Below are 219867 nucleotides of genomic sequence, written 5' to 3' on the forward strand. Positions count from 1 at the left end.
CGGGACCATGACGAACATGGTCCTGCGGCCGTCGCAGCGGGCCGTGCGATGATCGGTGATTGGTTGGCTCAGCTGAAGGCCTGACCAGTCCAGCCGCGTCAAAACTCCCAGCGTCAAAATTCTACGTCGAGTTCCTCTACCTCGTCAGGCTCCTTGCGCGCGTCATCGATCCACTCGCGCATCAGGTCCCAGCTATTCACCGTATCGCAATAGGCAGCCGCTGGACCCTGCAACTTCACGGCATAGGTCAGGAAGCGCTGCACGACCGGCGCGAACATCGCATCCGCCACGGTGGGGCTGTCGCCGAACAGCCATGGCCCGCCATAAGACCCAAGACATTCGGTCCAGATCGCCTCCACCCGTTCGATGTCGGGCTTGGCGCCAGAGAAGATCGGGAATTTCTTGTGCCGGACCTTGAGGTTCATCGGCAAGGCGGATCGCAGGTTCGCAAAACCGGAATGGATCTCGCCCGAAACCGACCGGCAATGCGCGCGCGCGATCCGGTCCTTCGGGTACATGCCGGCGTTGGGATAAAGCTCGTGCAGATATTCCGCGATCGCCAGCGTGTCCCAGACACTCGCCCCTTCATGCGTCAGCCTCGGCACCAGGACGGACGGCGTCAGCAGCAAAAGTTCGGCGCGGTTTTCCAGATTTTCCAGCGCCACCATCTTCTCCGTGACGCGCAGCCCGGCCAACCGGCACAGCAGCCAACCTCTCAATGACCAGGAGGAATAGATCTTGCTCGATATCGTCAATTCCGTAGCGGCCATGGCGATCCTCCCGATATTCCCACATTTTTCCATCAAACATGATGCAGTGCAATACGCAAAAACAGTATATCGAACGGAGGGGGCCGAATCGGCCTGGGGGAACATTTTGGGGCGCCGTTCATATTATGACGATGCTGTACACTGGCTATCAAGCTCTCGAAGACATGCTGGCTCCGGCTCGTTTCGGTGCTGAACTCGCCCTCGGTCTTCGGGGGAAAATGGGACCGGTAGCCGATTGGCCCATGCCCCGCCGCATGTTCGCGCTCATGGATGTGTTCCAGGGGGCGCGTCTCACCCACAAGCGCCCGTCCTACGGGATAGACGAAGTCCGCAGCGGCAATGCCCTTGTTGCAGTGCGGGAAGAAGTGCTGCTCGACCTGCCTTTTGGCAATCTGCTGCACTTCGCCAAGGATGATGTCGAAACAGAACAGCCGCGTATATTGCTCGTCGCTCCGATGTCCGGCCACTTCGCGACACTGTTGCGGAGCACCGTCCGGACGCTGTTGCGCGACCATGACGTCTACATCACCGACTGGAAGAATGCGCGCGACGTGCCTTTGTCTGCCGGACGGTTCGGGTTCGACGATTATGTCGACTATGTGATCACCTTCATGCAGGAACTGGGGCCGGGCGCGCATATGCTGTCGGTCTGCCAGCCCTGCGTGCCCGCCTTCGCTGCTGTCGCGCTGATGGCGGAGGATGACGACGCGGCCACTCCGCGTTCCATGACCTTGATGGGTGGGCCGATCGATCCGCGCGCCGCGCCTACCGTGGTCAACGAACTGTCGAACGAGCGTCCGATCCAATGGTTCGAACGAAACCTCATCACATCGGTCCCGCTACGCTATGCCGGTGCGGGCCGCCGCGTCTATCCCGGTTTCCTGCAGCTATCCGCTTTCCTGTCGATGAATTTGGAGCGCCACGGCGCCCAGCATCGCGAGCTTTACCAGCTTCTGGCGGACGGGAAGGAAGCAGAGGCGGCGAAGATCAAGGATTTCTATCAGGAATATTTCGCCGTCCTGGACATGACGGCCGAATTCTACCTGGAGACCGTCGATCGGGTGTTTCAGCGGACCCTTCTGGCCAAGGGCGAACTCAAGCATCGCGGCCGCCCGGTCAACCCCGGTGCCATTCGGAAGACGGCGCTGCTGACCGTTGAGGGTGAAAAGGACGACATCTGCGCGGTCGGGCAAACGGCCGCCGCTCATGCGCTCTGCACCGGGCTGCGCCCCCACCTGAAACGCCATCACCTGCAAATCGGCGCAGGTCATTATGGCGTCTTCTCGGGCCGCAAATGGGAAAAGGAAGTCTTCCCGCAAGTCCGCAACATGATCCTGGCGATGAACTGACGCCGCTTCAGGCGTCATCTTCCGGGCGGGTCCATATCCAGGTGCCGCCGATCAGCGCGGCCGCCAGCGGCATGAAGAACCAGGGAAAAGGCGCGAGGAGCAGCGCCAGCAGGGCGCTGAACGCGAAAGCCGCCAGCGCCGCCCGCTTCCCCTTCCGGCTGATGGCGCCCTTGTCCCGCCAGCGCCGGATATGCGGTCCGAAATGGGAATGATCGAGCAGTCTCGCTTCCAGTGCCGGGCTCGACCGGGCAAAGCAGAATGCCGCCAATATCATGAAGGGCACCGTAGGCAGCAGCGGCAGCAAAATGCCGACCGCACCTAGGCCGAGCGAGAGAAAGCCAGCGGAAAGATAGAGCGTCCGCCGCATCAGGCCGCTGGCAGACGCAGCCGCATGAGGAGACCGCCCAGGTCCTCGCTTTCCTCCATGCTGATCGACCCGCCATAAATTTCGGCCACATCGCGCACAATGGCGAGGCCAAGACCAGTGCCGGGCTTTCCGGAATCCAGCCGCACGCCCCGGTCGAAAATGCGGGTACGTTCCTCTTCGGGAATGCCCAGGCCGTCATCTTCAACCAATATCTCGACCATCGGCCCAGCGCGGTTGACGGTGGCAAAGACGCTGCCTCCGCCATATTTCGCGGCATTTTCGATGAGGTTGCCAAGCATCTCGTCCAGGTCCTGACGCTCCACCCGAACCGCGACCTCCTTGTCGCCATCCATGTCGATCCGCGTTTCGGGATAGAGGCGCTGCACGGCGCGCTCGACTGCCTGCAAGCTCGCCCATACCTCCGCGCGGCTCTGCGCGGCTCCGCGCCGCCCGACGGCACGAGCGCGGGCGAGATGGTGATCCACCTGACGTCGCATCGTGGTGGCTTCGCGAATGACGGTCTCGCCCAGGTCGGCCGACTGGGCCGTCGCCGCATTCATGATGACGGTCAGCGGCGTCTTCAGCGCATGAGCAAGATTGCCCGCATGTGTTCGTGCCTCTTCCGCCTGCCGCTCATTATGGGCGAGCAGCGCGTTCAGTTCCTCGACCATCGGCAACACTTCGGATGGCATGGGATCGGTGACGCGGTTCTTTTCGCCCGCACGCATCCGCACGATCTCCTTGCGCACCCGGCGCAGCGGCCGCAATCCATAAAGCGTCTGAAGCGTCGTCAGAACGATCAGGCCAAGCGCCAGCAGCGCGAAGCTCTGCGTCAAGGTTGATCGCAACGTCCTGATCTGATCATCCAGCCCCGCGCGGGCGGCGGCGACCATGAACATCCAGCGTGTATCGGAGCCCGGCAGGACGATGGTCCGTTCCATGATGCGCAGATCCTCGCCCGGAAATTGCTTGCTGTCATAGGCGTGGAAGCTGCGATCATCATGCTCGGGCAGCACCCTCAGCGCGCGGTCCCACAGCGAACGTGACCGCCAATCCTCATGTCCCTTGGCGCTGATCTGATAATAAAGGCCGCTATTGGGCTCCAGGAAGCGCTGGTCGGCGAGGGGACGATTGAACAGCACCTCGCCATCCGGGCCGATCTCGGCCGACGCGATCATCGCGGTCAGCACATAGTTGAGGCCATCGTCAAAATTGCGGGTGATGGCTTGCGACAGCACGCGATCGAGCGCCAGCCCGCCGCCCAGCAGCAATATGCTGATCCACAGCGCCGCAATGCCGATCATGCGGCGGCTGATCGATCCGGTGGAACGAACCGGGGGAGGGGCGCTGGACTCGCTCATTGGTAATTGCCGGAACCTCCCTGTCCGTCCGCCACGAGGGTGTTGAAGGTTCTACCTTCTTGCGGGAAGTAAAGCGCGTCATGGGTTCGATCAGGGGAATAAGCCGTCCGAACCCGCGAAGGATCAGCGGCCCGGCTCGTCCAGACTGTAGCCCAGGCCGCGTATCGTCGTGATCACGTCCGCGCCCAGCTTTTTGCGGATGCGGGTGACGAACACTTCGATCGTGTTTGAATCGCGATCGAAATCCTGGTCGTAGATATGTTCGATCAACTCGGTACGGCTCACCACCTTCCCCTTGTGGTGGAGAAGGTAGGACAGCAGCTTATATTCTTGCGCGGTCAGCTTCACCGGCTCGCCTTTCAGCGTCACCTTGCCCGAACGTGTGTCGAGCCGCACATCGCCCGCGATCAGTTCGCTCGACGCGTTGCCCGAAGCACGACGGATGAGCGCGCGCAGCCGGGCGATCAGTTCCTCGCTTTGGAAAGGCTTGGCCAGATAATCGTCGGCGCCCGCGTCAAGCCCAGCGACCTTGTCGGACCAGCTGTCCCGCGCGGTCAGCACCAGCACCGGGAAGCTGCGCCCTTCCTTGCGCCAACGGTCGAGCACGGTAAGCCCATCGATCGTCGGCAGGCCAAGGTCCAGCACGACCGCGTCATAGCTTTCCGTCGCGCCAAGGAAATGTCCGTCCTCGCCATCGGTCGCGAGGTCCACGGCATAGCCCGCGCCCTCCAGCGTGTTGCGGAGCTGTTGCCCAAGGCTTGGTTCATCTTCGACGATCAGCAGACGCATATGGCTCCGTTTCTTTGTATTTTGCCCTTTGGCGCGTCAGTGCGCCCTGCCCATTATATTGCCCGTGCGCCCATCCGCATCAACCCAAACCACCTTGCCGTCCTTCACATATTTCAGCCGATAGCGGTTCGAAGCGGGATTGAATTCCGCGCCAAGATAGGTTGCGCCACCCATGTCCGCGTCGACCCGCCGCTTGATGAGGGAAAATGGCATGGTCTGCCCTTCCAGCATCGCCCGGCGCGCGGCATCCTGTTCGCCGCGCTGACCGGCCTCGGCATAGGAGGGTACGGCCACCATCGCGGCGATGGCGGCCATACCGGCAATCAGGCTGCTAAGCTTCATCGTCATGTGGCATGCCATAGGCGATAAGCATTGAACAGGTGGTGAATGGTGCTGTCAGCGGGGCGACAGGCTACCGGATCAGCGTTCCAGCGCATATTGGACGGTGAGCGTCACCGACGATCCCACCTGGCCCGGCTCCACCGGCGTCGCTTCGGCCACGTCTGCCTTGAAACGGGTGGTGAGCATCGGCATGGGCGGGCGGCCACCACTATTGTTTTCCGAGATCGAAATGAGCCGTGCCGAGCGATAGCCCGCCGCCTGCGCATAGAAGTCGGCCTGCGTCTTGGCGCTCTTCAGGGCTGCCGCGCGCGCCTGAGCCAGCATCGGGGTAGGGTCCTCGATCGCGAAAGACGGCCCGCTGACATTTGTCGCGCCCGCTTCGACCAGCGTATCCAGCAACTGCCCCGTCTTCTTGATGTCGCGTAGCTTGATCGTCACCTGGTTCGACGCTTCATAACCGATGAAGCGCGGCCCGGCGGGCTGGCCGTTCTGATTGCTGTAGTCATATTGCGCATTCAGGTTGATGCCGCTGGTCTGGATGTCCTTCTTGGCGATCCCCGCCTTGGCGAGGGTGGCGATCAACCGGTCCATCTTCGCCGCATTTTCCCGCATCGCCTGGGCGGCTGTCGGCGCACGTGTCTGAACGCCGGTGCCGACCACAACCTGATCCGGCGCGGCTTCCACCGTCTCGGTGACGTTCAGCGTCACCACGGGCGCGGTTTCGGCAATTGTCACATTGGTCTGCGCGATGGCCAGGGCAGGAATCGAGACAGCGGCAGCGGCGGCCATCAGGGCCAGGGCGGACTTCATGAGCGTATCTCCTTGAAAAAGCGATGCAGCTCATTTGTAACGGCTGCGATGAATGGGGGCTGACGCGCGTTGAAAACATTGAGGCGGCATGTGGTTCCACGCGCTCTTGCCCCGGCGCGTTGGAAGTCCTAGCTGCACGGCCATGGCCGCACCCATATTCTCGTTCGAAAATCTTGGTCTCAGTCAGGGTTCGCACTGGCTTTTCCGTCACCTCGACATCTTTGTCGGGGAGCGGGATCGGCTGGCGCTGATCGGCCGCAACGGCGCAGGCAAGACGACGCTGCTGAAGCTTATCGCCGGGCAGGTCGAGCCTGACGAAGGGACGCGTTCCGTTCGGCCAGGCGCGCGCGTCATCATGCTTGAGCAGGACCCGGACGTCGCGGGCTTTGCCACCCTGCGCGATTTCGCGCTGGCAGGCCAATATGCACCGCCCGCGCATGAGGTGGAGGCGATCGCCAGCCAGCTCGGCATTGACCTCTCACGCGAAGCAGCGACCGCCAGCGGGGGCGAGCGCCGCCGCGCCGCCATCGCCCGCGCGCTCGCCAGCGAGCCTGACCTTTTGCTGCTGGACGAGCCTACCAACCATCTCGACATCGACGCCATCGACTGGCTGGAAGGATGGCTCGGCCGCTATTCGGGCGCCTTCATCGTCATCAGCCACGACCGCGCCTTCCTTACCCGGCTCACGCGGCAGACCTTGTGGCTGGATCGCGGCTCGATCCGGCGTAATGAGATCGGCTTCGGCGGCTTCGAAGAGTGGATGGAAGCCGTCTATGCCGAAGAGGCGCGTGCCGCCGAAAAGCTCGACGCCAAGCTGAAGATCGAGGCGCATTGGCTCGAGCGCGGCGTCACCGCCCGGCGCAAGCGCAATCAGGGCCGCCTCGCCAAGCTCTATGAGATGCGTGAACAACGCGCGGCGATGGTGGGGCCGCAGGGCGTCGCGAAGATCGCGGTCGCTGCCGACGACAGCAAGACCAAGAGCGTCATCACCGCCGAGCATGTGACGAAAAGCTTCGGGGCCGGTGAGCATGGGCGCACCGTCATCAAGGATTTCTCGTTGCGCATCCAGCGTGGCGACCGCATCGGCATCGTCGGCGGCAACGGCGCGGGCAAGACCACGCTCTTGAAGCTGCTGACGGGCGAACTCGCGCCGGACAGCGGCGTGGTCAAGCAGGCAAAGTCGCTCGACATGATCTTCATCGATCAGCAGCGCAGCCTGATGCAGCCCGACAAGCGCGTCCGCGACGTGCTTGCGGAGGGCGGCGACTGGATCGACGTGCGTGGGTCACGCAAGCATGTCCACGGCTATCTCAAGGAATTTCTGTTCGACCCCTCGCTCGCCGAGGCGCGCGTCGGCACCCTGTCGGGCGGCGAGCGGTCGCGTCTGCTCTTTGCGCGGGAATTCGCCCGCGAATCGAACCTGCTGGTGCTGGACGAGCCGACCAACGATCTCGACCTGGAAACGCTCGACCTGCTGCAGGAAGTGATTGCCGACTATGACGGCACGGTCCTGATCGTCAGTCACGACCGCGACTTCCTCGACCGCACGGTGACGGTGACGCTTGGTCTTGATGGATCGGGTCAGGTCGATGTCATCGTCGGCGGCTATGCCGACTGGGTTGCCAAGCGCCAGCCCAGGAACGGGCCCCGCCCGGAAAAGAAGGCGCCTGCCGCTCCCCCGCTGCCGAAGACGGCGTCGACGAAGCTCAGCTACAAGGATCAGCGCGATCTCGATATGCTGCCCCAGGCGATCGAGAAGCTGGAGCAGGATATCGCGCGCGACGAGGAAGCACTCGCCGACCCATCGCTCTACACGCGCGATCCCAAGCGGTTCGCCGCCCTGACGAAAGCGATAGAGCAAGCCCGCGCCGACAAGGACGCAGCGGAGGAACGCTGGCTGGAACTGGCCGAAAAGGCCGAAGGCCTGAGCGGCTGAACAGGAGGGGGTGACCATGGCGGCGGTGGAAGGATCAGCTTCAGGCGCACTTGAGCATGCGCGTGCGCACCATGCCGTCCATTATGTCAACCGCGTCGGCTGGCTGCGCGCAGCGGTTCTGGGCGCCAACGACGGTATCGTCTCGACCGCCAGCCTGCTCGCCGGTGTCGCTGCGTCGGGTGCTGCGCGCGACACGATCCTGCTGTCCGGCATAGCCGCTCTATTCGCGGGCGCGATGTCGATGGCGGCAGGGGAATATGTTTCCGTCAGCGCGCAGTCGGACACGGAGCGGGCCGACCTTGCCAAGGAAAAGCATGCGATCGCTCAGCAGCCAGAGGTGGAATGGCAGGAACTGCGCAACATCTATGTGGAACGTGGCCTGACACCCGAACTGGCGGGAGAAGTCGCACGGCAGCTGATGGATGCCGACGCGCTGGCGGCCCATGCCCGCGACGAACTGGGCATTTCGGAGATCAGCACGGCTCGTCCGGTGCAGGCGGCGCTGACGTCGGCCGCCACCTTTTCGGCAGGAGCACTTGCGCCCCTTCTGGCAGCGGTCGCCAGCCCGTCTTCGCTGGCCTTGCCAGTCATCGTGCTGGCGTCGCTCCTGTGCCTTGCACTCCTGGGCTACGCGGGCGCGCGGCTCGGCGGGGCGAGCACAGGCCGTTCCCTCATGAGGGTGCTATTCTGGGGTGTGCTCGCCATGGTGGTCACGGCGGGTGCGGGCAGGCTTTTCGGCGCGGCCATATAATGGCAAGGTCCGCGCCATCCGGATTCTCAAGGAGACGATAATGACTGCGATCCAGCAAATTCCGCTCAAGACGATCAAGGGCGCCGACGCCAGCCTGGCCGACTATGCGGGGAAGGTTGTCCTGGCTGTCAACGTCGCCTCCAAATGCGGCCTCACCCCGCAATATGAAGGGCTGGAAAAGCTCTACCGCGATTATAAGGACAAGGGGCTCGTGGTCGCCGGATTCCCCGCCAATGATTTTGCGGGCCAGGAACCGGGCAGCAATGACGAGATCGCTGAATTCTGCACGACCAATTTCGGGGTCGAATTCCCGATGTTCGAAAAGATCGTCGTGACAGGCCCGGAAAAGCATCCGCTCTACGCCGCCCTCACCAGTGAGCAGCCCAAGGCTGACGGCGATGGCGATGACTTCCGCGAAAAGCTGCGCGGCTATGGCATGACGCCGACGGAAGAGCCTGAAGTGCTGTGGAACTTCGAAAAATTCCTGATCGCAAAGGATGGCTCCGTCGCCGCCCGCTTTGCCCCCGGCACCACGCCCGACGATCCGGCCCTGGTTTCCGCGATCGAGGCTGAACTCGCGAAATAGGAAGCGAGCATCCGGGCCGGCGCTGTTGACCTTGCCGGCCCGAATGTTTTTATTTGGCTAATTGCTTCATGCTTTCGCCTGCCACCGCTTTCCAGCAAATCGGCCCGGTGCTGGAAACGCTCAGCATCGTCGGCATTTTCGTGTTCGCCGCATCCGGCGCTTTGGCCGCCGCTCGCTTGGGTCAGACGCTCGTCACCTTCGCCTTTTTCGCGCTGGTCACGGGGGTAGGGGGTGGCACCGTGCGCGACCTGCTGATCGGCGCGCCGGTTTTCTGGGTGCATGACCCGGTCCCGGCAATAACCTGCATGGTCGCGGCCCTGCTCATCTGGTTCACGCCGCGCCGCTTTTGGAGCGACCGAGCGCTCGACTGGCTCGACGCGATAGGCCTCGCCGCTTTCGCGGTGTTCGGCGCGGCCAAGGCGATGAGCTACGGCATCCCACCGTTCGTCGCTGCGATGATGGGCGTCGTCACCGGCTGCGTCGGCGGTATATTGCGCGATCTGCTCGCGCATGAGCCCTCCATCCTGTTGCGCCCGGAACTTTATGTGACCGCCGCGGCCTTCGCCTCCGGGCTCTTCGTCATCCTGCGCTGGTGTGGACTGGATGTCCCCGTTGCTGGCCTGATCGCCGCCGTTCTAGGCTTCCTGCTTCGGGCTGTCGCGATTTGGCGAAGCATCGGCCTGCCCACATATCGCGGTGGCCGGTGAGGAGAGAATGACGGCCAGAAGAAGCGCCACGGGCGCGACCCGCAGTCTATCAGCTAAGCCGTCCACCTCACCGCCACAGACTGGCCAGCAATGCCAGCAAGCCACGCTCATCCGCAGCACTCGCCCGCCGTGGCGCGCCATAGCCACGACACTCCAGGCAATCCGCCCGCACGCCGGCCCCGCTGATGAGGCCGCGCACGTCTGCAATCGCCTGCATTGCCCAGCGCCGCTGGATCATCGCCTGTCGGCTCAACATGTCGCGGGGAGCATCTGCATCCTCATCATCCCGCTCCGTCATCGACTGGAGAAACTCCGCAAATTTGTCCGGTTCCTTTTCGATGCGATAGGCTTTCGCCTTGGCGGGATCGATCTTGGCCAGCTTCGCTGCCTCGGCGATCGCGTCCTCCAGCCCGCCGAAGCGATCGACAAGGCCAATCTGCCTCGCCGTGGCGCCATCCCACACGCGGCCTTGAGCGATCGTGTCGATCTGCTCGGGCGATTTGCGCCGCGCCTGTGCCACCAGCCCGACAAAGCGGCCGTAAATATCTTCGATCCCCATCTGCATGATGCGGTCGAACTCAGGCGTCGTACCGCCAGCAAGATCCGGCTGGCCTGAAAGCGGCGTGGTCCGAACCCCGTCGGTCGTGATGCCGAGTTTGGCTAGTGTGCCTTCGAAGCTTGGCAAGATGCCGAACACCCCGATAGACCCCGTGATCGTGCCGGGTTCCGCCAAGATGAGGTTGGCGGGCGTGGATATCCAATAGCCGCCGCTCGCCGCGACATTGCCCATCGATACGACGATCGGCAGACCCTTTCGCTTGGCTTCCATGATGGCTTGGCGGATTTTTTCCGACGCCATCACCGACCCGCCAGGAGAATCGACGCGCACGACCAGCGCCTTCAGGTCCTTTTCCGACAATGCCTTGTAGAGCAGGGCAGAGATGGTGTCGCCGGCAGCGCTGCCGGGGCCCCCATCACCATCCACGATGTCGCCAGCCACGGTGATCACGCCGATCTGCCCGTCATTGGCGGGTCGGTGGGCCTTGGCATAGCTGCTCAGGTCAGTGCTCGCAAAATCCCCGACGCGATCGTCGGACGGCTCCCCTGCGACCTGCGCTACGCGCTTGCCGAACGCGGCCTCGTCGCCCAGCTTGTCCACCAGCCCCGCATTCTGTGCCGCCTTGGCCAGATTGCCCCGCGCCGCCTCCGCCGCACCCGCCGGGTTCGCGACATAGGCCGCCAGCTTCGCGCGCGGGCGGGCCTTGGCGACTTCCTCCTGCCAATCCTGCCACAATGCATCGGCCAGCGCCTGATTGGCCTGGCGCGCTTCGGGTGATTGTTCCGTGCGGATGAAGGGTTCGACGAAGCTCTTGTATGTCCCGACGCGATAGACATGCGTGTTGACGCCCAGCTTGTCGATCAGACCCTTGTAGTAAAGGCCGGATCCGCCGCGCCCCAGGATGGCCACGCCGCCAAGGGGATCGACCCATGTCTCGCTGGCATGCGCGGCAAGCTGGTAGCTGTCGTCGCTATAGATGGTGGCGAAAGCGAAGACCGGCTTGTTGGCGGCCCGCACCGCATCCAGCGCCTTGCCTACGCGGGAAAGCGCGACCTGACCGCCGCCAAGGAACCCGTCGAGGTTCAGGACCACCGCCTTGACCTTGCCGTCGGTCTTTGCCGCCTCCAATGCGGTGACGACATCGGACAGGCGATATTCCTTCGTCTGCGGCCCGGATGATGTCAGCAGCGAAAAGGGGTCGGCTTCTGCCGGTTGCTCGACAATGGTGCCGTCCAGCTTCAGCAGCAGGGCGCCACTGCTCACGCTGCGCGCGGGCTTGGGCGACCAGGACAGGGCAGCATAGAGCAGGCCGAAGAAGCCGAGCAGTAACAGCAGAACCAGCCCGTCCTTGATCGCGACCAATATGCGCCAGACGCCCTTTACAAATGCCAATGCCGCTTCCTTATTGCTTGCTTGCCCGGAGCTATCCCATCGCCCGGCCCACTGCAATGTGGGACGGCCGTCCGGCCGCGCAAGCTTGCGCCCGTCATTTCCGGCGTTATGGGAAGCGCCATCATCGCTCTTAGTGCAGGAGATGCGTTACATGCCCACCCTCGTTCTCATCCGCCATGGCCAATCGGCTTGGAACCTGGAAAACCGCTTCACTGGCTGGTGGGACGTGGACCTGACGAAAAAGGGCGTGGAGGAAGCGCGGGCCGCTGGCCAGCTGATGTCGGCAAAGGGCCTCGACTTCGACCGCTGCTTCACTTCGGTCCAGACCCGAGCGATCAAGACGCTGAATCTTGCGCTTGAGGAAATGGGGCGTCTCTGGCTGCCGGTGGAAAAGGACTGGCACCTCAATGAACGTCATTATGGCGGCCTCACCGGCCTCAACAAAGCGGAGACGGCCGCCAAGCATGGCGACGCGCAGGTGAAGATCTGGCGCCGCAGCTTCGACATTCCGCCGCCGGTGCTGGAGCCGGGCGGCGAGTTCGACCTGTCGAAGGACCGCCGCTATGACGGCATCGCCATCCCGTCGACAGAGTCCCTCAAGGACACCATTGCCCGCGTGCTTCCCTATTGGGAAAGCCGCATCGTGCCGGAGCTCAAGGCTGGCAAGCGCGTCCTCATCTCTGCCCACGGCAATTCGCTCCGCGCGTTGGTGAAGCATCTGTCTGGCATTCCCGACGACGAGATCACGGAGCTGGAAATTCCTACGGGGCAGCCGATCGTCTATGACCTTGCCGACGATCTGACGGCCAAGGACCGCTATTATCTGTCGGAGCGTTAAGCGCGCAAATCTCGCATTGCCCCCTGCCGGTCGCCCGGCTAAGGGGCTTTGCTTTCCGCGCCATCAGGGGAAGTCAGGCGAATGACCGGAGAGAGCGCCGCCAGCGTCGGCATTATCATGGGATCGCGATCCGATTGGGAAACCATGCGCCACGCAGCCGAAACGCTGAGTGCGCTTGGCGTTCCGCATGAATGCAAGGTCGTGTCTGCTCACCGCACGCCGCAGCGCCTCTATGATTATGCCACCGGCGCCGTGGGGCGTGGGCTGAAGGTCATCATCGCGGGGGCAGGGGGCGCGGCTCATCTTCCCGGCATGGCGGCCTCGATGACGCGTCTGCCGGTCCTTGGTGTGCCCGTCGAGTCAAAGGCGTTGAAGGGCATGGATTCCCTTCTGTCCATCGTCCAGATGCCCGGCGGCATTCCGGTCGGTACCCTCGCCATCGGCAAGCCCGGTGCGATCAACGCGGCCCTGCTGGCCGCTTCGATCCTCGCCACGACCAATGAGGAACTGGCCGAGCGGCTGGACATGTGGCGCGAAAAGCAGACGGACGATGTCGCGGAGACGCCTGAATAAGATGACGACCATAGCGCCCGGTTCCACCATCGGCATTCTTGGCGGCGGCCAGCTCGGCCGCATGATCGCGATCGCCGCCGCGCAGCTTGGCTATCGCACGCATATCTACGCGCCGGAAGAAAGCGGTCCCGCCGCAGACGTGTCCCGCTGTTGGACCCGAGGCGCTTACGAAGACGCCGCCGCGCTGTCCGCCTTCGCCGACAGCGTCGATGTCGTCACCTACGAGTTCGAAAATATCGACCCCTCCGCCGTCGAGGTCCTCTCTACCCACGGCCTCGTCCGCCCCGGTGCGCATGCTCTCCGCGTGGCACAGGACCGCCTTGCCGAGAAAAATTTCGTCCGCGATCTTGGCGGCCTCACCGCGCCTTTCGCCTCGGTCGAAAGCTTGGATGATTTGGATCGAGCGATCGCCACGGTCGGCAACCGCTCGATCCTGAAGACCAATCGCATGGGCTATGATGGCAAAGGGCAGGCGCGCCTGAATGGTCCAGCGGATGCTCCTGCGGCATGGGATGCGATCGGCGAGCAAAGCGCCATCCTGGAAGGCTTCGTGAGCTTCGAGGAAGAGTTCTCCGTCATTCTCGTGCGGGGGGCGGATGGCGAAGTCCGCTTCTGGGACTCGCCCGCCAACGTCCATGTCGACGGCATCCTCTCTACCTCCACCGCTCCCGGCGGCCCTCGCATCAAGGCGCAGGTGCAAGCGGCGCGCGCTCTCGCCGCGCAGGTTGCCGAGGCGCTCGACTATGTCGGCGTCCTGACCCTTGAATTTTTCGCCAGCGGCGATGGCCCCGTCTTCAACGAAATGGCCCCCCGCGTCCACAATAGCGGTCACTGGACGATAGAAGGCGCCGTCACCAGCCAGTTCGAAAACCATGTCCGCGCCATCTGCGGCCTGCCCTTGGGCGACACCAGGCTGGCAGCGCGGCGAGTGCAGATGCACAACCTCATCGGCGAGGAAGCTGACGCCTGGCAAGCGATCCTGTCCGATCCCTCCGCTCATCTGCATCTCTATGGCAAGCATGAAGCCCGCCCAGGCCGCAAGATGGGCCATGTTACCCGGCTGACCCTGTGACCAACCGCCAGGAAGTCGTTCTCGTCCTCGCCCGCGCCGATAATGGCGTGATCGGCAAGGATGGGGGGCTGCCCTGGCGGCTTCCTGCCGACCTCAAGCATTTCAAGGCATTGACCCTCGGTCACGCGATGATCATGGGCCGAAAGACGTTCGACAGCCTGCCCGGCCTGCTTCCCGGGCGGCGCCACATTGTCCTCACCCGTGACAAAGGCTGGAGTGGGGAGGGGGCAGAGGTCGCCCATGACGTCACGTCCGCCCTGCGCCTGGCGGGCGGTCCTGCCGCGATGGTGATCGGAGGAGCGGAGATCCACCATCTCTTTCTTCCGCATGCCGACCGCATCGAATTGACCGAAGTGCATATCGACGCACCCGGCGACGCAGCGATCCCTTATCCTCATGCCGCGCAATGGCAGGAAGCCGCCCGCAGCGATCATCCGGGCGAGGGCACATATCCCGCCTACAGCTTCGTCACCTTCCGCCGCCGGGCCGGCTCTTGAAGCCGCATTGCCAGCGCCCGGCCATCTCCCTATAGCCACCGCCATGGAGCGGCTGGAAAGCGGCGTCCCGATCCCTGCCCATCTGCGCGGGAGCATCATGGCGCTGGGCAATTTTGACGGATTTCACCTCGGTCATCAGGCGGTCGTCGGCCGCGCGGTGGAGCGTGCCCGCGCGGAGGTGCGTCCCGTCATCGTCGCGACGTTCGACCCGCATCCCATGCGCCTGTTCCGCCCGGAAAACCCGTGGTTCCGTCTCACCAGCCTTGATCAGCGGCAACGCCTGTTCGCCGCCGCCGGTGCCGACGCGATGCTCGTTTTCGCTTTTACCCGTCAACTGGCCGCCTTGAGCCCGGAGGATTTCGTCGATCTGCTGGTCGACGGCATGGGCGTCGCGGGCGTGGTGACGGGTCAGGACTTTACCTTTGGTCAGGGCCGCACCGGCACGGTCGCCACGCTTGCCGAACTTGGCGCCGCGCGGGGCATGAGCGCCCAAGCCGTCGCGCCGGTAACGGACCAGGGCGGAGAGGTGGTTTCCTCCAGCCGCATCCGCGCCGCGCTGAAAGCCGGTGACTGCGCCACGGCAACGCGCCTGCTGACGCGCCCCTTCGCGGTGCAAGGGCTGGTTCAGCATGGCGACAAGGTTGGCCGCACGATCGGCTTCCCCACTGCCAATGTTGATCTTGGGCACTATCTTCGCCCGGCCTATGGCATTTATGCCGTGCGAGGGCTGCTGCCCGATGGCCGTATTCTCGACGGTGCTGCAAACCTTGGCACCCGGCCCAGTTTCGACCCGCCAAAGGAGTTGCTGGAGCCGCACTTCTTCGATTTTTCCGAAAGCCTTTACGATCAATGCATCGAGGTGCAGTTGATCCAATTCCTTCGGCCAGAGGCGAAATATGAAGGGCTCGATGCCCTCACGGCCCAGATTGCGAAGGACTGCGACGCCGCACGGCAAATCCTTGCGGGAACGCCGCGCCTCGCCTAATGCACGGGGCACATTTTCTCACCCGTTCGGGCTGAGCCTGTCGAAGCCCTTTCCCTTTTCTTAATGGGGCGCAGTCTTGGGCCGAATGGCAAGGCAAGCAGATACCAGATCAGATGACCGACCAGCCCGACTATAAAAGCACCGTTTTCCTCCCCGTAACCGACTTTCCCATGAAGGCCGGTCTGGCGCAGAAGGAACCGGCAATCCTCGCCCGCTGGGAGGAAATGGACCTATACGGCAAGCTGCGCGAGCGGCGGAAGGGCCGCGAACGCTTCATCCTCCACGACGGCCCGCCCTACGCCAATGGCGACATCCATATGGGCCATGCGATGAACAAGGTGCTGAAGGACATCATCGTCCGCAGCCAGTCGCTCCTCGGCAAGGATGCGCCCTATGTTCCCGGTTGGGACTGCCACGGCCTTCCGATCGAATGGAAGATCGAGGAGGAATATCGCAAGAAGAAGCAGAACAAGGACGAGGTTCCCGCACAGGAATTCCGCGCCCAGTGCCGCGCCTATGCGGACAAATGGGTCGGCGTGCAGAAGGAGCAGTTCAAGCGGCTTGGCGTGATGGGCGATTGGGATGATCCCTATCTCACCATGAAGTTCGATGCTGAAGCTACCATCGTGTCTGAACTGCTGAAGTTCGCGGAGAGCGGCCAGCTCTATCGCGGCGCCAAGCCGGTCATGTGGTCCCCCGTCGAAAAGACCGCGCTGGCCGAGGCGGAGGTCGAATATGAGGACATCGTCTCGACCCAGATCGACGTGGCGTTCGAGATTGTCGAAGCGCCGAACGCGCCCGAACTGGTGGGCGCGCATGCGGTGATCTGGACAACGACGCCTTGGACGATCCCGGTCAATCAGGCTTTGGCTTATGGGCCGGAGATTGAGTATTCGATTGTTGAAGTGAGCCTCGGCGTGTCCGATGCTGGTGACGGCAACCTCTCGCTCGAACAGCAGCGTAACCCGCTGATGCAAACTCTGAACTTCAAACGTCTGCTAGTGGCGAATGAACTCCTCGATCTGCTTCGCGCGCGAATGAACAACGATTTGCGAGATAAGAGCACGCAGCCTGAAGTTTCGCTCAATGCGCACTTGAAGGTGCTTGGTCAGGTCAAAGGCTCCCAACTTGCGGGTGCTACCGCCCGCCACCCGATGCACGCCGTTGGCGCCTTCTTCGCCAAGCCGCGACCCTTCCTCGCGGGCGATTTCGTCACCACCGACGCGGGCACCGGCCTCGTCCACATGGCGCCCGACCATGGTGAGGATGACTTCGCGCTCTGCAAGGCGAACGGGATCAACCCGGTCTTCGCCGTCGAGAATGACGGCAAATATCGGGAGGATTGGGCTTGGCTCGGTGGTCAGGGCTCCGTCATCAATCCCAAGTTCGTCAGCAAGGACGGCCCGATCTGCACTGACCTGCGCGAAGCAGGCGGTCTGCTCGCCGCGTCCGACGACTTCAAGCACAGCTATCCCCACAGCTGGCGCTCCAAGGCGAAGATCATCTTCCGCTGCACCCCGCAATGGTTCATCCCTATGGACCGGGCGATCAACGACGGCATCATGCCCCGCTGCGCCGAGGAAGAGGCGATCCTTGCGCGCCAGGGCAACGGTGCAACTCTGCGCGGTACGGCCCTCGATGCGATCGAGAACACCCGGTGGGTGCCCGAACGCTCGATCAATCGCATCCGCTCGATGGTGGAGGGGCGCCCCGACTGGGTGATCAGTCGTCAGCGCGCGTGGGGCGTCCCTATCGCACTCTATGTTCATCGCAAGACTGGCGAATATCTGATTGATAAGGCCGTAAATCAGCGCATCGTCGAAGCCTTCAAAGCTGGCGGAGCCGATGCCTGGTTCGGCGCGGACCATCAGGCGCTGCTCGGCCCCGATTACGACCTCAACGACTATGAGGTAGTCAACGATATCCTCGATGTCTGGTTTGATAGTGGTTCGACCCACAGCTTTGTGGTCGAAGGCCGCTATGGCGAAGGCGTTCGCGCGGATCTTTATCTCGAAGGCTCCGACCAGCATCGTGGCTGGTTCCAATCCTCGCTCCTGGAAAGCAGCGGCACCCGTGGCCGCGCGCCCTATGACGCCGTTCTGACCCACGGCTTCGCGCTCGACGGGCAGGGGCGGAAAATGTCCAAGAGCCTCGGCAATGTCGTTGACCCGCTGAAGGTCATTGCCGAATCCGGCTCAGACATCCTCCGCGTCTGGGTTGCCAGCACCGACTATTTCGACGATGTCCGTATCGGCAAGGAAGTGCTGGCTGGCTCTTCCGACGCCTATCGGAAACTTCGCAATACTTTCCGGTATCTACTAGGTGCTCTTTCCGATTTTTCCGAAGAAGAGCGCCTTCCGGTCGCGGAAATGCCGGAGCTGGAGCGATACATGCTCCATCTGCTCGCTGAGCTGGATGCCGAACTCAAGGCGGTCGTCGAGAAGGCAGCTGGCAGCGAAAACTGGTTGGAGTTCAGCCGCTATACCCGCGCGCTGTTCGACTTCGCCAACAGCGACCTGTCGGCCTTCTTCTTCGACATTCGCAAGGACTGCCTCTACTGTGATGCGAAGAGCGATCCCAAGCGCCGCGCCTACCGCACGGTGCTCGACACGCTCTTCCACGCCCTCGTCCGCTACGCCGCCCCGATCATCCCCTTCACGGCTGAAGAAGTGTGGCAAAGCCGCTATGCAAGCCCCGGAGAAAGCGTCCATTTCCTCGAATGGCCCGAGGTTGAGGCTGCATGGCTAAATCAGCGCTTGGATGATAAATGGACCGAAATCCGCAGCCAGCGCGATCAGGTCAACGAAGCCATCGAACCGCTCCGCCGCGAAAAGGTCATCCGTTCCAGCCTGGAAGCCGATGTAACCATGGGCATGGCGGTTCCCAGCGACGGTGTGAACTTCGCCGAAATCGCCATCGTCGCCCGCATCGAAACGGGGGTCGGCGACGGCATCATCGTCAAGCCGAGCGAGTGGCATAAATGTGGCCGTTGCTGGCGCCTCCTGCCGGAAGTCGAGGAAGACGGCACCCTTTGCAATCGTTGCGACGAAGTGCTCGCGGAGTAAAAACTTCCTGTCCTACCAGCTCAGGCTTCGGCTATAGCCGACGGCCTGTCGCTTGGTAGCAACGAACCGGAATAATGATGGCGCTCTTCAGGACTATGCTCGTGTCACCCTCATCCCGCAAAACGCATGTGGTGCGCCGCTGATGGCAGCTGTCAGTCATCGCCCGCTCGGTCTCACCGTCGCGATCGTGACGCTGGCACTCGACCAGCTCATCAAATATACCGTCACCTACCCGCTCGCGCTCAAAAGTCGGATGGATGAGGGCATCGAGCTGTTGCCGATCTTCCGTCTTCGCTGGCTGGAAAATCGTGGCGTTTCCATGGGCTTTCTTCATGCCAGTACGGACATGATGCGTTGGCTGCTTGTCGGCATGACCATATTGATCGCCACTTTTGTCGGTGTCTGGATGTGGCGCGAAAAGGCGCGGCAGGATGTTGCGGCGCTGGGGCTGGTGCTTGGCGGTGCGATCGGAAACATCGTCGACCGTGTTCGGCTCGGCTATGTCATCGACTATGCTGATCTGCATTTTGGGGAATGGCGGCCCTTCCTGATATTCAACCTGGCCGACGCCGCCATAACGATCGGCGTGCTGATCCTGCTTGCGCGGGCGTTGCTGCTGCGCGAGAAGGGCGCAAAGACGGAGTCACTGAACTGATGCGTAAACTGATCCTCGCCGCTGGCCTCATTTCCATGCTGTCCGCTTGTGGCGGTGGCGGCGGCCTGTTCAATCGGGAGCGTCCTGACGAATTCGCCGTCTCCCGCCAGGCGCCCCTTGTGATCCCGCCTGACTATGCGCTCGTTCCTCCTGCACCGGGCACCCCGGCAGCCGCTTCGGTCGATTCAAGTCGTGCTGCGATGGAAACCATGTTTGGTGGCCCCGCCCAGCGCAGCGCGGCGGAAAGCGCGGCCTTGACCGAAGCCGGGCGCGCCAATGCGGCGGCCGGTATTCGGTCGTCCGTGGGTGATCCGGCGACGGAAGTCGTCGACAAGGGCGCCGCGACCCGCGAAATTATCGCCGCGCCGGAGGGCGATGGGCAAGACGCCCGCGCCGCGATCCCCCAGCAGTAAAAACCATGGGTTTAGGGCTGGCTCTCGACAAACATCTTGAGCCTGCCCAACGCGTCATCCCACTGAGCGGAGACTTGCGTGAGCCAATGACGCGCTTGCGCGACGGTCTCTGGCTCCAGGACAAATAAGACCTCGCGACCTCGCCGCGTTCTCCTGACCAGGCCCACGCCCTGCAGAACCTCTAAATGCTTCGCCACGGCTTGGCGGCTGATGGGCAAATCCTCGCCCAGTTGCGCGATAGATTGCTCCGTACCATTGGACAGGCGCTTGATCAGTCCGAATCGCGTGGCATCGCCTAATGCGGCGAACAGTCGCGCGGGCGATTCCTCAATGTTCAACATAGCGGCGAATATTCTGAACCTGTTCCGTCCAACCCCCGTCATTCGATCGCATGACGTTGCTCCGACGCGGTTCAGGCACCTTGTCAAATCCGCTTTCGATGACTGTCAGCAAGGTGCCTTCACCCGCAGGCTCAAGCAAAAACTCGACCAACGTCCATTCCGCTACCCGCGTGCCGTTTTCCATCAGCTGCTTGTCACCGCCAGTCGCCGGCCACTCAAAAGAAAAGCGCCGCATTGGCTCGATCGCAATTACCCGCGCTTCCCAACGATAGTCTTCATAGCCAGGATAGGTCATATGACCGGTCGATGCCCCACCCACCGCAAAAGGCTGATCCAGAGCGACGCAAAACCACGCGCCGAACTTTTCATGGTCGATCAACGCATCCCACACCCGCTCGACAGGTGCAGCAATTTCGACAATCTTCGTGATTGAGTCAGGCATATGAGCAACCTCCTGGTTGCTCATATGCGCCCCATTCTGCTTTTATGCAACCATATGGTTGCTATTTAAGCGCGCGCCTCTGTTGCTACACCAGCGCTGTTATGCCGTAACGCAGTCAATACCGTATCGATGATCGCAGCTGCATCCAGCTTTGCATCGGCATATTGCTGCTCCGGCTTGTCCTGATCTTGGAAGATGTCAGGCAGGCGCATCGTCCGTAGCTTCAAGCCATTGTCGATCAGTCCGAGGTCACTAGCCAGTGTCAACACATGCGCGCCCAGACCGCCAATCGCGCCTTCCTCGATCGTTACTGCCACTTCATGCGTGGTCAAAAGGCGGCGGATCATCGCTTCGTCGAGCGGCTTGGCAAAGCGCAAGTCAGCAACGGTGGTGGACAAACCCCGGGCTTCCAATGCCTCGGCAGCGCGCAGCGCTTCCTCAAGCCGGGTCCCGAGTGAGAGGATCGCAACCTGCCGTCCGTCCTTTACGATCCGGCCCTTGCCGATCTCGAGCTTTTCGGGTGCGGCTGGCAACAAGACACCGGTGCCGTTGCCGCGTGGATATCTGACGGCGATCGGTCCGCTGTCATGAACCGCGCAGGTGTGCACCATATGCACCAGTTCCGCCTCGTCAGCCGCAGCCATGACCACCATATTGGGCAGGGTGGCTAGATAGGTCACGTCAAAGCTGCCCGCATGCGTCGATCCGTCCGCGCCTACCAGTCCCGCCCGATCGATGGCAAAGCGTACCGGCAGGTTTTGGATCGCGACGTCATGCACCACCTGATCATAGGCGCGTTGCAGGAAGGTGGAATAGATGGCGCAGAAGGGCCGCATGCCCTGTGCCGCAAGGCCTGCGGCGAAGGTCACAGCATGCTGTTCGGCGATGCCTACGTCAAAGGAGCGATCCGGGAAGGCTTGCGCGAATTTATCAAGGCCAGTGCCCGAGGGCATCGCGGCGGTGATCGCGCAGATGCCGCTGTCGCGTTGCGCTTCGGCGATGAGGGCGTCGGCGAACACGGCTGTGTAGCTCGGCGGCCCCGGAGGCGCTTTTGCTTGGGTCCCCGTGATCACATCAAATTTCTGAACGCCGTGATATTTGTCCGCCGCCGCTTCCGCCGGAGCGTAACCCTTGCCCTTCTGCGTCACGACATGGACCAGGCAAGGCCCCTCTGCCGCGTCCCGGACATTCTCCAGCACAGGGATGAGCTGTTCAAGATTATGCCCGTCGATCGGACCGACATAATAGAAGCCCAATTCTTCAAACAATGTGCCGCCCATGGCCATGCCGCGGGCAAATTCGTCAGTCTTGCGGGCGGCGTTGTGCAGCGGACGAGGCAGTTTGCGGGCCAGACGCTTGGCAAGGTCACGTAGTCCGAGGAATTCACGGCTTGATACCAGGCGCGCCAAATAGGCGGAGAGACCGCCTACCGGCGGAGCGATCGACATGTCATTGTCGTTCAGGATGACGATCAGCCTGTTTCCGGCCTCCCGCGCGTTGTTCATTGCTTCATAAGCCATGCCAGCCGACATCGCTCCGTCGCCGATGACGGCGATGCCCTTGCCTGGTTTACCAGCAAGCTTGCTCGCAACTGCAAAGCCGAGAGCCGCGCTGATGGAGGTCGAGCTATGCGCCGCGCCAAAGGGATCATATTCGCTTTCGGCCCGCTTCGTGAAGCCCGACAAGCCTCCACCCTGGCGCAGCGTACGGATGCGATCGCGTCGCCCGGTCAGTATCTTATGAGGATAGCATTGGTGGCCGACGTCCCAAACCAACTTGTCATTGGGCGTGTCGAAAACATAATGGATGGCGGTAGTAAGCTCGACTACCCCCAGTCCGGACCCCAAATGGCCCCCGGTCACGCCGACGGCGGAAATCACCTCCCGCCGCAATTCGTCAGCCAGCTGAGGAAGCTGCTCAGGCTTGAGGGCGCGAAGATCTTGCGGCCAGATCACCTGGTCGAGCAGCGGAGTGGAGGGGCGATCATTCATGAAAGACATAGACTCCCAAGCGCGCTAGGCCGTTCCTGATCAAAGCGCAACGGCCGCGTCACGCCACGCACTTGGCGCACGTTCCCAATATTTCGATTACCGGCCGTTCGGCCCGGAATCCCTGATGTTCTGCAACGGCGCGAACATCGCCTGTCACTGCGTCATCATCGATGTGGGTCGCTTCCTTGCAGTTGCGGCAAACAAGGAAGATGCAGTCGTGATGGCAACCAGGATGAGCGTTGGCGATATAGGCGTTCGCACTCTCAACGCGCATCGCGATATTGTTCGCGACGAACAGGTCAAGGATGCGATAGACGCTGTTTGGCGCAACCCGCTTGCCCCGCAATTTGGAGACATTGTCAGCAATGTCATAGGCGGACGTCGGTTTTTCTTCAGCCGCGAGGGCATCGAAGATGGCAGCGCGCATTGGCGTCCACTGCTCATTCTGAGCCTCCAAAGCGTTGCGGGCTGCGTCTGCCAAATTTGCGCCGGTGGGTTCGTGATGATGATGGTGTTCGGCCATATATGTTAATCTATGCGTGGGTGAGGTTTGGGGCAAGGGTGGGCTGTCACCCGCGCCAATAGGTCCAAGCTGCCCACAGCCAACCGGCTATCATCAATGAACCGCCGATCGGCGTCACCGCACCTAGCCAGCGCGGGCCGCCAGCTGCCATGATATAGAGGGTGAACGCGAAGATCGCCGCTCCGATGAGGAGCAGCAGTGCCGGGCCTTGCCCACTCTTCGCCAGCGTCAGTGCAGCCACGGCATGGATAAGCTGATAGAACCCGCCTGTCCGTAACCATTCCGCTGCTTCGTGGTTGGATGCGCCGTGCGCTCCAAAAGCGCCCGCCGCAATGGCGAGGGCTGCCGACAACGAGGCAAGTGGCGCGATCATGCTCTTTCCTCTTCTTCTCCGCGGGTCAGCAAGCGCATCCTTCTGCCAGGTCTGAACATGAGTTCCTTGGCGGCGAGGAGTGTTCCTTGTTCGCCCTGGACGGTGAGGCGCTGATCGTCATTTTCGCGATATTTGCGCTCGACTTCTTCGATTTCCGCCTGGGGCACGCCGAGCGCTTCCATTGCCTGAACCCCCATGCAAATCGCGGACTCGAAAACTTCACGGACGACGCCAGTTATGTCCATGTCCTTCAGGGCCAGCAACTGCCGCCGGTCAAAGGCCCGGACAAGCAATGCAGCCTGAGGAAAGGTTTCGGCTATCGGTTCAAGGACGCGGCTGTCGAAAGAGGGGTCGTCATGACAGAAGGCGATCAGGCGCGCTTCATCAGCGCCCGATCGGCGTAACAGATCGATCCGCGTGCCGTCGCCATAATAGACTTTCATGTCGAAACGGCTCGACACCTCTATTTGAGCGGGCTTTTTGTCGATCAGTACAACTTCGAACCCGTGTCCCATCAGCATTTGGGCGACGGTTTGCCCGAAACGCCCATAGCCGACGATGATCGCGGTTCCGCGTGTCGCCTCATCAGGGCCTTCCGGGTTCCGCTGACCTTTCGGCTGCGCGAATTCCAGTCTCCGGGCGAAGAGCATAAGGAAGGGAGTTGTGGCCATGGAGAAGGTCACGATTGCGCTGAACAGGCTCGCGCCCTGCGGAGCGATCAGCAAGGCGTTTTGCGCCTGGGCGAACAGGACGAAACCAAATTCGCCGCCTTGGCTGAGTAACAATCCAGCCCCGATGGCTTGAGCCCACTCCATGCCGAATAGCCTGGCGAGGCCGGTTATCAGCAACGCCTTGGTGATGACTAGCATTGCAGCCATGCCGATGACGAACAGGGGATTTGCTGCAACCGCTTGCAGGTCAAGCACCATGCCGACAGCGAGGAAGAACAATCCGAGAAGGATCGACCGGAATGGCTCTACATCCGCCTCTATCTCATGCCGATAGGGAGAGTCGGCAAGCATCACACCTGCGACGAAAGCCCCGAGGGCAGTGGACAGGTGAAGCGCATGCATGATCGCAGCTGCCGCGAGCACGGTGAAGAGGCCGACCGCTACGAACAACTCGCGCTCGCCCAGCCTTCCAACCAGTTGCAGCAGTGGACGCAGGATGAACCGGCCAGCCAATACGAGCCCTGCGATCGCGGCTACCGTGTAGCCGGCCAGCTGGATTCCCGGAGGGCCCCCAGCATCCACCGGATTGCGCGATAAGGCTGCCACGATGGTGATGAGTGGAACAATGGAAAGATCCTGGAACAGCAGGATCGAAAAGACTTTTTCGCCAAAAGGTGAATTTATGCGGCCGCTGCTTTTAAGACTGGGCAGAACCTGTGCTGTCGAGGAAAGGGCAAGCGGAAGGCCAAGGGCGATGGCGGCGCCCCATGTGAAACCAGTCAAATAATAGATAAGCGCGGTCAGGGCCAAGCCGCAGATCACGACCTGCGCAAGGCCAAGAGCGAAGATGTCGCGCTTCAACCGCCATAGCCGCGCCGGGTGAAGTTCAAGGCCTACAAGGAAAAGCAGCAGGACGATGCCGATCTCGGCGATCGCAAGCTTCGATTCCGCGCCACCTACAAGGCCGAGACCCTGCGGTCCGACTAGCGCACCCGCGACAAGATAACCAAGTACGGCGCCCAGGCCGAAGCGGCGGAAGAGCATGACGAAGAGCACGGCGGCACCCAGCAGAATGACGCCTTCGGACAACAGGACATCCGTTGCGGAAAGAGGCGCATGCGCCGCTGCTGCTGGCGAATTTGGCATCAGGCGGCCGCCATGCGGGCAGCTTCGGCAACGGCCTCGAAACTCAGGCGGATGGAAGCGTGGCGGGCAGGATATGCGCGCGCAGGAGCCAGTATGGCGAGCCCCGGCCAGAATTCCAGGTCATCGCCTTCGCCCGCAAGATAAGCCGCCAATCTGTCGCGAGCTTTCTCGAGTTCAGAGACGGTCATGCCGACTGCCTGAGCAGCCATCAGCGCGGCCGAAGCCTGCCCTAGCGCGCAGGCTTTGACGTCCAGCCCTAGTTCGGCAAGACTTCCCCCCTCCATCCGAACATCCGCAATCACGCGCGATCCGCAAGTTGGAGACCTTCTTTCCACAGTGGCTTGCGGCTGCGCGAGGCGCTGATGATGCGGAATGCTGGCGGCAAGGCGCAATATATCCTTGTTGTAGAGGGCGCTCATGCTCTCGCTTTAGGACAGCCGAAGCGCTTGAGGAAGGCTGCACATATTATTTGTAGATGATCTTGAGCTTGGCTGCTGCGCTCGCAGCCAATTTGCGCGCGCTGTCCGTATTATCAGCCAGCGCCAACGCCACGCCCATCCGCCGGTACGGGCGGGTTGATGGTTTGGCAAAGATGCGGAGATCCACTTCTCCGCCCGATGCGTCCAGTGCATCGGCGGCACCTTCAATTGCGAAATGTTCCGATGCGCGGTCAGCCAGCAGCACGGCTGAAGCAGATGCACCGTTCAACCGCACCTGGGGTACGTGCAAGCCCAGGATCGCTCTGGCATGCAGATCGAACTCGCTCAGATTCTGTGAAATCAGCGTCACCATCCCGGTATCGTGAGGCCGGGGGGACAGTTCGGAGAAGATGACATCCTCTCCCTTCACGAAGAACTCGACGCCAAATATCCCATAGCCGCCTAGATTATCGACGACGGCACGGGCCATATCCTCTGCCTTGGCCAAAGCAGCCGGATGCATTGGCGCAGGTTGCCAGCTTTCCTGATAATCCCCGCGTTCTTGCCTATGCCCGATCGGCGGACAGAAGCTGACCCCATCGCGGCTTCGAACGGTCAGCAGCGTGATCTCATAATCGAAATCGATAAACTGTTCGACGATTACCCGGCTGCGGTCGCCGCGCATGTTGGCCACGGCATAGTCCCAGGCCTGTTCCAGCTCATCTGTAGAATGGATCGTGCTCTGTCCTTTTCCTGAAGACGACATGACCGGTTTGATCACGCATGGAAAACCGGTGTGCTCAGCGCCCTGGCGCACCTCTTCCAAACTTTCCGCATAGCGATAGCGGGATGTGCGGAGGCCTAGCTCCACCGCTGCCACCTCCCTGATGCGATCGCGGTTCATCGTCATGATGGTGGCACGGGCGGATGGAACGACCGTCAAACCCTGCGCTTCGACTTCCGCCAGCACCTCGGTACGGATGGCTTCGATTTCCGGCACGATATAGTCCGGTTGGTGCCGCTCTATCGCATCGCGCAGCAAGCTCTCGTCGAGCATGGAGAAGACTTCAAAACCGTCCGCAACCTGCATGGCGGGTGCACCGGCGTAGCTGTCGCAAGCGATGACCTCACAGCCGAGCCGCTTGGCGGAGATAACGAACTCACGGCCGAGCTCGCCTGACCCCAACAGCAATATCTTCGCGGTAAATGCCATCTCTATCCTCGAATCGCCCCCTGTTGCGGAGAGGCATGCCGCCCGCCTGGTTCAGCCGTCAATCATCTCAAGGTTCCACGCCTTCATCCACTGGCTGGGTGGGTGCGATGCGAGGCGGGAGTGCCGCCGGGGGCGGGGGGAGCGGCGGCGCATCAGGTTGGCCAATGGGCAGGCGCAACTGATTGGGGCCGATGTTGACTGACATGCCATCTTCATCGACCCCAACGCTCATATTGCCGACGCCTGTCTCTATCGTCACATTCGCGATTGCGTTGACCAAGTCGCTATCCTGCTGCTCGGGCGGCGTTTCGACGGGCTCGTTGATCGCTCCCGACATGAAGTTGCGCCAAATTCGCGCAGGCACGCCCCCTCCTGCGCTGCCCCCAGGAAGGGGTGTATTATCATCATTGCCGACCCATACAGCCGTCACCAGCCCACCCGCATAGCCCACGAAGATGGCGTCCCGGCTGTCCTGCGTCGTTCCGGTCTTGCCGAAGGTGCTTGTGCGCAGCGCCGCAGCGCTGCCAGTGCCGCGGTTTGCAGCCGAGGACAGCAGGTCGCGGATCATCTCCAACTCATCCTGGCTGAAGTGCCGCTGCCGGCTCATCAGCCGCTCGAACCATCCCTGCTCCTCTGGCGGCAGACCGTGGGCGATGACGGGATAGGCGCCCGCCGCAACCGTTGCGTAAGCCTGCGCAAGTTCGATGAGCGGGATTTCCGATGTGCCGAGCGCGAGGCTGAGATCCTCGGTCAGTGGCGCAGTTACGCCGAGATCACGAGCGACCTTGATGACGGCGTCCACTCCGACCTTTTGCGTCAGCCTTACGGCGGCGACATTGCTCGACGCTGCGAAAGCCTGACGCAAGGTGATGCGTCCTCGATATTTGCCGCCGTGATTGGATGGACGATAGGTGCCGCTGGTAATCGGCGTGTCCTCAACAAAATCCTCCGGCGTCATTCCAGCGCGGAAGGCCGCGAGATAGACGAACAGTTTGAAGGTCGATCCTGGCTGCCGCTTTGCCTGCACAGCCCTGTTGAAACTGCTCGTGCGATAATTTTTTCCGCCAATCATCGCTACGACGCTGCCATCAGGCTTCATCGCCACAAGCGCCGCTTCCGCCTTTCCCAGCGGCGCTCTGCGGATTGCTGTCTCGGCAAGCCTCTGAATTCGCCAATCCAGCGTAGTAGGAATGGTCTGCGCGCCATAAACAGCACCTGCGCGATCACGCGCCTCTGGCAGCACCCAGTCAGCGAAGTAGGTGCCCGTAGTCGAACTGGGCGTCTCACGTACGTCCAGACGGGCAGGACGTAGGGCGTTGCGTTCAGCCTTGCTGATATACCCAGCATCCACCATCGCCTGGGTCACGAGGGCGGCGCGCGTTCTTGCGCCCTTGAGGTTCGTCGTGGGTGCCAGGCGGGACGGCGCCTTCAGCAACCCAGCGAGCATCGCAGCCTGGGGAATGGTCAGCCGCTCTGGCTGACGGTTGAAATAGTGAAGCGAAGCTGCGCGAAGGCCATAGACATTGTCGCCGAAATAGACATTGGACAGATAGCGTTCGAAAATCTGGTCCTTGGTCAGCCATGCCTCAAGCCAGAATGCTATCAGGGCTTCCCGAGCCTTGCGGCCGAACGTTCTGTCGCTTGACAGGAACACGCCCTTGGCGAGTTGTTGCGTAATCGTACTCCCGCCCTGCGATGACCCATCCGACCAAAGATTATGCCAAGCCGCCCGCAAGATGCCACGAGGATCAACGCCCCAATGGCTGTAGAAGCGACGATCCTCGATCGCCATGAAGGCTTGTGGCACATGCTGGGGAAGGTCCGTCATAGATACGGGGCGATCGATAATCGCGCCACGTCGAGCGATCAGATGACCGTCGGCGGACATGAGGCTGACGCTTGGGGGGGCGATCGGCTTTAACGATCTCGACATCGGCGCTGTGACTGCCAACCATGCGATCACCAGCATCAGCAGGGCCAGCAATCCCGCGACGATCCAGCCGACGATCTGAAGTCGCCGACGCCAGGGCGTAGGCGGTGCGAACGCGCTGGGCGGGCCTGCGCCGAACTCGCGTGCAGGCTGATCTGGCTGAGGCGCGGGCAAGGGGTCTCTCATCGGCTCCGATATGCTGTATTATAGGATTGATACGGTCAAGAGCGTCCTGTCGTGGGACAGTCACCGGTTAACCACGATTGAGGATAGCCGAATTGGTAAATCAGACGTTAACTTGGCGCTATGCGAACACGTCCGCTGATCCTTACCAACGAATCCTCGCGTCATCCTTTCCGCCAGGCCTTGCCGCGCCATGTGCTGACAGTGCAGGAGAGTTCGGTTCCTGCGTCAGACGATAGCGATTGGAAGCTTTTTCTTCTCAGCTTCTGCGCCTTCTTCACGGCCTTCTACAGCTTCATTTTCTAGGATGATCCGATCAGTCGCAGGCCTTGTGAAGCCTCCAAGCCAGCCAGGCGCAAGGAAGGCATAGGACAGCAACCAGCAGCAACTGATTGACGACGGACATGCCCGCGATGCTGAGGCTGATGGCAAAGAGCGACCCCAGCACCATTGCCCCGGAATTCACGATGTTGTTGGCCGCCACGGTCCGGGCGGCTTCACACTTTTCGACCGTCGTGGTGAGAAAGGCGTAAAGCGGGACCACGAACATGCCGCCGAACGTCGCTACGCCTAGCAGGCATGCCGACAATGCGAGCGCCAGCGGATGGGCCAGAAAGCCTTGAAGCGAGAGCATGCCGCCGCCCGCCTCGGGCGTCCACAAGTCGCACACGATGTGGAAGGCGATGATGCACAGACCCATGCCGATGACGGCAGCTGGCGCATAGCGGGCAGACACATGCCCTTTCAGCAGGCGATTGATGGCGATCGAACCAATGGCGATCCCGACGGAAAAGATCGCGAGGAACAGGCTCGCCACAGGCTTGTCCGCCGACAGCACATTTTTGACGAGTGGAGGAAACTGGATAAAAAGTATCGATCCTACCGCCCAGAACAAGCTGATCGCCATGATCGCCAGAAACAGGCGGCGGATGTGCATGGTGCCGCGCACCAGCGTGATCGATGATCGGATGATGTGGAAGTCGATCGGCTGTCGCCCAAGCAGCGATGGCGCGGGCGGTACTTCCCTGCCTGCCACATATCCGATGGCGGCTGTCACAACGATCCCGATCGCGGCAACCTCGACTGGAATGATACCTGCCAGGATGGTGCCGGCGAGAATGGCTATATAGGTCCCTGCCTCGACCAGGCCCGTGCCGCCGAGAACTTCGTCATCATGCAGGTGCTGAGGGAGAATCGCGTATTTGATCGGGCCGAAGAATGTCGAGTGAACCCCCATAGCAAACAGAGCACAAAGCAGCAGCGGGATCGCGAGGCTATGGATCGCAATGCCGCTCCAGATCAGGGCGAGGCCCGCTGCGCCAACCAGCATTATGACGATTTCCGCCGCTTTGACGTAACGGATGATGACCGCCTTGTCCCGCTGATCAGCAAGCTGTCCTGAAAGGGCCGAAAGGAGAAAGAAAGGCAGGATGAATATGCCGGTCGCCAAGGCGCTGAACCAGGTCTCGGACCGCTCGTCATTATAGACGCTGTACACGACGAACAGGACCATCGCGTTCTTGAACAGATTGTCGTTGAAGGCGCCGAGCAGCTGAGTGATGAAAAGCGGCAGAAAACGTCGCTTGTTAAGGAGCCTGAGGGAGGCTTGCATAGGCAAGAAGGTCTTCTTCGCTGTGGACGAGCGGAGCGCGGTCTAGCGGCTACGGCTGCGACTGTCCAACCCATCCGGACGATAAGCGATCCCAGCCTCTCCACCGCTGCTTGTACAACGCTGCGGACTGTGGCAGTCCGCGCCCATGCTGACGCTGCCCAATTTGCTGACGCTTTCGCGGATATTGACTGTGCCTTTGCTGGTCGCGTTGCTGTGGCCTGCGGAGGTCGGTGCGCGTTGGACGACTGGCTATGCCCTGGCATTCGCTCTTTACTGCCTGATGGGCATTACCGACTATTTTGACGGCTATCTGGCGCGAGCGCAGGGTACTGTGTCGAAGCTGGGCGTTTTCCTTGATCCTATCGCAGACAAGATCATGGTCGGCGCGGTTATCCTGATGTTGGCAGCAACCCGGGATATCGCGGGTATTCACATCGCGGCCGCCATGATCATTCTGCTGCGCGAAATCGCGGTGTCGGGCCTTCGCGAATTTTTGGCCGGGCTCCAGGTTTCGGTCCCCGTCTCCCGCTTGGCGAAGTGGAAAACGGCGTTTCAGCTTATCGCTTTGGGCGCATTGATATTTGCGGGCGCGGTGCCAGCCTTCCCGTTGATGCAGTTGCTGGGGATCGCTACGCTGTGGGCGGCTGCCATACTGACGCTGATCACCGGATGGGACTATCTGCGCGTCGGCATCAAGCATATGGATTGAGGGGTGGCTAAGCTCGACATCCTCTACTTCGCTTGGGTCCGGGAGATCATCGGCTGCGATAGCGAGCAAGTCGATCAACCTCCCGCAGGCGTGACGGTAGCTGACCTGATCGAACAACTGGCGGCCCGTGACGGCGGCTACGGCCAAGCATTGGGTGACCAGTCACGATTGCGCGCTGCGCTGGACCAGCGGTTCGTACCGCTGGACAGCCTGGTCGGTGAAGCGCTGGAGCTGGCAATCTTCCCGCCGGTCACCGGCGGATGAGCCGGGTCTCCATCCAAGAAGAAGGCTTTGACGCTGGTGCTGAACTCGCGTTGCTCGAAGCGGCAGGTGGGGGCGCCGTCGCTAGCTTCACCGGCGTTGTGCGTGGAGAAAATGACTTGGTGGCGTTGGAGCTTCATCACTATCCAGCGATGACAGCTGCTCAGGTCGAGCGGATAGTTGACGAAGCGATGGATCGCTGGCCGCTGCTAGGCGTGCGCGTTATCCATCGCTTTGGACGACTAGGGGCGGGCGAACATATAGTTTTCGTCGGAACGGCATCGCGCCACAGATCGGCTGCTCTGGAAAGCTGCGCCTTCCTTATCGACTGGTTGAAGTCCGAAGCGCCATTTTGGAAAAAGGAATATTTCGCCGACGGCGGAGCCAACTGGGTCGAAGCGCGTGTCGAGGACGAGGCGAAAGCCAGAGGCTGGACCCTCTAAGATCAGGCGGCGGCGCTGGATTGCGGGAGATCGGCAGCATCTCGCAATAGTTCGGCCAGCAGGCGAAATTCCTTCTCCCTCGGACTGTTCTTGCGCCAGACCAGAGCGATGTCGCGATGTGATCGGTCGGATCGCAAAGGGCGCGCGGTGATCTGGGTATGATCCAATATCCCGCCGGCGATCGCCATTTCCGGCATGATGGTCATGCCAAGGCCGTTATCGACCATCTGCACCAGCGTGTGCAGGGACGTCCCCATCATCATGGCGCTTGAACGAATTTCCGGCCGGTTGCAGGCAGCCAAAGCATGGTCCTTTAGGCAGTGTCCGTCTTCCAGCAGAAGCAGCTTCGTTTCATCGATCATGTCCGGCGCGATCCATTCGGGCGGGTCGCGTGGATCATCCTGTGGAAAAGCAACGTACAACCGGTCCTGGAAAAGCAGTTCGCTGTCCAACTCACCAGTGGGGAAAGGCAGGGCCAGCAGCACGCAATCAACATTTCCATGACGCAGTGATTCAATGGCGGTTTGCGTCGTTTCTTCGCGAAGGTAGAGCTTGAGTTCGGGTCTGTCCGCCCGCAGCCGTGGGAGCAGCCTGGGTAGCAGGAATGGCGCGATCGTCGGAATCACGCTCATGCGTAACTCGCCCGTGAGCGGCTTTCCCGATGCTTCGGCAATGGCCGCCAGCTCTTCCGCCTCGCGCAACACGCGATGCGCCTTCTCGACTATGCGGTCGCCTAGGGCGGTAAAGCGCACAACTCTCCGGGTCCGCTCTACCAGCGTCACGCCGATGAGAGATTCCAGCTCCCGAATCCCTGCCGACAGGGTTGATTGCGTAACATAGCAGCTGTCCGCTGCCTTGCCGAAGTGCCCATGCTGCTTCAGCGCCACAAGATATTGCAGCTGCTTCAGCGTAGGCATGTAGCTCGACATCAATCGCCTTTCTCGATCAGAATGGCGAAGATAAGAGCATTAGCCGATATATCCAAGCCATTTGGCGACGCCGAACAAGGATGTGAGCGTCAGGATCGTTCCAACTGCCGTGAATAGCATGCGCGGTGCGACATGGCGGGCGAGCATCGCGCCAAAGGGTGCAGCGATGATACCGCCTAGCAGGAGGCCAACGGTGTAGGTCGTGAAAGCTTGCCATCCCAGATGCAGGATGAAGGTCAGGCTGATCGAGAGAGTAAGTACGAACTCGACAGAGTTGACCGTCCCGATAGTATGGCGAGGGCTAGACCCCTGAATAAGCAAATTAGATGTCACGATCGGGCCCCAGCCACCGCCTCCTGTCGCGTCCATGAAGCCGCCAACCAACCCGAGGGGCGCTACCCATTTCGGATCGCGCGGTTGCGGCGGCAGGTGGAAGCCGCGCCAGATGAGATAAATCCCGATCGCGGTCAGGTAGACTTGAACGAAGGGCTTTATCACTGAACCATCGATGTTCGAGAGGATATACGCCCCCGTTACGCCGCCGATGACGCCGGGAATGATGAGGCGAGCGAAAAGTCGCCAATCAACATTCCGGTGCGCGATGTGACTTATCGCTGAAACGGCCGTCGTGAATGTCTCTGCCGCGTGAACGCTTGCCGACGCGCGGCTAGGTGGTACGCCCAGCGCCAAGAGCAGGGTGCTTGAGATAACGCCGTACGCCATCCCCAGCGCACCGTCGATCATCTGGGCTCCAAACCCAATGAGAATGAACGGTAGGAGTTCGCTGAGATGAGCGAGAACGGGATCGGTCATTCAAGGGGCCCCTCGTTGATTGTCTACCGCAGTGATAGGTATATCATAGCACGCCAAGAAACATTCTGTTTTATGGTCAGAAGCCGAAATAGCCGACATCTGGAAAAAACTTGGCCGTGGCCTTATGTATGACCCTTCGATTTTCAGGGGCCGCTGCATGTTGCGCAATCTTATCGGCTATTTGGACTCGGTCAAATCCCGTGATCCAGCTCCACGTTCCCGGGCTGAAATCCTCCTTTATCCGGGTGTTTGGTCGCTCGGATTTCATCGGGTCGCGCATGGCCTTTATCGCGCGCGGCTTTATTTCCTGGCGCGTGCCGTCAATCATTTTTCCCGGTTTCTTACCGGAAACGACATTCATCCAGGCGCGCGCATCGGCAAGCGTTTCTTCATTGATCATGGGTTCACGGTCATCGGGGAAACCGCAGAGATCGGCGATGATGTTACCCTCTATCAGAATGTAACTCTTGGCGGCACAGATCCTGCGAATGGCATTGCCGGAAAGCGCCATCCGACGCTTGCCGACGGGGTCATCGTGGGTTCAGGCGCGCAGGTGCTCGGCCCTGTACATGTTGGCCCGAGGGCACGCGTGGGCGCCAACGCCGTGGTCACGAAAGATGTGCCTGAAGGTGCTACGATGGTTGGCATTCCTGCCCGCCAGATGCTGGTCGACGTCACCGCCTATCGTCGTGAGTTCCTACCTTATGGCACGCCCTGCAGCGACTGCTACGATCCTGAAAAGCATAAGCTGGAGCAGCTTCAGCATGAAGTTGAACAGTTGCAGAAGCGGCTGGCGGAACTTCTTGAACAAAAGAAAGAAGGGTCGCTTAGTCCCGATGATGACATCCCTCTGTTCAGGGAGCGTGGTCGCGCCTCATGACCAACGTGACCCCGTTCCCCTCCAAAGCCTCCGCAGCGGGGCAAACGGGGTTTGATCGTTTGGAGTTGCAGCGCATCATGGATCTCTACGGCCGCATGGTTTCGGCCGGACACTGGCGTGACTATGCAATTGATCTGGGCTGTGATGCCGCCGTCTTTTCGGCGTTTCGCAGAGCAGCCGAACGTCCTGAATACCGCATTGAAAAACGGCCCTCGCTTCGCCATCGTCAGGGAATGTGGGCCCTGATCGGGGAAGCAGGCGGCATTTTGAAGCGAGGGGCCGAACTGCAGGGCATTCTTGCCCCTGTAGAACGCAGATTGCTCAAGATCGTTAACGACTAGCCGCGCTCGTGCGTCTCATATACCCGATCCACAGGCGCACGGCTCGGCCTTCCGCAAGATCGGACAACTGATAGGATTGTTAATGACCTTGCCGGCGCTGCTTCGAGAACGCTTATCATTGCCACTGATCGCGTCACCGATGTTCATCGTCTCCCAGCCCGCGCTGGTAGTCGCACAGTGCAGGGCCGGGATCGTGGGATCCTTCCCGTCCCTCAACGCCCGACCTTCAGGTGTATTCGAGGATTGGCTTCAACTTCTGAACCGCGAACTGATTGATCAGGACGCGCCATTCGCCGTCAACCTCATTGTCCATAAAACGAACGCCCGGCTGGAAGAAGATCTTGCGCTCTGCGTGAAATATCGCGTTCCGATTGTGATCACCTCTTTAGGCGCCCGCACTGACGTCAATGAGGCTGTGCACAGCTATGGTGGCATCGTCCTCCATGATGTCATCAACAACATGTTCGCCAGGAAGGCCATCGAAAAGGGGGCTGACGGACTGATCGCGGTTGCGGCGGGGGCAGGGGGCCATGCAGGTACTTTGTCGCCATTCGCCCTGGTCGAGGAAATCCGCGCCTGGTTTGATGGTCCTTTGATCTTGTCGGGGGCCATCGCGACCGGCCGTTCGATCGCCGCCGCCCAGATGATGGGGGCCGATTTGGCCTATATGGGGTCAGCTTTCATTGCGACCGAAGAGGCGAATGCGGACCAAAGATACAAGCAGATGATCGTGGACAGCAGTTCAGGCGACATCGTCTATTCCGACTATTTTACCGGCGTCCTCGGCAATTACCTACGGCCTAGCATTACGGCAGCTGGTTTCGATGCAGACAGGTTGCCGCAAGCCAGAGACATGGACATCGCTTCCATGGCCGAAGAGGACAAAAAGGCCTGGCGGGACATATGGGGCGCGGGTCAAGGAATAGGGGCGGTACGGAAAATTCAGCCGGCGGCCTGGCTTATACAGGAGCTTAAAGCTCAATACAGGGCTGCGGTTATGGCGTTCCAATTACAGGAAGGCGCGTAATTCACGCATGAAGGAGTCGAATTGATCATGATGCACCCAATGGCCTGCATCGGCAAACTCCACCAACCGCGCATCCTGGAAATGGGCTGCCCTACCGTCCTCGACGGGGTTGGATGCCCAACTGTCCAGACCCAGGCATAGCAGAACGGGACAAATGATCCGCTCCCAGAAATCGGGGAGATCATGGTCCGTCATGTCCTGGGGCGGGAAATGGCGCAAATAAGGATCAAACTTCCATTCATAGCTGCCGTCTTCATTGCGATTGACGCCGTGTGCGGTCAGATGGAGCGCCTGCTCGCCTGACAGATGGTCGTTTCTCTCTCGCATACGCGCAACGGCGGCCTCGAGCGTCGGATAATTGCGTGAGGGTTTGCGAGCGCTTGCGCGACGCCGCTCTATCCATTCGCGCCAGCGATCAGGAGCAGGATGGGTGGCCTTTTCCTGAAGAGCATCGGGAGAAAGGCCAAGTCCTTCGATGGCGACCAACCGGTCTATGCGGTCCGGGAAGAGCCCCGCATAGCGCAAGGCGATAGATCCTCCGAGTGAATGGCCGACCAGAATGACCTTGTCGCGGCTGACCAGATCAACAAGCTGCGCAAGATCATAGACGAAATCCGCCATCGAATAGGTCCCTGCGGCTGACCAGGCGCTGTCACCATGGCCTCGAAGATCGAGGGCCACGACATGGAAGTCGCGCGCGAGTGCCCGCGCTGTCCAGTCCCAGCTGCGCGCATGATCGAGCGCTCCGTGAACCAGGATCAAGGTGGGGGCTGACCGATTGCCCCAGTCCACATAATGGAGGCGAGTACGCAACGAAGTGAAGAAATGCGATGTCGGGCTCAACGGAGCAATGGGGTCGGCATGTTCGCTCACGGGTGCTGCAAAAGTGGGAGTAATATTCATGTTTTCAGGCGCGCTCCCCGATCTGGACCGGCTGCATCATAACGCAACTGTTATAACAGATTCTCGGGAGAATTGATGACGATAATGAGCAAAGGTCTCATTCTGCCGTACCAATTTGGGAGCAGGATTGAAATTAGCCAGAGCTCTCAAAAATCGGGGGATCGTCCAAACGGGATTACGCGCTCAGCAGAGGAATCATGACGCGCAATAGACAGCATGCGGGCCAGTTCAGCTTGCTTGAAGGGCTTATCGAGCCGCAACCGCTTGGTGGCGTGCGGCGGCAGTTCCGCATAGCCGGTGATGATGATGACGGGTAGGCCGGGATGAGTTTCATCCAGCGCATCGGCCAGCTGCGCGCCTGTCATATTGGGCATGGCGTGGTCGGTGATGACAAGGTCTACCTCGCCTTCGGCCAGCATGCGCAGCGCGTCCGCGCCGGAACCAGCCTGAAATACCGTATGTCCCAACTCCTCCAGCATACCTGCGGTGTTCGTCAGCACTAGGTCGTCATCATCGACGGCCAATATGACCAAGGGTTGATCGCTCAGGGTGAGGATGGACGGGGCGGGACGTTCCTCATCCGTCGCATTTGCATCCTCTCTAGCGACAGGGAGCCAAAGCGAGACAGTCGTGCCGCTCCCGCGCTCGCTTGAGATGATCAGCGATCCACCGCATTGTTCAGCAAAGCCATGGACCATGGACAAGCCCAAGCCAGTTCCCTTGCCAATCCCCTTGGTGGTGAAGAAGGGCTCCCGGGCGCGCGCGAGCGTATCCTCATCCATCCCTTCCCCTTCATCGATGACGGAGAGGCGTACATAATGTCCGGTAGGCAGGTCAGGCCGCTGTTCTGCCAGCAAATGGGCTTCGGCGCCTTCGACAATGATCCGGCCGCCACCCGGCATGGCATCACGTGCATTGACGGCCAAATTCAGCAACGCCAGTTCTAGTTGCGCCGGATCAGCATGCGCCGAACTGAGCGAAAGGGGAAAGCGGGTTTCGATCGTGACCGTCGATCCCAGAGTGGATTTCAATAGTCCGGCCATGTTCCGGACCAGCGCGATGCAGTCGACGCTGCCAAGTTTCAGTTCCTGACGCCTCGCGAACGCCAGCATGCGTTGGGTCAAGGTGGCGCCTCGATCCGCTGCCGTCATGGCATTGTCGATGTAGCGTGAAATGTCGCCCCCGGTTTCGAGCCGCTGCCTCGCCAAATCCAGACTTCCGACGATGACGGCGAGCAGGTTATTGAAGTCGTGCGCGACGCCTCCTGTCAGCTTTCCGATCGCGTCCATCTTCTGGGACTGGAAGATGGCCTCCCGCGCTTCTTCCAAAGCCAACTGGGTTTCGCGCCGTTCAGTGAGGTCGCGTGTAATCTTTGCAAAGCCTATCAGCTCACCCATGGGGCTGCGAATGGCGTCGATAACGACATTGGCCCAAAAGCGCGAGCCATCCTTGCGAATGCGCCAGCCTTCCGCTTCGAACCGGCCCTCCCTCGACGCAGTCTCCAAGGCGCGGGAGGGAATTCCGGCCATCCGATCTTCTTCGGAATAGAAGCGGGAGAAATTCTGGCCTAGGATTTCGTCGGCGGTATAGCCCTTGAACCGTGCTGCTCCGGCATTCCAGCTGGTTATCGTGCCGACAGCGTCAAGCATGTAGATGGCGTAGTCGGTTACGCTTTCGACCAACAGGCGAAATCGCTCCTCGCTCGCCTTCAATGCCTCTTCCGCCGCGCGGCGTTCCGTCAGATCGCGTGTAACCTTGGCGAAACCTATCAACGTGCCGCCGGGATCCCGGATGGGATCGATGACGACGCTGGCCCAGAACCTGCCTCCGTCCTTGCGTACGCGCCATCCTTCGGCTTCGAACCGGCCATCCCGCTCGGCTGTTTCCAGTGCGAGAGCGGGAATGCCCACTGCCTGATCTTCCGGTGTGTAGAAGCGGGAAAAGTGCTGACCAACGATTTCGTCGGCCTCATATCCCTTGAACCTGCGCGCGCCTGCATTCCAGCTGACGATCGTGCCATTGGTCGAAAGCATGTAGATCGCGTAATCAGTGACGCTCTGGACAAGCAACTCGAAGCGGTTTCCAGAGAACTCCGGCGCCGCCGTGCTCATAATTTCCCCATTACGCTATTCTATCTTCTCGAATCCATCAAACACACTGGACCGTTCATCGTTCCGCTAGCGAACCGCTTTGTAACGCGGCATAAGCCATCCCTCTATTAACTAAAGTATATTTTTGAACGTTTGAGGGAGTTGAACGGCGGGCCGCGTGAAATTGAGGTGCAAGTCGTTGACCTTGCAATACTCAGCGGCTAATCCCCGGCAGCGCGCGGGTGTAGCTCAATGGTAGAGCATTTGCTTCCCAATGTTCCCGCGCCATGAATTTTCAATAACTTAGCTGGCGCTGTTGTTCCAACACCGGGCGTTTTGCGCGCGATGTTGGAACGGCATTCAGTTCATCCCGACGATGCCAGTCGCCGTCGTAGCAGCGCGCACATACCCGGATGCGAAGGGCACAACCTGGCCGGCAGCGACCGGCAAGGTCACATCGGCATCGGTTCCATTCGCGCTCTTGAGGACCAGGTTGCCAGCGCCGCCGATTACGAGCCGCTGGAAATTCTTGAGCAACGCACCGTCGCTCGGCGTGATGGCGATAAATTGGTTCGGCTTTGACACAGGCGTCTCCATCTATATGACGATATTTGGCAGCGGGAGACTCGTCAGACGTTGAAACACGCGCTTGAGGCACTCTCCCTGCCACAAACTCAAATCGAGTCCTACGGGCCGGAAATCGGCTCTCCTTGTGGCGCTGCAGGGTTGAACGGGACGGCCGTCTGGTCGCGCACCCATTTCCGAAGCGCGATCAAGTTCCAGGCTTGCCGCTCGGCGATGCGGAGCTTGGCAAGAAGATCGTCACAACTTCCCCCTCCATAAGCTCGGCAGGTGGCAGCGCTGGCGATGGACATTGGAGCGAGGTCGGAGCCGCCGAGATCGGTTCGGGCGGCGAGTTGCGCGCGCACGCGCTCATAGCGAGCATCAACATCGGCAAGGCGAGCTTTGTAGTCATCGACAGATCCTTTAGTGATGGCGGCCTGGTCCGCCTTGACCCGCTCCACGTTGCGATCGGCCGCGAGCTTTGCGGCCGCGCTGGCGGCCCGGAAGTTTGCGACCGTCTGCGCATGCGCCTTTGCCTCGGCCGCCGCCTGGTCGCGTGCATTGTCCCGCTCGATCGTTCGGAGATCGAGCCTGGCGTTGAGCGCGAAGATGATGACGGCGGCGACCAGGAGCGCGATCGCCCCTCCGATCGCCGCTATGATTTTGGCGCGAACCCCGATCATAGATCCACCATGCACAGGCGATATTCGGCCGCGCGGCGGTTCACCAGTCCCGCCACGACGCGACCGCCAGCCTTGTTCCAGAATTTGAGAGCAGCGCAGCCGCCCTTGAAGTCGCCGGCATTGAAGCGGCGTGCAGCCGTGGATCCGCAATAGCCCCTTGCGCCGACATTGTAGGCGAGGGAGGTGGCGGCGGCGAGCTGGTATGGCCGATTGGCTATCGCAGGCGTGCAGCGGGCGACCGGCTCGGCGAAACCCTGCACCGCGGTTTCAAGCATGGCCGAGCATTCGGCATCGGAATAGCGGCGCATAAGCACGCGCGTCTCGCCATAGCAGACCGTCTTCACCTTCACGATGTCGAGATAGGGATCATTGCTCTTGCCCTCCCAAGTCGCAATGAGCGGGACTGCCAAGACCATCGCCGCGGCGATGCCGCCCCCGGCAAGCTGCTTCTTATTCGCCATCGCTTTTCCCCTGCTTGATGATCATCGCGATAAGCGCCGCGATGCCGAGCCCGATGCCGATATATTCAGGTGCCGGGAACAGCATCCGGGCTTCGCTGGGCATCGTTGCCCACACCGTCTGCGCTACGACGCCCAGCGCGATGATCTGCGCGCTCCACCGCTTGAATAGCCTGGTCCAGTCATCGATCAGCTTCATCATTGCCCCCCAAGGTTGTGAAAGCCTTCCAGCCTGCGGATGCGCCGGTCATTATCGGCAAAGCGGCTGTCGAGATTTTCAACCTGCGATCTTTGCCGTTCATCGATCCGCACGAGCGTTTGCTGCATCGTGTTCACGGTTCCGACCAGCCACACGAATATGCCGACCACCGCGGCGGTCATGACCGCGCTGATAATCCCCGCCGCCCATTTCATCGGTGCTGGTATTTCCACTTTCGGTTCGGAAACGGGGGCCAGATACTTCGTCAGGGCGATGTCAGCCGCCTGCTCAGCCAGAACCCGATATTGCGCTAGGGTCGCGGCTTCAGTCATAGTTGCTCATTCGGGCTGCTCCGACCCTAGGCTTTTCGCCTGTTGATTAGTTCCCTCGGCGCTGGCTAAGTCCGTGACAGAGAGGGGAAAGCCATGGCTATCGTGACTGACATCAGGGACTACGCGGATGATCGCGGCAATGCGATCATCGGAACACCCAAGCTTTGCCAGAATGCCAAGATCAACTTCGCCGCTCGCAATTGTCGCGTCGAGATCGGGGATGGGGTGTGCCTCCAGAATTGCAGCTTCGAAATGAGCGCAGACGGCGGCCTGGTCCGCATTGGCAAAAACTCCGTCATCAAAAGCCACATGCGGGTAGGGTTGAATAGTTCGATCATCGTTGGCGAGCGCCTGTCCAGCACAGGGGGCGGCATTTTCTCCGCTACCGAAGGGACCTCCGTCACCATCGGCAATGACTGTATGTTCGCCATTTCGATAGATATACGCTCTGATCATTCGCACCCGATCTTTGACCGGCGCACGGGCAAGCGGGTGAACAAAAGCAAGCCCGTTGTGATTGGCGATCATGTCTGGCTTGGCCCGCAGGCTATGGTCTACCCGGGGGCGAAGGTGGGAGAGGGTAGCGTCATCGGCGCGCGAGCGCTGGTCAATGGAACCATACCGCCCAACTCTGTCGCCGTTGGCGTTCCTGCCAAGGTCACGCGGCGCGACATCGTGTGGGATAAGCGACATCTCGCTATCCACGCACCGCACATGTTCGATGACATTTCCACCATCCCTAATCCGTGGCAGTCGCAGTTCCCGCCCTTTGAGGCCGAAGAGCGGAGGTCTGCTGGCGTCATCAAAAGTTGGTTGAACAAGGTCACAGCCACGACCGCCTGCTTGACCGCTCAGGTTGCTATATGGCCGGACATGGCTGGGGTGGCGGTCGCCTTCTAGGCAGGCGGCGAGGTACGGAGCTGACACCATCACGTATCCACCGCGATGGTCTTGACCGTGCCATCACCAAACTTGATCTTAAGATCACCATCGGCACTGTCCACATAGATCGATGCGTACCCGGCTCGCGTTCCTGGCGGGCTCACACCATCGATCAGATAGCAAGCGCTTTGCGCCGATGAGAGGGGGGTAGCCGTCCAACTTCCACCGCCAGCCGATAGAATGAACCACTGCTGGATACGACTAGTGGTGCTAGTCATCCGGCAATGGATCGTCTGGTTGTTGAGGTTAAATAGATCGACGCGCCAGTTTTCAGACGTCGGCAAGCCAGATACGGGCGTGATATTGTGTACCGCCGAGAAATACGAAATATCTGGCAGTTGCATGTCGATCATCAGATCCAGAAGCCCTGACATTGTGGCGATCTCAGTGCCTGAGATTGGGTCGCGCATTTTGTTGTCAGCGCTGCGGGGCCAGACCTGCCCCTTGTAACGGGACAGATCTACCGGATGATACGGGCTGGCGATATCATCCCAGCTGTCACCTTTGGGCGCCATCTCTCGAAACAATAGCAGGCCCGTCACATTCGCGTCGCTCGTGGCAGGCCTCTTGGTCACGAGCAGGGTGTAAAGCGCACCGTCCGGTCCGACCGCCACGCCTTCATTTTCAGTTCGCTCGATCGAGTAACCCAGGGAGGCAACTCGACCAATAACCTTATCGGCCTGAGACACACCATATTGGAGGACGCTACCGTCCAGACTGACTTCGATCAGGCCATAGTCTGCCGCTCGGAGTGGGCCACTTGGCTCAGATGCCGGGATATAGCTGCCCCCGACGCTGATATATACCTTCCCATCGCGATGGGTGATGCCCTGCATCTTGGGCACATGAGGATATCCTGGGCTGGCCGAGGTTTGCCATCCAACGAGATTTTTTGCGACAAAGAACCGGCCAATCGAGTCGAAGTTCGCGTCGTAGAAATTGAAGGCGGTGCGCGAAACAGCAATACCAAGATCAACGGTAAGCTGTTGGATAAGCCACTTCCCCTCATTGTGACTGAAAATCGATCCGCAACCCCCGTTAATTCTCGTGACTGCGGCCGACATCGTGGTGCCATTGGCGGGCAAGGCTCCCGGCGCATATTCGATCAGGTTGCTACTCACAACGAAATAGAATTTTAGCGTCTCAGACGAACGGCTCCCAGTGACAACAATGCTTTCGCTCTGCACAGTCGGCCGAAAAAAGTAGCCCAGATAGTTGAAGTCCTGATCATAAGCGATGATCGCTGTGGCAGTGGCCCCGACGCCATCAGTTGCTGTATTGAGATAGATGTTCCCATCATCATCGAAGTCGAAGCCTTGCGGATAGAGATAGGAGCCACCTAGAGCTGTCAGCGCAGCATTGTAGTCAGGGAAACGCAGCGCCGCTTGGGCCACCGGCTCGCGCCGCCATATTGTCGGCTGCATTGTATGACTTACGTCTGCGATTGCCTGCCCGGCTTCGCCGAACCACTGCTTGGCCGTCCCGGCGGGGGAAAACAATGGGACGGGGGGAGAGCCCATATCTGCGGCACCTGCGATGATCCCGAGCGCCGCGTTTGCGACCAGGTCAATCACAGCGCCTACCGAGATCGGCTGCCCGTCGCCATCAAAGGCCAAATATTTATGCATCCGCTGTTGCTTGCCCGGAATGGTCTCTGCTGTTTCGCCATCGGGCATCATGAGCGCGCGATCGGTCAGATCGCCAATCTGGTCATCCTGCTCCTGCGCAACCATCATCTGGCGATCGAGCGCATTCTCATGGCTTTTCGCGGGGAAGCGATCCGATACTGTATATTGGGCGGACTGCATTCGGGCGGTGCGCCTGCGGATCCGCAGCTTTGCGCCCGCGATGCTCGACACCAGGGTGAGCGTGCCGCCGCCATCAGTGCCGCCGCCCGAAGTGGAGAAATGGACGCCTTGAACCAATGGAACGACAGTGCCGTCCGCTAGCACTCGACTAGCTTCCAATGCACCTGACAGGAAGCGGAAGGGGACGGCGAAGGTCAGCGTGACCCCATTTTCGAGATAATTAACTTTTGAAGATAGGGCACCGACGGTCATTGCATTGTCTCCCCGGCAATGGCTGTGAGGTCAGGGGCGTGATCCGGTGCCGTCTCACCGGGCGCCCAAAAATATTGCGTACGCTGCTCGGCGGCACGCTTTTCCATCCGCCGCCAGCTGCTGCGGTAGGAGGGGTCGATCTCCTCCTGGATCTGATCGGTGACCAGTCGATCAAAGGCGAGCTTCGCATACCAGAGCGAGCCGCCCGGCAGCTCCTGCCGCGCAAGTCGCGCTGCCTTCCACGTCGGGTTTTTTGCAGTCGGGATGTCCGCCAGCGCATCCAGATCCTGCGCGATCGGACCGGCCAGCGTTTGCCCCAGGCCGCCGCCAAAGCGGTTCTGCGTCGAAGAGAGGAAATCGCCGAAGATGCCGAAGCCGCCGCCCTGTAGCGTTGCCGCGCCCCAGAATTCCGGATCATCCATCGGTCGCGGATCCTTGCCGCTGGCGACCAGCTTCAGCTGGGCGGCCATCGCGCCCATAACCGTCGTGCCGATCACGAGGCCGGCCGCATAGCGCGCGGCATTACCGGCGGATTGCTCCATGATCCGCTGGCTCTGCTTGATCAGCATGGAAATGCCAAAGGACTTGAACAGCAGCGCCGATCGCGCAATCTCGCCGATCAGCGTTCCGCGCGGCGCGACGCTGTTGATCATCGCCCTGGTGCGGAGATCCGCGGTCGGCACCGCATAGTCAGTTTCGGCCGCGATCATTTCCAGCAGCCGATCGCCGAGCGCGTGATCCTCGACATTGGCCGGCTTGAGCCACGGCACGCCACGATCCATTTCCAGCGGCGTGGCACGAATTATGTCCCATGCGGCTGCATCGATCCCGTTGCGCGTGAGAGCAGCGCGGAAGGGCGCATCCAGCTTGTCGAACGCCTTCACGCTTTCGTCGGTGATATGGCCGAGAAACTCCATGCCGAACGCCCATCGGCCCGCCTGCGTCCAGTGCGACAGGCCAGAAACGCGCAGCACGCCCTCGGCCAAACGGCGCGAGACTTCCCCGGTCAGCTCCTCATTGAGGTAGCGCCCCTGTGCGGACGAACGCTGCCCCCATTCCTCGGCGATGAGACCCAGGCGCACGGCCAGGCGCTGGTCGGCGCGCGATCCTGGCACCATCAGCTTGATATAGTCGCGGATCATTCCAGCGGCCGGCAGGCCGTTGTAGCGTCTTGTTGAAAACTGGAAGGCGAGATCCGTCACGGCCGACAGGGTCGCGCTGCCCAGCTTTGCCGCCGTCTGCCAGCTACGTAGGGCGGAAAAGCCGAGCGCAAGCCCGCGATTTTCCGGCCGACGCGAAGCTCCGGTGAGCTCATCCCAGAGCCGATCAATCTGCTTGGTCCCGCCATGCGCGCGATCGACCGCCTTGCTATCGGGCGAGGCGTCGAGCGCGGCCGACTTCTCGATCGCGTCCTTCGCCCACTGCACCGTGGCGTTGGGGTTGGGCCCGAGGATCTCCATCGCGGCGATCTCCTGGCTCATCCCGTCGATATGCCCCATCATGGCATCGAACGCCGTGCCGCTGCCGAATTCGTCCTGGTAGGCAGCCCAATCGTCTGCGCTCTTGAATATCAGGAAGCGGCTTTCGCTGTGCCGATTAGCCATGCTGCCACGGCCTGCGGATCCCGGCTCGCGCTTGTTCCAGCCCTCACTGCGGATCGTCTCGAAGGTTTCCCGCAGCACCTCCTCGAAACGCCGTTCGGTGAAGGGCAGCCCTGTGTCTCGGTCGATCATGCGCGCGCGATCGAGCCGATCGACGATCGACGCGCGCCAGGCGTCGAAACCGGCCCGGCGCACGGCGCGGCTGTCATGCGATTGCGGCAGGCCCCAATGCTCGATCTTGCCGATATCGCCGCCGGCGGCGTTGAACCGCTGGCGCAGCATCTCGGCCGTGCGGCTCCACGCATCCGCCATTTCCTTCGCCGCGACATTGCCGCTGTCCTGGCCGAACAGCTCACGGACAATATCCCCCAGCTGGGCGCGGTTGCGGATGACGCCAATCAGGTTGCGGCTATGGTCCGACAGGATCTGATCCATCATCGCATGGGCCCGACCGCGAATGGCTTGGCGACGCCCCACGACATTCGAATAGGAAGCCCGGCCGTCCCGATCGAAAAGCGCCACCCCCGCGCGTGGATCGATGGGAGAGCCGGGCTTCCGCCCCCCGGCGAAGCTGTTCATCGCGGCCGCCGCTGTCTGCTGCGCCTTCACCTGCAGCAGCGTGCGCCGCTTCTTGAGCAAGGCCTCATCCTCGAGCATCTTGAGGACGCGATCGGTCGCCAGCGCCTCGGCCGCCGCGCCGCCCATCTGCTGATCATAGAGATTGAGCAGCTGCTGGTAGCGAGCGAGAGCCGCCGCGCCTTTGCCCTTCGGGATCTTGCCCTGCTCAATCAGGTCAGGGATGCAGACGCCGGCGCTCACAGGCAGCTCCTGATCGTCGCGAGCATCGCTTCATCCTCATCTAGATCTGTCAGGATGTCGGCAAGCGACGCTTCGCTGCCATCCTCGAGGCGGAACGCCGGCTGATCGGCCGCATCGAACAGGCCGAGGCCCATCGTGCCATCCTGCTCCTTTCCAGTTTTCGCGGATCCCTGCAGCGGCGCTTCGGCGCGGAGTTGCGTGGCCTGGCGTTGACGCTCCGCGACCGATGGATCGACCAGCTGCCGCATGTCATGGTCGAGGCTATCCGCCTGCAGGCGTGAAGCTTCGCCGCTGGGATCGTCCCAGCGCGCCATGAGCTCCTGCGATGGAGCCCTTAATTCTTCTGAGTGATCGGCCGCCCGTGGTGCTGCTGCTGCGCTTCCGCCATCCGCAAGGCGCGTTCCATCTTGACGCGGGTTTCCGGCGTCAAGGCTGGGTTCTTCAGCCCATCCCGGATCTGATCCATCTTCTGGACGTCGAGCGCCATAGCCCAATTCCTCCGCTTGCTGCAGTTGGGCATACAGGGTCGGATCGCTTTCCGCCAGAAAATCCATATGCGCCTGGTCGAGCTGCTCTCCGATCACGCGATCGAGCGTCTCCTCGAAATCGCCGTCCCAAAGCTCATAGGCCCGCAGACTATCGTCATCGACCAGGTCATCGATGCCGCGCTCCGAAGCCGCATTGCGCAGGCGCTGGTCGAATTCGGCAAAATCCTCGCTCTGTTGGATCTTCCGCCGCCGTGCCTCGACTTCGGCCAGGTCACTCGGCACGAAGGTGCGCTCTCCACCGCGATGCTGCCGATCGAGCGCATCCAGCAGATCGGCCGTGGTCACATCGGTGCGGCGCGGATCCCCGAAATAGCCCGCTTCAACTGCCAGCTCGCGCGCACGATCGAGCGCCATGCCCGTGCGCCGCACCAGGGTGCCAATCCCAGGCACGAACCGCGCACCGTCGAACATGCCCTTGAGGTCATGGCCTTCGTTATCGATGAGCCCGCCCTTGCTGGCGATGAACTGCATCAGATCCATCGACGCTCGGCGCACCGGGCGGGCGCGAGGCGCGATGACAGCTCCGTCGAAGGCGGCATCGACCAGCTGCTGCTGCGCGGCCAACCAGCTGGCCTCATCCTCGAACATGTCGCGGCGCAGCTGTGGCAGATCCGCATAGTCGATTTCCAGATCAGGACCGTCGATCGTCGCGCGCTCCGCATCCATCGCCGCCGGCCGCTCGATCGGCGCGTCGATATCGACATCCATGTCGCCAAAGACCGCGTCCGCCCCGGCGATGTCCTCGCCTTCGCGGCCGAGCGCCGCCATGCCGCGCGACAGGTCGCCTGTCGTTTCGCCCCCCGCCGCTGGCCGCATGAACTTGCGGACATAGGCGTCGAGCACGGCGGCCTCATTGCCCGCGCGCAGCACCGCCGCTCCGCCATGATCGCCGCCCTGCAATTCCCAATGCAGGAATTCCAGCTGCTGCTGCCTGGTCGGGTTGCGGCCATAGCGCCGGAACAGTTCCGCTTTGCGTGATCCCAGCCACTGCCCAAGGCCGAATGCGCCAGAAGTCGGATTGACCGCGCCATGGTTGCTGGCCGCTTCGGCCGCGATGCCTGCGGCGATACCGCGCGCCTGCGCTTCGCTATAGCCCTTTGCCTGAAAGAAGCCGACGACATCGTTCGCCAGGCGGCCGCCCGACGTGCGCAGCTTCGGCCTTTTCGCAGGCGCAGCTGCTGCCGCGATCGGCATGGCCTCTGGCGTGTTCGTGCGGACCAGCGCCTCGAGCGTGGCTTGCATCCGGGCGGCATGGGCGTCCATCCCCTCGGGCGTATCTGCATAAGGGGAGCTTGCGCGGATCTCCGCTTCCCGCTCGATCACGTGGATGGCGGCGCTTTCATCGGGCGTCCGCACGTCGCCCGGAACATGGCGCCCGAACATGCCGGCGATATCGCTGTCGCTCACCCCGTCCAGATCCGCGCGGGCGAGCGCCGATGCGATCTTGCGGTCGAGCGGCTTCAGCGCATCCACCGCCTGGCCGATGCCCTTTATCACCGCCTTGCCCAGCTGCGGGATGACGACGTCGCCGACAACCCCGCCAGCAGCGCCCATCAGCGTGTTGAGACCAGCCTCGCCGAGCGTAAGCTCCTCGCCCAGATCCTCGCGATTGCCCGCGACGATCGGCTGCTGGATGAGCTCAAGCCCGCCATTCACGAGCGCCGATCGCGCGGCTTGGGCCCAGATCGTGCCGCCACCGCCGCCCAGCGGCAGCGACGCGATGTTGACCGGATCGTGCATCGTCTCCCAGGTACCGGCGGCAAAGCCCACCGCGCCCTGGGCGAAACCGGACGAACGATCGAGCACCCCACGCGCATTGGCGCGCGCGGCCTTTTCGCGATCGATCACGCCCTTGCGGAACGTCGCCAGATCCGCCGGCGCATCTTTCAGGAACGCGGGATCCCGCTGTCGGATCGAGGCGATCTCGCCAAAGATCGCGCGCTCCTGGCTTTCGCGATCGACCCGTTTGTCGAACAGCGACCCGAGATCGAACGTGCCATTGTCGGCCGACGGCCGCCGCATCATCGGGTTCTGCCAAAAGCCGGGGTTGACCATCGGCTTGAGGCCGCGTTTCTGGCGATCGGCATTCACGGCCGCGAGCAGCGGTTCATATTCACGGCGGAGCCGCTCGGCCTCCGCATCGGTGCGATCGCCGCGCGCCAGCACACGATTGGCGTCCCAGACTTCGCCCATCGTGGCCGGACGGACGATAGCGCCTGGAACGACCGGATCGACGGCCGCGCCGCTTTGCAGCAAGCCGCTCATTGCGCGCGCCTTACGACGCCGATGCCACGGCCTACCGCCTCGATATCGAGCGCGTAGATCGCGCCATTTCGCTGCCGAGCGACCGTTCCACCGCGCTTGTCATGGAATTCATACCGGCCATCGGCCCTGCGCACCGGCACATAACGGCGCAGATCGGTTGCGGACATGGGCTTGCCGTCTGCCCAGACAGGACCATTCTTGCTGTCAGGCCTGAAGCGGACCTGCGACAAGACGCGGTCGAAGGCACCCTGCGTCCAGTTGTCGGGCAACAGCATCGGCACATCGTTCCAGCGCCCGAGGCCACCGCGCCAGAAGCCGTCCGCACCCTTTTTCCCGCCGAGCGCGACGTTGATATAGGGGTTCAGGTCATCGGCCCGGCCATCCCAATCATTGACGCCCTGCCGCGCCTTGGCATCAGCATAGAGGTTCTTCGCCACTTCCAGCGCCGCGCCGACTTCGCCCTGGTCGAAGCTCTGCGCCGCTGCCCCGAGGATGTCATAGAAGTGGCTGGCGACTTCCTGCGCGGCTTGTCCGTCGACGATCGCCTTGTTCGTCTTGCGGACGGCAGCCCCCCGCAGCGCTGCCGCCCGGCTGTCGCCGTCGATCGACACCATGCGGCCGAGCATCGGATCATTGGGCAGCACCTGGCGCGCCGCGCGCCGCGCATCGAGGCCGCCGAGCGCGGCCAGCTTGTTTGCGACGTCGACCATGCCCTGCTGCGACACACTGGCCTCATCGCGCAACTGGCGCACTTCCGCGTCATTGAAGAACGGCGTTTGCCGCCCCGTGGTAGCGGTCACGCTCCGCGCCCATGATGCACGCGCTGCGAAGGTGGCTGGATTATCGAGATCGATCGTCGGCGGCGGTGCGCCATTTTTGGCGGCCCATTCACCGGGATTATTGTTGAAGGTCGACACTGCGGAGGGCCGCATCCCACGCAGCACCTTCAGCCGGATATCTTCGTCGGCCGTGCGCTTGTCCTTTGCCGCGAGGCGATTGATCTCGCTGTCATATTGCTCCGGCTTCCAGACGTCGGCTTCCCGGCGCACGCCAGCCTCGACCCGGAGCACTCCGATCTCTGTCGCGGCGCTGTTGTCGCCAAGGGCCGACAGGCGCGATTGAACATCGGCAAGTTGGGCGTCTGGCACCTGCACGCCGGCGGATATTTGCGTCTTGAGTGTCGAAACCTGATCGCGCAGTGCTGCCGTCTGCAGCTGCTGCTGGTGCTGGGCAGCGGCATCGGCGCGGCGCACTTCGATCATGGCGCCATTGCGGGCCTGGTCGAGCTGCTGCGGCGTCAGCATCTCATTAAACGCGCCGCTGTCGATCAGCGCGAGCGCGCCTTTCGGATTGGTGTCATTGAGGCCATTGATGAAGCCGACCGCGACGCTCTGCTCGTGGTGCTGGATCAGCTCCTGCTTGACCTTCTCGGGCACGCCGACCAGCGCCTCGATGCCCTGACGGCCGAGGCTGATCTCCTCCGCGAAGCTTTTAGGATCATGCGCTTGCCGGGCGCGATTAGCGGCCACGTCCGACGCGCTCTTCTGATCGGCGACCAACTTGCCGATCCGAGCGCCTTGCTCATACTCATATTCTGAGCTGCGGAGCCGCGACCCGAATTCCGCCATCTGGCCCTTGGCGCTGTTGATCAGGCGGCTTTCCGTAAGCCCCTGCAGCAGCTGCTCGCTTTCAGCCTTCCACGCATCGGCCATGGCCTGCGAATGACCAGCGGCACCGGGACCGGCATTGCTGCGGCTGTCGATCGACAGCTTGTCCATCCGCTCGCGCGCCGCGGCAAAACGTGCATTGAAATCGGCCGCTTCCTGGTCGGCTTTCTGCTGCCGCTCGATCTGGAAGGCTTGGATTTCGCTGCGATGCAGGCTGTCGCCGACCTTTGCCATCGCTCGGCCGACATCAGCGCCAAAAGCATTGGCGTCCGCCATCGGCAGCGCCGCCGAGCGGGCAGGCCCCAGCTGCTGCTGATATCCGCGCTCCTCAATAGCCATTGCTGTTCGCCGATGCGAAGGCGCGCGACACGCGATCGTTATTGACGACGATATCGCCACCGCTCACGGATGATCCGCCACCCCCAGAAGAGCCAGCGCGGGCCGACGCCCAATCGCTCCTATAATCCAGTACCGTCGAAGCCGCGTTGAACAGCCCCGCCGTATAGGCATTCTTGCCTGCCGACATGGCCTGCGCCCCCTGGACGCGATAGCCAATTGCCCGCGACTGCGCCTCGCGCCTAGCATTGAGCGCGTCGAGCGTGGCGTTGATCTGGCTCTCTGTTAGGCTGTCGAGCGCGGAGCCCGTGCCGATCTGGAAACCGTTCGCAGCCTGCGCACCGATCTGGTTGCCCATGGCCTGGCGCGCAGCCTCGCGGATCCGCGCCACATTCGCCGCGCCTTCGCGCTCGGCTGAGATCGCATTCTGCTCGGCAACCTTCTTGTTGTACTTGCCCGCCTCATAGCTCGCCGCGCCGTTCACGATGCTGCCGACCGCTGCGACCGCCTTGTCCACCATCAGGCGATCCTTTCCATCAACATGTGGGTCTCGGCCGCCGCGCCATAGCGGCGCAGGACATGGGCGGGCTTGAGCCCCGACAGCATCGCGAAGCGGATCTCCGGCGTCGGCCGCACCATCACCGCGGCGACCAGCTGCTGCGCGTCGAGATCCGGGAAGCGCGCGACGATCGCCTCGGCATCGGCCGCGCGTGCGATCGCCTCGATCCGGTCATAGCCGCTGTCCAGCACCCGCGCGCGCGCGAAGCGCGTGACCGCCAGGTGCGCAGGCCCGATGCCGTTGGCGAGGATCGCCCAGGTGATGACATGCGTGCCACCGAAGGTGCCGCGCATGCCCAGGCAGGCGACCAGCTCACCATGCCAGCTGCAGGCCCATGCTTCGCCCCAGAAGCCCGTCGCACCGACGCCGCACAGCATTTCCGCATCGTCGCGGGATGCAGGAGCTGCGAGACCCATCTGCAGCATCTGGTCGGGATGCCGCTCGATCGACAAGATATCGTCAGGGGTGCAGAGGCGGATGGACAGGCTCAAGTGTCATCCCCCACGTCGATCCTGGGCATCGCTGCGATAATCGTCGCGGGCAGCGGCACATCGGACACGAATTCGGCCTGGCCATTGCGCGTCCAATTGGCGGAAACGGCGCGGCTGCTATCTCCGGTGTAGGGCGCAACAGGCTCATCCATGTCGGCTGCGGCGGATCTGTCGATCAGATTGTCTAGCTTGCCGCCTGCGCCGCCGACGCGAATACCGACAGTTTCCAACACGCGGACGCCGATCCGCACCAGGCGATGCTTGAGCCCGACGCTCGTTTGCCCATTGAGCTTGAGCTCGGGACGCAGCGTGATGCAGCGCGCGGTGAACGGTAAGCCAACTGTTACGCGAAACGGAGCATCTGGCACGGCACTCGCCGGCAGATCAAAAGCGCCACTTCCATCGACAGTGATATCGTCAATGACCGCCCCGGCGGCCAGCACCGCGACTGCCTTGCCTGCCAGATGCACCGCCCCGGTAAAATGCGTTTGCCCCGCCGAGGCCATCACCGTCAGACCAGCATCCACGAAGAAGGCATCTTCGATCGGATCGCCATCGTCACGCCACGGAGCCATTCGCTCGATCGACTTGACGCCGGCACGCTCGATCAGCGCCCACAGCTCGTCATTCAGGCCATCCTGGTCAGTGATGCAGACGGCGGAAAGGATCTTGCCGCCACCTCCTGGAATGATCCGGGCGAAGCCCTTAATGTCCTGCTCGGGCGCGTGCGGATGCACCGCCATTTGCCCATCGCCCCGGACACAGAACAACAGCTCTTCTGGCTCCTTTTGGAACGCCATTTGCCTGATGCCAGACTTGGTCACATGGCGCGACCAGACGGTGATGTTGTTTGCGGTGTAACGATCCTTGGCGAAGTCATAACCGACCTCGCGTAGCTTTCGTCCGCCGCGTTGAACGAAGATCGTCGAGCTCGCGATCTGGCAGGGGTAAACCCCTACAGAGCCATAGAAGCTCTGCGGCTCGGCAGCGATATTGTCGCCGCTCACAGCCACAGCGCTATTGATTGCACCGACTGCTATTTCGCGCGATGCCGTGCCGATGATCAGTTTACGATCGCCTGCCACCCACAATGCAGGATCTTCGGTGGCGATGGTGCGGCGGAAGGCCAGATCCGGCGCCGTGGCGCCCGAGCTTGTCGTCGTGGCGAAGTTGACCTGGCCACCCCCATAGTCACCCACCACGCTGCCGATTACATCGAAGTCCTTTATCAGGATCATCCGGCCGCCCCAGATCGAGACGAGGTTTGGCCACCCGTATTTCGAGGAGAAGGCTCCATGGGCCCAGCGCCACGTCGGAACGGACGTCAAACTATCAGGCAAGCGCCGCGTTACAGTCGCAGTCGCAGTCGTTCCGCCACCGCCGATGCCCGTAATGGTGACAATGCCATAGCGGTCATGGACATAGCGCCACGCCACGCCGTACGGACCGACATCGTTGATATCGACCCTGTTCGATCCATCCCACTCGGCGCCGCTGGTATGGGTAGGCTGAACCGATCCTGTTGTTCCATTGGTTTCGGCGATATAGGCCTTGCCATCGCTACGCATCTTCGTGCCGACCGTCACATTCTTGCGAGCAACTTCCCACGATTGAATGTCGGAGAAATCCGACGCCTCGATGCGGAAGGGCGCCCCTATGTGACTGGCTTCGAAGATCGGGCTGTTGGCGGTGATGGTAATCGTCGCCCCCAGCGCGACACCATTTACCGTCAGGAAGATGCCCTCGTTGGTATTCTGGTCACGAAAAGGACCATTTTTAAGAGTGAGAGCGCTATGTACAAAGGTTGAGGCACCCGTCCTGGTCAAAGCCGCCAGGGGGTAAGAGCGATGAGCGATGTACAGACGGTCGAAGCTCTGTTGCAGCGAGAGAGATGGAGCTGCCGAAGCGGGATATGGCGTGGTGACCTCATATGCCACACCAGGCGACGTTTCGATGCGGCCGCCATTAGTGAAAAAGCGAGCCTTGAGATTGCTCCACTCGATCACATAATCTTGTGTCAGGTTGAAACGGAAAGTCGACAGCCAAGTCGCCGCTGCATCGGCAGGGCAGATATATTCGAAACCAGGCCGCTTAACGATAGGCCCTTCGACGGTTGGTACGAAATTCTCACAGGTTTCCAGCCCGATCTGGTAAATCGCCGTGTCCGAACGTCCCATCATCCGGGGAGAGAGCTCGCCCCCGTTGAAACTGGTGATGATCGACCTGATGACGCCCATCAGCGGCCCGGCCCCGGAATAAAGCTTCCGCCCAGGCGCGCCATCTCCCACGAGCTGGGTTCGTAGGCCACCTGCGGGTTTTCTCGGGCATCGACCCGCTTGGCCTGACTGAGCGCATCCTGATACAGCTGCCACCCGGCGCTGCGGTCATAGCTGCTGCCAGCGATACGGGTGCCGATCTGAACAGCGAGCCGCCGGGAAAATGCTACCGCGAAAAGGTCATCCCATAGAGCGGGTTCGGGAAGATCCTGCAAATAACGGATATAGACCGGGCCGATGCTGTTGCAGAGGACCGACCGGCCTTCGAGCTGATAATCGTCGTCGGCCAGGTTAAGCACCTCGACCAGGCGAAGGCACTCGGACGGCAAACGAAATGAGTAGCCCCAGGGATACGGCACAGCGGCGAGCGCCTCGGCCGATAACCCCTTGCGGGTCATAAAGCAGTTCCAGCTATGGTCGCGGATTGCCGCGCGGCGGCAAAGATCCCACACGGCGGCAATGGTGCGGCCGATATGCGTGTCATCGCTGGGCGACATGATCTGATCGTCCTCGCCGATCAGCGAGGCCGCCATGTTCGCGATGGTGACATAATCCGCCATCGCCGCCGCCCCTTACACCGGCGGCCACTTGCCGGCAGCGATCTTCTGTTTCGCCGCATCGATCATGGTCAGGGCATCGCCCTTGGTGATCTTGGTATAGTCGATGTTGATCGAGAGCGTATCGGATTGCGCCTCGGCCGATCCGGCCGCGACTATGACATCCTTGAGGTTGTTCTTGCCTCGCTGGATCGTGAATTTCGCCGTTGCCATGGAGAACCTCCCTCAAGAACAGTTTGCGCCGGGGCCGATCGACGGCAGCCCCGGCGCGCGACCTGACGCGCCGTCAGGCCGAAATGGTGTAGCGGATCTCCACGCCGACGATCGCCGACCCCGGCATCGCGGCCGCCCCGACCGTGAGCCAAAGATCTTCAACGGCGGGCAGGGGCGCATCATCCCACGCAGATGCCTTCGGGCCGATCGAGGTCGGCGCATCGAGCGGCGCGGTGAAGGTACGCGCCGCGACATATTTGGCGGGCGCTGCCGTCGTGCCGACCGCGATCGTCGCCGTGCCCAGAGACGTGTCGGTAACGAGCAGGATTTCCTTGACGGTCGCGCCGATCGGCAGCTGGCCGAGATAGACGCGATCGGTGCTGGCGTCGGCCAGGACCTGCTTGGTTGCACGGATGCTGCGGATTTTCGCGCCGACGAGGGCGCCGTTGAGCTTCTTCGCCGGAACGGACGTGCCATCGGCAACACCCACCTGTTCAACTGCATAACGGTCAGTCATTGGTCAAAACTCCGAAACCGGAGCCGTCACGTTGGGGCGGCGGCAGCCGCCCCGCCGGATCAGGCTTCGTTGTTGAGGATGATGCCGACCTTGCCGGCCTGGGTGCGGGTCGATGCGACCGTCGTGCCGGCGAAGATCTGCTTGGACAGCAGCTTGCCGGGCATCGGGTCGATCGACGTGCGGATCTTCTGCCAGAGGCCGCGGCGCACGCCAGACTTCACCCAGAAGGGGTTTTTCCGATAACCGCTGCCGTCCACCGATAGCGGCGACGAGAATTTTAGCAGCGGGTTGGACAGCTCCAGCTGTATGATCGTGAAGCCGAGAAAGCGCTTGAGCACGCCATTCTCATATTCACCGCCGAACACTCGCTGAAAGTCGGCCGACGTCGCCGGGATCTCACCCAGAATGTCATCGACCTGCTCGGCGCCCAGCACCATAAAGCGCTGCTCGTTCATGTCGTTGAAGTTCTGCATCAGCAGCTTATTCGCCGCGCGGATCTTCGCGACATTGAAGCGCTGCGCACCAGAAGCGCCGCCAGTGGTGACGGGAACGATCATGCCGCTAGGAAACGGCGTCGTGGTGAGCCCTTCCTTGCCGCTGATGATCGGGCTGTAGATGCCCTGCAGATCTTTGTCGTCACGAGCGCGATTGATGGTGGCGGCAGCGGCCATCGTATATTCACCCTGAATATCGATGCCCGTGGCCAACTGGTCGGCATTGTCGACCAGTTCCGCATAATATTCTTCGTCCGGCTTGGGCAGCCAGACGCCGTCATGCGGGGTATTCACATATTTCGTGTCGCCATGACGCTCGTTGGCTGTCTGCGACGCGACATTGCCGACGATGTCCTTGACCTTTGCCTTTTCGCCGGACGCCGGCTGCTCGGTGACGGCGGCATCGAGCAGCGGCTTGGTCTGATTAAGCGCGAGCTCGACGTTGTTTTCGAAAGTAACCTGTGCGGAATTGTTGACCTGATCGGACATGATCGCCCTCGTCAAAATGGTGGAAGCCAGATTGCGATGGGCTAGGGGAGCGTCCGCTCCGGTCCCTCTATCGTTTAACGCCCGCGATCGGCGGCAGCATCCGCTGCGGGGCCCCGGGTCCGTTTCCGGCTAGGCAGGGTCTTAAAGCTAAGTCGGGGAGATCGACCGATCCCCCCGAACCGGCTGATGCGCAAAATCTCAAAGTGAGACTCCCGCGTCAAGCCGTTTTATTGCTGCGCCCGACCGTTTGCGACGACATTGAGCAATTGCTTCCACCGAAGGTTGTCAGAGGTCCCCGGAACACTCGCTTTGCTCGCTCGGGCCGGATCATTTTTGATAGCATCGAGCTCACGCTGCGCCTCCGCCGCCGTCACACCAAAGCGACCTGTGCCGCCGGTGATGAGCGTATCTTCGGCAATGCCGCCTCCGATCTTGGCAAGGAAGTCGAGCGTCTTATCGGCGCCCCATGCGCTCTGCAGCTGCGCGACCATGACACGATCGATGCCCAGCGCCCGCTGCGCCGCCTGGCAATCGGCAAGACGGGCATCCTTGTCAGAACCCCATTCCTTGAGCTTCGCCTGGGCGAGCTCATCCTGCTTCTGCACCTCGGCCAGGTGCTCCGTTACCTGGTGCTCGACATAGGCGTTCGCGAGCTGCTCGAACGCCGCCTTGGGCGTGCCTGCGGCATGGGCGATCTCGGCCAGCTTGCCGATTAGATCCGTGTTGAGTTCGAGCCCGCCGTTGGTTTCTGGCAGCGAAACTTCATACCCTTTAGCATCATCCGGCACGCCGATCGCCTTATGGAACGCCGCGAGCTCCTCGGCGCCCGCGCTGTCGCCGGGCACCTTGACGCGCCCACTGTCGCGCAGCGCGCGCTCCGTATCCCGCAGCGACTTGACGACGCCGTCGAGATCCTTGAACCCCTTCGCCTTCACCCAATCGCGATTGCTCGGCGCATCGTTTTCACCGCCATCGCCGGAAAGACCCTTGGCCCACTCCGGCAGATCTGCGCCGTCACCGCCGCCCTGGCCACCATCGCCGCCGCCTTCACCCGCGCCACCCTGGCCACCATCGCCTTGCTGCTGCGCGTTGGGATCTGCCGCGCCGCCAGCGCCGCCATCTCCGCCAGTGCCGCCATCGCCCAGCAATCCCGCTGCCCCACCCGCATCAAAGTCCATCGTCGACCTCCATTAGCAATTGGACTCGGTTTTCATCCAAGTTGAGAAATTTCGTGAGCCGGAGCCAAACCTCCCGGCGTCCCTCTCGCTGCGCCTGGACGCGCGCGTCAGGGTGGAATGTGCTCTCCTGCGCGAAGCAGAAATCGCGCAGGTCGGCGAGCACCGCTTCGCCCGATCGCGTGAGCTTGCCACCTTCACCCAGGAACACCGATTTGACCTGCCGCGATTGGACGACAGCGCGCTTGCGCAGCAGGTTCTGGATCGCATTGACGCTCATGCCGGCGCTCCTGCGATCTGGTTGCCCTTGGCGATCGTTGCATAGGCATCGGCCACCTGCGTCAGCTGCTCGGCCGACTGCGCGGCCTGCTGCTGATCAGCCCGGCCCTTGCGCTTCGCCTCGACCTGGTCGGGCGTGGCGATCCAGCTCGACCGTACGCCGAGCACATCGGCAAGGCCGGGCGCGGCCGCGTCCGTGTCGATATGGTCGAACACGCCGGGATCTAGCTGCGCCATCGGCGTCATCGCCTCGATCCAGCGCGTAAGGCCCGCGGCTTCACCCGCGCGCGCCATGCGCGACAGGGGGTTTTCATAATGGACAAGTGGCCATGCGCTTGCCTCGAGCACGACATCGGGGAATGGCTCGACTTGTCCGGCACGTATGGCGAGCTCAAGATCGCGTTGCGTGATCGGGTTTTGCTTTTCGCTTTCGAACCGATCGGCGAAGGGCTGGATCAACGCGCCCTGTTTGGCCGCGATTTCAAGCACTGCCGTCGCAGATCGCTGCACCGTTTCGGCGGACAGCAGCTTCCAGAACTCCTCGAGAAATTCGGTGCGGATGACCTGGCGCTCCGCCTCGAGCAACTCGACCCCCAGCGGCAGATTGCCGCCCATGGGGATCGGCTGTACCATCAGGCGGCCCGCCTGGTCTATCAGGCCGGGATTGAGCCCGCCCGGTTTCGTCACTAGCTTTGTGATCCCGTCATCGTCGTAGAAGGCCAGAGCGGGATCGACCGCCTTGTGCCCGGCGCGAAGGATCGTCTGCGCCATCACGTTTGCGCCCATGATCGTGGGCAGGACGTTCATGGCGGGCGATCGCCCATATTTCTCGCCGGGGCTGGTCATATGCCGCGACACGCTGATCGGCATGGAATGAAAGCCGCTGCGCTGCAGGACGATCTTTTCGTCGATCGCGATGTAGATCGACGCCACCGGCTTGCCCCGCCAGTCGAGCCGATCGGGCTCAAGATCGCCGTTGGGGCGCACAACATGCAGGATCTCGAATTCAGTCTCCGCCTTGTCCTTCGTGATCGCGTCGCGCATCTTGGGCGTGATCCCGTCCTCGCCGAACTGCTGCTTGAGCTGGCGAGCCGTGCGCTTGAAGCAGCGCCGCACCGTGTCTACCATGCCGGTGAAATCGGTATCGATGAAGCATTCGGCCAGCGGCAACGCGCGATAGAACAGGCCTATGCCGCGCCGCTCGCCCGTCCACACCGGCGCGGTGCCATAGGTGCCGAGCGACATGAAATCTTCGAAGGTCGCAACGCCAAAGCCCGTCATCGGCGCATAGCGGATCGCATAGAGACGATCGCCCGCGACTTCGCACCAGCGCCGAACCTCGGGCAGCCGGTTGAGATCCTGATCGGCGAAGCGGAGCTTAATATATTGTTCCTGCTTAGGGAGCGTGATCGACTGCATTGCCGACGCGAAGCGGCCGAGGCTCTGGATGCCGGTTACATCGAAATTGCCTTGGCCACGACGGGCCCCAGGCGATTGCGGGTTGAAACCACCCGCCGCGATCGGATTAACCCGATCCTCGACATCGCGCCACTGGCTTTCCCAGGGCGCGCGCTCCTGCTTGTTGCGCTCGAGCTCGGCGAGCTCGCGCTTGACTAGCTGATCGTCCTGCAGCTTTGCGTCCATTCTTCATGCCCCCCAAAGGAACCAACTAAGGCGTGGGGCGGAGCGGCCCGCCGATGCCGCTCCGCCGATCCCGATTAGAAAAAGATATCGTCCTCGATGCGGATATGCTGGCCGACGCCGACCTGCACCGGATCCAGGCGATCCGCCCAGGCCACCTGCTTGCCGTCGATCAGCAGCGCATAGCCGGTGACGCGAAAGGCCTGGCCGCCATGGCCGGGACCGTGCAGATCGAGCGGCACCGTGAGCTTGAGCCCGCGCGCATGATACGCCCAGGCCTCGCCGGAAATGACCGCCGGCGGCAATCCGCTGTCCCTATCGCCGTCGGCGAACAGGATCTCGACCTGGTCAGCGTCAGCAATCCGCTCGCGCAGCTCGGCGGCGCGCTCCCCCGCATCTTCCGGCGCATTAGCGATCGGGCCGAGCTTGCGTGGCTTACCCGGCTTCTTTTCGCCGGTAGCGGCCTTTCCGGCCTTTGCGGCCTTCTGGGCTGCATCCAGCTTATTGCGCAGATCGGCATTGTCCTTTTCCAGCTCGCTGATCCGATCCGCAGATCCAGCATTACCGTCAAGCTGTTGCTTGAGATCGGCATTTTCGCCTTCTAGGGCAGATACGCGCTGCGCCAGCGCGACAGCACCCTCACGATCAAGCCCCTCGGCAAACTGCTCTTGCAGCTGCCGCTCGATCGATTTTTCCTGATTTTCCTGCGTTTCCATCATCGTTCCTTTCAGCTGCCGAGCGTCGTCTTGCCGCCAGCAGAGCCCTCGGCGCCCCCGCTGCCGTTCAGGATGTCCGCCGCGCCGCCCTTGCGCCGCAGCAGTTCATCATTCGCGTTGATCTGCGCGGCCGCATCGTCCCGCGTCATCGTGGGGAGCGCCGCAGGGGGCTTGCCGGGACTGGACACCAGCCCCACCGCCTTGAGCACACCCGTGAAAACCTTCCGAACAAATGCCATCGCCGCCCTCCTCAAAAGCCCCGTAAAACATCGAAATCGCTATCGTTCACGACGCGCCGACCTTCACCGCGCGGCTCCCGGCCGCGAATGCTGGTGACGACATGATCGCCCTCGAGCGCCGCATACTGCTCGGCGTCGGCGACGTGGGTGTAGATCGTGTCGGCAATCTCCAAGTGACCCTTGGTTTCGCCGGTTTTCAGATCCTGTTTCTGGTATCGATAGCCGCCGCTATGGGCCTTGATCAGATGGCGGCAGCTGGGATCGATGTAATATCCATCACGCTCCGCCTGGGCCTTCCAGATTGCTTCATTGCGCAGGGCTTGCCGGTTGCTTTTTGCGCGCCGGATGGGACCGAAGCCGATCGCGGACGCGCAGGCCAGCGCCCAATCCATTTCATTGTCCTCGCGATCGTCGGCCGCGAACATCGCCGGATCGCCGACCAGGCGCACGTCCTCGCGCGTGATGCCGGGAAACTCCTCGAGCAGCACGGCGCGCAGCTTCTTGCCGAAGGCAGTAGGGCCGACCTTGAGCAGCTTGCCCTTCTTCTGGCGATCGAGGTTCACGACCTCGCGATGGGTGCGGATCTGATTATATTCGTTCCGCTGCAGGATGGCGGCCGCGGCGAACAGCCCCTGGTCGATCCCGACGATCAGCTTGCGCCGGCGGATCCATTCGGTCGGGCGCACATGCAGCGTGTGGCGGAATTCGGCATTGACGGGCATGCCGTGCATCAGCGCGACGGGCTTGTTGTGCACCATGCGATCGACATAGCCGGGCTTGTGCCGGTTCGCCGCGATCTGCAGCACATAGTAGCCCCGGCCGTTGGGCAGGTTATGCAGGTTCTCCGCGTCAGGCTCCATGCCGCCGGGCTGGATGAACGTCTCGACCAGCGGCCGACCGGCGAGCGTTGCCTCGAGCAGATCCACGTCCTCGGCCGTCAGCCCCTCGAGCGACCGCTCCATCGCGAGCTCATAGGCGTGGTTCTCCACGTCGGGCATGTTCATCGACAGGATGATCTGCGGATCCACGACGCTGTCGGGATCGAGATTGGAGAAACGGCCGACGCGGCCCGTCAGATACGGGACCAGGTCCGCTGGTTGAAGATCCGCCTCATCGACGATGACCGCGTTGATTTCCCAACCGCGACAGGCCTCCTCGACCGTTTGGTCCCCGATCGCGCGGAACTCATATTCGATATCGACGATCTCGAGCACCGCACCATCGGCCGCGCGGCGGGTGATTTTTTGGAAATGGTGCGTGTAGGGCGCCGACCAGAGGAAATTCCCTTCCCCTTCGGGCACGACATTGAACCAGCTCTTGAGCGTCGTCGACTTGAGCGATGGATAGCTTTCGCGCAGCACGCCGATACGCGCCTTGCGAACCATGACGCCCTTGGGCCCAGGCGATGGCTTCTGCAGCGCCGCCACGCGCAAGCCGCACTGCAGCGCCGCCATCGTCTTGCCCGAACCCACGGGGCCGATGATGATCTTGATGAAGGCGCGGGAGCGCATGAACGCATCGGCGATCGGGCCGGGCGAGGAAAGGCGACGTGCTGTCGTCATTCGCCATCCTCCCCATCGAGCCCCGGCAACGAGATGAATTCGGCATCGACGATGTCGCTGACCTCCTGCGAGCTATGCGTCACGCCCTCGATGATCAGGTCGGATATGCCCGAGAAGGTCATATCGACCGCGACAGGCTTCTTGCTTTCGAGGTAGGGCATGAGCGCCTCGGCGCACCGGATGCGGAGTGACGTCGCCTCGGCATAGGTCATCCGCTCCGTCACGATGTTGGCGCGGCCGCTTTTCGAGAAGCTATGCACCTTCGGCTGTCTCGACGCTTCGATCAGCACTTCCTGCGGCGTCGACTGGATCTGCATCATCGTGATCGCGGGATGCTGGCCAAATTGCATGAGGTAGCGCGCGAAATCGTCTGTCCGCTTGTTGCGGGAATTTTTGGGCCGGCCGCGCTTCCGCTCGCGCGCTTCGCGCAGCACCGCCATCTTGCCGGCGTTCTGGCCGAGCGCCTCGCGCGCCTCGACCATGTCCTCGGGCGTCACGTCGCCGAGCAGGTCGAGCTGCTGCGCCTCTTCCGCCTGAGCGGCCTCAACGAGCGACTTCGCCTCATCAAGCATATCGGCTGCAACTTTCCCCGTCCCGCTCTCAGTTGACATGGGCGCTTCCCCCGCTAGGCTGACCCGATCGACGCAGCCCCCAATCGGCATTCACACCCCGGCCCGCCGCTGCATGGCGAAGGGCACGGAAGGCGCGATCCCCCGGCCCCGTTACCGCACCTCCCACTTGGCGCCCGTTCACCGGCCCTGCATGGCAGGCAATTCGATCGTCGATCGAAATCTGAAAAATCGCGTCCGCGAGGGAGCTGGGGATCTGGCGCGCGGCGCATGGGGGGGCCACCCCCCCGGCGGCCGCCGAGGCCGACGGGCGGCCCAAGGCAAGCCGATCGGCACCGCTGGCCGCGCCGCTGGTCAGCCTGCATAGCTTCCGCCGAGGCTCAAAAACCCACGTATTTCCGCGCTTTTCGCCAGCCTGTTCCAACATCGCTGTTCCAACACGCGCCGAGCGGCACCCGGAAAACCGCAGAAATCCGCCATTTCCGACGACGTGCTGCGCCTGGTCGCTATCGACCGATCCGCCCAGGTCGATCGACCCGCCGCCGACGCGGCCGAGCGTCCCGGCCGCGATCGCGGCCCCGAAAGTTTTCGCGCCGCGCCCGTCTATTTGCCCCCTGATCAGCAGGTCCGAGCGGCTGACATGAGCAGCGCTCGAATATCCGCCCGGTATTTTATTCCGGATCGAGCCGCTTTCGGCCTGCTGCGCATCGGCTTGACGGGCTGGTTCTGGCGAGAACCAACGCAGAACCAGCCCAGAACCACTAAGCCCATGATTATTAATGATAATCAGGTGTGGTTCTGTGGTTCTGTGTTTTTGCCTCGCGTATACACGCGCGCCTACGTGTGTACGCGGGCGCACACGTGACGCGCGAGCATTTCCCGAGAACCACAGAACCAGCGGGGAAAAGGCGGCAATTTCAATATGTTGATGGTTCTGGCGTGGTTCTGCGTTGGTTCTCGCGAGAACCGCCACCCCTGACCCGAATGGCGACGACCATTGGCAATCCAACTTACCTGCCACCCAACGGGCCGGGGTGCAACGGGAAACATACTGGTCGCGCGAGAACGGGCCAGGGATCGTCCGGACGCGGGGAGCGAATGCAGAGCGGCCGCCGGTCGCTGCGCGCGTCGCCAGCTGCTGCGCAGCCGTCGCCGTGCTCGCTGCGGCCGCAGTTGAGGCGCCAAGATCTTCCCTCGGCGAGAGAGCCCCAAGAGAGCACCCGCGCACCGCGTCGCTGCGCGCCGCTGCGGGTGCGATTTTCGCTCTTGACATGGCGCTTTCCTGCGGCGTTGCGCGGGCGAAAATCTTTTTTGTCGGGTGGATTGACAGGCGCATAATCATGCCTGGCCGCCCCCATTTTGCCACCGCGCGACGGCCGGGATTTCGCTTTCGTCAATGACCTGGTCGAGCGGCACCAGCGTTGCCGTGAGGCTCGATCGCGCGAACTTCACCTTGACCCCTTCGACGGCGCCCGGAGAGCGCCCCAGAGCCTGCGCCCACACGCCACCGGCCCATTTCTTGCCGACGAACATGCCCGCGATAGCCTGGTGCGAGTTGGCGACCGCCAGATAACCCGGCGTCTTGGGCTCCCAGACCTTGGAGCCCGTTTCCGTCGTGGTGACGATCTTGAGCCCAAGCTCCTGCAGGCGGCGATGGTACCGGTTCTCCGACGTGGGATCGCAGAGATCCTGCACGGCGGTTCCGATCCATGACCCGATGCTTTCCCGCTCATCACCGCCGCGTGCCTGCACCATCGTGGTGCGCAGGTGCGTCAGGCAGAGCTCATGCTCCTCAGCGCTGTCAGCCACTTCGCGCAGCAGCCGCACCTCACAGAGCGAAGCAATCTGCTCGACCGTCTCGATGTCGGGCAGCTCATCATAGAGCACCAGGTCAGCGCAGGCGAGTAGCGTGCCGAACTGGTCGCATGCGCGCGCCTTATGCCCCATGGCCGACAACGCATCGCGATAGGCGGCCAGCGTCGCGTCCCAGCGCTCCCAGCCATCGACCATGCGGCGCAGGATCTTGCGGCCCATCTCTGGCAGCCTCGCCGCCTTGAAGTCAGGAACCTTCGCACCCACGGGCAGGGGATTCAGCGCACACACGGCCCAGCGGCTGCGATCCTGCGGCTCCATCGGCGGAATAAGGATCGAGGAGGCCCAGAACACGCTCTGCAGCGTGAATTCCATGGCCTGATGATCCTGACCGCCTCGATGCGCGTCATCGCCGCTGGAAGCCACGCGCGCGAGCTCGAGGATGGATTTTGTTCGCCGCTGATCTTCCTCGGCCTCGAGCTCATCCAGGAACACTGGCACCGTGGAGTTGCGCAGGCGCTGACGAATGCCGGCCGCCGTCGTGTCGGCCGATCGCAGCGCCCCGCGTCCGATCAGCTGGTCGAGCAGCATACGCTTGCCGTTCAACGTCGATTTCCCGGTACCGCGCCCGCCCGTGATCCAAATATTCGAGCGCCAGTCGAGCGCGCCTCCGATCATGCTGGCTCCAACGGCGCCGATGATCAGCAGCGGATCCAGCAGCGGCCGCTTCCAGTTCCAGCTGGCGATCATGGCGCGCAGCTGCTCGCCCACCTGTACGGGCGCGGGTTCCGGCCACGGCGCCGCGATCGGCGCCGCGCTAGGATAGACATGGTCGCCATGCAGCCCGGTCGGGAAATACTCGATCGCATCGCCCTCACCGTTAAGGCGCAGGCGCTTGCGCATGACCTGGTTGCCCAGGTGCAGGATCAAAGCATCATTGCTGCCACGATGGGCGCCGGCGCCACGGATGCGACCGGCAGGATCGAAGATGCCGCGCCTGGTGCATTCGATGATCAGCGCGCGGCTCGCCTCATCCTGTTTGAAGCCGGTAATGCGCGATGGCTCGGTAATTTCGCCCGTTTGTTTGTCGACCTTGGGCGCAGACCATTGGGGGAAGTTTAATTCGAGCCAGTTATACTTGGCTCCGAAAAGACCAACGAGGCTGTTCTTGCCGTGTCTATTGCCCATATCCAGGCCGATTATTTGGCCGTTGATATCGAGATACCAGCATTTCTGATCGAGCACGCCCAGGCAGGCGATCGGGCAGTCACGGGGCAGGGGCGGCGCGTCGAGATCGTCGCCATCGTCATAACCGCCGAACGGGCCGATATCGCCCTCATCGGCCAGCTGGGGCGCATCCTGCGCGCCGTCGATCGCGGATGCTATGTCGACGATATTGTCTCTACGTGTCGCCATTATTCAGCGCCCCCGACAAGGGCGGCAGAGCAGTGCGAAGCTTGCCCCCCCCCAAAGACTTTGTTCGCCAGGATCACTTCCCAGCCCACCGGCGGCGCATCAGGGACCGCGCCGATCGCCCTCGCCTTGCACTGGCGGCAATGGACAACGCCGCTCATGCGATGTCACCCCGCACGAAGCGGTCAAAGCGCTTCTCCATCTCGCCATAGCGCGGCAGCTGCAGTTTCTCGGGACGGGGCCGAGGAGGGAGAGGATCCCCCTCGGCCCGCACGCCGGCAGCGGGAAGCGTCACGCCCACCGCTTCCACTGCCTCGGCCAACGCCCCCGCCGCGTCAGCCTTCCTCAACTCCGCCATGCGCGCCTTGGCCTGGGCAGGGGTGCAGCCGCTGCCCAGGATCTTAGCGCAATCGGTGAAGCTAAACAGATCGCCGCGCAGCTGCTGCAGCTCGCGATCGCGGCGCGGCGTCCATCGGAACGGCCGGCCATCACCTTGCGCTTTCACCTTGCCGGCGGCGATCGCCAGCGCCTGCTCAGACGTCATTGCCCGCGTCATGCAGCCTTCTCCCCAGCGCCACCGCGCTGCAGCCATTCGTTGAAATCTTTGAAGCCGACCGGCGGCATCGCATATTTGACCCGCACGCCCCGCGCCTGCTGGCGGGCGATCACCCGCTCGAGCAGATCGACGGCCGGGCTGCCTGCCTCATCCCGATCGCACATGATGACCAGCTCGCCGACGCGGTCCGGCCACACGATCGACCCGATATTGCCGAGCGAGTAGCCCGCACCGATGCGGATCTCTGGCTTCGCCATCGCGACCGTCAGCGCGTCCTCGATGCCCTCGGCGATATGCATCGCTTCGCCCTCGGGCATGTCCGCCATCGACTTGCCCGACGCACCCTTGCGCAGCGGGATGAAGGATCCGGCGCACGCGCCCAGCACCATCTTGGCATTAGGGCTGTCCAGCTTCACCCAGCCACGGCGCGGATCATGCTGCAGATAGGTGCGATGCGTGGCGACATGCTGCCCGTCGGGCGTGAACATGGCCGACACCATCGCCGGGATCTTCACGCCCAACTCGCGGTTCCACACCTCGGCATGGAAACGCAGCGCACCAGGCCAACGCCCGATCGCGTCGAGCTTGATGCCGCGCCCACGCAGATACGCCTCGGCCGGGGTGCCGCCGATCGGCTTGCTCCCCATCCACAGCGCGACCGCGCGCCTCCGCTTCTGTTCCTTGATCTCGCGCTGCTTGCGGGCATCTTCCTCCGAGGCCTCGCGCGCTTCCCGCTTGACAATCTCTAGCCGGCCGGGATCGAGATGGTCGAGCCCAAGCCAGCTCTTTGCCCACTTGATCGCCGCGCCCATGTCGCCGCCAAAGCGCACGAGGCGGATCAGGTGCAGGCAGTCGCCACCCTGATAGCCATTGCCATCGGCGACGGAGAAATCGGTCCACATGCCCTTGTTCGGGCCGGAGACGTTGATCTTGAGCGACTGGCCCGGCTCGCCCGACAGCGACCCAACCGAAAGGAAATGACCGTCGCGCCGCGCGTTCGGCAGGAGCTCCCACGCCAGCTGCTCGATGCTTTCGCGCAGCAGCTGCTCGATCTCGCGAACCTCGATCGCATAGCGGGGCCCGGGCGCGCTCATTGCAGCCCCCGGCGCCAGTCGCGGATCTTCCGCACCAGCTCGTATACGGCGATCAGAACGACGATGCCAATCGCCCACTTCATCGCTGCCACTCCGGCGGCCAGACGAGCGGCGTGGCATCGGCCATGGCGCCGCCGATAGGACCCACCAGCCACGGGGCGCGAGACGGATCACGATCGTCTGCGGATCCGGCGAAGGCGGGAACCTGTACCCCCGCCGGATCCGAGGCGACCCTCGACGACGTCAATGCATCGCCGATCGGCAAACCTTGAGCTTCGCGCAGCAGGCGATCGGCGACGCGCAGCTCGATGAGCGCATCATTGACCGCGCGCACCGCGTTGCGCTTCCGCCATTTCGCTTGAGATATCGCCCCCGCCGTCATGGCTAACTGCCTCTGAACCGCTGGAACACCAGCAGCGAGAGAGATTTCGTTAACCATGTTCCCGCAGGCTTTTCCCTTACGGAAAACGCTATTGAGCGGGGATTATCTTGGATTACTGGATTGAAAATGCGCCTGACGTCGGAACCACTGGCGACAATGTTCGAATGAAGACGGGCGCCCACGGCGTTGTCATGCCGCGCCATGTTGCCTTGCGCCTGGCGCGCGAATTGCTCGCCGCCGTGCGCGATCTCGAAGATCGACCGGTCGCGCCGGCGATACCGATCCGCACCGCTGGATAGGCGCGATCGGGGGGTCGCAAACATCCGGGCGGCGAGGGACAAACCCCGCCGCCCTTCATTCCATGCCGTCACAACTCTCAACGACAAAAGCACAGCTGGCATGGAAGAAATCAGCCCCCGCGCAGTCATGCAGCATCCTTCTGCACGTCGAGCGGCGGGAGATCATAGAAATCATTGGGTGAGACCGCGCCATCCGTCAGCGCGTAAAGGTCCGTCATCGTAGCTTGGCCGGGGATCCGCTTGCGCTTTTCCCAATCGTTCCACGCCGCACGCGTCACGCCGATAAGCCCGGCGGCGTGCTCCATAGTCATCGGCTTGCCGTTCACAATCTGTGACCGACGCCACTTCTCTAGGGGGTGCACTGAGCGTTTCGACATGGGACGTCCGAGTTAGCATTCTGCTAACACCTTGACAACGCTTTGTTCGCAATTCACCAGCTATTTTCATGTCAGCAGAAGTCTTACATTTTCGTCCTATGACGGAGATGCCGAACAGGATCAGAGAGTTGCGCATGGCGCGAGGCTGGTCCCAGGACCAACTGGCAGCGCGCGTGGGCTGCTCTAAGCCTCAAGTCAGCGATCTTGAACGCGGCAATCGCGGGCTCGATGTTGACTGGATGCGCCGGCTTGCCGATGCGCTGGGTGTCCTGCCCGCCCATCTCCTCAGCGACCATGACAATCCCGAGCGTCTCACCGACGAGGAACGGGCCCTGATCTGGCGCTATCGCGACATGCCGGCCGGGGAGCGGGAGATGCTGGAACGCGTTGCAGACGTGCGTCCAGCCTATCGCGAACAGCCGAGGGATAAGAACGCCGCCTGATGCGGCGCGTTTTTAAAGATGGCACCGCATCGCTCGTGCGAGCGGCGATAATTGCGCCAAGCTCACTGCCATTCTTCGGCTTGATTATTGATGCGGCGGGCTTCCCGATAGCAGGCGGCATGCTCATTGATATCGGCCTAGTCGGCATAGGGCTGTCGATCGTTGCATTGGTTTGGCTAGGAGTGAGGAACTATTAACTCAGAGGGCAAACGAGCGCAGGTTCTTGCGCGGTGCCCTCACTGGCCCGTTAGCATAATGCGAACTTAGCTGTTGACGATGTTAGCATATTGCTGACATAAGGGCCCCGTTCAAACCGAACGGAGGCTCAATGCCATGCACCTTGTCCCGATTGCGGCCGACAATGTGATGCCCTTTCCGGCGATGCCGGCAGCGTCACGCCCGGTTCGCCCATCTGCACTACCCGAACGCCCCGAACCGACCTGGTCGATGGCCGCAATCGCCCGCATGCTGGGCGTCAACCATCGCAGCGAGCGGTGGCAGCGCGCCTATTTCCAGCAGCTGATCGCCAACGCGCATTTCCCGAAGCCGCTGCCGACGATGCACCGCGGCGCGCTGGTGACGGACGTTGTCCCCCGCCGCTCGCGCTGGCTGCCCGCCGCCGTCACGGCATGGATCAGCGGCCAGCTACCCGCCGAAGCACTTGAAGCCGCCGAAGGGCAGGCCGCCACCGAAGCCGCCGACCGCCTCGACGCCGCTGCCGACAATCTCTTCGGAGGTGACGCCGCATGAGCGAGAACCGGGGGGCCGACTTCATCCACATCAAGACGACGGAGGATCCCGATCACGATGTCCCCGTCGCGCCCATTGTCGTCGAAGGCGTCACGTACCTGCCCGCAGGCGAATGGTCCTTCATCTCGCTGACGGACGAACGCGACGACAGCATGACGCACGGCATGATGATCATGCGCATGGCTGGCGCGAGCCGCATGGGCCTCAACATGGCGATGTCGCCGGCGACGCTGCGCCATACCGCTAAGCGCATGGCGGCCGTCGCCGATCAGATCGAGAAGCATGCACGGGCGAAGGCTGACGCCGTATTCGCGCGCGCAGCTGGAAAGAGCCGGACGTGACAGCCCCCCGCCGCGTCCGTCTCCAGGCGCCACCGCGCCGACCCGATCCGTTGGTGGGGGAGCTAGACACTCCCGCCCAGCGGATCGGGCTTGCGGTGGCCATCCTGACCGTCTGCGTCGGCCTGCTGATCGCCGCGCCCAACCCCATCGCCTGGTGACACCCCTGCCAGAGGGACTGCGGCCACCGCTCGGCCGCCCGCCCGACCAGCGCCTCGATGCCGACGCCTGCCCCTGCAGCGACTGCCTCGAAAGCTACGAGCGCACCCCCGAACCGGAGAATTTCGATGTCAATGACTGACTGCGAATTCGAAGCCGATCTCGATCCCGAAACCGGCTTCCCCCGCATCCGCTACAATTTCGACAATGGCTGGACCGCCAGCATGGTGATGCACATGGGCATCAGCACGACGCGCAGCATGCACGCCAGCGTCGCGGCCTGGCCGACCGGCAAGGCCGGGCCCGGCTTTATCGAACAACTGACCGAGCTCGGCGCCGACGAGGCGATCAGCTGGATCTTCGCAATTCGCCAGCGCTCCGACGTGCGGCGGGAGGCAGCATGACCATGAGGTCTCGCACACCACGCTGCCGATACTGCCACGACACCGGCTACATCCGTGTTCTACGCGGCAGCAACCACGACGGCAGCCCATATCACCGCACGGTCGCCTGTACGCACCGGCGCGGCCAGCAGGAGAACTGGTAATCATGACCGACCAGTTCACCCCGCAAAGCCTGCGCCTCACACCCGAGCCGCCGATCGCCACAGCGACCAGCGAACCGACCCTCGAATTCCTCACAGGTCCGGCGTTGCGAATGATTATCGCCGAGCGGATGGAGCAGATCGAGAAGCACGGTTATCTGCCCGAGCGCGATCTCAACTATGACCAGGCCGAGCTGGCGCTCGCCGGCAAGGCCTATCTCGACACCTACGTCGATCTCGCCCTCAACCCCGACATCGTGCGCAAGCCCGGCGATCTGCCCGACAGCTGGCCGTGGCAGCATGATTTCTGGAAGGAGCCGGGCCCATCCGACCAGGTCAAGGCGCTCGTGAAAGCGATCGCCCTCCAGATGGCCGAGCTCGATCGCGTGCTCGCAGCTCAAGCCATCATCCATGCGGCCCGGCCGCTTATCACACAGGAGTAATCATGAGCGAGGGGAACGTCGCAGCCGACCAGCTGCGCCTGCTGATCGAGCGCATCGAGCGCCTCGAGGAAGAGAAGAAGGGCATCAGCGACGACATCAAGGATGTCTATCTCGAGGGCAAAGCCACCGGCTACGACACGAAGATCATGCGCGAGATCATCCGCCTGCGGAAGATGCCGAAGCATGACCGGCAGGAAATGGAAGCCATCCTGCAGACCTATCTCGCCGCGCTGGGGATGGAATGATGATGCTTCCCGACGATCACGATCGCCGGGAGCACGAGGCGCGCGAGCGGGCCGAGCGGGGAATGCTCGGTCTGGTCGCCGCCTTCGTCCTGATGATGATCTACCGCGTCGGTCAGGCTTGGGCGGAGGGGCGTCTCTGATGCCGCGCTCGAAAGCTCCGGCATGGACGTCGCAGGAGATCGCCATCCTGCAGGATATCTACCCACGGGAGGGCATCAACGGCGCGGCCGACGCGCTACCCGATCGGTCATGGCAGGCAATCTATGTCATGGCATCGAAGCTGGGGATCCGATCGAGCGTCGTCACTGATGCGCCCAAGCCTGCACTGGCAGGCCCCGAGCTCGAGGAAGCCATCCGCCTGCGCGAGCAGGAGGGATGGTCCTTCGCCCGCATCGGCGCGCATCTCGGCGTCTGCGAAAGCTCCGCCTGCAATGCCGTCCTGATTGCTCTGTGCCCGCGCAAGGGCTTCACCCCGGCACAGCGCGACAATAAGGGCCGGTTGACGGCCGAGGGGCTTGAGCGCCTTCGCCTGATGCTGCGCAAGGGGATGAAGGCCGTCGATATCCAGCTGCAGCTGGGCCTTAGCGCCTCACGCATTGCAGAGGAACGCCGCCGCTACCGCGCCGACCTGAGAGCACGCGGCAAAGCCCCGCTGCCGCAACCAGGTGGCGGCGAAGCCTATTCCGGCGTCAAGCTCACGAAGGCCGCCCGGGCAGAGGTCGAACAGCTGCTGCTGCAGGGCTATGGCGCGCAGAAGGTGACCGAACGCACCGGCGTCAGCAACACCAGCGTCGGCCGGATCCGCAACCGCCTCATTCGCCGCCTCCGCCGCAAGGGCGAGACGCTGCCCGGGTGCGATCGCGACGGCCGGCGCGTCAGCGCGGCCAAGGTATCGAAGCTCTACATTCCTGCCGAGGCCGTGGAAGCACTGCGCCAGCGCATCCTTGCGCGCGAACCGGTTGCCCGCGCCGCCGCCGAGCTCGGCATCGGTGGGAGTTCCGCCTACAAGATCCGCGATGCGCTTGCCGCCGAGCTGCGCGCCCAGGGTGAGGAACTGCCAGCGCCCATTCGCCTTGGACGAGGAAAGGAGGCGCGATCGCGCGCTGCTTCCGCCCGATGGCTGCCAAAGGGGCAGATCCACCGTTTCCGCCAGCTGTCGATCGAGCATGGCCACGATCAGGCCAAGCGCATGATCCTGGAAGAGATCGCCGAGGAAAAGACTGCCCGCGTTTCCCGCAAGCTCACTTTCGAGGAGCAGCTTGCGGCCGTGCGCGAAGGCAAGGCGACCATCACCACAAAGTTTCAACCCACTCGCCGCGCCCCCGACGGAACCCTCGGCGGCGTCGCCACCGGAATGCTCTGATGACGAACGCGAAATATTTGCAGATCCATCGACTGCCGTCCCAGATCGAAGCCGTTCGCGCCCGACTGGCGCAGCTCGAGCGCACCCCGCGTCACGAACGCAAAGCCTACTGGCTGCGCCGGCATTCGACTGTGACCGCCAAGCACAAGCGCCTGATTGCTCGCGCCGCCGAGCTCGGCCTCCGAGATCTCGCTCAAGCAGGAGAAGTTGCATGACCGGCATCGACTATCTGTTCCCGTGCCTTTCACCCGAAAGCGCGGATCCGCAGACGATCCCCACGCGGCTGCTGCGCGAGGAGCTCGAGCGCGAGCTGCACCAGCGCCGCAACAGCTATCCGGCGCGCGTCGATAAGGGCCGCATGTGCCGCCACGATGCAGAGCGCGGCATCGACCTGGTGCGCGGCCTGGTCGAGCACTATCGCCGTATCGAGACGATGGACGCCTGGTACGAGGGGCAGAACGGCCCGCAGGGCGATGCCCTATGGCAGGCGCACCTGAAACAGGAGGAGGCCGCCGACAAGGCGCTGCAGCCCTTCCGCTGGTCGGAAGTCGTCATCGCCCTGCAACGCGAGATCCTGCTGCGCCGCCGCTACTATCCGCAATGGATCTCCGGCGGCACGCTCGAGCCGATCCGCGCCCGGCACCAGCTCGAGCGGATCGAAACGGTCCACTTCCATTGGTGGGTCGGCATGGCCCAATTCATGCCCGACCATCTGCACCACAAGCAGGAGGCTATGCGCAAGCCCGGCCCAGAGCGCGAGGAATATCAGCGCTGCGCCCGCGAGCACCGCGCCCGCTTCGACTATTCCAACAACCGCGGCACTTATGTCGCCGCGCCCGAGCAGCAGCAGGAAATGGCGCTGTGATCCCCGATTTCACCAAGGGAGCGGCCGTCGAACTAGCGCGCCGTGCCCGCAACAAAGGAGCATTGCCGCCGATGACCTGGAAACCCGATATCGTGATTTATCACAGTCCCTGCGACGATGGGTTTGGCGCGGCATGGGCGGCATGGAAGCGCTGGGGCGACAGCGTCGAATATGTGCCCGCCACCTATGGCAAGCCAGCACCGGACGTTGCCGGCAAGAACGTGCTCATGGCTGATTTCAGCTACAAGCTTGCTGAACTTGACCAGCTCGCCGCGAGCACAGCCTCCATCGTCATTCTCGATCATCACAAATCGGCACTGGCCGAGCTGGAACCGTATCGCTTCACCGAAAGCGGATCAGGCGCGATCAGTGCGGACGATATCGCCGACATGCTGCGCGTCCTTCATGAACGCGATCGATCGCCAGTTATCGCGATCTTCGACATGGATCGCAGCGGCGCGCGCATGACATGGGACTTCTGTCATCCCGGGCAGGAAGCGCCCGAGCTGATCCGCATGATCGAGGATCGGGATCTCTGGCGCTTCGACATTCTCGAGACGCGCGCATTCAGCCTCTGGCTGCGCAGTCACCGTTACGACTTCCACACCTGGTCGCGCATCGCCGCCCAGCTGGACGGCGATCGGGACGGGATCATGGCGCAGGCAATCGCGATCGAGGGCTTCTACGACCAGAAGATCGCCGAGATCGTAACCACCGCACGCTGGGCGAAGATCAATAATGTCCCGGTACCGATTGCCAACTGCACCTGGGCATTCGCCAGCGACGTTGCGCACGAGCTGCTGATCAAGCACCCGGAAGCTGCATTTGCCGCCACCTACTATGATCGCGGCGACGGATCCCGCACCTACAGCCTGCGCAGCGAGGACGAGCGCGACGACGTGTCGATCCATGCCCGCCGCTATGGCGGCGGCGGCCACCGCAACGCTGCAGGCTTTGAGGTGCCGGCGATATGAGCGATCTTTGGTTCGCATGGCGGCCAGTCCGCCTCACGTCTGGCAAATGGGCATGGCTTAGGAGGGTGCATCGCACCCGACGCGGCACATGCACATTCAATCCTGAAACAGACCGGACATGGTGGGAGTATTGGGCATGATCCTCAATTGCTATGTGGACGATCGCACCCTTGCCATCCTGCAGCGGGTCGCCGCCGAGACAGACCGCTCAATCGAGGATCTGGCCGAGGCCGCCATTGCTGAAACGGCGCTCGATGCCGATCGGAAAGATCCCCGGCATGGCTGACGGCACCAAGATCGAATGGACCGATGCGACCGTGAACGCAATCAACGGCTGCTCTGTCGTCTCGCCGGGATGCACGAATTGCTATGCGATGCGGCTTGCCGGTACGCGGATGAAGAACCATCCCACGCGACTGGGCCTGACGATCAACAGCAAGGCAGGCCCGGTTTGGAATGGCGAGGTCCGCCTTGTTGAGCAGGCGCTTTTGCAGCCGCTCCGCTGGCAGAAGCCGCGCATGATTTTCTGGAACGCTCACGGCGACATGTTCCATCCCGCAGTTTCAGACGATTGGATTGACCGCTGCTTCGCAGTGATGGCGATGACACCTCAGCACACCCATCAGGTGCTAACAAAGCGCGCTGACCGGATGCGCGAATATTTGAACGATCGCGGCATTGTCCGTCGGATCTGCGAAGCCGCCTATAATATCCATCGGGCCCGGCCGTGCTTTGACGACGGGCCTGAGTTTTCGCGCGGTAACTCGCGCCGGTTCAATGCCAAGATGAAGGAATGGTGGGAACATATCGGTGCGCTCACCGCTTGGACTGTTCGCGGCGGCTGCGCAGCGGTTCAGTTCGATCGGCAGGAACCCGGCGCAGATTACCCGTCGCGCCTTGCCTGGCCGCTGCCGAATGTCTGGCTAGGCGTTTCGATCGAAGACCAGCAGCGGGCAGACGAGCGCATCCCGCACCTGATCTTCACTCCGGCGGCAGTGCGCTGGCTATCGATCGAGCCGATGTTGGGACCGATCGACCTCACATCGATTAGGGCGCCGCGCGAATCAGACGAGCCAGATCTAGACACTGACTGGCGGTTCGATGCGCTAGAAGTCGGCGATTATTATTGGTTTGACGCCAATGGATACAGCGAAGGCGGCGATGGCCCCTATCGCGATAATCGGATCGACTGGATTGTTGTTGGCGGAGAGAGCGGGCCGGGCGCTAGACCTATGCAGGTCCAATGGGCGCGTTCCCTGCGCGACCAGTGCGCCAATGCCACCTGTCATGGAGAGGATGCAGCCGTGCCGTTCTTCTTCAAGCAATGGGGCGACTATCTGCCCTGCGACCAGATGCAGGCAGACGGCAAGATCTGGACAAACGGCAGCAACAGCGCGCTTCGCGCACATAAGTCTTTCACAGGTCGATATCTGGACGGGGTGAAACATGACGGCGTGCCGATCGCGAGCGATTGACCCAGCGCCAGCACCGCGCCCATAATTACCCGGCCTTATCGACGGAAGGCTTCCAATGGCAAAGATCGAGATCCCCGGCCTGGTCATCAAGCGGCGGGGCAAGAAAACCTATCATTACTGGCAACCCTCGGCGACGCTGAAAAAGGCGGGCTGGCTTTCCATCCCGCTCGGCACCGACTTGCGCGATGCGATGCGCGCGGCCGAGGCGCAGAACGACAAGATCGAACAGTGGCGATCGGGCGGCGCGAAGCCGCGCACCGTCAAGAAATACATCAAGGGCGGCACCATGGATCAGCTGCTCGATCGCTACAGAAGCGAGCGCCTGCCGCAGCTCGGCCTGAAAACCCAGAACCAGCAGCGATCGGTTCTCAGCATCATCCAGCGCTGGGCGGGACCGGAGCAGCTCGCTCACATCGATCGCACCCGCGTTCGCAAATTGCGCGACGTGCTCATGAAGCCGGACAAGGAGGGCGAGGTGAAGCACCACCGCGCCGCCGCCACCATGCGCATCCTGCACAGTCTGCTGCAGTGGGGCATAGACAATGGCCTGTTGCCGGAGGACACCAAGAACCCGGCAGCGAACCAGAAAGTGCCGACGCCGCCCTCGCGCGATCAGTCCTGGTCGACGGCCGCAATGGACCTGATGACGCAGGCCGCCTTGGACGAGGGACAGCCCGGCCTAGCGCTGGCGCTCCACCTCGGCCGCGAAGTCGGCCAGCGCGAGGAGGACATCCTGCTGCTTTCGCTAGGCAAATGGATCGAGATCCCGCGCCACAAGCTGAACCCGGAAGATTTCGAGCGCCTGGCCGAGCCGGGCCCGGACGGAACGCTTAGCGTCTGGGGCATTCGCCTGCGCCAGGGCAAGACCCGCATATGGGTGGAGATCCCGATCGTCGGCCAGACGCGCCGCTTGATGGAGCAGGCTGCCGACCAGGCGCGGCGCATTGGTTCGACGCTGCTGCTGCATGAGAACTGGATCCCGACGCACTTCCGCGATCGCACCCAGCTAGAGCGGCAGCTGGAAGCGCAATGCCGCGAACAGGGCATTGAGCCCACCGAGCCGACGATCGCCGCCATGTTCCGCGACAGCCTGGTGCCCCGCCCATGGCATCAAACCCGCTTCCAGCGCGCCGTCCAGCGGATCCGAGCCACGGCCGTCGACAAGGCGCTTGCGAATGGCGAAGAGGAATTGGCGACGGAGATAGCCGACCTGCAGTTCCGAGACTTGCGCCGCACGGCTGTTATTTGGCTCGGCGAGCTCGGCATCGAGGACCATCTGATCGCGTCGATCACCGGCCACCAGCTGGACCATACGCGCAAGATCCTCGAAACCTACATGCCGCGCACGACGAAGATGGCCGGCAAGGCAATCGCTCTCCGCAGCGAACGCAGCAACGTCACGCCGATCGAGCGGAGCAAGAGCGCGTGACCGTGGCGGAGCGGATCTGCCGCGTAATATCTGAGATCCACGCCGCCGGCGGGCAACCGGCGCGGATCTACATCGATGAGCATTCAGTTTCCGAACTTGAGCGCAATGGCGGCCCTTGGCTTGTCAGCAAACAGGCGCTTCGCGGGACGGCCCGCAAGTTCATGGGGATCGTCATCACCACCGGAGCGATCGCCAATCCGCCGCGCGTGATCGACACCACCGGCAAGGCCTATTCTCTTGATCAAGAAAGCCGCGCAAGCTAAGGGCGGCTCAGCGACGTAGCGGGCATGTTGGAATTCCAACATTCCCCATGTTGGAACAGATTGGCAGAAACGCCAATTTATCTAGCAAATTCAACGCTTCGCGGGTGTAGCTCAATGGTAGAGCATTTGCTTCCCAAGCAAGTGACGAGGGTTCGATTCCCTTCACCCGCTCCACCTGAAACATAAGTTCCTCATCAAGCGGTCTGCCACTGGCTAGACCGATGATTGCGCGCAGGCGCGCAGATACCTCGATCTCGACGCCACGGGGCGTCTTGGCGGGGGTGATGGTCACTGTATCGATCAAGGCGCGCAGGCGGGGGATGGCCTCCAGCTGGGCTTCGGCGTTGCCCGCCAGCGCTTCGCTCAGCGCGCTGATCTGTTCGCGGTAGTCGTCGGCGATCTTTGGGTGCAGGGCGATCACCGGCAAGGCTTCGAGGTTGGCCAGCTGCTCTTCCGCTTCGGCCCGTTCCTTCGCTGCCTTGGTCATGATCTCGCGCACTTCCATGAATTCGCCAGCACCGTCGGCTAGAGCAGCCGCGAGGCGCTTCACTTTGTCAGTCGAGTTGCGCAACTTGCGCTCCAGGACTGAACGCTCCGCCTTGATCTCGGCCGAGCGGCGGGCAAGGTCCTCATGATATTCCTTCACGAAGATGGCGACATAGCGCGGATCCAGCAGGCCTTCCTGCAGCGCCTCCAGCACGCGCTGTTCGTACAGGTGGTTTCGGATCGTGCGATTGTTCGAGCAGTTGGATCCGTCGCGCCGGGCGCCGCATGCCCAGACACCATCACCGATGACGTTCCATGGTCCGCCACAGCATCCGCACCGACCTATGCCTGACAGTAGGCGCTTTGGCCGCTTTGCCTTGCGATAGGTAACGCCTTCCGTCTTGGCCCGCGCGGCCTGGGCAGCGTTCCATAGCTCGTCGTCGATGATGCGGAGATCCGGCGCGTCTTCGCTCATCCACTCCGATTCGGGATTGGGCTTGATCAGTGTCTTGCGGGTGCGTGGGTCCGTCACCTTGCTGGTGCGATTGTGGACGATCTTGCCGATATAGATCTGATTCTGGATCAGCCCGTTCATGCGCTGGCGATCGCCATGGATCGTGCTGCCGCGCCACTCGCCACCCCTCGGGCCCGGCACGCCGTCGGCGTTTAGGCCAGCGGCGATCGCGCGCGTGCTTCTGCCGGTGGCGACTTCGCGGAAGATCCGGCGAACGATCGCGGCCTGCTCTTCATCTACGACGCGCAGGCCGCGCAGTAGGTTGCCTCGGCCGTCGACCTGGTTGGCGGTGCGGTAGCCATAGGCGAGCCCGGCTGGCACGCGACCTTGCGACACGGTGCCGCGTTGCCCGCGCTTGATCTTAGCGCCCAGTTCCTTCCGGAAACGGGCATCCATGAGGCCCTTGATCGTTCCCGTAATGTCGTCGACTTCGCCGTCGGACAGGGTAAAAAGGCGGGCGCCAGCATAGTTCAGCCGCTCGCGGATCGCGAAGGCGTCTCCCTGGTGGCGGGCGATGCGATCTGTGGCTTCCGCCAGCACCTGATCAATGCCGCCCGATTCGACGCGCGCGAGCATGGCGTTGAGGCCGGGACGCTGGCCTTCTTCAATGCCTGCAGCTCCACTGATCGCGTAATCGGTAAATATGTCGATAATTTGCCAGCCTTCGCGCTCGGCGCGCTCGCGGCAGACGGCGATCTGATCTTCGATCGACCGGCTATTTTGCAGATGGCTGGAATATCGGGCGTAGATCAGGGTCCGCATGGGTGTTGGGCTTTCGACCTTTTCGGGCTGCGGCAAAATCGCGGGCCGATGTAGCACGCGCGAGCGCTTTCACAAATTCGACCACATCGGGGTCGAGCGGAGCGATGGAGACGTGCTTACCCATTGGCAGGCTCATCAAAGTAGGGCGACCAGCCAGCGGGCTTCAGCCACCGGTAGAGTTGCCACAGAGCGGTGATTTTCGCGCCATTCGCGGCGATCGACGTGTCGAGGCTGGTTTCCGCCTTGCACGCGGTTGCCCACGCGCTGCGCGCCATCGTGATGCGCTCCGCCCGGTTCCACTGTGTCGGCTGGCGCTTCAGACAGGCGGCATCGCCCGCATGGCAACCAGCCATCTGCTCGATGTTCGACCAGAGGATATCGTCCTGCCGCGCGCGATCGGACTGCGCCTGCCCAGCATCTGCAAATGCAGCCTTGCGGCGTGCGCGTTCGTCCTGAGCGAACTGGTGCAGCTGGGCTGGCGAAGGCTCAGACATTTGCTGGCTCCGCTTCGATATATTCAATGAACCAATCAGGATGGTACGGCATGGCGTGGTGCTGCCCATCCAGGCGGATCATCAGGTAGGCACCTGTGCTGCCGGTGATCGTGCCAGCGACAGGATGCCGCCCGCCTCGCCAATTGACCCGGCCGCCCACCTTCGCGGGTACGCCGTAAGTCCTGCGGATATATTCCATGCTCACAGGAAAATCCTTGTGATCAGTGCGTCAGCCCACGCACACAGGCGAGCCATGACCGGGAACACGGCGAACCACACGCATGCAGCGCCAAGGCCGATCAAGCCGGGAATGACGGGACTGAAGCGTCCGTTGGATTCAGGGCCGTTGAACAAGACGGGTCACCGGTTGGTCGCGCGGCATCGGCTCAAACAGCAGGGCCGCCGCGATCTTGTGTCGGTAGGCCGCGAACATGCTGCCGATCGTCCAGCCTGCGAGCAGGAAGGCGCTGACAAAGATGACCGCGGCGATCTGGCTGAATGCGCTCACTGAACCGCTCCGCGCACGTAGAGGGGCGTGCGGTCATAGCCAGCGCCGATATGGCCAGCCTTGCGCCAGCCAAGGCGGCGCAGCAGCTGCGAAATCTGGACGTTGTCGCGCGGGGCGGGGATGCGGCCTTCCTGCGCGGCGGTGGCAAGGTCTCGCGATAGACTGAGCAAGCCGATCTCATTCGCATCGCGTAGATGGCGCGCGATGAACAGGCCGATGCGCTTCCCTGCCTCGCTGGCATCGGTGAGCGCGATCATGGCGTTATCGTCGGCAATCTTCGGATCGACCAACTCACTGATGTTGGCGCGTCGGCTTAGGCTGGCTGCGGCACCTTCCCGGGCAATATGGGCCGTCCCGTCGGCGGCATGGCTAAGAACGCGCCAGCGCAGCCCCAGAAAGAGCGCAATGCTGCCGGGGTAGGGGAAATGGTTTTCGCACTGAAGCATGTCGAGCCTCCATTGATGTCGAAGGCCGTGATAGTGTGATGCATCACACTTCGTCAAGTGAATATGGTGTGATCAATCACAAGGTTCTTGAAATGTTCTTATGGTTCCGGAATCTGGAGGTGTTCGAAGGAGGTGGCGAGTCGTGGATGAAGTCTATTTTGTGCGGGTAGTAGGCGTGTCAAATTACCAGCAGGCCCTTTCGGAAAGCTATGCTGGGCAAGCCGTCCGCTTCGTGCATGAGCCCGACAATCCTTATGACGAAATGGCCCTGCGAGTAGAAAATTCGGCGGGCTCTACCATCGGCTACATTCCGCGAAGCAGCTGGTTGCGGGCAGTCATTCACGAAAGGGGGCGCGGCGTTTCTGGATCTATTTCAAGCATCGGCATGGCCCGGTCGTGCATGCTAGGCGTGACGATCAGCGTTGCGATTTGCGACGATGACGTGATCGTTGCATCCTATTTCCCAGACCAACTTCCGCCTGAACCGCCAAAGGGAGGCTTCCGTTACTGGGTCACTTCTGAAGCAGGGTCCGACCAGCGCGCGGCATGACAAATATGATCGGCGTCGCCCAAGTCACTTCCACGTCCTCGATGTCCGCCGCATTTAGAGAACGTAACGTGTGAAAGCCCGGCCTGCTGCCTCGTGCCAGTAGCTTGATGTACGTTTCGCCTGTCGCCAACCGCACGGCGCAATACTCACCGATGTAGTGCTCCAGCACGCCATCGTGTTGACGGCTGATGTACACAATGTCTCCCGATGAATAACGAGGGAGCATGGAATCGCCGACGACCTCCAAGGCTTCCAACGGTCCTACTGCGCCTGGTGGGCGGGGCGCAGTCTCAATGCCCGAGGTCTCATCGAATACAATGGATCCGCCTGCGCCTACGCGACCGGTGATCGGCACCTGCTCAAATCCCAGAAGGTCCTCCAGAGGGGCGTCGAGTGCATCGGCTAGTCGGCGCAACGTGCCCAGCTTTACATCCGACCCTTCGCGATCGAGAAAGTCTCGGACGGACGTCTCACCTAAGCCTGCTTTTTTCGCTAACGGCTTCGATTTGATCTGACGGCGCTCCATCAAATTGCGCAGGGCTTCGCGAACGCGATCGACTTCAGACAGGTTCTGCATGTGTGACGTATCACACAAACGTGCATGCCCAGGGTAGAAGTGAAGCATCACACCTTGACGGTGTGATACATCACACTTATAGCCCGACATATGACTGATTTGCTCCAAGCCGTTGAGGCCTATTTGGCCCAAACTGGGATGGCTCCTACTGCCTTTGGTGATGGGGCTCTGAACGACCGTCATTTTGTCCGTCAACTTCGCAAGGGGCGCCGCACTTTCCGCGACACCGAAGATCGGGTGCGGAAGTTCATGGCTGCCAATCCCCCAGTTGATACGGAAACGGCTCAGGCAACGTCACCGGGAAACAACGGGGAAAATTCCCCTCAATCAGTGGAGTTGGGGGCATGATCTGCGATCGGTTGCTGCGTCTGGAATGTCTGAGGCTTGCCATGCGGGGGGCGCCAAGCGACAACGCGCTGGAGAGGGCGCGGGCATATAGCGATTTCGTCGTGGGCAGTGCCCCGTCGGCAGATATGGGCGCCGATCCGCTTGGGCAGTTCCTTGCTGACTGCGCCGTGGTGGATGCGGAAGCGCATGTGCCGTCAGCGCATTTTTACGAACGCTTCCTTGCATGGTGTAGAGCTACCGGCGCCCGCGAATGGACGCCCAAGGGTGTCAGCAAGGCCATGCTCGACAAGGGGTTCGACAAGCGCTCCACGGAAAACGGGTTGCAGTGGATCGGCATTCGCCTGGCTGACGAGGTCAGCCAGTAATGGACGCCCGCTGCACCTCCGGCCTGATTAGCTCCAAGGCATCTTCCAGCGGTTCCTGGAACCCGGGCGCACCTTCATGCAGTGCAATGTCGGCTTCGATGCGGCGAAAAACCGCGTTGGCGAAGCCGGGATCGCGCACATCCAGTTCTTTCAGCATCGCGGTGATGAAGGCGATCGCTGCGGTCCCGTCACTGGTGGCGGTGGTCAATTCAATTCTCCTTCGTGGTCGATTCGAGCGCGCCACGATAGCCGAAGGGGGCGCGGTTCAGGATCCGGTTCTGAATATTTGTTGCCGCGTCCCCGGAGGGCATGCCTGACCATGCCGCAGGGGGATATCACGAGCGGGGAAAAGGCCCTGGCGCTGGCTACCAAGCGCGCGATCGAAGCGGCTGGCGGGCTGGAGCGCTGCGCAGAGGAAACCGCAGTCAGGAAGAGCCAGCTGTCACGGTGCAGTTCCGTTAATGAACCCGACAGCATCACGGCGCGCGACGCGGTCACCGTCGATCTGCTGGGATCGCGAGTGGACGGCCACCCCTTCATCCTGCGCGCGATGTGCCGCCAGCTTGGTGGCGTCTTCGTGCCGATGCCTGAGCCGCAGGACGATGCCAACGGCCTTACCCTGACGGTAGTGGAGCTGGCGGGCGAGCTTGGCGATCTGTCGGACAGCATTCGTTCCGCGATCAGTGCGCAGGGGGAGCAGGGCGAAGAGATCTCGCCGCGCGAGCAGGACGCGATCCGCGCCGACATCCAGGCGATGCTGGAAACGCTGGCTGCGCTCGATCGGCGCCTGCTGACACCGAAGGGGGAGCGCTAGGGCATGCAGCTGATGAGCCCCGAGCAGATGCGGGCGTGGGTGCGGCAGGCGCGTCCCGGGGAGGATGTCGTCTATTCGCTTGGCGCTCGCCCGGCCGACACGATCGCGGCGGCAGTCCGTGCCATGCATGAGGAAGGGCTGGTTGCCATGACATCCAAGCGGGTGACCGGCGGCTTTCGTTTCATCGCGCAGCGTCTGCCAGACAGTCATTCGGAGCGTGCCCGCGAGCGGGAACCGCAGAATCGGGGCCGCTTTTCCCGGCGTGAGATCAAGGGGCGGCGCACCGCCGAGCGGCTCATCATGAAGATCCTGACGGCGGCGGCTGAAAAGGCGCAGCCGTGCCCAACGAACGCGGAATTGGCGCGGCGCGTCGGCCTCTCCGGCGCGGTGGCGGCGAGCTACCGGATGCGCCGATTGGTCGCGGCTGGCGATATCGTCGTCGAGGAGCCGTCGCCGATTGAACGCCGGGTGGTGACGATCGTCGCCACAGGCAAAAAGACGCGGAGGGCTCTGCTGTGAGCGACATGGTGCAATGTCATGGCTGCACCGTGATGGTGCAGGGATTGTCCGACGCTGCCCTGCCGGCTGGCTGGGACGTGGTGCGCACCCCGGGCTACAGCCCCGTCTATTTCTGCGTCGGCTGCGTCGATGCTGGCACGATGGAGCAACATCGGGCGCAGCGGGGCCTGCCCCGGCGCGCCCAGTGGCGCTTCGCGAATGGGATCATGGCGGTGTACCGCCCAGCCACGCGGCAGGTTCTCCTCGCAACGCCTGACGGCATGGCCGAGATCTGCGAGCAGGAGGCGGAGCAGCTGGTTGCCGCGATCGCTGCGGCGCTCGCCACGCGTGAGGTCGCCGCCCAGCTTGAGATGGAGGCGCGCCGGTGACCTTCGTCGACATGATCATCACCCGCCGTCACTTCGAGGCACGGTACAACCAGGTCGGCCGCTGCATGCTGGCCGATCTGGCCGAGATATTCGGCATCACGTTCGACACTGCCGAGCGATGGGCCGACGAAATCGACCGCGACACACAAGATCAGATTGCCGCCTCCGGCCCCCTTAACGGCGGCGGCATAGCGGGGGAGGGCGCCCAGGCAATCAGCGCCGCCCCCGCGCCCCATTCGAGACAGCCATAAGCCGGAACCGGCACGCCAAGAGAGAAGGACGTTCCATGCCAAGAGCGAAGAAAGCGACAGCAAAGGCGGCACCCGACCAAATTGCCGATGCCGGGATCATCGTTGCACCCATGTCCATTCAGCCGGTGCCGCTAGGCCGCCTTGTCCGTGCGCCGGAAAACGTGCGTCACACCGACAAGGCGGCCGATGTAGAGAGCCTGGCCGACGATATCGCGGCGCACGGGCTGCTCCAGTCGCTGATCGGATATGTCGGCGACACCGATATCGACGCGGCGGCGGTTTACATCATCGGCGGTGGGCGTCGCCTGCAGGCGCTGCAGCTGCTGCGCGAGCGCGGGTCGATCGATGACGCTTACGAAGTGTCGGTGCTGATCCGCGATCAGGCCGAGGCGATCGAACTGTCGTTATCGGAAAATCTGGCGCGGCGGGACATGAACCCGGCCGATGAGTTCGCGGCGTTCCAGGAACTGATGCGGCCGGGCACGATGTCCCCTGCCGATATCGCCAAGCGGTTCGGCTTTTCGGAACGATATGTGAAGCAGCGGCTGCGGCTGGGGAGCCTCGCTCCCCAGATTCTTGACGCTATGCGTGAGGGCAAGCTGACGATCGACGCGGCAATGGCCTATGCGCAGGCGCAGGACCAGAAACTGCAGCTGAAGGTGTTCAACGCCCAAGCGAAGAGCAACTGGAAGCCGCATGATCCGCACTCGATCGGGCTCGCCTACCATAATGCCCAGATGACCACGAAGGACGCCCTGTTCCTTTTCGTCGGCGCTGAAGATTATGAGAAAAAGGGTGGCGGATATGAGGACGACCTGTTCGGCGAGGCCGATCGTTGGGGCGGCAGGAAGATCACAGATGCCAGCATCATCCTCTCGATCGCGAAGGATCGGGCGGCATTTCATCAGGTCCGCCTGCTCTCAGAGGCGAAGGATGTTTATCCCGGCACCGTCGATGTCCTGATACCGGGCGGCATCCGCCGCAGCGCTCCGCCCAAAGCGCCTAAGGGCTACAAGCTGGTGGACAAGGGCTATCGATCGGAGCCGACCTATGCCCAGCTGCGCGAGAAAGCGGCGCAGTTAGGGCTGGATATCGTGCGCATCGCCAGCGTCAACAATGACGGCGTGCTGGCGATGGAGGAGCAATTCTACGTTCCCGCCGATCGGCATGCAGAAGTGCTGCCGCCCGTCGGCAGCGATCGTCAGCAGGAAACGCCTGAGCAGATCGCCGCCCGCAGGCGCGCCCAGGAGGTCCGCAAGGTCGCCGCGTTCCTGGCGGCAAAGGAAATCCGCGATGAGAAGGTCGAGGGTCGGCACTTCTGGCGGTCCATGCGCCCCGATCTCTGGCACGCGCGCGCAGTGGATGGCATCGGCAAATGCTACCCCGTGATCGTCGATGTGCTGGTGACGTCGGAAGAGATCGACGCGAAATTGGGCGCTGCCGAAGCGGAGTTTGATCGGCAGGAAGCGGAAGAAGTTGCCCGTCGTGAAGCTGAAGAAAAGGCGGCGGCGGACGCTGCCGCTGCGGTCGAGGCGCGCCGGGCCGAAGTGCTGGGGATGGATCCCGCGCCCGCCGTTATCCACGTCGATGGAATGGCCCACTTTCGTTGGGCCAGCGGTGCATATGCGGATGAGCAGGAAGAGACGCCCGCCGCCGAAGAATGCAGCCTCTATGACGATCTGGAGGAACTGCTGGAGCATGCAGAAAGCATCGGCCTGACGTGGCCCTCGATCGAGGCCTGGGCGGAGAACCCCCATGGCGAAAATGTCCCTGAAGTAGAGGAGGAAGCGGCGTGAGCTGGGAGCCTATCAGCAATGTGAAGCCTGCGGCGCCGTCTGCGGCGAAGGTGCCCCCGATGGGCGTGAGTGTTGCCGCTCGCAAGCTGAGTTCGCGGCTGGGGAAAACCGTGCGCTACATCAAGGTCGCGATCGGTCCCCAGTTGGCGAAAGCGCTGTGCATGGTCGGCGACCAGGCCGGACTTCGATTGTCGCTGGGGGGGGGCAAGTTCGCTGGGCATGTAGCGCTGAGCGTAGACAATGCCGCCGATTGCTTCCGCGCCAAGAGAGGAAAAGATGGAGGCTATGTGCTGACCATCAACGAAGCGAGCGCGGAGGGGCTGTTCGCATTGGAGTTTCCCCCCTTTGCGACGGCGGCGGATCTGCAGCCGCTGGAAAAGGGCAAGCCTCCTTTGGCCGCTTTCAAAGCCAGCGAGCCGATGCTCGCCGTCGAGGATTGAGAGTGTGGGCCGTTTCCTCCCGCGCTTCGCGATCGTCGATCATGCCGCATCCGGCATCGATGCAGATGAAAACCCTGAATGGTTCGAGGGACGCGGCCTCATGATCGAGTGGGGCTCCTTCCTCGTGGAAATCGTATTCTACCGGAAGGATCGGCCGGCATGATCAATGTCAATGTGAAGGTTTTGCGGGCTGCGCTGAAGGCGGTCAATGCCGTGGTCGAAAAGCGCACGACGGTGCCAATCTGCGCGACCGTGCTGGTGCGATCGACGCCCGGGCAGATGTTCCTGACCGGCACCGACTTGGAAATCATGGTCGAAAAGACCGTCGATCTGGAGGATGCGGGCGCGAACACAGCCATGAACTTCTGCGTCGATGCGTCCCTGCTGGCGTCGATCGCGGGCAAGCTGCCTGCGGAAGGCGTCGCCAAGATCGAGGCCGACGGCAACACCGGCATCACGATCAAGTGCGGCCGTGCCCGCTTCAAGCTGCCGACACTGCCTGCCGATGATTTCCCGGTCCTGGCCGCCCGTGATTGGGACGCGGAGTGGGAGCAGGACGGAACGCAGCTGGTGCAGATGATCGAGAGCGTGCGCTTCGCCATCTCGACCGAAGAGGTCCGCTATTATCTGGGCGGTATCTTCCTCCATGTGCCGAACGGGTCGGAATGCCAGTTCGCGGCCGCGACAGATGGGCATCGCTTGGCGCGCTTCCATTGCGGCGTCGCCGATGGCGCGGATGGCATGCCCGACATCATCGTTCCCCGGAAGGCCGTTGCTGCGCTCGCCCAGCTGCTGGACGAAGAGGGCGGTACGGTCGGCGTGGCGGTCAGCACAACCAAGTTCCGCTTCGAGGTCGGCAAGACGGTGCTGACGGGCAAGCTGATCGAGGGGACATTCCCGGATTACACCCGCGTCATTCCCACGGACAACCGGCTGGACTGCTGGTTTGAGCCAAGCCCACTCGCCGAAGCGGTGGAGCGGGTGCTGACGATCAGCAGCGACAAGACAAAGGCGATCGCCTTCAACTTCGCCGCGCAGGCCGTCACGCTGGAGGTCACCAGCCCCGAGAACGGCACGGCGAGCGAGGAAGTGCCCTGCGAATATGAGGGCGAGCCGCTGCGCATCGGGTTCAACGGCAGCTATCTGCTGGACGTGCTGAAGCATTTGAAGGGCACCGATTCCGGGAATGAGCGGGCGCGGGTGAAGCTGGCTGATGCCGCTGCGCCATCGCTCTGGCAGACCAGCGATGATGCCGCGCGCCTATATGTCCTTATGCCGCTGAGGGTCTGACGATGGCGGATGATGTTGCTCCTCCCTTCTGGCTTGTCTGGAATCGGCGCGGCCGAAAGCCCGTGTTCGAGCATGAGACCTACCATTCGGCGCGTGCTGAAGCCGAACGGCTCGCTCGCCGCAATCCGGGTGAGGCCTTCTATGTATTGGCACCGGTCGCGCGTGGCGGATCTGATCGCTTGAACATATGCTGGTCACACTATGAGAGGACCGGCGTGGGCTGCATCGACGATTTCAACGATGAGCATGCTCCGGAGATCGACCAGTGACAGACATGTTCCCTGAACCGGTGATCGCTGCGCCTGCTCCTCAAGGCCTTGGCCGCATGATGACGGGCGGCGGCGCCAAGGTCGATCGGCAGGGGAACGACTATTACCCGACGCCCGCCAGCGTTACGCGCGCGTTCATCGCGGCCGAGCGCGACGCGCTTACCGGCTGGTGCGAGGATGGCGACCGCATATGGGAGCCGTGCGGCCGGGGTGGTGCGATCGCGCGGGAACTGCAGGCGGCAGGGTTCGCTACAGTCTCGAGCGATCTGGTCGCGGATCCTGCCAACCAGGTCGCGCAGCAGGATCTGCTGCTTTGCCGTGACGCGGCGTCCAACGTGGTGGTGACCAATCCGCCCTTCGCGCTGGCCGAAGAGATGATCCGGCACCTGCTGGTCGATCTGCGCTGCACCTATGTCGCGATGCTGCTGAAATCCACATTCTGGCATGCGCAGGCGCGCACCGGGCTCTGGCGACAGCGGCAGCCACAGCGGATCTGGGCGCTGAACTGGCGGCCTGATTTCATGGCGAAGGGGGCACCGACGATGGAGGTGATCTGGACGGTCTGGGATGACGACGCGATCGACCGCCACTGCATTTATGATGTTCTGACGCCGTTTCGCGCGCCGGACCTGTTGGGAGAGGGATGATGGACACGGATGCAAAGCAGCCGTGGGTGACGCGCTGGGGCCGGGAAACCGATAGCTGGAACGTCACCGAAGTGGACGAAGAAAATCCGGAGCAGGATGAGGAAGGCGGAGATAGCGACGGGTCAGGCCTGCCGGGCCGGTGGCTGGTCGGCCAGGCGATCGCGCGGTGGTCGCTGACGCAGCCGGTTGATCCAACGCCGGAGATCGTCGCACGGGTGTTCAACCTGCCGATCGAACTGGCCAGCGATTGCATGGGCTTCGATCTGACCGTGGTCGGCACGCTGGGGCAGGCGGTGCAGGTATGGGCCGGGCTGCAGGATGAAGCGTGGATCGATCAGACGGTGGGCGCCGCAGCGCTCGCCTTCCATTTGTCCCCTGCGCTGATCGCGGAGGCCGTTGATGCGCATCCGTGGATGTTCCTGAGCGGCGATCGCGCTGATCTCGCGGCGATGGCGATCGAACATGACGGGGAGTAGCGCGCCGCCGTCCTGACGGCCGCGACCTTCGCGACATCGATGTGTGTGTTTGACCTGATTTTCGGGGTGGGTTTCTGTGTCTCTTTCAACTGCGTTCCTGGACGAAATCCGCGCCCGCACATCGCTGTCCGCCCTGATCGGGCAGAAGGTGAAGCTCGACAAGAAGGGCAAGGAACATAAAGGCTGCTGCCCGTTCCATAGCGAAAAGACGCCCAGCTTCACCGTCAATGACGACAAGGAATTTTACCACTGCTTCGGCTGTGGCGCCCATGGCGACGCGCTGCGCTGGCTGACCGACCATGAGGGCATGGACTTCATGGATGCCGTCAAGCAGCTGGCGGCGGCGGCTGGCATGGAGATGCCCGCGCGATCGGCCGAAGAGGCGGAGCGTGCGCGGCGGGTAGAGCATGTCGGCCAGGTGCTGGGCGAAGCGGCTGAGTGGTATGCGCAGCAGCTGGAGCCCACCGGTGTCGCGATGGAGGCCTTGGCGGCGCGCGGCGTCGATGACGCGGCGATCGCGCGCTTTAGCCTCGGCTTCGCTCCGGCGCGCGGCGGGATCTCGGCGATCGGCATCGCCACCGACCAGCTGATGGCGGCCGGGCTGATCGTTGAGGATGACCAGGGCAAGCGGCGCGATCGCTTCCGGCACCGCATCATGGTTCCGATCCATGATGCGCGAGGCCGGGCGATCGGCTTTGGTGGCCGCGCTTTTGGCGAAGTGCAGCCCAAATATCTGAACAGCGACCAGTCCGAGCATTTCGACAAGGGCCGCGTGCTGTTCAACCTGCACCGGGCGGCACCGGCCGCGCGATCGGCGCGTCGCCTGATCGTCGTAGAAGGCTATTTCGACGTGATCGCGCTCGACCAGGCCGGAATCAGTGAAGCCGTGGCGCCCATGGGTACCGCCATCACGCCCGAGCAGCTGGAGCGCGCGTGGCGTGTAACGGAATGCCCGGTGCTGCTGATGGATGGCGACGAAGCAGGGCGGAAGGCAGCGGCGCGCGCCTGCGTCCGTGCGCTCCCCATGGCTGGGCCCGGACGGTCGCTGAAGATCGCCACCCTTCCGGACGGTTACGATCCTGACAGCCTGGTGCGGGAATGCGGCCGGGCAGCGATCGACGAACTGATCAATGATGGCCTGTCGCTGTCCAGCTATGTCTGGAGGGCGGTGCTGGCGGCGGGCGATCGGGAAACGCCGGAAGGGAGGGCGGCGATCTGGCAGCAACTGGCCGATCTCGCGGCGACGGTAGGCCATGAGGAAACCCGGGCGCAGTACCAGGCCTATTGGCGCAGCCTCTTCAATGCCGAGTTCCCCCCGGCCCCCCGGTGGGTCGTCGAGAATGAAAAGCTTCCGGTTGGAACCATGGAGGCGAAATTCTCCGACCAGACGGCGGAGGTGCAGGACCGGCTGAAGGCGGTGGCGGAAAAGCGTTTGCCCGCGATGATCGACGCGGCCGATCGGACGAAGGATGGCGTTACGCTGTTCGCCTGGGGCATGGGTCGCCGCGTCGGCGCTGGCCTGCTCGACCAGGACGCGGCCGACGACGCGATTGAGGAAGTGTCCGAAGGCGTCGTTGATGTCTCGGCCGACGATATCGAGCGCAGCTTCGCCGCCGGGGTCGCCAGAGGGTTCGATATCGCGCCCATGCTGCTCGACATGCGATGCGCCGGATTCCAGCGCACCGATCTGGGCAATGCCGAGCGGTTCAATGCGCGCTACGGCAGTAGCTTCCGCTTCACCACGGCCAAGGGCTGGTTGGGTTGGGACGGGCGCCGGTGGAAGGTGCTCGACCAGGACAAGGATACGCTGCCAGCGGAAGTGCAGGCGGCCGTCTTCGACACGGTTCGATCTATCCAGCGGGAGGCGGAATTCGTGGCGTCGACGGGCTTTGTCGAGCCGGATGAGCCGCTACCTGAGGATGAAAAGCCGCCGATCATGTTGGTGACGCAGTGGCACTATCATCGGGACAGCGGGCGACGTCGCGGCTCAATGAACCGGATAACCGATTGGAAGAGCGGCCCGGTCATCCTGTCTGAGCTGATCGGCAAATGGGGCAGGGCGTCGGAAGGGTCGGGCCGGATCGGATGCATAGCCGGCCTCGCTAAACGGTGGGTGACAGCGCCGATCGAGGACTTCGATCGAGATCCGCTCGCCATCAATGTGCTGAACGGCACGCTGCGCTTCACGCGCGACAAAGAAAATGGATCGGCGGTCAAGCTTGAGCCGCATCGTCGCGAGGATCTGAACACCAAGCTTGCGCCGGTCACCTATGATCCGGAAGCGCATGCCGCGACCTATGACGGCTTCCTCGCCTGGGCGCAGCCTGATCCGGAGATGCGGCGTTACCTGCATCAATGGGCGGGCTACAGCGCCAGCGGCGACATATCAGAGCAAAAGCTGCAATTCTGGTACGGCCTGGGCGGCAACGGCAAGTCCGTGACGATTGACCTGTGGGCCCATGTGCTGGGCGACTATTCGGGCACGATCGGGATCGAAACATTTCTCGACCAGGGGATCAAGAAGCGAGGGGAGCAGGCGTCGCCGGATCTCGCCCGACTTGGCGGCGTGCGCATGTTGCGTGCGTCCGAGCCAGAGCGCGGAGCCAAGCTGAATGAGGCGCTGATCAAGGCCGCGACAGGTGGCGAGCCTATGGCGGTTCGTGCGCTGCATCGCGGATTCTTCGACCTTATGCCGCTATTCAAGCTGACGATCGGCGGTAACTACAAGCCGGATATTCCCGGTACCGACGAAGGCATCTGGCGCCGCATGAAGCTGGTGCCGTGGAACGCCCATGTGCAGGAGCAGGATCGCGATGAGCAGCTGCCCGCCAAGCTGCGGGCGGAGGCTGCGGGCGTGCTCAATCATATGGTGCGCGGCCTGCTGGACTGGCTGGACAACGGCTTGGTGGAACCGGAGGCGGTGCGGGAGGCGACGGCGCAGTATCGTGAGGATAGCGACCCGCTGGCGCGCTTCCTGAAGCTCTGCACGGTCGCGGATCCGCAAGGGCGCATCCAGTCGTCCCGGCTCTACGAAGTGTTTGTGGCCTGGTGCAAGGCGGCAGGCGAGCGTGAGTGGACGCAGAAGGGCTTTAGCAAGGCCATGCTCGACAAGGGCTTTCAGAAGAAGGCCAGCGACGGGATGCAATGGCTGGGCATGAAGCTGGTGCGAGAGGCGTCCGACTTCGTGGATGACAATGGCAAGGTGCGGCAGGACGTGCCGATGCTGCCCGACGGGGAGCAGTCGGCCGAGCCACCGCCTGGCGACGCGCCTCCGCCCTACAGCGACGATTACGTGCCCGACTTCTGATCGCGGCGGTGCGCGAAAGATCGAAATGCTTCCGGATTGGAAGGGTGGCGGAAGCTACATTGGAAGGAAGAAAGCGCGGATTTCTGCGCCATTGGAAGGGTTGGAAGGATGGGCGACATGTTTCCTTCACATATGCGCGGGTGCGCGGGCGCATGCGTGATGAAAATATTCAATAATCATTCCAATCCTTCCAAAGCTTCCAAATACAAGAATTGAAATAAGGTTTTCATAGAGTTGAGTAGCGGAAGGGTTGGAGCATGACGGTTCCGGTGGTGGAAGGGTCGCTATACTGGTCATTCGGGGAGGTCGAAGCGCGGCTAGTGGAGGCGATGCAGTTTCAATGGCGCATCGAAGGCGGGCGCTGGGCGTTCGCTTCGGATGGGCCGTGGCACCTGATCGTGCGGGATTGGTGGGATTGGGCAGCGCATGAGGATAAGCCGGTGCCGCGCATCCCCCTGTCGCGCGAGCAGCTGGCGCGGATGGATGAGGCGTCGGCCTGGTTGGCGCATGCGCCAGAGCGTGATCGGAAGCTGGTTGTACTGGCGATCATGGCGCTGGCGGCAGGGCGCAAGGTCGTGCCTTACCGTGCGCTGCTCAAGCCAATGGGCCTGACGATGGGCGCGGATGGCCTTCGCAAGCGATATGGGCGCGCCATCACCTGCATTTGCAATGCGCTGAACGCCGCAGAAATCCGCGCATAGAGACGGCGCAAGGGGTAGAATGTTGCGTCCTGCAAATAAAGTTTGTCCGCCTTTTCAGCGAAATGAGGTAGCAAATGGCTACGCTGGTGGCGGACGTATGTGCGGGGCCAGCTGGACGATCCTCTCCTTAACTCGACGACGCTCAGCCGGTCCCTTGCCGCGCTGGGCGTTGTCATTTGTGGGCATGCTGATGGGTAGGCTGAAGGCTTTGGGCTCTCGCCTCGGCGGGATGCCTGCGAAGGTGAAGGCCGCGCCCAAGGTGGCTGAAGGGTTCTACTCTTCGCCGGAGTGGCGCGGGCTGGTTGCGGACATCAAGCGCGAGCGCGGCAGCCGCTGCGAGCGGGCAGGGTGCCCGACGCCTACCCATCGGATCATCGCTGATCACATCGTCGAGCGGAAGGATGGCGGCGCGGATCTCGACGCGAGCAACGTCGAGCTGCTCTGCTTCACCCACCACCAGCAGAAGACGGCGGCGGCGCGGGCGGCGAGAGCGCAGGGTCGGACATGGGGGGGTGGGTCGAAAGTCTAGGGGTCTGGCGGCCCTATTACCGCCACTAGTCCCATTCGGAGATTTTTTTTCGTGGCGCAGGAATTTTCGGGCACTGATCTGTTCGGTGATCCGATTGTCACGCGGCAGGAAGGCCGTGGGCGGCCTGAGCATGAGTGGAGCATTGAAAACTCAAACAAGGTGCTTCTCGCGTTTGCACGCGGCCTGAGCGTCAAACAGGCGGCAACCGCAATTGGGGTCTCGGTCCCCACGCTGCGCAAACATTATTTTTCCGAGGTTGCCAAACGGGACGCCGCGCAGCTGCGCATGGAAATGACCCAGCTGGCGCGGCTCAATGGGCTGGCGGCAGAGGGCAATGTCGCCGCCGAGAAGGAATTGCTGAAGCAGCTCGACAAGATGCGGCAACGCGATCAGTTGCGTGCGATGGCTCCGGCGCCGACCGCGAAGCCGGAGAAGCTGGGGAAGAAGGAAGCGGCAGCGCAGGCCGCTGGTCAGGTGCGCGGACTTTACGAGCCTCCGCCGCCGCCGGGGCAGATGAACTAACCCGATGCGGTGGTCGACGGCCTGTCCAGACTGGGAACAGCGGATTGTTGAGCGGCGCTCACTGGTGCCGTTCGCACCGCTCTTCCCAGATGAGGCGGAAGCCGCGCTGGAAGTGTTCAAGTCCCTGCGCATGGTCGGGGTGCCGCGCACAGACGGGCGACCTGGCTGGGCGACGTTTGGTGAAGCCTGCGACCAGTTCGTTTTCGATTTCGTGGCCGCGATCTTCGGCGCCTATGATGCCAAGCGCGGCCAACGGCTGATTTCTGAATTCTTGCTGCTGATCAGCAAGAAGAATGGGAAGTCTACGATCGCAGCGGGCATCATGCTGACGGCGCTGCTTCGCAACTGGCGCGAAATGGCGGAACTCAGCATTCTCGCGCCAACGCAGAAGGTGGCGGGCAATAGTTTCAAGCCTGCGGCCGCGATGGTCCGCGCTGATCCTGTTCTTCAGGATCTGCTACAGGTGGTCGCGCACGAGCGGCTGATCCGGCATCGGGTGACCGGCGCGGAGCTGAAGGTGATCGCGGCTGACACCAACACGGTCGGCGGCTCGCAGGCCGGTTTCGTGCTGGTCGATGAGCTGTGGATCTTCGGCAAACGCTCCAATGCGGGCGACATGCTGGAGGAAGCCACGGGCGGCCTTGCGTCACGCCCCGAAGGGTTCGTCATTTACCTGACCACCCATAGTAACGAGCCGCCAACAGGCGTCTTCAAAGAGAAGCTGGAATATTTCCGTGACGTTCGTGACGGCCTGATTGATGATCCGCATAGCTTCGGGATGCTCTTTGAGTGGCCAGAAGCTATGCTTGAGGGACAGGCTTACATGAAGCCTGAGAACTTCTACGTCACGAACCCAAGTATAGACCGTTCCGTTTCCAAGGATTTCATTCAGAAGAAGTTGCGCAGGGCGGCTGCGGGTGACGATGAGGTCGATGAAGATGGCGAAAAGGAGACCTTGCAGGTCGTCCTGGCCAAATACCTAAACGTCGAGATCGGGCTGAAACTGCGGCGGGACCGCTGGCGCGGCGCCAATAACTGGCAGGCTGCCGGGGACCGAACGCTGACGCTGGAATCGCTGCTCGAACGCTGCGAGGTTGTTGTGGTGGGCATCGACGGCGGCGGCCTGGACGATCTTTTCGGACTGTGTGTCGCGGGGCGTGAGCGCGACACAAAACGGTGGTTATACTGGTTTCGTGCCTGGGCGTGGCCGGAAGTGCTGAAGCGGCGAAAATCCGAGGCGCCGACGCTGAAGGGGTTCATCGCCGACGGTGACTTGATCCTGTGCGGGCACAATGGCGCCCCTGCGATGGAGGAATGGGCGGAGCCTAGTGAGCAGGAGCCTGATGCGGCTCCTGTCATGATCGAGCAGGATGTTGCCGAGGTCGTGGCGATCATCGCTCAGGTGCAGGATAGCGAGCTGCTGCCGGACAAGGGCGCGATCGGCCTCGACCCACAGGGCGTCGGTGCCTTGGTCGACGCGCTAGCTGACATTGGACTGGTCCACCCGCAGGTGGTCGCGGTGAGCCAAGGCTTTCGGCTTTCGTCGGCCGTCTGGTCGATGGAGCGGAAGCTCAAGATGAACATGATCGTCCATGACGGATCGCCGCTGATGGCGTGGTGCGTGGGCAACGCGAAGGCAGAGCAGAAAGGAAACGCCGTGCTGATTACGAAAGAATCGGCCGGCAAGGCCAAAATTGACCCGCTGATCGCCGGGTTCAATGCCACGAAGCTGCTGGAGAGCGCGCCGGAAGCAAAGATGGTCAGTTCGGTCTATGAAGATCGCGGCATCCTCGAAATCGATCTCGACGAAATCTGATGGGCAGGTTGCGTGATGCATGGCAGGCCCTGACCGCGCCGGCAGGGATGGACAGCCGCTATGGCGGGTCCGACAGCGTAAGCAGCGATGGCTGGTTCGTTCGGATGCTGGGCGGCGGCAAGACCAGCGCCGGAACGGCGGTGTCGGAATATAGCGCGCTCTACCTGCCGGTGGTTTATGCCTGCCTCAACCGCATCGGCAACCCGATCGCGAATTTTCCGCTGGAGATCCGGCAGCGCGTCGGCGGCGGCTCGGCTGCCGTGACTGAGCATCCGATGTCGCAGCGCCTGGGCATCCGCCCGAACGATTATATGTCGTCGCGGTCGCTGCGGAAAACGACACAGGGCCATGCGCTGCTGTGGGGCAACGGCTATCAGGAGATCGAGCGGAATCAGAAGGGGCAGGCAGTCGGCCTCTGGCCGCTGCTCCCTGACCGGACCCGCCCGCATCGCATCGAAGGGGTGCTGGAGTATCGCACCAACATCGACGGCCGCACCTTCCGCATAGACCATGCTGATGTCGCCCACGTCATGGACCTGAGCCACGACGGCTATATCGGCTATTCGCAGGTGGCGATTGCCCGCGAGGCGATGGGGATGGCGAAGGCGCTGGAGCAGTTCGGCGGCAAGTTCTTCGCCAACGACATGAAGTCGGGCGGCTTTCTGCTGCATCCGGGGCGGCTGAGCAGCAACGCTCGGCAGAATATTCGGGGACCGGGGGGCGAGCGGAAAGCTGCGCCGGAGAATCCGGCGGCAGCCGTCGAGGCTCAGGGTGGCCTGGACAATGCCCACCGCGTCAAGGTGCTGGAAGAAGGGATGAAGTTCATCCAGACGACCATCCCGCCCGAGGATGCCCAGTTCCTCGGCACGCGCGAGTTCCAGATAGCGGAAATCGCGCGCATGTATGACGTGCCGCTGGTCATGCTCCAGAGCCACGAAAAGTCTACCAGCTGGGGGAGCGGCATCGAGCAGTTGATGCTGGGCTTTATACGACAGACGGTGCTGCCGTGGGTCGAGGCGACCGAGCAGGAATATAATTGGAAGCTCTTCACGGAAGAGGAGCGCAACAAGGGTCTGTTCGTCAAATTCAATATGAACGCCCTGCTGCGAGGCGACATGGAGGCCCGTGCCGCATTCTACAAGGCGATGTTCGAGCTGGGCATGACCATCAACCAGATCCTCGCTTTGGAGGACATGAACGGCATCGGCGCCGACGGCGACGTGAACTTCGTCTCGAACAATGTCCAGACGCTGGAGCGCGCGATCAATGGCGCCCCTGCTCCAAACCCGGCCCCGACGGCCACCGTCGTAGAGGAACCTGCCCCATGAAGTATCCGCACATTCTCGCCGCGTTCGCCTCAGAATATTGGGCAATGGACGGCGACAAGCTGCTGGCGATCGTGGATCTGCTCGCCATGCAGGCTGAGGGCGGGAAATTCTCGGCCGAAGAAATCGAGGCGCGGATCTCGCCGCAGACTGCCGCTGCTGTTGCGCGGCGTGAAGGCACCGTCGCCATTGTTCCGCTGCGCGGGATCATCTCGCCCCGCGCTGCCATGGTGCAGAATAGCTCGACCGGCGGTGGCACTACCGCCGAAGGCTTCGCCCAGGCGGTGGAGCAGCTGGCGGGCAATGATGATGTGAAGGCCATCATCGTTGACGCCGACACCCCCGGCGGCAATGTTCTGGGGGTGGACGAAGCCTCGGCCGCTGTCGCGGCAGTGCGCGGCGTCAAGCCGATCGTGGTGCAGGTCACCGGCAACCTTGCCAGCGCCGGCTACTGGATCGGTGCATCAGCTGACGAAATCGTGATGTCGCCCAGTTCGTCGGTGGGCGCGATCGGCGTGCGGACCGCCTATGACGACATTTCCGCCCGTCTCGAAAAGGAGGGCGTCACACGCGAGATCCTGAGCGCGGGCAAGTTCAAGGGGGAAGGTATTCTTGGCCCGCTTTCCGATGAGACGCGCGCCTACATGCAGGGGCGACTCGATGAATATTACGGCATGTTCGTCGATCGTGTTGCCCAAGGGCGAGGCGCGACGGCTGATGCCGTTCGAAACGGCTTTGGTCAGGGGCGGATGCTCGGCTCCGCTGCGGCGGTGCGCGAAGGAATGGCTGATCGCGTCGGTACGATGAAAGAGACGCTGGCGCGCTTCGGCGTTGGCGCCCCCAAGTCGCAAGGCCGCAAGCTGGCTCCGAACCGCGAGCGACGCGCTCTGGCTCTCAACTAATTCCCCAACTTTGGGGCTTCGTCCCGTTCGCGTGCCGGCGCGAGCGAGGATTTGTCGTGTCCGGTCTTATCAGGAGAAAGCAGCCATGACGCTGAAGGAACTGCGCGACAAGCGCACAAAGCTGGTCGCGGAGCTTCGCGGCATCATCAACGCGGCCGAAGCTGAGGATCGCGATCTGACTGCCGAAGAGCAGTCGTCCTATGATGCTCAGAAGGCTGAGCTGGACGCCCTCGACAAGCGGATCGAGCGAATGGCGAGCGTGGAAGGTGCGGAAGCCGCCGGCAATGTCGTCATCGGCGCTGTTGCCCGTGGCGGTCAGGTCACCATCCCCGAAGGTCCGCACGTCCGCACCGAGTTCGAGTCGATGGGCGAATTTCTCAGCGCGGTCCGCTTCAATCCCGGCGATCAGCGGCTCAACTATGTCGAGAATGTCGCCGCAGGGGCAGACGGGCAGATCGACGCCTCGCTGCGGATGGACAATGATACGCAGGGCGGGTTCATGGTGCCGCCGCAGCTTCGCACTCAGATCCTGAGCGTCGCCCCGCAGGATGCCCTGGTGCGCCCACGCGCCAACGTAATCCCGGCGGGTTCGCCGCCCGACGCGGCCATCACCATGCCCGCGCTCGACCAGAGCGGCGCCAATCCGAAGAACATGTTCGGCGGCGTCGAATTCAAGTGGATCGCGGAAGGCGAGGAAAAGCCGGAAACGGACGCGAAGCTTAAAAGCATCACGCTCTCGCCGCATGAGATCGCGGGCTTCGTCACCATTACCGACAAGCTGCTGCGCAACTGGCAGGCCAGTGGTGCCTTTATCGAAAACCTGTTCCGCACGGCCTATGCGGCCGCCGAGGACTATGCCTTCCTTCGCGGCACCGGCGTTGGACAGCCGCTCGGCGCCATCAACTCGGGCGCGATGAAGTACATCAACCGCACCACTGCGAACCATGTCACCTATCTCGATCTGCTCAACATGGTCTCGCGCTTCCTCATGCGGGGCGGCCAGTCGCCGGTCTGGTCCATGCCGCAATCTGCCCTGGTCGACATTGCGACCATGACGGACCCTGAAGGCCACTACATCTGGAAGCCTGGCGCGGTCGATGGCTTCGCCGGCACGCTTCTTGGCTATCCGGTGCGCTGGAACAATCGCTCGCCCGCTTTGGGCACCAAGGGCGACATCACGCTGGTCGACTGGTCGCAGTATCTGATCAAGGACGGCTCCGGCCCGTTCGTAGCGACCTCCGAGCATGTGAAATTCACATCGAACCAGACCGTGATCAAATTCTTCTCGAACGTCGATGGCGCGCCCTGGCTCACCGCACCGATCGTCGAAGAGAATGGCTACGAGGTGTCGCCCTTCGTCGGCCTCGACGTGCCTGCCTGATCGTGATCGGCCCGGCGATCGGCCGGGCCGGCACTTCTCCTGTAGAAAGGAACCACGCTCATGCGTGACTTTGCCAACAATCTGGAGGTCCGCCGCGCGATCAGCCCGGCGGCCGCCAAGACTGACAATACGCCCTTCGTGTCGCAGATCATCGATCTGTCGGGCTTCTCGATGCTCGTTTTCGCTATCCTGCTCGGCTCTCTGGCGGACGCGGACGCAACTTTCAGCGTTCTGGTTGAGCATGGCGACCAGGCCAATCTCAGCGACGCCGCTGCGGTGCCTGATAGCAGCCTAACTGGCAGCGAGGCCTCCGCTGGGTTCGACTTCAGCGCGGACAATAAGGTCCGAAAGATCGGCTATGTCGGATCTAAGCGATATGTGCGGCTGACGGTGACCCCGGCCAATAACACGGGTGATGCCTATCTGTCCGCCGTGGCCATCCTTTCCGGCGGCCGCTACAGCCCGACGGCTTCGCAGTCGGCTTGAGACTGGGGCGCGGGTCCGCCCGCGCTCCCTCCATCATAGGAGCATTCCGATGACGAAAATTGCACTGATCTTGGGTGCGCACGCCATCCTCGCGGAGTTCGTGGATATTGGGACCGGCGAGCGGATCGTGCCGCCGGGCACGTTCACTCCGCACGATGTCGACCAGCGTACACGCCTCATAGCGTCTGGCTGCATCAGCGAAGATGAGGTGGTCGATCTTTCCAAAAAGCCGGTCGAGGAGTTGACCAGGAGCGAGTTGGAGCATCTGGCCGTGGAGTCGTTCAAGGCTTCCATGGCAACCGCCTCCGACGACGACCTGCGCTTGGGCCTGCAGTCTTTTCGTGAGCGTCAGGCGAAGGTCAGCGACAGCGGTGCTGGCGGGGCCGATGGTGGCGATGACGATGACGACGGTCTTGAGGCTCACGGCGTCACCGTGGCCGACCTTCGGGAAATTGCCGAAAACGAAGAAGTCGACCTGACCGGCGTCAGCGTTAAGGCCGACATCATTGCTGCGATCCGTCAAAAGCGCGCTGGCGCGCCCAGCACTGGCGAGTAAGCGATGCGCGTCTCGGTCGTGACACCCCCGGCGCCTGTGGTGACGTGGGAGGAAGCTGATGATCATCTTCGTCTCGACCGGGACGCCGAGCAGAAAGCGTTTGTCGAAAGTCTGGTGAAAGCTGCGACCGGTCATCTCGACGGCCCAGACGGGCTGCTGGGCCGCGCTCTCGGCCTTCAAACATTGGAATGGCGACTGGACGAACTGGGCAGCGAACCCCTGTTCCTGCCATGCCCTCCCTTTGTTGATGTTGAGAGCATCCGGTTGGTCGGTCGTGACGGATCGGTCACTGTCGGTTCCGACGCCTATGTCATTGACGAGGGATATCTGGTCGCGGGTAACAACGGGTGGCCGACGTTGCCAGCGCACTGGGGAAGGCCTCGCGTTCGGATCCGCTATCGTGCCGGCTACACCACAGACCCAGATGCCGATCCTATTGTTCCCGCCGTCCCCGCTCCGATCAAGGCGGCGATCCTGATGATGGTCGGAGATCTTTATCGTTTCAGGACCACTGCCTCCGACCTGAGTGTCACGCCTACAGCAATTCCGATGTCGGCAAATGTCGACGCACTGCTTCAGCCTTACCGGGTCTATTGCTGATGACGATCGATCCCGGCACGTTGGACCGCCGCATCCGGATCGAGCGGCGCATCGTTTCACAGGAGGCGGTGTATGGGACCGGTGGAACGTCATGGGATCTGCATGCCGAGGTGTGGGCTCAGGTTCGCGACGTGCTGCCCTCCCGTGCAGAGCGCCTGGACGATAACATCTCGATCCTTCGTCGGCCTGCCCGCATTCGGATGCGCTATCGCGATGACGTGACCAGCGACATGCGCGTCAAGATCAATGGCCGGACCATGCGCATCGTCGCAGGTCCTGCCGAACTTGGCAGGCGCGAGGGAATCGAGCTGATGGTTGAAGAAGTCAGCACCGATGGGGAATCGGCATGACCATCAAGATGAAGGGCGGACAGGAGCTTTCCGCGTTTCTCCAGGCCTTGCCGGAGCGGCTTCAGAAGGGGGCGGTGCGATCGGCACTGACGGCGGCCGCGAAGCCGATCCGCGACCAAGCTAGGGCCAACGCGCCTCGTGAAAGCGGGAAGCTGGCGAAGGCTATCAAGACGGGCAGCCCGAAGGTGGAGCCGGATGGTACGGTTCGCATCAAGGTGCGGCTATCGGGTGAGCACAGCTTCCTCGGTATCTTCCACGAATATGGCGTTCGGCCTCACTTCATTGCTGCCGGTGACAGCGACTTGTCGCCTCGCAAGCTGACGCAAAAGGCGCGCCGCGAGGGCAGCTCAGAGAGTGGCGGGGTGCTAAAAGTGGGCGATGCCTTTGTGAGTGGCGGCGTTATGCATCCGGGCATTCCCGCGCGGCCGTTCATGCGCCCGGCACTGGATACCGCTGCGGACGAAGCTACGCAGGCTTTCGCCGATCGACTGCGTTCCTACCTCAAAAGCAAGACGGGCTTCACCGCGCCTGCGGTGCTGACCGAGGTTGAGGAATGAACGGCGTCGCCGCCGTTCGCCAGCTGCTGGCGAACCATTCGGGGCTGGTCGCGCTAGTTCCTGCTGCACGGATCCGGGCTGGCGTCCTACCCCAGGGAACGACGCTGCCCGCCATATCGATCATGTCTGTTTCCGCCACCGATCGGAACGTGCCCAATCCCGGTGCGCACCGTCATGTGGCGGAGCGGGTGCAGGTCACCGTCATGGCGGCGGACTATCCGGGTCTGAAGGCCGTAATGGCTGAAGTGAAGAAAGCCGGTGCCGACCAAATGCCCGCGGTCCCCGGCCTAACTGCTGTGACCGTCCACACAGACGGCATGGGACCTGACTTTATGAACGAAGAGGCTAGCATCTACATGCAGCCGCTCGACTTTCGTGTCACCTTTAGTGAGGAGCGATCATGATCGACACCATTGCCACGCAGATCATCCGGCTGAATGGCAAGGAGTACGCAAAGGGCGATACCGTCCCGATGCCGCTCCAGCAGTTCGAGGATTTGGAGCCGACTGGCGCATTCATTCGCGCCCCTGCTGCAAAGGCTCGGAGAAAGGCCAAGGCTGCCGTAGGAAGATCGGCTCCCGCGCCAGGGCTGCCCAGCGCTGCGACGATGCCCGTCGAACCCTCCGCTTCGAAGTCAGTGCCAGTGAAGGCCGACTGATCAAGATTGCCAATCCCGGCAATGCCCGCCCGCCGTCGCGCGGGCATTTTTGTATCTGGAGATAATCCATGACCGTCAACACTTCGGCGGGCACGACGCTTGGTCTGTCCGCAGCCGCTCCCGCCACCTATAATGCTGCCGGTTATGCGGCGCTTACGTACACGAACGTCGGAGAGGTCAGCGATCTCGGCGACATCCCCTCACGCATCTATGAGCTAGTAAATTGGGCGCCAATCGCTGAGCGCGCAGCGCGCAAGGCCAAGGGTGGCTACAATCTGGGATCGCAGACAATCACTGTCGGCATCGACAAGGCGGATGCGGGTCAGCTTCTGGTTGATACAGCGACCAATTCGGATGCGGCGTACTCTGTGAAAATCGCTCATCCTCAACTTGGCACGATCTACGCCCGCGCATTGGTGATGGGCGGGCCCAAGAACTACGGCGACGTGAACACGATCGCTACGCGTCAGATCACTCTGGAATACACGAGCGTCGACTCAACCACGGATGGCGTCGTCTTCGTTCCCTGATCCCGACGCCCCTCCCTGAGCATGATTTCCCCACGTCCGGTCTGTCGTCAGGGCGGTGGACCGGGCACCCTTCCCTGAAAGGCACTATCCATGGCATTTAACATCAAGGCGCGAAGTGCGTCAGAAACTGGCATTATCGAACTGAAGGCGGGCGATGGCTCGCCGCTGACTGACGATGATGGCAACGTGTTATCGGTTACCGTCCATTCGCCGGCTAGCAAGCAGTGGGAGCAGGCGCAGGCGGCGATGAACCGCAAGCGCGCCGAACGGATGCGCAAGAATGGCGGCAAGCTGGAAGCGGCGATCGATAACGCGAAGGCTGATCAGGTCGCTTTCCTGTGCGCCATCACGATCAAGTTCAATGGCGACATCGAGCATCCAGACGCGCAAAACAGCGCCGATTTGCCGCGCGCGATCTATGAGGACGACACGCTCGGCTTCATCCGCGACCATGTGTTCGCAGAGGCGGGCGACTGGTCGTCTTTTACCGGTGGCTCGGCGAAGGGCTGAGCCTCTACATTCGACAATTGGCGTGGTTGAATGCCACGCCAGAGAGTAAATCAGGGCAATCGGAAACCAGGCTGGATGCGATGAAGCGGGCGGACATAGCGCCGCTCCTTCCGCCCAATCCAGCGCCTTACCTCACGGAATGGCTGTTCGATGCTGGCCCATCCTCGCCCGCCGGCATGGGTGACGCGGTGCTGGGCTGGACCGACCTTCATGCGTGGCAATCCATCACCGGCATTGAGTTGCAGCCGTGGGAGGCGCGGACGTTGCGCCGCCTCTCCCGCGACTATTTGAACCAGCTACATGAGGCGAAGAAGCCCGGATGTTCTGCCCCATATGATGAGGCGGAACAGCAGGCGCAGAACCGCGATCGGGTGGCGGATCAGTTCAAGGCGATGGTGGCAGGGTTTAGGAAGGGTTAGCGCCTAGCCTCCTGTTGCTTTTCGTCCAGAACAAGTGTTGACCTATCGGTTGTGCGCACAGCGTCCTCTTTGCCCGGAAGAAAAGATATGGCGCGGATAATCAAGCCGACCAGAAGCAGCGGGAAGCCAACGCTGACAGCGCAGGCACTTAAAGCCAGCAAAATAAATCGGTCTGAACCTGCGACAGAGCCGTATGGGTGATTAGGCACTAAGAAGCCGAGAACAAAAAACACTACGGCGGCTATAAACAGCCAAACCGATCCGTTTATCTGACCTGAACCATCCGGCCTGCTCATTTGAAAGCACCGTTATTGTTTAACGTGTTTATGTCCGCCTCATCAGGAAGGCGATTATTTATCCGCATAAACTTAATGATTGCATAATCAGGAACGTCGATTCCGGCTCTGGTGAATGCGCCATCCACCATCTCAATAAAATCCTCCTCTATTTTCTCAACGAACTTCCAATCCAGACAGTAGCTCTCATTGCAGGCTGGGCAGGTAAGTTCCGTTTCTTCGGTTAAGCCGATCACGGACACTTTGTAAGTGTGTCCGCAGTCGCACAGTACCGGCTGCTCCGCTTTAAATATCGGCTCTGACATATCAACTCCGTCGAAAGGGCGTTCCATGGGCGTTCCCGCCAATTCTATTGCAACTTTGTCGATCGAGCTAGTTGCGGAGATAAGTAGGTTGCAGGATGATATGCGCCGCGCCGAAAAAGCTGTCGGCGACATGGCCCGCGTAGTGATGGGGAGTTCAACCGCCGCTGGAAACAGCCTAACCAAGTTCGGCCAAACTGCCGGCGTTAGCGCCAACCAGTTCAGTAGGGGGATGGTGCAAGTCTCGCGCAGCACCGGTGAGATGCGCGCAGGCATGCAACAGCTCTCATATCAGATCGGCGACGTTGCTCAGCAGTTCGCTGTCGGCACGAACCCGATGGTCATATTCGCGCAGCAAGGTCAGCAGGTTGTCCAAGCTCTAGCCATGATGCGAGGCAGCGCCACGGGCTTGATCGGATTTCTCGCAGGGCCTTGGGGCGCAGCATTGATGGGCGCGGGAATGGTTCTCGGCCTCCTGATCCCAAAACTAATGGAAACATCGCAGGAGATGGAGAACGTCAGGTTCGCTTCAGGCGCAGTTGGTGATGCGCAAAGTATTCTCGGCGGCGTTCTTGACCTCACCACGGGCAAGATCAACAATCAAAGCGGCGCGCTTATGGCGCTGGCGCGGGCGCAATTGGCGGTAGCGCGGGTCCAAGCTAAGACCCGGCAGGCAGAAGCGAAGAACTCCATACAGGGCGCTGGAAAGCTGGGGTTCTTCGAATCATTCGGACACATCTTTGACAGCGGGAAGGCTGTCGCGGGTCGCGGCATCACGCAGGACATTATGAAGTCCCTGCTCGCAGGCGCCACCACCTCAAAAGCCGCGATCACCACCCTGGAAAACCTGAATAAGGAAGGGATGATTACGGACGCCGCTTTTACTAAAGCCGCTTCTGCCGTCGCCAATTTCGCCGTGGAAGGCGAGAACCTCAAGACCTACGACTCCGCTCAGCGCATCCTAGACGGTGTAGGCACCTCCCTTGATCGCAATCTAATTCTTAAGCCCGCGAAGGCTGCTAGAGCGGTAAAAGCGGCGATTAGCGAAGCGCAGAAGGCTTGGCAGGATTTTATCAGGTGGCTCGACGACTCTGTTGCGGCTGCACCGGGCAACATCTGGAACCTCGCGCAGGAAATGGATAAGCGCAACCAGGAGTGGGGCAAAGGCCAGGCCACGGTTGGCGAGAAGATGATCCAAGATGCGAAGGATCTGGAAGCGCTGACCGATGCCCAAATGGAAGGACAGCGCCAACTCCTCGACATCTACCTCCAGCAACTCGACGCAATCGGCCGCATGGGCGGCGCATTTAGCCCGCTGGCAGGCATGCTCACCGGCCTAAAGACCGGCAATTTCGCTGGCGTCGGAGGCAAAATCGGGGGGCTCCTCAGTCTGCCCACTGGTAGCACTACTAAGGATGTAGATGGCCGGGTCATCGCGGAAACCCTCGGTGACAAGCTGAAGGACATCTTTTCCAAAAACGGCGAGTTCTTTGCAGGGCTGTCGGCAGTTCTCGCCAACGCTGCGCTCGGCTCGACCGCTGCGGGGCTTGCCGGTGGCAGCAAGCTGGGCGGCGGCATCGGCGGCGCGATTGGCGGCTTTCTGACCGGCAAGAATGGGCCGTTTGGCAAGGCTCTGGAAAGCGGCCTCAATTCTGTGTTTCAGGGCCTTGGCTCCTTCGCTGGCCCGCTCGGCTCCATTGCTGGCGGCCTGCTGGGTGGGGCGCTGGGCGGGCTGTTCAAGCCCAAGCCGAAGTATGCCAGCGCTGGTCTGTTCATGAACGAATATGGCGAGCTTGCCGGTGGCACGGCCAAGGGCAATGCGGGCTCTGCTATCCGGGCCGCGTCCGGTATCGCTTCCAATGTTGCCGACGGGCTGAACAGCCTGGCGGAGCAGCTTGGCGCCAAGATCACGGGCGTGCCGAATATCAAGGTCGGCACCTATGACGGTAAGTACCGCGTCAACGTTGAGGGGCGTGGCGGCAAGATGGACTTCAAGGGTAATTCCGCGAAGGGCCTCTACAACTTCGGCGATGATGAACAGGCGGCGATTGAGTTCGCCATTCAGAAGTCGATCGAAGGCGCGGTGCTTACCGGCATCAGTCAGGCGTCCATCAATATCCTGAAGTCCGGTCAAGATCTCCAGAAGGCGATCGAGAAAGCCACGCTGATCGAGGACATTCCGCGCGAACTACAGCGCCGCCTTGATCCGGTTGGCTATGCGATCGACGAGCTCAACAAGAAGTGGATGAGGACCGTCGATGCTCTGCGCGAGGGCGGTGCCACCGCGCAGCAGATGGCCGACGCGCAGAAGCTCTACAATCTGGAACTTGGCGAGGCGAAGGACAATGCGGGCGAAGCGTCGCGGGCGATGAAGGATTTCCTCAATGCCATGAACATGGGCTCGTCGTCGCCACTGTCGCTGCGGGATCAGGCCGCAAACGCTAAGAGCGCGCTTGATCCGTTCCTTGCTCAGATCCACGCGGGCCAAGCCGTCAACCAGGACAAGTATCTGGAAGCGGCGCAGACTTATCTGGATATCGAGCGGCAGATGTACGGCTCGACGGCCAAGTATTTCGAGGCCTTTGACCAGATCCAGGCTGCGACCAACAAGGCGATCGCCGCTGTCGATAATGCCGCACCGATCCGGACGACCGCAGACCCGTTCATCGAGGCAACCGCCACCGCGACCAAGTCGATGGAGGCAAATACGGCCAACATGGTCACGCTTCAGCAGGAAAATAACGCACTTCAGAAGGAGAACAACGCCCTGCTTCAGAAGGTAGCCGCGAAGGGCGAGACCTGGTCCGGCTCACTCCGGAACTACGGCTCCTAATGCCCGCCCTGCCGTCAGACATCGCCGCAGCCTTGCGGCCACAGATGGTCGTATCCTCGCAGGATCTGTCCATCAGGACCCGCTTCCCGTCGGCTCGCGATGGCAGCGAAGATCCGGCAGAGGGTTTCTTTGACAGCGCGGCGGATGCTGCAACGGCACTGGCGCAGCGGGTGGCGCTGCTGGGCGTCACCCGCCGCCGCTTCGTTGTCGCCGTGAATGATATGGTCGAAGTCACGCCCGGCACCGTCCCGACGCATCGCGTGATCGATGCCGAACAGGGGCTGGACGCCTCCATGCTGCTCTCCCGGATCGAAGTCGATCTGGAGCAGGAAACCACTCAGCTGGAATATTTCGGATAATGAGCAATTCCATTGTGGTGAAGCCGCTGGCGTTCGCTTCGGTGAGCGCCAGTTCGACGGCTGCTGGCTACGACCCGGCGTACATCGGTAATGACTATATGGGGGTCGTGTGGAAGAGCGCGACCGGCGCGGCCTCGCGCACCATCACGGTCGACATGGGGCAGAATGTCTCCATCGATACGGCGGTGCTGATCGGCTGCACGGGGGCGGATGCAAACTGGACGCTGAAGGTCGAGGCGGCAACGTCGGCGCAGGGTCCGACCTTTCCGGCAGGCTCATGGGTCGGCGCTACGCTCCCGTTCCTCGCCGGTTCGGAAATGCCGGTTTCCGGCAGAGGCCGCGCGCTCTGGCTCGCCCCGGCTTCGCCACCTCCAGCGGCGCGCTACTGGCGCTTCACCATCGGCGGGCTTGGCACGGGCGCCGCGACGATCGCCCGCCTGGTGCTGGGCCGCAGGATCCAGCTGGACAAGAATGTCGTCTATGGCGCGGGCTTCGGGGTGCGCGACCTTGGCGCGGTCGATTTCAGCCGTCGCGGCGTCCTGCTGCGCCAACGTGGCAAGAAGCTCCGCACCATCAACGTCACCTATCCTGCCGCCACGCGCGCGGAGGTGGAAAGCTATGTCCACCCTCTGCTGGAGGAGTTGGGCAACACCGAACCGCTTGCCTTCATCCTTGATCCGGATGCCGACGCGCAGCGACAGAACCGCATTTGGTTTGGGCCGATGATTGGCGACCTGGGGACGGTGTGGGCGAACCCCACCGGCTATGAATGGCGGGCGAACATCGTGGATCTCGGTGCGTGAAAGCCTATCTGATCCAGATCGATGCGTGGGCTGGTTCCACGGCCACCCCCGTGCGCCTGGCCAGCCATGACGATGACAGCCTATGTCATCTTGATGGGCAGACATGGTGGCCAGCCATCGCGACGCTGCCGACGCTGCGCTATGACTTCTTCGACGGTGCGTTCGACGCCAGCGCGATCACTTCGCCAACTGGCTCATTCACGGCGGCAATCGACGCAATCCCGAACCTGCCAGCACTGGCCCTGCATGACACTCGGGTGCGCGTCTGGCGCGGCGAGTTGGGTGATGCTTGGGGCTCCTTTGCCCTGATCTTCGATGGCAGGGTCAAAGAGCAGCCCGCGATCTCCGATGGCATCGCTTCGTTCAGCATCGGCACGGATGACAGCTGGCTCGATCATCCGCTGCTATCGACCTATGCGGGCACGGGCGGCGCGGAGGGATCTACCGACCTGCAGGGACAGGTGAAGCCGCTGGCGCTGGGCGCGCCGCGCTTCGCTCCCGCCGTGCTGGTCGATGCGGTCGACAATATCTATCAGATCTCCGCCTATGGGGCGATCAATGGCGTGACGCTGGCGTTCGACCGGCTCACCCGCTTCGGAGCCGTACAGGCTAACTATGCCAGCTTCGCCACTTTGGACGCAGCTACGGTCACACGGGGGCGGTGGGCCACCAGCCTTGCGGGCGGCTATGTAAGGCTGGGCGCGCCTGCGGACGGCTTGGTCTCCTTCCATGTTGAGGGCGATGCCGTGGGAGGCTGGTCGCGCCTGCCTGGTGCGCTGATCGCCCGCATCGCTGCGATCGCTGGCGGCACCGCCAAGGTGGCTTCGGCCGACATCACGGCGCTGAACGCTGCACGGCCGTGGAACCTGTCGCTGATGGTGACGGCGCAGACGACAGCGCGCGAATTGATCCAGCGCATCGCGGCCAGCGTCAACGCCGTGGCCTATGTGGACTGGCTAGGCATGCTGCGCGTGGCGGCGGTGGGCATCGGCACGCCGACGCTCACCATGGCGGCCGACGGTAGCGCCTTGCCGCCTGTCGCGAGCGTCGAGCAGGTGGCGATCGCCGCGCCCTATTGGCGGCTGTCGCAGGGGGCGGTGCCGACATGGCAGGTGCATGCCCCCGGCGACATCGCCTACAATCTGAGGGAGCCTCAGGGAGAATATCAGGCAGGCACAGCCTACCGAGAGGGTGACATTGTCTCGCTGCCCAATGGCTCGCAGTGGCTGTTCATCGGCGCGACGCCGGTCGCTGGCTCAGCGCCCGCCACCGGCAATGCCAATTGGCAGCAGATCGCCGGGCCTGTCGTGCCGGTTGCGAACGACGGCACCTCGCTGGAGCAGCTGCTGGGCGACCTGCAAGGGGCGGTCGATGCCAAGCGCGTTATCTTCGTCCGGCAGACCGCACCGTCGGCGGCGGAGAGCCAGGAGAACGACTGGTGGAACAAGGTTGATGCCAGCGGAAAACTGATTGCTACCTATCGGCGCGTCGCAGGGACGGGGCGGCTATCCATCGGTAGCAGCACGATTACGATCGGCGGCAACTACATTTCACTGTGCTGGGCGCCGGTTGAAGACGAGCGAATAGGCAACGCGCTTGCTGCCGCGACCGCTGCCGCTGATCTTGCCGACAGCAAAGCAGTCGTGTTCACCATGTTCTCCAGCACCGACCCGGTGCCGGTCGGAACCAATGATGGTGACCTTCTGGTGCGGGTCTACCTTGACCCCACGCAGATCGACCGCTGGGATGGGTCGGTATGGCGGCCCGCCGCCACATTCGGCGCGACCGCTGATCAGCTGACGTCGATCGCGGCCGCCCTGACGGATGCTGCCAATGCCAAAGCCCTGATCGACGGCAACATCACTGTCTACTATCAGCCATCGCCGCCTGCTGGCGCCTATGGCGACCTATGGTTCGACACCGACGACAACAACAAAATGTATCGGCGCGATACGGACGGTTGGAAGGTGGCGACCAACACCTCTCTTGGCCTGGCGATCTCGGCCGCCGCTGGAGCGCAGGCGACGGCTGACGGCAAGGTCAAGACGTTCAGTGGCGAATCCACGCCTGTCGCCACTGGCGTCGGGGATCTGTGGTACAAGCCCAGCACCAAGACGCTTACCCGCTGGAATGGCTCGACATGGGCGGTGGCGTCTCCCGCAAACGTGGCTGATGGTGCCACGGTCGGCGCGCCTTCGGGAACCAATGTCGGCGGCACGCCCGCCACGACAGTCGAGGCGGGCGGCAATGCCGCCAATGGCGGGCTGAACGGTGACGGCACGGTTAAGACAGACAAGGTTTCGACCGGCTCCATTGTGGCGGAGGCTGTCACCAAGAGCTATTACGCCTCGCTTGCGTCTCCCATCTTGTCGACTGGCGTAGGCGCGATCACCACGGTTCTCACACTGTCAGTGGCTGGGGTTGCGGCGGGCGAGGTTCTACGCCTTTCGGGCATGATGCGCCTCGAATGTCCAGACGACCTTCAAGGCGAAATCTACATCGCCTATGACATCAATGGGTCTGGCGGGACGGCCTTCTCACTCGACAAGTACAAGTTCGACAGCGACGGCGGCGCTTCCACCCAATTGGCCATTCCGCTGTTTGGGCGACTGATCGCGCCGTCGGCCGGGACGTACAATTTCTTTCTCTACTTCATCAATCGCAAGTCCGGGACCGACATCGGTACCGGCACATCCTTCGACGTAATGAGGCAAAGACGATGATCGCCGTAGCATTCTTCAGCGACGGAGTGATCCGCCGCGTCATCAGCGTTCCCGATTATCCATCGATCTTGGCGAATACCGGGCCGGGTGAGACCGCTTACGAAATCCCAGAGAACGCGGCCTATTCGTTCCCGATCGACATCGCCAAGGTGCGCTCTTTCTACCATTCACGCATTGATGGGGCGGCCGGTGAGGAGAGGTCAAAGTACATCACCGATGTGCCCGGCCAGGCGCAAACCTATCAGCGCAAGGAAGATGAGGCGCGGCGCTGGGTAGAAGGCGACGATGCGGCGCATCCCGAGCTCTACCCCTTCATGATCGCGGAAGCCGGTATGCGCGCCGTGCCCATCGTCCAGGTGCGCGACGAGATCATGGCGCAGGTGAACGCGCTCGCACCGCTGGCGGCCCTGATCGAGGCGAAGCGGATCTGCGCGAAGCGGGCCGTGGATGCAGCAGAAGACATCCCTGGCATCGCTGGAGCGGCGGATGTCGACTGGAGCCCATCTCTGAGCGGGGACGCATAATGGCCGATACACCCTTCAATGCCTTCACGCTCGTTTCGAGCCTGAACGACACAGATCTGTTTCTTGCGTACCGGGCAGGCGGCGGCATCAATTTTACGCCGCTTACCCTCGCCACTTATGCTGGGCAGCACTCGGCCGATGGTACGGCGGCTCTGCCGGGCATGGCGTTCGCGAGTGATCCAGATACTGGAATATATCGATCCGCAGCAAATCAATTAACGATAGTAACGGCTGGCACGGAAGCAATAACGGTCGCTTCAACCGGCAACACACAAATAACTTCAACAACCGAAGTGCTACGCTTCAATATATATTCTAATACTGCGGCCATTGCGCCCCAAATATCACGCAGGGCAAGAGGAACGCCAACGGCTCCGCTTGGCGTTTTGAATAATGATGTGCTTTGGTCAGTTTTGGCAAGCGGTTATCATGGAACAGAGTGGAACAGCAACGGCGTAGGTATTCGTATGCTCGCTGCTGAAGACTTTACTTCAACGGCTGGTGGAACCAAGATAGAGTTTGCAACGGCTCCGTTAGGTGCAACCGGGCGGCAAGCAAGAATGATGATAATGCCAGACGGAAACGTTGGTATCAACACAACTTCGCCAAGTTCCAAACTTCATGTTTCTGGCGATACTCTTGCAGATGGCGTAATGGTTTTGGGCACCAACGCTAACGGATGGGGTCGTATTGCAACTAGTAACGGCCTATATCTACAGTCCGGATCATTGAACAGCGGTAGCTCGGTTGCTAGAGACATTATACTTTCTAACATGTATGGCACCGCAGGCGGTGCAGCAATCAGGGGCGTTCTCGATAATACTTGGACGATAGGCACTGGCGCTTTTCGTTTTTCTACCGTCTACGCGGCAACAGGCTCAATCAACACGTCCGATGAACGCAGCAAGCAAGACATTGGCGAAATTCCCGACGAATGGCTGGACGCGTGGGGCGACGTCGAATGGGTCCGATACAAATTCCGCGATGCGGTCGAGGAAAAGGGCGACGATGCGCGCTGGCATATCGGCCTGATCGCGCAGCGCGTTCGAGATGCCTTCGATGCTCGCGGCCTCGATGCGCTCTCGATCGGCCTGCTCTGCTACGACGAATGGGAGGAGCAGCGCGAGCCCGTCGTGGAAGAGCGGGTCATCGGCCATGAGGATGTTGTCGTGGGGCAGGAGGGAACTGGGGTCCTCGGGCCCGATGGTGCGGAAATCATGCGCGATGTCATGGGGCGGCGCGAGATCATCGGGCAAGTGCAGGTTGGCGAGCGCATCATCGCTGAAGCGGGTGACCGCTGGGGCCTACGCTATGACGAATGCCAGGCCATGGAAGCGGCGTGGCAGCGGCGCGAGCTGGCGCGCAAGGATGAACTGATCGCAGATTTAGCCGGGCGCCTCGCGGTGCTGGAGGCAGCGTGATCACCGCTATCATGTCCGCAGCGGGCAGCGCGGCGGCCGATGCCGTCCGCATGGGCCCAGGCACCACCGCGCCGCCCAGCTTCAATGAGGACCCCTCGCTGTTTCTCTTCAACCTGTTCATCATGACGGCAGCGACGTTCCTGGGCGCGATGATGGTGGGCAAGCAGGCGAACCGCGTCTGGGCGCAGCGCTTCCATGATCACCCGCTGGATCCGGTGACGCTCTATCGCGCTATCACCATGCTGGCCGCGATCGGCCTCACCATCCGATGCGGGGCGGCTGCCATGGAGCTTTGGGGCTGGAACCCGGATGATCCCTCCACCACGGCTCGGGTGCTGATGGCGAAGCGCTGGCTTGACCCGATTGGCGTTGGCTGCGGGTTCCTGTGGATGGGGCTGGCGATCTTGGGTGAGCCGGGCATTGAATATCAACTGCGCAAAAACCCATTGCCGATGGACATGTGGTCCCGCTGGCCAGCTCTGGCCCGAGCAACGGCAATCATAGCGCTCAGCTTCGTCGCTGCGATGGCGGCCGTATGTCTGCGGTGAGGATCTTATGGGGGGCAGGTGCCGCAGTGACCGGAACTGTTTTTACGCGCGAGCCCGTTATCTGGTGGATCGGGGGAGAACCTTTTCATGCAGCGCCGATGGTCGTGTGCATCTGCGCGGTGATCATCACCCGCGTGGTCATCGGCCTTCAGGCAAAGGGCAAGGCGCAGTGGACGCTCGACCTCGCCATCACCGCGCTTTGCCTGCTGGTCACGGTTCTTTGGGTGCAGGCGCATGAGCTGGACATGCTGGCGGCCGGGATCACCGGCATCGGCATTGCTGCGGTGGGCGCTGGCATCATCGGCATGGCCAAGGGTGTGATCGGCAACCGCTTCAAGGCGGCGCTGGAGGTGCTGTTCGGCGCAGGCGGGCCGCCCGAGCGCTGATCCAACCTCAATTGCGGATTTGACGTGGGCGCTTTCGGGCGCCCTTTTTCATGGGAGATGACATGGATCAGACTGCGCTGCAGCGGCGGCTGGCGACGCTAGGCTATTACGCCGGGGCGATAGACGGCATCATCGGGCCGAAGAGCAAGGGCGCGATCATTGCCTGCCTCACTGGCGGGCCGGACTATCCGATCACGCCAGCAGACATCGGGCTAGGCGCATCGATCCTTGGTGTGGACCACGCGAAGATCTGGGCTGTCTATGAAGTGGAGAGCTCGGGCGATGCCTTCGTGAACGGCCGCCCGACGATCCTGTTTGAGCCGCACCGGTTCAGCAAGGCAACCGGGCACCGCTTCGACAAGAGCCACCCGCACCTGTCCTCCCGCCCGTGGAACCGCAACCTCTATCCCAACGGGCAGGCCGCGCGCTGGCAGCAGCTGGTGGATGCCGTGGCGCTGGACGTCGATGCAGGCTTCGCGTCCGCCAGCTACGGCGCGTTCCAGATCCTTGGCGAGAACTATGCCGTGTGCGGCGCACATGATCCGTGGGCATTTGCCTGGCGGCAGGCACAGACCGAAGGCGACCAGCTGGAGGCGTTCGTTCGCTTCGTCGAAGGGAGGCGGCTGAAAGGCGCGCTCCAGCGAGGCGATTGGGCTGCGTTCGCGAAGGGGTACAACGGCACCGCCTATCGGGCGAACAAATATGATGAGCGGCTTGCTGCCGCCTATACCCGGAGGAAGGCGTCATGACCGAACTTTCCCTGCTCCGCCGCTACTGGTGGGCCATTCCGATCGTCATCCTGCTGGCTGCCAATGCAATCCTGTTCCTGACTTTGAATGCCAGGACTGCTGATCGCGACGAATGGCGGGACCGAGCGACCGCTGAAGCGAAGGCTCACCAGCAGACTGTCAGCAATTACCGCGCCGCGACCGCTGAAGCCAAGCGCCAGGCGCAGGCCAATGTCGCCCGCGTGAAAGCGGAACAGGCTCAGATCACCGAAAGGACCAAGAGTGACTATCAGGCTCGCCTTGCCGATGTTGATGCTCGCTATGAGCGCGTGCGCGCGCAACTCGCCGCTAGAACCGATCTCAGCAGCGCCAATCTCGCTCCAGTGTCCCTCTCCAGCGACGCCACCTGCCGAGCTTATGGCGGGGGAAGTTGTGACGACCTTCTTGCCAAGCTCGCAATAGCCGAGCGGCAGGCTTGGAATCTGGTCGCCCTCCGCCGGTGGGCGGCCGATCAGGCGGCGGTGAAGGTTGAACCTGTGCCGGTCAGCCCCGGAAGCGATTGACGACGCGCTTCCATTCCCGCTCATCAGGCAAGGGCAGCGTGATCTGCGGTGTCTCAGTGACCAGCTCTATGGCCCTCGGCCGGATGCGCTTGCCCCGTCGACGGGCGCATTCCCGGCACCACATTTTCTGACGGGCTGGGCCTAGATTGTCGTCCATTCCCTTGCGGTGAAAATGCCACCATAGGCCATGGGGATGGAAGAGGCCGACATGGCCGCACTGGCAGATGACCTTGACCGTCTTATGCCATGCGGCCGCCTCGAACAGGCAGGTGGCAATCTTCAGCCCGTCTCTATACCGGGCCACATTCCGCCATCGCCTCGTCAGCAAGCTCCTGCAATGTCGCGTAGCGGATCTCGACCAGATCCGCGATCGCTGCCGAGATTGATTTCACATCCCGCCCGGTGAGCCCGCCTTCATCGATCGCGTCGTCATCGCTCAGCCTTTCAGCAAACTGGCGAAAGCGGGCTTTCAGTTCATCGTTCATTTGGTTCTCCTTCCGGTGAGCCAGTGAGTTCCCTGCCTTGGCGGGGGTCGAGGCGCGTCAACGCCTCAAACCAGCGGACTCGACCCGCTATGTCCCCGGCAGGCCTGCCGGTTTCATCCCGCCTCCCAGCGCTTGGGAGGGGTGAACAGATATGGAACAAACATGATGGAGTCGAGTCCGCTTTTTGATGATTTCGTCGCGCCCGTGTCGCCTGTCGCAGCTTACATCGGAGGCAAGCGGCGGCTGTGGAAGCGCATCACGCGCGCCATCGATCTCGTGCCGCACCAATCCTATGGCGAAGTGTTCATGGGCATGGGCGGCGTCTTCCTGAAGCGAGGGCGCCGCCCGCGCGCTGAGTATGTCAATGACTGGTCGGAGGATGTGGCGACGTTCTTTCGCATCCTGCAGCGCCACTACGTCGCCTTCCTTGATATGCTGCGGTACCAACTCACCACGCGGAGCAATTTCGAGCGGCTGATGCGCGTCGACCCGTCAACCCAGACGGATCTGGAGCGGGCCGCGCGGTTCCTCTACCTCCAGCGCCTCGCGTTCGGGGGAAAGGTCGCGGGCCGCAGCTTCGGTGTCGATGCGGCCAACTCCGGCGGGTTCGATGTGACAAAGCTCCAGCCCATGCTGGAGCAGCTGCACGAGCGACTCGCGGGCGTGACGATCGAACGGCTGCCCTGGTCGGACTTCGTTCGCCGGTATGACCGGCCCGATATGCTCTTCTACCTCGATCCGCCATATCACGGCAGCGAGGGCGACTATGGCGCGGGCATGTTCGATCGGGCTGAGTTCGCCGCGATGGCGGAGCAGCTACGCGGGATCGAGGGTCAGTTCCTCATGAGCATCAATGATGTGCCGGAGATCCGCGAGGCGTTCGCCGACTTCGCTATGGCAGCAGTCGATTTGCAATACACGGTCGGCAATGGGTCGCCGGTAGAGGCGCGTGAACTCATCATTTCGAATAGCCGAATGGTCCCGATCGAGCGGCTTATTCCCTAACGCCCAGGCTTTCCTTGCAGCGATGGGGATTTGGCAGCAGCGGCAGGTTTTCTTCCGCTGCTGTTCAGATCCTTCGATGAGGTGATGGTTTCGGCAGTCGCTTTTGTCCGAATATGCCTCATTTCGGCCGTTAGCCCGCCCATCCCCCCGGCGAGCGCCTTTTCTGACGCAATCAAGCGATCTAGTTGCTGCGCTGCGGCTTTATCCCGCTCGGCGCTCTCGGTATTTTGTTTGTAGCCCAAGTAGATCGATACGATTAGGGCGATAATCGAAACGAAAAGAGATGCCCCTGCGATTTTAAGTCCGTTCTGTGTTGCTTTTCTCGTATCTTCTGCCCCGGCGCTGAAGTCCGCCACGGCCTCCGAAGCAAGGTCGTTCAAGCTGCGCTGCATCTCCGCTGTAGCCGTCGCTACATCGCGCATTTGCTCAATTTTTTCGGCCACGTCAGCCAAAATGTCGTTTGTTTTAAGCGCCGGGTGCAGAGGAATATCTGGTAGTTTCAGCGGTTCAGGAACTGGTCCAATGGCATGCTCATGTGGCTGAGCAGCGATATTCCTAAGAAGTTCGGAGAGGCGTTGGGATGACCCGATGTTGGCAGCTAAACTAGGTGAAAGCTTGACTCTCATCCGCTCGGTGGTCCGGCCGAGCATGCCTGTCAGCTTTTGCCGAAAGCTCTCGACGTGCGCGCGCCATGCTCGGGCCAACAAGTCTTCATCACTTTCACCTTCAAGACGCTCGCAACCTTTGGATCCGCTCTCGTCCGGAGCGTCGAACCAGTCCTGGTTGTGCCTGATGATTGCGCGGACCAGATGCTGGCGATCGGCAGGTGTGAGAGCGGCCACGTCGGCTAATGAAAGTGGTGCTTGATCTGCTTTGCGCGTCAAAGCCGCAATAAGGGCGGTCACAAGATTTTCTGAACTCGACTCCTTCTCAGCTTCCGCCTTAGCTGTCGCCGCCATGGTGCTGACATTTGCGCGGTGGACGTACAACTCACCAAGGTGCCCCACCACCCCCACTGGCTCGGATGTTAGCCTTAGATCTTTGAGAGAAGATTTCTTCACAGCGCCTCGCCATCCATCATGAGGCCGAAGCGTGTGATGATGCTGAGCGGCGCTGTAAAGTCGAATAGGTCATATTCCTTAGCCCGAAGCACTTTGTTTCTGCTCGATAATGCGGTCGACTGATATCCTGGTCTTATACGCCACACTGCCCTAGCTGGCTGTCTCTGCCGTATCTTTCGAGCGCTATGGCCGGCCAAGAAATCCCTTCAACGCCCGGCTATCGCGTGGCCGTAAGGAACTTATGTTTGTGGCTGGTTCCCTTCACCCGCTCCACGCTCTCCCACATCAGCCAACCTGCCGCTTGGCGAGCTTTCGCGCCAGGGTGCGGCGATGCATGCCGAGGCGGCGGGCCGCTTCGGATATGTTGAAGTCGCTGTCCTTCAGCACTTCATGGATATGTTCCCACTCAAGCGTCTTGATCGATGTCGGACGCGGGGCGAGGGGCGTTGATGGATCGCCAGAGGAGCGGGCGAATGCCGCTTCGATGTCATCGGTATTCGAAGGCTTGGCGAGATAGTGGGACGCGCCGAGCTTGATCGCTTCGACGGCTGTGGCGATGCTGGCAAAACCAGTGAGGACGACGATCAGCGTCTCGGGATCATGGGCGTGGAGCGTCTGGACGCAGACGAGGCCGGATTCTGCGCCGAGCTTTAAATCGACTACCGCAAATTGAGGCTGATGCTGTTCGAGCAGCGTCACGAGCGCTGCGTGGCTGTCGGCGGTCAGGACCTGGTAGCCGCGCCGTTCGAAGGACCGCTTGAGGGTCTTTGCAAAAGCCTCGTCGTCTTCGACCAGGATGAGCAGCCGGTCGTCTGCCATCATCGTGACTCCTCCAATCCGACGGTGCTTAATGGAAGGCGGAGCAGGACAAGTGCGCCGCCGTCCGCGCCGTTGCTGGCGGATACATTGCCGCCGAGTTTACGCACCACGTTCACGACCAGGAAGAGGCCAAGGCCGCTGCCTTGCTTCCCCTTGCTTGAACGGTAGGGCTTGCCGAAGTCGGCGAGCATCTGTTCGCTGAAGCCCCTGCCATTGTCACGGACGGCGATGTTGAGCGATGTGCTGTCGCGTCCGACCAGAAGATCGATGTAGGTGGCGCCAGCTTCTCGGGCGTTGTCGAGCAGATTTGTGATGGCTTGGCGAATGACGGGATCGGCTATTATTCGGGGATAATCGTGGGGCCCGAAATCGCAGCGGAGTGGAATTCCGGGGTTGGCGGAGCGCCAGCTTTGGGCGATTTCAAGAAGGAAGTCGCGAATTGGCGTGACTTTTGGAGCTTCGCCCCGGGCTTCTCCTGAGGAAATGAGAATGCCTGTCAATATCTGTTTGCAGCGTTGGACGGCGGTCTGCATTTCGCCGACCTCTTCGAGAAGGGAAGGGTGGGCGGTGATTTCGGGCATGTGGCGCCAGTCGCCCAGCACGACGGCGAGCTGGGAGAGGGGGGTGCCGAGTTCATGGGCGGCGCCGGATGCGAGGAGGCCCATGCGGACGATATGTTCTTCCTCAGCGGCTTGCTGGCGCAATTGGGCGAGATAGGCCTCGCGCGCCTGAAGGTTGCGGGTCATGCGACTCATGAAAAGGACCAGCAGCACCGCGATCATGGCGAGGCAGATCCAGGTCCCGAGGATATGCAGATCGAAGAGCCGCCCCTCCAGCGCATCGGTAAGATCCAGCGGCCGATAGACGAGAGACAGCATCGCGGCGCAGAGCAGGGACAGGAGGACGATGCCCCAGATGCTCCAGCGATCGAGCAGCACCGCGCCCAGCGCCACCTGGAGAAGGTAGAGCGCGATGAAGGGATTGGTCGCGCCGCCGCTGAGATACAGCTGGGTGGTGAGCAACAGCACGTCGAAGACGAGCGCCAGGAACAGCTCTGCACGGGCCACATCGGTCCGGCGGCGCAGCGTGGCGAAGGTCGCGATATTGACGGCCGCCGCGATCGAGGCGACGAGCAGCATGGCGGCAACGGGCAAGCGGATGCCCATGGCCCAATGCACGAAAAGGATGGTGGCGACTTGCCCCGCTATGGCGATCCAGCGCAGCTGGGCGAGTAGCGCCATATTCTTGCGCCCGGCGGCATCCGCGGGCCATTGGCCGGGGAGCAGGCGGGCGCCGGTGGACAGCCACCCTTTCAAGACCGTCTTTCCTTCCATAACTGGCGCATGACGAAGATGTACGCGCCAGCCGCCATCGCCGCCAGCGCGAACCATGTAAGGGCGTAGGAAAGATGGCTGTTGGGGAAGGTGAGGACGGTAAGGCCGCCCACAGGTAGCGATGCCGGAGAACCGCTGCGTTCGGCGTCGATGAAATAATTGGCGACCGGCGGGCGAAGCTGACGCGCGCGGGCAATGGCCGCCACATCGCGCGAATACCAGCGGTTTGCGGCAGGATCGTTGGAGCGCAGGAAGCCGCCGCCCGGCTCGCTAAGCCGCATCAGCCCGGTTACGCGGACTTGCCCGCCGGGCCTGGAAAAGCGGGCGCGTGCCTCCGGCGGCACGAAGCCGCGGTTGACGAGCAGGGTGAAGCCGCGATCCGTGACGAGCGGGGTCAAAACCCAAAAGCCTGCGCCGCGCGCGGTCGATGCCTGCACCAGAGTTGCGCGGCCGTGCAGGAACCGGCCGGTCACGATCACGCGGCGATAGGCGTCATCGCCGCTGGCCGAAGGAGGAGCCGGGACGGGCGCTGCATGGACGCGGCTTTCGACCTGTTGGATCAGGTCGCGCTTCCACGCGAGGCGATTCACTTGCCAAAGCCCCAAGCTGACCAGCCCCGCGACCGCAAGAAGCGCGGCCATCGAGAACAGGATCAGGAACCCCGCCGAGCCACGGCGGGGCGGATGGTCTGTCACGGCATCTGGCTCATGTCATGCACGCTCATATCCTGCATCTGCGGCATCATATTGTGATTGAGGTGATACATGACCCAGATGGAGCCGGCGAGCGTGATGACGACCAGCACGATCGTGAAGATCAGCGCCAGCATCGTCCAGCCGCCTTCCGACCGGGTGTTCATGTGCAGGAAGTAGATCATGTGGACCAGGATCTGAACGACCGCAAAGCCCATGATGGTGAAGGCGGTCAGTTGCGGATCGCCCAGCGCCCCGGTCATGACGAGCCAGAAGGGGATGGCCGTCAGGATGACCGACAGGCCGAACCCGATCATGTAGCTGCCGAAGGTGCCATGGGCAGGCGCCTGCCCATGATGATCGTCGTGATGGCTGTGGCCGTGCGCGCTCATCGCAGCATCCCCATGAGATAGACGAAGGTGAAGACGCCGATCCAGACGACGTCGAGGAAGTGCCAGAACATGCTGAGGCACATCAGGCGGCGCTGGTTGGCGGGGATCAGGCCCTTTTTCGCGACCTGCGCCATCAGCGTCACCAGCCAGATAATGCCGAAGGTGACGTGCAGGCCGTGCGTGCCGACCAGCGCGAAGAAGGCCGACAGGAAGCCCGACCGCATCGGGGTCGCGCCTTCATGGATGAGGTGGGCGAATTCGTAGAGCTCGATGCCGAGGAAGGCGAGGCCGAACAGTCCGGTGATGGCCAGCCAGCCCTGCGTAGCAGCCACCCGGTTCTTTTCCATCGCCAGCATGGCAAAGCCATAGGTGATGGACGAGAAGAGCAGCATCGCTGTGTTGAGGGCCACCAGCGGCAGGTCGAACAGATCCTTGGGGCCTGGACCCGCCGCATAATTGCCGCCGAGGACCGCATAGGTCGCGAATAGGCAGGCGAAGATGAGGCAGTCGCTCATCAGGTAGATCCAGAAGCCCAGCATGGTGCTGGACCCTTCCGGATGATGAGGCTCATGTTCCAGGTGGAAGAGCGGATTGCCGTCCTTGTCGAGGAAAGCGGCGTCTACGGTAGGTGCGCTTGCCATGGTGTTAGCCCTGCATCGCGAGACTGCGCGTGCGCTCGCCCTCTGTGCTTTCGACCACATCCTTGGGGATGTAGAAGTCGCGCTTGTAGTTGAAGGTGTGGCCGATCGCGACGGCGAGGATGCCGATGAAGCTCAAGCCCGCGAGCCACCACATGTACCAGATCATGCCGACGCCGAAGGCCACGGAGAGCCCAGCAAGGATGACGCCGGTGCCCGTGTTGCTGGGCATGTGGATCGGTTCAAAGCCGGAGACAGGACGCTGGTAGCCGCGCTTCTTCATGTCCGCCCATGCATCGCCGTCATGGATGACGGGGGTGAAGGCGAAGTTATAGTCCGGCGGCGGCGAGCTGGTCGCCCATTCGAGCGTCCGGCCATCCCAGGGATCGCCAGTGGTGTCGCGCAGCTTGTCACGGTTCATGATGCTGACGGCGAACTGGATGAACATGCAGGCGATGCCGGCCGCGATCATGACGGCGCCAAGCGCGGCGATCTGGAACCAGATCTGCAAGCTTGGATCATCGAACACGCGCATGCGGCGGGTGACGCCCATCAGGCCCAGGACATAGAGCGGCATGAAGGCCACCCAGAACCCGACGACCCACAGCCAGAAGCTGCGCTTGCCCCACTTGGTCTCCAGCTTGAAGCCGAACGCCTTTGGCCACCAATAGTTGATTGCCGCGAACAGGCCGAACAGCACGCCGCCGATGATCACATTGTGGAAGTGCGCGATCAGGAACAGCGAGTTGTGCAGGACGAAGTCGGCAGGTGGCACCGCGAGCAGCACGCCGGTCATGCCGCCGACCACGAAGGTCAGCATGAAGGCGACCGTCCACATCATCGGCAGTTCAAACCGGATGCGGCCGCGATACATGGTGAACAGCCAGTTGAAGAGCTTGGCCCCGGTCGGGATGGAAATGACCATCGTCGTGATGCCGAAGAAGCTGTTGACGCTGGCGCCGGAGCCCATGGTGAAGAAGTGGTGCAGCCAGACGAGATAGCTCAAGATAGCGATGACAACCGTCGCATAGACCATCGAGGAATAGCCGAAGAGGCGCTTCGACGAGAAGGTCGAGGTGACTTCGCTGAACACGCCGAACAGCGGCAGGATGAGGATGTAGACCTCCGGATGGCCCCAGATCCAGATGAGGTTCACATACATCATGGGATTGCCGCCCATGTCGTTGGTGAAGAAGGCCGTGCCGACATAGCGGTCGAGGCTGAGCAGCGCGAGAACGGCGGTCAGCACCGGGAAGGCGGCGACGATCAGGATGTTGGAGCAGAGCGAGGTCCAGACGAAGATCGGGAGCTTCATCATCGACATGCCCGGCGCGCGCATCTTCACGATGGTCGCGATCAGGTTGACGCCCGATAACAGCGTGCCGATGCCTGCTATCTGAAGGCCCCAGATATAATAATCGACGCCGACCCCTGGACTGTAGGCGATACCCGACAGCGGCGGATAGGCGAGCCAGCCGGTGCGCGCGAATTCACCCACGAACAGCGACATCATGGTGATGACAGCGCCCGCCGTCGTCATCCAGAAGCTGAAATTATTGAGGAAGGGGAAGCTGACGTCGCGGGCGCCGATTTGCAGCGGGACCATATAGTTCATGATCCCGGTGATCATCGGCATTGCGACGAAGAAGATCATGATGACGCCGTGCGCCGTGAAGATCTGATCATAATGATGCGCGTTCAGATAGCCTTCGGACCCGTTGAACGCCCATGCCTGTTGCAGGCGCATCATGATGGCGTCGGCGAAACCGCGCAGGAACATGATGAGGCCGAGGATCATGTACATGATGCCGATGCGCTTGTGATCGACGGTGGTGAACCAGTCGCGCCACAGCCAGCCCCACAGGCGATATTTGGTGACGATGCCAAGGATCGCGACGCCGCCGATCACGACAGCGACGAAGGTGCCCATGACGATCGGTTCATGGACCGGCACTGCGCTCCAGTCGAGGCGACCGAAGATCAGTTTCCAGATGCCGCTATTTTCGGATGCGGGATGAGGGGACATGGGGTCAGGGCCTTGGTGGGAATGGGTGGGGAAGGGAGGTGCGCGACACCCCGCATATTTCGTCATGCTGAACTTGTTTCAGCATCCATTGCGCCTTCGAGAATGGAGTCGCGTGGGGAATAATGGATCCTGAAACAAGTTCAGGATGACGGTGGGATGGAGAAGGCATGGCGTTCACATTCCCTCATGCCCATGATGACCGCCCGCATGCCCATCGGCATCCTTCTGTCCGGGCGCTTGGTTGCCTCGTTCGGCAGGCGTGCGCTGTGCGGCTGGCGTCATGCCGGAAGGCTGGGCGATCTCGCCCTTCTTGCCAGGCTCCACCGGATGGTAGCCGCCCACGTCGATCGTGCCGTCATGACGCAGCCCTTCGGTGTCATGCGCCGATTCCTTGCCCGCGCCGCCGTGCATGTCGGTCATCATGACCTCATCCATGCAGCGCTTGCCGGGCTGGGCGCACATGTTGACTGCGGCGTGGAACAGCTTGGGCTCGACGCCTGCGAAATACATGGGCGGCACCTTTTCGCTGGGCTGTTCCAGCTTCACATAGGTGGCGCGGTCGAGCTTCGCGTTGCTGGACTTCACCTGCGCGACCCACTTGTCGAACCCGGCCTGGTCCATCGCCTTGAAGCGGAAGCGCATGTTGGAGAAGCCCGCGCCGGAATAGTTGGCGGAGAAGCCTTCGAAATTGCCCGGTTTGTTGGCGACGGCGTGAAGCACCGTCTGCATGCCGGGCATGGCGTAGATTTGTCCCGCGAGGGCGGGCACGAAGAAGCTGTTCATGAGCGTCGCGGAGGTGATCTTGAACTCGATCGGCTGATCGACGGGCGCGGCGAGTTCGTTCACCGTGGCGATGCCGAGTTCAGGATAGATAAACAGCCATTTCCAATCGAGCGCGACCACTTCGACCTGGAGCCGCTTGGCGGCGGGATCGACCTTGCGCTCATGATCGATGCGTTCGATCGGGCGGTAGGGATCGAGCAGGTGCGTGCTGGTCCAGGTGATGGCGCCGAGCGCGATGATGATCAGCAGCGGAGCCGACCAGATCAGCAGCTCAAGGCTGGTCGAATGATCCCAGTCGGGATCATAATCCTTCGCCTGCGCCTTTTCCCGGTAGCGCCACGCGAACCAGATGGTGGTGGCCATCACCGGCAGGATTATGAGCAGCATGAGCAGCGTGGAGATGATGATCAGATCGCGCTGCTGCACTGCGACATCGCCCGCAGGCGACATGACCACCCAGTTGCACGCTCCGAGCGGCAGCAGCAGCAAGGGCGCGAGTCGGCGCGGAAAAGCTCGGGAAAGGAGGCGAGGACGTGCGGTCATGATGCCCGCATAAGGGGGTGGCGTGGCGATCGACATTGGACCTTTTGTCCTATCCCCTCGCAGGCGCAAAATAGGGCAATGGCCTTTCGACCACCGGGGCGATTCGCTATGCTGCAACGATGTTGGGCATGGATCGTTCCCGCAGCATGAAGGCTTGCCCCGACCGATGAACGCCGCGACCACCACGCCATCCTCCACGCAGATGGAGCGCGACGCACGCCTCGTCACCGCGCGAGATCACAAGGTCGCGCCGGGCGAAATCGCGATCGGCGTGATCATCGGGCGGACGTCGGAATTTTTCGACTTCTTCGTCTATGCGATCGCGTCGTGCATCGTGTTTCCGGCGCTGGTCTTTCCCTATTTGAGCCCGTTGGAGGGGACGCTCTGGTCCTTCGCCATCTTTGCGCTGGCATTCGTGACGCGGCCGATCGGGTCGTTCATCTTCATGGCGGTGGACAGGGCTTATGGGCGGGGCGTGAAGCTCACCATCGCGCTGTTCCTGCTCGGCGGATCGACGGCGTTCATCGCTTTCCTGCCGGGCTATGACACGATCGGCATATGGTCGGCGGTGCTGCTCGCGGTATTCCGGGCCGGGCAGGGCGTGGCGCTCGGCGGGACATGGGACGGGCTTGCCTCGCTGCTGTCATTGAATGCGCCGCAGAACAAGCGTGGCTGGTACGCGATGATGCCGCAGCTGGGCGCGCCGCTGGCGCTGCTGGTGGCTAGCGGGCTGTTCGCTTTCTTCCTGTCGGTTCTGTCGGACGCGGATTTCCTGGCGTGGGGGTGGCGCTATCCCTTCTTCGTGGCGTTCGCGATCAACGTGGTGGCGCTGTTCGCGCGGTTGCGGATCGTGGTGACGCATGAGTTCGAGCGGCTGTTCGAAGCGCGGGAGTTGCAGCCTTCGCCCGTGCTGGAGACGGTGCGGACGGACGGGCGGAACATCGTGATCGGCGCCTTCGCTCCGCTGGCGAGTTTTGCGCTGTTCCACATGGTGTCGGTGTTCCCGCTATCGTGGATCGCGCTTTACACGAAGCAGCCGCTGGAGCGCTTCCTGGTGATCGAGGCGATCGGCGCAAGCGTTGGCGTGCTGGCGATCATCGTTTCGGGATTCGTCGCGGACATGGTCGGACGGCGCAAGCTGCTGGCATGGTCGGCGGCGGGCATCGGGATATTCAGCATCGCCGCGCCGCTGCTTCTGAACGGCGGTGAGTTGGCGGAGATCGCGTTCATGATCCTGGGGTTCATGCTGCTGGGATTGAGCTTCGGGCAGTCTTCGGGCGTGGTCGCCTCCAATTTCTCGACGGCGACGCGCTATACCGGGTCGGCGCTGACTTCGGACCTTGCATGGCTGGTGGGCGCTGGCTTTGCGCCGCTGGTGGCGCTGGCGCTGTCGGTCACGTTCGGGCTGGCGGCGTCGGGCGCTTATCTTTTCTCCGGCGCGGTTGTGACGGGGCTGGCGTTGTTCATCAACAAGGAGCTGGCAGGCAAGGACCGCTAAGCTGCCGCCTGCCGCATCCGCTCTAGTGCCTTACGGTCGAACCAGCCGGTTGGGCCAGAGCGGGGGGCGAGGCGGGGGAGCCATGCGGCGTAGAGGCTGCGCAGTTCGCGCGGCAGGCCATCTGGCCCTTCACGGCCCATGATGTCCGAGACGATGCGGTTCTGGAAGAAGCGCAGCGAATAGTTGGTCATTCGCCGATATTGCATGCGCCAGCTTGATGGGTTGGTGAGGCGCACCGGTTCGCAGAGAAAGCCTGCATCTTCACAAGCGAAGACGCGGTCACGCTGCCAGGCGGCGTCGGTTTGAAGGTCGGTATGAGCCCAGGCCGCGACGAGGCCATCGTCACCGATCAGATCATTGGGCAGTCGCAAGCCGCGGTCGCGGATGCGGTTCACGAATTGGCGTGAAAGCGCATAGAGATCGCCAAACAGGCCTCCGTCCGTGGTCAGAAGATGGCGGTAATGCGCAGCCATGCGGCCGTTGAGCGGCATGCCCGCTGCTGCATTGACGCCTTCCTGCCCTACAGCCCGCGCCAATGCGTCGATGGAGCCGGATGCGATCTGGGCGTCGCCATCCAGGAGGATGACGGCTTCGTCGTTTCCGTCGAGCAGATCATGGATGAGGTGGTTCCAGGTCCGCGACTTGCCGCCCCGAGCGATGTCATGGACATGGATATTGGCTCGCCCTGCCGCTTCTTCCCGAGCGCGCACAGCCGTGGCGTCGGTCGAGCCGTTTACGAGGACATGATAGACGGTGTACGCCCGATCCAGCGGGAGCGAGGCAAGACATGTGCCGATCCGCCGTTCTTCCTGATGGGCGAAGATGCCGACGGCAATAGCCATGATGTCAGCGGAAGTCCCAACCCTGCTGGCCATGATCTGCCTGATCAAGGCCCTCTGCCGCTTCCTCGCCGCTAAGGCGCATCGGCAGCGCGGCCGATAGCATCAGCGCGACGATGGTGGTTCCAGCCATTGACCAGAGCGCGACGGCTATGACGCCCGCAAACTGGCTGAGCACGGCTGTGGAGAGGCTGACATCGGCTTCGAACCCGACGCCGCCCAGAAAGGGCTGAACGAAGAGCGGGAGCAACAAGGCACCGATCAGGCCCCCGAGCCCATGGAGCAGGAAGACAGCGGCCGGATCATAGACGCCGCGTCCGAACGCCGCCTTGGCAATGCGGCAGAGAAGGGCAGCGGCAAGGCCGATCAGCATTGCGCCGCCCGGGCCGGACAGGGCCGCAGAGGCGGAGATGGCGGCGAGGCCAGCGATGGCGCCGGACATGATCCCGGTGGCGCTGATACGGCCGCTAGCCGCCCGATCCGACAAGGCCCATGCAAGTGCGCCCGCGCAGGCGGCGAAATGCGTGTTGAGGATGGCGGTGGCGGCGTTGTCGGTCGCGCCGAGGGCCCAGCCGCCGGAGAGCCCGGCCCAACCGATCCAGATCAGCGCCCCACCCGCGAGGCTGAGAACAGGCGCGTGGTTCGTTGCAGCCTGCCGGGGTTGGCGGCCGAGGATCAGGGAGAGCGCCAGTGCAGAAAAGCCTGCGCTCATGTGAATGACAAGGCTGCCGGAGAAATCGATCACGCCGAGCCTTGCGAGCCATCCGCCGCCCCAGATGCCATGGACCAGCGGAGCATAGACGATGAGCAGCCAGAGCGGGGCAAGCGCCGCCGTCCAGCCGAAGCGCGCGCGTCCGGCGGTGGCGCCGGGGAGAAGGCAGACGGCAAACAGTGCCAGCGCCATCTGGAACAGGACGAAGGCGGATTCCGGAACGGTAAGCCCCTCTTTCAGCGTCCCGAGATTGGCGAGCAGGAGGTTGGCTCCGCCGCCGAGCCATGTGCTGCCGGGGGCGAAGCTGAGGCTATATCCGGCGATCGCCCAGGCGAGTGATGCGCCTGCGGCGACGATGAGTATCTGGGTGCTTGCCGAGAGCGCGCTGCGGACGTTGACGAGGCCCGCGTGGCGCAACAGCAGGCCGGGCAGTCCAGCGATCAATATGAGTATGGCGCAGAGGATCATCCAGGCGGTGTCCCCGCTGTCCGCTACGGCCACCGCAACCTGGGCTTCGGCCGTTTGCGGCGAGGCCATGAAGAGGAAGAGGAGGAGGGCGCGAGCGAACATGGGACGATCCGGCAATATCAGGTGCCGAATTGTTTATGCTGTGGCGGTAAAGACTTTGATAAGCTTGATGGGAGCGTGATTTTTTGGGGGCGGCTGAGGAGCTGTGTTTATCCGGATTACTCAAGCTTTGCTCGGGCTGAGCTTGTCCAGGCCCATTCTTAAAGCCCATTTTTAGAGGAAGTAGCCCTTCGACAGGCTCAGGGCGAACGGAGTTGGGTGGCATGTGCGAACGGGGGGTGGCGGGAAGGTGAGGATCCGCGAAAGTGCCGGGTCAAGACGCCGCCGCGCCTAGTAGGCTTCGCCGCCGCAAGTGATGCGGGCCGTGCCGCGATTTTCGACCTGGCAGGCGGCCTTGCCAGCGATCATGACGTCGCCTGACCCGGATGCGGAGATTTTGGCGGTGACATCGGCGGTCAGCGCAACGTTGCCGGGGCCGTCATTGCTGACGGTCGCCTGGCGAACGCGCAGGCCCTCGGCAGCGACTGCGCCGGGACCATTCACACGTACCGCCGCGACAGCCGCCCGCCCCGCCAGCGTCGCGCGGCCTGCGCCAGCGAGGCCAAGGCTGAGTTGATCGACGTCCACCGCCGCGACATTGACGTCGCCGTTGCCGCCAAGCACGATCTCTCCGCGCAAGCCCTTCATCCTGCTGACCGAGATGGAGCCTCCGCCGGTCAGCACCAGCCTTTCAAGCATGCCGGTCGAGAGCCGCACGGTGGCGCGGCCGCCGCTCTTTTCGCCAGGCCGGGCGCGATCCATCCTGATCGTCAGCAGCCGTCCCGACACATCGATGTGCAGCCGTTCTATCAGCGACTGGTCGCCATCGACCTTGGCCGACGCGCCAGCACCGGTGGTGATGATCACTTCCACGGGCGCGTCCACCCGGATCGCGTCGAAGCTGGTGATGGTATAGCCGCGAGTCGCAGCCACGGCCTGCAAAGGCAGCAGCAGCCAAGCGGCTGTGATCATGAGACGTAAGGGATTTCGCGGTGGACCTGGCATGGTGCCGCCTTTAGCCGCGAAACGCTTTCCACAAGGTTGATGGCGCCATCTTCCTGGACGGCCTTTGACGGTCACGTCCGCCGGACTGCCAAGGCCAGACCTCGTCAGGCGAGGCCTACTTCCTTCAGCGGGACCGAGGAGTCGGCCAGTTGCGCCTGGTCGAGAACGGCGCCCGACAGGATGTGGGCGCGGCCCTGCACATAGTCCTTGACGGCATTCACGCAGTCGAGGGCGATGAGCTTGCCCGCCTTCAGATACAGGACCGAGAAGCTGCGGGTAGCCGGATCGCCACGCAGGATGGTCTGGTCATGGCCGATGGAAAGGCCGACGGTCTGAAGCTTCAGATCATATTGGTTGGACCAGAACCAGGGGACAGCGTCATAGGCTTCTTCCTTGCCCATGATGTGAGCGACGGCGGTCTTTGCCTGGTCGTTGGCGTTCTGCACCGACTCGAGGCGAAGCTGCGCGCCGCGCGCGAAGCGGTTGGCGTGCGAGGCGCAGTCGCCAACGGCATAGATGTTGGGCAGGCTGGTGCGGCAATATTCATCGACATCGACGCCGTTGCCGCCCGCCGCGCCTGCCGCGATCAGCGGGCCCGTTTCGGGCACGATGCCGATCCCGACGATCACCATGTCGGTTTCGACACGCTCACCATCCTGCATGAGAACGGCGGTCGCCTTTCCGTCCTGCACCTCGATGCAATCCATCTTCGCGCCGGTGCGAAGGTCCACGCCATGGGCGCGATGTTCGGCTTCGTAGAAGCGGGACAGTTCTTCCCCGGCGACGCGGGCAAGGACGCGGTCCAGCGCTTCCAAGAGCACGACCTTCTTGCCGAACTTCGTGAGGACGGCGGCTGCTTCGAGGCCGATATAGCCGCCGCCGATCACGACGACATGGTCGATCTGGTCCATCTTCGCCATCATCGCGTCGACATCGTCGCGGCGGCGGACGGCATGCACGTTGGGCGCGTCGGCCCCGTTGCACGTCAGCATGCGCGGACTGCCGCCGGTGCACCAGATGAGCTTGCCATAACCGATCTGCTCATTGCCGGCGGTGACCGTCTGCGCTTGCGGATCGATCGTCTTTACCCGGCGGCCGAGAAGCATGTCGACCTTGCGCTCTTCCCAGAAGGCGGCGGGGCGGATGAGGATGCGGTCGAAGCTCTTGTCCCCGGCAAAATATTCCTTCGACAGGGGCGGGCGTTCATAGGGCGGGTATTTTTCGTCCCCGATCATGGCGACGGACCCCTCAAAGCCGAGTTGACGAAGCGAAATCGCCGCCTGCGCGCCTGCATGGCCCGCGCCTACGATCAGAACGTCATAATGGCTCATCAGCCAGCATCCCCTCAGTCCAAGTTGCTGCCGTCCTTGGCGCGCTTTCCCCGGGCTGACAAGGGGTGCCCAAGGCTTTTTGGGGCGCGAAGGGCCAAATTATATATGTTGGCGGCCCTATGTCCCCCATGGCGTTGCCATCCCAGGTTGTGGCATAGGCGCTCGCCAGATTTGGGGGTTTCTTCCTTATGGCTGACAAGGACTTTCCGGTAAGGGCGGAGGGCCAAACGGCGCATGGTCCGCTATCCGGGCTCGCGCTCGGGGCCTTGGGGGTGGTGTTCGGCGACATCGGAACCTCGCCGCTCTACGCGCTGAAGGAGAGCTTCGTCGGCCACCATCCGCTGGCGGTCGATCCGGTCCATATCTATGGCGTGCTGTCCCTGATCTTCTGGACCATGATGTTGGTCGTCACGGTCAAATATGTGTTCATCATCCTGCGCGCCGACAATAATGGCGAGGGCGGCAGCATGGCGCTGCTGGCTTTGATCGGGCGGCGGATGGGCGAGACGCGCTGGACGCCGACGATCGCGGCATTGGGCGTGCTGGCGACAGCGCTATTTTACGGCGACGCGATCATCACCCCGGCGGTGTCGGTGCTGTCGGCTGTCGAGGGGCTGACGGTCGTGGAAGCGGGGCTGACGCCGCTGGTGCTGCCGATCGCGATCGTGATCCTGATCGCGCTGTTCGTGATCCAGAGCATCGGGACGGCGCGAGTCGGCGCGCTGTTCGGGCCGATCATGGTGGTCTATTTCCTTGCGCTCGCCGTGCTGGGCGCCGCCAATATATTGCGGCACCCGGAGATCGTGGCGATCGTCAATCCGTGGTGGGCGCTGCACTTCTTCCTCATCGATCCCAAGCTTGCATTCCTGGCCTTGGGCTCCGTCGTACTGGCGGTGACGGGGGCGGAGGCGCTTTATGCCGACATGGGCCATTTCGGGCGCAGGGCGATCAGTGTCGCCTGGCTTTACGCCGCTTTCCCGTGCCTGATGCTCAATTATCTGGGGCAGGGGGCGCTGCTCATCGACGAGCCTGCGGCGGCGCAAAATCCTTTCTTCCTGCTGGCGCCCGAATGGGCGAGGTTGCCGCTAGTGATATTGGCGACGATGGCGACCGTGATCGCAAGCCAGGCGGTCATATCGGGCGCTTTCTCGGTAACGCGGCAGGCGGTGCAGCTCGGCTTCCTGCCCCGCCTGCGGATATTACACACCAGCGCGTCGGCGGCCGGGCAGATCTATATGCCGCTCATCAACTGGACGCTGCTGGTGCTGGTCATCATGCTGGTGCTGGGCTTTGGCAGTTCTAGCAATCTGGCGGCTGCCTATGGCATCGCTGTGACGGGCACCATGGTCATCACCACCTGCATGATGGCGGTATTGACGTTCAGCGTGTGGCGTTGGAACCCCGTGGCGGCCGGTCTGGTCATCGGGCTGTTCCTGATCGTCGATGGCGCCTATTTCCTGTCGAACGCCACGAAGATCCCGGATGGAGGATGGTTCCCGCTGCTGGTGGCGGGCGTATCGTTTCTGGTGCTGACGACCTGGGCGACGGGACGGCGGATCATGCGGCGCTATCTGCGCGAAGACGCCATGGACCTGGAGCTTTTCATCAAATCGGCAGGCGCGTCGTTGAAGCGGGTGCCGGGGACAGCAATATTCCTGTCCTCAACGACCGAAGGTGTTCCGCCCGCGCTGCTGCACAACGTGAAGCACAACCGCATCCTGCATGAGCGCAACATCATCTTGACGGTGCGGACCGAAGATGTCCCGCATCTGCCCTATGACGGACGCACGAGCGCGGAAGATCATGGCGCGGGCTTTTATCGCCTGATCCTGCGCCACGGCTTCATGGAAAATGTCGATGTTCCCGCCGCGATGAAAGCGGTGCGCGACTGCGGGGGACCGATCGGCGTTGCCGATACCAGCTATTTCCTCAGCAGGGAGACGCTGGTGCCCTCGTCCCGGCCCGGCATGGCGATCTGGCGCGAGCGGCTGTTCGCGTGGATGGTGCGCAACGCGGAAAGCCCCATGGCCTTCTTCAAGCTGCCGACGAACCGCGTGGTCGAACTAGGGTCGCAGCTGGAGATTTGAGAGGCGGCCAGGATTGAAGTCTCGGGACGTGCCTTTTTATCGTTAGATTTCTGTTCACTATATTCGCTTATCAGGCATCGGGCTAAAAGAGGCTGTCGGGTGCTCAAGTCATTACAAATCGGGTATAAGCCTCGCGAGGCGCGCCAGCCGGTGTTGATCCCGGCACGGATGAACACTGGCCCAAGCTGGACAGAGGTGGTCATCCACAATCTGTCGTCCGGCGGTGCACTGCTGGCATGTGATGATGCCCCGAACCGCGGCACCTATGTCGAGATCAGGCGCGGAAAGCAGACGATCGTGGGGCGCGTGGTCTGGCGGAAAGAGCGATTTTTCGGCATTCAGGCGCAGGGCAGGCTAGACGTCGCCGCCATAATCAACGAGCCGCGCCTTGCGTCGCGACCCAAATCGGCAAATGATCCTGGCTCTGCCTACGAGCGGCGTTCACAGTCGAGAATGGAGGCTGACGCGCAGATCGCGCGTCAACTCGAAAATAGCCGCCGTTGGTCAGCCGCATTCCAGTACGGCATATTCCTCGTCCTCGCCCTGAGCGCGGCGGGATTTGCCGCTACCGAGGTCTACCAGTTGCTCTCTCACCCGTTTTCGCAGGTGCAAAGCCACCTCTAATATTCTGACCGCGCATGCCAGCTAGGGGCGGAGCGATGCAAAGCGCGCGCTCCTTGCGCCATTTGCCTCACGCGGCTGGCTGGTTACGGCGTTAACCTTCTTTTCATTGAACTTTTTCCCGTGCCCAGGCTTTCCCGCGCTTCAAATGCGGACGGGAACTATTCGTAAACCATGAATGTAAATGAGCAGGCGCGCTTCCAACAGTTGGCGGAGCGTAATCAACATCTGGCGTCGCGCGCAGACAGTCCGGACATCCGGAAGGTGCATGAAGCCTGGGTGACGTTCTACAAGAAGCTGGCCGCTAATGCGATCAGCTGATGCTGCCAATTCTCTGCTGAAGCTGAAAATGGTAGCGGAGGAGGGACTTGAACCCCCGACACGCGGATTATGATTCCGCTGCTCTAACCAGCTGAGCTACTCCGCCCCATGGGCTGCGCGGGGCGTGGCCCCTGCGGTGGGCGCGCTATAAGCAGAGCCGCTATTGGGGTCAACGGGGTTTGGCGCGGGATGCGCAATTTCTGTTCGTGACGATGAAGCGTGCCCAGGAAAAATCTGTGTGGGTGCATTGCCGTGGGTCTTTTTGCGCTTGCAATCGTTCGGGCACGTTGCACTAATGTTGCAATGCACAACCGGGCTGGGCCCGAGGGAGGATCGACGCTTTGCCCTTCCATGAAATGTTTGAGCCGGATGGTTCGATACGGCCTTGCTATGCCGAGGTGCAGAATTGGGTGGAGCGGACAGGCATTGCGGGCCTCAACAGGCGACTGGATGAGGCGGAAGCGATTTTCAGGCGGATCGGGATCACTTTTGCGGTCTATGGCGAGGGTGGCGATCCGGAACGGCTGATCCCGTTCGACCTGCTGCCGCGCATCTTCACCGCGCAGGAATGGCGGGTGCTGGACCGGGGAATCCGGCAGCGGGCGCGGGCGCTCAATGCTTTCCTGCATGACGTCTATCATCGCGGCGAGATCGTGAAGGCCGGAATCATGCCCGCCAAGATCATCTACCAGAACAGCGCTTATCTCGCTGAAATGGCAAACTTTACGCCGCCAGGGAAAGTGTACAGCCATATCGTCGGGATCGATATCGTGCGCACCGGCCCTTCCCGGTTCGAGGTGCTGGAGGATAATTGCCGCACCCCCTCGGGCGTGTCCTACATGCTGGAAAATCGCGAGATCATGACGCGCATGTTCCCTGAGCTTTTCGCGCAGGGGCTGGTGGCGCCGGTCGATGATTACCCAGCCGAGTTGCTGAAGAGCCTGAAGGAAGTCGCGCCGCCAGCATGCAAGGGCGATCCCGTTGTCGTGCTGTTGACGCCCGGGTCGCTCAACAGCGCTTATTATGAGCATAGCTTCCTTGCTGACCTGATGGGCATCGAACTGGTGGAGCCCGCCGACCTGTTCGTCGATGAGGATCGGGTGTGGATGAAGACGACGCTTGGCCCCCGCCAAGTCGACGTCATCTATCGCCGGATCGATGACGAATATATCGATCCGCTGGTGTTCCGGCCGGACAGCCTGCTCGGCATTCCAGGCATCTTCAACGTGTATCGCAATGGCGGGGTGACGCTGGCATCGGCGCCGGGTGCAGGGATCGCGGACGACAAGGCGGTCTATATCTATGTGCCCGAAATGATCCGATTTTACCTGGGTGAACAGCCGATCCTGGACAATATACAGACATGGCAGTGCGGGAAGCCCGATGAATGCGCCTATGTGCTGGAGCATCTGCACGAACTGGTGGCAAAGGAGGTGCATGGATCGGGCGGCTATGGGATGCTGATCGGGCCTAAATCCACCAGTGCGGAAATCGCGGCCTATGCTGATCGGATCAGGGCCAATCCGGGTGAGTTCATTGCGCAGCCGACGCTTGATCTGTCCACCGTGCCGACACTTGGCCCCGCTTCCGTGGTCGGGCGGCATGCTGATTTCCGGCCCTATTGCCTCGTGGGCAAGCAGATCCGGTTGGTGCCCGGGGGGCTTACGCGCGTGGCGCTGACGGAAGGATCGCTGGTCGTGAACTCCAGTCAGGGGGGCGGGGTGAAGGATACATGGGTATTGCAGGATTGATGAGGGTTGCCAGCGCCTTTCGCAGTCATCGCCATCCCAGCGGCAGCTGGGATCTCGTGAGGCTATGCAGCGCGCTTTCGCCTGAGATCCCAGCTTTCGCTGGGATGACGGCGAGGGATGGCATCGCGCGGCGGGGGAGGTCGCGCCCATGCTGAGCCGCACAGCTGAAAATCTCTACTGGATGGCGCGCTATATGGAGCGGGCCGAGGCTACGGCGCGGCTGTTGACCATGGGGCAGCGCATGGCGATCCTGCCCGGGGCGCACCACAGGGACGAGTGGCGATCGGTGGTGCGGGCGACGGGGGTCGAGGGCCAGTTCCCTGAAGGCGTTCAGGTGACGGAGAGCGATGCGGTCGCCTATCTGATGCTGGACCTCAACAATTCCAGTTCGATCCGGTCCTGCCTGCTGCGGGCGCGGGCCAATGCGAAATCGGCGCGCACCATGCTGACCCAGGACATGTGGGAGGCGCTGAACGAAGGGTGGCGCAAGCTCGACAGCTATGATGTGGGTGAGGCGCGTCAGCAGCTACCCGCCCTGATCGACTGGGTGAAGACACGTGTCATGACCTTCCGGGGCGCGGCGCATTCAGGGCAGTTGCGCAATGAAGGGCATGACTTCCTGCGGGCGGGGTCAGCGCTGGAACGGGCGCAGATGACCCTGCGGCTGCTGGACGTCAAATATTATGTGCTGCTGCCGGAAACCGAGGTGATCGGCGGCAATCGCGACCATTATCAATGGACGTCGGTGCTCTATGCCTTGTCCGGCGCGCGGGCCTATCATCATGTTTATGGGGGCACCTATACGCCTTGGCAGATCACCGATTTCCTGATGCTGAACCGCCTTTTCCCGCGCAGCGTCGCCTATTGCTACGACCAGCTTGCCTATCGGCTCAACCGGCTGGCGGGCTGGCACAATGGGCGGGGCACGTGTCATGAGACGGTGCGACAGATGGTGGATCATCTGGAGCAGCTGGACAGTGGAGAGATTTTCCGCGTTGGCCTGCACGAGACGGTGCAGGGCGGGTTGAAGATGACCAATCAACTGGGCGCGGAGATCGCCCAGACCTATCATTTCGGATGAAGGAGCGCCGCACACCGTGAAATTGCTGGTGCGTCACCAGACGACTTATCGCTACGCAGCGGCGGCAGGCCGTGTGGCAATGCGCCTGAAGCTGATGCCGATCGATACGGCGTCGCAGAAAGTGCTGGAGTGGCGGGTCAGCGTGAATGGCGAGCCGGTCGAGGCCTTTCGTCCCAACAGTTTCGGCGAGATGGAGGCGGTCTGGATCCGCCACGACCGGCTGGACGACGCCTCGATCGTCGCGGAGGGGCTGGCCGAAACGGTGGATACCAGTGGCGTAATGGGCAATGTCAGCTGTGGCGTGCCGCCTGCCTTTTTCCTGCGGGAGACGCCGCTAACCCGCGCTTCCGACGCGATCCGCGCGATGGCGCTTTCTTTGCCCGATACGGATGGGCCGCTGGCGCGGCTGCATGCGTTGTCGGCGGCGGTCAGCGATGCCGTGGCTTATCGCAGCGGCGTTACATCGTCGGCGACCACAGCGGCGGAGGCCTTTGCGCTGGGGGCCGGGGTGTGTCAGGATCATGCGCAGATATTTATCGCTGCGGCGCGGATATTGGGGATTCCCGCGCGCTACGTCACGGGATATCTGCTGGCGGAGGGCGGTGTCGCCTTGCATGAAACACATGCCTGGGTGGAAGCTTTGGTGCCGGACCTGGGCTGGGTCGGCTTCGATCCCTCCAACCGGGTCTGCGTTACGGAACGCTATCTGCGGCTGGCATCCGGGCTGGATGCCAATGCGGCGGCGCCCATCCGGGGATCGGTGACGGCGGCGGGCGAGATGTGGATTGACGCGGACGTTCGGATCGCGCAGGCGGAGGAAGGGGTGGAAGAAAGGCAGTTGCAACGCCAGCAACAACAAAGCCTTCAGACCGCCATCCCGCAGGGTTGAACGAATATAGGAGCCCGGTGGGCGATGACCTATTGTGTGGCGGTGCGCGTGGACCAGGGTCTGGTCATGCTGTCGGACACTCGCACCAATGCGGGCATGGATAATATCGCCCGCTTCCGGAAAAGCTTTACCTACAGTGTGCCTGGCGAGCGAGCGATCGTCCTCATGTGCTCGGGCAACCTGTCGATCACGCAAGGCGTCAAGACGATGCTGGGTCAAGCGATCAAGGAGGCACAGCTTGATCCCGATGTCGAAAGCATCCTCAATTGCGCGACCATGCACAGGGCGGCGCAGTTGGTCGGCGATGCAATGTGCGAGATGCAGCAGCATTATCGCAGCACGATAGAGATGCAGGGATCGGGCGCGGACGCTTCCATCCTGCTCGCGGGGCAGCGGCGTGGGGGCAAGCCGCGCCTTTACCTCATCTATTCGGCCGGCAATTTCATCGAGGCGACCGAGGACACGCCGTTCTTCCAGATTGGCGAGCATAAATATGGCAAGCCGATCCTGGACCGCATCATCAAGCGGGAGACGACGCTGGAGGATGCGACGAAGGCGGTGCTGGTGTCGATGGATTCGACGCTTCGGTCGAACCTGTCCGTCGGCATGCCGCTGGACCTGACGGTGATCGAGCGGGACCAGTTCGACTTTCGTGTGAAGACACGCATCGAAGCCGATAATGAGGAGTTCCAGCTGCTTTCGCACAGCTGGTCGGCGGCGCTGCGCAAGGGGTTTGAGGACCTGCCCAACGTCATGGATTGACTCGCGTGGCAACGCGGAAGCCGGAAATCGGCAACAATCGAGTGATTTCCGATGATCGGGAGGGTTGCGCGCGGGACGCTGCTGCCTATGTCATCGCGGCACACGAATCCATGAGCTGGGGACCTTTAGATGACTGCAACGCATTCCACTCGCATGCTGATCCTGGGCTCTGGCCCGGCCGGGCTTTCGGCCGCCATCTACGGCGCGCGGGCGGGTATGGCGCCGATCGTGGTGCAGGGCATGCAGCCGGGTGGCCAGCTGACCATCACCACGGACGTGGAAAATTATCCGGGCTTCCGTGACGTGATCCAGGGGCCGTGGCTGATGGAGCAGATGCAGGCGCAGGCCGAGCATGTCGGCGCGCAGATGATGTATGATCAGATCGTCGATGTCGACCTTTCGGAGCGACCCTTTCGCCTGACCGGGGACAGCGGCACGCGTTACTTCGCGGACACGCTGGTCATTGCGACTGGCGCGCAGGCCAAGTGGCTGGGCACTGAAGGCGAACAGCAGTTGCAGGGCAAGGGCGTGTCGGCCTGCGCTACCTGCGACGGCTTTTTCTATCGCGGCAAGAAGGTGGTGGTGATCGGCGGCGGGAATACGGCTGTCGAGGAGGCGCTGTACCTCACCAACCACAGCCATGACGTCACGCTAATCCACCGCCGCGACTCGCTGCGGGCGGAGAAGATCTTGCAGCAGCGGCTGTTTGCGCATCCCAACATCAAGGTGCTTTGGAACCAGAAGATCGAGCGGTTCGTCGGCGGGGGCAATCCGGAAGGGCTGGTTGGCGTCGATCTGATCGACACCGTAACGGGCAAGGCTTCGCATATCGAAACGGACGGCGCCTTCGTCGCGATCGGCCACCAACCGGCGACGGAGCTCTTCGCGGGCAAGCTGCCGATGGACGACGGCTATCTGGTCGTGGAGCCGGGCACGACGCGCACGTCCATCCCTGGCGTTTTTGCGGCTGGCGACGTCAGCGACAAGATTTATCGGCAGGCGGTGACGGCTGCTGGCATGGGCTGCATGGCGGCGCTGGACGTCGAGAAATTTCTGGCAGAGGCTGATTTCGAGGCGATGGCAGCGGAGTAGGGCGATGGGCGGGCGCGCATTGCGCGCCTCGCCTGTTTGAGGCCCAGCTATCTAGGGTACGCCCTTAGCTTGTCGAAGGGCTTTCCTTGCTCGTCGAAGAAAGGGAATGACTTCGACAGGCTCAGCCCGAGCGGACCTGTTGGTATTGAGTGGAGGACTTTTCAGGCCTCTGTCTTCGCCTGCGCAAAAGCGACCAGTGTTCCGAAGGTCTCAAAGGTTTCGCCGTCGATGTCGTCATCCTCGATCAGGATGTCGAACCGGTCTTCCATTTCCGTAAGCAGGCTGGCGACGGCCATCGAGTCCAGTTCCGGCAGCGCGCCGAATAGCGGCGTGTCGGCGTCGAACGCGTCGACCCGTTCCTGAGAAAGGCCCAGCACATCGCGCAGAAGATCGCGCATCGGCTTCGTCATGTCGCTTGTCCGGTCGACCGGCATAGAGGTTTCCGCCCGCATGATGGGGCGTCTACCTAGTCGTTCCGCTCCTAGCCCACAAGGGCGGAAATGGCTGTGCGGGCGGCGGGAAACCAGGTGGAGGCAAAACGGGGATTGAAGAAGTCGAGCCGATAGAGCGTCTGGCGCTCCTCCATCCATTCCGTTTTATAGGCATTGTCGCCGGTCCCATAGTCGATATGGCTGATCTTGTCGGCATCTATGGCGTGAGCGAACATGGCATGGCTGAGCAGCGTACCTGGGGACGCGCCATCGAAGGCCCTGTCGTGCGCGAGCTTGTGGATCAGGGCCGTGCCGTTTTCCACGGTCCAGAACTGCGTCGCCACGGGCTGACCCTTGAGGCGCGCGAAGCCGAGCCGCAACGTACCGGCGTCGGCCTCCCGCTCCGCCAAGGCGCGCAGGAAGGAAAGGCCGGGTTCAGGCTGTTTCCAGCTGCTCGCATGGACCGCCACATAATCCTGCCACAGCGCGTCGGTGACGTCATGGCGGATTTCAAAGGTGAAGCGGTTGGAGCGGGCCTTCCGATGGACCTGATTGCGCAAGCGGCTGGGGCGGTCGGCCCAGTAGGCCGCGAAGTCGCGGCCGTTGAGGTTTAGGACGTGGCGCCCGCCCATCGGACGACGCACGCCGAACCATCCGCTGCGGCGGAAGGCATCGAGCAGCAGGTCGGCGCTGTCCGCGACGGGATAGAGGTCGATATGGCGGCCCGTCTTGAACAAAATGGCGGCGAGAACCTCCACCAAACGCCGCTGTGTTTGCGCGTCGGGATCGCCGAGATAGACCGGTGCCCAAGCGAAACTGTACCAGTTGGCGAGCGCGCTCTGGCGATCGTTTGAGGGCGATAGCAGGAACAGCCAGGCTTCGTTCGAGCCTTCCTGCGCCTGGAGAATGCGGACGGGGTTGCTTGCAAGACAATGATGGTGGAGCGATTCGAACCAATCGATGCGGTCGAAGAGGGAAAGGGCGCGATCCATGCGGCCCGCCAACGCCAGCCGGGCTTCGGCGATCGTGCTATATTCCCTTGTGACCAGCAAATCATTATCTCCCCGGCACCGTCCCCACACCATAGGTGAAAAGTCTGGAAATGGAGTTAAGCAGCGCCACCCTGATCGATGGCGAGGAAGTTCGCCCGATTGACCACTTGCTGCTGCGTGGCGATCCGGCGCGCCCGGCGCTGGATGGCCGGTCGGGATCACAGAATTTCGCTGAACTGGAAGAGACACTTGGCCGTCTGGCTGCATGGCTGGCGGGGTTCGGGCTTGAGAAAGGCGCGCGGGTCGCCAGCTGGATTGCGAAAGGACCGGTTGCTGCGCTGATGCCGCTTGCCGCGCCGCGTGCGGGGCTGGTTCATGTGCCGGTCAACCCACTGCTGAAACATGGGCAGGTGGCGCATATTCTGGCCGACAGCGGCGCGCGGTTGCTGATTGGCTCGCCGGCGCGGCTGGATACCCTGGAGCCGGACGACCTGCCGGGTGACTGCCGCCTGTTGCGGGAGGAGGATGCAGCCGCGGCCATGAGTGGCGGGGATGGACTGCCGCCCTCTGAAGCAGGCCCGGATGATCTGGCGGCGATCCTCTACACAAGCGGATCGACCGGGCGGCCCAAGGGCGTGATGCTGAGCCACGCCAATTTGTGGCTCGGGGCGGTGAGCGTGGCCAGCTATCTTGGGCTTGGCGCGCAGGACCGGACGCTGTGCGTGCTGCCCTTCAGTTTCGATTATGGGCAGAATCAGCTGTTTTCGACCTGGTATGCGGGCGGCTGTGTCTATCCGCTCGACTATCTGACAGCGCGTGACGTCATGAAGTCGGTAGACAAGCGTGACATTACGACGCTGGCCGGGGTGCCGCCGCTTTGGGTTCAGCTGACGGAGCTCGAATGGAAGCCGGAAGTGGCGGGAAAGCTCAAGCGCCTGACGAACAGCGGGGGAGCGCTGACGCGGCCGCTGGTGGCGAAACTGCGCAGCCTTTTTCCGCAGGCGGACCTCTATCCGATGTACGGCCTGACGGAGGCGTTCCGCTCGACCTACCTGCCGCCTGCGCTGGTGGACAGCCATCCGGATTCGATGGGGTCGGCGATCCCGTATGCGGAGATTTTGGTCGTGCGGCCGGATGGCAGCCTGACCGATGACGATGAAGCGGGGGAACTGGTTCATTGCGGGCCGCTCGTGGCGCAGGGCTATTGGCGGGATGAGGCACGTACGGCGGAGCGGTTCAAGCCTGCGCCGCCGTCCTCTCGCTATGGCGGCATTGCGGTCTGGTCCGGTGACACCGTGCGGCGCGATGAGCAGGGGCTGCTCTACTTCGTCGGCCGCGATGACGCGATGATCAAGTCTTCTGGCAACCGCATCAGTCCGACGGAGATCGAGGAGGCGGCCGTAGCCGTGCCGGGCGTTGCGGAAGCTGTCGCGCTGGGGATCAAGGATGAACGGTTGGGCCAGGCGGTGCTGCTGCTCATCCGATCAGTCGAGGCGGAGGCCGAGGCTTTGGTGGAGACAAGGTTGAAGACCGAACTGCCCAATTTCATGCAGCCACGGACGATTATCAGGCTGGCGGAATTTCCGCGCACGCCCAATGGCAAGATCGACCGTGTAGCTCTTGCCAAGGAATCTGATCGATGAAGCCGATGGGACCTGTTCCGCCCTTTTTCGAGGGTGAAGAAGGCATGTTGCTGATCGGCGGATGCGGCGCGGCGAGCCTGGTTGACGAAGCGGGAGATACGCCGCTCTTCGTGTACGACATGGGGATAGTCGAACGGCAGGTGCGTGACTTGCGCGACGCCATGCCTGCGCAACTGTCGATCCATTATGCGGTGAAGGCGAACCCCTATCCGGCGCTGCTGGAGCGCATGGCGCGGCTGGTCGATGGCTTTGACGTGGCTTCGGGCGGTGAACTGGCGCGTGCGCTGGAAGCGGGCATGGATGCCGCGCATGTGAGCTTTGCCGGGCCGGGAAAGCGCGACGACGAACTTGCCGCCGCGATTGACGCTGGGGTGACGCTGAACCTGGAATCGGAGGGTGAGGCGCGGCGCGCGCTTGCGATTGCCGAGAAGCGGGGGCGGACGCCCCGGCTGGCGGTGCGGGTCAATCCGGATTTCGATCTTAAGGGCTCGGGTATGAGGATGGGCGGCGGCGCAAAGCCCTTTGGTGTCGATGCGGATCGCGCAGCCGGGCTTGCCCGCACGCTGATCGATGCGGGGGCTGACTGGCGCGGCTGGCATATCTTCGCGGGATCGCAGGCGCTCGCGGCGGAAGCGTTGATCGAGACGCAGGCGGCGACTGTGGGATTGGCGGCGCGGCTTTCGGACGCCGTGGGCGTTGCGCCGCCGCTGGTCAATCTGGGTGGCGGATTTGGCATTCCCTATTTTCCGGGCGATCAGCGGTTGGACATCGCGCCGATCGGAGATGCGTTGAGCCAGACACTCCAGGCGCGGGCCGACATATTGGCGGACAGTGAATTTGCGATGGAGCTTGGCCGCTGGCTGGTGGGCGAGGCGGGTGTCTATCTGACCCGTGTGGTCGATGTGAAGCAGAGCCAGGGCGAGACGTTCGTCGTGGTTGATGGCGGGCTCCACCACCAATTGGCGGCGAGCGGGAATTTCGGCACGGTGGTGCGGCGCAACTATCCGATGGCGGTGGCGAACCGTTACGGCGCTTCGCCTGCTGAGGAGGCGGTGACGGTAGTTGGGTGCCTGTGCACGCCGATCGACAAGCTGGGGGACAAGGTCGCTCTGCCCCCCATGGTGGAAGGGGACCTGATCGCCATCTTCGCCGCAGGGGCCTATGGAGCGTCTGCAAGCCCTTCGGCCTTCCTCGGCCATCCGCCTGCACTCGAACTACTACTTGGCTGATATACCAATAGTTTGACGCCTAACCGTATCTTTACCCTTTGAAGGCAAGAAGAGGCCCAAAGCCCATCGCTTTGCGGCCGCTTCACCTCTCTGGCGGCTGTGCTTGCGTGCGGCCCTGTCATGAGGTGAAGATATGCGTTTCCTGTCGGTTTCCCGGGCTTTGATCGGCGCATCGCTGCCTGCTTTGGCGCTGTCGGGCTGCGCTTCGGGCGGCGGTGGACCCCAGTTGCCGCCCGCATCCTTCGTGGCGCAGCAGGAGGGGCCGGGCGAAGAATATGTGATCGGCCCGCTCGACGACCTCACCATCTTCGTGTGGCGCAATCCGGAATTGGGCGCGAAGGTTCAGGTACGGCCGGACGGGCGCATCACGACGCCGCTGGTTGCCGACATGCCCGCCGTGGGCAAGACGCCCAAGCAGCTGGCCGACGACATGAAGGTGGCGCTCACCAAATATATCGAAAATCCGCTGGTGTCGGTGATCGTCAACAATTTCTCTGGCACGTTCAGCCAGCAGGTGCGGATCGTCGGCGCGACCGAAAAGCCTGCCTCCATTCCTTACCGTGCAAACATGACGCTGCTTGACGCCATGATCTCCGTTGGAGGTCTTAGCGAATATGCGGCGGGCAACCGGGCGAGGCTCGTCCGCTTCAACAAGGAGCAGGGCAAGCAGCAGGAATTCAACGTCCGTATCGGCGATCTGCTGAAGCGCGGCGACAGTAAGGCGAACGTCATGCTGGCACCGGGCGATGTCATCATCATTCCTGAAAGCATGTTCTGATATGGCGGGTCTTTACGACGAACTGCTGATCGCCCTTCATGGCATATGGACCCGGCGCTGGCTGGCGCTGGCCGTGGCATGGGGCGTGTGCATGCTGGGCTGGCTGGGCATTGCCCTGGTCCCCAACAGCTATGAGAGCAAGGCGCGCGTCTATGTGAACACGCAGTCGCTCTTGCAGGACAAGGTCGGCATCACGCAGGTCCAGTCGCAGCAGGATCTGGACCGCGTGCGCCAGACGCTGGCGAGCACGGCGAATCTGGAGCGGGTGGTCAAGGAAACCGACCTCAACCAGACGATCAGCGGCCCGCGCGACATCGCGGCCAAGATCACGGCGCTGCGCGAAGGCATCACCGTGATGGCGCAGGCTGACCCGAGCATGATCGACATCAGCGCCAAGTCGGCGGATTCGAGCCTGTCGGACGGCGCCAATGCGCGGATCGCGCAGCAGGCGGTGCAGAAGCTGATCGAGATTTTCCAGGAAACCAACCTGTCCTCAGATCGGGTCGAGACCAGGCAGAGCCTTGCCTTCCTCGACCAGCAGATCGCGCAGCGTGGGCGTCAGCTTGCCGCCGCCGAGCAGCGCCGTGTCGAGTTCGAGCAGCGCTATGCGGGGATGCTGCCGGGTGCGGGGTCCATCGGCCAGCGCATGGACGCGGCGCGGATGGAGATCAACAATATCGAATCGCAGCTGGTGCAGGCGTCGAGCGCGCTGAGCGCCATGAACGGCCAGCTTGCCGGTACGCCGCAAGTGCTGCCGGGCGTTGGCGCGTCGGGCGGCCCTTCCGCGCTCGCACAGGCACAGGCGGATCTGGCCGGTATGCGCGCGCGAGGCTGGACCAGTGACCATCCCGACGTGATAGCGGCCCAGCGGCAGGTCGATGCGCTGCGGCGGCAGGGTGGCGGTAGCGGTGGGGCGGCTGGCTCGCCCAATCCGGCTTATCTGTCGATCAAGTCGATGCAGGCGGAACGCGCGGCGACGGTTCAGGCGCTGCAGACGCGCAAGGCGCAGCTTCAGGCTGACTTGAACGCCATGTCCTCACGCCAGACCGATGAACCGGGCCTTGCCGCCGAGCAGGAAAAGCTCGACCGCGACTATGAGGTGCTGAAGACCCAATATGACAAGCTGCTGGCCGACCGGGAGGACGTGCGCCTGCGCGGCGACGTGAAGACCGAGACGGGCTCTGTCCAGTTCCGCGTCATCAATCCGCCGAGCGCACCCACCGCGCCGGTCGCGCCAAACCGGCCGCTGTTGCTGCTGGGTGTGCTGATCGTCGGCATCGGTGCTGGCGTCGGCACCGCCTTTGCAATGGGGCAGCTCAAGGGCAGCTTCCCGACGGCGGCACGGCTGGAGCGGGCGGTCGGCCTGCCGGTCATCGGATCGATCACGCAGACGGTGAGCGCCGCGCAGAGGGCGGTCGAAAAGCAGCGGTTCAAATGGTTTGCCGGTGCGAGCGGGGGGCTGGCGGCGCTGTGCGTGCTGTTGATCCTCGTCGAATTCATCCAGCGCGGCATGGCCTGAGGAGCGGGACAATGAACAAGCATAGCTCGCTGTCCAAGGGTTCGCTGATCGAGCGGGCGACGGAGATCTACGATTTCAGCGCGGCCTTGCAGGGGCGTGCTGCTCCGGCGGTCGAGGTGCCTGCGGATGAGCCCATGCCGCCCGTGGTGGAGGTCGCCCGGCCGGTGACGCCGGATGCAGGACATCGCGCGCCGGATTGGCGCGGGCCGGTGCACAGCATCGATCGGATCACGCTCGGCGAAAATGGCTGGCTGGTGCCCGATGGGCCGGTGACGGCGATCAGCGAGGAATTTCGGCTGCTGAAGCGCGATCTTCTCGCGCAGTTGGGCGATGATCCACGCGGCAATCGCGTACTTGTCTGCTCAGCGCATAGTGGGGAGGGCAAGAGCTTCTGCGCGATCAACCTGGCGCTTAGCCTGGCAGCGGAAAAGGACCGGGAAATCCTGCTGGTCGATGCCGACTTTGGCAAGCCCGGCATTCCCGAGGCGCTCGGGCTGACGAGCGGGCCAGGATTGATGGACGCCATCGTCGATCCGTCGATCGCGATCGAGGATTGCGTGATCCGTACTGACATTCCGTCTCTTGCCGTGCTGCCCGCGGGACAGCGCAGCAACAATGACACCGAATATCTGGCGTCCGCGCGGACGGAAATGCTGCTTAGCCGTCTGACCGAGGGACGGCCGGACCGGATCATCCTGTTCGATTCGCCGCCTCTGCTTGCGGCATCGGCCGGTGCCGTGCTGGCGAGCCATGCCGCCATAGCCCTGTTGGTGGTGCGTGCTGACCAGACCAGCGAAAGCGCGCTGCGCGACGCGGCGGGCATGCTGAAAGCTGCGGGCCAGGTGCAACTGCTGCTGAACGGCGTCACCTTCTCGGCCACGGGCCGCCGCTTTGGCAGCTATTATGGCAAGGGGGGCGAGGACGCATGATGTTGCGTACTTCCCTGGCGTTGCTGGGCGCGGTAGCGCTAGCTGCGTCGCCTGTGATGGCGCAGGAGCGGAAGGTCGATGTCACGCCTTATCTGGGCGTCGACCAGAGCGTGCTCGTGCCGCTGAAAGGCGGCGGCGATGTCTTGACCTACACCAATGTTACGGCGGGACTGACCGCGCAATTGCAGACGCGCCGGGTCGAGGCGGTCGCAGATATTCAATATAATCACAGCTTCGGCTGGGGGCGTGAGGCCAGCGATCAGGACGTGATCAGCGGCATCATTTCGGGCCAGTATCTGGTCTCGCCGGGGCTGACGCTCAATGCGGGGGCGCTTGCCACCCGAATCCGCACCGATGGCCTGTCGGGTGCGGCGACGTTGAACGACAGCCAGACGAGCCAGGTCTATGCAGGCTATGTCGGCCCATCCTACGCGTCATCCTTCGGCGACATCGACGTCACTGCCTCCTATCGCCTTGGCTATGCGCGGGTGGATGAAGATGTGAATGCCGACTTTGCCGGGGCGTCCGCTGCGGGCTCTTTCGCGGACTCCGTGACCCATAGCCTGGCTGGTTCGGTCGGCGTGGCACCGGGTGTCTGGCTGCCGATCGGCATCGTGGCCAGCGCCGGATATGACCGCGAGGATGCGAGCGAACTTGATCAGCGGTTCGAGGATGCTTGGGGCCGCGTGGACGCTACCCTCCCTGTGTCGCCAACCGTCGCGATCGCCGGTGGCGTCGGCTATGAGAGGATCAAGATCAGCCAGCGCTCGCCCGAGTTGGATGTGAGCGGCGTGCCCATCATCCGCAACGGCCGCTATGTCACGGACGAGAGTTCGCCACGCGCGCTTATCTACGATTTTGACGACATCATCTGGGACGTGGGCGTGCTTTGGCGGCCCAGTCACCGCACCTCGCTGGAGGCGCGTGTCGGCGAACGCTATGGCGGCATGACCTATAGCGGCAGCTTCGTCTGGCAGGGCCGGGGGCAGTCCTTCGCGCTGGTGGTGTTCGACGGCATCGACAGCTTCGGGCGGATCATCACGTCGAATGTCGCGGCGGTGTCCGGCAGCAGCCTGAATGTCGTCCGCAACCCCTTCACGGGCGACTTCACCGGCTGCGCCTTTTCGCAAAGCGGGGGAGGGCAGTGCTTCAACGATGCGTTGGCCGGAGTCACGGACGCGAACTTCCGCTATCGGGGTGTCGCTGCGCAATATGCGGCGCAGCGCGGTCCTTGGGGCGTTGGCCTCGGCCTTGGCTATTCGCAGCGCAAGTTCGTGACGCCTTCGGGCCAGACCGTGTTCGTGCGTGGGACGCGGGACCGGAACTGGTATGGCACGGCATCGCTCAGCTATGTCATCGACAGCCGTTCCAGCCTGGATAGCGCCATTTACGCGAACTATTTCGATGCGAGCGGCGCGCGGCTCGACGTGCTGAACCTGGGCGCGTTCACCAGCTACAACCGCCTCATCAACCGCAATCTTCAGGCATCCGCTTCGCTTGGGCTCGACAGCGCCAAGGCGGACGATCTGGATGCCGTCATCAACGCCATGGGCCAGGTCGGCCTGCGGTACAGCTTCTAATCGCGTCCGGAGACAAGAGATGTACGACCAGTTCTACGGATTTGAGGGCCGCCCGTTTCAGCTGACGCCCGATCCACATTTCTACTTCGAAAGCGCGACCCACAGGAAAGCGCTGTCCTATCTGGGCTATGGCCTGGCACAGGGCGAAGGCTTCATCGTCATTACGGGCGACATCGGCGCGGGCAAGACCACGCTGGTCGGACATCTGATGGCGACGATCGATCCGGCGCGGCTTACCGCGGTAAAGATCGTGTCGACACAGGTGGGCGGCGACGACATGCTGCGCTTGACGGCGCAGAGCTTTGGCTTGCCGACCGAGGACATGCCCAAGGCGCAGATATTGCGGCAGATCGAAGCCTTTCTGCATGGGCAGGCGCGGGCAGGGCGGCGGTCGCTGCTGATCGTCGACGAGGCGCAGAACCTGTCCGTTTCGGCCATCGAAGAGCTGCGCATGCTGTCCAACTTCCAGTTGGGCGGGCAGTCATTGTTGCAGATATTCCTGCTCGGGCAGCCGGAATTTCGCGACCTGCTGAAATCGGCGCAATTGGAGCAGTTGCGCCAGCGCGTGATCGCGACTCATCATCTCGATCCGATGCAGCCCGAGGAGATCGAGCCTTATATCCAGCATCGCCTGTCGATCGTCGGGTGGAATGGCGATCCGCATTTCACCCCCGAAGCCTTCGCGGCGATCTATGCCGCGACCGGGGGCGTTCCGCGCCGAGTCAACGTGCTCGCTAGCCGTGTGCTGCTGTTGGGAGCGCTCGACCAGTTGTCGGAGATCGATGCGGCAGCGGTGCAGGCGGTGATCGAAGATATGGGCGCGGACAGCGACGCGGCCGTGCAGCCGATGCCGTCATCCGTGCTGGATCGCGCGGAGGAAGCGCCTGCTGCGGCACCCGCTGCTGCGGCTGTGGCACCGCAGGCGGAACCTGCGCGCGAGACCTTGCGCGCTGAACTCAATGCGCTGCGGTCACGCCAGCCCGAGCCTTCGCCTGCGTTGATGGACGAGATTGCCGGGCTGCGTGCTGACGTCGAGGCGCTCCGGCTTGAGCAGGCCACCATGCAGACGGTCGATCCCGAGGCGCTGAAGGATTGTTTCACCCTGATCGAGGAGCGGCTCTCCGCACTGGAATTCCGTGTCGGTGAGCAGGACACGGCGCTTCGCCGCGTGCTGACGCTGCTGGTGGACTGGGTCGAACGTGAACAGCGGATGGGCGACGCGCCGCACAGCGCTGCCGCCTGACCGCGATCATGGTGCTGAATGCCCTGTCGGTCGATGTGGAGGACTGGTTCCATGTCGGCGCCTTTGAGCGGACGATCAGCCGGTCTTCGTGGGACGGACTGACGCACCGGGTTGAGCGCAACACGGATGCCGTGCTGGCCCTGTTCGCCGAAGCAGGAGTCAGCGCGACATTCTTCACGCTTGGCTGGGTGGCGGAGCGCTATCCCCCGTTGATGCGGCGGATCGTGGAGGCGGGGCATGAAGTGGCGAGCCATGGCTATGACCATGCGCGCGTCTTCACATTGAGCCCGGAAGCGTTCCGCGCCGATTTGCGACGGTCGCGCGCCCTGTTGGAGGATGCCAGCGGGCAGCGCATCATCGGCTATCGCGCGCCGAGCTTTTCGATCGATCATCGCACGCCCTGGGCACATGGCATATTGGCGGAGGAAGGCTACCGCTATTCGAGCAGCGTCGCGCCCATTCGGCATGACCATTATGGCTGGCCTGAATCGCCGCGCTTTGCCTGGCGGCCGGTGGCGGGGCAGGATTTGCTTGAGCTGCCAGTGACGACAGCCGAGTTTGGCGGTCGGCGGCTCGCGGCTGGCGGCGGAGGGTTTTTCCGGCTGCTGCCTTATGGCTTTTCGCGCTGGGCGATCCGGCAAGTGAATGGGCGGGAGCAACGGCCCGCGATCATCTATTTCCATCCGTGGGAGATCGATCCCGATCAGCCGCGCGTGGTGGAAGCGCCGCTCCGGTCGCGCCTGCGCCATTACAGCAATCTGTCCGTCATGGCGGGCAAGCTGCGGCGGCTGACCGCCGATTTTGCCTGGACGCGGGTGGATGCGCTGGTCGCTCGCGAGGCGGAGCGCGCGGCATGAGGTTGGATGGTGGGGCCGGTGTGGGCGTGGTCGCGCTGGACCTGGATGATGCGGCACAAGTCGCCGCGGCGGATGCCTTCGTGAAGGGCAGCGCGGACGGAACGCCCTTCCATCGGCCCGCCTGGATCAAGGCCGTCGAGCGGGGGACGGGCAACCGTGCATATATGCTGGCCGCAGTGGCTTCGTCCGGGCAGATCGCTGGACTTCTGCCGCTCACGCATATGAAGAGCCGCCTATTTGGGGAGGCTTTGGTGTCTTCGGGCTTTGCCGTCGATGGCGGGATATTGGCTGGCGATCCTGCCATCCATTCGGCACTTGCTTGCGCAGCTGAAGGGCTCGCGCGCGATCGCCGGATCGGTTCGGTCGAACTGCGTGGGGGCCCGTCGCCGGGCGAGGCTTGGAGCGTGCACGAAGGAAGTCATCTCGGCTTCGTCCGTCCGATCGCGCCGGATGATGAGGCCGAGTTGCTCGCCGTGCCGCGCAAGCACCGTGCGGAACTGCGCAAGGCACTGGCTAATCCGGCGCTGCGGGTCGAGGTTGGGCGGAACCAACGTCTCGCGCAGGCACATTATGATGTTTATGCGCAGAGCGTGCGTAATCTCGGGACGCCGGTCTTTCCCAAACGCCTGTTTCGCGAAGTGCTGGCTGCGTTCGGCGAGGACGCGGATATTTTGATCGTCTATGAGGGCGAGCGGCCGGTTTCGGGAGTGCTGACGCTCTACCATCAGGGGCGGGTCATGCCTTTTTGGGGCGGCGGCGTCGCGGATGCGCGCCGGCTGCGTTCCAACGAACTGATGTATTACCGGCTGATGGGCCACGGGCGGACGCGCGGCATGCGCATCTTCGATTTCGGGCGATCCAAAACGGGAAGCGGGCAGGCCGCATGGAAGAAGAGCTTCGGTTTCGATCCGGTGCCGCTCGCCTATCACAGCTGGTCGGCAACGGGCGAACGGCGCGATATAAACCCCAATAGCGCGCATTATCAGCGCCGCGTGGAGATGTGGAAGAAGCTGCCGCTGCCCATCGCCAACCTGATCGGGCCGCTGATTTCGCGGGGGCTGGGATGAAGGGCGAGATCCTCTTCCTTTGCCACCGCATCCCTTTTCCGCCCGATCGGGGCGACAAGATCCGTTCCTACCACATATTGAGGCGGCTTGCGGAGATCGGGCCTGTGCATGTCGGCTGCTTTGCCGATGATGATCGCGATCTGAGCTTCGCACCGGCCATGGCTGCCATGACGGCGAGCCAGTGCGTGCTGAAGCGGGACCGGTCCCGCGTCATGGCTGGGCTTGCCGGGCTTGCGAAGCGGCAGTCGATGCTGGTGTCCCTGTTCGATGACCCGCGCCTGCATCGATGGGTGCGGAAGACTTTAGCGGAACGGCCGATTGCGGCCGTGATGGGATATTCGGTGCAGATGGCGAATTTCGTGCCCGATCTTCCGGAGGGCGTCCGCTTCGTCATGGACTTTGTCGATTTCGACTCCGCCAAATATGCGAGCTATGGCGCGGCAGGCGGCGGGCCCATGGGGTGGATCAACCGGCGCGAAGGACGCGTGCTGCTTGAGTTTGAGCGTGCCACAGCCGCGCGCGCCGACATCAGCGCTTTTGTGAGCGAAGCGGAGGCCGCGCTGTTCCGCGGGGCGAGCGGCCTCGACACGGCGCGCGTCGCCGGGATGGATAATGGCGTTGCGCTGGAATATTTCGATCCGGCGGCAGATTTCGAACCGGTCCCCCAGCTTGGCGGTCCACTCATCGTGTTCACAGGACAAATGGACTATCGGCCGAATATTGAGGCGGTGGAGAGCTTCGCGCGCGACAGCTTGCCGGCCTTGCGTGTCAGGCACCCTGAAGCATGCTTTGCCATTGTCGGGCGCAATCCCGCTCCACAGGTGAGCGCCTTGTCTCAACTCCCCGGAGTCGTCGTGACCGGTGCGGTGCCCGATGTTCGTGGCTGGCTGGCGGCGGCGGATATCGTGGTTGCGCCGCTGCGGATCGCTCGCGGAATACAGAATAAGGTGCTGGAGGCGATGGCCATGGCCCGGCCGATCGTCGCGTCACCGCAAGCAGCCGAAGGCATCGATGCGCAGGACGGAGTGCATTTTCTCATGGCGGCTGATCCTGCCGAAGAGGTTGACAGGATTTGCGCGCTGCTTGCCGATCCCGGACGTGCCCGGCGGTTGGGTGACGCTGCCCGCTCGCGCGTAGAGCAACGTTACAGGTGGGACGAAACGTTGAAGGACTTGCCGGAGATGCTGTTCGGCCCTTCGCCCGCCAAGGGCATCCTTGCCGCGTGACCGACGGGACGTTGCCCCTGCCTCAAATGCGTAGCGTCGGCGTGGAAGGCTGGCGAGGGCATCTCGCCGTGCTGGGCGTCGTGGCGTTGCTGATCCTGACGCTCTTTCATCGCGATGTGGCCGGGATGGTATCGATCTGGTGGAATGCCTCCACTTTCGGCCATTGCCTCTTCATTCCGTTCCTGATCGCATGGCTGGTGCAGCAGAGACTTCCCGGTTTGCGACAGCTTCGGCCTGTCGCCTGGGCCCCCGGATTGCTCTGGATGGCTTTGGGCGCATTCGCCTGGCTACTTGGAGCTGCGGCGGGCGTAGCGTTGTTCCGCCATGCCGCGATCATCCTGATGTTGCAGGGTGGCGTGGTCACGCTGCTAGGTCCTGCCGTGGCGAGGGCGCTGCTTTTCCCTCTTTTCTATGCCTTCTTCATGATTCCGGTGGGGGAGGAACTGGTCGCGCCGCTGCAATTGATCACGGCGCGGCTCTGCATGGTCTTTCTCGGGATCGTTGGCGTTCCCGCGCATCTCGACGGCATCTTCATAACGACGCCGACCGGATATTTCCGGGTGGCGGAAGCCTGTTCGGGCGCGAAGTTCGTGATCGCCATGACCGCCTATGGCGTGCTGGTCTGCAATGTCTGCTTTTCAAGCTGGGTGCGCCGTATCCTCTTCCTGGTGGGCGCGCTGCTGCTGGCCGTTCTGGCCAATGGCCTGCGAGCCTTCGCGACCATATTGGTGGCGCATCTGACGAGCATCGAGACCGCAGTTGGCTTTGACCATGTCATATATGGCTGGGTCTTCTTTGCGATCATCATGGTTGTGACGATGGCGGTGGCGTGGCCATTCTTCGATCGACGGCCGGGCGGGCCATGGTTCGATCCCGCCAAGCTTGGGACCGCATCTCGCGGCCGCCTTCCGCTCATCGTCGCAGGCGGTGCCGCTAGCGCGTTGGTACTGATCGCGCCCCTTTGGCTCATAGTGAGCGCGGCGGCGAGCAAGCCGCTGCCCGCTGCGCCGCTCCTGCCTCCGGTCAAGGGTTGGGTTCTGACTCCCGCCCAGCCCACCTACCCTTGGAGGCCGCGATTTGATGGAGCGGACTATCTTGTCCTTGGCCGCTACCGGAATCCGGCGGGAGAGGTGGTCGACCTCGCCATCGCCACCTTCGATCGGCAGGATGAGGGGCGCGAGCTTGTCGGCTTCGCTCAGGGCGTGGTCGATCCCGATCAGCGCTGGTCATGGTCGTCCCCTGCGCCCGCTCCCGCCAATGGCCGGGGCGAGCAGATCACTGCACCTGGCCCGGTGGTCCGCCACGCGGTCAGCTTCTACAAGGTCGGAGACGCCGCTGTGACGGGCAGCGCGCCGCGCGTGAAGATCGACACGATGTTCGCCCGGCTGCTTGGCCGCGATCAGCGAGCGGCTGCCATCATCGTTTCGGCCGAAGAGAGGCAGGGCAAGCCCGCTGATCCCGCCATCGCCCTGTTCCTGCAAGACATTGGCGATGTGAAGGATTTGGCTGACCGCAGCCTCGGCATCCGCTAAAGCCCGTTCGCATGTGCGGGGTAGCGGGCATCTTCCATCTTGAAACGGCCAAGCCGGTCGATCCGGCGCGGGTGCGCGCCATGCTGGACGTCATGCCGCATCGCGGGCCGGACGGCAGCGGTATTTGGACAGCGCCGGGCGTGGGGCTGGGGCATGTGCGCCTTTCGATTATCGACCTTGGCGGGGGGGCACAGCCGATGCTGACCGAGGACGAGAGCCTTGCCGTCACGTTCAACGGAGAAATTTACAATTTTGCCGAGGTTCGCGCCGAACTTGAGGCGAAAGGCCATGTGTTCCGCACCGACAGCGATACCGAAGTCATCCTCCACGGCTATCGCCAATGGGGCGAGGCCTGTGTCGAGCGCTTCCATGGGATGTTCGTCTTTGCCCTGTTCGACGCGCGGGCGCAGTCGCTTTGGCTGGTGCGCGATCGGCTGGGGGTGAAGCCTCTCCATTATGCCCAGCTTTCGGACGGCAGCCTGATCTTCGGATCGGAATTGAAGAGCCTTCTTGCCCACCCGTTGCTGCGCCGCGCGCCCGATCTGGCAGCGGTCGAAGATTTCATGGCCTATGGTTATGTGCCCGACGACGCGTGCATCGTTGCAGGCGTGCGCAAGCTGGGGGCGGGGCATACCCTGCGGCTGGTACGCGGGCGGCCCGTGCCGCAGCCGCAACGCTATTGGGACGTAAGCTTCGCCGAACGCAGCAAAGCGAGGCCGGAGGCTCTTGAGGAAGAACTGGTCGCCCTTATGCGGCAGGCGGTTCGATCGCGGATGGTGTCCGATGTGCCACTGGGCGCCTTCCTGTCCGGTGGGGTGGACAGTTCCAGCGTCGTGGCGCTGATGGCAGAGGCTTCCAACCAGGCGGTAAAGACCTGCACGATCGGCTTCGATGTCGCGAGCCTGGACGAAAGCGCTTATGCCGACCGGATCGCCCGGCGCTTTGCCACAGATCACCGCATGAGGATCGTGTCGCCTGACGATTATGGTCTGATCGATACGCTTGCCTTTCATTTCGACGAACCTTTTGCCGATGCTTCCGCGCTGCCTACCTACCGGGTGTGCGAACTGGCGCGGGAGAAGGTGACGGTGGCCTTGTCTGGCGATGGCGCGGACGAGGCCTTTGCCGGATATCGCCGCCATCGGTTCCAGATGCAGGGGGAGCGGGTGCGCGGGCTTATCCCGGCATCGGTTCGCGAACCGCTGTTCGGCACGTTAGGCCGCTGGTATCCCAAGGCTGATTGGGCGCCTCGATCGCTGCGGGCGAAGTCCACCTTCCTTGAACTGGCAGGCGAGGGGAGCGAAGCCTATGCGGCGTCCGTCAGCGTTACCCCCCATGCTCTTCGCCAGAAGCTGTTCAGTCAGGACATGCGGAGCCGACTGGGAGCCTATCGGGCGGAGGACCGCTATGTCCGCGCGATGGCGCAGGCGCCCGCGCGTGACCCCTTGGACCGGGCGCAATATGCCGACATTCATATCTGGCTGCCCGGCGACATACTGACCAAGACCGACAGGATGAGCATGGCCGTGGGGCTGGAGGCGCGTGAGCCATTGCTCGATCATCGGCTGGTGGAGTTCGCCGCCCGCCTGCCGGTGGCCCAGCGGATCAGGGGCAACAGTGGCAAATATCTGATGAAGAAGGCGATGGAGCCTTACCTGCCCCACGACATTCTCTATCGTCAGAAAATGGGGTTCGTCACGCCGATCAGCAGCTGGTTTCGGGGGGCTTTGGCGGGTGAGGCGAGCGCAATCGCTGGCGGATCGGCGCTTGCCCGGACGGGCTGGTTCGATGCCAAGGCGCTGGGGCGCATCGCGGCCGATCACAAGGCCGGAATGGCGGATCATGGTCGCCTGCTTTGGCAATTACTGATGCTGGACAAGTCGCTCGCCCGTTTGTTCGGGCTCTGACCGCCGCGCAGACGGGTTGGCGACATGGGCCCCTCATGCAAAACCTTGCATGCAAGTCATACCGGTGCCAACGGAGCGGGCGGGTCAAGGGCAAGCAAGGACGCAAGTGACAGTTTCGAAGGAAATCGTTCGGGCGCGACTTTACCTGCTGTGCCTCCTTGGAGACTTGGCGGGGCTGTTCCTGTCTTTCCTGCTGGCGAACTGGTTCGTGCTGGGCGCGCTGCTCGGCGAGCCGGGCAAGCCGCACGGCCTGGTCATGTTTGCCATGGTCGCGCCACTCTACATCTTGCTGGCGGTGCAGGGCGGTGCCTACGGCATCCATATGCTGGACGACATCCGGCGCGGCATCTTTCGCGGGCTGCTGGCCTTGGCGCAAGCGGCATTGCTGATGCTGCTGGTGGTCTATCTCGGCAAGATCGCTGAACAGCTTTCGCGCTTAACTTTCATCACCGGCCTTGGCTTTTCCGCCGTCAGCGTGGCGCTGGTGCGCCTGGCGATCGCCCGGCTTGGGGCTCGTTTGCTGGGCGAGGTGCCGCATCTCACTGCCGTCATCCGGGATGGCGTGGACATCGAGACTGGCGCGCACATGGAAGTGATCGACGCTGCCGCCGCGAACCTGCGTCCTGGCCGCCACGATGCCGACATGGCGGCACGGCTGGCGGCGGCTGTCGGCATGGCGGAGCGCGTGATCGTTGCATGTCCGATGGAGCGGATGAGTGACTGGTCGGTTGCGCTCAAATCTCTTTCCGCGCGCGGGGAAATCGTGGTCCCGGAACTGCTGCGCTTCGCCCCGGCGCGCGTGGATGAGTTTGACGGCCAACCGACCATCATCGTTGCTGGCGGTCCCTTCCAGTTCCGCGACCGCATCATCAAGCGGATTTTCGACATCATCGTCGCGACTGTCGCGACCATCATCATGTCGCCAGTACTGATTACGGCCGCACTGGCGGTGAAACTGACCAGTCCCGGCCCGATCCTCTTCAAGCAGCCGCGCATCGGGCGCGATGCTCGGCCGTTCAGCATCTACAAGTTCCGGTCGATGCGGATCGAGGCGGCCGATCACAATGCGGACAAGCTGACGGCGCGTGACGACGAGCGAGTGACGCCGGTCGGGCGTTTCCTGCGTCGTACCAGCATTGATGAACTGCCGCAGCTGTTCAATGTGCTGCGCGGCGACATGAGCATCGTGGGACCGCGTCCCCATGCCGCGGCGGCCAAGGCGGGCGACAGCCTTTATTGGGAAGTCGATGAGCGCTATTGGGAGCGGCATTGCATCAAACCCGGCATGACCGGCCTTGCCCAGGTTCGCGGCCATCGCGGATCGACCGACCATCATCAGGACCTGATCGACCGGCTCCAGTCGGACCTTGAATATGTGACGAAATGGTCGATCTGGCGCGACCTGCGGATCATCGTCGCGACCATCGGCGTGCTCGTGCACCACAAGGCCTATTGATGAGTGCGCTTGACCTAGCCCTTTTGCTTATCCTTGTCGCCTCCATCGTGGCGCTGCTTTGGCCGTTTCTGTTTTATCCGCTGATCCTGCGCGCTCTGCCTACTAAGCCGGAGGCACTCCGAGCGGGCGCTGCCCCGTCGGCTTCGCTGCTTTTCTGCGCCTATAATGAGGCTGCGGCGATGCCCGAGAAGCTGGCCAACCTCGCGATGTTGAAGTGTTTCCATCCAGACCTGGAGATCCTGGCGTTCGATGATGGATCGTCCGATGAAACGGCGGCCCTGATCGCCGCAGAGGGCGATCTGGTCACGCTGATCCGGGGGCCGGGCCGCAGCGGCAAGGCGCATGGCATGAAGCAACTGGCGGCGCGCGCTACAGGTGACGTCCTGATCTTCACGGACGCCAATGTGATGTTGGATGAACGAGCGATCGGCAATCTTCTCGCCCGCTATGCCGATCCGCAAGTCGGTGGGGTGCTCGGCTCGCTGCACTATGTTGGTGAAGGGGACAGCGCGACAGCATCGGTGGGTTCGCTCTATTGGCGGATGGAGGAGCGTTTGAAGGACGAGGAATCGCGCACCGGCAATGTGCTGGGCGCGGACGGATCGATCTTTTCCATCCGCCGCAGCCTCTATCCGGTCTTCCCCGATAGCGTGCTTGATGACCTGACGGTGTCCATGGCGGTGGTGTTTGCGGGCGCGCGTCTGGTCAAGGCCAGGGATGTCATCGCCAGGGAAAGGCTGGTTGCGGGCAGGGGCGATGAATATCGTCGGAAGGTCCGCATTGCCGCGCGGGCCTGGCACACGCATCAGCATCTTCGGCCTCAGCTTCGGCGCATGGGGGCGCTCGACCGCTTCAAATATGCGTCGCGCAAGATCATCAGGTGGTTCGGGGGCGTGTTCATCCTGACCGGTGGGCTTGCAGCCTTGTCGCTGGCGTTGAGAATATCCCCTCTGCTGGCGTTTGCCGCGGCGTTCTTCGCCTTGCTTCTGCTGATGCTCGGAATGCGGGCCAAGTCGGGCCCATTGGCCGCTCTGACAGACATTCTCATCGCTTATGCGGCCACGCTTCAGGGGGTGGTGAAGGCCATGTCGGGCCGCACCATCACCATCTGGAATCCCGCCAAGTCACGCTGATCCCTCTCGCCAAAGGCGGGGCATGATGTATAGGCCCTCCCAATGCTGATCGGAGCCAAGGCGTGATTACTTTCCAGCGGGTGGCAAAGGCCGCCGGCAAGCATCTGACCCGGACCATGCTCGTCTTGCGCAAGGCGATAGGTGCGCGCGCAAATCGGGCGTGCACGGCTTGCGGCCAGTCGGTCGTCGGCTTCTTCCGCTATGGCGACAATGCGGAATGGGGTTGCCCCAACTGTGGCGCCTCGCCACGCGAGCGGCTGATGAACCATCTGATCGCGGAAAAGACTCTCACGGTCCCGGAACAAGGCGCCATTCTGCACATGGCGCCCAACGAAGGCAGCCTGGTCCGTCGCTTTTCGACCGCCGCCAACTATGTGCCAGCCGACCTTGATCCGGCGCGCTATTCCGTCCCGGGCATGCGCCGCGTTGACCTGATGGCGCTGGCCGATGCGGACCGTTACGACCTGTTCTACGCCAGCCATGTCATGGAGCATGTGCCGGATGATCATGCCGTCCTGCGCAATATCTATCGCGCGCTCAAACCCGGTGGTGAAGCCTGGCTGATCGTGCCCTTGTGGGACAAGCCGACCGAAGACGGTAGCTTCGACATCCCGCCGCGTGAACGGGAACGGCGATTTGGTCAGTGGGACCATGTTCGCCAATATGGACTCGACTTCGCGGACCGCATCCGGGATGCGGGGTTCCAGCTGGAAGAGATCGACGCGGGCGGCATCGATGCCGACACACGCCATTTCTTCGCGCTCGACGATCGCCTGTTCCGCGCCCGCAAGCCGGTGGGAAGCACCGCGGGGTGAGCGCGCTGCTCGGCAGGACCATCACCAGGATGGAAGGGTCCGCCCGCTTCATCGCGCTGATCAAGCTTGCCAATGTCGGGCTGACGCTGATCTGGGGATTTGCTGTCACTTATGTTTTCGTGCGTGTCCTGCCGCTGCGCGAATTTCAGGCGTTCCTCCTGCTGGTCGCCTTTGGCAACTTCACCATTTCAGCGGAATTTGGCCTGACCAGCATCATTTATGCCCGGCTGCGGCGCTACTGGCTAGGCCATGGGGAGGGGAGCGCTGATGGCTTCCGGCTTGAGGAGATGGGCGTCCTTTTCCTGTTCCTCGCCATGCTGATCCTTGGCGGTGTCGTGATCCTGCTGGTCGCGCTTGTGGCTGGCGGGCTCGATACGACGATGCCGCTTCTGTTCATCCTCTTCTTCCTTTCCGCCTGCATCAACTTGCCCGCCTTGCTCGCCAAAAGAGCGCTGGCGGCGGTGGACGGGAATTTCATCTGGGAGATGCTGGATTGCGTGCGGCGGCTGATGACGATCGCATTGCTGCTGCTGATCCTGAAAGGATTGGACGCGCGCCTGTCGGTTACGCTGCAAATTTTGATCAGCCTGACCGTGATCGGATATGCCATCGCGCTGGTGCATCGCCGGCTGGAGATGACGGCGCAGGACTGGCTCGCCTTCAGCCGGGGGGGCGCGCATGTCCGCACCCATTATCTGCAGGATATCGGCGCGTCGGCGTTGTTCACCATCTCGGAGATCGTGGCCTATAACGCGCCCTATTTTACCATAGCGGCTGCCACACACGACGCCCGGCCGATGCTGCTCTTCGACTTTTTCTTCAAGATGTCGCGGGCGCTTTCCATGGCGATCCGGGCGATGGTGGAAGCCGCGCTTCCCCGCATAACCCGCGCCTTTCATGCCGGAGAACGCGCTCGACTGCGTCAGTTGCTGATCCGCGCTTTGTCAGTTGCTGTCGTCTTTGCGCTCACCGCCTCGGCTGCGCTCCTGCTGGTCGGGCAGTGGATTTTCACCAAACTCTTTGCGGGCCGCGCCGCCATCGGCATGGTCGACCTGCTGCTCATCGATGGAGCCTTGCTGGCGCTCACCATGATCTGCGTGTCCGTCTATGTTCAGGCGGCGTTGGGACGATTTTCAGATCTGCTCAAGCGCTCGCTACCATTCCTTGCGGGATCGCTTCTCAGCGTGCCGCTGGCCATGCTGTTCGGGGATTGGTTCGACCGGGGGTTCCTCGCGCTCTATGCGCTGACGATGATCCTGGTTGCCGCGCTACACGCTCTGTCCTTACGCCGCCTCGTGGCTGAAACGGCCGCGCGATGAAGGTTGCGATGGTCGATCCGTCGCTCTTTACCGGGCGATATGATGACAGTCTGTGCGCGGCCTTGGCCAGCCAAGGCGCGGACGTGGCTTTGTTAGGACGGCCAATGCGCCAGACGGACGCCATCACGCCGGACGGATATCGTTACGAGCCGCGCTATTTCCGACGTAGCGAGGCATTGCGCACAAAGCTGGGCGAGGGGAAGGCTTTCCGTCTGCTCAAGGCCGCCGAATATGGCACGGATTGCGCTTTTGGCCGGATCAGAGCCCTGACAGCAGCAGATGTTGCCCATTTCCAGTGGTTGCCGCTCGCGCCCGCCGACCGCCTGCTCCTGCGCCGTTTGAAGGGGCGGGTGGCGCTGGTCCATACGGTCCACAATGCGGATGCCTATCATGCGGATGCTGGTGTGCAGGGCAGGGGATATCGCGCTTTGCTCGACATGTTCGATGCGCTGATCGTGCATGGCGATACGACCCGCGAGGCACTGGAGGCGCAGGGCATCGCTTCGGCTCGCATCCATGTTGTGCCGCACCCGCCGATGCGCCTTGGTTCAGCCGGTGCCGCAGATCTGGCCGCCATTGCCGACCCTTCCGTGCCGCGCTTGCTCTTCTTCGGCACGATCAGGCCCTATAAGGGCGTCGACATATTGATCGAAGCATGCCTCTCGCTCTGGCGGGCTGGTCATGTCTTCGAACTTGTCTTTGCCGGGAAACCCTTCATGGACATCGGCCCGCTGCTCGGCAGCGTGAACAAGGCGGGCTTTGGCAACCGGCTGATCACCGATCTTGGCTTCCTCTCCGAGCATCGGCTCGACGCCCATATGGCGAAGGCGGATGCCATCATCTTCCCCTATCGCCATATCGATTCCAGCGGTGCGTTCCTTTCGGCCTTGCATCATGGCAAGGCGATGGTGACATCGGACGTGGGCATGTTCGCGGCCCTGCCCGAAGACGTTGCGATCCGTACAAAGGCCGGAAATCCGGCCGATCTTTCTCAAGCCCTCTTGCGGCTCATCCAAAGCCCCGCCATCAGGCAGACGGCTGGCGCGGCGGCACGCGCCTATGGTGAGACTATGGGCAGTTGGAAGGACATGGCCTTGGCAACGATCGGCATCTACCGCTCAGTTATGGCCACGCGCGGATGAGCCGATATGTTCGCGAATTGGCCGACCGCGCGCTGGCGGTGCGCCTCGCCATTGCGGGGCGTGTGCACCAATATCCTGAAATCCAGGCGCTTCGCCGCTTCCTCTCCGCCTTTGCGATCGATTGCGTGTTCGACGTGGGCGCCAACCGCGGGCAATATGCGACCATGTTGCGCAAGGATGCGGGCTTTTCCGGCACGATCCTGTCCTTCGAACCCAATCCCGAGATTTTTGAAGAACTGTCCCGCCGGGCGGCATCCGATCGCAAATGGCGTGTCTTCAACCTGGCCTTGTCCGACTTCGACGGGCCAGCCAGCTTCAACATCATGGCGGCCGATCAGTTCAGCTCACTCAAGAAGCCGTCGGATGAGCAGGATGCGATCTTTGCCGATCGCAATCGGGTCACCCGCACCGTCGAGATGCAGTGCAGGCGGATCGATCGGCTTTTCCCAGAGCTTCAGGCTGAGAATGGCTTTTTGCGCCCCTTTCTGAAGATGGATACGCAGGGCCATGACCTGTCGGTGTGCGAAGGCGCAGGCGCGATGATCTCCAACATGGCGGGCGTGCAAACAGAACTTGGCGTGCGGCCCATCTATGAAGGCGGGACCAGCTATCGCGCCATGATCGACTGGCTGGGACAGAGGGGCTTCATGCCGTCGGCCTTCTTCGCCAACAACAAGGGGCATTTCCCCCTTCTGGTCGAAATGGACGGCGTTTTCGTCAACCGGGCGCTGCTCCCGCAAGGAAGCTGATGTACGCGCCACCAATCCGATCTGTTGATGCCCGGCGCCTTTTTCTGGCGGGCGCGATCGGCCTTGCCTTATGGGTGGGCGCGACGTTCCTGTGGCATGTGACCTATCGGCAGGGCGTCAGCCTGGCTGTCATCCTGTTTCTGGATCAGGATTTCCCAGCGCTCCTGGGCGGCCTCTTCCTGATGGCTCTGGCTGCCCCTTTTGCGGAGGGTATGGGATTTCGCCTGCCCAAGCCGCGCGCGCGCGTGATTGTGCCGCTGATAGTAGTTTTCGGCCTCATCGCCTGGGCCGGTCATTATTGGCTGTTCCAGAATTACGCGATCTCGCGCGATGAGGAAGTGGCACGCTTTGCCGCTGCCTATATGCGCGAAGGCTTGCTCGCCCGACCGATCCCCGCCGAATGGGAGCCCTATCGGCGTGCGATCATGCCGGAGTTTTTCTCGCCATTCGGCGCCGCGGATTATTGGACCGCCGCTTATCTGCCGGTGAACAGCGCGATCCAGGCGCTGTTCTGGCGGATGGGGGATCCTAACCTTGCGGGTCCTGCACTGTTGATCGCGGGGCTTTTCGCCCTGTGGCGCGTGGCGCTGCATCTCTTTCCGACGCGGGGCGATGCTGTTTGGGTGACAATGCTGCTGGCGTTGTCGTCCACGCAGCTGTGGGTCACGGCGATGACCCCCTATGCCATGACTGGCCATTTCGCGCTCAACCTGATCTGGCTCGCGCTGGTCCTGCGGGGGGGCATTGTGGGGCATGTCAGCGCGGGTGCGGTCGCATTGCTTGCCGCAGGGCTGCACCAATGGCATTTTCCGCCGATTTTCATCGCGCCCTTCATCTTGTGGATGCTGTTGTCGCGCCGCTGGCCCGTGGCCGCCTTTCACATCCTCGTCCTGGTTGCCATCGTCGTCGTCTGGGCGAAGCTGTGGCCGGGTTTCCTCGTCCAACTGCTTGGCCCCGCATCCGATGTACGACCATCCGCAGGGGTCGCGGACAAGGTGGGCAGCTTGTTCGAACGTTTGGGGGACCGGTGGCAGCCACTGGTCAATCTCAGCCGCTTTGCCGCGTGGAATAACATATTGATGGTGCCGCTCGCCGCGTTGGGCGTGACGGCGATGAAGTGGCGCAGCGCGCTCCGAGGCCAGGAGATCGCGCTTCCGCTGGCGCTTGGATGCTTTGCCGGTTGCGCGTTGGCATTGGCGCAGGGCTATGGTTGGGGGTTTCGCTATGCCCATGGCTTCATCGGGCCGTTCTGCCTGCTGGCGGGGCTTGGATGGGCCCGCTTTCGGCCAGCGGCGATGCGGCCGCTCTATCTGGGGGTCGTGATCACGCTGGTGATGAGCGCCTTTCTGGTCTGGCGGACCCATGTTTTCGTTGCGCCCTATGCCGCCAGCCACCGCATGATCGACGCGTCGCAAGCCGACGTCGTCCTGGTTGACCCCCGCGGTGGCCTGTATGTTACCGATCTGGTGCGTGGGCGAGACGGAGTGCCGGGACGGCCGATGGTCATGAACCTCGGCATGCTGACGTTGGAACAGGTGGACGGCCTTTGCCAACATTATGTCGTGGAGCTGTTTGATCGGGCTGAGTTCCGGCCGCTCGGCGTGCCGCTCGCCCGCTGGAACCTTGGGCGCATGGATGCGCTGCGCGCCCATATGAAAGCGGTGGGCTGCGACAAGCCCGTCCTTCCGCCATTGGTGGAAACGATCGATGAGGCGATGAAAGCTTCGGGCGACGTGCTCTAGGGCTTGCTGCCCTTCATATAGACCCGTTTGCCGCCGATCCAGGTTTCCAGAACCTGCGTGGCCCGTACTTCGTTGGGACGAGCGACGGAAATATCCCGGTCTATCAGGATGAAATCGGCCCGCTGTCCGGGGATCAGGCTACCGAACCGCTTTTCGGCAAAGCCTGCAAAGGCCGCCTGCCGCGTGTAGCCGTCGAGTGCGGCGTCGAAGCTTACGCGTTGCTGGGGCGTCCATCCGCCAGCGGGTTCACCCGAGCCGTCTTCCCGACTCATCGCTACTGCCATGCCGGCGAACGGGTTGGGTGTCGTAACGGGTGCGCCCGATCCGAATGCCAGCGGGACCCTGTTGTCGAGCATCGCCTTCCAGGCATAGCCGCCGCTCAATCTCTTTTCACCCAGACGTGCTACCGATACCCGCCAATCGGTCGCCAACCGCGCGGGCTGCATTGACGCAATGACGCCATTTTGTCCGAAGCGGGGCAGGTCGGCGGGATCGACGATGGCCGCCTGCTCGATCCGCCAGCGCCTGTCGCCCTTGTAGGTCAACGCAAGCTCCGTGATCGCGTCCAGCACCTCGCTATTCGCAGCGTCGCCCATGGCATCGACGGCGATCTGGAAATTGTCCATCGCCGCGCGGCTCATCATGTTGCGCATCTGCGTCGAGGGGATCAGCGAATATCCACGCTGCCCGGGCGCGTCCGCATAGTCGGCCTTGAGCCATGCCCCGCGCGAGGCCAGCGATCCATCCAGGTCCAGCTTCAGCCCGCCCATGCGCAGCCGGTCCTCATAGAGCCATGGCGTAGGCTCAGGTCCTGCGATCAGCACCATATTGTCGAGGCCCTGCGCATAGGACATGATCCGCACCCGCAGCGCGCCGCGATCAGCCGACCGGCGGAACGCCTGCCAATCCTCGATCGTCGTGCCCATGTCGGCGATGCCGGTGACGCCATTGGCCAGCAGCAACTGCTGCGCCTTTTCCAGGGCGATGTCCCGGTCCTTAGGGGCGGGCGGGGGCACCACCCGTTGGATCATGTCCATCGCCTTGCCCACGAACACGCCAGACGGCTTGCCTCCGGCCATTTCGATCCGGCCGCCCGCTGGCGCCTTGCTCCCCGCGCTTATGTTGGCGGCCCTCATCGCCGCCGAGTTGGCCCAGCCCGCCTGACCATCAGCGCTTTCCAGCCAGACCGGCACGTCAGCCGTGGCAACATCGAGTTCAGCCGAGGTCGGGGCGCGATTGAGCCCCCAACGTTCCGCGCTCCAGCCCCGCCCGATTATCCATTTCCGCCCGCTATTGGCGGCGACATACTCCCTTATCCTGGCCTGCGCCTCCGCCAATGATCGCGTCTCGGAAAGGTCGAGTGTTACCTGCGTCAGTCCCAGCGCCATGACATGGCCATGCGCATCAATGAGGCCAGGGATCAGCGTCTTCCCGCCGCCATCCAACTGAAAGTCCAGCCCCTTGGGCCAGCTCTCGCCCTTCTTGAGCTTCCTTTTGCGGGGCGGCGCTTCATAGCGGCCCGGCAACAGCCTCTCGACCTTGCCTTCATCGTCGATCAGCAGCGCGCGAAAGCGCACCGTGCGTCCATTGGCGTCGACGGCGATGCCGTTCACATTGTCTATGACGCCGGACGCGAATGCGGGGAACGGCAGAGCGAGCGCGGTGACGGCCGCCAAAAGGACTTGATTCATGCCTTGGTGATCCGCCGGACCAGCGCGCTCGTATCCTGCCGGCTGCCACCCATCGCCTGCACATCGGCATAGAATTGATCGACCAATGCGGTCACGGGCAGGGTCGCACCATTGGCGCGCGCTTCTTCAAGGGCAAGGCCCAGATCCTTGCGCATCCAATCAATGGCGAAGCCGAAATCGAAACTGTCCTGAGCCATGGTCTTCCAACGATTTTCCATCTGCCAACTCTGCGCCGCGCCGCCCGATACAGCTTCGAAGACCTTGTCCAGATCGAGTTCGGCCGCCTGGGCGAAGCGCAGCGCTTCGGAAAGCCCCTGCAGAACGCCTGCTATGCAGATCTGGTTCACCATCTTGGTTGTCTGGCCCGCGCCTGCGCCGCCCACATGCACGATGCGTGCGGCATAGCTTTGCATGACGATCCTCGCCGCTTCGACAGCAGGCCCGGTTCCACCGCACATGATGGAAAGGCGGCCGTTCTCCGCACCCGCCTGTCCCCCTGAAACCGGGGCGTCGACGCAATGCAGTCCCCGGCTTTCGCCTTCGACGAACAGCTGCCGTGCAATCCGCGCGGACACGGTGGTGTGATCTATGAAGAGGCTGCCGGGCTTCATCGAGCGGAATGCGCCTTCCTTGCCGAGAGTCACCTGCGAAAGGTCATCGTCATTACCGACGCAGCTGATCACGATCTCGGCCTCTTCCGCCGCCTTGGCCGGGCTGACGGCGACGGCGCCGCCATAGGCCTCCGCCCATTGCTTCGCCTTGCCGATCGACCGGTTATAGACGGTCAGCTGGTGCCCGGCCTTCGCCAGATGTCCGGCGACGGGGCCGCCCATGACGCCCAGGCCGATAAACGCGATATTAGCCATATGCCTCGTACAGTTAGCCGCGTGGCCTTTTGCCATAGGGCGAGATTTCGCCAAGGGCCAGTTCCTTCCGAGCTAAATTTCCGCTAGGAGCGAGCGCATGAACACGTTGAGCAAGATCGAAAGCGCAATGCCGCTGCCCGTAACCGTCGATGACATATTGGCGGCACGCGTGCGGATTTCGGGCGCGGTCGTGCACACCCCGACGCTGATCAGCCAGACCTTGTCCGACATGCTCGGATGCAAGGTTTACCTGAAATTCGAAAATCTTCAGTTCACCGCCGCTTATAAGGAGCGTGGCGCGCTCAATCGCCTGCTTCAGCTGGATGCTGCTGCAAAGGAAAAGGGCGTGATCGCCGCATCCGCCGGCAATCATGCGCAGGGACTTGCCTATCATGGCCGCCGCCTGGGCGTGCCCGTCACGATCGTCATGCCGGTGACGACGCCGACCGTGAAGGTCACGCAGACGCAGGGGCATGGCGCGACGGTGGTGCTGCATGGCGAGAAGTTCGACGATGCCAGCACATATGCGCGCCAACTCGCCAAGGAACATGGGCTGACCTTCGTCCATCCCTTCGATGAACCGGACATCATGGCGGGGCAGGGCACTGTCGCGCTTGAGATGTTGGAGGACGCGCCGGAGATCGACACACTTGTCATACCGATCGGCGGCGGCGGCCTGTTTTCTGGCATGGCCACGGCGGCCAAGGCGATGAAGCCCGATATCCGCATATATGGCGTGCAGGCGGAACTTTATCCGTCCATGTACAGCCACATCAAGCAGACGAACCTTGCCTGCGATGGCGATACGCTGGCGGAAGGCATTGCCGTCAAGCAGCCCGGCGAGCTGACGCGCCGCTTCGTGGAGCGTCTGGCCGACGATGTGCTGCTGGTCGACGAACGCCATTTGGAAGAAGCGCTGAGCCTGCTGCTCCAGATCGAGAAGACGGTGGTCGAGGGCGCGGGTGCGGCTGGCCTCGCCGCGCTGCTGACGCATAAGGAATTGTTCGCGGGCCGTAATGTGGGCTTGGTCCTGACGGGCGGCAACATCGATCCGCGCCTTCTGGCGAACGTGCTGCTGCGTGACCTCGCGCGCTCGGGCCGCCTGGCGCGGCTGCGCATCATCCTGCAGGATCGTCCTGGCGCTTTGTTCCATGTCGCGCGCATCTTCGATCAGGAAGCGGTTAACATCCTGGAGCTGTCTCATCAGCGCATCTTCACCAATCTTCCGGCGAAGGGTTTGAGCCTAGACGTCGAATGTGAAACGCGCGATGGCGAGCATCTCGACCGTCTGATCACGGCGCTCAAAGCCGCTGGATATGAGGTCGCGCCGATCGAGGTTGCGTGATTTGGGCCTTCATCCGGGGCGGCGCATTTTTCGTGGTAAATAACCTTTTCACGGACGGCTGCGGGCGTCATAGTCTGTCCATGACTCAAGTTTGGCGCAGCGTTTTGACGGAGACCGTGGCGTGAGCGCACCATTTCGTTTCCCGCGCTTCTTCGTGACGAACCCCAGCCCGTGTCCCTACCTGCCGGGCCGCAGCGAGCGTAAGGTTTTCACCGAACTGAACGGCGACAATGCGTCGGAATTGAATGACGCGCTTGGCCGCATCGGTTTCCGCCGCAGCCAGAACGTCGCTTATCGTCCGAGTTGCGCCGACTGCTCCGCCTGTGTTTCGGTGCGTGTGGTGGCGGGCGAGTTCACGCCCAACGCCACGCAGCGCAAGCTCATCCGCCGCAACAGCGACCTCGTCGTGACGGCTTGCAAGCCCTGGTCGACCGAAGAACAGTTCGAACTGCTCCAACGTTATCTCAAGGCGCGCCACCCCGGCGGGGGCATGACCGAGATGGACGAGATGGATTTCGCCGACATGGTCGAACAGACTCCGGTCGAAAGCCATGTGGTCGAATATCGCGAGCCGGGCAGGAATGGCCGCCCCGGCAAGCTGATCGGCGCATGCCTCACCGACCGGCAGGGCGATGGCCTGTCGATGATTTACAGCTTCTTCGATACGGAGCTGGAGCATCGCAAGGGCCTCGGCAACTTCATCATCATGGATCATATCCTGCGCGCCGCGAAAGCCGGTCTGCCCTATGTGTATCTCGGCTACTGGGTCGAAGGTTCGCAGCGGATGCAATATAAGGTCCGCTATCGTCCGCTCGAAAAGCTGAGCCGCAGCGGCTGGGTCCGTTTCGACCCGACGGAGCAGGATCGGGCCATCCAAGGCGTTCTGCCGCCCGACGAACCGCCGCTGCCGATCGAACTGGCGGGCATCTTCCGGAAATGATGATTGTTCGGAGCGCTTTTGGCGCTTCTTTAGAACCTATTTCGCGACAAGCGTGACAGCCTCGATCTTGTTGCCGTCGGGATCGCGGACGAATGCGCCATAATAGTGCGCATCATAGTTCGGCCGCACGCCCGGCGCTCCCTCGTCCGTTCCGCCGAGTTCCAGCGCCAGCCGATGAAACTCCCGCACGGTGTCCCGGTTGGCTGCCTCGAAACAGATATGGACGCCGTTCCCGGACGATGCCCGTTCTCCATCCACCGGTGTTTCCACGCTGAACACCACGTCCGTGACGCCATAATCCAGCGAATGCGGATAGTCGCGGACGCTGCGATATCCCAGAAGCGCCATCAGCGGGTCATAAAAGGCCCGTGCGCGTTCGACGTCATTGGTTCCAACCGACACATGATGAAGCATGTCTCGCCTCCCGGTAGCCATGGTTTGCTGCCAGGCTAAAACCGCTGACTCAGGCTGTGGTTGCGTTGGTCGCCCTGTCGATGCGGGTCGGTTAGCGGGGATCGATCACTATCGTCGTGGTTGTCGCCCCGGGATAGTAATAGCCGCCAGCGATGTAGCCGGGAGCCTGCGTCGTCGTCACAATCGGTGCTCCGGGACCGCTGTGATGAACCACGGCAGGCGGTGCTGAATAAGGCTGAGCGTCATAGTCGACACCGTAGTTGCTCCGCGCTTCGCCTTCGAAGCGGCCCTCATATTCGCCGCTCACTGTCCGGCCGTTTTCATCGCGCCAAGTTCCGGTCCAGCGCCCCTCATATTCGTGAGGTGGCGGAGGAGGGCCGTCATGTGCGGTCACATCGTCATCATAGGGGACGCCCGGCCGCGCGCGATCACCATCTTGAGCATCCCAATCGACATTGCTGCGATAGTCGCGCACACGTCCCTGATTGTCGACCATCACCGCATCATCATAATAGCGGGACCAGCCATATCCGGCGACGGGTGCCGGAAGGCCATAGCTGCCATAATTTCCGATGCGATAGGCGGGACGGGTCCAGTAGGATGGCAGGACATAGCCCACCACCGGCTTCCTGTAGGCACCCCACCCGCCCGGCGCATACCATCCTGCGAACCAACGGCCCTGAACGCGCGGACCCCAGCGATGAACGACGGTCCCGCGATGCATCCCGGCATGAACAGAGCGCGCGCCGGAAAAGCCTTTGCCCATCATCGGGAGCGCTGCGCCGCTGCCACTTGCCATTGCCGGTGTGGCAAGGCCGACAGCAAGGCCGGTGCCTGCCAGCATGATGCTCCAGATCCGCATGCGAAACTCCCCGTTGTTCAAGGCCGCCCCATGCGCAGCCGCGATGTTAACGGTTGGTTTAGCATGATGATCCATCCCGATCCACGCGGGTGGAGGGCGAAGCCTGTCCCGAAACGAAGCAGCTTTCAGGCCAGGCGCTTGCCGATCCGTGCCATGATCATCTCCAGCCCCTCCCGGTCGGCAGCATCGAACCGCGCTGGGGTGGGGCTGTCGAGGTCAAGCACCGCGACAACCTGGCCATTCACCTCAACCGGCACGACGATCTCGGAGGCACTTGCCGCGTCACAAGCGATGTGCCCCGGGAAAGCATGAACATCCTCGACCAGTTGCGTCTGCCCTGAAGCTGCTGCCGTACCGCAGACGCCGCGGCCCAAGGGTATGCGGATGCACGCAGGCTTGCCCTGGAAAGGCCCGAGCACCAGTTCACCGCCTACCATGCGATAGAAGCCCGACCAGTTGAGGTCCGGCAGAAACTGCCAGATCAGGGCAGCCACATTCGCCATATTAGCGATCGCGTCGGGTTCATCATTTGTCACCGCTTCCGCGGCGGCCAGCAGGTCCTCATAGAGCGTCGCCTTGTCCCCATCGGCCTGGGCGTTGAAGTCGTACATCGGAGGTCCTTAATCCAGCCGCACCTTGCCACGGCCTCGTTTCACTGAACTGCGCGCCTTCTTGGCGTCGACGCGGCGCGCTTTGGCCGCCTTGCCCGGTTTCGTGGCGATCCGTTTCGCATCGCGCTTGTAGGCCTGCGCAATCATCTCGGCCAGCCGTTCGCGGGCGTCCTGGCGATTGGCCTCCTGCGTGCGGAAACGCGACGCCTGGATGACGATCTCTCCGCCGGAGGTGAGGCGCGACCCCGCCAGTTCCTTCATTTTCCGATATGCATGCACCGGCAATCCGAGCCGGTATAGATGGACCCGCAGTTGAACAGCCGTAGCGACCTTGTTGACATTCTGCCCGCCGGGACCGCCGGCAGTGATGAAACGCTCCTCCAGCGCTTCTTCGGGAATGTCAAAGTCCGGCATCGTCCAGATACTCCGGTCCGAAACCCGCCGCCGCGAAGGTGGAGGGCAGGGGAGCGGTCGCCTCCGCCGGGGCTTTATTCCCGCGCGGGATGCTGAGGAAACGGCTGTGCAGCAGCATCGGTCCCTCGCCCCTCCCATATACCGGGTCCCCCGCGATGCCGAAGCCAAGGCCATGCAAGGCATGCGATCGGATCTGGTGAGTCCGGCCGGTGCGCGGCGTGAAAATGACCATGGCGCGCCCATCCTTGACCGCCAATTTGCGCCACTCGGTCACGGCCGACTTGCCGTCCTTCGCTGCGATCATTCGCCATCCCTTTGCAGCGCTGCTGACCTTCTTCAGCGAAAGCTCGATGACGCCGCTACCGGGCTCCGGCACGCCGTCCAGCACCGCAACATAGCGCTTGCTCACAGTGCCTGCCTCGAACTCGGCAGCATAGCGTTTGTGCGCTTTGGGATTGCGCGCCAGCAACAGGCAACCGCTCGTGTCCCGGTCCAGCCGATGCACTGGCAGTGGCCAGCGCTGAAAACCGAATGTCAGCGATGAGAGATGATTTTCCAGGCTCAACGAACCGTCGCGCGGCGCATCGACCGGCAGTCCGGAAGGCTTGTCGAGGATGATGGCTTCACCATCGATGAAGAGAACTCGGTCATGCAAAAGGGACAAGGAGTGATTCCCGAAGCAGTTGGAAAGATTGACGCGCGGCCTGCGTCCTATAGGTCGTGGTAGCCATGGAGAACAGGGGGGACGAGGTCCAGCAAAAGTCCGCGCGGCGGCAACACGCTCAGGGTGGCGGTCGGCTCGAATGGATCGATGTTGCGCGCGGCATAGGCATCATCGCCGTTGTCGCAGGGCATGTCTGGACCAGAGGCCCTTTCCGGGACGCGCTCTACAGTTTTCACATGCCCCTCTTTTTCCTGCTCTCCGGCATGCTGTCCCGGCCACAGCCGCCTGAACGTTTCGCCCTGCGGCAACTGTCGTCGCAGATGCGCCCCTATGCGGCATTCCTCGCACTGCTGATCGTCGCGGATCAGATCATCGAGCCGATGAAGGGGCAGCGGCCCATTTTCAACCAATGGCCAGAGGATCTCCTGCCGATCCTGCTCGGCGGGTCATGGCTACGCGGGCCCTATACCATATTCTGGTTCGTGCCTTGCCTGATGGTCTCGCGCATCCTTTTCAATGCGTTGCTTGCCCGTTGGCCAGATCCGCTGGACCGCCGATGGTTGATCACGATCACTCCCGCAATTGTGTGCGCCTATGCGGTGGGAGAGATGACGAAAGCCTCTGTGCTGGGATTGCTCACTGTTCCGATGGCGTTCGTGCTGCTGTGGGTGGGTGCGGCGTGGCAGCTGGTGCAATGGAAGCAATGGATGTGGTTGCCATTGGGTGGGATCGGGCTGGCGGGATTGTCAGGACTGCTCCCCACGCTCAACATGAAGGCGGCCGATTATGGTCTGCCCATCTTCTCGCTGGGCTCGGCGGTCGCTACATCGGTGCTGATCTTTCGCATATCCGTCCATCTCGCGCCCTATGGCGGTTGGTTGGCAGCGGTGGGGAGGGCGTCGCTCGTCATCATGTATCTGCATGTCGCGGTGATCCACTATCTCTCGCCGCATCTCGATGAACCCTGGCTGCTGCTGAATGCGTTGCTGCTGCCGACCGGCATCTATTATCTGCTGCGCGCCACCCCTGCAGTTCGCCGCCTCTTCCTTTGAAAAAAAGGGGCCGGTGCACCCATCCCGTGCACCGGCCCCAATGTTGCGCCTTGCGACCCAAGGCTCAACCGCTGCACCGAGAGGGGGAGTGCAGCAAATGTCTAGCCGTGCAGCTTGATAGCCGTCTCCGCGATCCGCTTGCCCTGATAACGGGCACCTTCCAGTTCATCCTCGTCGGGCTGGCGGCTACCATCGCTATGCGCGATGGTCGTCGCGCCATAGGGTGCGCCGCCGCGAACCTTGTCGACGCCCATCTGGCCGGTGTGGCCATAATCCAATCCGACGATCACCATGCCGAAATGCAGCAAGTTGGTGATGATCGAGAATAAAGTTGTCTCCTGCCCGCCATGCTGGCTGGCGGTCGATGTAAAGGCGCCGCCGACTTTGCCGTTCAACGCACCCCGGGCCCACAGCCCACCGGCCTGGTCCAGGAACGCCGCCATCTGGCTCGACATACGGCCAAAGCGCGTACCGGTGCCGATGATGATCGCGTCATAGTCGGCCAGTTCAGCGACGGACGCGACCGGAGCCTGCTGATCGAGCTTGAACCCGGCATTCTGTGCGACTTCCAGCGGGGCCGTCTCCGGCACGCGCTTGATATCAACCTGCGCTCCAGCAGCGGACGCGCCTTCCGCCACGGCTTTGGCCATCGTTTCGATGTGGCCATAGGATGAGTAATAGAGGACCAGCACCTTTGCCATGACGAGTCTCCAATCTTGTTAATGCATTGAACGGAAAAAGGTTTCTTGAGGGGTTTGGCCGCCCGCCACGCCAGGGGGTGGGGCAGGGCGGGCGGCCGTAGGCTCCACAGCGGAGCCTATTCGCTGTCTACCAACACGATTTCACTGTCCTCGATCGCGGTGATCGTGATGGGCTGTCCGCCGAGGATCGCAGCTCCATCGCGCGTTTCGAACGTCTGGCCATCGATTTCGATGCGCCCAGTCGCGGGAACGAGGTACAGGTGACGTCCCTCAACGCTTTCATAGGTGACGCTCGTGCCAGCCTTCACCGTCCCGCCCAGCAACCGGGCGTCGGCACGGATGCGCAGTGCTTCCTGATCCTCGGCATAGCCGCTGGCGAGCACCACCAGCTTTCCGGAGCGATCGTCCCTGGGAAAGGGCTTCGCGCCCCAGCTCGGGGCGTCGCCCTGCGCCTTGGGGATGATCCAGATCTGGAACAGGGTGGTCGTCTCGTCCTCCAGATTATATTCGGAGTGACGGATGCCGGTGCCTGCGCTCATCACCTGGACGTCACCTGCTTCCGTGCGTCCCTTGTTGCCCAGGCTGTCCTGGTGCGTGATCGCGCCCTTGCGGACATAGGTGATAATTTCCATGTCGCGGTGCGGGTGGGGGGGGAAACCAGTGTTCGCCGCGATCTCATCATCGTTCCATACGCGGATCGCGCCCCAACCCATGCGATCGGGATCAAGATAATTGGCGAAAGAAAAATGATGGCGGGCATTCAGCCACCCATGGTCGGCATGGCCGAGGCTGTCGAAGGGACGGCGTTCGATGCGGCTTGCTGCGGTGGTGTTCATTGCTGTGCCTTTCCTTGGCGGGTAACCATTCCCGCTTGCTTTCGACCTATTTAGCGATAAGGATTGTTTCTTAAATCGGCAGTGTCGAAACGGATTGTTTCCTTTATGCGCCTTCCTGATCTCGAAGCCTGGGCGATGTTCGCTGCGGTCGTTGAGCATCGCAGCTTCACTGACGCTGCAAAGGCCCTCAGCATATCGAAGGCGACGGTTTCAAAAGCCGTTACGCGCCTTGAGCAGCATCTCGAAACCAGCCTGTTCAACCGCACGAGCCGCCGCCTTGCACTGACGGAAAGCGGAAAGCGTCTGGCCGCCCATGCTGCCCGTATTCTGGAAGAGGGCCAAGCCGCCGAAGAGGCGGCGCGGCAAGACACGGCCGAATTGTCCGGCACCATCCGGCTGGGCGCGCCGATGACGTTTGGGCTTCTCCGCATCGCGCCTCTGATTGCCGAGTTTGCCAAGCTTCACCCTGCCGTCGATGTTGATCTTCACCTTTCAGACGCGCGGATCGATATGGTCGAGATGGGGCTCGACGCCACTCTTCGTATCGCGGATATGCCGGACAGCTCTTTGCGGGCACGGCGGCTGGGCGACGTCAAGCTTCACGTCATCGCCTCGCCTTCCTATCTCGCGGAGCGGGGACGTCCTACCCATCCTTCCGACCTCGGCGCCCATGACTGTCTTTGCTATTCCAACGCCCCAACGCCTGACGTCTGGCGTTTCTCTGGACCGGGGCAGCAGAATGTCGTGATCCAGGTCAGGGCGCGCATTACCGTGAATAGCGGTGACGCGATGCTGCCCGCGTTGAAGGCGGGGATAGGTATCGCCCGGCTGCCCGACTTCATCGTCAGCGATGGCCTCGCGTCAGGCGAATTGCAGGAGGTGCTGGTCGATTGGAGACCTCCGCCCCTCGGTCTGCACTTGGTCACGCCACCCTCGCGTTTGCGCCCCGCGCGGGTTGAAGCGCTGCTTGATTATATTACTCGCCATCATGGCTGCTAGGGTTCGTTGCGCAGGTGAATCCATCTTGACTCAAAATGAATCACTTCACCGGCAAATCTTTGCAAATAGATTCAAATTCCCGCGACTCGCGCATTTCTGCGGGTTAGCGAAAAATTAACCTTTGTCCTTCAGAAGTTTTTTGGTTAATGAATTGGAGCAGACGCCGTTCTTAGGGGTTGACGGGATCTGCAAGGACAGGGGCTTCAATATGCGCGTTCTGCTAATAGAAGATGAACCGACCACGGCCAAGGCGATCGAGCTCATGCTCACGACCGAAGGCTTCAACGTCTACACTACCGACCTTGGCGAGGAAGGGCTCGACCTGGGCAAGCTGTATGACTACGACATCATCTGCCTCGACCTGAACCTTCCGGACATGCACGGATATGACGTGCTGAAAAAGCTTCGCGCCGCCAAGGTGCAGACGCCGGTTCTCATCCTTTCTGGTATCGCGGAGATGGATAGCAAGGTTCGCTCCTTCGGTTTCGGTGCCGACGATTATGTGACCAAGCCTTTCCATCGCGAAGAACTGATCGCGCGGATTCACGCCGTGGTCCGCCGCTCCAAGGGGCATTCGCAGTCCGTCATCCGCACGGGCAAGCTGGCCGTCAATCTCGATGCCAAGACCGTGGAAGTCGATGGCAACCGCGTCCACCTGACCGGTAAGGAATATGCGATGCTGGAGCTGCTTTCGCTCCGCAAGGGCACGACGCTGACCAAGGAGATGTTCCTCAATCATCTTTACGGCGGCATGGACGAGCCTGAACTCAAGATCATCGATGTTTTCATCTGCAAGCTGCGCAAGAAGCTGGCGCTCGCTTGCGGTGGCGACAATTATATCGAAACCGTCTGGGGCCGCGGTTATGTGCTGCGCGATCCTGATGAGGCGGAAGAGATTGCGATCAAAGTCGCCTGAACCAATATTTTCTAGCTGCTGAAAAAGGCCGGTGATCCATAACGGTCGCCGGCCTTTGCATTGGTACTGCGCTCACGTCCGCCCCGAACCATGTGGAAAAGGGCCAGCGATCCTTGTGGATCACCGGCCCTTCCATGTCAGGCGAATTAGGGGCGGAGGAAAGGGCTTAAAGCCTCAGGTGGGGGAACCGCCCCTTAGGGGTCAATTGTCCGCCTGATTGGAAGACGTGCTTTCACTGGAGCCCACGGCTTGTCCGCTTCCAGACAGTTGCCCCGTGGCATTCAGCGCGGCGCTTCCATTCAGAGCGCCACCGCTGCTTCCAGCAGGTGGCGCGGCGCTGGATTGGGCTGCCCCGGCAACGTCGCCAGCCGCCGATCCTGCACCATTAACGGCGCCGCTGGCCCGATTGCGCGCTGCGTCGGCCGTTGCGCTTGCCTGTCCCTGCGCCGCCGCGCCAGCGGTGACCGCACGATCTCGCACGGCGCCCGCCGTCTGGCTCGCACCATCGCGAATACCGCCGACGGCATTGGCCACGTCATTGGTGCCCAACGTGTCTGCAGTCAGGCTGCCGCTTGCCGATCCGCTGGCAGAGCCCGAAGCATTTGCGCCGCGGCTTTTGCCCTTGCGGCTGACTGACCCAGCAGCAGCACCGTCGGCGCGGCCCGAGCCCGACCCGCCAGCCGACACGCGGCCATTGTTGAGGTCAACGCTGCGATCAATGCCAATGCCGCCCGAGCCGTTCAATGTTCCGCCCAGCGATCCGCCAACGCCACCCAAGGTGCCGCCAAGGCCTCCACCCAAGCCGCCTCCGCCGCCAAGCAGCTGAGCAGACGCAGGAGCCGCGGTGAGGGCGGCAAGGCAAGCCGTGGCAAGAATGATTGTCTTCTTCATCGATCGTCTCCTTGTTCGTTGTCGATCCGATGACAGGAGAACGCGATCGCGATGCGACTTAATCCCGGGTGCCTGGATAAATTCTACAAGTAACTGAAAATCAATTATTATTTCTGCATTCGCCGCAGATGATGCCATGGCCGAATGCTTTGCTGGGTCCCGCCTTCGCTTCGGCGATCAGCCCATTCAAGCTGCCTTTCGCCACCAGCCGTCCTGCAACGAGGGGCGCCGCGAAAGAAGTCCCTCTAACCCGGCCTTTTCCGCCATCGGCGCGGGCCGCATACATGTCGGCACCAGGCGCTGCGAAATCGACGTGCCGAGCGCGGCCCGCTTCCGGCAGCAATCGGCCCCGGCCATCAACTCCAGTTACAGCCACGACGTCGGGATAGGATGCCGGATAAGCGGGAGGCGCAGCCGGGCCGTCATTGCCCACAGCAGCCACGATCCTGACCCCCTTGTCCCGCGCAAGACGGATCGCGCCTGCCAATAAGGGGTTGCTGGGACCCACCAAACTTGCCGTCACCACCTTCACCCCACGCGCAGCCATCCATCCCAGCGCGCGTACGATCGCAAATGCGCTGCCGCCGGCGGGATCGTCACCATAGACGTCTGCCACCAGAAGCGGCGTGCCCGGCGCTGCCCCCCGGATGGCGCCCGAACCGCTGATCAGGGATGCCACGGCCGTACCATGTGCACTGGCCCGGGGGGCGCCCCGTGCGAAGCCGCGCTGCTCGATCGCGCCGGGGAGTGACGCGTGGCGGGCCACGCCCCCGTCAATGATTCCGGCGGCAGGCGATGTTACATTGGAGCCGCCTGCCAGAGCCGCTCCTTTCAATTTTGGTGCGGCACCTCCGGGAAAATAGAGATTGTCCGCGCTCGCCTCCGCTTCCGGCGCGATGGACCGGACCTGCTTCAGCGCGCTGGCAAGGCTCCGGCCAGCCGGTATCGTCAGCCGTGCGAGCGGCAGGCCGATCCCTTCGACAGTATCGCTCGCCACAGAATATCCCGCGCGACGAAGCGCTTCGATGCTTGTTGGACTTGCCCCCATCAGCAGGACGACGCCACGCCGTGCCACTTCCTGCCTGTCGTCCAGTTCGACGCTGTCACGATGCCGCCGGAGCAGGTCAGCAATCCGCGCTGTCCTTTCTGCCACCAGGCGCTCCGCAAGCCTGGCCGGGGAAAGCCGATCCAGTCCGCCACGATCTAACGCGCGATCGGCATTATCAAGCAGTTGGGGAACGGCATTGTCGATCGAACCCAATGCGCCACCGGGGGACGGCAGCAATTGCGCCTGAGCAGCCGGGCCCGTCAGCAGAAACCCAACAATGATCAAGGAACGATGCATCTTCATCTCAATCTCTTCACCCTCGCAGGGCCTGGGAGCAAAGCCCCCTGTCCTTTCGCATTCATCATGACCCATCGCGAATTAATTTCCGCTATATCCAACTCGTCTGGGATGAAACGCGCGAAGCCAGCCGTTTCATCCCTGAACATGAGATGGAGAACGGATGTCGTTTGAGAGCGATCTGTTGGCGATCCTTCCCCGGCTACGCCGCTTCGCCGTCAGCCTTTCGCGGGATCGCGCCGATGCGGACGATCTCTGCCAGGCTGCGCTGGAACGAGCGCTGAGGGCGCGCGACCAATGGCAGCCGGGGACAAGGTTGGACAGCTGGATGTATCGTATCATGCGCAATCTCTGGATCGATGAAGGCCGTTCGCGTCAACGTGCTTTGCGGACCTTTGCGCCTGAAGAAGCCGGGCAGAATGTCGGCTATGCGGGGGACCATGACGTGGAAGCTCATATGACCCTCTCCGATGTCGATCGGGCCATGCAGGCACTTCCCGACGAACAGCGGGAAGCCATTGCCCTCGTCCTCGTGGAGGGGCTGTCCTACAAGGAAGCGGCCGAAATCTTAGGCGTCCCGATGGGCACATTGACGTCACGTCTGGTCCGCGGTCGCGGAGCCCTTATCGAACTGTTGGGAGAAGCGGCATGACTGACATCGACGAAGCCATGCTGATCGCCTGGGTTGACGGAGAATTGGACGAAGTGAGCCGCCGCCGTGTCGACCGCGCCATCGCGGAAGATCCGGCGCTCGCTCAGCGGCTTGAGACGCACCGCCGGTTGCGGGAACGCCTCTCTGGCCATTATGCGCCGGTCGAGGCGGAGCCGGTTCCACCGGGCATGCGGGCCCTGCTTGAAGAAAGCGGCAAGATCATCCCGATCGGCCACTCATCAGCACCCCGGCAGCGGAAACTGTGGATAGGCGGCGCAATCGCGGCAAGCCTTGTGCTCGGCCTTGGAATAGGCCGCATGTCCCACGGTCCCACTGGGCCGGTAGGGTTGAGCAATGGCGTCATGATGGCGAAAGGCGACCTTGCATCGGCGCTGGAAACCCAGCTCGCCTCTGCTCAACAAGACGCGCCCATCCGCATCGGCCTAAGCTTCAAACGGCGAGGCGGCGGGTGGTGCCGCAGCTTCGAAGGCAGCATCATGTCGGGCGTCGCATGCCGGGAAGGGGATGGGTGGCAGGTTGAGCAGTTGGTCCCGGCCGGGTCTCGCTCTACAGAGTATCGTCAAGCTTCGTCGACAGACGAACGGGTCACCTCAACGATCGATGCCTTGATGGAAGGCGCTCCTGCCGACGCCGCGCAGGAAGCTGCCGCCCGGGCGAGCGGATGGCGGTAGCTTCAGTTCAGGTTTGCAGCAGCCAGCGATCGGTGCCTTGAAGACCGATCGCTGTCAGCTTGCCGCTCTTCCAGGCGCCCGTGTCTATGCCGATCCGATTTGCCTGCTCATCAACCTCAGTGGAGATGCTGTGGCCATGAACGACCATGTAGGGATGGGGCTGCCGGTCATGCAGAAATTCCGCCCTGATCCAGCGCAGGTCGGCTGCTTCCTGTTCTTCCAGCGGCAGTCCTGGCCTGATCCCGGCATGAACGAAAAGGTAATCGCGCATGACCAGGCTATCTTCAAAGGCGTCCAGGAAATCGACATGCTCGCGCGGCACGTGGCGCAGCATCCATGACGCCATATCGCCATCCGTCATCGCTGCTCCGATGCCGGGTTCCAGGCCATAGCTCTCCAGCGTTGCTATACCGCCGATACGGCGGCAATAGGCCGCGAACTGCGCACTGCCGCGCGCGGCGCCAACGAACACTTCCTCATGGTTGCCCTTGATCAGGTGGACGTTGCGCGAAGCACCAGCGAGCGCCATAGCGCGCTCGATGACTGCGGCGGACTGCGGACCGCGATCCATCAGATCGCCAAGCAGGACGAGATGGCAGGGCAGGGGAGCGCGAGCCCCATCGTCCTGTTCGATCAGTTGCAGCAACTGCTCGAAAAGGTCCAGCCGCCCGTGAATGTCACCGATTGCATAGACCCGCCGGTCCGAACCGATATCCGGCACGAACGACGGCGCAGGCTGCGATCTGGAGCGGAAAAATCTAAACATCCCGCTCCATCCTCGCACAGCGTTCAGAGTCGAGGCAATGTGACGCCTTGCTGCCCCATATATTTGCCAGCGCGATCAGCATAGCTGACCTCGCACGGTTCATTGCCCTTGAGGAACAGGAACTGGCACGCCCCTTCATTGGCGTAGATTTTCGCTGGCAGCGGCGTGGTGTTGGAAAATTCCAGCGTCACATGGCCTTCCCAGCCGGGCTCAAGCGGCGTCACATTCACGATGATGCCGCACCGCGCATAGGTGGATTTGCCAAGGCAGATCACCAAGACGTCGCGCGGCACCCGGAAATATTCGACCGTCCGGGCGAGCGCAAAGCTGTTGGGCGGAATGATGCAGCATTCTGTCTTGCGATCGACGAAGCTGTTCGCCGCGAAATCTTTCGGGTCCACGACCGCGCTGTCGACATTGGTGAAAATCTTGAACTCGTCCGCGACCCGAGCGTCATATCCATAAGAAGAGAGGCCATAGCTGATGCAGCCGTCACGACGCTGATTTTCCACGAACGGCTCGATCATTCCATGGGACATGGCCTGCTCGCGGATCCACTTATCGGACAAAATCGACATGGTTTTTCTTAGCTCTTGCTGGGAGGAACAAGCCCCAAGTCATTGGGACCGAATGAGAAAGGAAGAAGTTCGGTGACGCTGTGGTGAGCAAAGGACTCGCCATCGGCAGCGGCACAATAAATCGCGATCGGCCGTCCGGCTACCTGCTCTGCTTCATTGAGGATCTGCCGGCACCGGCCGCAGGGTGTCACCGGTGACGCGTCGCCTCCGGCAACCGCGATGGCTTCCATGTCGGCCAGCCGTCCCTGCGCGTTCACCGCCGCAACAGCCACCGTTTCCGCGCAAAGCGAAAGCCCGAAGCTCGCATTCTCGAAATTCGCGCCGACGATAATCTCACCGCCAGCTAACCGCACCGCAGCACCGACGGCAAAGCGGCTATATGGTGCATAGGCATTGCGCCGCGCCGCGCGCGCGGCCTCGATCAAGCTTTCGACATCCGCTTCCATGCTCATGGCGCTACCACGCCCCATCTCACCGGACCATCGACCCCATCGATATGGCGCATGTCATTCGCCGTCCACATCACCCATCGCCGGGTGGCATAGTCTGGCGGGAAGAAATTGCCGTCCAGCCACAGCGTCCGGTTTATGCCCGACGCGATGTCATATTCCTCTTCGAAAGCCTTCGAGATGTTGAGGAGGACGGGCTTTCCGGCATTGCTCTCGACCAGGTTGACCAGTGTATTGAGTTCCGACAGCACCGCGTCTCGTCCCGGCCGCGCAACGCAGTTCGGATCGAAGTCCAACCGGATCACCGGGGGCAGGGCGGCATTGTCGCGCGGTACGGTCGTGATGAAACGTGTCGCCTGACCTGCAGCCCGACTGCACAGGCTGAAATCCAGCACCGCGCCATAACGCAGCCCCGACGATCGCGCCGCAGACCAGTTCCGTGCAAAGGCAGGATCGCGGCCGTCCTTCCCCTTTGCCGCGCGGATATAAGCGAAATCAACGCCATTCGCGGCCAAAGTGCCCCAATCGATCGCGCCCCCGTCGGCGGTTACCGCCACGCCCTGAACCGGATAGACATCGCGCCCCGGCGCCCAGCGGCAGGCATAGACCCACGCGCCCGCCACCAGCAGAACGATGACAGCCGCGCCCGCAAGGATGCGGACCAAAAATTGGCCTGAAGAATGCTGGCGAATGTCCCCTTACCCCTTGATGTGCAGCACGCAGATCAGCGTGAACAGGCGTCGTGCCGTGTCGAAATCGACCTTGATCTTGCCCTCCAGCCGCTCGATCAGCATTTCCGCTGCGTCATTGTGAATGGCGCGGCGCGCCATGTCCACCGTTTCGATTTGCTGGGGCGAAGCGTTGCTGATCGCCTGGTAATAGCTGTCGCAGATCGCGAAATATTCCCGGATCGGTCGGCGGAACCGGCCCAAGCCCAGGATGATCGCCTCCAGCGGCTCGCCATCCTCCCGTTTGATCTCGATCACCAGCCGCCCGTCCTCGACGCGCAGCAGCACCCGATAAGGCCCGCCATAGCCATCGCCGTGGACGCGCTGAGGCGCGAAAAAATTGTCTTCAAGCAGGTCGAAGATGGCGATCCGCCGCTCCTGCTCGACGTCCGCGTTGCGCCAAAGGATCGTGCGCTCGTCAAGCGTGATGTCTATGATGCGCGGGTCGGTCATGAGTCCCTAGTCCCTGCTTGCGCGGCCGTTGAAAAGCAAGGGGGAGTTCTCCACAGCTTTGCAGGATCTGCCGTAGCTTGCCCCTTGCGCAGCCGGGCTGCTGGCGCGATGAGGGGGGGATGGTCGAATTGGTGCAAATGAATCCTGTCATGGAAGCAGGCATGCCTGAACTCCCCCGCAACGTGGAGGCTGAGGCGGCGTTGCTTGGCGCGCTGATGATCGACAACCGCATCGCCGAGGACATCCAGCTCAAGCTAAAGGCCGAGCATTTCTTTGAGCCTCTGCATGGCCGCATCTACGAAGCGGTCATGAAGCTGGTCGAGCGGGACATGGTGGCCAACCCCGTCACGCTCAAGCCGCTGCTGGAACAGGACCCGGCGCTCAAGGAGTTGGGCGGCGTCGGCTATCTGGCGCAATTGACCGGGAATGGCGCCGCGCTTCTCGGCGCGCGTGACTTCGCAACCCAGATATACGACCTCGCTCTTCTTCGTCAGCTTGTTAATGTGGGCCGGGAACTCGTTGAGAATGCGCTGGATACGAGCGAAGATGTCAACCCACGCGAGCAGATAGAGCAGGCGGAAGTCGCGCTCTACAAAGTCTCGGAAGGGGAGGGAGAAACCGGATCGGTCAAGAGCTTTGCGACTGCCACCACCATGGCGGTCCAGGTCGCCGAGCGTGCGCTGAACAGTGGCGGGCACGTTTCCGGCATCACCACCGGCCTCACCAGCCTCAACGAAAAGATCGGCGGCCTCCACAATTCGGATCTTATGATCCTCGCCGGGCGTCCGGGCATGGGCAAGACCTCGCTCGCCACCAATATCGCTTATAATGCGGCCTCCCGCTGGATGCGTGACCATGCGGACGGCATCCCACCGGAAAAGAATATGGGTGCGAAGACCGCCTTCTTCAGTCTGGAAATGTCCGCCGATCAGCTCGCAACACGCGTCCTAGCCGAACAATCCGGCATCAGTGGCGAAGCGCTTCGCATGGGCAAGATCAGCCGCGCCGACTTCCAGAACCTGTCCCGCGCCGCGCGGGAGCTTCAGGAACTGCCGCTGTTCATCGACGACACGCCGGGCCTGACGATCGCTGCGTTGCGCACGCGCGCGCGCCGACTGAAGCGGCGTCATGACATCGGCCTCGTCATCGTCGACTATCTTCAGCTGCTGCAAGGCAGCGGCCGGGGCAGTGATAACCGAGTGCAAGAAATTTCGGAAATTTCCCGTGGTCTCAAGACCTTGGCTAAGGAACTTAATGTTCCGGTTCTGGCGCTTTCCCAGCTCAGCCGTGCCGTCGAGCAGCGCGAGGACAAGCGGCCGCAGCTGTCCGACCTGCGTGAATCGGGCTCCATCGAGCAGGACGCCGACATGGTCTGGTTCGTCTTTCGCGAAGATTATTATGTCGCGGCGAAAGAACCGGGGAACAAGGAGAGCAGCGAGCATCTTGAATGGGCGCAGGAGATGGAGCGGATCTACGGCCTCGCCGAACTGATCGTCGCCAAGCAGCGTCACGGCTCGACAGGCCGCATCCGCATGAAATTCGACGCGAAGATTACCCGCTTCTCCGATCTCGCGGACGGCGGTTATATGGGTGATTATGAGTGACCTGTCCTCCGGTCCGGCTTGTTTCGAACGGCCTGGGGAGGGCGCTCAACCTGCAATGAGCGCCTGCAAAACCAGCACCAGCCCGATCAATCCTACCATATAGACCAACGTCCGGACGACCGGCACGCCAAAGGCGTAAAGCGGAAGATAGACGATCCGCGCGCCGAGCCAAATCCATCCGCCGATTGCAGTCAAGTCGCTCGTCCGCCCTGCTAGCACCACGCCGAGCAACGCGACGATGGCGATCGGATAAGTCTCAAGGAAGTTTGCCTGCGCGCGCACCAACCGTCCGGCGACGGGTTCCAACGGCGGCAGCGTCTCATCGCGCGCGCCCATATTCCATTTCGGCCCATATTGCTTGGTTTTGAAATGCCCCGCTGCGAAGATATGGACCAACAGGAGTACGCAGCTCCAAGCCAATATTTTAAGTTCGATCGCCACGCTGGTCCCCTTTCCCACGACTGAAGCGGCCACAGTATCGCCATTCCTGCACATGCGCCATGATGCTCGTCGCGTGGATGGCGTTATGCCTGGAGTAATCGCAGGGCGCTCGACTGAACGGAATCGTTCGATTATGCAGTATCCTAAGAACTGCCAATCGCATACAAGGACATAGCAGTGATCATCTCCCGGCGTCGCGCTCTTACCTTGCCCCTTCTTGCAAGCGCTTGGTCCGCTGCTCCAGCCTGGGCGCGCGAAGCTGGCAGAGGCTCGCGGCTACAATATACGGGCAATCCGCTGCGCCTGCCGATGGGGGTCTGCGACCCGCAAATCCGGATTTTCGATGACGTGGCTTGGCTCTATGCCACCCATGACGCCAGCCCCACGAGCCGCACTTTCACGATGAAGGATTGGCAGATCTGGCGAAGCGACAATCTCGTCAACTGGTCTCATGAAGGAACGCTGCGCCCGGAACAAACCTATTTCGGCAAGCCAAGCAACCATTGCTGGGCCACTGACGCCATCCGGCGCAATGGCAAATATTATCTCTATTTCTCCATGGGGCCTGAAAATATTGGCGTGGTCGTCAGCGACGCGCCCGCAGGGCCTTGGCGCGATCCATTGGGCAAGGCGCTGATCGCAAAGGGTCAGGTTCCCACCGAAACGCGCGACCCCGGCATATTACAAGAGGCTGACGGCACCAGCTATATCGTCTTTGGCACCTATGACTTTTATATCGCGCGCCTCTCCGACGACATGATCTCGCTTGCCGAAACCCCGCGCCGGATCACGATCGCCGATCCTGAAGGGCCTTATGGTCGGGGTAAGACCGACGACAAACCTTTCCTGCATCGGCGCGGGAAATATTATTATCTATCCTGGGGCACCTATTACGGCATCGGCACCTCGCCCTATGGTCCTTTCCAATGCAAGGGTCCCTTGTTGCTGCCCGAAAATGTGGAGCCGTCCTTCCTCAACGACAGCTCCATGCGCGGCCGTTATGCGCCACCGCCCGGTTTCAAACCGAAAAATTGGCTGAACTTCGACCGTCATGGCTCCTTCTTCAAATGGCGCGGCCGCTGGTTTTTCGCCTGCAACGATCAGTCGCAGGAAGGCACCACGCCGCTATTTCGGCAGAGCGTGATCTTCGACGTCCACTATCTCCGCGACGGCAGGATTGCGCCGCTTAAGCTGGCAGCGAACGGCGTGATCTCACCAAAGAAATCTCGCTGAAACGTCGATCATCACCCGTCATGCCAGCGGAAGCTGGCATCTCTGGCCTAAGACCGCGACCACGCCTCACGATATCCGAGCTTCCGCTGAGATGCCGTGATCGATTCAGCTCAGGCCATCAGAACACAGGCTGGTTGGCCGGGTCCTCTGGATCAACCGAGGGCGCGGGGATCGGCGTCACGGGCGAGTGAATGCCGCATTCCACCTTGTCCCAACCGCGCCAGCGTCCTGCGCGCGGGTCTTCACCTGGCAGCACCTTCGACGTGCATGGCTCGCAACCGACAGACAGATAACCCTGCGCTTCCAGTGGATGGCGTGGCAGGTCATGCTCGGCGAAATAGGCTTCCAGATCGTCCTTCGTCCAGTCGCCCAGCGGATTGATCTTCAGGCGGCCGTCTTCCACCTCAAACCGCGGCATGTTCTGCCGCGTGGTTGACTGGAAAGCTTTGCGCCCTGAAATCCACGCATCCAGCCCCTGCTTGGCGCGGTTCATCGGCTCGACCTTGCGAATATCGCAGCAGCCGTCAGGGTCGTAGGACCAGCGGAGGCCCGTTTCGTCCTTCTTCGCCAGAACATCCGCATCCGGCGTGACCGACCGGCTGTTGATAAAGCCCATGCGGCTGATCAGCGTATCGCGATAGTTGAGCGTTTCCGCGAACATCTTGAGCGTATCGACGAAGATCACGGGGACCGACTTGTCGGCCCTCGCCACCAGATCCAGCAGCACGGCGCTTTCCGTGCCGAAGGAAGACACAACCGCCACCTTGCCGGCCAGACCTTCGGCAAAGACGGTCTTGAGCATCGTCAATGCATCCACGCCGTCGAAACGCGCGTTCAGCGCGTCGGCATCAGCCTGCGTGAAGGCAGGGCGGGCGTCGATTACGTCAAGCTGGCGGGCAGGTTCAGCCATGTATACTCTCCGGGTGCCGCTTCGCCCAAACCGGGCTGCGGCCATCGACGGTCTTTTGATAGACGTCGGCATAGCGATTGAGGGCGCGCTCGACGGCGGCGTCGTCCAGCGCCTTGTCCGGGCGGAAGCTGTCAAAGCCGCAGCGGCGCATCGCGACCAACTGGTCAACCAGCACGTCGCCAACCGCTCGCAACTCGCCCTGATACCCCGCCTCACGCAGGATACGCGCCGCCGAATAGCCGCGTCCGTCGCCATAAGCGGGGAAGTTCACCTCGACCAGTGACAGCCGTTCGAGATAAGGCAGCAATTCGCGCGCATCCTCGCCCGCCTCGATCCTGACGGCGGTCGAATTGGACTGGCCCGTGAAGGATTCGACCGTCACGGCGGGTTCCTGCGCGGCTTCACCGTCGCGGAACGTCAGGAACTCAACCATAGATCGCCTCCTTGAAGGGCTTCATGCCAAGACGGCGATAGGTGTCGAGGAAGCGCTCCCCTTCCTGACGCTCGGCGAGATAGAGGTCCGTCACCTTCTCGATGGCATCCACGACGCCATCCTCGGAGAAGCCGGGGCCGGTGATCTGACCGACGGCAGCATCCTGCGCACCCGATCCGCCGAGCGACAGCTGGAAATTCTCCACGCCTTTCCGGTCCACGCCCAGCACGCCGATATGGCCGGCATGATGGTGACCGCAGGCGTTGATGCAGCCGGAAATCTTGACCTTCAGCTCGCCCAGCTCCTTCTGGCGGCCTGCGTCGGCGAACCGTTCCGAAAGCTTCTGCGCCAGCGGGATCGATCGCGCATTGGCAAGGCTGCAATAGTCCAGGCCCGGGCAGGCGATGATGTCGCCGATCAGGTCCAGATTGGCCTCCGCCAGTCCAGCCTCATCCAGCTTCTGCCAGATGGCGTAAAGTTCCGCCTTCTTCACATGCGGCAGGACAAGGTTCTGCGCATGGGTTACGCGCAGTTCGTCCAGCGAATAGCGTTCCGCCAGGTCTGCCACCAACTCGATCTGCTCGGCCGAAGCATCGCCGGGAATGCCGCCGCGCGGCTTCAGGCTGATGTTAACGATCGCATAGCCCGGCTGCTTGTGTGCCGCGACCTGCCGGTCCACCCAGAGGGCGAAGGCCGGGTCGCTGCGATCGATATCTTCGCTCAAGCCCTGCTCATAAGCCGGGTTGGCGAAGAAGGGCCGGATGCGCGCCAGTTCTTCACGCGGCGGATTGAGGCCGAGCGTGCGCATATGTGCGAACTCTTCCTCAACTTGCCGCTTATATTCCTCGACGCCTAATTCATGGACCAGGATCTTGATCCGCGCCTTGTACTTGTTGTCGCGGCGGCCATAGCGATTGTACACTCGCAGGCATGCCTCCAGATAAGGCACGATCTCATCTTCGGTCACGAACTCATTGATAAGCGGCGCAACCATCGGCGTGCGCCCCATGCCGCCACCGGCATAGACTTCCGCACCGATCTGCCCATCGCGCGATATCAGCTTGAGGCCGATATCGTGGAGCCGCATCGCCGCGCGATCCTCCTCCGCGGCAATCACTGCGATCTTGAACTTGCGCGGCAGATAGGTGAACTCCGGATGGAAGGTCGACCATTGGCGCAGCAGCTCGGCCCATGGGCGGGGGTCCGTCACCTCGTCGGCGGCGACGCCTGCATATTGGTCGGACGAGATATTGCGGATGCAATTGCCGCTCGTCTGGATCGCATGCATCTCGACCGTCGCCAATTCGGCGAGAATGTCGGGCGCGTCGGCCAGCTTGATCCAATTATATTGCAGGTTCGTGCGCGTCGTGAAGTGGCCATAGCCCTTGTCATATTTGCGCGCGATCTCGCCCAGCTTGCGCATCTGCTTGGCGGACAGCGTGCCATAGGGAATGGCAACGCGCAGCATATAGGCGTGAAGTTGCAGATAGAGGCCATTCATCAGCCTCAACGGCTTGAACTGATCCTCGGTCAGTTGCCCGGCGAGCCGCCGCTGCACCTGATCGCGAAATTCCTCAACGCGGGCATCCACGATGGACTGGTCATAGCTGTCATAACGATACATGGTCAGATCACCCAGTTGCCGGCATCGGCGTCGTTCGGTTTAAGCGTGAGGTCGGGACGCACGGTCGGACCCAGAGCGCGAATGCGATCCTTGATGTGGGCGGGACGCACACCTTCCTCGGTTACGGTTGCATCGATCACATAAGGAGCGACCACGCGTAGCGCCGCTTCCTCGGCCCGCGCCAGTTCATCGCCCCGGTCGCCAACATCGACCGACTCGCCGACCTGCCGGGACCAGCCATCGCCCGCCCACCAGATCACGTCCCCGGTGCCAAGGTCATTCCCGGTCAAAATCTTCACGAATGCATCTCCGCCCCATTATTCATTTGTGCAGCAAAGCCAGCCAGCACATCCTGCGCAAGCGCGTAAGCCGCAACGTCGCCAACCACAATCAGCGCCGGGCTTTTTACCTGTTCCCGCACCACCATGTCGCCCAAGTCCGCCAGCAGTGTCCGGAGCGTCCGCATGTTCGCGCGCGTGCCATTTTCCATCACCGCGACCGGAACGGCGGGCGATACGCCGTCGGCGATCAGCTTGTCAGCGATGTCGGCCGCCGTCGCCACACCCATATAGATGACCAGCGTGCGGCCATGACCTGCGAGCCCTGACCAGTCCTGATCCGTCAACCCCTTGCATTGCCCCGCAACGAAGGTCACCGCGCTTGCCGCATCGCGATGGGTAAGGGGTAGTTGCGCCTGCGCCGCACAGCCGATCGCCGCGCTGATGCCGGGCACGATTTCCACCGGCACGCCAGCTGTGCGGCATGCCTCCATCTCCTCACCACCGCGCCCGAAAACAAACGGATCGCCGCCCTTCAGCCGCACGACGCTGCGTCCGGCAAGCGCCAATTGCACGAGCAGGGCGTTGATGCCCTCCTGTGGCATCGAGTGACGGCTGCGCTGTTTGGCAACGGAAATCAGTTCGGCTTCAGGCGAGGCCATCGCCAATATCTCGGCCGACACCAGCCCGTCATGCATGACGACATCCGCCTGCGCGATCAACCGCGCGGCGCGTAACGTCAGCAGTTCCGGATCACCCGGGCCCGCGCCGACGAGAAAAACGGTAGCAGGTAGTTGTTCGGCCATGCTGGGCAGATGGCGGAAGCGCGCAACGGTTTCAATTCAGAATGCTTTGCCGATGGCGAAGGAAAATTTGGGGCCTTACTATCCCACCTCGTCATCCCAGCTTTTGTCAGAATGACGGAAGAGGCAAGATGAACGTCAATCTCCCATCCCACTAATATCGACTTCCTTCAGCCCGATCCCGATCGAAGCTCGGGGCTGCTCGATCTCCGCCGATGAAACCGGGTAAGCGCAATAATCCGCTGCATAATAAGCGCTCGGCCGGTGATTGCCCGAAATACCCTGACCTCCGAAAGGCGCAGACGATGACGCTCCGTTGGTCGGCCTGTTCCAATTGACGATCCCCGCCCGGATATTCGCCCAGAATTGGTTATACAGCTCCGGCGATCCACCGATCAGTGATGCGGAAAGGCCATAACGGCTATTATTCGCCTCGGCGATCGCAGCCGGGAAATCGGGAACGCGGATCACCTGCAACAAGGGCCCGAACAACTCGACGTCGGGGCGCTCGCTCATGTTGGTCACGTCGATGATCGCCGGGCTCAACAAAGGCCGGTCTTCCGACAGCCGGACGAGATGCTTTATCGGCCGCCCGCCATGGCTCATCAGATAGAGGAAGCTTTCGGTGAGTTGGTCCGCGGCCTGATTGTCGATGACCGGCCCCATGAAAGGCGCAGGATCGGCATGCGGATGATCGATGATCAGCCGATCGGCGACTTTCTTGACCTCGCCGATCAACATATCGGCCAGTTCTTCCTTGACGATCAACCGGCTCGCGGCCGTGCAGCGCTGACCGCTCGACAGGAAAGCCGATTGCACGATCAGGACGGCGGCGCTGGCGATATCGCCGGTATCCCAGACGACGATCGGATTGTTGCCGCCCATTTCCAGCGCTAATATCTTGCCCGGATTATGGGCGAACTGGCGATTGATCGTCAGTCCCGTAGAGGCCGAACCGGTAAAGAGAATGCCGTTGACGTCCTCATGCGCGGCAAGCGCTTTGCCCTCGTCCGGCCCGCCCAGCACCAGTCGCACGACGTCCTGCGGCACGCCCGCTTCATGGTAGAAGCGCACCAGCATCTCGCCCACTGCTGGCGTCTTTTCCGACGGCTTGAACAGCACGCCATTCCCGGCGAGCAGGGCAGGCACGATGTGGCCATTGGGCAGATGAGCGGGGAAATTATAAGGGCCAAGCACTGCCATCACGCCATGCGGCTTGTGCCGGACGGATTGGCGAGCACCCATCGCCGCTTCCAGCCGCCGCTGGCCGGTGCGTTCCGAATAGGCGGCCACCGAAATATCCACCTTGTTCATCACGGAAGTGACTTCCGTTCTCGCGTCCCAAAGCGGCTTTCCGGTCTCCCGCGCGATCAGGTCCGCCAGCGCCTCCTCATTGGCGCGCACGACATTGACGAAACGGCGCAGCGTCTCGATACGATAGGAAATCGGCTGAGCAGCCCAGGATGGCCATGCCGCCCTGACCCTCGCAACCTCCGCCTCCACATCGCTGGCATTTCCCTGCCACAGCAGTGCACCGGTGGCGGGTTCAGTTGAAGTCAGCGTTGCGGACATATACTCGGTATGGCGGATAACGGCCCGTTAGGGAAGCGGCGCGAGGTCAAGGAGTCCGTCCGTTAACAGCCGCCGGCAGCGTCACGACGTCAGACGTTGAAGCGGAATAGCATGATGTCGCCGTCCTGGGTTACATAATCCTTGCCTTCGGACCGCCACTTGCCCGCTTCCCTGGCTCCAGCCTCGCCATTGAACTGGACATAGTCGGCATAGGCCATGGTTTCGGCGCGGATGAAGCCCTTTTCAAAGTCGGTATGGATCGCGCCGGCCGCTTGTGGAGCCTTTGATCCCTTTGCGACCGTCCAGGCGCGCGCTTCCTTCGGACCAACGGTGAAGAAGGTGATGAGGCCCAGCAATTCATAACCCGCGCGGATAATGCGGGCGAGGCCTGCTTCGGTCAGGCCCAGAGCTTCCAGATATTCGGCACGCTCTTCAACCGGCATGGTGATAAGTTCGGCTTCGATCGCAGCGGATACGATCACTGCCTTCGCGCCTTCGGCCGCTGCCTTTTCGAACACCCGAGCGGAGTGTGCATTACCCTCCGCAGCTGCCTCTTCCTCGACATTGCAGACATAAAGAACGGGCTTGGCGGTCAGCAACTGGGCTTGCTGGAAAATGCGAGCTTCCTCGTCATCGCCGGGCTGCGTCAGCCGCGCGGGCTTGCCGTCGCGCAGCAGGTCCAGCGCCTTGCCCAATACCGACGCCGCCGCCTTGGCTTCCTTGTCTCCCTGCGCCGCCTTTTTGGCGAAGTTCGGGACACGCTTTTCCAGGCTTTCCAGGTCCGCCAGCATCAACTCGGTCTCGACCGTCTCCGCATCGGCGATGGGATCGACCTTGCCTTCGACGTGGGTGATGTCGCCATCTTCAAAACAGCGCAGCACATGGACGATGGCGTCCGTTTCACGGATGTTGGCGAGGAACTGATTGCCAAGTCCTTCACCCTTGGACGCGCCTCGCACCAGGCCTGCAATGTCAACGAAGGACAGCTGCGTTTCGATGATCTTGGCGCTGCCGCCGATCTTGGCGATGGTCTGCAGCCGGTCGTCGGGTACGGCCACGCGGCCTTCATTGGGCTCGATCGTGCAGAAGGGATAGTTCGCCGCCTGCGCAGCCTGCGTTTCGGTCAGCGCATTGAAAAGGGTGGACTTGCCCACATTGGGAAGCCCGACGATACCGCAACGAAAACCCATGGACCTGCCTTCACGTCAAAATGATCGCCGGGCCGATAGCCTGTTCCGCGTCCGAAGGCCAGCCTGTGCTCAGCGCCGGAAGAAGAGCGTTACTGATGCGACGTGGTTCATGCGCTCGTTCCCGCCCCGCTGGTTGATCAGTTGATTGAGATAGCCGATCTCGGCGGTGGATTTGCCCATCAGCTTGACCTCCGCCCCGACGAAGCTGCGCAATTGGTCGAAGCCCGCCCGCTGCCCCCAATTCGTGCTGTTGAGCGCTGCGAATCCCTCCGCGTAGACCAGTGCATTGACCGCCTGGCTGCCGGGCTTCAGCGGCTTTTCATAACGTAGCATTTCCCGCAGCCGCCATCCCATGCCGCTGCCGTCCGAACGCCAGCGCTGCTCCAGCCGCGTTCGGGACGAAAATTCGCCGCCCCCCGGCTTGCCGATCGTCCAGCTGATCTGCTGGAAGCTGCGCTCTTCATTAACGTCGCGCCCGCCCTGCGACGGCAGGACAATATGCCCGTAGCCGTGATAGATGGACAACTCGGGCGACAGCTTCCACCCCACCGCGCCGCGGAGGATGGTCTGGTCGGCTTGCGACGCGCCATTGCCGAAACGGGGCTGAATTTCGGCGAAATAGATGAGCTTTCCGCTCACTGGCCCCATCGCTGTCAGGTTGAGCCAGACCTGTTCATCTTCGGCCGTCTTGGCATGTGCAGCAGCGCCGGGCAAAAGGGTCGAGGCACTCAAGAGAGCGCCGAAAAGATGAACAGCAGGACGAGGTCGGAACATGGGGCGTCCCTAGTCGCTCGCCCTTGCCATCCGATTTCCCTCCGGTGACTTTTTATGTCTGTCAGGTAATCACGCTCGGCTGCTCCATGCCGGTGAAGCCGGTGATATCCGCGATTTCCTGCGCCGCGCGTACCAGTGGCGCAAGCGCGTCTGCGGTTTCCATGTCAAGCTTGCCGTGGCGGTGCACATAGCGCTCGATATAGACGCGCAGCGTCGCGCCTTCGGTGCCAGTGCCCGACAGCCGGAATACGACGCGCGATCCATCCTCGAACAGGATGCGAATGCCCTGGTTCCTGCTGACCGACTGATCGGTCGGATCGCTATAGGCGAAATCATCCGCGCTCTGCACCGCGCCGCCGCTGTTCGCCGTGCCGGGGAGGGCAGTCAGCCTGTCCCGAAGTGCAGCCATCAGTGCGTCCGCGCGATCCTTGGCGATGGCTTCATAATCGTGCCGCGCATAATAGTTGCGGCCGTAAGTCGCCCAATGCGTCTGCATGATCTCCGCCACGCTTTGCCTGCGCGACGCCAGGATGTTGAGCCACAGCAGCACCGCCCAGATGCCGTCCTTCTCGCGTACATGGTCGGAGCCCGTCCCCGCGCTTTCCTCGCCGCAGATCGTCGCCATGCCCGCATCCAGCAAGTTGCCGAAGAATTTCCATCCTGTCGGGGTTTCATACAGCGGAATGCCGAGCCTTTCCGCCACGCGATCCGCCGCGCCGCTGGTCGGCATCGATCGCGCAATGCCCTTGAGGCCCTTTGCGTAGCCGGGCGCGAGATGGGCATTCGCCGCCAGCACCGCTAGCGAGTCCGAAGGCGTCACATAACAATTGCGGCCGATGATCAGGTTCCTGTCCCCATCGCCATCCGATGCTGCGCCGAAATCGGGCGCGGCGTCACCCATCATGCGGTCATAGAGTTCTTTCGCATGGACGAGGTTGGGGTCGGGATGGTGATGGCCGAAGTCGGGAAGGGGTGTGCCGTTGCGCACGGTTCCCGGTTGCGCGCCCAAACGCCGCTCGAAAATCTCTGTCGCGTACGGGCCGGTGACCGCGCTCATCGCGTCGAAGGAGAGGGTGAAGCCTTCGGCGATCATCTCGCAAATGGCCGGGAAGTCGAACAGTTGCTCCATCAGGTCGGCATAGGCGGCGACCGGATCGACAATCTCGACCGTCATCCCGGCCAGTTCACGCGTTCCCAGCGTATCGATGTCGATGTCGCCGGCATCGACGATGCGATAGCTGTCGATCGAGAGCGTCCGCGCGTGGATGGCGTCCGTTACTTTCTCCGGTGCGGGGCCGCCATTGCCGACATTATATTTGATGCCGAAATCCTCGTCCGGGCCACCTGGATTATGGCTGGCCGAAAGCACAAGGCCACCGAATGCACCTGAGGAGCGGATGAGGTGCGATGCCGCGGGAGTCGACAATATGCCGCCTTGGCCGACGAGCACCCGGCCGAAGCCGTTGGCGGCCGCCATTTTGAGCACGACCTGGATGACCTCGCGATTGAAGTATCGTCCGTCACCGCCGACGACCAGCGTCTGGCCTTCAAAGCCGGAGAGGCTGTCGAACACCGACTGCACGAAATTGGCTGCATAATGCGGCTGTTGAAAAACGCGGACCTTCTTGCGCAGGCCGGACGTGCCCGGCTTCTGGTCATTGAAAGGCTTGGTGGCGACGGTCTGGATCACCTGTATCCTCTTGAGAAGTGGAAGGTCAGGTATCCTCTATGGCGCCTGGATGCTGCGTTGCGCAATGCGTCACCCAGATTTCACCGCGCGGGTAGGGCGGTGGGCCGTGGACTCACAACTTTCCCCGCAGGCCCCGCTCATCAGTCCGCGAGCCTTAGCGCAACCTCATTCATGAAGCGGGCGTCATCGCCCTTCGCCAGCCACTCTGCCTCCGCGCCGATCGCTCCCAACATATCGGCCAGCGCGTCCATCTCGCTCTTGTGATAATTGCCCAGCACATAGCCATGCACCCGGTCCTTGTGCCCCGGATGGCCAATGCCGATCCGCACGCGCCGGAAATCCGCCCCGATGTGCGCGTCCGTCGACCGCAGGCCGTTATGCCCCGCATTGCCGCCGCCCCGCTTCACCTTCACCTTCATCGGCGCGAGGTCCAGCTCGTCGTGGAAGACGGTCACATCCTGCGGCGTCAGTTTGTAGAAGCGCATGGCCTCCCCGACTGAACGGCCGCTTTCGTTCATGAAGGTGGCGGGCTTCAGCAGGACGATCTTCTCTGTTCCGATGCGGCCTTCCTGCACCCAGCCATGAAACTGCTTTTTGGGTGGGGAGAAGCGATACATGTCGGCAATGACGTCAGCCGCCATGAAGCCGACATTGTGCCGGTGCATCGCATATTGGGTGCCCGGATTGCCGAGGCCTGCCCAGATCTGCATCCGTATCTCCCAGCCTGTATAACAACAAAGCCCCGTTCGCTCTGAGCTTGTCCAAGGGCTCGCCTGAACGAAATGAAGGCATTCTTCGCTTCGTTCAGTTGAGGGCTTCGGCTTCGCTCAGCCCGAACGGGGCTGCTTTAGTCGTAACGGAAAAAGGCTTATTCGCCTTCAGCCGGAGTCTCGTTGTCACCCTCGGCGCTCTTCAGGGCAGACGGAGCAACGATGGTCGCGACGGTGAAGTCGGTTTCATCATGCGCAGCCTTGGCGCCACGGGGCAGCGTCACAGCGCCGATGTGGATCGATTCACCCACGTCCAGGCCCCTGAGGTCCACGACCACGTCGTCGGGGATTTCGGCCGCGTCGACAATCAGTTCGATGTCATGCGCGACGATGTTGAGAACGCCGCCCTTCTTGAGGCCAGGCGAAGCGTCTTCATTTTCGAAGCGCACCGGCACGTTGACGTGGACGGTGGCATGTTCCGAAACGCGCAGGAAGTCGGCGTGCAGCGGACGGTCGGTCACGGGATGGAAAGCAACGTCCTTGGCAAGGGTACGAACCTTGTTGCCGCCGACTTCCACAAAGACGACCGAATTGAAGAAGTGGCCGGTGCCGAGCAGCTTGTTGAGGAGCTTTTCCTCGACGTGGATCGACTGGGGTTCTTCGTTGTTACCATAGATGACGGCGGGTACGCGGCCCTCACGGCGGAGAGCGCGGGAGGCTCCCTTGCCTGCCCGATCGCGTGCCTCGGCCGACAGCGTAAGCTGCTCGCTCATTGCGTGTCTCCAAAAGCTGATATGTCAAAACTTCCCGCAACGCCTCCAGGGATGACCATCACGGGAAGGCGGCCCTGTAGCAGAAAGGCAGGCAAAGGCAAGGGCGCGGCGTTATTGCACCCGTGTCATCCTGTATCCGCGCTCTTCCAGCAAGCTGATGAGATTGTCTCGCCCGGTCAGATGCCCGGTGCCGACCGCTATGAACGGCCGCCCCTTCAATCGGGTGATCGCAACGCTCCACTCCCGGTTGCGCGCGACCAGCACGGCTTTCTCAACAGCTGGATCGGGCCGCTCTCCAGCTTGATCCTCGCGCGCAATCGCGGCCATGTCGCCCTTCAGCCAAGCATGCAGGATCCGCTCGTAAAGCGCCTTCATGTCCTCCGCTTCCGCCACCGTTTGCGTCAGAAGTCGCCGCTGCGATGCTTCCGGCAAGGTATCGAATGCGCCGAACTGCCGCGCGACCGTTTCCAGTCCGTTGATCGGCTTGCCCGCATCCCGGAACGCCTCGATCAACACGGTCTCCACCCCTGCGCTGGCGCTTAGATGGAGGGATTGCTGTGCCGCCGCCGACAAGAGCATGGCCGCAGCCCAGCTTTCATAGCCCGACAGGAGCCGCAGATCGGCCCCACCATCATCAGCGACCCGCCGCAATTCGGCCTGCTCGGACGCAGGCACCCGGGCCTCGAGCGGCGGGAGGCCGGGACTGCGACCCATCTTCTCGAACAAGGCCCTGGTTCGCTGCGGGTCCTGTATCTCGGCGGATTCCAGCACCAGCCGGTCGGCATCCCCGATCGCGCGTTCTATGTCGCCCGTTCGCCAATCGACGCCACGCGGCAGCACATGGATCGTGCCGAACAGCCAGCCATCCAGTCCATGCCCCTGCACCCGCCACAGCGCAGGTCCGTCTTCAACCGGCGGCGAGCCCTGCTCCCGTCCGCAAGCCGCCACGAGCAGCAGCGCGCATAAACCCAGCCATCGCAGCCAGCTCACTCGGCAACCCTGACCGAAGCCACGCCCAGATCCTTGAGCTGGTCCTGCACGCTGCCCTTGCCCGCCAGATGCCCGGCGCCCACGGCAATGAAGACGGTTCCGGGCCGCGCCAGCCGCTCCTTGATCCATTTGGCCCAACTGCCATTTCGCTGGATCAGCAGCACCTGCGCCAGCTCCGGCGTGGCCTCCAGCGATTCATTCATCTCTGCTGCCAACTTGGCGGGATCGCCGTCCTGCCAATGCGCGATCAGCCGGGAAAATTCCTTATCCATCTCCGGCAACCCGTCGACTGTAGCGGTCAGGAACTTGACCTGACTATCCATCGGCAGTCCGGCGAAATAGCCAAGCTGCTGTTCTATCGTCTCCAGCGCGCCGACCTTCTTGCCCGCCGCCTTCGCTGCGGCGGTCAGCGTCTTCTCGGCGCCCAGATCGGCTTCGTAGCCCAGCTTCTCAAGCGGCTTCACCGCCAGCGCCATCCCGGCCATCCAGGGATTGAATGGCTCGAACATCTGCCAGGGCAATCCGTTCGCCACCATCGCGGCCTGATATTTCCCGCGCATAGCCGGGGCGAGCCTCTCCGACAGCTTCACGCCGTCGCGCGCCAGACCCTTGTGCGCCATGGCGGCGGCCATCGCCTGCGGATCGTCTGGCTCGACAATCTCCAAAATCAGCTCGTCAGAGCCGTCGAATGCCCGCTTCACGCCGCCCTTGAACCACTCCGTCCCTGGTTTCAGTACATGGACAGTGCCGAACAGATAGATGGTCGTGTCCTCGTCCCGCACCTGCCACAGCGCAGGCGTCACATAGCCGGACTTCGCAATCGGCGGGCGCGCCGTGGCTTGCTGCTCCTGCGCGCAGCCGCTCAACATCATCAGGCCCGCAGCGATCAGGAGGGAAAGCGACCATCTCATGTTGCGCATAGATCCATCATCATCAACAAACTTCGCAGCATCCATGCGGGGCAGGGGGGATTTGGGCAAGCGGATTAGTGCCTGCCAAGCCGCTTTTCCTTGACCCTAAAGCCCTCCTGCGCCAAGGCGCGCGCGATCAAACCGTCATTTTCGCAAGGGACCGTCCGTGGCGACAGGCAAGCCGCTTTCCTTTCAGGACCTGATCCTCACCCTGCATGCCTATTGGGGCCGCCAGGGCTGCGTGATCCTGCAACCCTATGACATGGAAGTCGGCGCGGGCACCTTTCACCCTGCCACCACCTTGCGCAGCCTCGGTCCGGACGCCTGGAACGCCGCCTATGTGCAGCCCAGCCGCCGCCCGACCGATGGCCGCTATGGCGAAAATCCCAATCGCCTCCAGCATTATTACCAATATCAGGTCATCATGAAGCCGTCCCCGGCGAACCTTCAGGAGCTTTATCTGGGCTCGCTGGTGGAGATCGGCATCGATCCGCTCGTCCACGACATCCGCTTTGTCGAGGACGATTGGGAAAGCCCGACGCTCGGCGCCTGGGGCTTGGGCTGGGAAGTCTGGTGCGACGGCATGGAAGTCACCCAGTTCACCTATTTCCAGCAGATGGGCGGCTTCGATTGCAAGCCTGTCGCGGGCGAGCTGACCTACGGCCTCGAACGCCTCGCCATGTATATTCAGGGCGTCGACAGTGTCTATGATCTGAAGTTCAACGACGCGGGCGTGACCTATGGCGACGTCTTCCTCGCCAATGAACAACAGATGTCGAAATGGAATTTCGAGATCGCAGACACCGAAAAGCTGTTCCGCTGGTTCAAGGATGCCGAGGCCGAGTGCAAGGCGTCGCTGGAAGCAGGCGTCCCGCTCGCCGCCTATGATCAGGCGATCAAGGCAAGCCATGTCTTTAACCTGCTCCAGGCGCGCGGCGTCATCTCCGTCCAGGAACGCGCCAGCTACATCGGCCGCGTCCGCGACCTCGCCAAGGGTTCGTGTGAGAAGTGGATGGAAGTAAACGGGTGGGCCGCATGATGCAGATGTTTAACACCGTCATCCCAGCGAACGCTGGGATCTCGTGCCCCAATCAATCCACCATCCTGCCTGAGGCCCCAGTGTCCATTGGGCCTGCGGAGGAAATCGCATGACCGATTTCCTCCTCGAACTGCGCTGCGAAGAAATTCCGGCCCGGATGCAGCTCAAAGCATCGGAAGACCTCGCCCGCCTCTTCACCGATGAGTTGGCAAAAGCTGCCCTGAAGCCGGAATCCATCGACAGCTTCGTCACGCCGCGCCGCCTCGCCCTGGTCGCGCGCAGCCTGCCCCTTGAGACAGCGGCCGTCAGCGAGGAGTTCAAAGGCCCCCGCACCAGCGCTCCCGCGCAGGCGCTGGAAGGCTTTCTCCGTAAGACCGGCCTCACCCAGGACCAGCTTGAGGACCGCGAGGGCGTCTGGTTCGCGACCGTCAACAAGCCCGGCCGCGCGACGGCGGAAGTGCTGGCGCAAGCCGTGCCCACCATCGTCCGTGCTTTCCCCTGGCCCAAATCCATGCGTTGGGGCACCGCTTCGCAGACGACGGAGAGCCTGCGCTGGGTCCGTCCGCTGCAAGGTATCGTCGCCATCCTCGGCGAGGATTTGGTCGACATTGAGATCGAAGGCATCAGGTCGAGCTACGCCACGCTTGGCCATCGCTTCCATCATCCCGGCGAAATCACCATCGGCGGCGCGCATGACTATGTCGAAAAACTGCGCGCCTGCCATGTGATCGTCAGCCATCAGGAACGCCAGTCGATCATCGAGGCAAAGGCCAACGAGGCCGCCGCCGCGAAGGGCTATACGGTCATCGAGGACAAGGGACTCGTCGCTGAAAATGCCGGGCTAACCGAATGGCCTGTCCCGCTGTTAGGCGATTTCGACCCGACCTTCCTTGATGTCCCGCCTGAGGTCATTCAGCTAACCCTCCGGATAAACCAGAAATATTTCGTTCTGCGCGATGGTGCGGGCAAGCTGGCTCCGGCCTTCATCTGCACCGCCAATATCGAGGCCAAGGATGGCGGCGAAGCAATTGTCGCGGGCAACCGCAAGGTCCTCGCCGCGCGCCTGTCCGACGCCCGCTTCTTCTGGGAACAGGACCGCAAGACCAGCCTCAAAGATCACGCCAAAAAGCTCGAACGCATCACCTTCCACGAAAAGCTCGGCACCGTAGCCGACAAGGTGGACCGCGTGGCGAAACTGGCCCGCTGGCTGGTAGAAGAAGGCATAGTAACGACTTCCCCCCTCCCGCAAGCGGGAGGGGCCGGGGGTGGGCAGGCAGCGACGTCCGAGGAACTCGCAAACCTGGCCGAACAAGCGGCCCGCCTCGCCAAGGCCGACCTCGTCACCGAAATGGTTGGAGAATTCCCTGAACTCCAGGGCATCATGGGCGGCTACTACGCCCGCGCCGAAGGTCTGCCCGATGCCGTGGCCGATGCGATCCGCGATCACTACAAGCCGGTCGGGCAGGGTGATGAGGTGCCCACTGCGCCGGTGACGGTGGCGGTGTCGCTGGCGGACAAATTGGATACTTTGGTAAGCTTCTTTGCGGTGGACGAAAGACCCACCGGGTCAAAAGATCCTTTTGCGATTAGGCGTGCGGCGCTAGCGATCATTGAAGTGATCAGTCAGAATGGCTTGCGTCTTGGACTGCGCGCACCTGTTTCGGCAATTTGGTTGCAAGCTAGAAAACATTCGTACGTAGATGAATTTCAAGCTCCATTTGCAGATCAAGCGCTACAACTTGAATACGTGGGCGCGCCCTTTGAATATTTTCGTCAGTTGCGACGATCCAAGTTGAATCTGGCCAAGCAACTGCCAGACGATAAGGTTGAGGAGATGGGAGCCATTGCGGCAGAAGAGTTCGAGAAAAACGCCGCTACTTATTCAGCTTTTGATAACGCTGTTTCAGACTTCTTCGCCGACCGCCTAAAAGTCCAGCAAAAGGAAGCAGGCGTCCGCCACGACCTGATCGACGCCGTGTTCGCGCTCGGCGGAGAAGATGATCTCGTCCGCCTGCTCGCTCGCGTGAAGGCGCTCCAATCCTTCGTCGCGACCGATGACGGCACCAACCTTCTCGCCGGATACAAGCGCGCCGCCAATATCCTGAAGAAGGAAGAACCCACTCGCTTCGTCATGCCAGCGGAAGCTGGCATCTCAGGCGGGTCGAGCGAAGCTGAGACCCCAGCTTCCGCTGAGGTGACGCCGTTAACCTACACTCCCGAACCCGCCGAGGCCGAACTCATCGCCGCCCTTGACGCCGCCGAACCGCGCGCAAGCGCTGCTGTGCAGGCCGAGGACTTTGAAGGCGCCATGGGCGCGCTCGCCAGCCTGCGCGCGCCGATCGATGCGTTCTTCGACAAGGTGACAGTGAACGACGCTGACCCGGCCAAACGCTTGGCGCGTCTCGCGCTGCTCGCGCGGGTGCGGGACGCTGTGCATGCGGTCGCTGATTTCTCGAAAATTGCAGGGTAATTCGTAAGAACCGGGCTGCGAAGCGTCGGAAAAGAATAGAGAAGGCAAAGGATCATCGTAAAAGCGGGTGCGTTCATCGCCCCGCCTGTTGTAGGAATGTTGCTGCAACGCACAAATACACGGCAATCAGTGCAGGGAGAGCCGGGATTATGTTGAAAATGGAAGAGGCCAGCATGAGCACGACCGCGACGCGTTATGTCTATCGTTTCGGCGGCGGCGTCGATGATGGCGGCAAGGGTGACAAGAATCTCCTGGGCGGCAAGGGCGCCAATCTGGACGGCATGGCCGCCATCGGCCTGCCTGTGCCTCCCGGCTTCACGATCACGACCGAAATGTGCACCCGCTATTATCAGGATGGCGGCATGTTCCCGGATAGCCTGAAGGCGGAAGTCGCGAACGGCATCGCCCATATCGAGGGGGTCACGGGCAAGAAGTTCGGTGACGCGGCCGACCCGCTGCTCGTCTCCGTCCGCTCCGGCGCGCGCATCTCGATGCCCGGCATGATGGACACCGTCCTCAACCTCGGTCTCAACGATGAAACCGTCCTCGGCCTTGCCGCCGCGTCGGGTGACGAGCGTTTCGCCTGGGACAGCTATCGCCGTTTCATCCAGATGTACTCTGACGTGGTGCTGGAACTCGACCATGGCGCGTTTGAGGAGGCTCTTGAGATCGCCAAGGAAGATCAGGGCTACACGCTCGACACGGAAATGACCGCCGACGACTGGAAGGCGCTCGTTGCTGAATATAAAGGCCTTGTTTCAAAGCTCTGGAACAAGCCCTTTCCGCAGGATGTGAACGACCAGCTGTGGGGCGCGATCAGCGCCGTATTCGGCAGCTGGCAGGCCGACCGCGCCAAGGTGTATCGCCGCCTGAACTCGATCCCCCACGATTGGGGCACCGCCGTCAACGTGCAGGCAATGGTCTTCGGCAATATGGGCGACACCTCGGCCACGGGCGTTGCCTTTACCCGCGACCCGGCGACCGGCGAGAACGCCTATTATGGCGAATATCTGATCAACGCGCAGGGCGAAGACGTCGTCGCGGGCATCCGCACACCGCAATATCTCACACGCCAGGCGCGCGAGCGGGCAGGGGCCAAGCCGCTGTCGATGGAAGAGGCGATGCCGGAAACCTACGCCGAACTGGCGCGGGTGTTTCAGATCCTCGAAACCCATTATCGCGACATGCAGGACATCGAGTTCACGGTGCAGCAGGGCAAGCTCTGGATGCTCCAGACCCGTTCGGGCAAGCGCACCGCCAAGGCCGCGCTCAAGATCGCCGTCGATATGGCGACCGAAGGCCTGATCAGCGAGGAAGAAGCCGTCGCCCGCGTCGATCCCGCCGCGCTCGACCAGCTTCTGCACCCCACGCTCGATCCCAAGGCGCCCCGCGATGTGCTGACCAAGGGCCTGCCGGCGTCTCCGGGCGCCGCATCTGGCGCGATCGTGTTCGACGCCGATACGGCCGAGCGCCGCAACGAGCTTGGCGATTCCGTCATTCTCGTCCGCGTCGAAACCAGCCCCGAAGACATTCACGGCATGCACGCCGCAAAGGGCATCCTGACCGCGCGTGGCGGCATGACGTCACACGCGGCGGTGGTGGCGCGCGGCATGGGCCGTCCTTGCGTGTCCGGCGCTGGTAGCCTGTCGATCGACAACGCCGCCAAGACGCTGCGCATCGAAGGGCGCACGCTCAAGGAAGGTGACATCCTCACCATCGACGGTTCGACTGGCGAGGTGATGGCGGGTGAAGTGCCGACGGTGCAGCCCGAACTGGCTGGCGACTTCGGCACGCTGATGGGCTGGGCCGACAAGGTCCGCCGCCTGAAGGTTCGCGCCAATGCCGAAACCCCGCTCGACTGCCAGACCGCGCGTGATTTCGGCGCGGAGGGCGTCGGCCTCTGCCGTACCGAACATATGTTCTTCGACGCCGCCCGCATCACTGCGGTCCGCGAGATGATCCTCGCCGACACGGAGAAGGGCCGCCGCGCCGCGCTCGAAAAGCTGCTGCCCGAGCAGCGGGACGATTTCGCGCAGATCTTCATGGTGATGGCCGGTCTGCCCGTCACCATCCGCCTGCTCGACCCGCCGCTGCACGAATTCCTGCCTCATGGCGAGGCGGAGTTCGAGGAAGTGGCCAAGGCTGCGGGCGTCGGCGTTGACGCGCTCAAGCGCCGCGCCGCCGAACTGCACGAGTTCAACCCGATGCTCGGCCATCGCGGTTGCCGCCTCGGCGTCACTTATCCCGAAATATACGAGATGCAGGCCCGGGCGATCTTCGAAGCCGCGCTTCTCATCAAGCAGCGCAGCGGCGAAGCGCCGATCCCGGAAATCATGATCCCGCTTGTCGCGACAAGGAAGGAACTGGAACTGATGAAGGCGATCGTCGATCGCGTCGCCAGTGAAGTCTTCGCGGAGCAGGGCGCCTCGGTCGAATATCTCGTCGGCACCATGATCGAACTGCCGCGCGCTGCGCTGAAGGCTGGCGAGATTGCGGAGGTCGGCGAATTCTTCTCCTTCGGCACCAACGATCTCACGCAAACGACGATCGGCATCAGCCGTGACGACGCTGGCCGCTTCCTGACGCAATATGTCGACAAGGGCATCTTCGCCCGCGATCCATTCGTCAGCATCGATGTGGAGGGCGTAGGCCAACTGATCGAGTTGGCGGCCGAGCGTGGTCGCGCGACCCGTCCGGGGATCAAGCTCGGCATCTGCGGCGAACATGGCGGCGATCCCGCCTCGATCGCCTTCTGCGAGGCTACCGGCCTCGACTATGTTTCGGCCTCGCCCTACCGCGTCCCGATCGCCCGCCTCGCCGCTGCGCAGGCCGCGCTGGCGAAGAAATAGCGCGACCCATAAACCCCTCCCGTACGCGGGAGGGGTTAGGGGGCATCCACCTTATGTCTCCAAATAGCGCCGCTCATGCTCGCGGACCTTGCCGGTTTCGAGCAGCCGCGCCTGCGTGCGCCATTCCTCGCGCGCGATCGTTCCCGGTTCCCGCCCCAGCCGTGCCTCCAACGCCGCTTGCTGCTCGTCACTGATCGCGCCAAGCTGGTCATAACGATGATAGCCCGCCTCATGCAGTGCGGCCGCATCTGCCGCTGAAATCCCTCTGACCCGTGTCAGATCATCCCGATCAGAGCGATCATGCCCAACGCCGGGAGGAACAGCCGCCACCCGCGCATCCCGTTCCTTTAACGTCTGCCGATGCGCGATCTGCTCGTTCCGCCACAGCCGCTTATATTTGCCGCGTCCGCTCATCATCAGGCCCAGCACAAGCCCAACGAGCAGTGCGATGACCAGCAATATGATTTCGTTCAAAGTGAAAGCCATGCCTCGCCTCCTTCCCCCAATCCGCAACGAGCAAATGCCGGGAAAAGTTGCGCCTGCGAAACTGCGACGGCAGCCCCGTAAAAAAAGTGAAAAAGGGGCTTGCCCAATCATCCGCCCCCCTCTATCTGCCGCTCCACAACGCGCCCGTAGCTCAGCTGGATAGAGCATCAGACTACGAATCTGAGGGTCGGACGTTCGAATCGTTCCGGGCGCGCCATTTTCTTTTCCCAAGAAAATCAGCAGCATGTAAGATGATCATAGGTGATTGTCTTAGCTGTTGAGGCGCGACTGTGCCGGTCGGAAGTCCAACAAATATCGGCCCGTTAGTAACAGGGGAAGCCACCCGGCTGAACGGTGGGCGAGCTTGTCGGCAAGCGCATCATTTCCCACCGCAACCCGTCCGCGTCAGCGCTTCGTCGCCATCTCGATCATCGCATCGATGTCAGCATGCAGCTCCAACTGCCCGGCAATGTCATCGAGCGCCTGTTCCACCGACGCGGCATAATCCACCGCTCCGGATTTCACGCCCAACGACGCCAGCAATCCAGCACGCGCTTCCGTGCTGGCAAAGAGGCCGTGCACATAGGTGCCGCAAATGCGGCCGTCCGCACTGACAGCTCCATCCGTCCGGCCATCGGCCAGTCGCGCAAAATGCCGCGCGCGATCGGGGCCGTCGGTCAGGCCGACATGCATCTCATATCCCGTGAAGCTTTGCCCCCACGCCGTGCCTGCCACCCGCTCCAGCGACTTATCGCCCGTCAACCGTGTGTCCACATCAAGCAGGCCCAGCCCCTCGATCCTTTCCGGTTCCCCCTCGATACCGTCAGGATCTGAGATGCTGCGGCCAAGCATCTGATACCCTCCGCAAATGCCCAAAATGGGCCTGCCGCGCCGATGATGCGACAGGATGTCGATGTCCCATCCCTCCGCCCGCAATGCGCGCAGGTCGGCGATGGTCGCCTTCGAACCCGGCAGAATGATCAGGCTGGCCTCGGCGGGGATCGGTTGCCCCGGCGGCACCATGACAAGCTCCACGTCAGGCTCGAGCTTGAACGGATCGAGATCATCGAAATTCGCGATGCGGGGCAGGACAGGGCAGGCAATCACCGTCCCCCTGGCGCCACGATCGATATTCCTCTCCAGCACCACGGCGTCTTCGCTGGGCAGCCTGGCAGTGGCCGATAGCCAGGGGATCACGCCAAAGCCTCGCCAGCCTGACAATTGCTCGATCTGGCGATAGCCATCCTCGAACAGCGCAGGATCACCACGGAACTTGTTGATCAGAAATCCTCGGATCATCGCAGCATCCGCCGGATCGATAATGGCCTTGGTGCCTGCGATCGCGGCAATGACGCCGCCACGATCTATGTCGCCGACCAGGATGACAGGCACATCCGCCGCCCGCGCGAAGCCCATGTTCGCGATATCACCGGCCCGTAAATTGATTTCGGCGGGCGATCCGGCGCCCTCGACCACGACGATGTCGCATTGCTGCCGCAGCCGCTCGTAGCTCTCCATCACCGCACCCAAAAGCTCGGCTCGCGCCGTCCGGAAATTCCCAACGCCCAGAGTGCCACGAACCTTGCCATGCACGACCAGTTGCGACGTCCGGTCAGCCTGCGGTTTCAGCAGCACCGGGTTCATGTCGCTATGCGGCTCCATCCCGGCCGCCAGCGCCTGGAGAGCCTGGGCCCTGCCGATTTCTCCGCCATCGGCAGTGACGGCTGCATTATTGGACATGTTCTGCGGCTTGAAAGGACGCACGCTGTAGCCACGGCGCACCAGCGTGCGGCACAGCCCCGCAACGAGCACCGACTTGCCGACGTCGGATCCTGTTCCCTGAAGCATGATCGCGGCCATGGAGCGCTCCTGCATGCGGCTCCGCTCCCGGTCAACCGCCGCCTTGCCCCGAAACGCCGTTCAGTAGGTCAGGCGCCGCCGCATCTCGACGGCATCGATGATCATCCCGCCGGCCATGAATACCGATCCGGTGCATGCCAGGGCAAGCAATTGGCCGCCGAAACCGGGATATTGCCCCATATAGACGATGCCGCGCTCCGTAGCGCCCAGTGCAAGCGCATAGATGACCAGAAACGCCTCGAACTTCGTCTTGATCGTGAAAAGGCGCTTGATCCGGTTCATCATTCCACTCGAGCTGCGACTAGCTCTAAGGAATTAAGTCGCCCGAAAGTTGCAAATGGTCAACAAGCATTAACCACGATTGTTCGATCTGCGCGATCAGGCGGGTGTCGGCAAGATCAGTGGCGATGATCTCCTCGGGCCAACTACGCTCGACAATGTTCGCGATGGCGTCGAGCTTTGCTTCGTTCACCAGAAACCGTGGATCGATATTCGCCGGGTCCGCGACGACCCTCAGCCGCAGGCAAGCTGGTCCTCCGCCATTGGCCATGGATTGGCGCACGTCGACGGGGATCAGCTCCCGGATGGGACCATTGCCCGCGACCAGATTTTCCAGCCATGCCCAGACGCTCCTGATGGCCTTTGCTTCAGCGGGCAGGACCAGAGCCATACCGCCATGGGGCATCGTGACTAGCTGCGCGTTGAAAAGATAGCTTTGGATGGCGTCGGTCAGGCTTATCGCCCGTGCTGGCACTTCGATGATCTGCACCGCCGGGAGGAGCGCCCGCAACTGCGTGTAGAAGCGGTCCTTGTCCGCAAAGGCTTGCTCATGGGCGAACAGCAGGCCTTCATTGGCGACTGCTACGACGTCATTATGGAATGCGCCGGCCGCGATCGCCTCTTGCGACTGCATCACGAACAATGTGCGCGCAGGATCAAGGCCGTGCAGCCGCGCTACCGCCTTGCTGGCTTCGACATGCTGGCGCGCAGGATAGGGACCACCCGATTGGCCATAGACGAATATTTCGACGCCTTGATCCGAATGCCGGTCACACAGCCGCATATGGTTGGCGGCGCCCTCGTCGCCAAAAGGCGCGGGGATCGGCGGATGCACCGCGAATGCGGACCTGTCGGAAAAGGCGACCTGCAATTGGGTGAGCGTCTGCTGCCACTCATGGCTGCGATGGGGCATGGTCACCAGATTGGCGACCGTCAAATGGGTACGCCCGTCTGCCGTGTCCGGCCCCGGCGACACCGTGGCGGCATTGGCTGCCCACATTGACGACGCGGACATGGCGGCCGCCCGGATATGGGGCTCTGCTTCGCTGATGTTCGTGCCCAGTGCGTTCAGCCAGCGACCGTCCGGCCGCCATTGCGGTACGAAAATGCCTTGGGTCAGGCCGAGGCGAAGGTTCGTGCGCATCTTCTCGATGCCTTGCAGGGCGGCTGCCCGGGGGTAGGATGCCGCTCCTGCATTGTTGGCCGAAGCGAGATTGCCATGGCTCAGGCCCGCATAATTGTGGCTCGGGCCGATCAAGCCGTCGAAGTTGATCTCCCTGACGCTCATGCGCGCGGCACCATCGTGAATGACTGCCCCGGCTCGATCGCCAGCCGTTCAGCGCTTTCCCGGTCGAGTGATACGCCCTCGTTGCTGGCGCGTTTGACGAGGCCGTAGGTGCAGCGAAACTCGGCGCGCTGACCGCAAGCGATCAAATGCTTTTCGCCGCCCCCGTCATGGACTGAACCAAGTGTCACATCCTGCGCATGGGCGATGGTTTGCAGCGAGTTGATCTGTCCGACCATCGTCGGCCCGCCGTCGAAAATGTCGACATAGCCCGGATTGGTGAAGCCCTCCGTCTCCAGCATTCGCATTGCCGCGCGGCCATTGGGATGGGGAAGGCCGATGACGGCACGCGCGCTTTCGTTCAGCATGGCGATGTAGATGGGGGTTTTAGGCATCAGGTCGGCGATGAACTGATTGCCATGGATGGCATTGAATTCGTCCGCTTCCTGAAATGTCATGCCGAAAAAGCGCCCGGCCAGGCCGTCCCAAAATGGTGAGCCGCCCGCTTCATCGATCACGCCACGCAGCTCCGCGATCACTCGTTCTCCGAAGCGCTCGCGATGATTACGGATGTAGAGATAACGGCTGCGGGCGAGGAGGAGGCCAAGACCCTCCGCGCGCTCTCGCGGATGCAGGAACAGGCCGCCTACTTCCGTCGATCCCTCGAGGTCCGTGACGAGCGAGAGCATTTCCGCCCGGAACGTCCGCGAAAGCTCGCGGCTATGCTGGGTCAGGACGCCCAGGCGGTAGGAATAAAAGGGCCAGCTTTGCCCGACCTTGCTGAAAATCTGGCAGGTGCCCCGAACTTGCCCTGTAGTGCAGTTTTCGAGAACCATGAGAATGAGTTCGTCTTCAACCTCCCCACCCTCGCGAGCAAGAGCCAGTTCGGTCCGGACCAGCTTCTCTTCCAACGCCTTCCGGTCAGCGGGCAGGTTCGTAAATCCTCCCCCCGTTTGTTTCGCTAATTCATACAGGGTTTGCAGATCATCCGCCCGCGCCGTCCGCATGACAAAGCTCAAGCCATCACCTCCACCGCCAGGGCTCGATCAGGAAAGGACAGCGCCCTCATGCACCGGAGCTTATCAAACGAGCCTGCCCGCCTCCACCCTCGCGGTGGCTTTTAGATGAGCGCTTTGAATTCCTGCAGAATGTCCCGGTAGAGCTTGCGCTTGAAAGGAACTATGACGTCGGGAAGCGCTTCCGGCTCGATCCATTTCCATTCCGAAAATTCCGGGTCAGCGGTAGCGATATCAATGTCGCCATCAGTGCCGAGAAAGCGTGCCAGGAACCACGTCTGCCTCTGGCCGCGGAACTTGCCGCCCCACAGCTTCCCGATGAGTTCAGGCGGCAGGTCGTAAAGATGTTCGTCCCGCGCCTTCGCGATGATCTCGACATGATCCGGCCTGATCCCCGTTTCTTCGCCAAGTTCACGAAGCGCGGCTGCTTTTTCCTCTTCCTCGTGGTCGATCCCACCTTGCGGCATTTGCCAAGCCTCCACCTGGCTATCGATCCGCTGGCCGACAAAAACCTTGCCGTCCATGTTGACGAGCATCACGCCGACACAAGGCCGATACCCGAGTTCCGAATCATTTGGCACTGACGCCATATTGTCCCCTGATCAATGTCCTCGCCGCTAACCCTGGGCCGCAGCTTTCTATATTGCCAAGATAATCGGCCGACCTGCGCCCGTCCATGAGCTAAAAAATACAGTGCCGTATCTGGACAGCTTTTCGCGCCGAAATGGTCGAGGGGTTGGAAGCCTCGCCCAGCAATGGCAAAGCTGTGATATGTCCGATCCCGTCATCCTGTGGTTCCGCCAGGACCTCCGCCTCTCCGATCAAGCTGCCTTGGCGCAGGCGGCCAGCGAAGGACCCGTTATCCCGGTCTACATTCTAGACGATGCAACGCCCAAGCAGTGGAAAATGGGAAGCGCGCAACGATGGTGGCTCCACCATAGCCTCAAATCACTGGATGATAGCCTTCGCCGCAAGGGATCCCGTCTTATCTTGCGCAGAGGGAAGAGCGTAGAGGAACTGCAGCGGCTAAGCCGGGAGACGGGCGCTAAACGGGTGCATGCGCTGGCGCACTATGAACCATGGTGGCGCAATGCGGAAAAGGCAGTAGCCCGCGATCTCGACCTTCAATTGCATGGAGGCATGCTACTGCTCCCGCCCGGCAGCATCCGCACATCTGGTGGAAAGCCCTATCAGATATACACTCCTTTTGCCCGCGCCGCGATGCAGCATATGCCGCCTGCGATCGCCAGTCCGGCCCCTGCTGAGATCGCTTCTCCCCATAAGTGGCCTAAAAGTGAGTCCCTCGACGATTGGGACTTGCTTCCCAGCAAACCTGATTGGGCTGTCCATTTCTCTGACGACTGGTCTCCTGGGGAAGCCGGCGCCCGCCAGAATGTTGCGTCGTTCATGGATGAAGCTGACGAGTATGACACGGCACGCAATCTTCCCTCGATCGAAGGCACATCCCGACTTTCCCCCCACCTGCATTTCGGCGAGGTTTCGCCCGCTTATGTGTGGCACCGCATCAGTGATGCAGCGACCAACGCCACAACCTTCCTCAAGGAACTGCTCTGGCGCGATTATGCGCATACTCAAATTCGGGCATTCCCAGCCTATGGATCACAGAATGCTCGTGCCGGTTTCGACCGGATGCCCTGGCGGGATTTGCGCGAAGCAGGCTCCGATTTAGCGGCGTGGAAACAAGGGCAGACAGGCTATCCGATAGTGGATGCCGGAATGCGGCAGCTTTGGACGACCGGATGGATGCATAACCGAGTCCGCATGATCGCCGCGAGCTTTCTCATTAAACATCTTCTGATCGATTGGCGGCACGGGGCTCAATGGTTTTGGGATACCCTCGTTGACGCAAGCTATGCGAACAACAGCGTGAACTGGCAATGGGTGGCTGGGAGCGGTGTTGACGCAAACCTGTTTTCACGGATCATGGCGCCACTAACGCAGTCTCCAAAATTCGAGGCGGCGGACTATATCAGGAGGTGGGTGCCTGAACTGGTGCATCTGGATGAAAAGGCAATTCATGATCCTGACGCCTTTGAAGCAAGACCGCGATCCTATCCTCCCAAGCGCGTAGGGCATCGCGAGGCGCGCGGACGTGCGCTTGCCGCATATCGGCGCAGCAGAGCGTAACGACAGGATCTATGAGCGAGCTGCAGAGGTGAGGGTATGAACGCAATCGATCCCAAGCGTGGCAGGCGCGCGTCAGCCGTGCGCCGATTGCCTGAGGATGAGCCGAGCCGTTGGTTGGAGCGCCTGGCTGCACCCCACTTCCACCGCCTTCTGGACCGCATCGATTCGGGACTTGAGAAGGGCAAAATCGAAGCGACGCTGCCCGATGGCACGATCAGGATGTTGGGCGGGCAGGCGGGAGGGCCCGCTTGCGAAGTCAGGTTGGTCCGCTGGCGTGCTCTATTGCGGCTGATCGCTGGTGGGTCGGTCGGTTGGTACAGGGCGTGGGCTGCAGGTGAGTGGAGCAGTCCCGATCCGGTCCCGCTGTTTGAATTGTTCATGGCGAATGCTGCGACTTTGGGCAATGTCGCGCGCCCGAACGGCCCGGGACGATGGTTTGCGGCGCTTGCGCATCGCCTGAGGCGCAATAATCGGCGGGGATCGCGTCGCAACATCGCTTATCATTATGACCTGGGGAACGATTTCTACGGCCTCTGGCTGGACCGCAACATGCATTATTCGAGCGCGTTGTTTCGCGATCCAGACGACCGGAGCGAAAGCCTAGAGCGCGCGCAGCAACGCAAGGTGGACGCGATACTGGATCGGCTCGACCTCAAGCAGGGCAGTGCGCTGCTGGAGATCGGCTGCGGATGGGGAGGGCTTGCCGAGCAGGCAATGCAGCGCTGCGCCATCCGCTATGATGGGCTGACGCTATCGACCGAGCAAGCCGATTACGCGCGTGAACGGCTGGGTGTCGGAGCCAATATCCTCCTGCGTGATTATCGCGATGCCCAAGGTCAATATGACGCCATCGCCAGTGTGGAGATGGTGGAAGCCGTTGGCCAGGAATATTGGCCTGCCTATGTGAGTGCGATCCACAGGCTTCTGAAGCCCGGGGGGCGAGCCGCGGTTCAATATATTCTGATCGATGATGCCATTTTCGATCGATATGCCCGTGGAGCTGATTTCATTCAGACCTATATTTTCCCGGGCGGCATGTTGCTTTCCGAAGGCCGCTTCAGGGCTCTGGCGGAGGCCGAAGGGCTGGAATGGCGAGACGTTCACCATTTTGGCCAGCATTATGCGGAGACACTCAGGCGATGGCGCGAGCAATTCGATCGCACTGTCGATCGCGGCCTTCTACCCGCCAGCTTCGACCAGCACTTCGTGGCGCTTTGGCGCTATTACCTCATGTATTGTGAAGGCGGCTTCAGGAGCGGCACGATCGATGTCGCCCAGGTTACGCTGGTCAAGCCCGGCTGACGAATCAATCTATGCGCAGGTGACAACCGTTCGGCTGGTCCGACAGGACGAGGTCGGCGATCGCTTGGCCAACGACCTCCGGTTCTTTCACCGTTGCCGGATCTTCCCCTGGATAGGCTCTGGCCCGCATGGCGGTCCGCGTTGCTCCGGGGTCAACGATATGGGCGCGGATCGCGGAAATATTTTTCACTTCCTCGCCATAGGCGCTGACGAGCGTTTCGAGCGCCGCCTTGGATGCACCATAGGCGCCCCAATAGGCGCGGGGCGCACGTGCGACCGATGAGGTAATCGCAACGACGCGGGCATCAGCGCTAGCGCGAAGCATTTTGTCGAATGCCGCGATCAAGGCCTGCGGTGCCGCTATGTTCAAGGTGAGCTGCCGGGCAAATTCCTTGGTATCGATAGCGGGAACTGCGGCCAAGCTACCGAGCGTTGCGGCATTGAGCACCAGGACATCCAAAGCCTGCCACCGGCCAGATACCGCCTGCGCCAGTCGTCCGATGCTCTCTCCATCTATGAGGTCAAGTGGCGCGATGGTCGCGCTGCCGCCGACGCCGTGAATATATTCTTCCACCTCCTCAAGCCCGCCAGCGGTTCTGGCCGTCAAAATGACGTGAGCACCGGCAGCGCCCAACGCCTTGGCGGTGGCAGCGCCGATCCCGCGGCTCGCGCCGGTTACCAAGGCAAGCTTACCGGAAAGAGGAAGAGTGGACATGAGGTATCCTGTTCGCCCTTCTGAGTGAAAGGCCGTTCATTGAAAAGGGAATGGCTGCTCAGGCCGAGCAGCCATCCAGATTTGCTTTAGCGATCAGACAACCCGCTCGGCGAGCAGTTCAAGCTGGTTCTGCACCACGGCATCATCCTGATCGGTGAGTGTGGTGGGATAGTCGCCGGTAAAGCAGGCGTCGCAATATTGCGGCCGGATGTCCGCCCGCTTTGCCTCGCCCAGCGCTTTGTAGAGCCCGTCAATCGAGATAAAGGACAGGCTGTCGGCATGGATGAAATCCTGCATTCCGCCGATATCCAGACGATGCGCCAAAAGCTTGGTGCGCTCGGGCGTGTCCACGCCATAGAAGCAGCTATGCTTCGTCGGCGGACTGGCAATGCGCATGTGCACTTCCTTGGCCCCAGCTTCGCGCATCATTTGTACGATCTTGAGGCTGGTGGTCCCACGAACGATCGAGTCGTCGATGAGGACGATGCGCTTGCCCTGGATCAGCGCTCGATTCGCATTATGCTTGAGCTTGACGCCAAGGTGCCGAACCTTGTCCCCCGGCTGGATGAATGTACGTCCGATATAGTGCGAGCGGATGATGCCAAGCTCAAACGGGAGGCCGGATTGTTGGGCATAGCCGATCGCCGCAGGCACGCCGCTGTCGGGCACGGGGATGACCAAGTCGGCATCGACCGGGTTCTCGATCGCCAGTTGAGCGCCGATGGCTTTGCGAACCGAATAGACGCTCGACCCATCAACGATAGAATCGGGGCGGCTGAAATACACATGTTCGAAGATGCAGGGGCGGGGGTGTACGTCGCCGAACGGGCGGTGGCTCCGGACCTCACCATCATGTGTAACGATGACAAGCTCGCCAGGATCGATAGAGCGGACATGTTCAGCACCGACGACATCGAATGCGACGGTTTCAGACGCGAAGATCGTGGCGTCACCCAGCTTTCCCATCACCAGGGGCCGGATACCAAGCGGATCGCGACATGCGATCATGCCTTCAGGCGTCGTCACGATTAGTGAATAAGCACCCTCGATCTGCTTCAGCGCGTCGATGAACTTGTCGAGCAGCGTCCGGTAGGTCGAGGTTGCGACCAGATGGATGATCACCTCGGTATCGGAAGTCGACTGGAAGATCGAACCGCGCCGGATCAACTCGCGCCGAAGCTTCATGGCGTTGGAGATATTGCCGTTATGTGCGACGGCAAAGCCACCGGAATTAAGCTCTGCATAAAGCGGCTGCACATTGCGGAGCGAGGTTTCGCCCGTCGTTGAATAGCGGACATGGCCAGATGCGGTATTGCCCGGCAGGGCGCGAATCACTTCATCACGGTCGAAATTGCCCGCCACATGGCCCATCGCCCGGTGGGTGTGGAAATCATGGCCATCCCAACTGGTGATGCCAGCAGCTTCCTGACCGCGATGTTGCAATGCGTGGAGTCCAAGTGCGACGATCGCCGAAGCGGTCTCCGCCTGGATGACTCCGAAGATGCCGCATTCTTCACGCAGCTTGTCGTCGTCGAACGGGTTTGTCGTAAACATGGGTGCGAGCGGGTCCATAGCCGATGCCGTGCGCCTCAAAGGGCTGCTTCGCGCGCATATAGTGGCTCGATCCTGATTTGTCGCCTGTCTGAAACAAAAAAGGCTGTCGAGCGGCGAAGATGGGAAAGTTTCCTGGGTGGTCGCGGACAGAAAAGCGCTACTGGCTTTGCGCGTAAGGCAGAGCTAAAGAGCCTCTCCAAATGCACCGTTTTGCCAATCCTGCCCGCTTCCTGAAGATCGCGCGGCCGCTGACCGCCTGGCTGTTCTGGCCTGGGCTGATACTGCTTTTGGCAGGTGCGGGTTGCGGTCTTCTTGTTACCCCGGCTGATTATCTGCAGGGTGAAACGGTAAGGATTCTTTATATTCATGTGCCTGCCGCATGGCTGGGGATGGCGGGATGGACCGGGATCGCGATATCCGCGCTGATGCAGCTTATATGGCGGCATCCGCTTGCAGCTGTTGCGGGGCGGGCCATTGCAGTTCCAGGCGCATTATTTACCGCGATCTGCCTCGTCACGGGATCTATCTGGGGCCGTCCCACCTGGGGAACGTGGTGGGAATGGGACGGTCGGATGACCTCCATGCTGGTGCTCTTCTTCCTCTATCTGGGATATATAGCGCTGGCCAATGCAAGTGCGCGGCAGGATCAGGGTGGCGTCAGTTCCGTGACGGCAATCTTCGGTCTTGTCGGGGCCGTGAATATCCCCATCATCAATCGCTCGGTCGTGTGGTGGAACAGCCTGCATCAGGGCCCCAGCATCACGCTGCGAGGATCAAGCATCGACCTGTCGCTTCTCTGGCCACTTGGCTTCACGCTCACGGGATTTTCCCTCCTGTTCGGGGCAATCGTGCTGATGCGGATGCGGACCATATTGGCGCGGAATAAGGTTGAGGCGCGCATGCAGCGGCTGGCGCGGGGGTAATCGACATGGATCAGTGGGCTTTTGTCGCCGGCGCCTACGCGCTGACCTTTTTGGGCACGCTCGTCCTGTGCCTTTCCTGCTGGCGCTCCATGCGCGACGCGGAGGCAGCGGCGCAGAAATTGACGGACAGGTCATGAAAGCGAAGCATCAACGCCTCGTCCTCGCGCTGGTCGCGCTCTTCGCCTTGATCGGTGCGGGCTTGCTCGCTGCCTCTGCGCTCCGCGACGAAGCCGCCTATTTCTATGCGCCCGCCGACGTTCGCGCGAAAGGTGTAGAAGAGGGCAAAGCCATTCGTCTCGGCGGCATGGTGGTCAACGGCAGCCTCAAGCGGGCGGCAGACGGCGTAACCCTGCATTTTGACGTGACCGACGGGAAGGCGACTGTTCCTGCGGTATTCAAGGGTATTGCGCCTGATCTTTTCAAGGAAGGG

242 protein-coding genes, 3 tRNA genes and 2 pseudogenes (2 of these 247 only partly in view) are annotated in these 219867 nt (G+C 62.2%); 133 read left to right on the plus strand and 114 right to left on the minus strand.

Annotation, left to right across the window (positions count from 1 at the left end; translation table 11 throughout):
• On the plus strand, positions 1-84 hold the final stretch of the coding sequence (locus SPHS8_RS01560; RefSeq protein ID WP_201513582.1) for a glutamine amidotransferase. The gene continues 618 nt to the left of window position 1, outside the view; only the last 84 of its 702 coding nucleotides appear in the window; its start codon lies beyond the left edge, outside the window; it ends in the stop codon at positions 82-84.
• Between the two features lie 29 nt (positions 85-113).
• On the opposite strand, the gene SPHS8_RS01565 is transcribed toward SPHS8_RS01560, so the two are convergent.
• On the minus strand, positions 114-770 hold the full coding sequence (locus tag SPHS8_RS01565) for a glutathione S-transferase (protein ID WP_097092741.1): 657 nt from the start codon (positions 768-770) through the stop codon (positions 114-116).
• A 125-nt stretch (positions 771-895) separates the two neighbouring features.
• On the opposite strand from SPHS8_RS01565, the gene SPHS8_RS01570 reads away from it, so the two are divergent.
• Positions 896-2119: a polyhydroxyalkanoate depolymerase gene (locus SPHS8_RS01570; RefSeq protein ID WP_201513583.1), complete on the plus strand. Its 1224-nt coding sequence runs from the start codon at positions 896-898 to the stop codon at positions 2117-2119.
• 7 nt (positions 2120-2126) lie between these two features.
• Here SPHS8_RS01570 and SPHS8_RS01575 read toward each other — a convergent pair whose 3' ends face one another.
• The 5 genes and pseudogenes from SPHS8_RS01575 to SPHS8_RS01595 all read right to left on the minus strand — a co-directional run bounded on the left by SPHS8_RS01575 (position 2127) and on the right by SPHS8_RS01595 (position 5788).
• Positions 2127-2486 carry a YbaN family protein gene (locus SPHS8_RS01575; RefSeq protein ID WP_201513584.1) on the minus strand — a complete coding sequence of 120 codons (360 nt, stop codon included), beginning with the start codon at positions 2484-2486 and terminating at the stop codon, positions 2127-2129.
• Complete coding sequence (locus SPHS8_RS01580) at positions 2486-3790, minus strand: sensor histidine kinase (RefSeq protein WP_201514837.1); 1305 nt, start codon at positions 3788-3790, stop codon at positions 2486-2488. Before SPHS8_RS01580 ends, SPHS8_RS01575 begins: the two co-directional genes overlap by 1 nt.
• Positions 3791-3970: 180 nt before the next feature.
• On the minus strand, positions 3971-4636 hold the full coding sequence (locus tag SPHS8_RS01585) for a response regulator transcription factor (RefSeq protein WP_097091359.1): 666 nt from the start codon (positions 4634-4636) through the stop codon (positions 3971-3973).
• 36 nt (positions 4637-4672) lie between these two features.
• Positions 4673-5009: pseudogene (locus SPHS8_RS01590) on the minus strand (hypothetical protein).
• Positions 5010-5056: 47 nt separating this feature from the next.
• Positions 5057-5788: an SIMPL domain-containing protein gene (locus SPHS8_RS01595; protein WP_201513585.1), complete on the minus strand. Its 732-nt coding sequence runs from the start codon at positions 5786-5788 to the stop codon at positions 5057-5059.
• A gap of 142 nt (positions 5789-5930) precedes the next feature.
• Between SPHS8_RS01595 and SPHS8_RS01600 the strand changes: the two genes are divergently transcribed.
• The 4 genes from SPHS8_RS01600 (at position 5931) to SPHS8_RS01615 (ending at position 9768) form a co-directional block, all read left to right on the plus strand.
• Positions 5931-7724: an ABC-F family ATP-binding cassette domain-containing protein gene (locus SPHS8_RS01600; protein WP_201513586.1), complete on the plus strand. Its 1794-nt coding sequence runs from the start codon at positions 5931-5933 to the stop codon at positions 7722-7724.
• A gap of 16 nt (positions 7725-7740) precedes the next feature.
• Entirely contained in the window at positions 7741-8475 is a 735-nt protein-coding gene (locus SPHS8_RS01605; protein ID WP_201513587.1) for a VIT1/CCC1 transporter family protein, read from the plus strand.
• 40 nt (positions 8476-8515) lie between these two features.
• A complete protein-coding gene (locus SPHS8_RS01610) occupies positions 8516-9061 on the plus strand; it encodes a glutathione peroxidase (RefSeq protein WP_097092742.1) in 546 nt (181 codons plus the stop codon).
• A gap of 68 nt (positions 9062-9129) precedes the next feature.
• On the plus strand, positions 9130-9768 hold the full coding sequence (locus SPHS8_RS01615) for a trimeric intracellular cation channel family protein (RefSeq protein WP_201513588.1): 639 nt from the start codon (positions 9130-9132) through the stop codon (positions 9766-9768).
• 67 nt (positions 9769-9835) lie between these two features.
• On the opposite strand, the gene sppA is transcribed toward SPHS8_RS01615, so the two are convergent.
• Positions 9836-11719, minus strand: a complete 1884-nt coding sequence (gene sppA, locus SPHS8_RS01620) for a signal peptide peptidase SppA (RefSeq protein WP_201513589.1) — start codon at positions 11717-11719, stop codon at positions 9836-9838.
• 151 nt (positions 11720-11870) lie between these two features.
• Here sppA and gpmA point away from each other — a divergent pair, with 151 nt between their 5' ends.
• The 8 genes from gpmA to SPHS8_RS01660 all read left to right on the plus strand — a co-directional run bounded on the left by gpmA (position 11871) and on the right by SPHS8_RS01660 (position 19817).
• On the plus strand, positions 11871-12557 hold the full coding sequence (gene gpmA, locus SPHS8_RS01625; RefSeq protein WP_201513590.1) for a 2,3-diphosphoglycerate-dependent phosphoglycerate mutase: 687 nt from the start codon (positions 11871-11873) through the stop codon (positions 12555-12557).
• 81 nt (positions 12558-12638) lie between these two features.
• On the plus strand, positions 12639-13130 hold the full coding sequence (gene purE, locus SPHS8_RS01630; protein WP_201513591.1) for a 5-(carboxyamino)imidazole ribonucleotide mutase: 492 nt from the start codon (positions 12639-12641) through the stop codon (positions 13128-13130).
• Position 13131: 1 nt separating this feature from the next.
• Entirely contained in the window at positions 13132-14202 is a 1071-nt protein-coding gene (locus tag SPHS8_RS01635) for a 5-(carboxyamino)imidazole ribonucleotide synthase (protein WP_201513592.1), read from the plus strand.
• Positions 14199-14699 (plus strand): dihydrofolate reductase, encoded by a 501-nt coding sequence (locus SPHS8_RS01640; RefSeq protein WP_201513593.1) that lies wholly within the window; start codon positions 14199-14201, stop codon positions 14697-14699. Before SPHS8_RS01635 ends, SPHS8_RS01640 begins: the two co-directional genes overlap by 4 nt.
• Before the next feature lie 43 nt (positions 14700-14742).
• Positions 14743-15684 (plus strand): bifunctional riboflavin kinase/FAD synthetase, encoded by a 942-nt coding sequence (locus SPHS8_RS01645; protein ID WP_201513594.1) that lies wholly within the window; start codon positions 14743-14745, stop codon positions 15682-15684.
• 113 nt (positions 15685-15797) lie between these two features.
• A complete protein-coding gene (ileS, locus tag SPHS8_RS01650; protein WP_201513595.1) occupies positions 15798-18749 on the plus strand; it encodes an isoleucine--tRNA ligase in 2952 nt (983 codons plus the stop codon).
• 142 nt (positions 18750-18891) lie between these two features.
• Complete coding sequence (gene lspA, locus SPHS8_RS01655; RefSeq protein WP_201513596.1) at positions 18892-19404, plus strand: signal peptidase II; 513 nt, start codon at positions 18892-18894, stop codon at positions 19402-19404.
• The gene (locus SPHS8_RS01660) at positions 19404-19817 is read left to right on the plus strand and encodes a DUF3035 domain-containing protein (protein ID WP_201513597.1); all 414 of its coding nucleotides are present in this window, start codon (positions 19404-19406) and stop codon (positions 19815-19817) included. The genes lspA and SPHS8_RS01660 overlap by 1 nt, the downstream gene beginning before the upstream one ends.
• Before the next feature lie 11 nt (positions 19818-19828).
• Here SPHS8_RS01660 and SPHS8_RS01665 read toward each other — a convergent pair whose 3' ends face one another.
• From SPHS8_RS01665 to SPHS8_RS01705, 9 genes are all read right to left on the minus strand, one after another.
• Positions 19829-20158 carry an ArsR/SmtB family transcription factor gene (locus SPHS8_RS01665; protein WP_201513598.1) on the minus strand — a complete coding sequence of 110 codons (330 nt, stop codon included), beginning with the start codon at positions 20156-20158 and terminating at the stop codon, positions 19829-19831.
• Complete coding sequence (locus SPHS8_RS01670) at positions 20145-20600, minus strand: SRPBCC family protein (protein WP_201513599.1); 456 nt, start codon at positions 20598-20600, stop codon at positions 20145-20147. The genes SPHS8_RS01665 and SPHS8_RS01670 overlap by 14 nt, the downstream gene beginning before the upstream one ends.
• A 65-nt stretch (positions 20601-20665) precedes the next feature.
• Positions 20666-22591: a 1-deoxy-D-xylulose-5-phosphate synthase gene (gene dxs / locus SPHS8_RS01675; RefSeq protein ID WP_201513600.1), complete on the minus strand. Its 1926-nt coding sequence runs from the start codon at positions 22589-22591 to the stop codon at positions 20666-20668.
• 58 nt (positions 22592-22649) lie between these two features.
• Entirely contained in the window at positions 22650-23114 is a 465-nt protein-coding gene (locus SPHS8_RS01680; protein WP_201513601.1) for a Fur family transcriptional regulator, read from the minus strand.
• A 46-nt stretch (positions 23115-23160) separates the two neighbouring features.
• The gene (locus SPHS8_RS01685; RefSeq protein WP_201513602.1) at positions 23161-23487 is read right to left on the minus strand and encodes a DUF423 domain-containing protein; all 327 of its coding nucleotides are present in this window, start codon (positions 23485-23487) and stop codon (positions 23161-23163) included.
• A complete protein-coding gene (locus SPHS8_RS01690; protein WP_201513603.1) occupies positions 23484-25304 on the minus strand; it encodes a cation:proton antiporter domain-containing protein in 1821 nt (606 codons plus the stop codon). Before SPHS8_RS01690 ends, SPHS8_RS01685 begins: the two co-directional genes overlap by 4 nt.
• Positions 25304-25723, minus strand: coding sequence for an iron-sulfur cluster assembly scaffold protein (locus SPHS8_RS01695; RefSeq protein WP_201513604.1), 420 nt, complete (start codon positions 25721-25723; stop codon positions 25304-25306). The genes SPHS8_RS01690 and SPHS8_RS01695 overlap by 1 nt, the downstream gene beginning before the upstream one ends.
• A gap of 46 nt (positions 25724-25769) precedes the next feature.
• Positions 25770-26936, minus strand: coding sequence for a formate-dependent phosphoribosylglycinamide formyltransferase (purT, locus tag SPHS8_RS01700; protein WP_097091377.1), 1167 nt, complete (start codon positions 26934-26936; stop codon positions 25770-25772).
• 67 nt (positions 26937-27003) lie between these two features.
• Positions 27004-29064, minus strand: coding sequence for a transglycosylase domain-containing protein (locus tag SPHS8_RS01705; protein WP_443020027.1), 2061 nt, complete (start codon positions 29062-29064; stop codon positions 27004-27006).
• Positions 29065-29172: 108 nt separating this feature from the next.
• Between SPHS8_RS01705 and SPHS8_RS20280 the strand changes: the two genes are divergently transcribed.
• Positions 29173-29355, plus strand: a complete 183-nt coding sequence (locus SPHS8_RS20280) for a hypothetical protein (RefSeq protein ID WP_236574918.1) — start codon at positions 29173-29175, stop codon at positions 29353-29355.
• 10 nt (positions 29356-29365) lie between these two features.
• Here the strand turns inward: SPHS8_RS20280 and SPHS8_RS01710 are convergent, their stop codons facing one another.
• Complete coding sequence (locus SPHS8_RS01710; protein WP_201514838.1) at positions 29366-30661, minus strand: MFS transporter; 1296 nt, start codon at positions 30659-30661, stop codon at positions 29366-29368.
• A 145-nt stretch (positions 30662-30806) separates the two neighbouring features.
• Between SPHS8_RS01710 and pgsA the strand changes: the two genes are divergently transcribed.
• From pgsA to SPHS8_RS01725, 3 genes are read left to right on the plus strand one after another with little or no spacing between them, the layout of a single operon-like run.
• Positions 30807-31370, plus strand: coding sequence for a CDP-diacylglycerol--glycerol-3-phosphate 3-phosphatidyltransferase (gene pgsA / locus SPHS8_RS01715; protein WP_201513606.1), 564 nt, complete (start codon positions 30807-30809; stop codon positions 31368-31370).
• A 3-nt stretch (positions 31371-31373) separates the two neighbouring features.
• On the plus strand, positions 31374-31634 hold the full coding sequence (locus SPHS8_RS01720) for a MoaD/ThiS family protein (RefSeq protein WP_201513607.1): 261 nt from the start codon (positions 31374-31376) through the stop codon (positions 31632-31634).
• Positions 31631-32074, plus strand: coding sequence for a molybdenum cofactor biosynthesis protein MoaE (locus SPHS8_RS01725; RefSeq protein WP_201513608.1), 444 nt, complete (start codon positions 31631-31633; stop codon positions 32072-32074). Before SPHS8_RS01720 ends, SPHS8_RS01725 begins: the two co-directional genes overlap by 4 nt.
• A gap of 2 nt (positions 32075-32076) precedes the next feature.
• On the opposite strand, the gene SPHS8_RS01730 is transcribed toward SPHS8_RS01725, so the two are convergent.
• Both SPHS8_RS01730 and SPHS8_RS01735 read right to left on the minus strand, forming a co-directional pair.
• Positions 32077-33003 (minus strand): hydrogen peroxide-inducible genes activator, encoded by a 927-nt coding sequence (locus tag SPHS8_RS01730; RefSeq protein WP_097091384.1) that lies wholly within the window; start codon positions 33001-33003, stop codon positions 32077-32079.
• A gap of 39 nt (positions 33004-33042) precedes the next feature.
• Entirely contained in the window at positions 33043-33816 is a 774-nt protein-coding gene (locus SPHS8_RS01735) for a sulfite exporter TauE/SafE family protein (RefSeq protein ID WP_097091385.1), read from the minus strand.
• 157 nt (positions 33817-33973) lie between these two features.
• Between SPHS8_RS01735 and epsC the strand changes: the two genes are divergently transcribed.
• The 3 genes from epsC to SPHS8_RS01750 all read left to right on the plus strand — a co-directional run bounded on the left by epsC (position 33974) and on the right by SPHS8_RS01750 (position 36064).
• Positions 33974-34696 (plus strand): serine O-acetyltransferase EpsC, encoded by a 723-nt coding sequence (gene epsC, locus SPHS8_RS01740; protein WP_097092747.1) that lies wholly within the window; start codon positions 33974-33976, stop codon positions 34694-34696.
• Positions 34693-35037, plus strand: a complete 345-nt coding sequence (locus SPHS8_RS01745; protein WP_201513609.1) for a DUF2794 domain-containing protein — start codon at positions 34693-34695, stop codon at positions 35035-35037. Before epsC ends, SPHS8_RS01745 begins: the two co-directional genes overlap by 4 nt.
• A gap of 82 nt (positions 35038-35119) precedes the next feature.
• Positions 35120-36064 carry an NAD(P)H-dependent flavin oxidoreductase gene (locus SPHS8_RS01750; RefSeq protein WP_201513610.1) on the plus strand — a complete coding sequence of 315 codons (945 nt, stop codon included), beginning with the start codon at positions 35120-35122 and terminating at the stop codon, positions 36062-36064.
• Here the strand turns inward: SPHS8_RS01750 and SPHS8_RS01755 are convergent.
• The 8 genes from SPHS8_RS01755 to SPHS8_RS01790 form a co-directional block, all read right to left on the minus strand.
• Complete coding sequence (locus SPHS8_RS01755; protein WP_236574919.1) at positions 36047-36937, minus strand: alpha/beta fold hydrolase; 891 nt, start codon at positions 36935-36937, stop codon at positions 36047-36049. The two genes, SPHS8_RS01750 and SPHS8_RS01755, sit on opposite strands and share 18 nt — an antisense overlap.
• A 176-nt stretch (positions 36938-37113) precedes the next feature.
• Positions 37114-39078 carry a hybrid sensor histidine kinase/response regulator gene (locus tag SPHS8_RS01760; protein ID WP_201513612.1) on the minus strand — a complete coding sequence of 655 codons (1965 nt, stop codon included), beginning with the start codon at positions 39076-39078 and terminating at the stop codon, positions 37114-37116.
• Between the two features lie 339 nt (positions 39079-39417).
• The gene (locus SPHS8_RS01765; RefSeq protein ID WP_201513613.1) at positions 39418-39642 is read right to left on the minus strand and encodes a spike base protein, RCAP_Rcc01079 family; all 225 of its coding nucleotides are present in this window, start codon (positions 39640-39642) and stop codon (positions 39418-39420) included.
• A 101-nt stretch (positions 39643-39743) separates the two neighbouring features.
• Positions 39744-40304, minus strand: coding sequence for a hypothetical protein (locus SPHS8_RS01770; protein ID WP_201513614.1), 561 nt, complete (start codon positions 40302-40304; stop codon positions 39744-39746).
• Complete coding sequence (locus tag SPHS8_RS01775; RefSeq protein ID WP_201513615.1) at positions 40301-40765, minus strand: lysozyme; 465 nt, start codon at positions 40763-40765, stop codon at positions 40301-40303. Before SPHS8_RS01775 ends, SPHS8_RS01770 begins: the two co-directional genes overlap by 4 nt.
• Positions 40755-40964, minus strand: a complete 210-nt coding sequence (locus SPHS8_RS01780; protein ID WP_201530749.1) for a DUF7940 domain-containing protein — start codon at positions 40962-40964, stop codon at positions 40755-40757. Before SPHS8_RS01780 ends, SPHS8_RS01775 begins: the two co-directional genes overlap by 11 nt.
• On the minus strand, positions 40961-41293 hold the full coding sequence (locus tag SPHS8_RS01785; protein WP_201513617.1) for a hypothetical protein: 333 nt from the start codon (positions 41291-41293) through the stop codon (positions 40961-40963). Before SPHS8_RS01785 ends, SPHS8_RS01780 begins: the two co-directional genes overlap by 4 nt.
• 6 nt (positions 41294-41299) lie before the next feature.
• Positions 41300-41821: a hypothetical protein gene (locus SPHS8_RS01790; protein WP_201513618.1), complete on the minus strand. Its 522-nt coding sequence runs from the start codon at positions 41819-41821 to the stop codon at positions 41300-41302.
• A 21-nt stretch (positions 41822-41842) separates the two neighbouring features.
• Here SPHS8_RS01790 and SPHS8_RS01795 point away from each other — a divergent pair, with 21 nt between their 5' ends.
• Positions 41843-42193 (plus strand): acyltransferase, encoded by a 351-nt coding sequence (locus SPHS8_RS01795; RefSeq protein WP_236574920.1) that lies wholly within the window; start codon positions 41843-41845, stop codon positions 42191-42193.
• A gap of 29 nt (positions 42194-42222) precedes the next feature.
• On the opposite strand, the gene SPHS8_RS01800 is transcribed toward SPHS8_RS01795, so the two are convergent.
• The 18 genes from SPHS8_RS01800 to SPHS8_RS01885 all read right to left on the minus strand — a co-directional run bounded on the left by SPHS8_RS01800 (position 42223) and on the right by SPHS8_RS01885 (position 63350).
• Positions 42223-44295: a hypothetical protein gene (locus tag SPHS8_RS01800; RefSeq protein ID WP_201513620.1), complete on the minus strand. Its 2073-nt coding sequence runs from the start codon at positions 44293-44295 to the stop codon at positions 42223-42225.
• Positions 44292-46715, minus strand: a complete 2424-nt coding sequence (locus SPHS8_RS01805) for a hypothetical protein (RefSeq protein WP_201513621.1) — start codon at positions 46713-46715, stop codon at positions 44292-44294. The genes SPHS8_RS01800 and SPHS8_RS01805 overlap by 4 nt, the downstream gene beginning before the upstream one ends.
• Positions 46712-49528 (minus strand): phage tail tip lysozyme, encoded by a 2817-nt coding sequence (locus SPHS8_RS01810; protein WP_201513622.1) that lies wholly within the window; start codon positions 49526-49528, stop codon positions 46712-46714. The genes SPHS8_RS01805 and SPHS8_RS01810 overlap by 4 nt, the downstream gene beginning before the upstream one ends.
• Positions 49525-51534 (minus strand): hypothetical protein, encoded by a 2010-nt coding sequence (locus SPHS8_RS01815; protein WP_201513623.1) that lies wholly within the window; start codon positions 51532-51534, stop codon positions 49525-49527. The genes SPHS8_RS01810 and SPHS8_RS01815 overlap by 4 nt, the downstream gene beginning before the upstream one ends.
• Complete coding sequence (locus tag SPHS8_RS01820; protein WP_201513624.1) at positions 51524-52051, minus strand: hypothetical protein; 528 nt, start codon at positions 52049-52051, stop codon at positions 51524-51526. Before SPHS8_RS01820 ends, SPHS8_RS01815 begins: the two co-directional genes overlap by 11 nt.
• Positions 52051-52581 (minus strand): hypothetical protein, encoded by a 531-nt coding sequence (locus SPHS8_RS01825; RefSeq protein WP_201513625.1) that lies wholly within the window; start codon positions 52579-52581, stop codon positions 52051-52053. Before SPHS8_RS01825 ends, SPHS8_RS01820 begins: the two co-directional genes overlap by 1 nt.
• Entirely contained in the window at positions 52578-54818 is a 2241-nt protein-coding gene (locus tag SPHS8_RS01830; RefSeq protein WP_201513626.1) for a hypothetical protein, read from the minus strand. Before SPHS8_RS01830 ends, SPHS8_RS01825 begins: the two co-directional genes overlap by 4 nt.
• Positions 54818-55417, minus strand: coding sequence for a hypothetical protein (locus SPHS8_RS01835; RefSeq protein WP_201513627.1), 600 nt, complete (start codon positions 55415-55417; stop codon positions 54818-54820). Before SPHS8_RS01835 ends, SPHS8_RS01830 begins: the two co-directional genes overlap by 1 nt.
• 12 nt (positions 55418-55429) lie before the next feature.
• Positions 55430-55627, minus strand: a complete 198-nt coding sequence (locus SPHS8_RS01840) for a hypothetical protein (protein WP_201513628.1) — start codon at positions 55625-55627, stop codon at positions 55430-55432.
• 73 nt (positions 55628-55700) lie between these two features.
• Positions 55701-56144 (minus strand): hypothetical protein, encoded by a 444-nt coding sequence (locus SPHS8_RS01845; protein WP_201513629.1) that lies wholly within the window; start codon positions 56142-56144, stop codon positions 55701-55703.
• A 59-nt stretch (positions 56145-56203) separates the two neighbouring features.
• Entirely contained in the window at positions 56204-57127 is a 924-nt protein-coding gene (locus SPHS8_RS01850; RefSeq protein WP_201513630.1) for a phage capsid protein, read from the minus strand.
• Between the two features lie 227 nt (positions 57128-57354).
• Positions 57355-58305, minus strand: coding sequence for a hypothetical protein (locus SPHS8_RS01855; protein WP_201513631.1), 951 nt, complete (start codon positions 58303-58305; stop codon positions 57355-57357).
• Complete coding sequence (locus SPHS8_RS01860; protein ID WP_201513632.1) at positions 58295-58582, minus strand: Bbp19 family protein; 288 nt, start codon at positions 58580-58582, stop codon at positions 58295-58297. Before SPHS8_RS01860 ends, SPHS8_RS01855 begins: the two co-directional genes overlap by 11 nt.
• Positions 58579-60225 (minus strand): portal protein, encoded by a 1647-nt coding sequence (locus tag SPHS8_RS01865; RefSeq protein WP_201513633.1) that lies wholly within the window; start codon positions 60223-60225, stop codon positions 58579-58581. The genes SPHS8_RS01860 and SPHS8_RS01865 overlap by 4 nt, the downstream gene beginning before the upstream one ends.
• A gap of 74 nt (positions 60226-60299) precedes the next feature.
• Entirely contained in the window at positions 60300-60941 is a 642-nt protein-coding gene (locus SPHS8_RS01870; protein ID WP_201530753.1) for a hypothetical protein, read from the minus strand.
• Positions 60942-60949: 8 nt separating this feature from the next.
• Positions 60950-61177 carry a hypothetical protein gene (locus tag SPHS8_RS01875; protein ID WP_201513635.1) on the minus strand — a complete coding sequence of 76 codons (228 nt, stop codon included), beginning with the start codon at positions 61175-61177 and terminating at the stop codon, positions 60950-60952.
• Between the two features lie 11 nt (positions 61178-61188).
• Positions 61189-62739: a hypothetical protein gene (locus SPHS8_RS01880; RefSeq protein ID WP_201513636.1), complete on the minus strand. Its 1551-nt coding sequence runs from the start codon at positions 62737-62739 to the stop codon at positions 61189-61191.
• On the minus strand, positions 62736-63350 hold the full coding sequence (locus SPHS8_RS01885) for a hypothetical protein (protein WP_201513637.1): 615 nt from the start codon (positions 63348-63350) through the stop codon (positions 62736-62738). The genes SPHS8_RS01880 and SPHS8_RS01885 overlap by 4 nt, the downstream gene beginning before the upstream one ends.
• Before the next feature lie 448 nt (positions 63351-63798).
• On the opposite strand from SPHS8_RS01885, the gene SPHS8_RS20285 reads away from it, so the two are divergent.
• The gene (locus SPHS8_RS20285) at positions 63799-64173 is read left to right on the plus strand and encodes a hypothetical protein (RefSeq protein WP_236574921.1); all 375 of its coding nucleotides are present in this window, start codon (positions 63799-63801) and stop codon (positions 64171-64173) included.
• Between the two features lie 473 nt (positions 64174-64646).
• On the opposite strand, the gene SPHS8_RS01890 is transcribed toward SPHS8_RS20285, so the two are convergent.
• From SPHS8_RS01890 to SPHS8_RS01905, 4 genes are all read right to left on the minus strand, one after another.
• A complete protein-coding gene (locus tag SPHS8_RS01890) occupies positions 64647-66536 on the minus strand; it encodes a hypothetical protein (RefSeq protein WP_201513638.1) in 1890 nt (629 codons plus the stop codon).
• A gap of 154 nt (positions 66537-66690) precedes the next feature.
• A complete protein-coding gene (locus SPHS8_RS01895; RefSeq protein ID WP_201513639.1) occupies positions 66691-67089 on the minus strand; it encodes a hypothetical protein in 399 nt (132 codons plus the stop codon).
• Positions 67086-68183: a DUF7146 domain-containing protein gene (locus tag SPHS8_RS01900; protein ID WP_201513640.1), complete on the minus strand. Its 1098-nt coding sequence runs from the start codon at positions 68181-68183 to the stop codon at positions 67086-67088. The genes SPHS8_RS01895 and SPHS8_RS01900 overlap by 4 nt, the downstream gene beginning before the upstream one ends.
• Positions 68184-68262: 79 nt before the next feature.
• Positions 68263-68565, minus strand: coding sequence for a hypothetical protein (locus tag SPHS8_RS01905; RefSeq protein WP_201513641.1), 303 nt, complete (start codon positions 68563-68565; stop codon positions 68263-68265).
• A gap of 107 nt (positions 68566-68672) precedes the next feature.
• Here SPHS8_RS01905 and SPHS8_RS01910 point away from each other — a divergent pair, with 107 nt between their 5' ends.
• Complete coding sequence (locus SPHS8_RS01910) at positions 68673-68864, plus strand: hypothetical protein (RefSeq protein WP_201513642.1); 192 nt, start codon at positions 68673-68675, stop codon at positions 68862-68864.
• Positions 68865-68989: 125 nt separating this feature from the next.
• Here the strand turns inward: SPHS8_RS01910 and SPHS8_RS01915 are convergent, their stop codons facing one another.
• Positions 68990-69175 (minus strand): helix-turn-helix domain-containing protein, encoded by a 186-nt coding sequence (locus tag SPHS8_RS01915; RefSeq protein WP_201513643.1) that lies wholly within the window; start codon positions 69173-69175, stop codon positions 68990-68992.
• Positions 69176-69348: 173 nt separating this feature from the next.
• On the opposite strand from SPHS8_RS01915, the gene SPHS8_RS20570 reads away from it, so the two are divergent.
• The 20 genes from SPHS8_RS20570 (at position 69349) to SPHS8_RS20295 (ending at position 79370) form a co-directional block, all read left to right on the plus strand.
• Positions 69349-69684, plus strand: a complete 336-nt coding sequence (locus SPHS8_RS20570) for a helix-turn-helix domain-containing protein (protein WP_268933186.1) — start codon at positions 69349-69351, stop codon at positions 69682-69684.
• Positions 69684-69881 (plus strand): hypothetical protein, encoded by a 198-nt coding sequence (locus SPHS8_RS01925; RefSeq protein WP_201513645.1) that lies wholly within the window; start codon positions 69684-69686, stop codon positions 69879-69881. The genes SPHS8_RS20570 and SPHS8_RS01925 overlap by 1 nt, the downstream gene beginning before the upstream one ends.
• Before the next feature lie 136 nt (positions 69882-70017).
• A complete protein-coding gene (locus SPHS8_RS01930; protein ID WP_201513646.1) occupies positions 70018-70434 on the plus strand; it encodes a hypothetical protein in 417 nt (138 codons plus the stop codon).
• On the plus strand, positions 70431-70775 hold the full coding sequence (locus SPHS8_RS01935; RefSeq protein WP_201513647.1) for a hypothetical protein: 345 nt from the start codon (positions 70431-70433) through the stop codon (positions 70773-70775). Before SPHS8_RS01930 ends, SPHS8_RS01935 begins: the two co-directional genes overlap by 4 nt.
• Entirely contained in the window at positions 70772-70933 is a 162-nt protein-coding gene (locus SPHS8_RS01940; RefSeq protein WP_201513648.1) for a hypothetical protein, read from the plus strand. Before SPHS8_RS01935 ends, SPHS8_RS01940 begins: the two co-directional genes overlap by 4 nt.
• Entirely contained in the window at positions 70930-71073 is a 144-nt protein-coding gene (locus tag SPHS8_RS20290) for a hypothetical protein (protein WP_236574923.1), read from the plus strand. The genes SPHS8_RS01940 and SPHS8_RS20290 overlap by 4 nt, the downstream gene beginning before the upstream one ends.
• Positions 71066-71335 carry a hypothetical protein gene (locus SPHS8_RS01945; RefSeq protein ID WP_236574924.1) on the plus strand — a complete coding sequence of 90 codons (270 nt, stop codon included), beginning with the start codon at positions 71066-71068 and terminating at the stop codon, positions 71333-71335. The genes SPHS8_RS20290 and SPHS8_RS01945 overlap by 8 nt, the downstream gene beginning before the upstream one ends.
• 145 nt (positions 71336-71480) lie before the next feature.
• A complete protein-coding gene (locus SPHS8_RS01950) occupies positions 71481-71918 on the plus strand; it encodes a hypothetical protein (RefSeq protein WP_201513650.1) in 438 nt (145 codons plus the stop codon).
• 2 nt (positions 71919-71920) lie between these two features.
• Positions 71921-72163 carry a DUF2312 domain-containing protein gene (locus SPHS8_RS01955; protein WP_201513651.1) on the plus strand — a complete coding sequence of 81 codons (243 nt, stop codon included), beginning with the start codon at positions 71921-71923 and terminating at the stop codon, positions 72161-72163.
• A complete protein-coding gene (locus SPHS8_RS01960) occupies positions 72160-72303 on the plus strand; it encodes a hypothetical protein (RefSeq protein WP_201513652.1) in 144 nt (47 codons plus the stop codon). The genes SPHS8_RS01955 and SPHS8_RS01960 overlap by 4 nt, the downstream gene beginning before the upstream one ends.
• Complete coding sequence (locus SPHS8_RS01965) at positions 72303-73526, plus strand: hypothetical protein (RefSeq protein ID WP_201513653.1); 1224 nt, start codon at positions 72303-72305, stop codon at positions 73524-73526. Before SPHS8_RS01960 ends, SPHS8_RS01965 begins: the two co-directional genes overlap by 1 nt.
• A complete protein-coding gene (locus SPHS8_RS01970; protein ID WP_201513654.1) occupies positions 73526-73741 on the plus strand; it encodes a hypothetical protein in 216 nt (71 codons plus the stop codon). The genes SPHS8_RS01965 and SPHS8_RS01970 overlap by 1 nt, the downstream gene beginning before the upstream one ends.
• Positions 73738-74391: a hypothetical protein gene (locus SPHS8_RS01975; protein WP_201513655.1), complete on the plus strand. Its 654-nt coding sequence runs from the start codon at positions 73738-73740 to the stop codon at positions 74389-74391. The genes SPHS8_RS01970 and SPHS8_RS01975 overlap by 4 nt, the downstream gene beginning before the upstream one ends.
• 71 nt (positions 74392-74462) lie before the next feature.
• Positions 74463-75365, plus strand: a complete 903-nt coding sequence (locus SPHS8_RS01980) for a hypothetical protein (protein ID WP_201513656.1) — start codon at positions 74463-74465, stop codon at positions 75363-75365.
• Positions 75366-75483: 118 nt separating this feature from the next.
• Complete coding sequence (locus tag SPHS8_RS01985; RefSeq protein ID WP_201513657.1) at positions 75484-75651, plus strand: hypothetical protein; 168 nt, start codon at positions 75484-75486, stop codon at positions 75649-75651.
• Positions 75620-76840, plus strand: coding sequence for a phage Gp37/Gp68 family protein (locus SPHS8_RS01990; protein ID WP_236574925.1), 1221 nt, complete (start codon positions 75620-75622; stop codon positions 76838-76840). Before SPHS8_RS01985 ends, SPHS8_RS01990 begins: the two co-directional genes overlap by 32 nt.
• A 55-nt stretch (positions 76841-76895) precedes the next feature.
• The gene (locus SPHS8_RS01995; protein WP_201513659.1) at positions 76896-78269 is read left to right on the plus strand and encodes a hypothetical protein; all 1374 of its coding nucleotides are present in this window, start codon (positions 76896-76898) and stop codon (positions 78267-78269) included.
• Positions 78266-78532: a hypothetical protein gene (locus SPHS8_RS02000; protein WP_201513660.1), complete on the plus strand. Its 267-nt coding sequence runs from the start codon at positions 78266-78268 to the stop codon at positions 78530-78532. The genes SPHS8_RS01995 and SPHS8_RS02000 overlap by 4 nt, the downstream gene beginning before the upstream one ends.
• A gap of 100 nt (positions 78533-78632) precedes the next feature.
• Positions 78633-78706, plus strand: a tRNA-Gly gene (locus SPHS8_RS02005).
• Between the two features lie 457 nt (positions 78707-79163).
• Positions 79164-79370: a hypothetical protein gene (locus tag SPHS8_RS20295; protein ID WP_236574926.1), complete on the plus strand. Its 207-nt coding sequence runs from the start codon at positions 79164-79166 to the stop codon at positions 79368-79370.
• Here the strand turns inward: SPHS8_RS20295 and SPHS8_RS20300 are convergent.
• The 5 genes and pseudogenes from SPHS8_RS20300 to SPHS8_RS02030 all read right to left on the minus strand — a co-directional run.
• Positions 79275-80294 (minus strand): annotated as a pseudogene (locus SPHS8_RS20300) (recombinase family protein); the annotation flags it as partial. The gene SPHS8_RS20295 and the pseudogene SPHS8_RS20300 sit on opposite strands and share 96 nt — an antisense overlap.
• Before the next feature lie 116 nt (positions 80295-80410).
• Positions 80411-80788 carry a hypothetical protein gene (locus SPHS8_RS02015; protein ID WP_201513661.1) on the minus strand — a complete coding sequence of 126 codons (378 nt, stop codon included), beginning with the start codon at positions 80786-80788 and terminating at the stop codon, positions 80411-80413.
• Positions 80781-80993: a hypothetical protein gene (locus SPHS8_RS02020; protein WP_201513662.1), complete on the minus strand. Its 213-nt coding sequence runs from the start codon at positions 80991-80993 to the stop codon at positions 80781-80783. The genes SPHS8_RS02015 and SPHS8_RS02020 overlap by 8 nt, the downstream gene beginning before the upstream one ends.
• 132 nt (positions 80994-81125) lie before the next feature.
• The gene (locus SPHS8_RS02025; RefSeq protein ID WP_201513663.1) at positions 81126-81296 is read right to left on the minus strand and encodes a hypothetical protein; all 171 of its coding nucleotides are present in this window, start codon (positions 81294-81296) and stop codon (positions 81126-81128) included.
• Positions 81293-81742 carry a hypothetical protein gene (locus SPHS8_RS02030; protein ID WP_201513664.1) on the minus strand — a complete coding sequence of 150 codons (450 nt, stop codon included), beginning with the start codon at positions 81740-81742 and terminating at the stop codon, positions 81293-81295. The genes SPHS8_RS02025 and SPHS8_RS02030 overlap by 4 nt, the downstream gene beginning before the upstream one ends.
• Positions 81743-81884: 142 nt before the next feature.
• Between SPHS8_RS02030 and SPHS8_RS02035 the strand changes: the two genes are divergently transcribed.
• Positions 81885-82292 (plus strand): HIRAN domain-containing protein, encoded by a 408-nt coding sequence (locus SPHS8_RS02035; RefSeq protein ID WP_201513665.1) that lies wholly within the window; start codon positions 81885-81887, stop codon positions 82290-82292.
• On the opposite strand, the gene SPHS8_RS02040 is transcribed toward SPHS8_RS02035, so the two are convergent.
• Positions 82255-82869 (minus strand): helix-turn-helix domain-containing protein, encoded by a 615-nt coding sequence (locus SPHS8_RS02040; RefSeq protein ID WP_236574927.1) that lies wholly within the window; start codon positions 82867-82869, stop codon positions 82255-82257. The genes SPHS8_RS02035 and SPHS8_RS02040 overlap by 38 nt on opposite strands.
• Before the next feature lie 90 nt (positions 82870-82959).
• Between SPHS8_RS02040 and SPHS8_RS20305 the strand changes: the two genes are divergently transcribed.
• Both SPHS8_RS20305 and SPHS8_RS02045 read left to right on the plus strand, forming a co-directional pair.
• Entirely contained in the window at positions 82960-83217 is a 258-nt protein-coding gene (locus SPHS8_RS20305) for a hypothetical protein (RefSeq protein ID WP_236574928.1), read from the plus strand.
• Positions 83214-83582: a primase-like DNA-binding domain-containing protein gene (locus SPHS8_RS02045; protein ID WP_201513666.1), complete on the plus strand. Its 369-nt coding sequence runs from the start codon at positions 83214-83216 to the stop codon at positions 83580-83582. Before SPHS8_RS20305 ends, SPHS8_RS02045 begins: the two co-directional genes overlap by 4 nt.
• Here SPHS8_RS02045 and SPHS8_RS02050 read toward each other — a convergent pair.
• Positions 83572-83790, minus strand: coding sequence for a hypothetical protein (locus SPHS8_RS02050; RefSeq protein WP_201513667.1), 219 nt, complete (start codon positions 83788-83790; stop codon positions 83572-83574). The genes SPHS8_RS02045 and SPHS8_RS02050 overlap by 11 nt on opposite strands.
• Positions 83791-83901: 111 nt before the next feature.
• Here SPHS8_RS02050 and SPHS8_RS02055 point away from each other — a divergent pair, with 111 nt between their 5' ends.
• The 29 genes from SPHS8_RS02055 (at position 83902) to SPHS8_RS02195 (ending at position 105601) form a co-directional block, all read left to right on the plus strand.
• Entirely contained in the window at positions 83902-84396 is a 495-nt protein-coding gene (locus SPHS8_RS02055; RefSeq protein WP_201513668.1) for a phage regulatory CII family protein, read from the plus strand.
• A gap of 3 nt (positions 84397-84399) precedes the next feature.
• On the plus strand, positions 84400-84915 hold the full coding sequence (locus tag SPHS8_RS02060; RefSeq protein WP_201513669.1) for a winged helix-turn-helix domain-containing protein: 516 nt from the start codon (positions 84400-84402) through the stop codon (positions 84913-84915).
• Positions 84912-85283: a hypothetical protein gene (locus tag SPHS8_RS02065; protein ID WP_201513670.1), complete on the plus strand. Its 372-nt coding sequence runs from the start codon at positions 84912-84914 to the stop codon at positions 85281-85283. Before SPHS8_RS02060 ends, SPHS8_RS02065 begins: the two co-directional genes overlap by 4 nt.
• Positions 85280-85534, plus strand: coding sequence for a hypothetical protein (locus SPHS8_RS02070; RefSeq protein ID WP_201513671.1), 255 nt, complete (start codon positions 85280-85282; stop codon positions 85532-85534). Before SPHS8_RS02065 ends, SPHS8_RS02070 begins: the two co-directional genes overlap by 4 nt.
• A gap of 35 nt (positions 85535-85569) precedes the next feature.
• Positions 85570-87330 (plus strand): ParB/RepB/Spo0J family partition protein, encoded by a 1761-nt coding sequence (locus tag SPHS8_RS02075; protein WP_201513672.1) that lies wholly within the window; start codon positions 85570-85572, stop codon positions 87328-87330.
• Positions 87327-87770 (plus strand): hypothetical protein, encoded by a 444-nt coding sequence (locus tag SPHS8_RS02080; protein WP_201513673.1) that lies wholly within the window; start codon positions 87327-87329, stop codon positions 87768-87770. The genes SPHS8_RS02075 and SPHS8_RS02080 overlap by 4 nt, the downstream gene beginning before the upstream one ends.
• Before the next feature lie 4 nt (positions 87771-87774).
• Positions 87775-87933, plus strand: a complete 159-nt coding sequence (locus tag SPHS8_RS02085; RefSeq protein ID WP_201513674.1) for a hypothetical protein — start codon at positions 87775-87777, stop codon at positions 87931-87933.
• Entirely contained in the window at positions 87930-89060 is a 1131-nt protein-coding gene (dnaN, locus tag SPHS8_RS02090; protein WP_201513675.1) for a DNA polymerase III subunit beta, read from the plus strand. Before SPHS8_RS02085 ends, dnaN begins: the two co-directional genes overlap by 4 nt.
• Before the next feature lie 2 nt (positions 89061-89062).
• Entirely contained in the window at positions 89063-89329 is a 267-nt protein-coding gene (locus SPHS8_RS02095) for a hypothetical protein (RefSeq protein ID WP_201513676.1), read from the plus strand.
• A complete protein-coding gene (locus tag SPHS8_RS02100) occupies positions 89326-89976 on the plus strand; it encodes a hypothetical protein (RefSeq protein ID WP_201513677.1) in 651 nt (216 codons plus the stop codon). Before SPHS8_RS02095 ends, SPHS8_RS02100 begins: the two co-directional genes overlap by 4 nt.
• The gene (locus tag SPHS8_RS02105) at positions 89973-90452 is read left to right on the plus strand and encodes a hypothetical protein (protein WP_236574929.1); all 480 of its coding nucleotides are present in this window, start codon (positions 89973-89975) and stop codon (positions 90450-90452) included. Before SPHS8_RS02100 ends, SPHS8_RS02105 begins: the two co-directional genes overlap by 4 nt.
• A 76-nt stretch (positions 90453-90528) precedes the next feature.
• A complete protein-coding gene (gene dnaG, locus SPHS8_RS02110) occupies positions 90529-93759 on the plus strand; it encodes a DNA primase (RefSeq protein WP_201513679.1) in 3231 nt (1076 codons plus the stop codon).
• Positions 93760-94016: 257 nt separating this feature from the next.
• A complete protein-coding gene (locus SPHS8_RS02115) occupies positions 94017-94460 on the plus strand; it encodes a hypothetical protein (protein WP_201513680.1) in 444 nt (147 codons plus the stop codon).
• 190 nt (positions 94461-94650) lie between these two features.
• Positions 94651-94989, plus strand: a complete 339-nt coding sequence (locus SPHS8_RS02120; protein ID WP_201513681.1) for an HNH endonuclease signature motif containing protein — start codon at positions 94651-94653, stop codon at positions 94987-94989.
• Between the two features lie 51 nt (positions 94990-95040).
• Positions 95041-95511, plus strand: coding sequence for a hypothetical protein (locus SPHS8_RS20310; protein WP_236574930.1), 471 nt, complete (start codon positions 95041-95043; stop codon positions 95509-95511).
• Between the two features lie 64 nt (positions 95512-95575).
• On the plus strand, positions 95576-97327 hold the full coding sequence (locus SPHS8_RS02130; RefSeq protein WP_236574931.1) for a terminase large subunit: 1752 nt from the start codon (positions 95576-95578) through the stop codon (positions 97325-97327).
• On the plus strand, positions 97327-98655 hold the full coding sequence (locus SPHS8_RS02135; RefSeq protein WP_201513683.1) for a phage portal protein: 1329 nt from the start codon (positions 97327-97329) through the stop codon (positions 98653-98655). Before SPHS8_RS02130 ends, SPHS8_RS02135 begins: the two co-directional genes overlap by 1 nt.
• Complete coding sequence (locus SPHS8_RS02140; RefSeq protein ID WP_201513684.1) at positions 98652-99554, plus strand: S49 family peptidase; 903 nt, start codon at positions 98652-98654, stop codon at positions 99552-99554. Before SPHS8_RS02135 ends, SPHS8_RS02140 begins: the two co-directional genes overlap by 4 nt.
• An 85-nt stretch (positions 99555-99639) precedes the next feature.
• Complete coding sequence (locus tag SPHS8_RS02145) at positions 99640-100935, plus strand: phage major capsid protein (protein WP_201513685.1); 1296 nt, start codon at positions 99640-99642, stop codon at positions 100933-100935.
• 60 nt (positions 100936-100995) lie between these two features.
• Complete coding sequence (locus SPHS8_RS02150) at positions 100996-101421, plus strand: hypothetical protein (protein WP_201513686.1); 426 nt, start codon at positions 100996-100998, stop codon at positions 101419-101421.
• A gap of 49 nt (positions 101422-101470) precedes the next feature.
• A complete protein-coding gene (locus tag SPHS8_RS02155) occupies positions 101471-101977 on the plus strand; it encodes a hypothetical protein (RefSeq protein WP_201513687.1) in 507 nt (168 codons plus the stop codon).
• Positions 101978-101980: 3 nt separating this feature from the next.
• Positions 101981-102577 (plus strand): head-tail connector protein, encoded by a 597-nt coding sequence (locus SPHS8_RS02160; protein ID WP_201513688.1) that lies wholly within the window; start codon positions 101981-101983, stop codon positions 102575-102577.
• Positions 102577-102927, plus strand: a complete 351-nt coding sequence (locus tag SPHS8_RS02165; RefSeq protein ID WP_201513689.1) for a phage head closure protein — start codon at positions 102577-102579, stop codon at positions 102925-102927. Before SPHS8_RS02160 ends, SPHS8_RS02165 begins: the two co-directional genes overlap by 1 nt.
• Complete coding sequence (locus tag SPHS8_RS02170; RefSeq protein ID WP_201513690.1) at positions 102924-103484, plus strand: HK97-gp10 family putative phage morphogenesis protein; 561 nt, start codon at positions 102924-102926, stop codon at positions 103482-103484. The genes SPHS8_RS02165 and SPHS8_RS02170 overlap by 4 nt, the downstream gene beginning before the upstream one ends.
• Positions 103481-103888, plus strand: a complete 408-nt coding sequence (gene gp17, locus SPHS8_RS02175) for a tail completion protein gp17 (protein ID WP_201513691.1) — start codon at positions 103481-103483, stop codon at positions 103886-103888. The genes SPHS8_RS02170 and gp17 overlap by 4 nt, the downstream gene beginning before the upstream one ends.
• Positions 103885-104142: a hypothetical protein gene (locus tag SPHS8_RS02180; protein ID WP_201513692.1), complete on the plus strand. Its 258-nt coding sequence runs from the start codon at positions 103885-103887 to the stop codon at positions 104140-104142. The genes gp17 and SPHS8_RS02180 overlap by 4 nt, the downstream gene beginning before the upstream one ends.
• A gap of 68 nt (positions 104143-104210) precedes the next feature.
• On the plus strand, positions 104211-104672 hold the full coding sequence (locus SPHS8_RS02185; protein WP_201513693.1) for a hypothetical protein: 462 nt from the start codon (positions 104211-104213) through the stop codon (positions 104670-104672).
• Between the two features lie 90 nt (positions 104673-104762).
• Positions 104763-105182: a hypothetical protein gene (locus tag SPHS8_RS02190; protein ID WP_201513694.1), complete on the plus strand. Its 420-nt coding sequence runs from the start codon at positions 104763-104765 to the stop codon at positions 105180-105182.
• Between the two features lie 80 nt (positions 105183-105262).
• Positions 105263-105601: a hypothetical protein gene (locus SPHS8_RS02195; RefSeq protein WP_201513695.1), complete on the plus strand. Its 339-nt coding sequence runs from the start codon at positions 105263-105265 to the stop codon at positions 105599-105601.
• Here the strand turns inward: SPHS8_RS02195 and SPHS8_RS02200 are convergent.
• Positions 105598-105897 carry a hypothetical protein gene (locus tag SPHS8_RS02200; protein WP_201513696.1) on the minus strand — a complete coding sequence of 100 codons (300 nt, stop codon included), beginning with the start codon at positions 105895-105897 and terminating at the stop codon, positions 105598-105600. The two genes, SPHS8_RS02195 and SPHS8_RS02200, sit on opposite strands and share 4 nt — an antisense overlap.
• On the minus strand, positions 105894-106229 hold the full coding sequence (locus tag SPHS8_RS02205; protein WP_201513697.1) for a hypothetical protein: 336 nt from the start codon (positions 106227-106229) through the stop codon (positions 105894-105896). Before SPHS8_RS02205 ends, SPHS8_RS02200 begins: the two co-directional genes overlap by 4 nt.
• A gap of 73 nt (positions 106230-106302) precedes the next feature.
• Here SPHS8_RS02205 and SPHS8_RS02210 point away from each other — a divergent pair, with 73 nt between their 5' ends.
• The 10 genes from SPHS8_RS02210 (at position 106303) to SPHS8_RS02255 (ending at position 117087) form a co-directional block, all read left to right on the plus strand.
• Entirely contained in the window at positions 106303-109032 is a 2730-nt protein-coding gene (locus SPHS8_RS02210) for a phage tail length tape measure family protein (protein WP_201513698.1), read from the plus strand.
• Positions 109032-109391, plus strand: a complete 360-nt coding sequence (locus SPHS8_RS02215) for a hypothetical protein (RefSeq protein WP_201513699.1) — start codon at positions 109032-109034, stop codon at positions 109389-109391. The genes SPHS8_RS02210 and SPHS8_RS02215 overlap by 1 nt, the downstream gene beginning before the upstream one ends.
• On the plus strand, positions 109391-110194 hold the full coding sequence (locus tag SPHS8_RS02220) for a hypothetical protein (RefSeq protein ID WP_201513700.1): 804 nt from the start codon (positions 109391-109393) through the stop codon (positions 110192-110194). Before SPHS8_RS02215 ends, SPHS8_RS02220 begins: the two co-directional genes overlap by 1 nt.
• On the plus strand, positions 110191-112917 hold the full coding sequence (locus tag SPHS8_RS02225; RefSeq protein WP_201513701.1) for a hypothetical protein: 2727 nt from the start codon (positions 110191-110193) through the stop codon (positions 112915-112917). Before SPHS8_RS02220 ends, SPHS8_RS02225 begins: the two co-directional genes overlap by 4 nt.
• Positions 112914-113441, plus strand: a complete 528-nt coding sequence (locus tag SPHS8_RS02230) for a hypothetical protein (protein ID WP_201513702.1) — start codon at positions 112914-112916, stop codon at positions 113439-113441. Before SPHS8_RS02225 ends, SPHS8_RS02230 begins: the two co-directional genes overlap by 4 nt.
• A complete protein-coding gene (locus SPHS8_RS02235; protein WP_201513703.1) occupies positions 113441-114862 on the plus strand; it encodes a tail fiber domain-containing protein in 1422 nt (473 codons plus the stop codon). Before SPHS8_RS02230 ends, SPHS8_RS02235 begins: the two co-directional genes overlap by 1 nt.
• Positions 114859-115410 carry a hypothetical protein gene (locus SPHS8_RS02240; protein WP_236574932.1) on the plus strand — a complete coding sequence of 184 codons (552 nt, stop codon included), beginning with the start codon at positions 114859-114861 and terminating at the stop codon, positions 115408-115410. Before SPHS8_RS02235 ends, SPHS8_RS02240 begins: the two co-directional genes overlap by 4 nt.
• Before the next feature lie 26 nt (positions 115411-115436).
• Positions 115437-115796 (plus strand): hypothetical protein, encoded by a 360-nt coding sequence (locus SPHS8_RS02245; RefSeq protein WP_236574933.1) that lies wholly within the window; start codon positions 115437-115439, stop codon positions 115794-115796.
• A gap of 62 nt (positions 115797-115858) precedes the next feature.
• A complete protein-coding gene (locus tag SPHS8_RS02250; protein WP_201513705.1) occupies positions 115859-116545 on the plus strand; it encodes an N-acetylmuramidase domain-containing protein in 687 nt (228 codons plus the stop codon).
• Positions 116542-117087: a hypothetical protein gene (locus tag SPHS8_RS02255; RefSeq protein ID WP_201513706.1), complete on the plus strand. Its 546-nt coding sequence runs from the start codon at positions 116542-116544 to the stop codon at positions 117085-117087. Before SPHS8_RS02250 ends, SPHS8_RS02255 begins: the two co-directional genes overlap by 4 nt.
• Here the strand turns inward: SPHS8_RS02255 and SPHS8_RS02260 are convergent.
• Both SPHS8_RS02260 and SPHS8_RS02265 read right to left on the minus strand, forming a co-directional pair.
• Positions 117068-117391, minus strand: coding sequence for a hypothetical protein (locus tag SPHS8_RS02260; protein ID WP_201513707.1), 324 nt, complete (start codon positions 117389-117391; stop codon positions 117068-117070). The two genes, SPHS8_RS02255 and SPHS8_RS02260, sit on opposite strands and share 20 nt — an antisense overlap.
• Positions 117378-117572, minus strand: coding sequence for a hypothetical protein (locus SPHS8_RS02265; RefSeq protein WP_201513708.1), 195 nt, complete (start codon positions 117570-117572; stop codon positions 117378-117380). Before SPHS8_RS02265 ends, SPHS8_RS02260 begins: the two co-directional genes overlap by 14 nt.
• A 165-nt stretch (positions 117573-117737) precedes the next feature.
• Between SPHS8_RS02265 and SPHS8_RS02270 the strand changes: the two genes are divergently transcribed.
• The gene (locus SPHS8_RS02270) at positions 117738-118577 is read left to right on the plus strand and encodes a DNA adenine methylase (RefSeq protein ID WP_201514841.1); all 840 of its coding nucleotides are present in this window, start codon (positions 117738-117740) and stop codon (positions 118575-118577) included.
• Here the strand turns inward: SPHS8_RS02270 and SPHS8_RS02275 are convergent.
• From SPHS8_RS02275 to cyoA, 8 genes are all read right to left on the minus strand, one after another.
• On the minus strand, positions 118574-119536 hold the full coding sequence (locus SPHS8_RS02275) for a hypothetical protein (protein ID WP_236574934.1): 963 nt from the start codon (positions 119534-119536) through the stop codon (positions 118574-118576). The two genes, SPHS8_RS02270 and SPHS8_RS02275, sit on opposite strands and share 4 nt — an antisense overlap.
• 387 nt (positions 119537-119923) lie before the next feature.
• Entirely contained in the window at positions 119924-120457 is a 534-nt protein-coding gene (locus tag SPHS8_RS02280) for a response regulator transcription factor (protein WP_201514842.1), read from the minus strand.
• The gene (locus tag SPHS8_RS02285) at positions 120457-121773 is read right to left on the minus strand and encodes an ATP-binding protein (protein WP_236574935.1); all 1317 of its coding nucleotides are present in this window, start codon (positions 121771-121773) and stop codon (positions 120457-120459) included. The genes SPHS8_RS02280 and SPHS8_RS02285 overlap by 1 nt, the downstream gene beginning before the upstream one ends.
• Positions 121770-122432: an SURF1 family protein gene (locus SPHS8_RS02290; RefSeq protein ID WP_201514843.1), complete on the minus strand. Its 663-nt coding sequence runs from the start codon at positions 122430-122432 to the stop codon at positions 121770-121772. The genes SPHS8_RS02285 and SPHS8_RS02290 overlap by 4 nt, the downstream gene beginning before the upstream one ends.
• Before the next feature lie 50 nt (positions 122433-122482).
• Positions 122483-122875 (minus strand): cytochrome o ubiquinol oxidase subunit IV, encoded by a 393-nt coding sequence (cyoD, locus tag SPHS8_RS02295; protein WP_201513711.1) that lies wholly within the window; start codon positions 122873-122875, stop codon positions 122483-122485.
• Positions 122872-123516 carry a cytochrome o ubiquinol oxidase subunit III gene (gene cyoC / locus SPHS8_RS02300; protein WP_097091392.1) on the minus strand — a complete coding sequence of 215 codons (645 nt, stop codon included), beginning with the start codon at positions 123514-123516 and terminating at the stop codon, positions 122872-122874. The genes cyoD and cyoC overlap by 4 nt, the downstream gene beginning before the upstream one ends.
• Positions 123517-123520: 4 nt before the next feature.
• A complete protein-coding gene (gene cyoB / locus SPHS8_RS02305; RefSeq protein ID WP_201513712.1) occupies positions 123521-125539 on the minus strand; it encodes a cytochrome o ubiquinol oxidase subunit I in 2019 nt (672 codons plus the stop codon).
• A gap of 174 nt (positions 125540-125713) precedes the next feature.
• Positions 125714-126865, minus strand: a complete 1152-nt coding sequence (cyoA, locus tag SPHS8_RS02310; RefSeq protein WP_097092750.1) for a ubiquinol oxidase subunit II — start codon at positions 126863-126865, stop codon at positions 125714-125716.
• Positions 126866-127031: 166 nt separating this feature from the next.
• Here cyoA and SPHS8_RS02315 point away from each other — a divergent pair, with 166 nt between their 5' ends.
• Complete coding sequence (locus SPHS8_RS02315; protein WP_201513713.1) at positions 127032-128363, plus strand: MFS transporter; 1332 nt, start codon at positions 127032-127034, stop codon at positions 128361-128363.
• Here the strand turns inward: SPHS8_RS02315 and SPHS8_RS02320 are convergent.
• The 4 genes from SPHS8_RS02320 to SPHS8_RS02335 form a co-directional block, all read right to left on the minus strand.
• On the minus strand, positions 128360-129205 hold the full coding sequence (locus SPHS8_RS02320) for a glycosyltransferase family 2 protein (protein ID WP_201514844.1): 846 nt from the start codon (positions 129203-129205) through the stop codon (positions 128360-128362). The genes SPHS8_RS02315 and SPHS8_RS02320 overlap by 4 nt on opposite strands.
• Before the next feature lie 4 nt (positions 129206-129209).
• Positions 129210-130484 carry an ammonium transporter gene (locus tag SPHS8_RS02325; RefSeq protein ID WP_201513714.1) on the minus strand — a complete coding sequence of 425 codons (1275 nt, stop codon included), beginning with the start codon at positions 130482-130484 and terminating at the stop codon, positions 129210-129212.
• Positions 130485-130772: 288 nt separating this feature from the next.
• Positions 130773-131453 (minus strand): GIN domain-containing protein, encoded by a 681-nt coding sequence (locus tag SPHS8_RS02330; RefSeq protein ID WP_236574936.1) that lies wholly within the window; start codon positions 131451-131453, stop codon positions 130773-130775.
• Between the two features lie 137 nt (positions 131454-131590).
• Positions 131591-132817, minus strand: coding sequence for an NAD(P)/FAD-dependent oxidoreductase (locus tag SPHS8_RS02335; protein WP_097091398.1), 1227 nt, complete (start codon positions 132815-132817; stop codon positions 131591-131593).
• Between the two features lie 188 nt (positions 132818-133005).
• Here SPHS8_RS02335 and SPHS8_RS02340 point away from each other — a divergent pair, with 188 nt between their 5' ends.
• The 3 genes from SPHS8_RS02340 (at position 133006) to SPHS8_RS02350 (ending at position 135846) form a co-directional block, all read left to right on the plus strand.
• Entirely contained in the window at positions 133006-134904 is a 1899-nt protein-coding gene (locus SPHS8_RS02340; protein ID WP_201513716.1) for a potassium transporter Kup, read from the plus strand.
• A gap of 99 nt (positions 134905-135003) precedes the next feature.
• Entirely contained in the window at positions 135004-135528 is a 525-nt protein-coding gene (locus SPHS8_RS02345) for a PilZ domain-containing protein (RefSeq protein ID WP_201513717.1), read from the plus strand.
• A 171-nt stretch (positions 135529-135699) separates the two neighbouring features.
• Positions 135700-135846, plus strand: coding sequence for a hypothetical protein (locus tag SPHS8_RS02350; RefSeq protein WP_201513718.1), 147 nt, complete (start codon positions 135700-135702; stop codon positions 135844-135846).
• A 29-nt stretch (positions 135847-135875) separates the two neighbouring features.
• Here the strand turns inward: SPHS8_RS02350 and SPHS8_RS02355 are convergent.
• Positions 135876-135952 (minus strand) — tRNA-Met (locus tag SPHS8_RS02355).
• A gap of 235 nt (positions 135953-136187) precedes the next feature.
• Between SPHS8_RS02355 and SPHS8_RS02360 the strand changes: the two genes are divergently transcribed.
• The 5 genes from SPHS8_RS02360 (at position 136188) to trxB (ending at position 141421) form a co-directional block, all read left to right on the plus strand.
• Positions 136188-137597 carry a circularly permuted type 2 ATP-grasp protein gene (locus SPHS8_RS02360; protein ID WP_201513719.1) on the plus strand — a complete coding sequence of 470 codons (1410 nt, stop codon included), beginning with the start codon at positions 136188-136190 and terminating at the stop codon, positions 137595-137597.
• A 148-nt stretch (positions 137598-137745) separates the two neighbouring features.
• A complete protein-coding gene (locus tag SPHS8_RS02365) occupies positions 137746-138678 on the plus strand; it encodes an alpha-E domain-containing protein (protein ID WP_097091416.1) in 933 nt (310 codons plus the stop codon).
• A gap of 16 nt (positions 138679-138694) precedes the next feature.
• Complete coding sequence (locus tag SPHS8_RS02370) at positions 138695-139567, plus strand: transglutaminase family protein (protein WP_201513720.1); 873 nt, start codon at positions 138695-138697, stop codon at positions 139565-139567.
• A 24-nt stretch (positions 139568-139591) separates the two neighbouring features.
• Complete coding sequence (locus SPHS8_RS02375) at positions 139592-140329, plus strand: peptidase (protein ID WP_097091418.1); 738 nt, start codon at positions 139592-139594, stop codon at positions 140327-140329.
• A 129-nt stretch (positions 140330-140458) separates the two neighbouring features.
• The gene (gene trxB / locus SPHS8_RS02380; RefSeq protein WP_201513721.1) at positions 140459-141421 is read left to right on the plus strand and encodes a thioredoxin-disulfide reductase; all 963 of its coding nucleotides are present in this window, start codon (positions 140459-140461) and stop codon (positions 141419-141421) included.
• 161 nt (positions 141422-141582) lie between these two features.
• Here trxB and SPHS8_RS02385 read toward each other — a convergent pair whose 3' ends face one another.
• Positions 141583-141873: an acyl carrier protein gene (locus SPHS8_RS02385; protein ID WP_097091420.1), complete on the minus strand. Its 291-nt coding sequence runs from the start codon at positions 141871-141873 to the stop codon at positions 141583-141585.
• 29 nt (positions 141874-141902) lie between these two features.
• Complete coding sequence (locus SPHS8_RS02390; RefSeq protein ID WP_201513722.1) at positions 141903-142904, minus strand: GNAT family N-acetyltransferase; 1002 nt, start codon at positions 142902-142904, stop codon at positions 141903-141905.
• A 50-nt stretch (positions 142905-142954) separates the two neighbouring features.
• Here SPHS8_RS02390 and SPHS8_RS02395 point away from each other — a divergent pair, with 50 nt between their 5' ends.
• From SPHS8_RS02395 to SPHS8_RS02485, 19 genes are all read left to right on the plus strand, one after another.
• On the plus strand, positions 142955-144487 hold the full coding sequence (locus SPHS8_RS02395; RefSeq protein ID WP_201513723.1) for an acyl-CoA ligase (AMP-forming), exosortase A system-associated: 1533 nt from the start codon (positions 142955-142957) through the stop codon (positions 144485-144487).
• A complete protein-coding gene (locus SPHS8_RS02400) occupies positions 144484-145716 on the plus strand; it encodes a pyridoxal-dependent decarboxylase, exosortase A system-associated (protein WP_201513724.1) in 1233 nt (410 codons plus the stop codon). The genes SPHS8_RS02395 and SPHS8_RS02400 overlap by 4 nt, the downstream gene beginning before the upstream one ends.
• A gap of 133 nt (positions 145717-145849) precedes the next feature.
• The gene (locus SPHS8_RS02405) at positions 145850-146494 is read left to right on the plus strand and encodes an XrtA/PEP-CTERM system exopolysaccharide export protein (RefSeq protein ID WP_201513725.1); all 645 of its coding nucleotides are present in this window, start codon (positions 145850-145852) and stop codon (positions 146492-146494) included.
• A gap of 1 nt (position 146495) precedes the next feature.
• Positions 146496-148013: an XrtA system polysaccharide chain length determinant gene (locus SPHS8_RS02410; RefSeq protein ID WP_201513726.1), complete on the plus strand. Its 1518-nt coding sequence runs from the start codon at positions 146496-146498 to the stop codon at positions 148011-148013.
• Between the two features lie 11 nt (positions 148014-148024).
• A complete protein-coding gene (locus SPHS8_RS02415; protein WP_201513727.1) occupies positions 148025-148942 on the plus strand; it encodes an AAA family ATPase in 918 nt (305 codons plus the stop codon).
• On the plus strand, positions 148942-150522 hold the full coding sequence (locus tag SPHS8_RS02420) for a hypothetical protein (protein WP_443018540.1): 1581 nt from the start codon (positions 148942-148944) through the stop codon (positions 150520-150522). The genes SPHS8_RS02415 and SPHS8_RS02420 overlap by 1 nt, the downstream gene beginning before the upstream one ends.
• A 19-nt stretch (positions 150523-150541) precedes the next feature.
• A complete protein-coding gene (locus SPHS8_RS02425) occupies positions 150542-151765 on the plus strand; it encodes an XrtA/PEP-CTERM system-associated ATPase (protein ID WP_201513729.1) in 1224 nt (407 codons plus the stop codon).
• An 8-nt stretch (positions 151766-151773) separates the two neighbouring features.
• The gene (locus SPHS8_RS02430) at positions 151774-152622 is read left to right on the plus strand and encodes an XrtA system polysaccharide deacetylase (protein WP_201513730.1); all 849 of its coding nucleotides are present in this window, start codon (positions 151774-151776) and stop codon (positions 152620-152622) included.
• A complete protein-coding gene (locus SPHS8_RS02435) occupies positions 152619-153689 on the plus strand; it encodes a FemAB family XrtA/PEP-CTERM system-associated protein (protein WP_201513731.1) in 1071 nt (356 codons plus the stop codon). Before SPHS8_RS02430 ends, SPHS8_RS02435 begins: the two co-directional genes overlap by 4 nt.
• Entirely contained in the window at positions 153686-154915 is a 1230-nt protein-coding gene (locus SPHS8_RS02440) for a TIGR03087 family PEP-CTERM/XrtA system glycosyltransferase (protein ID WP_201513732.1), read from the plus strand. Before SPHS8_RS02435 ends, SPHS8_RS02440 begins: the two co-directional genes overlap by 4 nt.
• 26 nt (positions 154916-154941) lie before the next feature.
• A complete protein-coding gene (xrtA, locus tag SPHS8_RS02445; RefSeq protein ID WP_201514845.1) occupies positions 154942-156447 on the plus strand; it encodes an exosortase A in 1506 nt (501 codons plus the stop codon).
• 11 nt (positions 156448-156458) lie between these two features.
• Entirely contained in the window at positions 156459-158354 is a 1896-nt protein-coding gene (locus SPHS8_RS02450; RefSeq protein WP_201513733.1) for an XrtA/PEP-CTERM system amidotransferase, read from the plus strand.
• Between the two features lie 106 nt (positions 158355-158460).
• On the plus strand, positions 158461-159810 hold the full coding sequence (locus SPHS8_RS02455) for an exopolysaccharide biosynthesis polyprenyl glycosylphosphotransferase (RefSeq protein ID WP_443018541.1): 1350 nt from the start codon (positions 158461-158463) through the stop codon (positions 159808-159810).
• Positions 159810-160943, plus strand: a complete 1134-nt coding sequence (locus SPHS8_RS02460; RefSeq protein WP_201513735.1) for a glycosyltransferase — start codon at positions 159810-159812, stop codon at positions 160941-160943. Before SPHS8_RS02455 ends, SPHS8_RS02460 begins: the two co-directional genes overlap by 1 nt.
• 62 nt (positions 160944-161005) lie before the next feature.
• The gene (locus SPHS8_RS02465) at positions 161006-161758 is read left to right on the plus strand and encodes a class I SAM-dependent methyltransferase (protein WP_201513736.1); all 753 of its coding nucleotides are present in this window, start codon (positions 161006-161008) and stop codon (positions 161756-161758) included.
• Positions 161759-161787: 29 nt separating this feature from the next.
• Entirely contained in the window at positions 161788-163077 is a 1290-nt protein-coding gene (locus SPHS8_RS02470; protein WP_201514846.1) for a hypothetical protein, read from the plus strand.
• On the plus strand, positions 163074-164219 hold the full coding sequence (locus SPHS8_RS02475; protein WP_201513737.1) for a glycosyltransferase family 4 protein: 1146 nt from the start codon (positions 163074-163076) through the stop codon (positions 164217-164219). The genes SPHS8_RS02470 and SPHS8_RS02475 overlap by 4 nt, the downstream gene beginning before the upstream one ends.
• Positions 164216-164968, plus strand: a complete 753-nt coding sequence (locus SPHS8_RS02480) for an FkbM family methyltransferase (RefSeq protein ID WP_201513738.1) — start codon at positions 164216-164218, stop codon at positions 164966-164968. The genes SPHS8_RS02475 and SPHS8_RS02480 overlap by 4 nt, the downstream gene beginning before the upstream one ends.
• Positions 164968-166710, plus strand: a complete 1743-nt coding sequence (locus SPHS8_RS02485; RefSeq protein WP_201513739.1) for an MFS transporter — start codon at positions 164968-164970, stop codon at positions 166708-166710. The genes SPHS8_RS02480 and SPHS8_RS02485 overlap by 1 nt, the downstream gene beginning before the upstream one ends.
• On the opposite strand, the gene SPHS8_RS02490 is transcribed toward SPHS8_RS02485, so the two are convergent.
• Together SPHS8_RS02490 and SPHS8_RS02495 are read right to left on the minus strand one after the other, a co-directional pair.
• Complete coding sequence (locus tag SPHS8_RS02490) at positions 166707-168401, minus strand: amidohydrolase (RefSeq protein ID WP_201513740.1); 1695 nt, start codon at positions 168399-168401, stop codon at positions 166707-166709. The genes SPHS8_RS02485 and SPHS8_RS02490 overlap by 4 nt on opposite strands.
• On the minus strand, positions 168398-169267 hold the full coding sequence (locus SPHS8_RS02495; protein ID WP_201513741.1) for an NAD(P)-dependent oxidoreductase: 870 nt from the start codon (positions 169265-169267) through the stop codon (positions 168398-168400). The genes SPHS8_RS02490 and SPHS8_RS02495 overlap by 4 nt, the downstream gene beginning before the upstream one ends.
• Positions 169268-169364: 97 nt before the next feature.
• On the opposite strand from SPHS8_RS02495, the gene SPHS8_RS02500 reads away from it, so the two are divergent.
• Both SPHS8_RS02500 and SPHS8_RS02505 read left to right on the plus strand, forming a co-directional pair.
• Positions 169365-170612 carry a threonine ammonia-lyase gene (locus SPHS8_RS02500; protein ID WP_201513742.1) on the plus strand — a complete coding sequence of 416 codons (1248 nt, stop codon included), beginning with the start codon at positions 169365-169367 and terminating at the stop codon, positions 170610-170612.
• A gap of 121 nt (positions 170613-170733) precedes the next feature.
• Entirely contained in the window at positions 170734-171552 is an 819-nt protein-coding gene (locus SPHS8_RS02505) for an arginyltransferase (RefSeq protein ID WP_201513743.1), read from the plus strand.
• Positions 171553-171588: 36 nt separating this feature from the next.
• Here SPHS8_RS02505 and SPHS8_RS02510 read toward each other — a convergent pair whose 3' ends face one another.
• The 5 genes from SPHS8_RS02510 to SPHS8_RS02530 all read right to left on the minus strand — a co-directional run bounded on the left by SPHS8_RS02510 (position 171589) and on the right by SPHS8_RS02530 (position 174517).
• Positions 171589-171966: a VOC family protein gene (locus SPHS8_RS02510; protein ID WP_201513744.1), complete on the minus strand. Its 378-nt coding sequence runs from the start codon at positions 171964-171966 to the stop codon at positions 171589-171591.
• Positions 171967-172057: 91 nt separating this feature from the next.
• Complete coding sequence (locus tag SPHS8_RS02515) at positions 172058-172828, minus strand: RcnB family protein (RefSeq protein ID WP_201513745.1); 771 nt, start codon at positions 172826-172828, stop codon at positions 172058-172060.
• 125 nt (positions 172829-172953) lie between these two features.
• A complete protein-coding gene (locus SPHS8_RS02520; protein WP_201513746.1) occupies positions 172954-173439 on the minus strand; it encodes a GAF domain-containing protein in 486 nt (161 codons plus the stop codon).
• A 9-nt stretch (positions 173440-173448) separates the two neighbouring features.
• Positions 173449-173853 carry an alternative ribosome rescue aminoacyl-tRNA hydrolase ArfB gene (gene arfB / locus SPHS8_RS02525; protein WP_201513747.1) on the minus strand — a complete coding sequence of 135 codons (405 nt, stop codon included), beginning with the start codon at positions 173851-173853 and terminating at the stop codon, positions 173449-173451.
• Entirely contained in the window at positions 173840-174517 is a 678-nt protein-coding gene (locus SPHS8_RS02530; protein WP_201513748.1) for an RluA family pseudouridine synthase, read from the minus strand. The genes arfB and SPHS8_RS02530 overlap by 14 nt, the downstream gene beginning before the upstream one ends.
• A 65-nt stretch (positions 174518-174582) precedes the next feature.
• Here SPHS8_RS02530 and SPHS8_RS02535 point away from each other — a divergent pair, with 65 nt between their 5' ends.
• Entirely contained in the window at positions 174583-175569 is a 987-nt protein-coding gene (locus SPHS8_RS02535) for an acyltransferase family protein (protein WP_201513749.1), read from the plus strand.
• Between the two features lie 101 nt (positions 175570-175670).
• On the opposite strand, the gene wrbA is transcribed toward SPHS8_RS02535, so the two are convergent.
• The gene (wrbA, locus tag SPHS8_RS02540; RefSeq protein WP_201513750.1) at positions 175671-176270 is read right to left on the minus strand and encodes an NAD(P)H:quinone oxidoreductase; all 600 of its coding nucleotides are present in this window, start codon (positions 176268-176270) and stop codon (positions 175671-175673) included.
• Between the two features lie 116 nt (positions 176271-176386).
• On the minus strand, positions 176387-177106 hold the full coding sequence (locus SPHS8_RS02545) for a pirin family protein (protein ID WP_201513751.1): 720 nt from the start codon (positions 177104-177106) through the stop codon (positions 176387-176389).
• A 105-nt stretch (positions 177107-177211) separates the two neighbouring features.
• On the opposite strand from SPHS8_RS02545, the gene SPHS8_RS02550 reads away from it, so the two are divergent.
• Positions 177212-178105 carry a LysR family transcriptional regulator gene (locus SPHS8_RS02550; RefSeq protein ID WP_201513752.1) on the plus strand — a complete coding sequence of 298 codons (894 nt, stop codon included), beginning with the start codon at positions 177212-177214 and terminating at the stop codon, positions 178103-178105.
• 208 nt (positions 178106-178313) lie between these two features.
• Positions 178314-179021, plus strand: a complete 708-nt coding sequence (gene ctrA / locus SPHS8_RS02555; RefSeq protein WP_201513753.1) for a response regulator transcription factor CtrA — start codon at positions 178314-178316, stop codon at positions 179019-179021.
• 201 nt (positions 179022-179222) lie between these two features.
• Here ctrA and SPHS8_RS02560 read toward each other — a convergent pair whose 3' ends face one another.
• Both SPHS8_RS02560 and SPHS8_RS02565 read right to left on the minus strand, forming a co-directional pair.
• Positions 179223-179912, minus strand: a complete 690-nt coding sequence (locus tag SPHS8_RS02560; RefSeq protein ID WP_201513754.1) for a hypothetical protein — start codon at positions 179910-179912, stop codon at positions 179223-179225.
• A gap of 100 nt (positions 179913-180012) precedes the next feature.
• Positions 180013-181263, minus strand: a complete 1251-nt coding sequence (locus SPHS8_RS02565; RefSeq protein ID WP_201513755.1) for a S8 family serine peptidase — start codon at positions 181261-181263, stop codon at positions 180013-180015.
• Positions 181264-181420: 157 nt separating this feature from the next.
• Between SPHS8_RS02565 and SPHS8_RS02570 the strand changes: the two genes are divergently transcribed.
• Both SPHS8_RS02570 and SPHS8_RS02575 read left to right on the plus strand, forming a co-directional pair.
• Positions 181421-181909: an RNA polymerase sigma factor gene (locus tag SPHS8_RS02570; protein ID WP_097091452.1), complete on the plus strand. Its 489-nt coding sequence runs from the start codon at positions 181421-181423 to the stop codon at positions 181907-181909.
• Positions 181906-182601: an anti-sigma factor family protein gene (locus SPHS8_RS02575; RefSeq protein WP_201513756.1), complete on the plus strand. Its 696-nt coding sequence runs from the start codon at positions 181906-181908 to the stop codon at positions 182599-182601. Before SPHS8_RS02570 ends, SPHS8_RS02575 begins: the two co-directional genes overlap by 4 nt.
• Before the next feature lie 7 nt (positions 182602-182608).
• Here SPHS8_RS02575 and SPHS8_RS02580 read toward each other — a convergent pair whose 3' ends face one another.
• Genes SPHS8_RS02580 through SPHS8_RS02600 form a run of 5 tightly spaced genes read right to left on the minus strand, consistent with a single transcriptional unit; the run spans position 182609 to position 185575 of the window.
• Positions 182609-183367: a metallophosphoesterase family protein gene (locus SPHS8_RS02580; RefSeq protein ID WP_201513757.1), complete on the minus strand. Its 759-nt coding sequence runs from the start codon at positions 183365-183367 to the stop codon at positions 182609-182611.
• Positions 183368-183390: 23 nt separating this feature from the next.
• A complete protein-coding gene (dcd, locus tag SPHS8_RS02585) occupies positions 183391-183945 on the minus strand; it encodes a dCTP deaminase (protein WP_097091455.1) in 555 nt (184 codons plus the stop codon).
• A gap of 8 nt (positions 183946-183953) precedes the next feature.
• Positions 183954-184397, minus strand: a complete 444-nt coding sequence (gene cdd, locus SPHS8_RS02590) for a cytidine deaminase (protein WP_201513758.1) — start codon at positions 184395-184397, stop codon at positions 183954-183956.
• Positions 184394-185050, minus strand: coding sequence for a GH25 family lysozyme (locus tag SPHS8_RS02595; protein ID WP_097091457.1), 657 nt, complete (start codon positions 185048-185050; stop codon positions 184394-184396). Before SPHS8_RS02595 ends, cdd begins: the two co-directional genes overlap by 4 nt.
• A gap of 42 nt (positions 185051-185092) precedes the next feature.
• Positions 185093-185575: a UPF0262 family protein gene (locus SPHS8_RS02600; protein ID WP_097091458.1), complete on the minus strand. Its 483-nt coding sequence runs from the start codon at positions 185573-185575 to the stop codon at positions 185093-185095.
• A gap of 119 nt (positions 185576-185694) precedes the next feature.
• Between SPHS8_RS02600 and SPHS8_RS02605 the strand changes: the two genes are divergently transcribed.
• The gene (locus SPHS8_RS02605; protein WP_097091459.1) at positions 185695-187179 is read left to right on the plus strand and encodes a replicative DNA helicase; all 1485 of its coding nucleotides are present in this window, start codon (positions 185695-185697) and stop codon (positions 187177-187179) included.
• Between the two features lie 45 nt (positions 187180-187224).
• Here the strand turns inward: SPHS8_RS02605 and SPHS8_RS02610 are convergent, their stop codons facing one another.
• Complete coding sequence (locus SPHS8_RS02610; RefSeq protein WP_201513759.1) at positions 187225-187620, minus strand: MAPEG family protein; 396 nt, start codon at positions 187618-187620, stop codon at positions 187225-187227.
• Positions 187621-187797: 177 nt separating this feature from the next.
• Here SPHS8_RS02610 and SPHS8_RS02615 point away from each other — a divergent pair, with 177 nt between their 5' ends.
• Positions 187798-188853 (plus strand): family 43 glycosylhydrolase, encoded by a 1056-nt coding sequence (locus tag SPHS8_RS02615; RefSeq protein ID WP_201513760.1) that lies wholly within the window; start codon positions 187798-187800, stop codon positions 188851-188853.
• Positions 188854-188971: 118 nt separating this feature from the next.
• On the opposite strand, the gene SPHS8_RS02620 is transcribed toward SPHS8_RS02615, so the two are convergent.
• From SPHS8_RS02620 to SPHS8_RS02680, 13 genes are all read right to left on the minus strand, one after another.
• Positions 188972-189763, minus strand: a complete 792-nt coding sequence (locus SPHS8_RS02620; RefSeq protein WP_201513761.1) for a phosphoadenylyl-sulfate reductase — start codon at positions 189761-189763, stop codon at positions 188972-188974.
• Positions 189756-190196: a DUF934 domain-containing protein gene (locus tag SPHS8_RS02625; protein WP_201513762.1), complete on the minus strand. Its 441-nt coding sequence runs from the start codon at positions 190194-190196 to the stop codon at positions 189756-189758. Before SPHS8_RS02625 ends, SPHS8_RS02620 begins: the two co-directional genes overlap by 8 nt.
• A complete protein-coding gene (locus tag SPHS8_RS02630) occupies positions 190189-191820 on the minus strand; it encodes a nitrite/sulfite reductase (RefSeq protein WP_201513763.1) in 1632 nt (543 codons plus the stop codon). The genes SPHS8_RS02625 and SPHS8_RS02630 overlap by 8 nt, the downstream gene beginning before the upstream one ends.
• Before the next feature lie 2 nt (positions 191821-191822).
• Positions 191823-192119: a DUF2849 domain-containing protein gene (locus tag SPHS8_RS02635; protein ID WP_201513765.1), complete on the minus strand. Its 297-nt coding sequence runs from the start codon at positions 192117-192119 to the stop codon at positions 191823-191825.
• Entirely contained in the window at positions 192116-192904 is a 789-nt protein-coding gene (gene cobA, locus SPHS8_RS02640) for a uroporphyrinogen-III C-methyltransferase (RefSeq protein WP_201513767.1), read from the minus strand. Before cobA ends, SPHS8_RS02635 begins: the two co-directional genes overlap by 4 nt.
• A 135-nt stretch (positions 192905-193039) precedes the next feature.
• The gene (astD, locus tag SPHS8_RS02645) at positions 193040-194473 is read right to left on the minus strand and encodes a succinylglutamate-semialdehyde dehydrogenase (RefSeq protein WP_201513768.1); all 1434 of its coding nucleotides are present in this window, start codon (positions 194471-194473) and stop codon (positions 193040-193042) included.
• Between the two features lie 89 nt (positions 194474-194562).
• A complete protein-coding gene (gene ychF, locus SPHS8_RS02650) occupies positions 194563-195663 on the minus strand; it encodes a redox-regulated ATPase YchF (protein ID WP_201513770.1) in 1101 nt (366 codons plus the stop codon).
• A 69-nt stretch (positions 195664-195732) separates the two neighbouring features.
• A complete protein-coding gene (locus SPHS8_RS02655; protein ID WP_201513772.1) occupies positions 195733-196437 on the minus strand; it encodes a DUF2490 domain-containing protein in 705 nt (234 codons plus the stop codon).
• A gap of 61 nt (positions 196438-196498) precedes the next feature.
• A complete protein-coding gene (locus SPHS8_RS02660; RefSeq protein WP_201513774.1) occupies positions 196499-198127 on the minus strand; it encodes an alpha-D-glucose phosphate-specific phosphoglucomutase in 1629 nt (542 codons plus the stop codon).
• A gap of 140 nt (positions 198128-198267) precedes the next feature.
• A complete protein-coding gene (pth, locus tag SPHS8_RS02665) occupies positions 198268-198837 on the minus strand; it encodes an aminoacyl-tRNA hydrolase (RefSeq protein WP_097091470.1) in 570 nt (189 codons plus the stop codon).
• A gap of 158 nt (positions 198838-198995) precedes the next feature.
• Entirely contained in the window at positions 198996-199610 is a 615-nt protein-coding gene (locus SPHS8_RS02670) for a 50S ribosomal protein L25/general stress protein Ctc (protein WP_201513776.1), read from the minus strand.
• Between the two features lie 111 nt (positions 199611-199721).
• Positions 199722-200600 carry a TraB/GumN family protein gene (locus tag SPHS8_RS02675; protein WP_201513778.1) on the minus strand — a complete coding sequence of 293 codons (879 nt, stop codon included), beginning with the start codon at positions 200598-200600 and terminating at the stop codon, positions 199722-199724.
• Entirely contained in the window at positions 200597-201511 is a 915-nt protein-coding gene (locus SPHS8_RS02680; protein WP_201513780.1) for a TraB/GumN family protein, read from the minus strand. The genes SPHS8_RS02675 and SPHS8_RS02680 overlap by 4 nt, the downstream gene beginning before the upstream one ends.
• A 166-nt stretch (positions 201512-201677) precedes the next feature.
• Here SPHS8_RS02680 and SPHS8_RS02685 point away from each other — a divergent pair, with 166 nt between their 5' ends.
• From SPHS8_RS02685 to ppdK, 3 genes are all read left to right on the plus strand, one after another.
• Positions 201678-202550, plus strand: a complete 873-nt coding sequence (locus SPHS8_RS02685; protein ID WP_097091473.1) for a glycine--tRNA ligase subunit alpha — start codon at positions 201678-201680, stop codon at positions 202548-202550.
• A gap of 109 nt (positions 202551-202659) precedes the next feature.
• The gene (gene glyS / locus SPHS8_RS02690; protein WP_201513782.1) at positions 202660-205020 is read left to right on the plus strand and encodes a glycine--tRNA ligase subunit beta; all 2361 of its coding nucleotides are present in this window, start codon (positions 202660-202662) and stop codon (positions 205018-205020) included.
• A 149-nt stretch (positions 205021-205169) separates the two neighbouring features.
• Positions 205170-207869: a pyruvate, phosphate dikinase gene (gene ppdK / locus SPHS8_RS02695; protein ID WP_201513783.1), complete on the plus strand. Its 2700-nt coding sequence runs from the start codon at positions 205170-205172 to the stop codon at positions 207867-207869.
• 51 nt (positions 207870-207920) lie between these two features.
• On the opposite strand, the gene SPHS8_RS02700 is transcribed toward ppdK, so the two are convergent.
• The gene (locus SPHS8_RS02700; RefSeq protein ID WP_201513784.1) at positions 207921-208355 is read right to left on the minus strand and encodes a hypothetical protein; all 435 of its coding nucleotides are present in this window, start codon (positions 208353-208355) and stop codon (positions 207921-207923) included.
• 140 nt (positions 208356-208495) lie between these two features.
• Here SPHS8_RS02700 and SPHS8_RS02705 point away from each other — a divergent pair.
• Positions 208496-208572: transfer RNA gene (locus SPHS8_RS02705), tRNA-Arg, on the plus strand.
• A gap of 188 nt (positions 208573-208760) precedes the next feature.
• Here SPHS8_RS02705 and SPHS8_RS02710 read toward each other — a convergent pair.
• From SPHS8_RS02710 to SPHS8_RS02730, 5 genes are all read right to left on the minus strand, one after another.
• Positions 208761-210215 (minus strand): cobyric acid synthase, encoded by a 1455-nt coding sequence (locus tag SPHS8_RS02710; protein ID WP_201513785.1) that lies wholly within the window; start codon positions 210213-210215, stop codon positions 208761-208763.
• Positions 210216-210275: 60 nt separating this feature from the next.
• Positions 210276-210497 (minus strand): hypothetical protein, encoded by a 222-nt coding sequence (locus SPHS8_RS02715; protein WP_097092760.1) that lies wholly within the window; start codon positions 210495-210497, stop codon positions 210276-210278.
• A 25-nt stretch (positions 210498-210522) separates the two neighbouring features.
• Positions 210523-211782 (minus strand): N-succinylarginine dihydrolase, encoded by a 1260-nt coding sequence (locus SPHS8_RS02720; protein WP_201513786.1) that lies wholly within the window; start codon positions 211780-211782, stop codon positions 210523-210525.
• Positions 211779-212798 carry an arginine N-succinyltransferase gene (locus SPHS8_RS02725; RefSeq protein ID WP_176502189.1) on the minus strand — a complete coding sequence of 340 codons (1020 nt, stop codon included), beginning with the start codon at positions 212796-212798 and terminating at the stop codon, positions 211779-211781. Before SPHS8_RS02725 ends, SPHS8_RS02720 begins: the two co-directional genes overlap by 4 nt.
• A gap of 101 nt (positions 212799-212899) precedes the next feature.
• Complete coding sequence (locus tag SPHS8_RS02730; RefSeq protein WP_201513787.1) at positions 212900-213385, minus strand: RNA pyrophosphohydrolase; 486 nt, start codon at positions 213383-213385, stop codon at positions 212900-212902.
• A gap of 181 nt (positions 213386-213566) precedes the next feature.
• Here SPHS8_RS02730 and SPHS8_RS02735 point away from each other — a divergent pair, with 181 nt between their 5' ends.
• On the plus strand, positions 213567-214943 hold the full coding sequence (locus SPHS8_RS02735) for a cryptochrome/photolyase family protein (protein WP_201513788.1): 1377 nt from the start codon (positions 213567-213569) through the stop codon (positions 214941-214943).
• A gap of 36 nt (positions 214944-214979) precedes the next feature.
• Positions 214980-216245 (plus strand): SAM-dependent methyltransferase, encoded by a 1266-nt coding sequence (locus tag SPHS8_RS02740; RefSeq protein WP_201513789.1) that lies wholly within the window; start codon positions 214980-214982, stop codon positions 216243-216245.
• A gap of 4 nt (positions 216246-216249) precedes the next feature.
• On the opposite strand, the gene SPHS8_RS02745 is transcribed toward SPHS8_RS02740, so the two are convergent.
• Together SPHS8_RS02745 and purF are read right to left on the minus strand one after the other, a co-directional pair.
• The gene (locus tag SPHS8_RS02745; RefSeq protein WP_201513798.1) at positions 216250-216960 is read right to left on the minus strand and encodes an SDR family NAD(P)-dependent oxidoreductase; all 711 of its coding nucleotides are present in this window, start codon (positions 216958-216960) and stop codon (positions 216250-216252) included.
• Between the two features lie 93 nt (positions 216961-217053).
• Positions 217054-218532, minus strand: a complete 1479-nt coding sequence (purF, locus tag SPHS8_RS02750; protein ID WP_201513800.1) for an amidophosphoribosyltransferase — start codon at positions 218530-218532, stop codon at positions 217054-217056.
• A 182-nt stretch (positions 218533-218714) separates the two neighbouring features.
• On the opposite strand from purF, the gene ccmC reads away from it, so the two are divergent.
• The 3 genes in view from ccmC to ccmE are tightly spaced (at most 5 nt apart) and all read left to right on the plus strand, a layout consistent with a single transcriptional unit that may run on beyond the window.
• Entirely contained in the window at positions 218715-219437 is a 723-nt protein-coding gene (gene ccmC, locus SPHS8_RS02755) for a heme ABC transporter permease CcmC (RefSeq protein WP_201513807.1), read from the plus strand.
• A gap of 5 nt (positions 219438-219442) precedes the next feature.
• Entirely contained in the window at positions 219443-219574 is a 132-nt protein-coding gene (locus tag SPHS8_RS20575; protein ID WP_268933216.1) for a hypothetical protein, read from the plus strand.
• Positions 219571-219867, plus strand: partial view of a cytochrome c maturation protein CcmE gene (ccmE, locus tag SPHS8_RS02760; RefSeq protein WP_201513808.1) — the 5' portion only. Its footprint extends 150 nt past the window's final position; only the first 297 of its 447 coding nucleotides appear in the window; its start codon is at positions 219571-219573; its stop codon lies off the right edge, out of view. Before SPHS8_RS20575 ends, ccmE begins: the two co-directional genes overlap by 4 nt.

The organism is Sphingobium sp. S6 (genome assembly GCF_905120495.1).
In the GTDB taxonomy this organism is placed as follows: Bacteria; Pseudomonadota; Alphaproteobacteria; order Sphingomonadales; family Sphingomonadaceae; genus Sphingobium; species Sphingobium agri.

What these genes read in the sequence shown, in the direction of transcription:
- SPHS8_RS01565 (WP_097092741.1), bottom strand. Translation starts at nt 770, where the DNA reads ATGGCCGCTACGGAATTGACGATATCGAGCAAGATCTATTCCTCCTGG.
- SPHS8_RS01570 (WP_201513583.1), top strand. Translation starts at nt 896, where the DNA reads ATGACGATGCTGTACACTGGCTATCAAGCTCTCGAAGACATGCTGGCT.
- SPHS8_RS01575 (WP_201513584.1), bottom strand. Translation starts at nt 2,486, where the DNA reads ATGCGGCGGACGCTCTATCTTTCCGCTGGCTTTCTCTCGCTCGGCCTA.
- SPHS8_RS01580 (WP_201514837.1), bottom strand. Translation starts at nt 3,790, where the DNA reads ATGATCGGCATTGCGGCGCTGTGGATCAGCATATTGCTGCTGGGCGGC.
- SPHS8_RS01585 (WP_097091359.1), bottom strand. Translation starts at nt 4,636, where the DNA reads ATGCGTCTGCTGATCGTCGAAGATGAACCAAGCCTTGGGCAACAGCTC.
- SPHS8_RS01595 (WP_201513585.1), bottom strand. Translation starts at nt 5,788, where the DNA reads ATGAAGTCCGCCCTGGCCCTGATGGCCGCCGCTGCCGCTGTCTCGATT.
- SPHS8_RS01600 (WP_201513586.1), top strand. Translation starts at nt 5,931, where the DNA reads ATGGCCGCACCCATATTCTCGTTCGAAAATCTTGGTCTCAGTCAGGGT.
- SPHS8_RS01605 (WP_201513587.1), top strand. Translation starts at nt 7,741, where the DNA reads ATGGCGGCGGTGGAAGGATCAGCTTCAGGCGCACTTGAGCATGCGCGT.
- SPHS8_RS01610 (WP_097092742.1), top strand. Translation starts at nt 8,516, where the DNA reads ATGACTGCGATCCAGCAAATTCCGCTCAAGACGATCAAGGGCGCCGAC.
- SPHS8_RS01615 (WP_201513588.1), top strand. Translation starts at nt 9,130, where the DNA reads ATGCTTTCGCCTGCCACCGCTTTCCAGCAAATCGGCCCGGTGCTGGAA.
- gpmA (WP_201513590.1), top strand. Translation starts at nt 11,871, where the DNA reads ATGCCCACCCTCGTTCTCATCCGCCATGGCCAATCGGCTTGGAACCTG.
- purE (WP_201513591.1), top strand. Translation starts at nt 12,639, where the DNA reads ATGACCGGAGAGAGCGCCGCCAGCGTCGGCATTATCATGGGATCGCGA.
- SPHS8_RS01635 (WP_201513592.1), top strand. Translation starts at nt 13,132, where the DNA reads ATGACGACCATAGCGCCCGGTTCCACCATCGGCATTCTTGGCGGCGGC.
- SPHS8_RS01645 (WP_201513594.1), top strand. Translation starts at nt 14,743, where the DNA reads ATGGAGCGGCTGGAAAGCGGCGTCCCGATCCCTGCCCATCTGCGCGGG.
- ileS (WP_201513595.1), top strand. Translation starts at nt 15,798, where the DNA reads ATGACCGACCAGCCCGACTATAAAAGCACCGTTTTCCTCCCCGTAACC.
- lspA (WP_201513596.1), top strand. Translation starts at nt 18,892, where the DNA reads ATGGCAGCTGTCAGTCATCGCCCGCTCGGTCTCACCGTCGCGATCGTG.
- SPHS8_RS01660 (WP_201513597.1), top strand. Translation starts at nt 19,404, where the DNA reads ATGCGTAAACTGATCCTCGCCGCTGGCCTCATTTCCATGCTGTCCGCT.
- SPHS8_RS01665 (WP_201513598.1), bottom strand. Translation starts at nt 20,158, where the DNA reads ATGTTGAACATTGAGGAATCGCCCGCGCGACTGTTCGCCGCATTAGGC.
- SPHS8_RS01670 (WP_201513599.1), bottom strand. Translation starts at nt 20,600, where the DNA reads ATGCCTGACTCAATCACGAAGATTGTCGAAATTGCTGCACCTGTCGAG.
- dxs (WP_201513600.1), bottom strand. Translation starts at nt 22,591, where the DNA reads ATGAATGATCGCCCCTCCACTCCGCTGCTCGACCAGGTGATCTGGCCG.
- SPHS8_RS01680 (WP_201513601.1), bottom strand. Translation starts at nt 23,114, where the DNA reads ATGGCCGAACACCATCATCATCACGAACCCACCGGCGCAAATTTGGCA.
- SPHS8_RS01685 (WP_201513602.1), bottom strand. Translation starts at nt 23,487, where the DNA reads ATGATCGCGCCACTTGCCTCGTTGTCGGCAGCCCTCGCCATTGCGGCG.
- SPHS8_RS01690 (WP_201513603.1), bottom strand. Translation starts at nt 25,304, where the DNA reads ATGCCAAATTCGCCAGCAGCAGCGGCGCATGCGCCTCTTTCCGCAACG.
- SPHS8_RS01695 (WP_201513604.1), bottom strand. Translation starts at nt 25,723, where the DNA reads ATGAGCGCCCTCTACAACAAGGATATATTGCGCCTTGCCGCCAGCATT.
- purT (WP_097091377.1), bottom strand. Translation starts at nt 26,936, where the DNA reads ATGGCATTTACCGCGAAGATATTGCTGTTGGGGTCAGGCGAGCTCGGC.
- SPHS8_RS20280 (WP_236574918.1), top strand. Translation starts at nt 29,173, where the DNA reads ATGCGAACACGTCCGCTGATCCTTACCAACGAATCCTCGCGTCATCCT.
- SPHS8_RS01710 (WP_201514838.1), bottom strand. Translation starts at nt 30,661, where the DNA reads ATGCAAGCCTCCCTCAGGCTCCTTAACAAGCGACGTTTTCTGCCGCTT.
- pgsA (WP_201513606.1), top strand. Translation starts at nt 30,807, where the DNA reads ATGCTGACGCTGCCCAATTTGCTGACGCTTTCGCGGATATTGACTGTG.
- SPHS8_RS01725 (WP_201513608.1), top strand. Translation starts at nt 31,631, where the DNA reads ATGAGCCGGGTCTCCATCCAAGAAGAAGGCTTTGACGCTGGTGCTGAA.
- SPHS8_RS01730 (WP_097091384.1), bottom strand. Translation starts at nt 33,003, where the DNA reads ATGTCGAGCTACATGCCTACGCTGAAGCAGCTGCAATATCTTGTGGCG.
- SPHS8_RS01735 (WP_097091385.1), bottom strand. Translation starts at nt 33,816, where the DNA reads ATGACCGATCCCGTTCTCGCTCATCTCAGCGAACTCCTACCGTTCATT.
- epsC (WP_097092747.1), top strand. Translation starts at nt 33,974, where the DNA reads ATGTTGCGCAATCTTATCGGCTATTTGGACTCGGTCAAATCCCGTGAT.
- SPHS8_RS01745 (WP_201513609.1), top strand. Translation starts at nt 34,693, where the DNA reads ATGACCAACGTGACCCCGTTCCCCTCCAAAGCCTCCGCAGCGGGGCAA.
- SPHS8_RS01750 (WP_201513610.1), top strand. Translation starts at nt 35,120, where the DNA reads ATGACCTTGCCGGCGCTGCTTCGAGAACGCTTATCATTGCCACTGATC.
- SPHS8_RS01760 (WP_201513612.1), bottom strand. Translation starts at nt 39,078, where the DNA reads ATGAGCACGGCGGCGCCGGAGTTCTCTGGAAACCGCTTCGAGTTGCTT.
- SPHS8_RS01770 (WP_201513614.1), bottom strand. Translation starts at nt 40,304, where the DNA reads ATGATCGGGGTTCGCGCCAAAATCATAGCGGCGATCGGAGGGGCGATC.
- SPHS8_RS01775 (WP_201513615.1), bottom strand. Translation starts at nt 40,765, where the DNA reads ATGGCGAATAAGAAGCAGCTTGCCGGGGGCGGCATCGCCGCGGCGATG.
- SPHS8_RS01780 (WP_201530749.1), bottom strand. Translation starts at nt 40,964, where the DNA reads ATGATGAAGCTGATCGATGACTGGACCAGGCTATTCAAGCGGTGGAGC.
- SPHS8_RS01785 (WP_201513617.1), bottom strand. Translation starts at nt 41,293, where the DNA reads ATGACTGAAGCCGCGACCCTAGCGCAATATCGGGTTCTGGCTGAGCAG.
- SPHS8_RS01790 (WP_201513618.1), bottom strand. Translation starts at nt 41,821, where the DNA reads ATGATCGCCAATCACAACGGGCTTGCTTTTGTTCACCCGCTTGCCCGT.
- SPHS8_RS01795 (WP_236574920.1), top strand. Translation starts at nt 41,843, where the DNA reads ATGGTCTACCCGGGGGCGAAGGTGGGAGAGGGTAGCGTCATCGGCGCG.
- SPHS8_RS01800 (WP_201513620.1), bottom strand. Translation starts at nt 44,295, where the DNA reads ATGACCGTCGGTGCCCTATCTTCAAAAGTTAATTATCTCGAAAATGGG.
- SPHS8_RS01810 (WP_201513622.1), bottom strand. Translation starts at nt 49,528, where the DNA reads ATGAGCGGCTTGCTGCAAAGCGGCGCGGCCGTCGATCCGGTCGTTCCA.
- SPHS8_RS01815 (WP_201513623.1), bottom strand. Translation starts at nt 51,534, where the DNA reads ATGGCTATTGAGGAGCGCGGATATCAGCAGCAGCTGGGGCCTGCCCGC.
- SPHS8_RS01820 (WP_201513624.1), bottom strand. Translation starts at nt 52,051, where the DNA reads ATGGTGGACAAGGCGGTCGCAGCGGTCGGCAGCATCGTGAACGGCGCG.
- SPHS8_RS01830 (WP_201513626.1), bottom strand. Translation starts at nt 54,818, where the DNA reads ATGGGCGTCATCAGGTCGATCATCACCAGTTTCAACGGGGGCGAGCTC.
- SPHS8_RS01835 (WP_201513627.1), bottom strand. Translation starts at nt 55,417, where the DNA reads ATGGCGGATTATGTCACCATCGCGAACATGGCGGCCTCGCTGATCGGC.
- SPHS8_RS01840 (WP_201513628.1), bottom strand. Translation starts at nt 55,627, where the DNA reads ATGGCAACGGCGAAATTCACGATCCAGCGAGGCAAGAACAACCTCAAG.
- SPHS8_RS01845 (WP_201513629.1), bottom strand. Translation starts at nt 56,144, where the DNA reads ATGACTGACCGTTATGCAGTTGAACAGGTGGGTGTTGCCGATGGCACG.
- SPHS8_RS01850 (WP_201513630.1), bottom strand. Translation starts at nt 57,127, where the DNA reads ATGTCCGATCAGGTCAACAATTCCGCACAGGTTACTTTCGAAAACAAC.
- SPHS8_RS01855 (WP_201513631.1), bottom strand. Translation starts at nt 58,305, where the DNA reads ATGGACTTTGATGCGGGTGGGGCAGCGGGATTGCTGGGCGATGGCGGC.
- SPHS8_RS01860 (WP_201513632.1), bottom strand. Translation starts at nt 58,582, where the DNA reads ATGAGCGTCAATGCGATCCAGAACCTGCTGCGCAAGCGCGCTGTCGTC.
- SPHS8_RS01865 (WP_201513633.1), bottom strand. Translation starts at nt 60,225, where the DNA reads ATGGACGCAAAGCTGCAGGACGATCAGCTAGTCAAGCGCGAGCTCGCC.
- SPHS8_RS01870 (WP_201530753.1), bottom strand. Translation starts at nt 60,941, where the DNA reads ATGATGGAAACGCAGGAAAATCAGGAAAAATCGATCGAGCGGCAGCTG.
- SPHS8_RS01875 (WP_201513635.1), bottom strand. Translation starts at nt 61,177, where the DNA reads ATGGCATTTGTTCGGAAGGTTTTCACGGGTGTGCTCAAGGCGGTGGGG.
- SPHS8_RS01880 (WP_201513636.1), bottom strand. Translation starts at nt 62,739, where the DNA reads ATGACGACAGCACGTCGCCTTTCCTCGCCCGGCCCGATCGCCGATGCG.
- SPHS8_RS01885 (WP_201513637.1), bottom strand. Translation starts at nt 63,350, where the DNA reads ATGTCAACTGAGAGCGGGACGGGGAAAGTTGCAGCCGATATGCTTGAT.
- SPHS8_RS01890 (WP_201513638.1), bottom strand. Translation starts at nt 66,536, where the DNA reads ATGGCGACACGTAGAGACAATATCGTCGACATAGCATCCGCGATCGAC.
- SPHS8_RS01895 (WP_201513639.1), bottom strand. Translation starts at nt 67,089, where the DNA reads ATGACGCGGGCAATGACGTCTGAGCAGGCGCTGGCGATCGCCGCCGGC.
- SPHS8_RS01900 (WP_201513640.1), bottom strand. Translation starts at nt 68,183, where the DNA reads ATGAGCGCGCCCGGGCCCCGCTATGCGATCGAGGTTCGCGAGATCGAG.
- SPHS8_RS01905 (WP_201513641.1), bottom strand. Translation starts at nt 68,565, where the DNA reads ATGACGGCGGGGGCGATATCTCAAGCGAAATGGCGGAAGCGCAACGCG.
- SPHS8_RS01915 (WP_201513643.1), bottom strand. Translation starts at nt 69,175, where the DNA reads ATGACTATGGAGCACGCCGCCGGGCTTATCGGCGTGACGCGTGCGGCG.
- SPHS8_RS20570 (WP_268933186.1), top strand. Translation starts at nt 69,349, where the DNA reads ATGCCGAACAGGATCAGAGAGTTGCGCATGGCGCGAGGCTGGTCCCAG.
- SPHS8_RS01925 (WP_201513645.1), top strand. Translation starts at nt 69,684, where the DNA reads ATGCGGCGCGTTTTTAAAGATGGCACCGCATCGCTCGTGCGAGCGGCG.
- SPHS8_RS01930 (WP_201513646.1), top strand. Translation starts at nt 70,018, where the DNA reads ATGCACCTTGTCCCGATTGCGGCCGACAATGTGATGCCCTTTCCGGCG.
- SPHS8_RS01935 (WP_201513647.1), top strand. Translation starts at nt 70,431, where the DNA reads ATGAGCGAGAACCGGGGGGCCGACTTCATCCACATCAAGACGACGGAG.
- SPHS8_RS01945 (WP_236574924.1), top strand. Translation starts at nt 71,066, where the DNA reads ATGACTGACTGCGAATTCGAAGCCGATCTCGATCCCGAAACCGGCTTC.
- SPHS8_RS01950 (WP_201513650.1), top strand. Translation starts at nt 71,481, where the DNA reads ATGACCGACCAGTTCACCCCGCAAAGCCTGCGCCTCACACCCGAGCCG.
- SPHS8_RS01955 (WP_201513651.1), top strand. Translation starts at nt 71,921, where the DNA reads ATGAGCGAGGGGAACGTCGCAGCCGACCAGCTGCGCCTGCTGATCGAG.
- SPHS8_RS01960 (WP_201513652.1), top strand. Translation starts at nt 72,160, where the DNA reads ATGATGATGCTTCCCGACGATCACGATCGCCGGGAGCACGAGGCGCGC.
- SPHS8_RS01965 (WP_201513653.1), top strand. Translation starts at nt 72,303, where the DNA reads ATGCCGCGCTCGAAAGCTCCGGCATGGACGTCGCAGGAGATCGCCATC.
- SPHS8_RS01970 (WP_201513654.1), top strand. Translation starts at nt 73,526, where the DNA reads ATGACGAACGCGAAATATTTGCAGATCCATCGACTGCCGTCCCAGATC.
- SPHS8_RS01975 (WP_201513655.1), top strand. Translation starts at nt 73,738, where the DNA reads ATGACCGGCATCGACTATCTGTTCCCGTGCCTTTCACCCGAAAGCGCG.
- SPHS8_RS01980 (WP_201513656.1), top strand. Translation starts at nt 74,463, where the DNA reads ATGACCTGGAAACCCGATATCGTGATTTATCACAGTCCCTGCGACGAT.
- SPHS8_RS01985 (WP_201513657.1), top strand. Translation starts at nt 75,484, where the DNA reads ATGGTGGGAGTATTGGGCATGATCCTCAATTGCTATGTGGACGATCGC.
- SPHS8_RS01990 (WP_236574925.1), top strand. Translation starts at nt 75,620, where the DNA reads ATGCCGATCGGAAAGATCCCCGGCATGGCTGACGGCACCAAGATCGAA.
- SPHS8_RS01995 (WP_201513659.1), top strand. Translation starts at nt 76,896, where the DNA reads ATGGCAAAGATCGAGATCCCCGGCCTGGTCATCAAGCGGCGGGGCAAG.
- SPHS8_RS20295 (WP_236574926.1), top strand. Translation starts at nt 79,164, where the DNA reads ATGATATTCCTTCACGAAGATGGCGACATAGCGCGGATCCAGCAGGCC.
- SPHS8_RS02015 (WP_201513661.1), bottom strand. Translation starts at nt 80,788, where the DNA reads ATGTCTGAGCCTTCGCCAGCCCAGCTGCACCAGTTCGCTCAGGACGAA.
- SPHS8_RS02030 (WP_201513664.1), bottom strand. Translation starts at nt 81,742, where the DNA reads ATGCTTCAGTGCGAAAACCATTTCCCCTACCCCGGCAGCATTGCGCTC.
- SPHS8_RS02040 (WP_236574927.1), bottom strand. Translation starts at nt 82,869, where the DNA reads ATGCAGAACCTGTCTGAAGTCGATCGCGTTCGCGAAGCCCTGCGCAAT.
- SPHS8_RS20305 (WP_236574928.1), top strand. Translation starts at nt 82,960, where the DNA reads ATGACTGATTTGCTCCAAGCCGTTGAGGCCTATTTGGCCCAAACTGGG.
- SPHS8_RS02045 (WP_201513666.1), top strand. Translation starts at nt 83,214, where the DNA reads ATGATCTGCGATCGGTTGCTGCGTCTGGAATGTCTGAGGCTTGCCATG.
- SPHS8_RS02055 (WP_201513668.1), top strand. Translation starts at nt 83,902, where the DNA reads ATGCCGCAGGGGGATATCACGAGCGGGGAAAAGGCCCTGGCGCTGGCT.
- SPHS8_RS02060 (WP_201513669.1), top strand. Translation starts at nt 84,400, where the DNA reads ATGCAGCTGATGAGCCCCGAGCAGATGCGGGCGTGGGTGCGGCAGGCG.
- SPHS8_RS02075 (WP_201513672.1), top strand. Translation starts at nt 85,570, where the DNA reads ATGCCAAGAGCGAAGAAAGCGACAGCAAAGGCGGCACCCGACCAAATT.
- dnaN (WP_201513675.1), top strand. Translation starts at nt 87,930, where the DNA reads ATGATCAATGTCAATGTGAAGGTTTTGCGGGCTGCGCTGAAGGCGGTC.
- SPHS8_RS02095 (WP_201513676.1), top strand. Translation starts at nt 89,063, where the DNA reads ATGGCGGATGATGTTGCTCCTCCCTTCTGGCTTGTCTGGAATCGGCGC.
- SPHS8_RS02105 (WP_236574929.1), top strand. Translation starts at nt 89,973, where the DNA reads ATGATGGACACGGATGCAAAGCAGCCGTGGGTGACGCGCTGGGGCCGG.
- SPHS8_RS02115 (WP_201513680.1), top strand. Translation starts at nt 94,017, where the DNA reads ATGACGGTTCCGGTGGTGGAAGGGTCGCTATACTGGTCATTCGGGGAG.
- SPHS8_RS02120 (WP_201513681.1), top strand. Translation starts at nt 94,651, where the DNA reads ATGGGTAGGCTGAAGGCTTTGGGCTCTCGCCTCGGCGGGATGCCTGCG.
- SPHS8_RS02135 (WP_201513683.1), top strand. Translation starts at nt 97,327, where the DNA reads ATGGGCAGGTTGCGTGATGCATGGCAGGCCCTGACCGCGCCGGCAGGG.
- SPHS8_RS02140 (WP_201513684.1), top strand. Translation starts at nt 98,652, where the DNA reads ATGAAGTATCCGCACATTCTCGCCGCGTTCGCCTCAGAATATTGGGCA.
- SPHS8_RS02145 (WP_201513685.1), top strand. Translation starts at nt 99,640, where the DNA reads ATGACGCTGAAGGAACTGCGCGACAAGCGCACAAAGCTGGTCGCGGAG.
- SPHS8_RS02150 (WP_201513686.1), top strand. Translation starts at nt 100,996, where the DNA reads ATGCGTGACTTTGCCAACAATCTGGAGGTCCGCCGCGCGATCAGCCCG.
- SPHS8_RS02155 (WP_201513687.1), top strand. Translation starts at nt 101,471, where the DNA reads ATGACGAAAATTGCACTGATCTTGGGTGCGCACGCCATCCTCGCGGAG.
- SPHS8_RS02160 (WP_201513688.1), top strand. Translation starts at nt 101,981, where the DNA reads ATGCGCGTCTCGGTCGTGACACCCCCGGCGCCTGTGGTGACGTGGGAG.
- SPHS8_RS02165 (WP_201513689.1), top strand. Translation starts at nt 102,577, where the DNA reads ATGACGATCGATCCCGGCACGTTGGACCGCCGCATCCGGATCGAGCGG.
- SPHS8_RS02170 (WP_201513690.1), top strand. Translation starts at nt 102,924, where the DNA reads ATGACCATCAAGATGAAGGGCGGACAGGAGCTTTCCGCGTTTCTCCAG.
- gp17 (WP_201513691.1), top strand. Translation starts at nt 103,481, where the DNA reads ATGAACGGCGTCGCCGCCGTTCGCCAGCTGCTGGCGAACCATTCGGGG.
- SPHS8_RS02180 (WP_201513692.1), top strand. Translation starts at nt 103,885, where the DNA reads ATGATCGACACCATTGCCACGCAGATCATCCGGCTGAATGGCAAGGAG.
- SPHS8_RS02185 (WP_201513693.1), top strand. Translation starts at nt 104,211, where the DNA reads ATGACCGTCAACACTTCGGCGGGCACGACGCTTGGTCTGTCCGCAGCC.
- SPHS8_RS02190 (WP_201513694.1), top strand. Translation starts at nt 104,763, where the DNA reads ATGGCATTTAACATCAAGGCGCGAAGTGCGTCAGAAACTGGCATTATC.
- SPHS8_RS02195 (WP_201513695.1), top strand. Translation starts at nt 105,263, where the DNA reads ATGAAGCGGGCGGACATAGCGCCGCTCCTTCCGCCCAATCCAGCGCCT.
- SPHS8_RS02200 (WP_201513696.1), bottom strand. Translation starts at nt 105,897, where the DNA reads ATGAGCAGGCCGGATGGTTCAGGTCAGATAAACGGATCGGTTTGGCTG.
- SPHS8_RS02205 (WP_201513697.1), bottom strand. Translation starts at nt 106,229, where the DNA reads ATGGAACGCCCTTTCGACGGAGTTGATATGTCAGAGCCGATATTTAAA.
- SPHS8_RS02210 (WP_201513698.1), top strand. Translation starts at nt 106,303, where the DNA reads ATGCGCCGCGCCGAAAAAGCTGTCGGCGACATGGCCCGCGTAGTGATG.
- SPHS8_RS02215 (WP_201513699.1), top strand. Translation starts at nt 109,032, where the DNA reads ATGCCCGCCCTGCCGTCAGACATCGCCGCAGCCTTGCGGCCACAGATG.
- SPHS8_RS02220 (WP_201513700.1), top strand. Translation starts at nt 109,391, where the DNA reads ATGAGCAATTCCATTGTGGTGAAGCCGCTGGCGTTCGCTTCGGTGAGC.
- SPHS8_RS02230 (WP_201513702.1), top strand. Translation starts at nt 112,914, where the DNA reads ATGATCGCCGTAGCATTCTTCAGCGACGGAGTGATCCGCCGCGTCATC.
- SPHS8_RS02235 (WP_201513703.1), top strand. Translation starts at nt 113,441, where the DNA reads ATGGCCGATACACCCTTCAATGCCTTCACGCTCGTTTCGAGCCTGAAC.
- SPHS8_RS02250 (WP_201513705.1), top strand. Translation starts at nt 115,859, where the DNA reads ATGGATCAGACTGCGCTGCAGCGGCGGCTGGCGACGCTAGGCTATTAC.
- SPHS8_RS02255 (WP_201513706.1), top strand. Translation starts at nt 116,542, where the DNA reads ATGACCGAACTTTCCCTGCTCCGCCGCTACTGGTGGGCCATTCCGATC.
- SPHS8_RS02265 (WP_201513708.1), bottom strand. Translation starts at nt 117,572, where the DNA reads ATGAACGATGAACTGAAAGCCCGCTTTCGCCAGTTTGCTGAAAGGCTG.
- SPHS8_RS02270 (WP_201514841.1), top strand. Translation starts at nt 117,738, where the DNA reads ATGGAGTCGAGTCCGCTTTTTGATGATTTCGTCGCGCCCGTGTCGCCT.
- SPHS8_RS02275 (WP_236574934.1), bottom strand. Translation starts at nt 119,536, where the DNA reads ATGGCGGCGACAGCTAAGGCGGAAGCTGAGAAGGAGTCGAGTTCAGAA.
- SPHS8_RS02280 (WP_201514842.1), bottom strand. Translation starts at nt 120,457, where the DNA reads ATGGCAGACGACCGGCTGCTCATCCTGGTCGAAGACGACGAGGCTTTT.
- SPHS8_RS02290 (WP_201514843.1), bottom strand. Translation starts at nt 122,432, where the DNA reads ATGGCCGCGCTTCTTGCGGTCGCGGGGCTGGTCAGCTTGGGGCTTTGG.
- cyoD (WP_201513711.1), bottom strand. Translation starts at nt 122,875, where the DNA reads ATGAGCGCGCACGGCCACAGCCATCACGACGATCATCATGGGCAGGCG.
- cyoC (WP_097091392.1), bottom strand. Translation starts at nt 123,516, where the DNA reads ATGGCAAGCGCACCTACCGTAGACGCCGCTTTCCTCGACAAGGACGGC.
- cyoB (WP_201513712.1), bottom strand. Translation starts at nt 125,539, where the DNA reads ATGTCCCCTCATCCCGCATCCGAAAATAGCGGCATCTGGAAACTGATC.
- cyoA (WP_097092750.1), bottom strand. Translation starts at nt 126,865, where the DNA reads ATGACCGCACGTCCTCGCCTCCTTTCCCGAGCTTTTCCGCGCCGACTC.
- SPHS8_RS02315 (WP_201513713.1), top strand. Translation starts at nt 127,032, where the DNA reads ATGAACGCCGCGACCACCACGCCATCCTCCACGCAGATGGAGCGCGAC.
- SPHS8_RS02320 (WP_201514844.1), bottom strand. Translation starts at nt 129,205, where the DNA reads ATGGCTATTGCCGTCGGCATCTTCGCCCATCAGGAAGAACGGCGGATC.
- SPHS8_RS02325 (WP_201513714.1), bottom strand. Translation starts at nt 130,484, where the DNA reads ATGTTCGCTCGCGCCCTCCTCCTCTTCCTCTTCATGGCCTCGCCGCAA.
- SPHS8_RS02330 (WP_236574936.1), bottom strand. Translation starts at nt 131,453, where the DNA reads ATGATCACAGCCGCTTGGCTGCTGCTGCCTTTGCAGGCCGTGGCTGCG.
- SPHS8_RS02335 (WP_097091398.1), bottom strand. Translation starts at nt 132,817, where the DNA reads ATGAGCCATTATGACGTTCTGATCGTAGGCGCGGGCCATGCAGGCGCG.
- SPHS8_RS02340 (WP_201513716.1), top strand. Translation starts at nt 133,006, where the DNA reads ATGGCTGACAAGGACTTTCCGGTAAGGGCGGAGGGCCAAACGGCGCAT.
- SPHS8_RS02350 (WP_201513718.1), top strand. Translation starts at nt 135,700, where the DNA reads ATGAATGTAAATGAGCAGGCGCGCTTCCAACAGTTGGCGGAGCGTAAT.
- SPHS8_RS02365 (WP_097091416.1), top strand. Translation starts at nt 137,746, where the DNA reads ATGCTGAGCCGCACAGCTGAAAATCTCTACTGGATGGCGCGCTATATG.
- SPHS8_RS02375 (WP_097091418.1), top strand. Translation starts at nt 139,592, where the DNA reads ATGACCTATTGTGTGGCGGTGCGCGTGGACCAGGGTCTGGTCATGCTG.
- trxB (WP_201513721.1), top strand. Translation starts at nt 140,459, where the DNA reads ATGACTGCAACGCATTCCACTCGCATGCTGATCCTGGGCTCTGGCCCG.
- SPHS8_RS02385 (WP_097091420.1), bottom strand. Translation starts at nt 141,873, where the DNA reads ATGCGGGCGGAAACCTCTATGCCGGTCGACCGGACAAGCGACATGACG.
- SPHS8_RS02395 (WP_201513723.1), top strand. Translation starts at nt 142,955, where the DNA reads ATGGAGTTAAGCAGCGCCACCCTGATCGATGGCGAGGAAGTTCGCCCG.
- SPHS8_RS02400 (WP_201513724.1), top strand. Translation starts at nt 144,484, where the DNA reads ATGAAGCCGATGGGACCTGTTCCGCCCTTTTTCGAGGGTGAAGAAGGC.
- SPHS8_RS02405 (WP_201513725.1), top strand. Translation starts at nt 145,850, where the DNA reads ATGCGTTTCCTGTCGGTTTCCCGGGCTTTGATCGGCGCATCGCTGCCT.
- SPHS8_RS02410 (WP_201513726.1), top strand. Translation starts at nt 146,496, where the DNA reads ATGGCGGGTCTTTACGACGAACTGCTGATCGCCCTTCATGGCATATGG.
- SPHS8_RS02415 (WP_201513727.1), top strand. Translation starts at nt 148,025, where the DNA reads ATGAACAAGCATAGCTCGCTGTCCAAGGGTTCGCTGATCGAGCGGGCG.
- SPHS8_RS02420 (WP_443018540.1), top strand. Translation starts at nt 148,942, where the DNA reads ATGTTGCGTACTTCCCTGGCGTTGCTGGGCGCGGTAGCGCTAGCTGCG.
- SPHS8_RS02425 (WP_201513729.1), top strand. Translation starts at nt 150,542, where the DNA reads ATGTACGACCAGTTCTACGGATTTGAGGGCCGCCCGTTTCAGCTGACG.
- SPHS8_RS02430 (WP_201513730.1), top strand. Translation starts at nt 151,774, where the DNA reads ATGGTGCTGAATGCCCTGTCGGTCGATGTGGAGGACTGGTTCCATGTC.
- SPHS8_RS02435 (WP_201513731.1), top strand. Translation starts at nt 152,619, where the DNA reads ATGAGGTTGGATGGTGGGGCCGGTGTGGGCGTGGTCGCGCTGGACCTG.
- SPHS8_RS02440 (WP_201513732.1), top strand. Translation starts at nt 153,686, where the DNA reads ATGAAGGGCGAGATCCTCTTCCTTTGCCACCGCATCCCTTTTCCGCCC.
- xrtA (WP_201514845.1), top strand. Translation starts at nt 154,942, where the DNA reads ATGCGTAGCGTCGGCGTGGAAGGCTGGCGAGGGCATCTCGCCGTGCTG.
- SPHS8_RS02450 (WP_201513733.1), top strand. Translation starts at nt 156,459, where the DNA reads ATGTGCGGGGTAGCGGGCATCTTCCATCTTGAAACGGCCAAGCCGGTC.
- SPHS8_RS02460 (WP_201513735.1), top strand. Translation starts at nt 159,810, where the DNA reads ATGAGTGCGCTTGACCTAGCCCTTTTGCTTATCCTTGTCGCCTCCATC.
- SPHS8_RS02470 (WP_201514846.1), top strand. Translation starts at nt 161,788, where the DNA reads ATGGAAGGGTCCGCCCGCTTCATCGCGCTGATCAAGCTTGCCAATGTC.
- SPHS8_RS02475 (WP_201513737.1), top strand. Translation starts at nt 163,074, where the DNA reads ATGAAGGTTGCGATGGTCGATCCGTCGCTCTTTACCGGGCGATATGAT.
- SPHS8_RS02480 (WP_201513738.1), top strand. Translation starts at nt 164,216, where the DNA reads ATGAGCCGATATGTTCGCGAATTGGCCGACCGCGCGCTGGCGGTGCGC.
- SPHS8_RS02485 (WP_201513739.1), top strand. Translation starts at nt 164,968, where the DNA reads ATGTACGCGCCACCAATCCGATCTGTTGATGCCCGGCGCCTTTTTCTG.
- SPHS8_RS02490 (WP_201513740.1), bottom strand. Translation starts at nt 168,401, where the DNA reads ATGAATCAAGTCCTTTTGGCGGCCGTCACCGCGCTCGCTCTGCCGTTC.
- SPHS8_RS02495 (WP_201513741.1), bottom strand. Translation starts at nt 169,267, where the DNA reads ATGGCTAATATCGCGTTTATCGGCCTGGGCGTCATGGGCGGCCCCGTC.
- SPHS8_RS02500 (WP_201513742.1), top strand. Translation starts at nt 169,365, where the DNA reads ATGAACACGTTGAGCAAGATCGAAAGCGCAATGCCGCTGCCCGTAACC.
- SPHS8_RS02510 (WP_201513744.1), bottom strand. Translation starts at nt 171,966, where the DNA reads ATGCTTCATCATGTGTCGGTTGGAACCAATGACGTCGAACGCGCACGG.
- SPHS8_RS02515 (WP_201513745.1), bottom strand. Translation starts at nt 172,828, where the DNA reads ATGCGGATCTGGAGCATCATGCTGGCAGGCACCGGCCTTGCTGTCGGC.
- SPHS8_RS02520 (WP_201513746.1), bottom strand. Translation starts at nt 173,439, where the DNA reads ATGTACGACTTCAACGCCCAGGCCGATGGGGACAAGGCGACGCTCTAT.
- arfB (WP_201513747.1), bottom strand. Translation starts at nt 173,853, where the DNA reads ATGCCGGACTTTGACATTCCCGAAGAAGCGCTGGAGGAGCGTTTCATC.
- SPHS8_RS02535 (WP_201513749.1), top strand. Translation starts at nt 174,583, where the DNA reads ATGGAGAACAGGGGGGACGAGGTCCAGCAAAAGTCCGCGCGGCGGCAA.
- wrbA (WP_201513750.1), bottom strand. Translation starts at nt 176,270, where the DNA reads ATGGCAAAGGTGCTGGTCCTCTATTACTCATCCTATGGCCACATCGAA.
- SPHS8_RS02545 (WP_201513751.1), bottom strand. Translation starts at nt 177,106, where the DNA reads ATGAACACCACCGCAGCAAGCCGCATCGAACGCCGTCCCTTCGACAGC.
- SPHS8_RS02550 (WP_201513752.1), top strand. Translation starts at nt 177,212, where the DNA reads ATGCGCCTTCCTGATCTCGAAGCCTGGGCGATGTTCGCTGCGGTCGTT.
- ctrA (WP_201513753.1), top strand. Translation starts at nt 178,314, where the DNA reads ATGCGCGTTCTGCTAATAGAAGATGAACCGACCACGGCCAAGGCGATC.
- SPHS8_RS02560 (WP_201513754.1), bottom strand. Translation starts at nt 179,912, where the DNA reads ATGAAGAAGACAATCATTCTTGCCACGGCTTGCCTTGCCGCCCTCACC.
- SPHS8_RS02565 (WP_201513755.1), bottom strand. Translation starts at nt 181,263, where the DNA reads ATGAAGATGCATCGTTCCTTGATCATTGTTGGGTTTCTGCTGACGGGC.
- SPHS8_RS02570 (WP_097091452.1), top strand. Translation starts at nt 181,421, where the DNA reads ATGTCGTTTGAGAGCGATCTGTTGGCGATCCTTCCCCGGCTACGCCGC.
- SPHS8_RS02575 (WP_201513756.1), top strand. Translation starts at nt 181,906, where the DNA reads ATGACTGACATCGACGAAGCCATGCTGATCGCCTGGGTTGACGGAGAA.
- SPHS8_RS02580 (WP_201513757.1), bottom strand. Translation starts at nt 183,367, where the DNA reads ATGTTTAGATTTTTCCGCTCCAGATCGCAGCCTGCGCCGTCGTTCGTG.
- dcd (WP_097091455.1), bottom strand. Translation starts at nt 183,945, where the DNA reads ATGTCGATTTTGTCCGATAAGTGGATCCGCGAGCAGGCCATGTCCCAT.
- cdd (WP_201513758.1), bottom strand. Translation starts at nt 184,397, where the DNA reads ATGAGCATGGAAGCGGATGTCGAAAGCTTGATCGAGGCCGCGCGCGCG.
- SPHS8_RS02600 (WP_097091458.1), bottom strand. Translation starts at nt 185,575, where the DNA reads ATGACCGACCCGCGCATCATAGACATCACGCTTGACGAGCGCACGATC.
- SPHS8_RS02605 (WP_097091459.1), top strand. Translation starts at nt 185,695, where the DNA reads ATGGTCGAATTGGTGCAAATGAATCCTGTCATGGAAGCAGGCATGCCT.
- SPHS8_RS02620 (WP_201513761.1), bottom strand. Translation starts at nt 189,763, where the DNA reads ATGGCTGAACCTGCCCGCCAGCTTGACGTAATCGACGCCCGCCCTGCC.
- SPHS8_RS02625 (WP_201513762.1), bottom strand. Translation starts at nt 190,196, where the DNA reads ATGGTTGAGTTCCTGACGTTCCGCGACGGTGAAGCCGCGCAGGAACCC.
- SPHS8_RS02630 (WP_201513763.1), bottom strand. Translation starts at nt 191,820, where the DNA reads ATGTATCGTTATGACAGCTATGACCAGTCCATCGTGGATGCCCGCGTT.
- cobA (WP_201513767.1), bottom strand. Translation starts at nt 192,904, where the DNA reads ATGGCCGAACAACTACCTGCTACCGTTTTTCTCGTCGGCGCGGGCCCG.
- astD (WP_201513768.1), bottom strand. Translation starts at nt 194,473, where the DNA reads ATGTCCGCAACGCTGACTTCAACTGAACCCGCCACCGGTGCACTGCTG.
- ychF (WP_201513770.1), bottom strand. Translation starts at nt 195,663, where the DNA reads ATGGGTTTTCGTTGCGGTATCGTCGGGCTTCCCAATGTGGGCAAGTCC.
- SPHS8_RS02655 (WP_201513772.1), bottom strand. Translation starts at nt 196,437, where the DNA reads ATGTTCCGACCTCGTCCTGCTGTTCATCTTTTCGGCGCTCTCTTGAGT.
- pth (WP_097091470.1), bottom strand. Translation starts at nt 198,837, where the DNA reads ATGCAGATCTGGGCAGGCCTCGGCAATCCGGGCACCCAATATGCGATG.
- SPHS8_RS02670 (WP_201513776.1), bottom strand. Translation starts at nt 199,610, where the DNA reads ATGAGCGAGCAGCTTACGCTGTCGGCCGAGGCACGCGATCGGGCAGGC.
- SPHS8_RS02680 (WP_201513780.1), bottom strand. Translation starts at nt 201,511, where the DNA reads ATGAGATGGTCGCTTTCCCTCCTGATCGCTGCGGGCCTGATGATGTTG.
- glyS (WP_201513782.1), top strand. Translation starts at nt 202,660, where the DNA reads ATGACCGATTTCCTCCTCGAACTGCGCTGCGAAGAAATTCCGGCCCGG.
- ppdK (WP_201513783.1), top strand. Translation starts at nt 205,170, where the DNA reads ATGTTGAAAATGGAAGAGGCCAGCATGAGCACGACCGCGACGCGTTAT.
- SPHS8_RS02700 (WP_201513784.1), bottom strand. Translation starts at nt 208,355, where the DNA reads ATGGCTTTCACTTTGAACGAAATCATATTGCTGGTCATCGCACTGCTC.
- SPHS8_RS02710 (WP_201513785.1), bottom strand. Translation starts at nt 210,215, where the DNA reads ATGGCCGCGATCATGCTTCAGGGAACAGGATCCGACGTCGGCAAGTCG.
- SPHS8_RS02715 (WP_097092760.1), bottom strand. Translation starts at nt 210,497, where the DNA reads ATGAACCGGATCAAGCGCCTTTTCACGATCAAGACGAAGTTCGAGGCG.
- SPHS8_RS02720 (WP_201513786.1), bottom strand. Translation starts at nt 211,782, where the DNA reads ATGAGCGTCAGGGAGATCAACTTCGACGGCTTGATCGGCCCGAGCCAC.
- SPHS8_RS02730 (WP_201513787.1), bottom strand. Translation starts at nt 213,385, where the DNA reads ATGGCGTCAGTGCCAAATGATTCGGAACTCGGGTATCGGCCTTGTGTC.
- SPHS8_RS02735 (WP_201513788.1), top strand. Translation starts at nt 213,567, where the DNA reads ATGTCCGATCCCGTCATCCTGTGGTTCCGCCAGGACCTCCGCCTCTCC.
- SPHS8_RS02740 (WP_201513789.1), top strand. Translation starts at nt 214,980, where the DNA reads ATGAACGCAATCGATCCCAAGCGTGGCAGGCGCGCGTCAGCCGTGCGC.
- SPHS8_RS02745 (WP_201513798.1), bottom strand. Translation starts at nt 216,960, where the DNA reads ATGTCCACTCTTCCTCTTTCCGGTAAGCTTGCCTTGGTAACCGGCGCG.
- purF (WP_201513800.1), bottom strand. Translation starts at nt 218,532, where the DNA reads ATGGACCCGCTCGCACCCATGTTTACGACAAACCCGTTCGACGACGAC.
- ccmC (WP_201513807.1), top strand. Translation starts at nt 218,715, where the DNA reads ATGCACCGTTTTGCCAATCCTGCCCGCTTCCTGAAGATCGCGCGGCCG.
- SPHS8_RS20575 (WP_268933216.1), top strand. Translation starts at nt 219,443, where the DNA reads ATGGATCAGTGGGCTTTTGTCGCCGGCGCCTACGCGCTGACCTTTTTG.